Annotated in this window: 197 protein-coding genes, 5 tRNA genes, 2 pseudogenes and 1 riboswitch (2 of these 205 cut by a window edge); of the genes and pseudogenes, 69 read left to right on the forward strand and 135 right to left on the reverse strand. The window is 71.7% G+C overall.

Features of this window, described 5'->3' with window-relative positions; all coding sequences use genetic code 11:
* From OG867_RS07145 to OG867_RS07155, 3 genes are all read right to left on the reverse strand, one after another.
* Positions 1–149, reverse strand: partial view of an AAA family ATPase gene (locus OG867_RS07145; RefSeq protein ID WP_406283686.1) — the 5' end (the start) only. Its footprint begins 3,586 nt before the window's first position; the window shows 149 of its 3,735 coding nt (coding positions 1–149); its start codon is at positions 147–149; the stop codon falls past the left edge of the window.
* Between the two features lie 229 nt (positions 150–378).
* Positions 379–588 carry a hypothetical protein gene (locus OG867_RS07150; protein WP_018521386.1) on the reverse strand — a complete coding sequence of 70 codons (210 nt, stop codon included), beginning with the start codon at positions 586–588 and terminating at the stop codon, positions 379–381.
* A gap of 425 nt (positions 589–1,013) precedes the next feature.
* Entirely contained in the window at positions 1,014–1,295 is a 282-nt protein-coding gene (locus tag OG867_RS07155) for an acylphosphatase (RefSeq protein WP_051093064.1), read from the reverse strand.
* 142 nt (positions 1,296–1,437) lie between these two features.
* On the opposite strand from OG867_RS07155, the gene OG867_RS07160 reads away from it, so the two are divergent.
* Together OG867_RS07160 and OG867_RS07165 are read left to right on the forward strand one after the other, a co-directional pair.
* Positions 1,438–2,460, forward strand: coding sequence for a CAP domain-containing protein (locus OG867_RS07160; RefSeq protein WP_406283689.1), 1,023 nt, complete (start codon positions 1,438–1,440; stop codon positions 2,458–2,460).
* Between the two features lie 98 nt (positions 2,461–2,558).
* Positions 2,559–2,960: a helix-turn-helix domain-containing protein gene (locus tag OG867_RS07165; protein WP_328902620.1), complete on the forward strand. Its 402-nt coding sequence runs from the start codon at positions 2,559–2,561 to the stop codon at positions 2,958–2,960.
* Here OG867_RS07165 and mutM read toward each other — a convergent pair.
* The 9 genes from mutM to OG867_RS07210 form a co-directional block, all read right to left on the reverse strand.
* Positions 2,957–3,817, reverse strand: coding sequence for a bifunctional DNA-formamidopyrimidine glycosylase/DNA-(apurinic or apyrimidinic site) lyase (gene mutM, locus OG867_RS07170; protein ID WP_328902619.1), 861 nt, complete (start codon positions 3,815–3,817; stop codon positions 2,957–2,959). The genes OG867_RS07165 and mutM overlap by 4 nt on opposite strands.
* 81 nt (positions 3,818–3,898) lie before the next feature.
* Entirely contained in the window at positions 3,899–4,723 is an 825-nt protein-coding gene (gene rnc / locus OG867_RS07175) for a ribonuclease III (protein WP_328902618.1), read from the reverse strand.
* 19 nt (positions 4,724–4,742) lie between these two features.
* Entirely contained in the window at positions 4,743–4,916 is a 174-nt protein-coding gene (rpmF, locus tag OG867_RS07180) for a 50S ribosomal protein L32 (RefSeq protein WP_003965982.1), read from the reverse strand.
* Positions 4,917–4,918: 2 nt separating this feature from the next.
* Complete coding sequence (locus tag OG867_RS07185) at positions 4,919–5,527, reverse strand: YceD family protein (RefSeq protein ID WP_328904472.1); 609 nt, start codon at positions 5,525–5,527, stop codon at positions 4,919–4,921.
* A 190-nt stretch (positions 5,528–5,717) separates the two neighbouring features.
* Positions 5,718–6,770, reverse strand: coding sequence for a cell division initiation protein (locus OG867_RS07190; RefSeq protein ID WP_406283693.1), 1,053 nt, complete (start codon positions 6,768–6,770; stop codon positions 5,718–5,720).
* Between the two features lie 110 nt (positions 6,771–6,880).
* The gene (gene coaD, locus OG867_RS07195) at positions 6,881–7,360 is read right to left on the reverse strand and encodes a pantetheine-phosphate adenylyltransferase (protein WP_328904471.1); all 480 of its coding nucleotides are present in this window, start codon (positions 7,358–7,360) and stop codon (positions 6,881–6,883) included.
* A gap of 26 nt (positions 7,361–7,386) precedes the next feature.
* On the reverse strand, positions 7,387–7,971 hold the full coding sequence (gene rsmD, locus OG867_RS07200; protein WP_328902616.1) for a 16S rRNA (guanine(966)-N(2))-methyltransferase RsmD: 585 nt from the start codon (positions 7,969–7,971) through the stop codon (positions 7,387–7,389).
* Positions 7,972–8,083: 112 nt separating this feature from the next.
* Positions 8,084–10,312 carry an ATP-dependent DNA helicase RecG gene (gene recG / locus OG867_RS07205; protein WP_406283695.1) on the reverse strand — a complete coding sequence of 743 codons (2,229 nt, stop codon included), beginning with the start codon at positions 10,310–10,312 and terminating at the stop codon, positions 8,084–8,086.
* Between the two features lie 63 nt (positions 10,313–10,375).
* Positions 10,376–12,007, reverse strand: coding sequence for a DAK2 domain-containing protein (locus OG867_RS07210; protein WP_406283697.1), 1,632 nt, complete (start codon positions 12,005–12,007; stop codon positions 10,376–10,378).
* 280 nt (positions 12,008–12,287) lie between these two features.
* Between OG867_RS07210 and rpmB the strand changes: the two genes are divergently transcribed.
* Positions 12,288–12,473, forward strand: coding sequence for a 50S ribosomal protein L28 (gene rpmB, locus OG867_RS07215; RefSeq protein ID WP_003965989.1), 186 nt, complete (start codon positions 12,288–12,290; stop codon positions 12,471–12,473).
* Between the two features lie 98 nt (positions 12,474–12,571).
* Here rpmB and thiD read toward each other — a convergent pair whose 3' ends face one another.
* Positions 12,572–13,381, reverse strand: coding sequence for a bifunctional hydroxymethylpyrimidine kinase/phosphomethylpyrimidine kinase (gene thiD / locus OG867_RS07220; RefSeq protein ID WP_406283700.1), 810 nt, complete (start codon positions 13,379–13,381; stop codon positions 12,572–12,574).
* A gap of 49 nt (positions 13,382–13,430) precedes the next feature.
* Complete coding sequence (locus OG867_RS07225; RefSeq protein WP_018102416.1) at positions 13,431–14,399, reverse strand: thiamine-phosphate kinase; 969 nt, start codon at positions 14,397–14,399, stop codon at positions 13,431–13,433.
* A 240-nt stretch (positions 14,400–14,639) separates the two neighbouring features.
* Here OG867_RS07225 and OG867_RS07230 point away from each other — a divergent pair, with 240 nt between their 5' ends.
* Entirely contained in the window at positions 14,640–14,873 is a 234-nt protein-coding gene (locus OG867_RS07230) for an Lrp/AsnC ligand binding domain-containing protein (protein WP_328902612.1), read from the forward strand.
* Between the two features lie 20 nt (positions 14,874–14,893).
* Positions 14,894–15,379: a DUF3515 domain-containing protein gene (locus tag OG867_RS07235; protein ID WP_328902611.1), complete on the forward strand. Its 486-nt coding sequence runs from the start codon at positions 14,894–14,896 to the stop codon at positions 15,377–15,379.
* A 47-nt stretch (positions 15,380–15,426) separates the two neighbouring features.
* Here the strand turns inward: OG867_RS07235 and OG867_RS07240 are convergent, their stop codons facing one another.
* The 3 genes from OG867_RS07240 to OG867_RS07250 form a co-directional block, all read right to left on the reverse strand.
* Complete coding sequence (locus OG867_RS07240; RefSeq protein ID WP_406283703.1) at positions 15,427–16,584, reverse strand: D-alanine--D-alanine ligase family protein; 1,158 nt, start codon at positions 16,582–16,584, stop codon at positions 15,427–15,429.
* A 79-nt stretch (positions 16,585–16,663) separates the two neighbouring features.
* Positions 16,664–17,674 carry an NAD(P)H-dependent glycerol-3-phosphate dehydrogenase gene (locus OG867_RS07245; RefSeq protein ID WP_328902609.1) on the reverse strand — a complete coding sequence of 337 codons (1,011 nt, stop codon included), beginning with the start codon at positions 17,672–17,674 and terminating at the stop codon, positions 16,664–16,666.
* Positions 17,671–18,423 carry a lysophospholipid acyltransferase family protein gene (locus OG867_RS07250; RefSeq protein WP_328902608.1) on the reverse strand — a complete coding sequence of 251 codons (753 nt, stop codon included), beginning with the start codon at positions 18,421–18,423 and terminating at the stop codon, positions 17,671–17,673. Before OG867_RS07250 ends, OG867_RS07245 begins: the two co-directional genes overlap by 4 nt.
* Positions 18,424–18,585: 162 nt before the next feature.
* Between OG867_RS07250 and cofC the strand changes: the two genes are divergently transcribed.
* Together cofC and OG867_RS07260 are read left to right on the forward strand one after the other, a co-directional pair.
* Positions 18,586–19,269, forward strand: coding sequence for a 2-phospho-L-lactate guanylyltransferase (gene cofC / locus OG867_RS07255; RefSeq protein ID WP_406283706.1), 684 nt, complete (start codon positions 18,586–18,588; stop codon positions 19,267–19,269).
* Between the two features lie 9 nt (positions 19,270–19,278).
* A complete protein-coding gene (locus tag OG867_RS07260) occupies positions 19,279–19,482 on the forward strand; it encodes a hypothetical protein (RefSeq protein WP_018102423.1) in 204 nt (67 codons plus the stop codon).
* A gap of 94 nt (positions 19,483–19,576) precedes the next feature.
* Here the strand turns inward: OG867_RS07260 and OG867_RS07265 are convergent, their stop codons facing one another.
* From OG867_RS07265 to leuC, 4 genes are all read right to left on the reverse strand, one after another.
* Entirely contained in the window at positions 19,577–20,245 is a 669-nt protein-coding gene (locus tag OG867_RS07265) for an HU family DNA-binding protein (RefSeq protein ID WP_328902606.1), read from the reverse strand.
* Positions 20,246–20,387: 142 nt separating this feature from the next.
* Complete coding sequence (locus tag OG867_RS07270; RefSeq protein WP_018102425.1) at positions 20,388–20,615, reverse strand: hypothetical protein; 228 nt, start codon at positions 20,613–20,615, stop codon at positions 20,388–20,390.
* Positions 20,616–20,719: 104 nt separating this feature from the next.
* Entirely contained in the window at positions 20,720–21,313 is a 594-nt protein-coding gene (gene leuD, locus OG867_RS07275; RefSeq protein ID WP_328902605.1) for a 3-isopropylmalate dehydratase small subunit, read from the reverse strand.
* A 5-nt stretch (positions 21,314–21,318) separates the two neighbouring features.
* Positions 21,319–22,743, reverse strand: a complete 1,425-nt coding sequence (gene leuC, locus OG867_RS07280; RefSeq protein WP_328902604.1) for a 3-isopropylmalate dehydratase large subunit — start codon at positions 22,741–22,743, stop codon at positions 21,319–21,321.
* A gap of 174 nt (positions 22,744–22,917) precedes the next feature.
* Between leuC and ndgR the strand changes: the two genes are divergently transcribed.
* Positions 22,918–23,634 (forward strand): IclR family transcriptional regulator NdgR, encoded by a 717-nt coding sequence (ndgR, locus tag OG867_RS07285; RefSeq protein WP_003966003.1) that lies wholly within the window; start codon positions 22,918–22,920, stop codon positions 23,632–23,634.
* 77 nt (positions 23,635–23,711) lie between these two features.
* On the opposite strand, the gene OG867_RS07290 is transcribed toward ndgR, so the two are convergent.
* Entirely contained in the window at positions 23,712–24,212 is a 501-nt protein-coding gene (locus OG867_RS07290; protein WP_406290815.1) for a DUF4188 domain-containing protein, read from the reverse strand.
* A gap of 102 nt (positions 24,213–24,314) precedes the next feature.
* On the opposite strand from OG867_RS07290, the gene OG867_RS07295 reads away from it, so the two are divergent.
* Positions 24,315–24,956 (forward strand): MerR family transcriptional regulator, encoded by a 642-nt coding sequence (locus OG867_RS07295; RefSeq protein WP_328902602.1) that lies wholly within the window; start codon positions 24,315–24,317, stop codon positions 24,954–24,956.
* Between the two features lie 75 nt (positions 24,957–25,031).
* On the opposite strand, the gene OG867_RS07300 is transcribed toward OG867_RS07295, so the two are convergent.
* From OG867_RS07300 to OG867_RS07340, 9 genes are all read right to left on the reverse strand, one after another.
* Positions 25,032–25,104 (reverse strand) — tRNA-Glu (locus tag OG867_RS07300).
* A gap of 27 nt (positions 25,105–25,131) precedes the next feature.
* Positions 25,132–25,203, reverse strand: a tRNA-Gln gene (locus OG867_RS07305).
* Positions 25,204–25,215: 12 nt separating this feature from the next.
* Positions 25,216–25,288, reverse strand: a tRNA-Glu gene (locus tag OG867_RS07310).
* A 59-nt stretch (positions 25,289–25,347) separates the two neighbouring features.
* Positions 25,348–25,420: transfer RNA gene (locus OG867_RS07315), tRNA-Glu, on the reverse strand.
* Positions 25,421–25,447: 27 nt separating this feature from the next.
* Positions 25,448–25,519, reverse strand: a tRNA-Gln gene (locus tag OG867_RS07320).
* 85 nt (positions 25,520–25,604) lie between these two features.
* Complete coding sequence (locus OG867_RS07325; protein WP_406283711.1) at positions 25,605–26,324, reverse strand: HAD family hydrolase; 720 nt, start codon at positions 26,322–26,324, stop codon at positions 25,605–25,607.
* A gap of 92 nt (positions 26,325–26,416) precedes the next feature.
* Positions 26,417–27,889: a glutamate--tRNA ligase gene (gltX, locus tag OG867_RS07330; protein ID WP_328902600.1), complete on the reverse strand. Its 1,473-nt coding sequence runs from the start codon at positions 27,887–27,889 to the stop codon at positions 26,417–26,419.
* Positions 27,882–28,658: a fumarylacetoacetate hydrolase family protein gene (locus tag OG867_RS07335; protein ID WP_328902599.1), complete on the reverse strand. Its 777-nt coding sequence runs from the start codon at positions 28,656–28,658 to the stop codon at positions 27,882–27,884. The genes gltX and OG867_RS07335 overlap by 8 nt, the downstream gene beginning before the upstream one ends.
* A gap of 88 nt (positions 28,659–28,746) precedes the next feature.
* Positions 28,747–28,935 carry a hypothetical protein gene (locus OG867_RS07340; RefSeq protein WP_406283714.1) on the reverse strand — a complete coding sequence of 63 codons (189 nt, stop codon included), beginning with the start codon at positions 28,933–28,935 and terminating at the stop codon, positions 28,747–28,749.
* Between the two features lie 584 nt (positions 28,936–29,519).
* On the opposite strand from OG867_RS07340, the gene OG867_RS07345 reads away from it, so the two are divergent.
* From OG867_RS07345 to OG867_RS07380, 8 genes are all read left to right on the forward strand, one after another.
* Positions 29,520–33,311, forward strand: coding sequence for a nitrate- and nitrite sensing domain-containing protein (locus OG867_RS07345; RefSeq protein WP_406283716.1), 3,792 nt, complete (start codon positions 29,520–29,522; stop codon positions 33,309–33,311).
* 9 nt (positions 33,312–33,320) lie between these two features.
* Positions 33,321–33,734: a roadblock/LC7 domain-containing protein gene (locus OG867_RS07350; protein WP_168713747.1), complete on the forward strand. Its 414-nt coding sequence runs from the start codon at positions 33,321–33,323 to the stop codon at positions 33,732–33,734.
* Positions 33,735–33,861: 127 nt separating this feature from the next.
* Positions 33,862–34,269, forward strand: coding sequence for a DUF742 domain-containing protein (locus OG867_RS07355; protein ID WP_018521347.1), 408 nt, complete (start codon positions 33,862–33,864; stop codon positions 34,267–34,269).
* On the forward strand, positions 34,250–34,834 hold the full coding sequence (locus OG867_RS07360) for an ATP/GTP-binding protein (RefSeq protein ID WP_328902596.1): 585 nt from the start codon (positions 34,250–34,252) through the stop codon (positions 34,832–34,834). Before OG867_RS07355 ends, OG867_RS07360 begins: the two co-directional genes overlap by 20 nt.
* 351 nt (positions 34,835–35,185) lie before the next feature.
* Positions 35,186–38,410 carry a nitrate- and nitrite sensing domain-containing protein gene (locus OG867_RS07365; protein ID WP_406283719.1) on the forward strand — a complete coding sequence of 1,075 codons (3,225 nt, stop codon included), beginning with the start codon at positions 35,186–35,188 and terminating at the stop codon, positions 38,408–38,410.
* Positions 38,411–38,420: 10 nt separating this feature from the next.
* Complete coding sequence (locus OG867_RS07370) at positions 38,421–38,834, forward strand: roadblock/LC7 domain-containing protein (protein WP_018102439.1); 414 nt, start codon at positions 38,421–38,423, stop codon at positions 38,832–38,834.
* Positions 38,835–38,932: 98 nt separating this feature from the next.
* On the forward strand, positions 38,933–39,583 hold the full coding sequence (locus OG867_RS07375) for a DUF742 domain-containing protein (protein ID WP_328902594.1): 651 nt from the start codon (positions 38,933–38,935) through the stop codon (positions 39,581–39,583).
* Positions 39,564–40,145 (forward strand): ATP/GTP-binding protein, encoded by a 582-nt coding sequence (locus tag OG867_RS07380; RefSeq protein ID WP_014048542.1) that lies wholly within the window; start codon positions 39,564–39,566, stop codon positions 40,143–40,145. The genes OG867_RS07375 and OG867_RS07380 overlap by 20 nt, the downstream gene beginning before the upstream one ends.
* A 111-nt stretch (positions 40,146–40,256) precedes the next feature.
* Here the strand turns inward: OG867_RS07380 and OG867_RS07385 are convergent, their stop codons facing one another.
* From OG867_RS07385 to OG867_RS07420, 8 genes are all read right to left on the reverse strand, one after another.
* Positions 40,257–40,460: an acyl-CoA carboxylase subunit epsilon gene (locus tag OG867_RS07385; RefSeq protein ID WP_328902593.1), complete on the reverse strand. Its 204-nt coding sequence runs from the start codon at positions 40,458–40,460 to the stop codon at positions 40,257–40,259.
* Between the two features lie 18 nt (positions 40,461–40,478).
* Positions 40,479–42,062 (reverse strand): acyl-CoA carboxylase subunit beta, encoded by a 1,584-nt coding sequence (locus tag OG867_RS07390; RefSeq protein ID WP_406283722.1) that lies wholly within the window; start codon positions 42,060–42,062, stop codon positions 40,479–40,481.
* A 153-nt stretch (positions 42,063–42,215) separates the two neighbouring features.
* A complete protein-coding gene (locus OG867_RS07395) occupies positions 42,216–43,460 on the reverse strand; it encodes a carbohydrate ABC transporter substrate-binding protein (RefSeq protein ID WP_406283724.1) in 1,245 nt (414 codons plus the stop codon).
* Positions 43,457–44,515 (reverse strand): hypothetical protein, encoded by a 1,059-nt coding sequence (locus OG867_RS07400; RefSeq protein WP_406283726.1) that lies wholly within the window; start codon positions 44,513–44,515, stop codon positions 43,457–43,459. Before OG867_RS07400 ends, OG867_RS07395 begins: the two co-directional genes overlap by 4 nt.
* Positions 44,512–45,915, reverse strand: a complete 1,404-nt coding sequence (locus OG867_RS07405; protein WP_406283728.1) for a hypothetical protein — start codon at positions 45,913–45,915, stop codon at positions 44,512–44,514. The genes OG867_RS07400 and OG867_RS07405 overlap by 4 nt, the downstream gene beginning before the upstream one ends.
* Positions 45,916–45,974: 59 nt before the next feature.
* Positions 45,975–48,245, reverse strand: a complete 2,271-nt coding sequence (locus tag OG867_RS07410; RefSeq protein WP_406283730.1) for a tetratricopeptide repeat protein — start codon at positions 48,243–48,245, stop codon at positions 45,975–45,977.
* Positions 48,242–49,597, reverse strand: a complete 1,356-nt coding sequence (locus tag OG867_RS07415; RefSeq protein ID WP_406283732.1) for a serine protease — start codon at positions 49,595–49,597, stop codon at positions 48,242–48,244. The genes OG867_RS07410 and OG867_RS07415 overlap by 4 nt, the downstream gene beginning before the upstream one ends.
* A gap of 75 nt (positions 49,598–49,672) precedes the next feature.
* Positions 49,673–53,521 (reverse strand): endo-alpha-N-acetylgalactosaminidase family protein, encoded by a 3,849-nt coding sequence (locus tag OG867_RS07420; RefSeq protein ID WP_406290819.1) that lies wholly within the window; start codon positions 53,519–53,521, stop codon positions 49,673–49,675.
* A 375-nt stretch (positions 53,522–53,896) separates the two neighbouring features.
* On the opposite strand from OG867_RS07420, the gene OG867_RS07425 reads away from it, so the two are divergent.
* Positions 53,897–55,126, forward strand: coding sequence for a glycoside hydrolase family 64 protein (locus OG867_RS07425; RefSeq protein WP_406283734.1), 1,230 nt, complete (start codon positions 53,897–53,899; stop codon positions 55,124–55,126).
* A 77-nt stretch (positions 55,127–55,203) separates the two neighbouring features.
* Here the strand turns inward: OG867_RS07425 and OG867_RS07430 are convergent, their stop codons facing one another.
* Genes OG867_RS07430 through OG867_RS07450 form a run of 5 tightly spaced genes read right to left on the reverse strand, consistent with a single transcriptional unit; the run spans position 55,204 to position 61,565 of the window.
* Positions 55,204–56,139 (reverse strand): ROK family protein, encoded by a 936-nt coding sequence (locus OG867_RS07430; RefSeq protein ID WP_406283736.1) that lies wholly within the window; start codon positions 56,137–56,139, stop codon positions 55,204–55,206.
* Positions 56,136–57,845 carry a dipeptide ABC transporter ATP-binding protein gene (locus tag OG867_RS07435; protein WP_406283738.1) on the reverse strand — a complete coding sequence of 570 codons (1,710 nt, stop codon included), beginning with the start codon at positions 57,843–57,845 and terminating at the stop codon, positions 56,136–56,138. Before OG867_RS07435 ends, OG867_RS07430 begins: the two co-directional genes overlap by 4 nt.
* The gene (locus OG867_RS07440; protein ID WP_406283740.1) at positions 57,842–58,741 is read right to left on the reverse strand and encodes an ABC transporter permease; all 900 of its coding nucleotides are present in this window, start codon (positions 58,739–58,741) and stop codon (positions 57,842–57,844) included. The genes OG867_RS07435 and OG867_RS07440 overlap by 4 nt, the downstream gene beginning before the upstream one ends.
* Positions 58,738–59,697, reverse strand: a complete 960-nt coding sequence (locus tag OG867_RS07445; protein ID WP_328902581.1) for an ABC transporter permease — start codon at positions 59,695–59,697, stop codon at positions 58,738–58,740. Before OG867_RS07445 ends, OG867_RS07440 begins: the two co-directional genes overlap by 4 nt.
* Before the next feature lie 50 nt (positions 59,698–59,747).
* Positions 59,748–61,565 (reverse strand): peptide ABC transporter substrate-binding protein, encoded by a 1,818-nt coding sequence (locus tag OG867_RS07450; protein ID WP_328902580.1) that lies wholly within the window; start codon positions 61,563–61,565, stop codon positions 59,748–59,750.
* 287 nt (positions 61,566–61,852) lie between these two features.
* Between OG867_RS07450 and OG867_RS07455 the strand changes: the two genes are divergently transcribed.
* The 3 genes from OG867_RS07455 to OG867_RS07465 are packed head-to-tail and all read left to right on the forward strand — an operon-like array spanning position 61,853 to position 65,371.
* The gene (locus OG867_RS07455) at positions 61,853–63,073 is read left to right on the forward strand and encodes an ROK family protein (protein ID WP_406283743.1); all 1,221 of its coding nucleotides are present in this window, start codon (positions 61,853–61,855) and stop codon (positions 63,071–63,073) included.
* Positions 63,074–63,095: 22 nt separating this feature from the next.
* On the forward strand, positions 63,096–64,619 hold the full coding sequence (locus tag OG867_RS07460) for a M81 family metallopeptidase (RefSeq protein WP_406283745.1): 1,524 nt from the start codon (positions 63,096–63,098) through the stop codon (positions 64,617–64,619).
* Positions 64,616–65,371 carry a copper homeostasis protein CutC gene (locus OG867_RS07465; protein ID WP_406283747.1) on the forward strand — a complete coding sequence of 252 codons (756 nt, stop codon included), beginning with the start codon at positions 64,616–64,618 and terminating at the stop codon, positions 65,369–65,371. The genes OG867_RS07460 and OG867_RS07465 overlap by 4 nt, the downstream gene beginning before the upstream one ends.
* Positions 65,372–65,428: 57 nt before the next feature.
* On the opposite strand, the gene OG867_RS07470 is transcribed toward OG867_RS07465, so the two are convergent.
* Positions 65,429–66,496, reverse strand: a complete 1,068-nt coding sequence (locus OG867_RS07470) for a DUF4185 domain-containing protein (protein WP_406283749.1) — start codon at positions 66,494–66,496, stop codon at positions 65,429–65,431.
* A 78-nt stretch (positions 66,497–66,574) separates the two neighbouring features.
* Entirely contained in the window at positions 66,575–67,114 is a 540-nt protein-coding gene (locus OG867_RS07475) for a hypothetical protein (RefSeq protein ID WP_406283751.1), read from the reverse strand.
* A 224-nt stretch (positions 67,115–67,338) separates the two neighbouring features.
* On the opposite strand from OG867_RS07475, the gene OG867_RS07480 reads away from it, so the two are divergent.
* Positions 67,339–67,959: a YceI family protein gene (locus tag OG867_RS07480; protein ID WP_406283753.1), complete on the forward strand. Its 621-nt coding sequence runs from the start codon at positions 67,339–67,341 to the stop codon at positions 67,957–67,959.
* A 43-nt stretch (positions 67,960–68,002) separates the two neighbouring features.
* Here OG867_RS07480 and OG867_RS07485 read toward each other — a convergent pair whose 3' ends face one another.
* From OG867_RS07485 to OG867_RS07495, 3 genes are all read right to left on the reverse strand, one after another.
* Positions 68,003–68,521 (reverse strand): proline dehydrogenase, encoded by a 519-nt coding sequence (locus tag OG867_RS07485; protein WP_406283755.1) that lies wholly within the window; start codon positions 68,519–68,521, stop codon positions 68,003–68,005.
* Between the two features lie 30 nt (positions 68,522–68,551).
* Positions 68,552–69,094: a DinB family protein gene (locus tag OG867_RS07490; RefSeq protein ID WP_406283757.1), complete on the reverse strand. Its 543-nt coding sequence runs from the start codon at positions 69,092–69,094 to the stop codon at positions 68,552–68,554.
* Between the two features lie 83 nt (positions 69,095–69,177).
* A complete protein-coding gene (locus tag OG867_RS07495; protein WP_406283759.1) occupies positions 69,178–70,752 on the reverse strand; it encodes an FAD-dependent oxidoreductase in 1,575 nt (524 codons plus the stop codon).
* A gap of 194 nt (positions 70,753–70,946) precedes the next feature.
* Between OG867_RS07495 and OG867_RS07500 the strand changes: the two genes are divergently transcribed.
* The 3 genes from OG867_RS07500 (at position 70,947) to OG867_RS07510 (ending at position 72,465) form a co-directional block, all read left to right on the forward strand.
* The gene (locus OG867_RS07500; RefSeq protein ID WP_406283761.1) at positions 70,947–71,540 is read left to right on the forward strand and encodes a VOC family protein; all 594 of its coding nucleotides are present in this window, start codon (positions 70,947–70,949) and stop codon (positions 71,538–71,540) included.
* 413 nt (positions 71,541–71,953) lie between these two features.
* Entirely contained in the window at positions 71,954–72,211 is a 258-nt protein-coding gene (locus OG867_RS07505) for a type II toxin-antitoxin system Phd/YefM family antitoxin (protein ID WP_032763654.1), read from the forward strand.
* On the forward strand, positions 72,208–72,465 hold the full coding sequence (locus OG867_RS07510; RefSeq protein WP_406283763.1) for a Txe/YoeB family addiction module toxin: 258 nt from the start codon (positions 72,208–72,210) through the stop codon (positions 72,463–72,465). Before OG867_RS07505 ends, OG867_RS07510 begins: the two co-directional genes overlap by 4 nt.
* A 42-nt stretch (positions 72,466–72,507) precedes the next feature.
* Here the strand turns inward: OG867_RS07510 and OG867_RS07515 are convergent, their stop codons facing one another.
* Complete coding sequence (locus OG867_RS07515; protein ID WP_406290822.1) at positions 72,508–73,005, reverse strand: GNAT family N-acetyltransferase; 498 nt, start codon at positions 73,003–73,005, stop codon at positions 72,508–72,510.
* A 101-nt stretch (positions 73,006–73,106) separates the two neighbouring features.
* Positions 73,107–73,556, reverse strand: coding sequence for an ATP-binding protein (locus tag OG867_RS07520; RefSeq protein WP_406283765.1), 450 nt, complete (start codon positions 73,554–73,556; stop codon positions 73,107–73,109).
* A 111-nt stretch (positions 73,557–73,667) separates the two neighbouring features.
* Between OG867_RS07520 and OG867_RS07525 the strand changes: the two genes are divergently transcribed.
* Together OG867_RS07525 and OG867_RS07530 are read left to right on the forward strand one after the other, a co-directional pair.
* Entirely contained in the window at positions 73,668–74,495 is an 828-nt protein-coding gene (locus OG867_RS07525) for a helix-turn-helix domain-containing protein (protein WP_406283767.1), read from the forward strand.
* Positions 74,492–74,743 carry a DUF397 domain-containing protein gene (locus OG867_RS07530; protein ID WP_406283769.1) on the forward strand — a complete coding sequence of 84 codons (252 nt, stop codon included), beginning with the start codon at positions 74,492–74,494 and terminating at the stop codon, positions 74,741–74,743. Before OG867_RS07525 ends, OG867_RS07530 begins: the two co-directional genes overlap by 4 nt.
* On the opposite strand, the gene OG867_RS07535 is transcribed toward OG867_RS07530, so the two are convergent.
* A complete protein-coding gene (locus OG867_RS07535) occupies positions 74,740–75,396 on the reverse strand; it encodes a class I SAM-dependent methyltransferase (protein WP_406283771.1) in 657 nt (218 codons plus the stop codon). The two genes, OG867_RS07530 and OG867_RS07535, sit on opposite strands and share 4 nt — an antisense overlap.
* A gap of 33 nt (positions 75,397–75,429) precedes the next feature.
* Between OG867_RS07535 and OG867_RS07540 the strand changes: the two genes are divergently transcribed.
* A complete protein-coding gene (locus tag OG867_RS07540) occupies positions 75,430–76,119 on the forward strand; it encodes a hypothetical protein (RefSeq protein ID WP_406283773.1) in 690 nt (229 codons plus the stop codon).
* 12 nt (positions 76,120–76,131) lie between these two features.
* Here OG867_RS07540 and OG867_RS07545 read toward each other — a convergent pair whose 3' ends face one another.
* From OG867_RS07545 to OG867_RS07555, 3 genes are all read right to left on the reverse strand, one after another.
* Complete coding sequence (locus OG867_RS07545; RefSeq protein WP_406283775.1) at positions 76,132–76,863, reverse strand: nitroreductase family protein; 732 nt, start codon at positions 76,861–76,863, stop codon at positions 76,132–76,134.
* Positions 76,864–76,951: 88 nt separating this feature from the next.
* Positions 76,952–78,079, reverse strand: coding sequence for a glycoside hydrolase family 3 N-terminal domain-containing protein (locus tag OG867_RS07550; protein WP_406283777.1), 1,128 nt, complete (start codon positions 78,077–78,079; stop codon positions 76,952–76,954).
* 91 nt (positions 78,080–78,170) lie between these two features.
* Positions 78,171–79,025 (reverse strand): GH25 family lysozyme, encoded by an 855-nt coding sequence (locus OG867_RS07555; RefSeq protein ID WP_406283779.1) that lies wholly within the window; start codon positions 79,023–79,025, stop codon positions 78,171–78,173.
* A gap of 324 nt (positions 79,026–79,349) precedes the next feature.
* On the opposite strand from OG867_RS07555, the gene OG867_RS07560 reads away from it, so the two are divergent.
* Positions 79,350–80,972, forward strand: a complete 1,623-nt coding sequence (locus tag OG867_RS07560) for an adenosine deaminase (protein ID WP_406283781.1) — start codon at positions 79,350–79,352, stop codon at positions 80,970–80,972.
* A 50-nt stretch (positions 80,973–81,022) separates the two neighbouring features.
* Here OG867_RS07560 and OG867_RS07565 read toward each other — a convergent pair whose 3' ends face one another.
* The 12 genes from OG867_RS07565 to OG867_RS07620 all read right to left on the reverse strand — a co-directional run bounded on the left by OG867_RS07565 (position 81,023) and on the right by OG867_RS07620 (position 98,653).
* Positions 81,023–82,435, reverse strand: coding sequence for a hypothetical protein (locus OG867_RS07565; RefSeq protein ID WP_406283783.1), 1,413 nt, complete (start codon positions 82,433–82,435; stop codon positions 81,023–81,025).
* 91 nt (positions 82,436–82,526) lie between these two features.
* Positions 82,527–85,604 (reverse strand): glycoside hydrolase family 3 N-terminal domain-containing protein, encoded by a 3,078-nt coding sequence (locus OG867_RS07570; protein ID WP_406283785.1) that lies wholly within the window; start codon positions 85,602–85,604, stop codon positions 82,527–82,529.
* A gap of 95 nt (positions 85,605–85,699) precedes the next feature.
* On the reverse strand, positions 85,700–87,118 hold the full coding sequence (locus tag OG867_RS07575) for a GH1 family beta-glucosidase (protein ID WP_406283787.1): 1,419 nt from the start codon (positions 87,116–87,118) through the stop codon (positions 85,700–85,702).
* A 47-nt stretch (positions 87,119–87,165) separates the two neighbouring features.
* A complete protein-coding gene (locus OG867_RS07580; protein ID WP_406283789.1) occupies positions 87,166–88,179 on the reverse strand; it encodes an ABC transporter ATP-binding protein in 1,014 nt (337 codons plus the stop codon).
* Complete coding sequence (locus tag OG867_RS07585; protein WP_328902558.1) at positions 88,176–89,162, reverse strand: ABC transporter permease; 987 nt, start codon at positions 89,160–89,162, stop codon at positions 88,176–88,178. The genes OG867_RS07580 and OG867_RS07585 overlap by 4 nt, the downstream gene beginning before the upstream one ends.
* 4 nt (positions 89,163–89,166) lie before the next feature.
* Complete coding sequence (locus tag OG867_RS07590) at positions 89,167–90,147, reverse strand: ABC transporter permease (protein WP_328902557.1); 981 nt, start codon at positions 90,145–90,147, stop codon at positions 89,167–89,169.
* A complete protein-coding gene (locus OG867_RS07595; RefSeq protein ID WP_328902556.1) occupies positions 90,144–91,205 on the reverse strand; it encodes an ABC transporter ATP-binding protein in 1,062 nt (353 codons plus the stop codon). Before OG867_RS07595 ends, OG867_RS07590 begins: the two co-directional genes overlap by 4 nt.
* Positions 91,206–91,228: 23 nt before the next feature.
* Complete coding sequence (locus tag OG867_RS07600) at positions 91,229–92,905, reverse strand: ABC transporter substrate-binding protein (RefSeq protein ID WP_406283792.1); 1,677 nt, start codon at positions 92,903–92,905, stop codon at positions 91,229–91,231.
* A 120-nt stretch (positions 92,906–93,025) separates the two neighbouring features.
* A complete protein-coding gene (locus tag OG867_RS07605; RefSeq protein ID WP_406283794.1) occupies positions 93,026–94,000 on the reverse strand; it encodes a LacI family DNA-binding transcriptional regulator in 975 nt (324 codons plus the stop codon).
* 348 nt (positions 94,001–94,348) lie between these two features.
* Positions 94,349–95,956, reverse strand: a complete 1,608-nt coding sequence (gene cimA, locus OG867_RS07610; RefSeq protein ID WP_406283796.1) for a citramalate synthase — start codon at positions 95,954–95,956, stop codon at positions 94,349–94,351.
* Positions 95,957–96,296: 340 nt separating this feature from the next.
* Positions 96,297–97,382: a branched-chain amino acid aminotransferase gene (locus tag OG867_RS07615; RefSeq protein ID WP_328902552.1), complete on the reverse strand. Its 1,086-nt coding sequence runs from the start codon at positions 97,380–97,382 to the stop codon at positions 96,297–96,299.
* A 230-nt stretch (positions 97,383–97,612) separates the two neighbouring features.
* Positions 97,613–98,653, reverse strand: a complete 1,041-nt coding sequence (locus tag OG867_RS07620; protein WP_328902551.1) for a 3-isopropylmalate dehydrogenase — start codon at positions 98,651–98,653, stop codon at positions 97,613–97,615.
* A gap of 129 nt (positions 98,654–98,782) precedes the next feature.
* Here OG867_RS07620 and OG867_RS07625 point away from each other — a divergent pair, with 129 nt between their 5' ends.
* Positions 98,783–100,348: a purple acid phosphatase family protein gene (locus OG867_RS07625; protein ID WP_406283799.1), complete on the forward strand. Its 1,566-nt coding sequence runs from the start codon at positions 98,783–98,785 to the stop codon at positions 100,346–100,348.
* Positions 100,349–100,516: 168 nt separating this feature from the next.
* On the opposite strand, the gene OG867_RS07630 is transcribed toward OG867_RS07625, so the two are convergent.
* Both OG867_RS07630 and OG867_RS07635 read right to left on the reverse strand, forming a co-directional pair.
* A complete protein-coding gene (locus OG867_RS07630; RefSeq protein ID WP_018102494.1) occupies positions 100,517–100,648 on the reverse strand; it encodes a hypothetical protein in 132 nt (43 codons plus the stop codon).
* 273 nt (positions 100,649–100,921) lie between these two features.
* Complete coding sequence (locus OG867_RS07635; protein WP_406283801.1) at positions 100,922–101,800, reverse strand: LysR family transcriptional regulator; 879 nt, start codon at positions 101,798–101,800, stop codon at positions 100,922–100,924.
* A 102-nt stretch (positions 101,801–101,902) separates the two neighbouring features.
* Between OG867_RS07635 and OG867_RS07640 the strand changes: the two genes are divergently transcribed.
* The 4 genes from OG867_RS07640 to OG867_RS07655 all read left to right on the forward strand — a co-directional run bounded on the left by OG867_RS07640 (position 101,903) and on the right by OG867_RS07655 (position 105,632).
* Positions 101,903–102,913: an NADP-dependent oxidoreductase gene (locus OG867_RS07640; RefSeq protein WP_406283803.1), complete on the forward strand. Its 1,011-nt coding sequence runs from the start codon at positions 101,903–101,905 to the stop codon at positions 102,911–102,913.
* An 81-nt stretch (positions 102,914–102,994) separates the two neighbouring features.
* Entirely contained in the window at positions 102,995–103,567 is a 573-nt protein-coding gene (locus OG867_RS07645; RefSeq protein ID WP_328902547.1) for a CDP-alcohol phosphatidyltransferase family protein, read from the forward strand.
* Complete coding sequence (locus OG867_RS07650) at positions 103,564–104,424, forward strand: phosphatidate cytidylyltransferase (RefSeq protein ID WP_406283806.1); 861 nt, start codon at positions 103,564–103,566, stop codon at positions 104,422–104,424. The genes OG867_RS07645 and OG867_RS07650 overlap by 4 nt, the downstream gene beginning before the upstream one ends.
* Complete coding sequence (locus OG867_RS07655; RefSeq protein WP_406283808.1) at positions 104,421–105,632, forward strand: lysophospholipid acyltransferase family protein; 1,212 nt, start codon at positions 104,421–104,423, stop codon at positions 105,630–105,632. The genes OG867_RS07650 and OG867_RS07655 overlap by 4 nt, the downstream gene beginning before the upstream one ends.
* A gap of 87 nt (positions 105,633–105,719) precedes the next feature.
* On the opposite strand, the gene pruA is transcribed toward OG867_RS07655, so the two are convergent.
* Positions 105,720–107,351, reverse strand: a complete 1,632-nt coding sequence (gene pruA / locus OG867_RS07660) for an L-glutamate gamma-semialdehyde dehydrogenase (protein ID WP_328902544.1) — start codon at positions 107,349–107,351, stop codon at positions 105,720–105,722.
* A gap of 40 nt (positions 107,352–107,391) precedes the next feature.
* Positions 107,392–108,318, reverse strand: coding sequence for a proline dehydrogenase family protein (locus OG867_RS07665; RefSeq protein ID WP_406283810.1), 927 nt, complete (start codon positions 108,316–108,318; stop codon positions 107,392–107,394).
* Between the two features lie 188 nt (positions 108,319–108,506).
* Between OG867_RS07665 and OG867_RS07670 the strand changes: the two genes are divergently transcribed.
* On the forward strand, positions 108,507–109,652 hold the full coding sequence (locus tag OG867_RS07670) for a helix-turn-helix domain-containing protein (protein ID WP_328902542.1): 1,146 nt from the start codon (positions 108,507–108,509) through the stop codon (positions 109,650–109,652).
* Positions 109,653–109,664: 12 nt separating this feature from the next.
* On the opposite strand, the gene OG867_RS07675 is transcribed toward OG867_RS07670, so the two are convergent.
* From OG867_RS07675 to OG867_RS07710, 8 genes are all read right to left on the reverse strand, one after another.
* On the reverse strand, positions 109,665–110,195 hold the full coding sequence (locus tag OG867_RS07675) for a hypothetical protein (protein ID WP_406283812.1): 531 nt from the start codon (positions 110,193–110,195) through the stop codon (positions 109,665–109,667).
* Entirely contained in the window at positions 110,192–110,785 is a 594-nt protein-coding gene (locus OG867_RS07680) for a TetR/AcrR family transcriptional regulator (RefSeq protein WP_328902540.1), read from the reverse strand. Before OG867_RS07680 ends, OG867_RS07675 begins: the two co-directional genes overlap by 4 nt.
* Positions 110,786–110,870: 85 nt before the next feature.
* Positions 110,871–112,463 (reverse strand): phosphoglycerate dehydrogenase, encoded by a 1,593-nt coding sequence (gene serA / locus OG867_RS07685; protein WP_328902539.1) that lies wholly within the window; start codon positions 112,461–112,463, stop codon positions 110,871–110,873.
* A 216-nt stretch (positions 112,464–112,679) separates the two neighbouring features.
* Positions 112,680–113,681: a ketol-acid reductoisomerase gene (ilvC, locus tag OG867_RS07690; protein WP_406283814.1), complete on the reverse strand. Its 1,002-nt coding sequence runs from the start codon at positions 113,679–113,681 to the stop codon at positions 112,680–112,682.
* A 106-nt stretch (positions 113,682–113,787) separates the two neighbouring features.
* Positions 113,788–114,315: an acetolactate synthase small subunit gene (ilvN, locus tag OG867_RS07695; protein ID WP_327370018.1), complete on the reverse strand. Its 528-nt coding sequence runs from the start codon at positions 114,313–114,315 to the stop codon at positions 113,788–113,790.
* Positions 114,316–114,337: 22 nt separating this feature from the next.
* Positions 114,338–116,194, reverse strand: a complete 1,857-nt coding sequence (locus OG867_RS07700; RefSeq protein ID WP_406283817.1) for an acetolactate synthase large subunit — start codon at positions 116,192–116,194, stop codon at positions 114,338–114,340.
* A gap of 215 nt (positions 116,195–116,409) precedes the next feature.
* Positions 116,410–119,265: a putative bifunctional diguanylate cyclase/phosphodiesterase gene (locus OG867_RS07705; protein WP_406283819.1), complete on the reverse strand. Its 2,856-nt coding sequence runs from the start codon at positions 119,263–119,265 to the stop codon at positions 116,410–116,412.
* 281 nt (positions 119,266–119,546) lie between these two features.
* On the reverse strand, positions 119,547–120,509 hold the full coding sequence (locus OG867_RS07710) for a 2-hydroxyacid dehydrogenase (RefSeq protein ID WP_328902535.1): 963 nt from the start codon (positions 120,507–120,509) through the stop codon (positions 119,547–119,549).
* Between the two features lie 74 nt (positions 120,510–120,583).
* Between OG867_RS07710 and OG867_RS07715 the strand changes: the two genes are divergently transcribed.
* A complete protein-coding gene (locus OG867_RS07715) occupies positions 120,584–121,576 on the forward strand; it encodes an aldo/keto reductase (RefSeq protein WP_406283821.1) in 993 nt (330 codons plus the stop codon).
* Between the two features lie 156 nt (positions 121,577–121,732).
* Positions 121,733–122,914, forward strand: a complete 1,182-nt coding sequence (locus tag OG867_RS07720; RefSeq protein ID WP_328904470.1) for a PQQ-dependent sugar dehydrogenase — start codon at positions 121,733–121,735, stop codon at positions 122,912–122,914.
* Between the two features lie 9 nt (positions 122,915–122,923).
* Here OG867_RS07720 and OG867_RS07725 read toward each other — a convergent pair whose 3' ends face one another.
* The 4 genes from OG867_RS07725 to OG867_RS07740 form a co-directional block, all read right to left on the reverse strand.
* Positions 122,924–126,052, reverse strand: a complete 3,129-nt coding sequence (locus OG867_RS07725) for an AAA family ATPase (protein WP_406283823.1) — start codon at positions 126,050–126,052, stop codon at positions 122,924–122,926.
* Between the two features lie 76 nt (positions 126,053–126,128).
* The gene (locus OG867_RS07730) at positions 126,129–126,320 is read right to left on the reverse strand and encodes a hypothetical protein (protein WP_328902532.1); all 192 of its coding nucleotides are present in this window, start codon (positions 126,318–126,320) and stop codon (positions 126,129–126,131) included.
* Positions 126,321–126,535: 215 nt separating this feature from the next.
* Complete coding sequence (locus tag OG867_RS07735) at positions 126,536–127,123, reverse strand: hypothetical protein (RefSeq protein ID WP_406283825.1); 588 nt, start codon at positions 127,121–127,123, stop codon at positions 126,536–126,538.
* 64 nt (positions 127,124–127,187) lie between these two features.
* Positions 127,188–129,401: an MMPL family transporter gene (locus OG867_RS07740; RefSeq protein ID WP_406283827.1), complete on the reverse strand. Its 2,214-nt coding sequence runs from the start codon at positions 129,399–129,401 to the stop codon at positions 127,188–127,190.
* 283 nt (positions 129,402–129,684) lie between these two features.
* On the opposite strand from OG867_RS07740, the gene OG867_RS07745 reads away from it, so the two are divergent.
* A complete protein-coding gene (locus tag OG867_RS07745; protein WP_406283829.1) occupies positions 129,685–131,472 on the forward strand; it encodes a protein kinase domain-containing protein in 1,788 nt (595 codons plus the stop codon).
* Positions 131,473–131,547: 75 nt separating this feature from the next.
* Here the strand turns inward: OG867_RS07745 and gatB are convergent, their stop codons facing one another.
* From gatB to OG867_RS07790, 9 genes are all read right to left on the reverse strand, one after another.
* Entirely contained in the window at positions 131,548–133,056 is a 1,509-nt protein-coding gene (gatB, locus tag OG867_RS07750) for an Asp-tRNA(Asn)/Glu-tRNA(Gln) amidotransferase subunit GatB (RefSeq protein WP_328902527.1), read from the reverse strand.
* 15 nt (positions 133,057–133,071) lie between these two features.
* On the reverse strand, positions 133,072–133,314 hold the full coding sequence (locus OG867_RS07755; RefSeq protein ID WP_406283831.1) for a hypothetical protein: 243 nt from the start codon (positions 133,312–133,314) through the stop codon (positions 133,072–133,074).
* The gene (gene gatA, locus OG867_RS07760) at positions 133,311–134,813 is read right to left on the reverse strand and encodes an Asp-tRNA(Asn)/Glu-tRNA(Gln) amidotransferase subunit GatA (RefSeq protein ID WP_328902526.1); all 1,503 of its coding nucleotides are present in this window, start codon (positions 134,811–134,813) and stop codon (positions 133,311–133,313) included. Before gatA ends, OG867_RS07755 begins: the two co-directional genes overlap by 4 nt.
* Before the next feature lie 5 nt (positions 134,814–134,818).
* Complete coding sequence (gatC, locus tag OG867_RS07765; RefSeq protein ID WP_018102521.1) at positions 134,819–135,115, reverse strand: Asp-tRNA(Asn)/Glu-tRNA(Gln) amidotransferase subunit GatC; 297 nt, start codon at positions 135,113–135,115, stop codon at positions 134,819–134,821.
* 111 nt (positions 135,116–135,226) lie between these two features.
* Entirely contained in the window at positions 135,227–137,398 is a 2,172-nt protein-coding gene (locus tag OG867_RS07770) for a bifunctional diguanylate cyclase/phosphodiesterase (RefSeq protein ID WP_328902525.1), read from the reverse strand.
* A 230-nt stretch (positions 137,399–137,628) separates the two neighbouring features.
* Positions 137,629–139,845 carry an NAD-dependent DNA ligase LigA gene (gene ligA, locus OG867_RS07775; protein ID WP_406283834.1) on the reverse strand — a complete coding sequence of 739 codons (2,217 nt, stop codon included), beginning with the start codon at positions 139,843–139,845 and terminating at the stop codon, positions 137,629–137,631.
* 31 nt (positions 139,846–139,876) lie between these two features.
* Positions 139,877–140,902 carry a methionine synthase gene (locus tag OG867_RS07780; RefSeq protein WP_328902523.1) on the reverse strand — a complete coding sequence of 342 codons (1,026 nt, stop codon included), beginning with the start codon at positions 140,900–140,902 and terminating at the stop codon, positions 139,877–139,879.
* Positions 140,903–140,946: 44 nt separating this feature from the next.
* Positions 140,947–141,636, reverse strand: coding sequence for an SDR family oxidoreductase (locus OG867_RS07785; RefSeq protein WP_406283837.1), 690 nt, complete (start codon positions 141,634–141,636; stop codon positions 140,947–140,949).
* 43 nt (positions 141,637–141,679) lie between these two features.
* Positions 141,680–142,219 (reverse strand): TIGR00730 family Rossman fold protein, encoded by a 540-nt coding sequence (locus OG867_RS07790; RefSeq protein ID WP_328902521.1) that lies wholly within the window; start codon positions 142,217–142,219, stop codon positions 141,680–141,682.
* Between the two features lie 77 nt (positions 142,220–142,296).
* Between OG867_RS07790 and OG867_RS07795 the strand changes: the two genes are divergently transcribed.
* Complete coding sequence (locus OG867_RS07795) at positions 142,297–142,632, forward strand: DUF427 domain-containing protein (RefSeq protein ID WP_406283839.1); 336 nt, start codon at positions 142,297–142,299, stop codon at positions 142,630–142,632.
* Between the two features lie 164 nt (positions 142,633–142,796).
* On the opposite strand, the gene mnmA is transcribed toward OG867_RS07795, so the two are convergent.
* A complete protein-coding gene (mnmA, locus tag OG867_RS07800; RefSeq protein ID WP_406283841.1) occupies positions 142,797–143,927 on the reverse strand; it encodes a tRNA 2-thiouridine(34) synthase MnmA in 1,131 nt (376 codons plus the stop codon).
* 61 nt (positions 143,928–143,988) lie between these two features.
* Between mnmA and OG867_RS07805 the strand changes: the two genes are divergently transcribed.
* Positions 143,989–144,666, forward strand: a complete 678-nt coding sequence (locus tag OG867_RS07805) for an N-acetylmuramoyl-L-alanine amidase (RefSeq protein WP_406283843.1) — start codon at positions 143,989–143,991, stop codon at positions 144,664–144,666.
* On the opposite strand, the gene OG867_RS07810 is transcribed toward OG867_RS07805, so the two are convergent.
* The 3 genes from OG867_RS07810 to OG867_RS07820 form a co-directional block, all read right to left on the reverse strand.
* Positions 144,659–145,828 (reverse strand): cysteine desulfurase family protein, encoded by a 1,170-nt coding sequence (locus OG867_RS07810; protein WP_406283845.1) that lies wholly within the window; start codon positions 145,826–145,828, stop codon positions 144,659–144,661. The two genes, OG867_RS07805 and OG867_RS07810, sit on opposite strands and share 8 nt — an antisense overlap.
* A gap of 248 nt (positions 145,829–146,076) precedes the next feature.
* The gene (locus OG867_RS07815; RefSeq protein ID WP_406283847.1) at positions 146,077–146,346 is read right to left on the reverse strand and encodes a DUF4190 domain-containing protein; all 270 of its coding nucleotides are present in this window, start codon (positions 146,344–146,346) and stop codon (positions 146,077–146,079) included.
* Positions 146,343–146,495: a hypothetical protein gene (locus tag OG867_RS07820; protein WP_328902515.1), complete on the reverse strand. Its 153-nt coding sequence runs from the start codon at positions 146,493–146,495 to the stop codon at positions 146,343–146,345. The genes OG867_RS07815 and OG867_RS07820 overlap by 4 nt, the downstream gene beginning before the upstream one ends.
* A 114-nt stretch (positions 146,496–146,609) precedes the next feature.
* On the opposite strand from OG867_RS07820, the gene OG867_RS07825 reads away from it, so the two are divergent.
* Positions 146,610–147,245 carry a TetR family transcriptional regulator gene (locus tag OG867_RS07825; protein ID WP_406283849.1) on the forward strand — a complete coding sequence of 212 codons (636 nt, stop codon included), beginning with the start codon at positions 146,610–146,612 and terminating at the stop codon, positions 147,243–147,245.
* 22 nt (positions 147,246–147,267) lie between these two features.
* Here OG867_RS07825 and OG867_RS07830 read toward each other — a convergent pair whose 3' ends face one another.
* The 10 genes from OG867_RS07830 to OG867_RS07875 all read right to left on the reverse strand — a co-directional run bounded on the left by OG867_RS07830 (position 147,268) and on the right by OG867_RS07875 (position 157,775).
* The gene (locus OG867_RS07830) at positions 147,268–148,104 is read right to left on the reverse strand and encodes a thioesterase family protein (RefSeq protein ID WP_328902513.1); all 837 of its coding nucleotides are present in this window, start codon (positions 148,102–148,104) and stop codon (positions 147,268–147,270) included.
* Between the two features lie 58 nt (positions 148,105–148,162).
* Complete coding sequence (locus OG867_RS07835) at positions 148,163–148,822, reverse strand: trimeric intracellular cation channel family protein (protein ID WP_328902512.1); 660 nt, start codon at positions 148,820–148,822, stop codon at positions 148,163–148,165.
* Positions 148,823–148,840: 18 nt separating this feature from the next.
* A complete protein-coding gene (locus tag OG867_RS07840; protein ID WP_406283852.1) occupies positions 148,841–150,031 on the reverse strand; it encodes an ABC transporter ATP-binding protein in 1,191 nt (396 codons plus the stop codon).
* Positions 150,028–151,131 carry an ABC transporter ATP-binding protein gene (locus OG867_RS07845; RefSeq protein ID WP_406283854.1) on the reverse strand — a complete coding sequence of 368 codons (1,104 nt, stop codon included), beginning with the start codon at positions 151,129–151,131 and terminating at the stop codon, positions 150,028–150,030. The genes OG867_RS07840 and OG867_RS07845 overlap by 4 nt, the downstream gene beginning before the upstream one ends.
* Positions 151,128–152,117 carry an ABC transporter permease gene (locus tag OG867_RS07850; RefSeq protein ID WP_026171441.1) on the reverse strand — a complete coding sequence of 330 codons (990 nt, stop codon included), beginning with the start codon at positions 152,115–152,117 and terminating at the stop codon, positions 151,128–151,130. The genes OG867_RS07845 and OG867_RS07850 overlap by 4 nt, the downstream gene beginning before the upstream one ends.
* 89 nt (positions 152,118–152,206) lie before the next feature.
* Positions 152,207–153,967, reverse strand: a complete 1,761-nt coding sequence (locus tag OG867_RS07855) for an ABC transporter substrate-binding protein (protein WP_406283856.1) — start codon at positions 153,965–153,967, stop codon at positions 152,207–152,209.
* A 44-nt stretch (positions 153,968–154,011) separates the two neighbouring features.
* The gene (locus OG867_RS07860; protein WP_406283858.1) at positions 154,012–155,004 is read right to left on the reverse strand and encodes an ABC transporter permease; all 993 of its coding nucleotides are present in this window, start codon (positions 155,002–155,004) and stop codon (positions 154,012–154,014) included.
* Positions 155,005–155,313: 309 nt separating this feature from the next.
* Entirely contained in the window at positions 155,314–156,081 is a 768-nt protein-coding gene (locus OG867_RS07865; RefSeq protein ID WP_328902506.1) for an enhanced serine sensitivity protein SseB C-terminal domain-containing protein, read from the reverse strand.
* Between the two features lie 114 nt (positions 156,082–156,195).
* Positions 156,196–156,966, reverse strand: a complete 771-nt coding sequence (locus OG867_RS07870; RefSeq protein ID WP_406283860.1) for an enhanced serine sensitivity protein SseB — start codon at positions 156,964–156,966, stop codon at positions 156,196–156,198.
* 125 nt (positions 156,967–157,091) lie between these two features.
* Positions 157,092–157,775, reverse strand: a complete 684-nt coding sequence (locus OG867_RS07875) for an AAA family ATPase (RefSeq protein ID WP_328902504.1) — start codon at positions 157,773–157,775, stop codon at positions 157,092–157,094.
* Positions 157,776–157,959: 184 nt separating this feature from the next.
* Positions 157,960–158,053, forward strand: a riboswitch (glycine riboswitch).
* A gap of 141 nt (positions 158,054–158,194) precedes the next feature.
* Here OG867_RS07875 and gcvT point away from each other — a divergent pair.
* From gcvT to OG867_RS07910, 7 genes and pseudogenes are all read left to right on the forward strand, one after another.
* A complete protein-coding gene (gene gcvT, locus OG867_RS07880) occupies positions 158,195–159,310 on the forward strand; it encodes a glycine cleavage system aminomethyltransferase GcvT (RefSeq protein ID WP_406283862.1) in 1,116 nt (371 codons plus the stop codon).
* 101 nt (positions 159,311–159,411) lie between these two features.
* Positions 159,412–159,789 (forward strand): glycine cleavage system protein GcvH, encoded by a 378-nt coding sequence (gcvH, locus tag OG867_RS07885; protein WP_328902502.1) that lies wholly within the window; start codon positions 159,412–159,414, stop codon positions 159,787–159,789.
* Between the two features lie 20 nt (positions 159,790–159,809).
* A complete protein-coding gene (gene glyA, locus OG867_RS07890; protein ID WP_406283864.1) occupies positions 159,810–161,069 on the forward strand; it encodes a serine hydroxymethyltransferase in 1,260 nt (419 codons plus the stop codon).
* Positions 161,070–161,246: 177 nt separating this feature from the next.
* On the forward strand, positions 161,247–162,629 hold the full coding sequence (locus OG867_RS07895; protein WP_406283866.1) for an L-serine ammonia-lyase: 1,383 nt from the start codon (positions 161,247–161,249) through the stop codon (positions 162,627–162,629).
* Between the two features lie 114 nt (positions 162,630–162,743).
* Positions 162,744–164,450, forward strand: a complete 1,707-nt coding sequence (gene metG / locus OG867_RS07900) for a methionine--tRNA ligase (protein WP_406283868.1) — start codon at positions 162,744–162,746, stop codon at positions 164,448–164,450.
* Between the two features lie 34 nt (positions 164,451–164,484).
* Positions 164,485–164,748, forward strand: a pseudogene (locus tag OG867_RS07905) (hypothetical protein); the annotation flags it as partial.
* A gap of 542 nt (positions 164,749–165,290) precedes the next feature.
* Positions 165,291–166,271: a terpene synthase family protein gene (locus OG867_RS07910; RefSeq protein WP_328904469.1), complete on the forward strand. Its 981-nt coding sequence runs from the start codon at positions 165,291–165,293 to the stop codon at positions 166,269–166,271.
* A 193-nt stretch (positions 166,272–166,464) separates the two neighbouring features.
* Here the strand turns inward: OG867_RS07910 and OG867_RS07915 are convergent, their stop codons facing one another.
* The 5 genes from OG867_RS07915 to OG867_RS07935 form a co-directional block, all read right to left on the reverse strand.
* Positions 166,465–166,680 carry an EF-hand domain-containing protein gene (locus OG867_RS07915; RefSeq protein ID WP_328902496.1) on the reverse strand — a complete coding sequence of 72 codons (216 nt, stop codon included), beginning with the start codon at positions 166,678–166,680 and terminating at the stop codon, positions 166,465–166,467.
* A 426-nt stretch (positions 166,681–167,106) separates the two neighbouring features.
* Positions 167,107–167,622, reverse strand: a complete 516-nt coding sequence (locus OG867_RS07920) for an ATP-binding protein (RefSeq protein WP_026171446.1) — start codon at positions 167,620–167,622, stop codon at positions 167,107–167,109.
* Between the two features lie 274 nt (positions 167,623–167,896).
* Positions 167,897–168,664 carry an enoyl-CoA hydratase/isomerase family protein gene (locus tag OG867_RS07925; RefSeq protein ID WP_406283871.1) on the reverse strand — a complete coding sequence of 256 codons (768 nt, stop codon included), beginning with the start codon at positions 168,662–168,664 and terminating at the stop codon, positions 167,897–167,899.
* Between the two features lie 134 nt (positions 168,665–168,798).
* Complete coding sequence (locus OG867_RS07930; protein ID WP_406283873.1) at positions 168,799–170,052, reverse strand: Ig-like domain-containing protein; 1,254 nt, start codon at positions 170,050–170,052, stop codon at positions 168,799–168,801.
* 177 nt (positions 170,053–170,229) lie between these two features.
* Positions 170,230–171,450: an Ig-like domain-containing protein gene (locus OG867_RS07935; RefSeq protein ID WP_406283875.1), complete on the reverse strand. Its 1,221-nt coding sequence runs from the start codon at positions 171,448–171,450 to the stop codon at positions 170,230–170,232.
* Between the two features lie 152 nt (positions 171,451–171,602).
* Between OG867_RS07935 and glgX the strand changes: the two genes are divergently transcribed.
* The gene (glgX, locus tag OG867_RS07940; protein ID WP_406283877.1) at positions 171,603–173,861 is read left to right on the forward strand and encodes a glycogen debranching protein GlgX; all 2,259 of its coding nucleotides are present in this window, start codon (positions 171,603–171,605) and stop codon (positions 173,859–173,861) included.
* A gap of 8 nt (positions 173,862–173,869) precedes the next feature.
* Here glgX and OG867_RS07945 read toward each other — a convergent pair whose 3' ends face one another.
* Genes OG867_RS07945 through OG867_RS07960 form a run of 4 tightly spaced genes read right to left on the reverse strand, consistent with a single transcriptional unit; the run spans position 173,870 to position 177,542 of the window.
* On the reverse strand, positions 173,870–174,520 hold the full coding sequence (locus tag OG867_RS07945; RefSeq protein WP_406283879.1) for a response regulator: 651 nt from the start codon (positions 174,518–174,520) through the stop codon (positions 173,870–173,872).
* 23 nt (positions 174,521–174,543) lie between these two features.
* Positions 174,544–175,797, reverse strand: a complete 1,254-nt coding sequence (locus tag OG867_RS07950) for a sensor histidine kinase (RefSeq protein WP_328902490.1) — start codon at positions 175,795–175,797, stop codon at positions 174,544–174,546.
* A gap of 25 nt (positions 175,798–175,822) precedes the next feature.
* Complete coding sequence (locus OG867_RS07955; protein WP_406283881.1) at positions 175,823–176,611, reverse strand: ABC transporter permease; 789 nt, start codon at positions 176,609–176,611, stop codon at positions 175,823–175,825.
* Between the two features lies 1 nt (position 176,612).
* Positions 176,613–177,542 carry an ABC transporter ATP-binding protein gene (locus OG867_RS07960; RefSeq protein ID WP_328902488.1) on the reverse strand — a complete coding sequence of 310 codons (930 nt, stop codon included), beginning with the start codon at positions 177,540–177,542 and terminating at the stop codon, positions 176,613–176,615.
* Positions 177,543–177,711: 169 nt separating this feature from the next.
* On the opposite strand from OG867_RS07960, the gene OG867_RS07965 reads away from it, so the two are divergent.
* From OG867_RS07965 to OG867_RS07975, 3 genes are all read left to right on the forward strand, one after another.
* Complete coding sequence (locus OG867_RS07965) at positions 177,712–179,670, forward strand: ABC transporter ATP-binding protein (protein WP_406283883.1); 1,959 nt, start codon at positions 177,712–177,714, stop codon at positions 179,668–179,670.
* Complete coding sequence (locus OG867_RS07970) at positions 179,667–181,538, forward strand: ABC transporter ATP-binding protein (RefSeq protein ID WP_406283885.1); 1,872 nt, start codon at positions 179,667–179,669, stop codon at positions 181,536–181,538. Before OG867_RS07965 ends, OG867_RS07970 begins: the two co-directional genes overlap by 4 nt.
* 414 nt (positions 181,539–181,952) lie before the next feature.
* Positions 181,953–183,995 (forward strand): M4 family metallopeptidase, encoded by a 2,043-nt coding sequence (locus OG867_RS07975; protein WP_406283887.1) that lies wholly within the window; start codon positions 181,953–181,955, stop codon positions 183,993–183,995.
* A 116-nt stretch (positions 183,996–184,111) separates the two neighbouring features.
* On the opposite strand, the gene glgP is transcribed toward OG867_RS07975, so the two are convergent.
* Positions 184,112–186,715, reverse strand: coding sequence for an alpha-glucan family phosphorylase (gene glgP / locus OG867_RS07980; protein ID WP_406283889.1), 2,604 nt, complete (start codon positions 186,713–186,715; stop codon positions 184,112–184,114).
* 554 nt (positions 186,716–187,269) lie between these two features.
* Between glgP and OG867_RS07985 the strand changes: the two genes are divergently transcribed.
* The 4 genes from OG867_RS07985 to glgB all read left to right on the forward strand — a co-directional run bounded on the left by OG867_RS07985 (position 187,270) and on the right by glgB (position 195,135).
* Positions 187,270–189,303: an alpha-1,4-glucan--maltose-1-phosphate maltosyltransferase gene (locus tag OG867_RS07985; RefSeq protein ID WP_406283891.1), complete on the forward strand. Its 2,034-nt coding sequence runs from the start codon at positions 187,270–187,272 to the stop codon at positions 189,301–189,303.
* The gene (gene treS, locus OG867_RS07990; protein ID WP_328902482.1) at positions 189,300–191,006 is read left to right on the forward strand and encodes a maltose alpha-D-glucosyltransferase; all 1,707 of its coding nucleotides are present in this window, start codon (positions 189,300–189,302) and stop codon (positions 191,004–191,006) included. Before OG867_RS07985 ends, treS begins: the two co-directional genes overlap by 4 nt.
* Positions 191,007–191,233: 227 nt before the next feature.
* Positions 191,234–192,628 (forward strand): maltokinase N-terminal cap-like domain-containing protein, encoded by a 1,395-nt coding sequence (locus OG867_RS07995; protein ID WP_406283894.1) that lies wholly within the window; start codon positions 191,234–191,236, stop codon positions 192,626–192,628.
* Between the two features lie 68 nt (positions 192,629–192,696).
* Positions 192,697–195,135, forward strand: coding sequence for a 1,4-alpha-glucan branching enzyme (gene glgB / locus OG867_RS08000; protein ID WP_406283896.1), 2,439 nt, complete (start codon positions 192,697–192,699; stop codon positions 195,133–195,135).
* 53 nt (positions 195,136–195,188) lie between these two features.
* Here glgB and trxA read toward each other — a convergent pair whose 3' ends face one another.
* The 3 genes from trxA to OG867_RS08015 are packed head-to-tail and all read right to left on the reverse strand — an operon-like array spanning position 195,189 to position 197,345.
* On the reverse strand, positions 195,189–195,521 hold the full coding sequence (trxA, locus tag OG867_RS08005; protein ID WP_161212871.1) for a thioredoxin: 333 nt from the start codon (positions 195,519–195,521) through the stop codon (positions 195,189–195,191).
* Between the two features lie 3 nt (positions 195,522–195,524).
* A complete protein-coding gene (locus OG867_RS08010; protein WP_406283898.1) occupies positions 195,525–195,929 on the reverse strand; it encodes a MerR family transcriptional regulator in 405 nt (134 codons plus the stop codon).
* Between the two features lie 42 nt (positions 195,930–195,971).
* Positions 195,972–197,345, reverse strand: coding sequence for a cation:dicarboxylate symporter family transporter (locus OG867_RS08015; RefSeq protein WP_328904468.1), 1,374 nt, complete (start codon positions 197,343–197,345; stop codon positions 195,972–195,974).
* Between the two features lie 136 nt (positions 197,346–197,481).
* Here OG867_RS08015 and OG867_RS08020 point away from each other — a divergent pair, with 136 nt between their 5' ends.
* The 3 genes from OG867_RS08020 to OG867_RS08030 all read left to right on the forward strand — a co-directional run bounded on the left by OG867_RS08020 (position 197,482) and on the right by OG867_RS08030 (position 200,588).
* Positions 197,482–199,113 carry an ATP-binding protein gene (locus OG867_RS08020; RefSeq protein ID WP_406283900.1) on the forward strand — a complete coding sequence of 544 codons (1,632 nt, stop codon included), beginning with the start codon at positions 197,482–197,484 and terminating at the stop codon, positions 199,111–199,113.
* Positions 199,110–199,784, forward strand: a complete 675-nt coding sequence (locus OG867_RS08025) for a response regulator (protein WP_406283902.1) — start codon at positions 199,110–199,112, stop codon at positions 199,782–199,784. Before OG867_RS08020 ends, OG867_RS08025 begins: the two co-directional genes overlap by 4 nt.
* A 174-nt stretch (positions 199,785–199,958) precedes the next feature.
* On the forward strand, positions 199,959–200,588 hold the full coding sequence (locus OG867_RS08030) for a helix-turn-helix domain-containing protein (RefSeq protein WP_406290828.1): 630 nt from the start codon (positions 199,959–199,961) through the stop codon (positions 200,586–200,588).
* Between the two features lie 25 nt (positions 200,589–200,613).
* Here OG867_RS08030 and OG867_RS08035 read toward each other — a convergent pair whose 3' ends face one another.
* Positions 200,614–201,639: an ATP-dependent 6-phosphofructokinase gene (locus tag OG867_RS08035; protein ID WP_018102575.1), complete on the reverse strand. Its 1,026-nt coding sequence runs from the start codon at positions 201,637–201,639 to the stop codon at positions 200,614–200,616.
* Between the two features lie 263 nt (positions 201,640–201,902).
* On the opposite strand from OG867_RS08035, the gene pta reads away from it, so the two are divergent.
* The 3 genes from pta (at position 201,903) to pyk (ending at position 206,727) form a co-directional block, all read left to right on the forward strand.
* The gene (gene pta / locus OG867_RS08040; RefSeq protein WP_406283905.1) at positions 201,903–203,975 is read left to right on the forward strand and encodes a phosphate acetyltransferase; all 2,073 of its coding nucleotides are present in this window, start codon (positions 201,903–201,905) and stop codon (positions 203,973–203,975) included.
* A gap of 5 nt (positions 203,976–203,980) precedes the next feature.
* Positions 203,981–205,222, forward strand: a complete 1,242-nt coding sequence (locus OG867_RS08045; protein ID WP_328902474.1) for an acetate kinase — start codon at positions 203,981–203,983, stop codon at positions 205,220–205,222.
* 74 nt (positions 205,223–205,296) lie between these two features.
* Positions 205,297–206,727, forward strand: coding sequence for a pyruvate kinase (pyk, locus tag OG867_RS08050; protein WP_406283907.1), 1,431 nt, complete (start codon positions 205,297–205,299; stop codon positions 206,725–206,727).
* A 55-nt stretch (positions 206,728–206,782) separates the two neighbouring features.
* Here pyk and OG867_RS08055 read toward each other — a convergent pair.
* The 5 genes and pseudogenes from OG867_RS08055 to OG867_RS08075 form a co-directional block, all read right to left on the reverse strand.
* A pseudogene (locus tag OG867_RS08055) lies at positions 206,783–207,059 on the reverse strand (hypothetical protein); the annotation flags it as partial.
* 202 nt (positions 207,060–207,261) lie between these two features.
* Positions 207,262–208,551, reverse strand: a complete 1,290-nt coding sequence (locus OG867_RS08060; protein WP_406283909.1) for a hypothetical protein — start codon at positions 208,549–208,551, stop codon at positions 207,262–207,264.
* Positions 208,541–209,104, reverse strand: a complete 564-nt coding sequence (locus tag OG867_RS08065) for a DUF6114 domain-containing protein (RefSeq protein ID WP_406283911.1) — start codon at positions 209,102–209,104, stop codon at positions 208,541–208,543. Before OG867_RS08065 ends, OG867_RS08060 begins: the two co-directional genes overlap by 11 nt.
* A gap of 96 nt (positions 209,105–209,200) precedes the next feature.
* A complete protein-coding gene (locus OG867_RS08070; protein ID WP_406283913.1) occupies positions 209,201–209,866 on the reverse strand; it encodes a DUF6230 family protein in 666 nt (221 codons plus the stop codon).
* A gap of 627 nt (positions 209,867–210,493) precedes the next feature.
* Positions 210,494–211,465 (reverse strand): tetratricopeptide repeat protein, encoded by a 972-nt coding sequence (locus OG867_RS08075; protein WP_328902468.1) that lies wholly within the window; start codon positions 211,463–211,465, stop codon positions 210,494–210,496.
* Between the two features lie 319 nt (positions 211,466–211,784).
* Between OG867_RS08075 and OG867_RS08080 the strand changes: the two genes are divergently transcribed.
* Entirely contained in the window at positions 211,785–212,444 is a 660-nt protein-coding gene (locus OG867_RS08080; RefSeq protein WP_406283916.1) for a TetR/AcrR family transcriptional regulator, read from the forward strand.
* Here the strand turns inward: OG867_RS08080 and OG867_RS08085 are convergent.
* The 4 genes from OG867_RS08085 to OG867_RS08100 all read right to left on the reverse strand — a co-directional run bounded on the left by OG867_RS08085 (position 212,420) and on the right by OG867_RS08100 (position 216,509).
* Positions 212,420–214,120, reverse strand: a complete 1,701-nt coding sequence (locus tag OG867_RS08085) for a methylmalonyl-CoA mutase (protein ID WP_406283918.1) — start codon at positions 214,118–214,120, stop codon at positions 212,420–212,422. The genes OG867_RS08080 and OG867_RS08085 overlap by 25 nt on opposite strands.
* 79 nt (positions 214,121–214,199) lie before the next feature.
* Positions 214,200–214,535 (reverse strand): DUF3817 domain-containing protein, encoded by a 336-nt coding sequence (locus tag OG867_RS08090; protein ID WP_406283920.1) that lies wholly within the window; start codon positions 214,533–214,535, stop codon positions 214,200–214,202.
* Between the two features lie 65 nt (positions 214,536–214,600).
* A complete protein-coding gene (locus tag OG867_RS08095) occupies positions 214,601–215,110 on the reverse strand; it encodes a MarR family winged helix-turn-helix transcriptional regulator (RefSeq protein WP_026171455.1) in 510 nt (169 codons plus the stop codon).
* 10 nt (positions 215,111–215,120) lie between these two features.
* Complete coding sequence (locus OG867_RS08100) at positions 215,121–216,509, reverse strand: MFS transporter (protein WP_406283922.1); 1,389 nt, start codon at positions 216,507–216,509, stop codon at positions 215,121–215,123.
* 74 nt (positions 216,510–216,583) lie between these two features.
* Between OG867_RS08100 and OG867_RS08105 the strand changes: the two genes are divergently transcribed.
* Both OG867_RS08105 and OG867_RS08110 read left to right on the forward strand, forming a co-directional pair.
* Complete coding sequence (locus OG867_RS08105) at positions 216,584–217,567, forward strand: DUF5937 family protein (RefSeq protein ID WP_406283924.1); 984 nt, start codon at positions 216,584–216,586, stop codon at positions 217,565–217,567.
* Between the two features lie 224 nt (positions 217,568–217,791).
* Entirely contained in the window at positions 217,792–219,420 is a 1,629-nt protein-coding gene (locus tag OG867_RS08110; protein WP_406290830.1) for an IS200/IS605 family accessory protein TnpB-related protein, read from the forward strand.
* A gap of 6 nt (positions 219,421–219,426) precedes the next feature.
* Here OG867_RS08110 and OG867_RS08115 read toward each other — a convergent pair whose 3' ends face one another.
* Positions 219,427–219,720, reverse strand: coding sequence for an MTH1187 family thiamine-binding protein (locus tag OG867_RS08115; protein ID WP_406283926.1), 294 nt, complete (start codon positions 219,718–219,720; stop codon positions 219,427–219,429).
* Entirely contained in the window at positions 219,717–220,067 is a 351-nt protein-coding gene (locus OG867_RS08120) for a DUF3817 domain-containing protein (RefSeq protein ID WP_018102592.1), read from the reverse strand. The genes OG867_RS08115 and OG867_RS08120 overlap by 4 nt, the downstream gene beginning before the upstream one ends.
* A gap of 259 nt (positions 220,068–220,326) precedes the next feature.
* Between OG867_RS08120 and OG867_RS08125 the strand changes: the two genes are divergently transcribed.
* From OG867_RS08125 to OG867_RS08140, 4 genes are all read left to right on the forward strand, one after another.
* Positions 220,327–220,959: an AIM24 family protein gene (locus OG867_RS08125; RefSeq protein ID WP_406290832.1), complete on the forward strand. Its 633-nt coding sequence runs from the start codon at positions 220,327–220,329 to the stop codon at positions 220,957–220,959.
* On the forward strand, positions 220,959–221,609 hold the full coding sequence (locus tag OG867_RS08130) for an AIM24 family protein (protein WP_328902455.1): 651 nt from the start codon (positions 220,959–220,961) through the stop codon (positions 221,607–221,609). The genes OG867_RS08125 and OG867_RS08130 overlap by 1 nt, the downstream gene beginning before the upstream one ends.
* Entirely contained in the window at positions 221,606–222,331 is a 726-nt protein-coding gene (locus OG867_RS08135; RefSeq protein WP_406283929.1) for an AIM24 family protein, read from the forward strand. Before OG867_RS08130 ends, OG867_RS08135 begins: the two co-directional genes overlap by 4 nt.
* 111 nt (positions 222,332–222,442) lie before the next feature.
* Positions 222,443–222,910 carry a MarR family transcriptional regulator gene (locus tag OG867_RS08140; RefSeq protein WP_328902453.1) on the forward strand — a complete coding sequence of 156 codons (468 nt, stop codon included), beginning with the start codon at positions 222,443–222,445 and terminating at the stop codon, positions 222,908–222,910.
* Between the two features lie 102 nt (positions 222,911–223,012).
* Here OG867_RS08140 and OG867_RS08145 read toward each other — a convergent pair whose 3' ends face one another.
* The 4 genes from OG867_RS08145 to OG867_RS08160 form a co-directional block, all read right to left on the reverse strand.
* Positions 223,013–225,247 (reverse strand): protein kinase domain-containing protein, encoded by a 2,235-nt coding sequence (locus tag OG867_RS08145; RefSeq protein WP_406283931.1) that lies wholly within the window; start codon positions 225,245–225,247, stop codon positions 223,013–223,015.
* Between the two features lie 108 nt (positions 225,248–225,355).
* Complete coding sequence (locus OG867_RS08150; RefSeq protein ID WP_406283933.1) at positions 225,356–227,785, reverse strand: protein kinase domain-containing protein; 2,430 nt, start codon at positions 227,783–227,785, stop codon at positions 225,356–225,358.
* Positions 227,786–227,905: 120 nt separating this feature from the next.
* Entirely contained in the window at positions 227,906–228,865 is a 960-nt protein-coding gene (meaB, locus tag OG867_RS08155) for a methylmalonyl Co-A mutase-associated GTPase MeaB (protein WP_328902450.1), read from the reverse strand.
* A 32-nt stretch (positions 228,866–228,897) separates the two neighbouring features.
* Positions 228,898–229,166, reverse strand: partial view of an acetyl-CoA C-acetyltransferase gene (locus OG867_RS08160; protein ID WP_406283936.1) — the final stretch only. 934 nt of this gene lie beyond the right edge of the window; the window shows 269 of its 1,203 coding nt (coding positions 935–1,203); the start codon falls outside the window, past its right edge — the gene reads right to left on this strand; the stop codon is at positions 228,898–228,900.

A 229,166-nucleotide genomic window follows, 5' to 3' on the forward strand; every position in this document is an offset into this window, starting at 1 on the left:
TCACCCATGACCCAGGAGAGCGCGTCCACCACATTGGATTTGCCCGACCCGTTCGGCCCGACGACGCAGGTGATACCGGGTTCGAACCGCAGCGTCGTGGCGGAGGCGAACGACTTGAAACCGCGCAGGGTCAGGGCCTTGAGGTGCACGCCGCCGGACTCTACCTTTCGCTCTCGGTTTCGCTGATGAAAGTGCAGGGCACATCAGACGGTAAGGGAAGGGGTGTACGTCCGGGGCGGGACCTGCGCGAGGCGGCGGAAAAGAAAGAAGGGACGCCGAAGCGTCCCCTGTGATTCTGCGGATGAGGCGGTACCGCACGTATGCCCGCGGCCTGACGGAGAATGCGGGTGTGCCGTGCGGGTCAGGTCGCCGTGCGGGTCAGGTGAGTGCCGGCTCCGCCTGGGGTACGTCGATGTCGATGCTGTCGAGCAGCGACTGGTGCTGGGCGGCGGCGTTGAGCGCGTCGTTCTCGTCCTGAATCCTTACGAGCTCGGATTCGAGGTCTTGGACGCGCTGCTGGAGCCGTCGCATCTCGGCGAGGAGTCGCGGGTCGGAACCGCCGACGTAACCGAGAAGCGCCTTTGCCATGATGGATGGTCCTCCACAATGAGTGACCGACCGATACGGTGTGGGTCGTGAGGGATCGCACCCGCGGTGTTCGGCAGTGCTCGCTGTCACTGCTGTCCTACTGCCTACCAGCTCTGCCGAACAGCTGAGGTGCGCGGGGATTTCAGAGTCTCACCAAAAAGTTTGACGGTCAACACGATCACACCCCACAGAGGCGGGCGTCCCGGGGCGCGCGGCGAGACGATCATGCGGCGCGGCTCTCCGACGGGGCCCTCAGGGGTACGGAGATCATCCTTAGGGCGGCAGCCTGGCATGCCGGCCGAATCTTGGCAACCATCAAGACATTCCGCAGGTCATTTCATGTGTACGCGCGACGGGGGCGCTTGCCGTCACCGCCCGCCGCGCATCGAACACGGGCCCCTTTCGGGGGCCTTTCGGGAGCGGTCTCAGCGGATCGCGAATCCCTCGTATCCGCCGCGCGGCGTGTCCCATATCTCAGTGACGCCGTCAACGCGGCCGGGTGTGTCGTCCGAGCGGAGCCAGTCGAGAAGACGGTGGCAATTCTCACGCGGGCCCTCCGCCACGACCTGTACGCGGCCATCGTCCAGATTCAGCGCGAAACCGGTGAGGCCACCGATCTCCAAAGCGTTTGCCCTGGTGAACCAGCGAAAGCCTACTTGCTGTACTCGGCCGCGTACCCAAGCGGTGAGCCGTGCATCTTCGTTCATGCCCGAACGCTATCGGTCACATTGCTTTCGGAGCACGTCCCGGCGAATCGCCATGGCGTACAGTCCCCTCGCAAAAGCTTCACTCGTTCGGGTGAGCACGGGCGCCGATAACGGCGTCCAGGTCGTCAGAAGGGCACAGCAGATGGGACGCCATCGACGCAGCGCCGCAGCCCCCGCCGCCGAGGAGCAGGCGGACGGGGCCTCGGCCCGGCACCGCGGGGCGGGCCGCAAAAAGCGGTCCGCGATCCCCGTGCGCACCGGACTCATAGGTGTCTCGGCGGCCATGGCCGTCGGCGCCGTCGCCGTGGCGTCGGGCCTGCTGCCCGGCGGGGACAGCTACACCGTGGGCGGCGGTCCGGCCGCCGACCAGATCCGCTCCCACGCCGCCCCGGACCTGCTCACCCAGGGGGGCATCACCGCGTCGCCCTCCGACCGCGCCTCCGCTTCCACCCCGGCGAGCCGCGGAACCGACCGCCCCGCGGCGCCCAAGAAGTCGCATTCCGCGACGTCGAAGCCCTCCGGTTCGGCCTCGCCCAGCGCCTCCCACTCGCCTTCCGCTTCGGCCTCCGCCTCCGCCTCGCCCTCGAAGACGGCCACGCCCTCCACGTCCGCCTCGCCGTCGAAGACCGCGTCCGGCAAGAAGGCGTCGGCCCAGAAGAAGGAGTCGGCCAAGCCGTCCTCCTCGTCCTCGAAGGCCCCGGCCATCAAGGCCGCGAAGAGCTCGGCGCCGGCCGCCCCGAAGTCCTCCGCGCCGGCCCCGTCGAAGAGCAGCGCACCGACGACCACCGCCGCCTCGGCCCAGGCCGCGATCCTGGCCCTCGTGAATGAGGAGCGCGGCAAGGTCGGCTGCAGCCCGGTCACCGCCAGCGCCTCGCTCGCCTCGCTCGCCCAGGGCTTCAGCGACGACATGGCGGCGCGCGGCTTCTTCGACCACACCGACCCCGACGGCAAGACCCCCTGGGACCGGGCGGACGCGGCCGGTGTCCCGGGCCTCGGCGGCGAGAACATCGCCCGCGGACAGGCCGACGCGCAGGCCGTGATGGACGCCTGGATGAACAGCGACGGCCACCGGGCAAACATTCTCAACTGCGATTACAAGACGCTCGGCGTCGGCGTCCACTACGGGGCCGGCGGCCCCTGGTGGACCCAGGACTTCGGCTTCTGACCCGTACCACCGTCGTACCCACCACCTCGTACGCCCCACGCGCCTCCCCCGGATCACACTGACTCAGGGAAAGCGCTGTGCGGGCGTACGCTGGTTTCATGGACCAGAGCATCGCACCGGAGACGTCGGCGGAGGACGCCCTGCCCTTCGACGTGTTCTCGAAGCAGTGCCCCTCGCGCGGGCTCCTCGAACACGCCACAGGCCGCTGGGGCAGCCTCACGCTCGGCGCGCTGTACGAGGGCAGCCTCCGGTTCAACGCGCTGCGCCGCAAGGTCGACGGGGTGAGCGAGAAGATGCTGTCCCAGACGCTGCACGCGCTGGAGCGGGACGGCCTGGTGCACCGCGAGGCCCAGCTCACCAACCCGCCCCGGGTGGACTACGAGCTCACCCCGCTGGGCCACGAGGTCGCGGAGCGGCTGCTCGGCCTGATCCACTTCGTGGAGGGCCGGATGCCCGAGGTCCTGGCGGCCCGGGCCCGCTACGACGCCCGCGAAAACTAGGGCCGCACGCGCGGCGGGCGCTGGCAGCGGGGGCAGTAGTAGCTGGACCGGTTCATCCAGGGGCGCCGCGCCATCGGCGTACCGCAGCGGTGGCACGGCTCACCCTCGCGGCCGTAGGCGTCGAGCGAGCGGTCGAAGTAGCCCGACTCGCCGTTCACGTTCACATAGAGGCTGTCGAAGCTGGTGCCGCCCTGGGCCAGGGCGGCGTTCATCACATCCCGGACGTGGCTCAGGAGTTCGGCGGACTGGGGGCGGGTGAGCGTCGCCGTCGGCCGGTCGTAGTGCAGCCGGGCGCGCCACAGCGCCTCGTCCGCGTAGATGTTGCCGACCCCGCTGATCAGCGACTGGTCGAGCAGGGCGCGCTTGACCGTCGTACGCCGCAGCCGCAGCGCCGTGTGGAAGGCGGCGTCATCGAAGGCCGGGTCCAGGGGGTCGCGGGCGATGTGCGCGATGATGTCGGGCAGCCCGTCCGGGGTGTTCTCGTGGAGCGAGAGCCCGCCGAAGGTGCGCTGGTCCACGAAGCGCAGCTCGGTGCCGACCGCGTCGGCGAACCTGATCCTGACCCGCAGATGCCTCTCGTCCGGTGCCCCCTCGGGCTGGACGAGCAGCTGACCGCTCATGCCCAGGTGGCCGAGGAGCGAGCCGGCGGCCTCGTCCAGCGGCACCCACAGATACTTGCCCCGGCGCATCGCCGTCCCGAACCGCGCCCCCGTGAGCCGGGCCGCGAAGTCCACGCCGCCCGCGAGGTGGCGGCGGACCGCGCGCGGGTGCAGGACCTCGACCTCACCGGCCGTCCGCCCGGCGACCCAGCGCTCCAGACCTCGGCGGACGACTTCGACCTCGGGCAGTTCGGGCACGGGGAGGCTCCTGGGACGAGAGGCGTACAGGGAAAGGGAGAACCCCCCGGCGCACGGCGGCGCCGGGGGGTTCTCCGCAGGTCAGGCCGGAGCGACGTCCGTGGACGACGCGGGGTCGGCAGGGGTGTCGGCGGCCCCTCCGTCGGCGGCGGCCTTCGCCCCCGCCTCCCGCGCCTCCGCGGCGGCGGTGATCTCCCGCCAGGCGGACTCGGCCGCCTGCTGCTCCGCTTCCTTCTTGCTACGGCCGGTGCCGGTGCCGTACGAGACACCACCGACGCGGGCGGCAGCAGTGAAGGTCTTCTCGTGATCCGGGCCGGTCTCCGTGACGAGGTACTCGGGGACTCCGAGGCTCTCGCTCGCGGTGAGCTCCTGGAGGCTGGTCTTCCAGTCCAGGCCGGCGCCGAGGTGCGAGGACCTGTCGATCAGCGGGTCGAAGAGCCGGTGAACCAGCTCGGACGCCGCGTCGAGGCCCTGATCGAGATAGACCGCACCGATCACCGCTTCCAGGGTGTCGGCAAGGATGGATGCCTTGTCCCGGCCTCCCGTGCCCTCTTCACCTCGGCCGAGCCGGATGAAGGAGCCGAGTTCGAGGCCGCGGCCCACCTCCGCAAGCGCACGCGAGTTGACCACCGCGGCCCGCAACTTGGCCAGCTGGCCTTCGGGCAGGTCGGGGTGGGTTCGGTACAGCGTGTCCGTGACCACCAGACCGAGCACGGAGTCCCCGAGGAACTCCAGCCGCTCGTTGGTGGGCAGACCGCCGTTCTCGTACGCGTACGAACGGTGGGTCAGCGCACGCACCAGAAGGGCGGACTCGAGTTGGTACCCGAGCCGCCCTTCCAGAAGCGTGTGGGACGAGGCTGTGTTGACGTTGTCTGCCTGCTTCTTGGCGTGGGACAACTCAGACATCGGGCCTCTCACCAGCCGCTCAGACCTCGAGGACCTGGCGCTTGTTGTACGTGCCGCAGCTGGGGCACGCGATGTGCTGCAGCTTCGGCTCCTGGCAGCGCTCGCACGAAACCAGGGTGGGGACCGCAGCCTTCCACTGCGACCGGCGGTGGCGCGTGTTGCTGCGCGACATCTTCCGCTTCGGAACAGCCACGGCTACTTCTCCTGCTTCTTGTCGACGCCAGGTGCGGCGCCGCCCATGTTGTCCTTCTCGCCGTCCTGAACGGTCTCGGCGAGTCCTTGCAGTGCCGCCCAACGAGCGTCGACGGCATCGTGGTGGTGGCCCGGATTCTCGTCCAGCCCGACTCCGCACTCGGAGCACAGACCGGCACAGGATTCCTTGCACACCGGCTGCATCGGCAGTGCGAGCACCACCGCATCACGCAGCACCGGCTCGAGGTCGAACAGACCGTCCTCGAGGAAAAGCCTGTCCTCGTCGTCCTCGGCGTCGTCGGCCGGATCCGCGGGCTTGCCGTGGTTCCGGTCATCGGCGTCAGGGTACGAGAACATCTCCTGGAAGTCCGCCTCGACCTCGCGGCTCAGCGGCTCCAGACACCTTACGCACTCCCCCTCGACCGTCGCACGGGCGGTCCCGGTCACGAGCACGCCCTCCATGACGGATTCGAGACGGAGGTCCAGCTTCACCGGCGCGCCCTGCGGCACTCCGATGACGTCGCCGATCCCGAGGTCGGCGGGGGCGTCCGCTGTGCGGGTCAGCCGCTTCATGGCACCCGGACGCCGGCCCAGCTCGTGCGTATCGAACACGAGGGGGTTTCGGTGGTCGAGGTGGCCGTTCAGGGCTTCTCCTGCTTTCGGATCGAACGCGTCACGCGTGGTGGGAGGGGCCGGCCCGTCCGGAGTCGAAGCGGGCAGCCGGGATCGCGGACATACGCGCGACCGAAGAGCCAGGATACTGGACACACCGCCCAGCTCCCAATCCGGGCCCTTCCGGCGGTCAGCGTTCCTGTTCGTAACGGCGCAGCTGGTCCAGGTCGATCATGCTGGTGTCGAAAAGACTGGTCTCGTCCAGGGCGGCGTCGCCGTGCTGCGGAAGGGACTGCTGGGGCTGGGGCTGGGCCTGCTGCTGCCAGGCGTCGTAGCCCTGCTGCTGCTGGTAGGCCGCGTACGGGTCGGGCTGCTGCTGGTAGCCGTAGACGTCCTGCGGGTACGCGTCCTGCTGCTGGTCCTGGTAGCCGTAGCCCTGGGCGTACTGCGGCTCCGGCTGGGCGTACTGCGGCTCGGCCTGGTGCGGGATCGGGAGCGGCTGCGGGGCCGCGACCTCGGCCAGTCCGGCCCAGTGGTCCTCGTCACTGGTGTGCCCCTGGTCACCGGCCGCGTCCTGGGCGGCGATGTGCGCGCCGAGCTCGTCGGTGGCGACCCGGCCGTGCAGCTTCTGCCGGCCCCGGCCGACGGCCTCCAGGGTCTTGGCGAGCACCGCCTCGAAGGCGCCGAGCTTGGTGTCCACGTACGCGTCGGCGCGCTCGCGGAGCGTGTCCGGGTCGGTGCTGCGCTCGGGGGCCTCGGCGAAGTCCGGGTCCTCGTAGCCCTGGGCGTCGAAGCCCTGGCCGCGGCCCAGGAGCTTCTCGCGGCCCCGGTCGACGGAGCCGATGGTCTTGGTGAGGACGACCTCGAAGTTGGCGAGCTTGCTGTCGACGTACTCGTCGGCCTCGGCGCGGACCTCGTCGGCCTCCTGGCGGGCCTCGGCGAGGATGCGGTCCGCCTCGGCCTGGGAGCGCCGGGCGATCTCGGTGTCGGAGATCAGGGAGGTGCGCTCGGCGTGGGCGTTCTCGATGATGCGGCCGGCCTCCTGGCGGGCCTGCTCGACCAGCTGCTCGTGGCCGCCGATGACCTCGGCCGCCTGGGCGAGCGAGCCGGGCAGGGCCTCGCGTACCTCTTCGAGCATCGCGAGCAGGTCGGCGCGGTTGACCACGCAGGACGCCGACATGGGCATGGACCGGGCGTTCCCGACCGTCGCGACGATCTCGTCCAGCTTCTTCTGCACGTCCACCGTGTGCTCGCCACTCTCTACTGCCGGTTGGAGACGGACGGGACGACTGTACGGCCAGTCGGCGCCCGCCCGACACCTGCGGTGCGTGACGCTGACGCGCTGTCAGTGGCTCAGCGCTGTGCGAGGCGTTCGGTCAGGGCCCGCTGGACGACCGGCGGCAGCAGGTGGGAGACGTCGCCGCCCCAGGCCGCGACCTCCTTGACCAGGGAGGACGACAGGAAGCTGTAGGTGGGGTTGGTGGGCACGAAGAGCGTCTCGACGCCGGAGAGCCCGTTGTTCATCTGGGCCATCTGGAGTTCGTAGTCGAAGTCGCTGACGGCCCGCAGGCCCTTCACGATCGCCGGGATGTCGCGCTGCTTGCAGAAGTCCACGAGCAGGCCGTGGAAGGACTCGACCTGGACGTTGCCGAACTCGGCGGTGACCTCGCGGATGAGCTCGATCCGCTCCTCGACCGTGAACAGGCCCTTCTTGGACTGGTTGATCATCACCGCGACGTGCACGACGTCGTACAGCTTCGAGGCTCGGCCGATGATGTCGAGATGTCCGTTGGTGATGGGGTCGAACGACCCCGGGCATACGGCGCGGCGCAACTTGATTCCCTCGCTCTCCGGTCCGGTCATCGTGCGTCTTCGCACGTGGCGGCGGCGCGACCGTACCAAAGCGTTCCCTCGCCGTAGCGACGGGCCCGCAATGGCTCGAAACCCTTGGGCCAGCTGAATTCTCCGCCTCTGGTGCTGCGTTCCACGGTGACGAGTGCGTCGCCCGTGAGCCACCCCTGCGTACGGAGTGTGAGCAGGATCTCCCCAAGATCGTCGTCGGTGACGGCGTACGGCGGGTCCAGGAAGACCACGTCGTACGGCTCCGCCGGTGCCGGACCCGTCACGATCTGTTCGGCTTTGCCGCCGCGGACCTCGGCGCCGGTCAGGCCGAGGGTGCGGGCGTTGTCCTGGACGGTGCGCAGGGCCTTGGCGTCGGCCTCCACGAGCAGGGCGTGGGCGGCGCCCCGGGAGAGCGCTTCGAGGCCGACGGCGCCGGAGCCGGCGTAGAGGTCGGCGATCCGGATGCCGTCGAGGGTGCCCAGGAGTGCCTGCCAGGTGGAGAACAGGCCCTCGCGCGCGCGGTCGGATGTGGGCCGGGTGCCGGTGCCGGGCGGGACGGCCAGGCGGCGTCCGCCGGCCACGCCTGCGATCACGCGGGTCATGGGTGACTGGTCCTCGGGTCGGGGCGGCGCGCGGGGTGCCGTGGGCGCCGTACCTCCCACGATATGGCGTCGGGGAGGGCGGGGCGCCCCGGGCTTCCCGGGGCGGGCGGGCTCACCCCTTGTCCAGGTACTCCTCGCGCTCCTTGTCGAGCAGGGCGTCCAGGGCGGTGCGCAGCTCGGGCAGGTGCGCGAGCTCGGGGTCGGCGGCGACCACGGCGACGGCCTCCTGGCGGGCGGCGGCGATGACCTCCTCGTCATCGATGACGTTGAGGACGCGCAGCGAGGAGCGCACCCCGGACTGGGCCTGGCCGAGCACATCGCCCTCGCGGCGCTGTTCGAGGTCGATGCGGGAGAGCTCGAAGCCGTCCAGGGTCGCGGCGACGGCGGAGAGCCGGGCGCGGGCGGGGCTTGCCTCGTGGGCCTCGGTGACCAGCAGGCAGAGTCCCGGGGCGGAGCCGCGGCCGACCCGGCCGCGCAGCTGGTGCAGCTGGGAGACGCCGAAGCGGTCGGCGTCCATGATGACCATCGCGGTGGCGTTGGGGACGTTGACGCCGACCTCGATGACGGTGGTGGCGACCAGGACGTCGACGTCGCCGGCGGCGAAGCGGCGCATCACGTCGTCCTTGTCGTCGGGCTGCATCCTGCCGTGCAGCACCTCGACGCGCAGTCCGTGCAGGGGGCCCTTGGCGAGCTGTTCGGCGATCTCCAGGACGGCGAGCGGCGGGCGCTTGTCGCCTTCCTCCTCCGCGGCCGCCTTCTTCCCCTTCTTCTTGGCGGGGTCGTCCTCGTCGTCGCCGATGCGGGGGCAGACGACGTACGCCTGGTGGCCGTTCTCCACCTCCTCGCGGACGCGTTCCCAGGCGCGGCTGAGGAAGTGCGGCTTGTCCTTGGCGGGTACGACGTGGCTGGCGATGGGCGAGCGGCCGGCCGGGAGCTGGTCGAGGACGGAGGTCTCCAGGTCCCCGAAGACGGTCATGGCGACGGTACGGGGAATGGGCGTCGCGGTCATGACGAGGAGGTGGGGCGACCTCCTTTCCCCCTGGGAGTGCGCCTTCGACCTGAGGGCGTCGCGCTGCTCGACCCCGAAGCGGTGCTGTTCGTCCACGACGACCAGGCCCAGGTCGTGGAACTTGACCTTGTCCTCGATCAGGGCGTGCGTCCCGATGACGATGCCGGCCTCGCCGGTGACCAGGTCGAGCAGGGCCTGCCGGCGGGCGGCGGTGCCCATGGACCCGGTGAGCAGGACGACCTTGGTGCCCTGTTCGGCCCCGCCCAGCATGCCGCCCTCGGCGAGCTCCCCCATCATCTCGGTGATCGAGCGGTGGTGCTGCTGGGCCAGGACCTCGGTGGGGGCGAGCATGGCGGCCTGGCCGCCCGCGTCGACCACGGCGAGCATGGCGCGCAGGGCCACCATGGTCTTCCCGGAACCCACCTCGCCCTGGAGGAGGCGGTGCATCGGGTGTTCGGTGGCGAGGTCGTCGAAGATCTCCTTGGAGACCTTCTGCTGGCCGTCGGTGAGGGTGAACGGCAGCTTCGCGTCGAAGGCGTCGAGGAGGCCGTTGGGGGCGGGCCTGCGGGCGACGGCGGGGAGCTGGGTGTCGGCGTACCTGCGGCGGGCCAGGGCGACCTGGAGGACGAACGCCTCGTCCCACTTGAGCCGGTCCTGGGCCGCCGCCACGTCGGCCTTGGTGGCCGGGCGGTGGATCTTGAGCAGGGCCTCGGGCAGCGAGGTGAGGCCGCGCCCCTCGCGCAGGGCTTCGGGGAGCGGGTCGACGGCCTCCCGGGCGCTGGGCAGCACCGCGTCGACCGCCTTGGCGATCCGCCAGGAGTCGAGCTGCTTGCAGGCGGGGTAGATCGGCAGCAGCTTGCCCGCGAAGGCGTCCACGGCCTCGGTCGCCTCGGCGTCGTCCGCGGAGGAGGCGTCGAGCAGCTGGTACGTGGGGTGGGCGAGCTGCATCTTGCGGTTGAAGGCGGAGACCTTGCCGGCGAACATCGCGCGCCGGCCGGGCAGCAGGTCCTTGTGCGGTTTGTGGACGCCGTGGCCGAAGAAGACGAGCTGGAGGCGGCCGTGGCCGTCGGTGAGGGTCACTTCGAGGCGCTTGCCGCGTCCGCCGTTGAAGGTGAGCACGCGGGCGTCGGCGACCTGGGCGACGACCGTGACGTGCTCGTCCAGCGGGAGGTCGGTCAGCGCCGTGAGCCGGCCGCGCTCCTCGTACCGGCGCGGGTAGTGATGGAGGAGATCACCGACCGTGTGCAGGTCGAGGTGTTCGGCCATCACCTTCGCGGTGGGTCCGCCGAGCAGCTTCTTGAGGGGTTCTTCGAACGCAGACACGCGATCCATTGCACACCACGGCAGTGACAGTTGTCCGTCGGGCGCCGCCCGGCCCCGTCGTCGCGCCGGGTGCTACTCGACGCCGATCAGCAGCGGCGCGCCCTGGTGGCCGCCCCGGTAGGTGGTGGTGTCCACCGCCAGGTGGCCGTCGCGGACGTGCTGTTCCAGGGCTTCGGCCAGCGTGGGCGGGGTGTTCTCGCCCAGGACCAGGGTGACCAGTTCACCGCCGGCCGCGAGCATCCGGTCCAGCACCTTGCGGGCGGTGCCGGGGACGTCCTGGCCGATGACCGCCACGTCGCCGTCGATGAGGCCGAGGATGTCCCCGGCCTGGCAGATGCCCGCCGTGGTCCAGGACTGCCGTTCGGCGACGGCCAGTTCGGCGTAGCGGGTGGCGCCGGCGGCCGAGGTCATGGCGACCACGTCCTCGTCGAAGCTGCGGTCCGGCTCGTGGACGGCGAGGGCCGCGATGCCCTGGACCGCGGCCCGGGTCGGGATGACGGCGACCCGGACGCCCTGGGCCCTGGCCTGTTCGGCGGCGGCGGCCGCGGTGTGCCGCAGGTCCGCGTCGTTCGGGAGGAGGACCACCTCGCGGGCGTGGGCGCGGTGGACGGCTTCGGCCAGTTCGCCGCTGGCGGGCGGTTCGCCGGGCCGGGCGAGCACGGTCGTCGCGCCGGCCTCCCGGCAGAGGGCGGCGAGACCGTCGCCCGGGACGACCACGACGACCGCGCGCCGGGCGGGTTCGGGGCGGGCGTGGGCGCGGTCGGCGGCGAAGTGGGTGATGCGGATGCGGTACGGCCGGCCGGCCTCGACGCCCGCCTCGACCGCGGCGCCGGCGTCGTCCACATGGACGTGGACGTTCCACAGCCCGTCGCCGCCGACCACCACCAGGGAGTCGCCGAGGGCGTCCAGCCGGGCGCGCAGCCGCTCGACGGCCTCGTCGCCCGCTTCCAGCAGGTAGATCACCTCGAAGGCGGGGCCGCCCCCGTCCCCGTCGTCGCCCGCCGGGCACTCCGCGTCGCCCACCGGGACGAACGGGACCGGGGTCTCGTACGGCCGCTCCGGGCCCCGCCCCGAGACGGCTTCGACCAAGGCGCCGAGCAGGGTGACCAGGCCGCGCCCCCCGGCGTCGACCACCCCGGCCCTGGCGAGGGCGGGGAGCTGTCCGGGCGTCGCGTCCAGCGCGGTGCGGGCGCCCTCGTAGGCGGCCCGGGCCACCTCGGCCGTGTCCGCGCCGGGGGCGGCCTGTGCGGCGGCGGCCGCGGCCCGGTCCGCGACGGTGAGGACGGTGCCCTCGACGGGGTGGGCGACGGCCTCGCGGGCCCAGGCGGCGGCCCGGTCGAGGGCGAGGCGCATCCGGTCGCCGCCGGTGCCCTCCGCGAGGACGCCGGCCATGCCGCGCAGGAGCTGGGCGAGGATCGTGCCGGAGTTGCCGCGGGCGCCGATGAGGGCGCCGTGGGCCATGGCCCGTACCGCGTCGGCGGCGGAGGGCACCGAGGTGCCGGTCTCGTGGGCGGCGAAGACCGCTTCGACGGCGGCCGCCGCGGATTCCACGGTCAGGTAGAGGTTGGTGCCGGTGTCCCCGTCGGCGACGGGATAGACGTTGATCGCGTCGATCGCCTCCCGCTCCCGGCCGAGCGCTTCGAGGGCCAGGGAGCACCAGCTCCGTACCGCGACGGCATCCGGTTCGTCGGCGGTCTGCGGCACCTCGGGTCCTCCTCGGACGGGACTCGGAACGGGGACTCGTGCACGGGGGCGGGGCGGCTGGCTGCACCGCAGATTAGCCCCGGTCGGAGGGTGCGGGCGGTCCGGGGGCGGGGAGGGCGGGGGCGGAAGACATGGTAGTTTCGTATCTCCGGAGCAGGCGTTGTATGCTGCTTCGGTTGCCCGACGAAAGTCGGGACATTCCCCCGGTACCGCCACTTCAGTCAATGAATCCGGCGTGCCGGAATTCACTGTAAGTGCACCTGAAGTTTTGGAGTGACCCGTGGCTGCCAACTGCGACGTTTGTGGCAAGGGCCCGAGCTTCGGCAACAGCATTTCGCACTCGCACCGCCGTACGTCTCGTCGCTGGAACCCCAACATCCAGCGCGTGCGTGCCGTGGTCGGTCGGACGCCGAAGCGGCTCAACGTCTGCACCTCGTGCATCAAGGCCGGCAAGGTCGCGCGCTGACGTTCCCGTCGTAGCGCAGCCCTACCGGTTGCCCGAAAAGCCGGTCCACCTCGGTGGACCGGCTTTTTGCTGTGCCCGTACGGGTCCGCGCCTCCCGGTCAGCCCGCGTCGCGCAGCCGCCAGCCGTGGCGGACCGGGCCGATCCCCGCGCCCAGCGGGAAGCCCGCCTCGATCGCCCCGGTGACGTACGCCTTCGCGGCCCGGACCGCCTCCGGCACCCCGGCGCCCCGCGCCAGATGGCTCGCGATGGCGGAGGCCAGGGTGCAGCCGGTGCCGTGGGTGTGCCGGTTGTCGTGGCGGGGGGCGCGCAGCCAGTGCTCCTCGCTGCCGTCGGTGAGCAGGTCGACGGGCTCACCGGGCAGGTGGCCGCCCTTGATCACGACCCAGCGGGGCCCGTAGGCGAGCAGTGCGCCGGCGGCCCGGCGCATCCCGGCCTCGTCGGTGACGGCGAGGCCCGTGAGCTGCGCCACCTCGTCCAGGTTGGGCGTCGCCACGGTCGCGACGGGGAGCAGCTTCGTACGGACGGATTCCAGGGCGTCGGCGGCGAGGAGCGGGTCGCCGTGCTTGGAGACGCCGACGGGGTCCACGACGACGGGCGCCGCGGTGTCCGCGAGGAGTTCCGCGACGGTCTCCACGAGCGGGGCGGACGCCAGCATCCCGGTCTTGACGGCGTCGACGCCGATGTCGTCCACGACGCTGCGGTACTGGGCGCGGACCGCCTCGGGGGGCAGCTCCCAGGCGCCCTGGACGCCGAGGGAGTTCTGCGCGGTGACGGCGGTGAGCACGCTCATCCCGTGCGTGCCCAGCGCGAGCATCGTCTTGAGGTCGGCCTGGATGCCCGCACCGCCGCCGGAGTCGGATCCGGCGACGGTGAGCACGCGGGGCGGTACGGAGGTGGTTATCGGCATACGCCGCAATCTACTAAGGCGTGTCCGGCGGGTCAGGGCCGGACCGGCCTCAGGAGTCCTCGATGTCGCCGAAGTGGTCCCAGCCGTTCTTGCTCGTCCAGGGCGCCCCGTCGACGGTCACCTGGGGCAGCGCCGAGGGGTTGAGGACCTCGCCGATCACCTTCCAGCGGGCCGGGAGCTTCACGTCGGGCGGGAAGGTCGCGACGATGGCGTGGTCCTCGCCACCGGTCAGCACCCACTGCATGGGGTCGACGCCGACGGCCTGCCCGATGTCCGACATCTGGGACGGCACGTCGATGAGCCCGGACCGCAGGTCGATGCGGACCTTGCTGGCCTCGGCGATGTGCCCGAGGTCGGCGACGAGCCCGTCGCTGACGTCGGTCATGGCGGTGGCGCCGAGCCCGGCGGCCGCGGGGCCCGCGTGGTACGGCGGTTCGGGGCGGCGGTGGGCCTCCACGAAGGCGCGCGGCGAGCGGAAGCCCCGGGAGAGCACGGCGTATCCGGCGGCGGACCAGCCGAGCCAGCCGGTGACGGCGACGACGTCCCCGGGCTGGGCGCCGGCCCGGGTGACGGGTTCGTGGTTGCGCAGGTCGCCGAGCGCCGTGATCGAGACGGTGATGAGGTCGCCGCGCACGACGTCCCCGCCGACCACGGCCGCCCCCGCGACCTGGCACTCGTCGCGCAGTCCGTCCATCAGCTCGGCGGCCCAGGTGACCGGGAGTTCGGCGGGGACGACGAGGCCGAGCAGCAGCGCGGTGGGCACGGCGCCCATGGCGGCGATGTCGGCGAGGTTCTGCGCGGCGGCCTTGCGGCCCACGTCGTACGCCGTCGACCAGTCGCGCCGGAAGTGCCGTCCCTCCAGCAGGATGTCCGTGCTGGCCACGACCCTGCGGTCGGGGGCGGTCACGACCGCGGCGTCGTCGCCCGGGCCGAGCCGGACCGCCGGAGTGGTGGTGAGCCGGGACGTGAGCTCCTTGATGAGCCCGAACTCCCCCAACTCGCCCACGGTTGCCTTCACCGAGTGTCACCTCTCATCTGTCGGGCCGGACGCTCCGGCCTGTCCCCCGTGCGCGCCGCCCCACTCGCGGTCGCGTGCCGTCTCTGCTGTCGGTACTGTCAAGAGTTACGTCAACTTGCGCGTTCTGTACGCCACGCTGAGGACGTCATCCGGCCCGCGGGTCTCCCCGCTCCGCGCGGCGACGCGATAACGTGGCGTCCCTTTCCCCCACATGATCCTCGTGGCCGCCCTGGAGGTTCCGTGGTACAGGCGTACATCCTCATTCAGACCGAGGTGGGCAAGGCGTCGATCGTCGCCGAGACCATCTCCAAGCTCCCGGGAGTCATCCAGGCAGAAGACGTCACCGGTCCCTACGACGTGATCGTGCGCGCCCAGGCCGAGACGGTGGACGAGCTCGGGCGCATGGTGGTGGCGCGGGTCCAGCAAGTGGACGGCATCACCCGAACCCTGACCTGCCCGGTCGTTCACCTGTAGCCCCCGTCTACGCTGGGCCGGTGACGTCCTCCAGCCGCCGGCTCCTCCACCCCGTGCTCCTCGTTCCGTCCGCCGCCCTGGTGTTGCTGGCGGCGGGCTGTTCCGGGGGCGAGGCGACGGCGTCGGTCACGGTGCCCTCCCCGTCCCCGGAAGCCGCAGCCTACTGCCGCGCGCTGGACAGGGAACTGCCGGACACCGTCGGCGGTCTGGAGCGGAACGACCCCGAACCCGCCTCGGTGCTGACCGCCGGGTGGGGGGACGGGGCGATCGTACTGCGCTGCGGTGTGGAGCGCCCCGCGAAGATGGACGACGACCAGTCGAAGGGCATCACCGCGAGCGGGGTCAACTGGATGCTGGAGCAACGGGACGGCGACGGCCCCCGGCTGACGACGACCCTGCGCAAGGCGTACGTCGAGGTGTCGCTCTCGGAGGCGTACGCGCATGACACGACGCCGCTCGCGGCGTTCGCCCCGGCGGTGAAGAAGACGGTCCCGAACCGGTTCTAGGGTGTGCGCCCGCTCGGAGCGCACACCCTTCGCCGTGTTCCGCCGGGTCAGCGCAGGCCGGTCGGCCGGTTCAGCGCGGCCTGGATGAGCCGGTCCACCAGCTGCTGGTAGCTGACCCCGCTCTCCTGCCACATGCGCGGGTACATGGAGATCGGGGTGAAGCCCGGCAGGGTGTTGATCTCGTTGATGACGAAGCCGCCGTCCTCGGTGAGGAAGAAGTCGGCGCGTACCAGGCCCTCGCAGGAGCACGCGTCGAAGGCTTCGACGGCGAGCCGCTGGACCTCGGCGGTCTGCTCCTCGGTGAGCGGCGCCGGCACGATCCCGGAGGCGGCGTCGATGTACTTGGCCTCGAAGTCGTAGAAGTCGTGGGCGGTGACCGGCGGGATCTCGGCCGGCACGCTGGCGCGCGGCCCGTCCTCGAACTCCAGGACGCCGCACTCGATCTCGCGGCCCCTCAGCAGCGACTCGACCAGGAACTTCGGGTCGTGGCGGCGGGCCTCCTCGATGGCCGCGTCGAGACCGGAGGCGTCCTCGACCTTGGTGATGCCGATGGACGAGCCGGCGCGGGCGGGCTTGATGAAGAGCGGCCAGCCCTGCTCGTCGGCGAAGGCGGTGATGCGCTTGCGGACGGCGGCGGGGTCGCTCTCCCACTCGCGGGGCCGGACCACCAGGTACGGGCCGACGGCGAGGCCGAAGGAGGTGAAGACCCGCTTCATGTACTCCTTGTCCTGGCCGACGGCCGAGGCGAGGACGCCGGCGCCCACATACGGCACACCGGACAGCTCCAGGAGTCCCTGGAGGGTGCCGTCCTCGCCGTACGGGCCGTGCAGGACGGGGAAGACGACGTCGACCTCGCCGAGCGCCTTGGGCACCGCGCCGGGCTCGGTGTAGACCACTTCGCGGCTGCCGGGGTCGACGGAGAGCACGACCCCGCCCTCCTCGGACTCGGCCAGCTGCGCCACGTCCGGCATGGTCCGGTTGGCGATGGCCATGCGTTCCGGTTCGTCGGCGGTGAGCGCCCAGCGGCCGTCCGTCGTGATGCCGATCGGCAGGACGTCGTACTTCGTCCGGTCGATGGCGTTCAGGACGGCGCCGGCCGTGACCACCGAAATGCCGTGTTCGGAGCTGCGGCCGCCGAACACGACGGCCACGCGCGGCTTGCGGAGCTGCTGCTCCGGGCTCTGGGGGAGGTTCTCGCTGCTCATATCGCGATGAGCGTACCTGCTGGTACCGGCCGCGTCAGCGCGGCACGGGCCGCCGCGGGGCGGGTGGCCCCGGGTGGCGTCAGTGCCGTTCCGCCTTGGCGCTGCGCGACATGAGCTCCTTGACCGCGACCTTCGGCGGCTTGCCCTCGTGCACGATGCTGACGATGGTCTCGGTCAGCGGCATCTCCACACCGTGCCTGCGGGCCAGGTCGAGCACCGATTCGCAGGACTTGACGCCCTCGGCGGTCTGCTTGGTGGCGGCGATGGCCTCCTGGAGCGTCATGCCGCGGCCGAGGTTGGTGCCGAAGGTGTGGTTGCGCGAGAGCGGCGAGGAGCAGGTCGCCACCAGGTCGCCGAGACCGGCGAGTCCGGAGAAGGTCAGCGGGTCGGCGCCCATGGCCGCGCCCAGCCGGATCGTCTCGGCGAGGCCCCGGGTGATGAGCGAGCCCTTGGTGTTGTCGCCGAGCCCCATGCCGTCCGCGATGCCGACGGCGAGGCCGATGACGTTTTTGACGGCGCCGCCGAGTTCGCAGCCGACCACGTCGGTGCTGGTGTACGGGCGGAAGTACGGGGTGTGGCAGGCGGCCTGGAGGCGCTGGGCGACAGACTCGTCCCGGCAGGCGACGACGGCCGCGGCGGGGCGGCGTTCGGCGATCTCCTTGGCGAGGTTGGGCCCGGTGATGACGGCGATGCGGTCCGGGGACACCCCGGTGACGTCCTCGATGACCTCGCTCATCCGCTTGGCGGTGCCGAGTTCGACGCCCTTCATGAGGGAGACGAGCACCGTCTGCGGTTCCAGGTGCGGGGTCCAGTCGGCGAGGTTGGCGCGCAGCGTCTGGGAGGGCACGACGAGCACCGCGTAGTCGGCGCCGCGCAGCGCCTCGGTCGCGTCCGTGGTGGCCCGGACCGAGGCGGGCAGCTCGATGCCCGGCAGGTACTCGGGGTTGGTACGGGTGGTGTTGACGGCCTCCGCGACCTCGGCCCGGCGGCCCCAGAGCGTCACTTCGCAGCCCGCGTCCGCGAGGACGACGGCGAAGGCGGTACCCCAGGATCCGGTTCCGAAGACGGCGGCCTTCGGGCGGTGCGTCACGTGAGTCCCTCTCCTTGGGCCCTGCGCCGCTGTTCGGCGCGGGCCTTGCGGTGATCGTAGGGCTCGGCGGGTGCCTGCTGCCCGCGGATCTCCTCCAGCTGTGCGGTGATCGCCCGCATGATCACCTCGGTGACCTCGCGCAGCACCTCGGGCGTCGGCTCCTGGTCGTAGAACCGGGAGAGGTCGACGGGCGGCCCGGCCTTGACCCGGAGGGTCTTGCGGGGCAGGAGGCGCATCTTCTTCTCCGTGGCGTACGGCGGCATCGCCTCGTTGGCGCCCCACTGTGCGACCGGGATGACGGGGGCCCGGGTCATCAACGCGACGCGGGCGGCGCCGGTCTTGCCGGCCATCGGCCACATGTCGGGGTCGCGGGTGAGGGTGCCCTCGGGGTAGAAGCAGACGCACTCGCCGCGCTCGATGGCGCCGACGGCGGCCCGGAAGGCGTCCATCGCGTTGGTGGTCTCGCGGTAGACGGGGATCTGGCCGGTGCCACGCAGCATCGTGCCGATGAAGGCACCCTTGAAGAGTCCCGCCTTGGCCAGAAAGCGCGGCACGCGGCCGGTGTTGTACTGGAAGTGCCCGTACGAGAGCGGGTCCAGGTACGAGTTGTGATTGACCGCTGTGATGAATCCGCCGTCGGCCGGAATGTGTTCCGTTCCCCGCCAGTCGCGCTTGAACAGAACCACCAGCGGCGGTTTCGCGATGACCGCCGCCAGGCGGTACCAGAAGCCGATTCTGCGGCGGGACACTCGGACACCTTTCCTCTGTGAACAAGACCGTGGAACTGTCTGCTGTCTGACTACCGAGGGTCAAGTCTCGCCCCAGGCCCCTGCTGTGTCGAGAACACCGTACGCCTCGCCCCGGGGAGCGCCCCTCCGGGTCGGCGCACCGGCAGGCGAGAATGGGCGGCGATGTGTATCGAGGGAGGGACCGCCACGAACACCGACCCGGCCGGGCGCTGGTCCCTGGTCGTCCCGTTGAAGCCCCTGGCGCGGGCCAAGAGCAGGCTGGCGCCCGCCTCCGGCGCGCTGTTGCGGCCCCGGCTCGCCCTCGCCTTCGCCCGTGACACGGTGGCCGCCGCGCTGTCCTGCCCGGATGTGGCGGATGTGGTGGTCGTCACGGACGACACGGCGGCGGGGGCGGCGCTGGCCGCGCTCGGCGCCCTGGTCGTGCCCGATGCGCCGGGGGCCGGGCTCAACGCGGCCCTCGCGCACGGTGAGCGGGCGGCCAGGTCGGGCAGGCCGGGAGCGCCGCTGGCCGCGCTCAACGCGGATCTGCCCGCACTGCGGCCGGGGGAATTGTCCCGGGTCCTCGAATTCTCTGCCGCTTTTCCCCGCGCATTTGTTCCCGATGCGGCGGGAATCGGGACGACATTTCTGTCGGCTGCTCCGGGAGTGGAATTGCGGCCCGCATTCGGCGGCCCGTCGCGGGTACGCCATCTGGCGTCGGGTGCGGTGGAAATCACGCTGCCGGGGATCGATTCGGTGCGCCGGGACGTGGACACCGGCGAGGATCTGCGGGTGGCGCTGGAGCTGGGCGTCGGCCCGTTCACGGCGGGCCGCTGGGCCGCCGGGGCGTTCGCACGGGACCGATAGTCTGCACCCATGCAGGCGACCTCGTACACGTACGACCCCGAGACGCGGAGCGGCAGTGTGCTGCTCGATGACGGCACCCCGGTGGACTTCGACGCGGCGGCCTTCGACGCGGGCGGCCTGCGGCTGCTGCGGCCGGGGCAGCGGGTGCGGATCGAGGGCGAGGGTGAGGGGGCCGGGCTGCGGATCAGCCTGGTGACGCTTCAGACGTTCTGAGCCGCTCCCGGGGCGCGTTCCCCGGACAGCCCGCGGGCCGGGCTCCCCGAGGGGAGCCCGGCCCGGCGCGTGTGGGGGCCTGTGCGGCCCGGTCTCACTTCTTGCGCGCGGTGGCCTTCTTGGCCGTGGTCTTGCGCGCGGTGGTCTTCTTCGCGGGCGCCTTCTTCGCCGTGGTCTTCTTGGCGGGCGCGGTCTTGGCGGCGGTGGTCTTCTTGGCCGCCGTCGACTTCGCCGCCGGGGTGGCCTTCTTCGCGGCCGCCGTCGTCTTCTTCGCCGGCGAGGTCTTCTTCACGGTCGCGGTGGTCTTCTTGGCCGCGGCGGTGGCCTTCTTCGCCGGGGCGGCCTTCTTGGCGGTGGCCTTCTTCGCCACGGCCTTCTTCGCGGTGGCCTTCTTGGCGGCGGCCTTGGCCGTCGTACGGGTGGAAGAACCGCCCGAGAGGCTGCCCTTGGGGGCCTTCTTCACGGCCACGTCGTTCTTGGGGAGCTTCTTGGAGCCGCTGACCAGGTCCTTGAAGCCCTGGCCGGCGCGGAAGCGGGGCACCGAGGTCTTCTTGACCCGCACGCGCTCACCCGTCTGGGGGTTGCGGGCGTAGCGGGCGGGGCGGTCGACCTTCTCGAACGAGCCGAAGCCGGTGACCGAGACCCGGTCCCCCGCGACAACCGCACGGACGATCGCGTCGAGCACCGCGTCGACGGCGTCCGCGGCCTGCTGCCGGCCGCCGACCTTGTCGGCAATCGCTTCTACGAGCTGCGCCTTGTTCACGTCTTCCCCTTCGGAGACATTGCCGGAACGAATCCGTCCGGCTTTTTCGCACGTTAGGCAGATATATACCGCAAATCAAACACGAAACGGGCTAATCACCCTAGTGCCGCAACGAAGTCGACCGCTGCGCAGTTCTGCGGAGTCAGTCACCTTCGGGGAATCGGCCCTCGTCGAGGTCCTTCATCAACCGGTCCAGACGCCTTGCCGCGCCCGGGAGATCGTGCTTCGCCGTGGCCGTGACGACCAACAGCTTCCGGTTCAACGCCATCCTTACGCCGTCCGGGACTTGCAGTGCGCGCACCCGGGAGTGCGCTTCCTTCAATTGGTCGGCGACTTGGCCGTAAATCTTGAGTTGGCTGTCGCGTTCCATGCACCGATTGTGCCATCTGGGGCGAGTTGTCGCCCGACGGGGTCCCAACAAACGACTGCGCCCCCTACCAGAAGGCAGGGGGCGCAGTCCTGAAAACGCGCTGATCAGGCCGGAATTGTGCGGGGCTTGTGGGCCGGGCGGGCCGCCTCGTAAGCCGCGATGTCGGCTTCGTTCTGAAGGGTGAGGCTGATGTCGTCCAGGCCGTTCAGCAGCCGCCAGCGGGCGTTCTCGTCCAGCTCGAAGTCGGCGGTGATGCCCTCGGCGCGGACCTGCCGGGCCTCCAGGTCGACCGTCACCTCGGCCGTCGGGTCGGCCTCCGTCAGCTCCCAGAGGGCGTCGACGGTCTTCTGGTCCAGGACCACGGTCAGCAGACCGTTCTTCAGCGAGTTACCGCGGAAGATGTCGGCGAACCGGGAGGAGATGACGGCCTTGAAGCCGTAGTTCTGCAGCGCCCAGACGGCGTGCTCGCGGGAGGAGCCGGTGCCGAAGTCGGGGCCGGCCACCAGGACCGAGCCGCCCTGGCGCTCGGGGCGGTTGAGGACGAAGGTCTCGTCCTTGCGCCACGCCTCGAAGAGACCGTCCTCGAAGCCGTCCCGGGTGACCTTCTTGAGCCAGTGGGCGGGAATGATCTGGTCGGTGTCCACGTTGCTGCGGCGCAGCGGAACGGCCCGGCCGGTGTGTGCGGTGAAAGCTTCCATGATTCTCAGACTCCGGCGGGCGTGCGGTCGTCGGACAGGTCGGCGGGCGAGGCCAGATGGCCCAGCACGGCGGTGGCGGCGGCGACCTGCGGGGAGACCAGGTGCGTACGGCCGCCCTTGCCCTGCCGCCCCTCGAAGTTGCGGTTCGAGGTGGAGGCGGAGCGCTCGCCGGGGGCCAGCTGGTCGGGGTTCATGCCGAGGCACATCGAGCAGCCCGCGTGCCGCCATTCGGCGCCGGCGGCGGTGAAGACCTTGTCCAGGCCCTCGTCGACCGCCTGCAGGGCGACCCGGACGGAGCCCGGGACGACCAGCATCCGTACGCCGTCGGCGACTTTGCGGCCGTCCAGGATCGCGGCGGCGTTGCGCAGGTCCTCGATGCGGCCGTTGGTGCAGGAGCCCACGAAGACGGTGTCGACGCTGATCTCGCGCAGCGGCTGGCCCGCGGTCAACCCCATGTACTCCAGGGCCTTTTCTGCGGCGTTGCGCTCCGAGGCGTCCTCGTACGAGGCCGGGTCGGGGACGCTGGCCGACAGGGGAGCGCCCTGGCCGGGGTTGGTGCCCCAGGTGACGAACGGCGCCAGCTCGGCGGCCTCGATGACCACCTCGGCGTCGAAGACGGCGTCGTCGTCGGTGCGCAGCGTCTTCCAGTACGCGACGGCGGCGTCCCAGTCCTCGCCCTGCGGGGCGTGGTCGCGGCCCTGCAGGTAGTCGAAGGTGGTCCGGTCGGGGGCGATCATGCCCGCCCGCGCACCGGCCTCGATCGACATGTTGCAGATGGTCATCCGGGCCTCCATCGAGAGCTTCTCGATGGCGGAGCCGCGGTATTCGAGGATGTAGCCCTGGCCGCCACCGGTGCCGATCCGGGCGATGATCGCCAGGATGAGGTCCTTGGCGGTGACACCGTCGGGCAGTTCGCCGTCGACGGTGATCGCCATGGTCTTCGGGCGGGCCAGCGGCAGCGTCTGGGTGGCCAGCACGTGCTCGACCTGGCTGGTGCCGATGCCGAACGCGAGGGCGCCGAACGCGCCGTGCGTGGACGTGTGGGAGTCGCCGCAGACGACGGTGGTGCCGGGCTGGGTCAGGCCCAGCTGCGGACCGACCACGTGCACGACGCCCTGCTCGACGTCGCCCAGCGGGTGCAGCCGGACGCCGAAGTCCGCGCAGTTCTTCCGCAGCGTCTCCAGCTGGGCGCGGGAGACCGGGTCGGCGATCGGCTTGTCGATGTCGAGGGTCGGGGTGTTGTGGTCCTCGGTGGCGATGGTGAGGTCGAGGCGCCGCACCGGGCGTCCGGCCTGCCGCAGGCCGTCGAACGCCTGGGGACTGGTCACCTCGTGCAGCAGGTGCAGATCGATGAAGAGGAGGTCGGGCTCGCCCTCGGCGCGCCGGACGACATGGTCGTCCCAAACCTTCTCCGCGAGTGTCCTACCCATCGCTTTCCCTCCGGCCGGCGTCATCGCCGGCCCAACTAGAGATTCGGTGCGCCCCCGTCCGGACCCCCGTACGGGGCGGTGGCCACGGGCCGTTGTGGGGCCGCTGGTACAGGTTCGCAACTTCCGGGGAAAATTGAACTTGCGTTTCACAGAGTGAGACGCGAGTATCGTCGTATGGACAACTCTAGCGGCGTCGGCGTTCTCGACAAGGCGGCTCTGGTATTGAGCGCCCTGGAGTCCGGGCCGGCCACCCTCGCCGGGCTGGTCGCGGCGACCGGGCTCGCACGACCCACGGCCCACCGGCTGGCCGTGGCACTGGAACACCACCGGATGGTGGCGAGGGACATGCAGGGCCGGTTCATTCTCGGCCCCCGGCTCTCCGAGCTGGCGGCGGCGGCCGGCGAGGACCGCCTGCTGGCCACGGCGGGGCCGGTGCTCACGCATCTGCGCGACATCACCGGCGAGAGCGCCCAGCTCTACCGGCGCCAGGGCGACATGCGCATCTGCGTGGCGGCGGCGGAGCGGCTGTCCGGACTGCGGGACACCGTGCCGGTCGGCTCCACGCTGACCATGAAGGCCGGCTCGTCCGCGCAGATCCTGATGGCCTGGGAGGAGCCGGAGCGGCTGCACCGCGGTCTCCAGGGCGCCCGCTTCACGGCGACGGCGCTCTCCGGCGTACGGCGGCGCGGCTGGGCCCAGTCGATCGGTGAGCGCGAGCCGGGCGTGGCCTCGGTCTCCGCCCCGGTGCGCGGCCCGTCGAACCGCGTGGTCGCCGCGGTCTCGGTCTCCGGACCGATCGAGCGGCTGACCCGCCACCCGGGCCGGATGCACGCCCAGGCGGTCATCGACTCGGCCGCCCGGCTGAGCGAGGCGCTGCGCCGCACCGGCTGAGCCCCGGCGCGCACCTCCCCCCCTCCCCCGAGGCCGCCCCAGCGTCGTGGCGGCCCCCTTCTCAGCCCCTCACCGCTTCACTTGGCGCCCGAAGCGCCCGGAGCCCCCGACCGATGCGCGAGCCGGTCCGCCGCCCGGCGGCCCCGCCCCTCGATCGGCAACGACCCGGTCGCCGCGGCCAGTCCGTACGCCGGCATGTCGGCGTAGAGGGACTCGTAGCCTCCCTCGGGCACGATGTAGGTCTCGTGCCACAGCCCCACGTGCTGCCGGGACTTCTTCTCCTTGCGGTTGAGCATCGCCCACGCCCGCCGGTGGAACATGTCGGGCGCCGAGGCGTACGCGTACAGCTTCTCCTTCGACTCCCAGTACTGGACGACGTAGTACGTCCTCGGCGAGCCGGACAGCAGCACGTGGCCGAGCAGCCCCCTGGCCCGGTCCGCCTTGAGCTCCCGCAGCATGCGCAGCATCGCCAGCATGACCGGCAGCCAGTGGTGCACACCCCTGAAGTGGTTGATCCGCATGCCGATCAGCAGGACGACGACATCGCCCTCGGCTGCGGCGGTCGTCCGTCCCGGCATGATGTTCGCGAACACTGGGCCCCCTGGCAGGCGTTGGATAGCAACACTGTCCAATGGTTGGATAGTGGCACTGTCCAAGGGTGGACGCAAGGGAAGGACGGCATGCGCCTCTCGGAGTTGAGCGAGCAGAGCGGCATCTCGACCGCGACGATCAAGTACTACCTGCGCGAGGGCCTGTTGCCGCCGGGAGAGCGGGTGAGCGCGACGCAGGCCGCGTACGACGAGAGCCATCTGCGCCGGCTGCGTCTGGTCCGGGCGCTGATCCAGGTAGGTCGGCTGCCCATCGCCACGGCCCGCGAGGTGCTGGCCCATGTGGACGACGAGTCGCTGGGCCGTACGATCCGGCTCGGCGCGGCCCTCTGGGCGCTGCCGCACGGCCCCGAGCCGGACGAGGAGGCCCCGGAGACGGCGGCGGCGCGGGCGGAAGTCGACGCGCTGCTCGACCGGTTGGGCTGGGCCGGTGCCCGGGAGATCGGTGAACTGTCCCCCGTCTACCGTTCGCTCGTCGCGGGTCTGGCCACGCTCGCCCGCCTCGGCTATCCGTACGAGAGCGCGCATCTGGAGGAGCACGCGCGGCTGATGCACGAGGTGGCCGTGCGGGATCTGGACCTGATGGAGACCCACCCGACGCGTTCGCAGCAGGTGGAGATGGCGGTGGCGTCCGCGGTGCTGTACGAGCCGTTGCTGACGTCGCTGCGCAGGCTGGCCCAGGAGGAGGAGTCGGCCCGGCGGTACGGGTATTGAGCGGGGGCGGCCCCGCGCCGCGTACAAGCGAAAGGCCCTTCACCGGGGTGAAGGGCCTTCGCGTCTTGTTTGTTGTACCCCCGACCGGATTCGAACCGGCGCTACTGCCGTGAGAGGGCAGCGTGCTAGGCCGCTACACAACGGGGGCTTGTCCTACAACCTGCTTTGTACTGCGCTGGGCTACCAGGACTCGAACCTAGAATGACGGTACCAGAAACCGTAGTGTTGCCAATTACACCATAGCCCATGGTGTTGCAAGTACCCCCGACCGGATTCGAACCGGCGCTACTGCCGTGAGAGGGCAGCGTGCTAGGCCGCTACACAACGGGGGCCCTAGCGATCCTGCATCGAGACCGTGGGGCGACCCAGGTGATCTCGCGGGAAGGATCTGTACCCCCGACCGGATTCGAACCGGCGCTACTGCCGTGAGAGGGCAGCGTGCTAGGCCGCTACACAACGGGGGCTTGTCCTACAACCTGCTTTGTACTGCGCTGGGCTACCAGGACTCGAACCTAGAATGACGGTACCAGAAACCGTAGTGTTGCCAATTACACCATAGCCCACTGAAACGCAACCCCTGGGGGCCTTGTTTCTGTCTGCGCTTCCCGGCCGGATCTTTCGGCCCGCTCGGGCGGCGCAGGAAGAACATTACCCGAAGGTGTCCGGCGCTCCAAAACGGGTATCGCCCGCGAGCAGCCCGGGCAACTGGTCCAGCCCCGTGATCCGGGCCAGCTCGGGCCGCCCGCCCCGGCCGCGCCGGTCCAGCCAGACGCCGGTGAGGCCGGCGGCGGTGGCGCCCGCGGCGTCGATGTCGGGTTCGTCCCCGACGTACAGCACCTCGTGCGCATCGAGCCCCAGCGCCTCGCAGGAGGCGAGGAAGGCCCCGGGGTCCGGCTTGGAGACGCCCAGCTCCGCGGCGCAGAGCAGGGACTCGAACCGGTCGCGCACCCCGAGCACCGTCAGCTTCTGGTGCTGCTGTTCCAGGGCGGAGTTGGAGAGCACGGCGTGCCGGTACGTCCCCGCCAGGGAGTCGAGTGCCGGGACGGTGTCCGGGAAGAGCGCCCACGCGGATTCGTAGTGCGCGATGTGGCGGGTGAACCACGCATCGGCCGCGTCGTCGTCCAGTGCCCGCCCGAGGAACTCCCTGGCCCGGTCCCGACGCTGCCCCTGCCAGTCGGTCTCCCCGGCGGAGAACCGCGCCCAGTGCCGCCGCGTGAGCCGCTGCCACGCCTCGACGGCCTCCTCGGCCGAGGCATGCCCCGGGGGCAGCCCCTCCGCCGCGATGTGCCGGGCCATCCCGGTGGCGGCGGCCGTCGTGTGGTCGAACAACGTGTCGTCGATGTCCCAGAGGACGGCGCTGATGGGCATGGCCCGAACTCTACGCGCGGCCCCGCACAGCGGGACGGGCCCGGCGGCCGCGGTGTGCGGCTGCCGGGCCCGTCCCGTGCGTCGGTGCGGCGTTACGCGGTCAGCCTGGCCAGGGCCGCGTCGATGCGGGCGATCGTCTTCTCGCGGCCCAGGATCTCCAGGGACTCGAAGAGCGGGAGGCCGATCGTGCGGCCGGTGACGGCTACCCGGACCGGGGCCTGGGCCTTGCCGAGCTTGAGGCCGTGCTGCTCACCGGCGGCGAGGACGGCGGCCTTCAGGGCGTCCGCGTTCCAGTCGGCGGCGATGAGCGCGGCGCGGGCGGTGACGAGAAGGGCGTCGGAGCCCTCCTTCATCGCCTTGGCCCAGGACGCCTCGTCGTGCACCGGCTCGTCCAGGAACAGGAAGTCCACGTTGGCGGTGATCTCGGAGAGCACCGTGACCCGGGTCTGGGCGTGCGGGGCGATCTCGGCGAAGACCGCCGCGTCGAAGGACTCCGGTGCCCAGGGGGCGAACGGCGCCTGGAGCCAGGGGCCGCACGCCTCGGTGAAGGTCTTCACGTCGAGGCGGCGGATGTGCTCCGCGTTGACGTGCTCGCACTTCTTGAGGTCGAAGCGGGCCGGGTTGGCGTTGACGTCCTTGATGTCGAAGGCGGCGACCATCTCCTCGATGTCGAAGATGTCGCGGTCCTCGGCGATCGACCAGCCCAGCAGCGAGAGGTAGTTGAGCAGCCCCTCACGGACGAAGCCGCGCTCGCGGTAGAGGTTGAGCGAAGCCTGCGGGTCGCGCTTGGAGAGCTTCTTGTTGCCCTCGCCCATCACGTACGGCAGGTGCCCGAAAGCGGGGGTGTCCTTGGCGATGCCCAGCTCGATGAGCGCCCGGTACAGGGCGATCTGGCGCGGGGTGGAGGAGAGCAGGTCCTCGCCGCGCAGGACGTGGGTGATCTCCATCAGTGCGTCGTCCACCGGGTTGACCAGCGTGTAGAGCGGGGCGCCGTTGGCGCGGACGATGCCGTAGTCCGGGACGTTCTCCGGCTGGACGGTGATGTCGCCGCGGACCAGGTCCGTGAAGGTGATGGCCTCGTCGGGCATCCGGAAGCGGACGATCGACGCGCGTCCCTCGGCCTCGTACGCGGCCTTGCGCTCGTCGCTCAGGTCGCGGCAGTGGCCGTCGTAGCCGGACGGGCGGCCGGCGGCGCGGGCGGCGTCGCGGCGGGTGTCCAGTTCCTCCGTGGTGCAGTAGCAGGGGTACGCGTAGCCGCCGGCGAGGAGCTTCTCGGCGACGTCCTTGTAGATGTCCATCCGCTGCGACTGGCGGTACGGGGCGTGCGGGCCGCCGGTCTCGGGGCCCTCGTCCCAGTCCAGGCCGAGCCAGCGCATCGCGTCGAGGAGCTGCTCGTACGACTCCTCGGAGTCGCGCGCCGCGTCGGTGTCCTCGATGCGGAAGACCAGGGTGCCCTGGTGGTGCCGGGCGAAGGCCCAGTTGAAGAGGGCCGTCCGGACCAGGCCGACGTGCGGGTTGCCGGTCGGGGAGGGACAGAAACGTACACGTACAGGTGCGTTAGCCACGCTTGATCACCTTGTTGGTGAGAGTGCCGATGCCTTCGATGGTGACGGCGACCTCGTCGCCGACATGGAGGGGTCCGACCCCCGCGGGAGTGCCGGTGAGGATCACATCGCCCGGAAGCAGCGTCATGGCTTCCGTGATGTGGACGACCAGGTCCTCGATGGACCGGATCATGTCGCTCGTCCGGCCGAGCTGGCGCTGCTCGCCGTTGACCGTGGCCTGGATGGCGAGGTCACCGGGGTCGAGGTCGGTCTCCACCCAGGGGCCGAGGGGGCAGGAGGTGTCGAAGCCCTTGGCCCGGGCCCACTGCTTCTCCCGCTTCTGGGCGTCGCGGGCGGTGACGTCGTTGGCGCAGGTGTAGCCGAAGATGACGTCCTTGACCCGCTCGCGCGGCACTTCGCGGCACATCCGGCCGATGACCACGGCCAGCTCGGCCTCGTGGTGGACCTCGTCGGAGAAGGAGGGGTACTCGATGGCGTCGCCGGAGCCGATCACCGAGGTGGTGGGCTTGAAGAAGGCGACGGGGACGTCGGGGACCTCGTTGCCGAGTTCGGCGGCGTGCTCCGCGTAGTTGCGGCCGATGGCCACGACCTTGTTGGGGAGCACGGGCGGCAGCAGCCGCACCTTGTTCAGCGGGACCTTGGTCCCGGAGAGCTCGAACGCGGAGTACGGGATGCCCTTGATGATGTCGAGGACGAGACCATCGGGCCCGTCGCCCTCGACCGCGCCGAAGGCGACATTGCCGTCGATGGAGAACCTGGCGATGCGCACGGGTTGCTGTCGCCCCTCACTGCTTGCTGGGTGCCTGAAAAGACTGACGCTCCAGGCTAACGCGGGTGAGGGGCGCTTCCGCGCGGGATTACTCCGCGGCGGCGGTGACGGGGGCGGGGGCCGTCATCAGGATCGTGCGGCGCGGGTTGGCGGTCTGCGTCGGCAGCTGGACCGCGTGCTCCGGGAGATCCGCCGTCAGCAGCGCCTCGGCGTCCTTGAGGTGTGCCAGCGTGGTGCGGCGGGGGTTGGCGAGGATGCGGAGCGTCGTCGTGTTCATCTGCCGTACGGCCCTGTCGTCGGGGCGCCACCCGTACGAGAGGGGGCGCCGGTTGTCGGTTCTGCCATCCCAGTAAAGCGTCAGGCTAAACATTCAATTCCCTGCGGTGACCCGGAAAAGACGGCGATCTTCGTGTGAGTTTGCTCACGAGCACCACGACAATCACGTCAATACGGACACGCGATCCGGGTCTTCAAAACAGACATGTCACCCCTGAACCATCCATTCCGCTCCCGATCATGGCGACTGGGACACGCCTCGGCCCGTTCGGACTCACCCCCAATAATCCGGAATGTCCGCGAACCGCCCCCACCGCTTGTTACACACCCATCACACGGTGTCACGCAGGTCACAGCCCGGTACCTGGCCCTTGTTGGAGATCCAGCACTGTGCTGAAATTCCACGCACCGCCGCGGGTTTCAAGCCGGCGCGCAGGGGCGCAACGCAGCGCCGAGTGGCGGCGGGAAGGGGAAGAGCGCCGGTCACTCACGACCACCAAATGGGGCAGGACAACGCCCCACCACGCCGACACCGTTTTCTCCGTTCACGACGGAGGAACGCCTGGTCCAGAGGTTGCGACGCTAGTGCAGGGACGTTTCAAGAGGGATGGCAGCGCTGCGGCGGAACAGGAGCCGCGCGGCGGGACCGACCGCGGTTCCTCGCCCCAGCACGCCCAGAACCCCGGATCGGCCGCGGCCGGTGAACAAGGTGACCGCGACCGCCGCCCCGGCGCCGCTCCGGCAGGCGGCGAGCCCGAGAAGGGCGCCGCGCCCAAGCCCCGGGGCCCCGTCAACACGGGCTCGCGGGTAGCTCTCCGCAACTGGCGCATCAGCACACGCCTGGTGTCCCTGCTCGCCCTCCCCGTGGTCGCCGCGACCACGCTGGGTGGTCTGCGCATCAACGACTCCCTGAACGACATCCAGCAGCTGGAGCACATGCAGCTGCTGACCGAGATGACGAAGCAGGCGACCTCGCTGGCGCAGGCGCTCCAGGAGGAGCGCGACCAGACGGCCGGTCCGCTGTCGAACGACGTGCCGGCAACCGACTTCAAGATCACCACGCCCCGGCAGAAGACCGACCGGGCGCAGCTGGCGTTCCTCGCGAGCACGAGCGAGATCGGCGACACCACCGGTGACGACACCCTGGAGAGCATCCACACCAGCATCCAGCAGATCGCCACGCGGCTCAGCTCCATCCGCGACACCCGCAAGCACGCGTACGAGAAGGGCAGCCCGGCCCTCCAGACGGTCGACGCCTACAGCCAGCTGATCACCTCGCTGCTGAGCCTGTCCCAGGACATGGCCCAGGCGACCAGCAGCCCCGAGATGATCAAGCGGACCCGTGCGCTGGCGGCCTTCTCCTCCGCCAAGGAGTACGCCTCGATCCAGCGCGCGATCATCGCCGCCGCGCTGCCCACCAGCGACGACAAGAAGCCCGCCCTCGACCGCAACGACCAGCAGTTCGGTCTGGCCGCCCGGGGCAAGGAGCAGGCGGCCCGCACGTCGTTCGAGGCGATCTACACCTCCACCGGCAACGACGCCTCCGAGCTGACCGCGACGCTGGACGAGGGCAACCCGGACATCAAGGCCGCGGACACGTACGCGCAGAAGATGCTGGAGAACCCGCTCGCCATGGGCGGCTCCAAGGCCCGGCGCTCGTACATGAACTGGTACGACCAGGACACCAGCAAGATCAACGCCATGAAGCGCATCGAGGAGACCCTCCTCAGCGACATGGAGAGCAAGGCGCGCGAGCTGCGCGAGGAGTCCCAGCGCGAGGCGATCATCTCCGGTGCGCTGATCCTGCTCGTGCTCGGCGTCTCGCTGGTCGGCGCCTTCGTCGTCGCCCGGTCCATGATCCGCTCGCTGCGCCGGCTCCAGGACACCGCGACCCGCGTCGCCCAGGACCGTCTGCCCGAGCTCGTCAAGCAGCTCTCCGACTCCGACCCGCAGGACGTGGACACCTCGGTCGAGTCCGTCGGTGTGCACTCCCGTGACGAGATCGGCAAGGTGGCCGCGGCCTTCGACGACGTGCACCGCGAGGCGGTCCGTCTCGCCGCCGAGCAGGCCCTTCTGCGGGGCAACGTCAACGCGATGTTCACCAACCTCTCGCGCCGCTCGCAGGGCCTCATCCAGCGCCAGCTCTCGCTCATCTCCGAGCTGGAGTCGCGCGAGGCCGACCCGGACCAGCTGTCCTCGCTCTTCAAGCTCGACCACCTCGCGACCCGTATGCGCCGGAACGGCGAGAACCTTCTCGTCCTCGCCGGCGAGGAACCGGGCCGCCGGTGGACCCGCCCCGTGCCGCTGGTCGACGTGCTCCGCGCCGCCGCGTCCGAGGTGGAGCAGTACGAGCGCATCGAACTGGCCGCGGTGCCCGCCACCGAGGTCGCGGGCCGGGTCGTCAACGACCTCGTGCACCTGCTCGCCGAGCTGCTGGAGAACGCCACGTCGTTCTCCTCGCCGCAGACGAAGGTCCGGGTCACGGGCCACGCCCTGCCCGACGGCCGGGTGCTGGTCGAGATCCACGACACCGGCATCGGGCTCTCCCCGGAGGACCTGGCCGCGATCAACGAGCGGCTCGCCTCGCCGCCCACCGTGGACGTCTCGGTCTCCCGCCGCATGGGCCTGTTCGTGGTCGGCCGGCTCTCCCTGCGTCACGGCATCCGCATCCAGCTGCGCCCCTCGGACTCCGGCGGCACCACCGCGCTGGTCATGCTCCCGGTGGAAGTCGCGCACGGCGGACGGCAGCCGGCCCCGAAGCAGGGGCCCGGTCAGCAGTCCCCCGGCGGCCTGCTCTCCGGCGGCAACGACGCCCAGACGGGACGCCCCGCCGCGGGCCCCGCCCCTCAGCGCGGCCAGGTCGGCGCCGGTGCCGGTCCCCGGGCCGCGTTGCCCGCCCGCGACGGCAACCGCCCGCAGAACCCGCAGGGCGGACCCGGCGCGCGGGACTCGGCGTTCCAGAACCCGCAGGGCCGCCCGGCCCAGGACGGCCCCCGTCAGGGCGGCGGCCTGTCCGGTGCGTTCGGCGGTGCCCGGCTCGGCGCCCGCGGTCAGGGCGACGGCGCCCCGGACGGGAACCGGCCCAGCCTCTTCGACCAGCGGCGCCCCGAGCAGAACGGCCCCGGTGCCCCGCAGGCCCCGCAGCCGCAGCAGGCCCGGTTCGACCAGCCCGGCCAGGGCGGTCAGGACGGGCGCAACGCCTTCGAGCCGCCGCGCGGTGCGGGGCGGAGCGAGCGCCAGCTGCCGCCGGTCGGCGGTCCGCGCGCCGAGCTGCCCGGTGGCTCCCCGGCCCCGAACGCGGGCCCGAACATGGGCCAGGGTGCGCCCGGCGGCGGCTACCCCGGCCCGCAGCGCCCGCAGACCACGAGCTGGGGCACCGACGAGCCGTCCGCGCCCCGGCGCACCCCGCTCGACACGCCGCGCGGTCACGAGGAGTCGGAGACCACGGGCCGCTTCCCGCAGGCGCCGCGCCTTCCGGCCGACGACCGCCAGGGGCCCGGCTCCACGGCGGAGTTCGCCCGGCCAGACTTCTCGGCGCCCGCGCCGAACGGACAGCAGCCCGGTCTGCCGCAGGGCAACGGCCCGCAGCACAACGCACCGCAGTACAACGGGCCGCAGCACAACGCACCGCTGCCCGGTCTGCCGCAGCGCGGCGTACCGCAGCCGAACGGCCCCCAGCACAACGGCGCGTACGGCAACGGCCCGCAGAACCCGGACGTGACGGGCACCTCGCAGTTCGCCCGCCCGGACTTCGGTGGACCGCAGCAGCCGGTGCCCCGGCAGCGCGACGACCAGGACTTCGGCGCGCCGCGTCCGCCCATGGGCGGCCAGGCACCCGAGGCCCCGTACCGCCCGGTCCTGCCCCAGCAGCCGCAGCAGCCCGAGGCGCTGCCGCCGGCCGGGCCCGGCGACGGCCGCACCCCGCTGTACGACACGCTGGAGACCAACTGGTTCCGCGGTCCGCAGCCGGGTGCCCCGCAGCAGCCTCCGGCCGCCCCCGCGCAGGACTTCCCGCAGCAGCCGGCCCAGGAGCCCGTGGCTCCCGCGCCGCAGCGGACCCTCGGCGACACGGGTGCGCAGAGCGCCTGGCGGGCGTCGCCGAACGACGAGATCGTCCGGCAGGCGGAGCGGGTGAAGAAGCCCGCGGCGGGCGGTATCACCACGTCCGGTCTGCCGCGCCGGGTCCCGCGCGCCAATCTGGTGCCGGGTACCGCCCAGCAGCAGAACAACCAGTCCGGTCCGCAGGTCTCGCGAGCGCCCGATGACGTGCGCGGGCGTCTGACCAACCTCCGCCGCGGCATCCAGCAGGGACGCCAGGCGGGCACCGGCCAGACGGGCAGTTTCCCCCTCGGCCCCACTCACCAGCAGGAGCGTTAGTTGAGCCCGATGAGTCAGGCCGCACAGAATCTGAACTGGCTGATCACCAACTTCGTGGACAACACCCCAGGGGTGTCGCACACGGTGGTGGTCTCGGCGGACGGGCTGCTGCTGGCGATGTCCGAAGGTTTCCCGCGCGACCGCGCCGACCAGCTCGCGGCCGTCGCGTCCGGGCTGACCTCGCTGACGGCCGGCGCCTCCCGGATCTTCGAGGGCGGCGCCGTCAGCCAGACCGTGGTGGAGATGGAGCGGGGCTTCCTGTTCCTGATGTCCGTCTCGGACGGCTCCTCGCTGGCCGTGCTGGCCCATCCGGACGCCGACATCGGTCTGGTCGGCTACGAGATGGCCCTGCTGGTGGACCGGGCAGGCTCCGTCCTGACCCCGGACCTCCGTGCGGAGCTCCAGGGCAGCCTGCTCCACTAGGCGGCCGTGAACCAGTGACACAGACGATCAACCCGAAAACCAACCCTCGACCGTCCGGCCGCTTACAGCCCCCCACCGGCCCCTTCAGACGGCAAGCCGACACTCTGCTGTCACGCCCGGAGGATTCATGACCCCGCCACCCGCCTCACCCGATCCGTACGGCGCGTCAAGCCACGCGTCGTACGAAGGTGAGGGCGACCAGCCGCTGGTCCGTCCGTACGCCATGACCGGTGGACGCACCCGGCCGCGCTATCAGCTAGCGATAGAAGCACTGGTCAGCACCACGGCCGATCCCGCGCATCTGGGGACCCTGCTTCCCGAGCATCAGCGGATCTGCCATCTGTGCCGCGAGGTCAAGTCGGTGGCCGAGGTCTCGGCCCTGCTGTCGATGCCCCTCGGTGTGGCGCGGATCCTCGTCGCGGACCTGGCGGAAGCCGGCATGGTGGCCATCCACCAGCCGGGCAATGGAGAGGCCGGCGGCGCGCCGGATGTGACACTGCTCGAAAGGGTGCTCAGTGGACTTCGCAAGCTCTAACGGCGGCACGGCGACCCGGGCCACCACCTCGGCGAAGATCGTCGTGGCCGGTGGGTTCGGCGTGGGTAAGACCACGTTCGTCGGTGCCGTCTCGGAGATCAATCCGCTGCGCACCGAAGCCGTGATGACGTCCGCCTCGGCGGGCATCGACGACCTCACGCACACCGGCGGGAAGACCACCACCACGGTGGCGATGGACTTCGGCCGCATCACCCTGGACCAGGACCTGATCCTGTACCTCTTCGGTACGCCGGGCCAGGACCGCTTCTGGTTCATGTGGGACGACCTGGTGCGGGGCGCGATCGGCGCCGTCGTGCTGGTCGACACCCGCCGCCTCGCCGACTGCTTCCCGGCGGTCGACTACTTCGAGAACAGCGGGCTGCCGTTCGTCATCGCCCTCAACGGCTTCGACGGCCACCAGCCGTACACCCCCGACGAGGTGCGCGAAGCCCTTCAGATCGGGCCCGACACGCCGATCATCACCACGGACGCGCGGCACCGCGCGGACGCGAAGAGCGGCCTGATCACGCTGGTCGAGCACGCTCTGATGGCCAGGCTGAAGTAGTCACAAGTAGGAAGTGGCATACGGCAGTTACCGTAGTCACACGGGGGCGGGCTGTGTCCTTTGACACGATCCGCCCCCGTATTCATAACGTTTCGAAAGAGAATTGCCCCGCGACCGACACCGGATGCGCACGAGCGGTGTCGCTGCGCTCACATGAGCCTCGCCTTTTGGCGGGGCTCGCTCTTTATGCCCGATTTATCTGAGGCGTGAGCCACTCGGAATCGCCCATTCCGACTGTTTGGAACGCGACCGTCAGCCGTGCTGCAATTCGACCAACTCCCGAGTAGGTAGTACGGCCCTGAACTAAATCCGGCACAGCGTAGGTGCCGACGCCGAGAGGTTGTTGGTCGAGTGAGGCGTAACAACGAGGGCTCCACGGCGCAGGCGGAGCGGGGCAATTTCACCCCGCCGTCGCGTGCCGCGGCGCCGTCCGCCGACGTGTCCGAAGGGGCACCGGCCGGTGGCAGCACCAGCCGGCTGTCGCCGCGCAACTGGCGGGTGCCCACCCGGCTGAACGCGATCCTCCTGATCCCGGTGCTGGTCGGCCTCGTCATGGGCGGCTTCCAGGTGAAGGGCTCGGTCAACACCTGGCAGGAGGCCCAGGACGCGGAGAAGACCGCGCTGATCGTGCGGGCCGCCGCCGAGTACGGGCAGGCGCTGCTCAACGAGCGCGACCTCACCGCCCAGCCGTTGCTGTCGAACAAGCGCGACGACGAGGTCGTCTCGCAGACCCGGGCCACCACCGACGCGGCCGCCGCCAAGTTCGCCGACGCCGTCAAGGGCATGCCGGCCAAGGAGGGCCTCCAGCGCCGTCTCAAGCTGTTCAAGCTGGAGGAGCCGAAGCTCCCGCAGCTGCGCAAGGCGGCCTACACCGCGGCCATGGACCCGGTGAAGACCGAGGAGGGCTACGTCCAGGTGCAGCACTCCCTGATGGAGTTCTGCAACGAACTGGGCCTCGGCACCGGCAACATCACCAGCTACGGCCGCACCGTCTACGCGATCGAGCTGGCCAAGGCTGCAGAATCGCTTCAGCGCTCCATCGGCATGCACCTCCTGGTCCGCCCCAGCAAGGAGAGCGGCAAGTTCAACGACCAGGTCAAGGCGTTCGGCTCGTACAACTACCTGGAGCAGATCGCCCTCGGCGAGTTCACCTCCGGTGGTACGGAGGCCGACGCCAACCGGCTGCGCACGGTCATGGAGGCCAAGGCGGCCGCCGGCGCCGCCGAGCTGAAGGAGGCCAAGGAGAAGGCCGCCGCGGCCGGTGTGCCGTTCGTGGCGCCGCCCTCCATCGACGGCTCGGTCTATGACGGCATGGCCAAGGAGATCGGCCTCGGCAAGGACCAGGACGAGCTGAAGGCCAAGGGGATCACCCCCGAGACCTGGCTGGCCGCCGCCACCGCCAAGTTCGACGGCTACACCACGGTCGAGAACGAGCTGGTCGAGAAGGCCGTGACCGAGGCCGCGGAGATCTCCTCCGACGCCCGGACCGACGCCATCGTCAACGCCTCGATCGTCGTCGTCGCCCTGCTGGCCGCGTTCCTCCTGGCCGGGCTCATGGCCCGCCAGATGAGCCGCTCGATGCGCCGGCTGCGTACCGCCGCCTTCGGGATCGCCGAGCAGCGGCTGCCCTCGCTGGTCGACCAGCTCTCGCGCACCGACCCGGGCCGGGTCGACACCCGCGTACAGCCCATCCCGATCAACTCGCAGGACGAGATCGGCGAGGTCGCCCGCGCCTTCGACCAGGTCCACCAGGAAGCGGTCCGGCTCGCGGCCGAGCAGGCCATGCTCCGGGGCAACGTCAACGCGATCTTCACCAACCTCTCGCGCCGCAACCAGTCGCTCATCGAGGGCCAGCTGACCCTCATCACCGACCTGGAGAACAACGAGGCCGACCCGGACCAGCTGGAGAGCCTGTTCCGGCTGGACCACCTGGCGACCCGTATGCGCCGGAACGGCGAGAACCTTCTCGTCCTCGCCGGCGAGGAGCCCGGCCGCCGCTGGAACCAGCCGGTGCCGCTGGTGGACGTGTTGCGCGCCGCCTCCTCCGAGGTGGAGTCGTACGAGCGCATCGAGCTCTCCGGCGTCCCGGAGACCGAGATCCACGGCCAGTCCGTCACCGACCTCGTGCACCTGCTCGCCGAGCTCCTGGAGAACGCCACGACGTTCTCCTCGCCGCAGACCAAGGTGCGGGTCACCGCGACCCGGCTGCCCGACAGCCGCGTGATGATCGAGATCCACGACAAGGGCATCGGCCTCACCGCCGAGGACTTCGCCGACATCAACCACAAGCTGGCCAACCCGCCGACGGTGGACGCCGCGGTGTCCCAGCGCATGGGCCTGTTCGTGGTCGGCCGGCTCGCCGACCGGCACGGCATCCGCGTCCAGCTGCGCCCCTCGGGCGAGCAGGCCGGCACGACCTCGCTGGTCATGCTGCCGGACGCGATCACCCACGGTGGCGGCGGCGACGCGCCGGAGCAGGACGACTTCACCGTCTCCTCGATCATCCCGCAGCAGCAGGCGTTCGACGCGCTGCCGCAGCACCCGCAGCCGCAGCTGCGCACGGCCGCCGAACTCGGCTTCGACGACTCGCGTTACGACGAGGGCTCCGCGGACTCGGCCCAGCTCGACCCGGTGGGCCGCTCGCTGATGCGCGAGGAGCGCCGTGCGGCGCTGGAGGCCCAGGCCACCGGCGGCGAGCGCCAGGCGTTCCCGGAGCAGGCGCAGCCCGGGCAGGGCTACGCCGAGGGTGCGTACGGACAGGACGCGTACGCCGGGAACGGTGAGGCGGCCTACGCCGGGAACGGCCAGGACGGCTACGCCGCGCAGCAGTACGAGGGCGGCTACGACCCGTACGCCGGTGCCGGCGGCTACGACGCCCAGCCCGCCTATGACGGTGCCCAGGGCGGCTATCCGGAGGCGGCTTACGCGGCCCCCGAGGCGCCCGTACAGGGCTACGGCGAGCAGTACGCCGCCCAGCCCCAGCAGGAAGAGTGGGCAGATCAGGGCACGTACCAGGGCGGCTACGAGCCGGTCGCCCAGGCGGAACCGGAATCTGTGGTGAGCGCTCCCGCCGAGCCGCAGGAGCGCGTAGGCTTCGAGCGTTCGGGCCCCGTCCCGAACGCCGGCCAGGACATGACCGACGCCGGTCTGCCGCGCCGGGGCGGCCAGCAGCACTGGCAGCCCACCGGCCGCGGGAACGGCCGGCCCGGTGGAGCGCAGGAGCGTCCGCAGCAGCACGAACTGCCGCAGCGGCCGGCCCCGGCGCAGCAGGCCACCGACGGAAACGCCGGAAACGACGGCTCCGAGGACTGGCGCTCGGCCAACGACGAGCGCTGGGAGCGGGCCGAGCAGCTCCGGGAGCCGAAGGCGGGCGGGATAACCCCGTCCGGTCTTCCCCGGCGCGTGCCCAAGGCCAATCTGGTCGAGGGCACCGCCGAACAGACCCAGCAGGGCGGCCCCCAGGTCTCCCGCGCTCCGGAAGACGTGCGTGGCAGGCTGAGCAACCTGCGGCGCGGTGTCCTCCGGGGACGCAACGCGGGTACGGACACAAGTACTACCTACAACCAGGAGCGTTAGTGTGAGCCCGATGAGCCAGGCGGCGCAGAATCTGAACTGGTTGATCACCAACTTCGTGGACAACACCCCCGGGGTGTCGCACACGGTGGTGGTCTCCGCCGACGGACTCCTGCTGGCGATGTCCGAGGGATTCCCCCGCGACCGCGCGGACCAGCTGGCGGCGGTCGCCTCCGGTCTGACCTCGCTGACCGCCGGTGCCTCCCGGATCTTCGAGGGCGGCGCGGTGAATCAGACGGTTGTGGAGATGGAGCGGGGATTCCTCTTCATCATGTCCGTTTCCGACGGTTCCTCCTTGGCCGTTCTCGCACACCCGGATGCCGACATCGGCCTCATCGGGTACGAAATGGCCCTTCTGGTCGACCGCGCGGGCAGCGTTCTGACGCCGGACCTCCGCGCCGAGCTCCAGGGAAGTCTTCTTAACTAGTCTTATCCAGTAACCAGACAGTGCGTTTCGCGTCACCGCGCCATAGGGTGCGGTGGCGCGGTCCACTGGTATCGGGACCGGCAGGCGGAGGAGGAATCGTGGGTACACCCCCAGGCGGGCACCAGTACGACGGTGACCGGCACGTGCCGGGTGAGCACGGGGACGAACGTTTCAACTTCCCCTCCGCACCCGGCAGACAGGGCGCTCAGCAGCCTCAGCAGCCCTACCAGCCGTACGGGCAGGGCCAGTACGGCCAGTCGGGGCCCGGCTGGCCGCAGCAGGAGCCCCAGCAGCCCTCGCAGCAGCCGCACCACCCCCGGCGTCCCCACCGCCTCGACGGGCCGCAGCAGCCCAGGATCCAGCCGGTGCAGCCGCGGCGGGCTCCCGAGCCGGCGGCTCCGGCCGCGCACAATCCGCTGGTCCGTCCGTACGCCATGACAGGTGGACGGACGCGACCGCGCTACCAACTCGCCATTGAGGCGTTGGTCAGTACCACGGCTGATCCGTCCCGGCTGCAAGGGCAGTTGCCCGAGCACCAGCGGATCTGCCGGCTGTGCTTCGAGATCAAGTCGGTGGCCGAGATCTCGGCCCTCCTCTCGATCCCCCTCGGCGTTGCCCGGATTCTCGTTGCCGACCTGGCCGAGGCCGGACTCGTCGCTATCCACCAGCCCGGCGGCGACGAGTCCGCCGGCGGCCAGCCAGATGTGACACTGCTCGAAAGGGTGCTCAGTGGACTTCGCAAGCTCTAGCGGCGGAGCGGCCCGCTCCACTACCTCGGCGAAGATCGTGGTGGCAGGGGGCTTCGGCGTGGGTAAAACCACGTTTGTCGGTGCCGTCTCGGAGATCAATCCGCTGCGCACCGAAGCCGTGATGACGTCCGCCTCGGCGGGCATCGACGACCTGACGCACACGGGGGACAAGACCACCACGACGGTGGCGATGGACTTCGGCCGCATCACGCTCGACCAGGACCTGATCCTGTACCTCTTCGGTACACCGGGCCAGGACCGCTTCTGGTTCATGTGGGACGACCTGGTGCGGGGCGCGATCGGCGCCGTCGTGCTGGTGGACACCCGCCGCCTCGCGGACTGCTTCCCGGCGGTCGACTACTTCGAGAACAGCGGGCTGCCGTTCGTCATCGCCCTCAACGGCTTCGACGGCCACCAGCCGTACACCCCCGACGAGGTGCGCGAAGCCCTTCAGATCGGGCCCGACACGCCGATCCTGACCACGGACGCGCGGCACCGGGCGGATGCGAAGAGTGCGCTCATCACGCTCGTTGAGCACGCGCTCATGGCGCGCCTGCGGTAGGTGTGCCCGGTACGCCGAGGGCCCCGCACTCCTTTGAGTGCGGGGCCCTCGTGCGTGTGCCGCTCGGCCTGGCGGCCTTGCTTGTCCTCAATCGCCGGACGGGCTTGATTCTCAGCCCTGCCAGCTGTGCGGGGCCCTGAAGCCCGGGGTGCGCTCCAGGCGGCGCCAGCCGGCCGTGTCGCGGACGCGGGTGGGGGCGGTGGTGGGCTGGGCGGCGGCGCGGGCGAGGAGGACCGCGGTGATCGCGGCCAGTTCCTCGGGGTCCGCGAGGCCCTTCTCGACGCGCAGCACGGATTCGGCGGTGGCAGTGGTCATGAGTGGTGTCTCCGTCTTCTACTGCGGGGGGTTGCCGTGCTTGCGGGACGGCAGGTCGGCGTGCTTGGTGCGGAGCATGGCGAGCGAGGCGATCAGGACCTCGCGCGTCTCGGCCGGGTCGATGACGTCGTCGACCAGGCCGCGCTCGGCGGCGTAGTAGGGGTGCATCAGCTCGGTCTTGTACTCCTTGACCATGCGGGTCCGCATGGCCTCGGAGTCCTCGGCCTCCGCGATCTGCCGCCGGAAGATGACGTTGGCGGCGCCCTCCGCGCCCATCACGGCGATCTCGTTGGTGGGCCAGGCGTAGGTGAGGTCCGCACCGATGGACTGGCTGTCCATGACGATGTAGGCGCCGCCGTACGCCTTGCGCAGGATCAGGGAGATCCGCGGCACCGTCGCGTTGCAGTACGCGTAGAGCAGCTTCGCGCCGTGCCGGATGATCCCACCGTGCTCCTGATCGACGCCGGGCAGGAAGCCGGGTACGTCCAGAAGAGTGATGAGGGGGATGTTGAAGGCGTCACACATCTGGACGAATCGCGCGGCCTTCTCGGACGCCTCGATGTCCAGCACCCCGGCCAGGGCCTGGGGCTGGTTGGCGACGATGCCGACGACCTGGCCGTCCAGCCGGGCCAGGGCGCAGATGATGTTGCGGGCCCAGCGCTCGTGGATCTCCAGGTAGTCGCCGTCGTCGACGAGCTCCTCGATGACCTTGTGCATGTCGTACGGGCGGTTGCCGTCGGCCGGGACCAGGTCCAGGAGGGCGTCGCCGCGCCGGTCCGCCGGGTCGTCGCTCGCCGCGGTGGGCGGGTTCTCCCGGTTGTTGGAGGGCAGCATCCCGATGAGGTACCGGACCTCGGCGATGCAGGTCTCCTCGTCGTCGTACGCGAAGTGCGCGACGCCCGAGGTCTCGGCGTGGACGTCCGCGCCGCCCAGGCCGTTCTGGGTGATCTCCTCGCCGGTGACCGCCTTCACGACGTCCGGACCGGTGATGAACATCTGCGAGGTCTCGCGCACCATGAACACGAAGTCCGTCAGGGCGGGGCTGTAGGCCGCACCGCCCGCGCACGGGCCGAGCATCACGCTGATCTGCGGGATGACACCGGAGGCGCGCGTGTTGCGCTGGAAGATCCCGCCGTATCCGGCGAGCGCCGAGACGCCCTCCTGGATACGGGCGCCGGCGCCGTCGTTCAGGGAGACCAGCGGCGCTCCGGCCGAGATGGCCATGTCCATGATCTTGTGGATCTTCGTCGCGTGGGCCTCGCCCAGCGCCCCGCCGAAGATCCGGAAGTCGTGCGCGTACACGAAGACCGTCCGGCCCTCGACCGTGCCCCAGCCGGTGACGACACCGTCGGTGTACGGCTTCTTCGCCTCCAGGCCGAAACCCGTCGCCCGGTGGCGGCGCAGCTGCTCGACCTCGTGGAAGGAGCCCGGGTCGAGGAGGAGCTCGATGCGCTCGTGGGCGGTCAGCTTGCCCTTGGCGTGCTGCGCCTCGGTCGCCCGGTCACTGGGCCCGCGCCGGGCCTGCTCGCGCAGCGCCAGCAGTTCGGCCACACGGCCGCGGGTGTCGCTCGGCTCGCCCTGGGTTTCGTCCACAACGGTCATGTAACGACCCTACGAACCCCGCCAAGAAAATCGTGCCGTCGACTCCGTACAGTCTCCTGCCCGGTTTACTGGTGGAGCCGGACAGAAGCCCGGGCTGATGCAGGCGAAGTACCAGCCGGTACCGGGTTCCGCTTGTGGAGGTCCCACAAGGGTTCACTGTGGCCTGCCGCACACGCCGGTGAGCCGGGGGGCGCGGTCGAGCTGGGCGTCCTGCACCTTCTGGATGTCCTTCAGGCGCGGGAGCACCGGCTCGTCCGGGTGCGCCACGGTCAGCAGCACCGCCTCGTAGAAGGCGTCCCGCACCGCCGCCGGCATGACGTCCGACGCGTCCAGGCACAGCGGCACCCGCTGGTCCGTGAGCCTGCGCCCGACCTCCCGCTCGACCGCGCCCTTGCGGGCCGGGACCGCGGAGTTGGCCGAGAAGACCCCGCCCGCGCGGCCCCACTCCTCCTGGGCCTTCTCGGACGTGAGGCGCCTGATCATCGTCCGGGCCTGTTCGCCGTCCCCGAACAGCGCGGCGAAGTCCGCCGACACCTCGTGGGCCTTCACGGTATACGAGCCCCCGGGCAGCAGCGGTGCCGAGTCCGTGAAGGCGGCCCCGGACCTGCGGTCCCCGTAGAACGAGCGGGCGAAGGAGCCCTGGTGTTCCAGGGAGCAGCCGCCGCCGTCGAAGAGCAGCCCGTGGCCTCCGGCCGGGCCGCGGTGGTCCTTCGTCAGGATCGCCTGGCGCTCCTCGCGCGAGCCCTGGGCGAGCAGGCCCGCCCAGGTGGTCCAGGCGGTGACGACCCGCGGGGCGGTCCAGGGCAGGTCGCCGGTGGCCCAGCGCGCGTACAGCACCCGGCCCGCCTGCTGGAGGAGCAGGTCCTCGATCCAGTCGCTGCCGGGCCAGCCGGAGGAGCCGTCGTCGCCCATGGCGGCGCACCAGGCGTCCAGGGGGGCCGGGGCGGGCCGCGGGGTCTCGCCCTCGCGGTACCAGACGATGGACTTGAGGTCGACCTTGAGCGGCACCCACAGGTCCTTCTCTATGCCCTCCGCCTCCGGCAGCCACGGGTTGCCGTACTCCCCCGGGTCGTAGAGGCCCGTGAGCGGCTTGAGCCGGTTGTCGGCGGCGTACTCGACCAGTTCGCCGACGCCGGGCAGGATCGCGATGTCGGGCGGGTTCCCGGCCTGGACCTCGGCGAGCAGCACCTCGCGGGTGGCCGCCGTGCCCTGGTAGGTGTACGGGATGCCGAAGCCGTCCAGGACGTCCTTGAACTGCCGTTCCTGCTCGTCGGTCCAGGGGCCGAGGATCGTCACCCTCGGTTTGGCGTCGCTGCCGCCGGGGGCCGCGAGGCCGCAGCCCGCGGCGGTCAGGAGCAGGGCGAGGACGAGCAGGAGCGCCCCGGGCCGCCGTCTCATCCGGCCCTCCAGTAGTAGTCGGCGTTGAGTCTGCGGCTGAGCCCGGCGGCCGGAAGCAGGAGGACCAGCGCGCCCGCGCCGAGCGCCCCGTAGTAGGTCCAGCTCTGCCAGCTCCGGGCGGCCAGCCCGTCGCGCAGCTCGGTGGAGGCGCGGGTGACGTACTGCTGGGCGTCGGCGAGCCGGTCGGGGTCGCGGGCGGTGTTCCCGGACCGGACGAGCGGGTCGCTCGCGGTGTCCTCGATCCGGACGAGCTGGTGGCGCGCCTCGTCCAGCCGTTCCTGCGTTGCGGCGGTCGCCCACAGCGGTACGACGGCGAGGGCGACGGCCACCAGGAGCGTCGGCAGCAGCCACGGGTCCAGGCTGCGCCCGCAGCGGCGGCGCAGCAGCCACAGCGCGCTGAGCGTGGTGAGGGTGAGGACGAGCAGGCCCAGTTCGGCGACGGCCCAGCCGGTGACCTGGAGGGGGCCGAGGGTGCTGATCCGGCCCATCCGGCGCATCTGGTGGTCCTGGAGGACGTCGAGACGCGGCACGACCCCGGTGCCCGGCCGGTTCAGCTGGCGGTCCGCGTCGCTCATCTTCTGCCGCTGCATCAGGTCGTCGTGCACGTATTTCACGGTCCCGGGGGTGATGGAGCCGCTGTACGAGGTGAGCACCCCGGTGACGGTCGCCAGGACGCCCCGGCCGCGCTCGCCGTCGATCTGGACGTCGGAGAGCCGGGAGAGCCCCTGGCCCGCGGCGGAGAGCTGGGACTCGTAGCGGGCCCCGGCCCCGACGACCTCGTCGATCCCGAAGCGCACGGAGACCTCGGCCTCCTGGTGGGCGCGGAGCAGGGCGAGCTGGGTCGCGGAGACGCCCTGGACGGCGGGGGCGGCGTGGGTGCGCATCTCCCCGGCGGCGTTCTGGACCTCGCGGTACGAGACGAGGAGGGCGGTCATCGAGACGAGGGCGGTCAGCACGATGACGGCCAGGTGGAGTTCGAGCAGCCGTCTGGTGCGGGAGCCGGCCGGCCTGCGGGCCCGGAAGGCGCGCGTCCAGTGCGGGGGCCGGGGCTTCACAGGCGCCTCCCGCAGGCGATGCAGTGCCGGGCGATCGGCCCGGCGAGGTGGCGGCAGCCGGGGCACTTGCCGGGTGGGCCCGCGGCGTGTGCGGGCAGGTCGAGCAGGGGGCCGGAGGCGACGTGCAGCCGCCCCTCGCGCACGGTCCCCCGGTCGACGGTCGGGCCGACGCGGACCAGGCCCCGCACCCCGTCCACGATGTCGGCCACCTTGCGGACGTCGGCGAGGACCCAGGCGGCGCCGATCTCGTGGGCCAGCCGGACCGCGAGCCCGAAATGCCGCTCGGCCTCCCCGCGGCTCATCGGGTCCAGCGCCGCGTAGCCCCGGTCGAGCGCGGTCCGCATCCGTGTGGCGGCGTTCATCGCGTCGAGCGTGCCGCCCCCGCCGCCGGTGCCGCCCGCGCCCACGGCGACGCCGGGCGGCAGCCAGCGGACCACGAGCGGGGCGGTGGCCTCGCCGACGGCCACGGTGGCGAGCTGGAGCAGCACGCCGAGCGGGTCGGCGCCGGCGTCCGCCCGCACGGTGAGCAGGTAGTCCCGGGCGCCCGGCTCCCACTGGTGGGTGGCGAAGTCGTACCGGTGCGGGTGCTCCGGCGCGGTCACCGGTACGAGGGCGTGCTGCCGGGGCTGCCGCTCGCTGAGGGCGATCCCGGTCACCGCGGGACGGCCGGTGACCGTGACGGGCAGTTCGGGGCTCCGGACCCGGCGCAGCCGCCGCAGCGCCCCGGTGGCGGCGGGGGCGAACCGGTCGGGCGCGGTGCCGGCCGTGCCGTGCAGCCCCTCGGTGAGGGCGAGCAGCGGGGCCGGGTCCCAGTCCACGCCGAGCGCGAGCACGTCCGCGCTGAACTCCCCCTCGCACGCGGCGATCCCGGAGCCGAGGGCCGCCTCGCCCGCCGGGTCGTGCCCGCTGCCGTCGGTGACGAGGATCAGATGGCGTACGGGCAGGGGGCGTTGTCCGAAGAGTGCCCGGGCGGCGGTGAGCCAGGCCCCGTATCCCGGGGGCGGCCGGTCGTCGGGGGTCGGGGCGACGCGGCCCACGCTGAACGCGGCGCGCCGCTTCTCGTCGGTGTCCGCGAGCGCCCAGGGCCCGCTCAGCGGGTAGCACCGCTCGGGCCCGCCGTCCCCGGCGCCCCCGAGCACGGCGAACGACAGCCCGTCGGGCAGTGCGCGCAGGGCGGCGGCGAGCGCGGTGGCGGCGTCCTGTCGGCGCGCGGGGGCGACGTCCAGGGCGAGGACGACGGCGAGTTCGGTGGCGGGCCGCTGGTCGCGGGGCCCGGTGCCGGTGGCCTTGACGCGCACATGGGCGTCGATCCGGGTGTCGTGGTGGGGCTGCTGGTCGCGCCGGACGTCGACGGACACGGCGAACCGGAGCCCGGTCGGCGACGGGTCGGGTGCGGCCATGAACGGATCTCCTGGGGTAGGGCGTCGGGGCGCGGGCGGTTCGCGGGGGCCGCCGCCCCTCAGAACCGCGTCTGCGGGCGCACCTCGTGCGACAGGTCGATGAGCCGTTCGTACTCCGCCGGTTTCCGGCGCTGGCGGGCCAGCCAGCGGTAGCACTGTTCCAGTTCCGCGCGGACTTCCCGTTCACCGGGGACGGGCGGGGGCGGGAGGCCCACGCGCAGCCAGGTCCGGTGTGGGGGAAGGGGGTCGGCCGTGGCGCGGACCGCGTCGAGTCTCCACTCGTACAGTTCCGTGCGCAGCAGCCAGGCCGCCTCGTCGCCCGCGACCACCGGGCCCGCCAGCGCGGCCAGGGCGGCGTCGATCTCCTCAAGGCCGGGCAGCGGGTGCTCACCCGAGGCCAGTCGGGCGGCCCGGATGCGCAGGGCGGCGACGCGGGCCACGGTGTGGTCGCGGGACTCGTCGGGGACCAGGTCCAGGACCCGGACGGCGGCGGTCCGGCCGCCCCGGGCCAGGGCGAGCCGGGCGAGGCCGAGGGCGGCGCCGACGTGGGAGGGGTTGCGAGCGTGCACCGCGCGGAACAGTTCGTACGCGGACGGGCCCGCGCCGGGCCCCGCCTGCTCCGCGCAGTACGCGAGGGCCAGCTTCGCCGCGTACTCGCCGGGGAGGGCGCGGTGCACGGCCGAGAAGTGGCCGTGGGCGTCCTTCAGCAGCGCCTGACGCTCCCCCTCGCGCACGTCCGCGCCGCGCAGCGCGACCAGGCCGCGGTGCCAGCTGAGGCGCCACTGCCGCACCGGACCGGGACCGGGGATCGCGGCAGCCGCCTCGACCTGCTCATGGGCCGAGGCCAGTGCCTCGGGGCCCTCCTGGCCGAGGAGGAGCCGGGCGTTGTGCAGGCAGATCTCGACGGACCGCTCCCCCTCGGCGGGCTGGGCGAGCGGCTGGCCCGGGTCGTAGCTGCTGACGCCGAAGCGGGCGGCCTGCGGGTCGCCGGGGTAGGGCCGGGGCACCGGCAGGCGGCGGGCGATCTCGGTCGGGGTCGGCGTCCCGGGGTCCAGGGTGGGCGCCGGGGGCGTCTCGCGGCGGCTGTGCGGCGGGCGGCGCAGCCAGTGCGCGTAGTCCGGGACCGAGCCCAGGCGGGCGCCGAGCAGTTCGGTGGAGGGCGTGAAGTGGGCGGAGGGTTCGGGCTGGTCGCGCTTGCCGCGCAGGGCCCGGATCTCACGCAGCACCCCGCGCAGCTGCCCGGCCATGTCCTCGGCGGTGCCGAACCGTTCCTCGGGGTCCTCGGCGGTGGCCCGCGCCACGACGAGCCGGAAGGAGCTGATGCCGAGTCCGGGGACGTCGTCGCCGACCGCCCAGCGGGCCAGTTCTTCGAGGGTGACGCCGACCGTGTGCACGTCGTGGGCCACGGTGAGCGGCTTCCCGCCGTCCGTCTCCGGGGCCGCGAAGTACGGGGTGATCACGGGCGGCGGGTCGACGCTGCCCGCCTTGCGGACGCCCCCGAGGTCGATGACCTTGATGCCGTCGAGGTGGTGGATCACGTTCGACGGCTTCATGTCCCCGTAGAGGAAGCCCATCCCGTGCAGATGGGACAGGGCCTCCAGGATCTGGCAGCCGTAGGTGGCGACGTGTTCGATGTCGAGGACGAAGGCGCCCCGCCGGACCGACTCGACCAGGGCGGACAGGGTGCGGTCGCCGACGTCCTCCATGACGATGTAGCCGCCGGAGACCGTGCCGTCGGCGTTGGTCGTGGAGACGAAGTCGCGGATCTGGACGATCCGTTCGTGCCGGATGGCGACCAGGCTGCGGCGCTCCTCACCGGCCTGGGCGGCGCCGCGCTCGGCGTAGCGGTTGAGGAGGCCCTTGACGGCGACGAAGTCCTCCAGGTGGGTGTCCTCGGCGAGGTAGACCCAGCCCTGCCCGCCGTGGGCGATGGGGCCCCGGATGCGGTACTGGTCCTGGAGCGGCGGCCCGTCCTTGGTGAGCTCGGGGCGGTACGAGTAGGGCGCCCCGCACACCGGGCAGTACCCCTCGTCCGGGGGCGGCGCCGCGGTGTGCGGCGGGACGAACGCGGTGGAGCAGGACTTGACGGAGCAGGTCATCACGATGCGCACGGGGTGCTCGGCGGCGGCCAGCCGTTCCGCCGGGCTGCCCGGGTCGAGCAGCGGGAGTTCGAGGAGTCCGGCGGGGCCGTGGTCCTCGGGCACGCCGGGCAGCGGCGGGAGGCCGGGGGCGGTCTCCTCGCGGCCGCAGGTGCCGCAGTAGCCGGTGGGCCGGACGGCGCCGGTGCAGGGGCCGCCGGTGAAGCGGCGGTGCGGGCAGGGAATCCTCATGGGCGGCCCACGGGCCCGGTGCGCTGCCCGGGCAGACCGGCGGGCCCCGCGAGGTCGGCGCGTAAGCCGCGTAACAGCTGCTTGAGCCCCACGAGCCGGGCATGCGGCTCCCGCAGCGCCCGCAGCTCCCCCAGGCGTCGTCGGCGCGCCGCCGGGTCGGTGGCCGGGCGCGGGGGCGCCGAGGCGGAGTCGGTCAGGCCGTCCAGGCGGGCCCAGGCTCGCTCCATCCGCTCGGCCCCGCGCACCAGTTCCTCGGCGCGTTCGTCCAGCGCCGGTACGAGCAGGTCGCGTTCGACCGCGTCGGGCGCCGGGCCGTCGGTGCCGCGTACGACGATCAGCAGCCGGAAGCCGAGGGCGCGCACCCGGGCGAGGACGCGGACGAGCCCGGCCGGGTCCGGGTCCTCGTCCAGGCCGATCACCGCGAGGACCGGGCCGGAGGCGGGGCGTCCGGCGAGGGAGCGTTCGGGTTCGTCGCCGCCTTCGAGGAGCCAGTCGCGGTAGCGGTTGCGCTGGTGGAGCGGGGGGCGCAGCTGGGCGACCAGGGTGTCCACGAGTTCGTCGGGTCGGCCGCGTCCGCCGTGGTGGACGAGGTGGGCGCGGTGCAGTTGGTGGCGCAGGGTGCGGTCGCGGCCGCCGCCCGCCGGGACGACGCCGAAGCGCACGGTGGGCTGGTCGGTGCCCGCGAACCAGCGCCGCAGCCGGGTGGCGAACGCGTGGTCCCAGCCGTCCGGGCCGCTCAGCTCGGCGACCAGGGGCACGAGCCGCGCGATGCGGTCGACGGGGATCATGTACGAGAAGGCGAGGTCGTTCTCGGTGGGCAGTTCCATCTCCAGGTCGCCGCGCCAGCTGACGACGAGGCCGACGACGCTCTCGGGGCGCTCGCCCCGGCGTCCGGTGTGGACGGCGGCGCCGCTGAAGCCGGGGCGCACCACCTCCGCGTTGGTGCGGGCGTCGAGCTGCACCCACTCGCCGTGGAGGCCGCTGATCCGTGCGGCGAGCCACATCCCGTCGGCGTCGAAGGGCGCCGCGTAGCCGCCGAGCCAGACTTCCGCGCCGCGCTCCAAGTGCCGTGACAGGGGCGCTGGTTCGGCCTGCGGGCGGGGTCCTTCCAGGGCGAGGACGGCGATGTCCTCGCGGCCGTCGAGCCAGCCGTCGGGGGCGACCCGGGCGGCGACGGGCGGGATGGCGGGGTTCTCGGCGAACTCGGCCCACATCACGGCGTCGGGTTCACGCACGACGTGGGCGCAGGTCAGCAGCCGGTCCTGGGTGATCAGTACCCCGGCCCCGCACACCTCTCCCTGCGGGCCGTCCCGGCGTAACCGCAGTCGCCAGTCCGCTCTCAACTCCCCCATGGTTCACGAGCGTACGCGCGGAAGGGCCCCGCTTCCCAGAGTGCGGACACAAAGGGAGCGGGGCCCCGGGGATGCTCAGCCTCCGCAGTGGAAGCGGGCGCTGCCCCAGTCCGCGTGGTCGTTGCCGTTGCCGTCGCCGCCGTCACCGGCGATCAGCTCGACGTACCTGGCGCCGGTGACGTCCGCCGTGAGCGACCAAGCGGCGTCGGAGGCCCGGAGCACCGGGGACTTCACCTTCTCGGTGCCGTCCGCCGTCACGGAGAACTGGACGCTGCCCGCGGTCTTCTGGACGTCGTCCACGCCGACCTCGGCGGTGAAGGAGGTGCACTGTCCGCCCAGGTAGTAGCGGATGGTCGCCGGGGCGTGGCTGCCGAGCCCCTTCTCGTAGACCGTGCCGCCGATGGTGAGCGCGGTGCCGTCGCCGGTGCCGGTCTCGCCGTTGGACAGGTCGCGTTCGACCGGCCCCCAGCCGTTGGTGGTGGCCGTCCAGTCGAGGTCGCCGGCCCAGCTGTCCTGGGTGGGCGGCGGGGGCAGGGTGCGTACGGAGGTCTGCGCGCCGAGCTTCCGCGGTCCGTCGCCGGTCGTGTACGTGGCCTCGGAGGTGAGGGCGTACGTGCGGTACTCGGCGTCCACCGGCGGGGTGACCCGCCAGCTCGCGGTGGCCTTGGCGCCCGGCGCGACCGAGTCGAAGGTGACGGCCCCGGCGGGTTCGGCCTTCCAGCCCTCGGGGAGGGCCAGGTTCACCGTGACGCCGGTGGCAGCGGTGGACTCGTAGTTGGTGAAGGCCGCCTTCACGGTGTTGGCGGTGCCGGGCTCCAGGGTCTCGGCGGCCGGGGCGACCGTCAGCGTGCCGCAGGCGGCCTGCTCACCGGCGGGCGCCTCGCCGAGGTCGGTGACGGTGAAGGCGTCGAGCACGAAGTCGGTGCCCTCCGGGGCGTCGCCGCGCTTGCGCAGCCCGGTCCAGGTGTCCCCGCAGCCCGCCGTGACGGTCTCCGTGAAGTGGCCGGTGGTGTGCTGGGCGCCGATGGCGGTGGTCCGGGTCTCGACGGAGGCGGGCTTGCCCTCGGCGGTGATCCGGTCGTAGCCGTCGACCCACTCGTAGGCCCCGGCGTGGCTGGACTGGTAGTCGTACTCCACCTTGTAGCGGTGGCCCGCCGTCATCGGGACGGTCCAGGGGGCCGTGCGGTAGACGAGGCCGGTGTTCTCCTCGTGGGCCTTCAGGGACTCCTTGCCGCCGATCACGTCGTCGATCGGCTTCCCGTTCCAGCCGGCCTGGGTGTACGGGGCGTGAAGCTGCGAGATGACGGTGCGGGGGTCGGTGGAGCCGCCCGCGTCGCCCTTGAGGAAGGGGCCCCAGCCCTGGTCCACGTCCTCGAAGTCCTCGTGGACGACGGTGTTCTTCTTGGTGGCGGGGGCGTTGGCGACGAGGCGGACGTCGTCGGCGCGGACGGTGGCCGTGCTGCCGTCGGCGGCCTCGATGCGCAGGGTGGTGCGGCCGTTGGCCGGGGCGGTGAAGTTGACCTTGGCGCGCTGGAAGTACGTGCCGTGCCAGTCGGACGCGGCGACGTAGTCCTTCGCGGTGGAGCGGTCCACGGCGACGGACGTCCCGCCCGCCGAGAGCGTGGTGTGCCGGGACTTTCCGGGCTCGACCTCGATGAGCGCGGAGGCGGTGTAGCGGGCGCCGGGCTTCAGGCCGCCGATGCGCTGGGAGAGCGCGGCGGTGCCGCTGCCGGAGAGCTTCGCGGAGTTGCGGCCCTGCGCGTCGGTGTCGCGGACGGCGGTGCCGGCCTTCGTCCAGTCGCCGAGCCGGTCGTCGTTGAAGCCGGGGTCGGCGACGAGGGTGTCCTCGCCCCACTTCGGGTCGGCGGCCCTGGGGGCCTGGTGCGGGTAGAGGACGTACGGCTGCCCGGCCTCGGCCGTGAGCGTGATCCTCCCGTCGACGGGCCGGACCGTGCCGGTCTTCACGCGCCCGTTGTCGGTGAGCTTGTAGACCGTGTACGTGCCCTTCGAGGGCACCGCCCAGCTGCTCGTACCGCCCTTCTGGCTGTAGTGGTACAGCTTCTTGCCGCCGTCCCACGGAAGCAGGTAGTCGGTGCCGCTGAGGACCTTGCGGCCGTGGTCGTAGTAGGTCCGCCTGCCGTCCTCGACGGTGCCGGAGATCCCGCCGGTGAAGGTGATGTCGTTTCCGTCCCAGCGGGTGATCTTCTGCCGCTGGAGGTATTTGGCGGGCAGGTCGCGCTGCCAGACGTTGTCGTAGAAGGCGTTCCAGTCGGTCTCGCCGGTCCAGCCCTCGAATTCGTCGATGGCGCTCTGGCCGAGGACCGGGTCGTTGTTCCAGACGTCCTTCTCGCCGTTCCGGATGAACCGGATGATCTTCGAGTTGATGCCCTTGTTGGTGGCGCCGCCGTAGTCGAGGTCGTTGGCCCAGTGCGACCAGAGCGAGGCCCGCTCGAACTTGTCGGCCCACTCGCTGGAGACGTTCCAGCCCTGCTTCTGGAGGGCCTGGACGGTCTTGTCGGCGAGCCAGCCGTGGGTGTAGTACACGTCGATGTACAGCATCGAGAGGTTGGAGCCGGTCTCGTCGCGCAGCTGCTGGAAGCGCTTGGCCAGGTCGCCGCTGTTGATGTCGCGGCGCTGGTCGATGTAGTACGACTGGCCGAGCCAGTTCCAGCCCGGCTTGGTCTTGTCGACCAGTTGCTCGTCGAACGCCTTCGCCTCCGGGTACGCCTCCGTGGCGTTGACGTGGACGCCGAAGGTGGCGCCCCACTTCTTGCCGTCCTTCAGCAGGGCGTTGAGGTCCTTGAGCCCGCCGGCGCGCTTGTTGTAGTCGCCGCCGTAGTCGGGGTGGGCGGAGTCGTGGCCCTCGGAGGCGTACCCCTTGAGCAGGGCGAGCTGGCCGAGGCCGTCCGTCGCCAGGGAGATCCGCTTGACGTCGTCCAGGGTGCGCAGGAAGGGGTGCGTGGCCTGGCTGGCGAAGTTGAACGGGATGTGGGTGATGACCCGGTCCGCGGTGTCCTCGCTGCCCGGCGCGACCACGCCGATCGAGCGGAACGCGACGGCCCCGTCCTGCCAGTCGACCGTACGGTCGCCGTTGGCGTCGGGCGTGACGACGACCTTGGCCCAGGGCAGGGCGTCCCCGCTCTCCGGCTGGGACGCGCCCTCGCCCCGGTAGGTCCACTGACCGGACCAGACGGCGACCCGGGTCGAGCCGTCGTCCTCCTTGCGGGCCTGGTGCCAGAACCGGGCGTCGTCCCCGCCGGTGGCGCCGGAGGGCTTGTCGTACGAGGAGTTGGACTCGACGGCCGCCGCGAGCGAACCGGTGTTGACGATCGCGTACGTGGCGCCGGAGGGCGCGGACTCGGCCGGGGTGTCCCCGGTGACCGATCCGAAGGCGTCGGCGGTCTTCGTGGAGTCGGTGTCCAGCTTGGTGAAGGCCGTGGCCGCCCCGGCGTCCGTGCTGGCGACGGAGACCAGGTCGTGCCCGGGTATGTCGATCGTGCCGACCCGGAACGCGGCGGTGTCGCGGACGGCGGTGACCTTGAAGGTGGTGGCGCGGCCGGACACGGAGAGCGTGGCGTCGATCTCCACCCCGGGCAGGTCCGTGAAGGCCAGCGTGTAGCGGGCGGCCGAGCCGGTGAGCTTCGGGGCGCCCTTGAGCCGCACGGGGTGCGCGGTGCCGTTCAGGGTGACGGCGGTGACCGGGCGGGTGGAGCCGGTGAGCTGCTTGCCGGATCCGCGGTCGGTGTACGTGAGGACGCGCGGGAAGTCCGCGGCGACGGCGACCGCGAGCTGCGCGGAGGCGATGACGGGGCTGCCCGCGGGCATGACGGCAGCGGGTGAGGGGGCGGCGGCCACGGCGGGGAGGGCGGTCCCCACCAGGGCCAGGACGGCTGCTGAGGCGGCGGCTGCGACGCCCACCGGCATACGGCTTGGTGACATGTGCACTGCGTAGTCGTCGGCTCCGCGCACCGTCAACGACGTACGGCCCGGAGGGCTTCGCCAGTCCAACAACCGCCTTCCGTAAGTCCAAGTGAGTCCAAGTGGGGCGGGACCGGGACATCCGGGGCGCCGTGTTCAGTTCCTGATCACGCGGTGTGCGGGCGTCGAGCGGCGTCCAGGCAAGTGCCCCTCACCAGCGTCGAGTTGTGAAGACTTCTTCTTTTTGAGAGCGCTCTCAGTCACAAGTCTTGACGCCTGTGCCGCGCATCGAGAAAGTGGTGCGCACCGCGGACGCCCCCCGCTCCACCTCCCCGCACGGTCCACCCGTCCGCGCCCCCCACGCACCCCCGGAGTCGCCTCATGATTTCGCGCCGGAAGTTCCTGACGGGCGGAGCCGCCGCCACCGCCACCGCACTGACCTACCCCGTCTGGGGCAGCGCGCTGAGCCCGAGCGCGTCGGCCTCCGCCGCCACCTGCGAACTGGCCCTGGTCAACAAGTCTCTGCCCGGCCGCGTCAACGCCTATGTCACCGGCCACGAGCAGGGCACCGACCGCTGGGTCCTGCTGCGCGCCGACGGCAGCGTCTACCACCCCGAATCGCCCTCGGCCCCGCAGTCCCCGCTGCCGGTCGACTGCGCGATCCCGCTGAACGGGGCGGGCGGCGCGCCCGTCGTGCTGACCCTGCCTCAGATGTACGGCGCCCGGGTCTACTTCGTCCGCGACGACACCCTGACGTTCTACCTCAACCCGGGTCCGGCCCTGGTGGAGCCCGCGTTCTCCACCTCCACCGACCCGAACTACGGGCGGACCTGGTCGTTCTGCGAGTTCACGTTCAACCCGCAGCAGCTGTACGCCAACATCAGCTACGTCGACCTGGTGACCGCGCTCCCGATCGGCCTGACCCTGGAAGGCGACTCCACGCACACCGTCGCCCCGCTCCCCGACGGCGCCGTGAACCGGATCGCCGACGGCCTCATCGCCCAGGCGGCCGCCGACGGCCAGCCCTGGGACCAGTTGGTGACCCGCGGCGCGGACGGCAGCGTGCTGCGGGTCATCTCCCCGCAGAACCTGATGGCGCCCTACTTCGACCGGCCCGACCAGATGCCGTTCCGCGACCTGTTCACGGCGCAGATCGACCAGGTCTGGGAGAAGTACCGCTCGACGGACCTGCGCATCGACCTCCAGGGCGGGCGCGGCGTGGGCACGGGCCGGGTCAGCGGGGACACGCTGACGTTCGACGGCGGGCACACCTTCAGCAAGCCGGTGTCGAAGGACATCTTCACCTGCAACCACGGGCCGTTCACCAACAACCCGGCGGACAACGACGACAAGAAGGCCCTGCTGGCCCGGCTGGCGGCGGGCTTCAACCGCTCGATCATGCTCAGCCACCCGGACCAGCCCAACGGCACCTCGGTGTCCGACTACTACCAGGGCGCGGTGACCAACCACTGGTCCCGGATCGTCCACGCCAACAGCCCGATCGGCTACGCCTTCCCGTACGACGACGTGCGTCCGGACGGCGAGCCGGACGTCTCGGGCGCCGCGAACGACGGCAACCCGAGGCGGTTCACGGTGAGCGTCGGTTCCTGACCTCGCCCCCACAGACCGGGAGGACCCCCGTCCGGGCGGGACGGGGGTCCTCTCTTCATGTGCGGGGCGCCGTGGGGTCAGGCCGGGGAGCCGACCGCGAGTTCCCGCCGCGCGCGGGCCGCGGCGCCGACGGGTACGGCGTCGGAGCCCAGGCCGGACCTGACCAGCCGTACGGGGTGCCCGCTGACCGGCGGTTCGGCGGACAGCGAGGCGAGGACGACCGGGCTCAGCAGCGGCCAGGCACGGCTGACCCCGCCGCCCACGACCACGGTCGTGATGTCGACGACGCCCGCCGTCATCACGATCGCCCGTGCGATGCCCTCCCCAGCGGCCCGGAACACCGCGAGGGCGTCCTCGTCACCGCCACCCGCCGCGTCCGCGACCTCCCGGGCGGTCAGCCGCCGGCCGGTGCGCTCCGCGTAACGGGCGCCGATGGAGCGGCCGGAGGCCAAGGTCTCCAGATGGCCCCGCCCGCCGCACGAGCAGAGCAGATCACCGAAGCCGGGGATGTGCCCGATCTCACCGGCCGCGCCGTGCGGGCCGGTGAACAGCGCGCCGTCGCTCCACAGCGCGCCGCCGACGCCGGTGCCCAGGGTGATCCCGAGTACGTTCGGCTCGTCGCGGACCGCGCCGCCCGAGGTCTCGCCGTACAGGAAGGCGTTGACGTCGTTGTCCAGGAAGGCCGGGACTCCGAGCGCCTCCTCCAGGGCGTCCGTGACTCCGTAACCGGCCCAGCCGGTGAAGGAGTCGCTGGCCACCAGGATGCGTCCGGTGACGGAGTCCACGACCCCTGCGGCACCGGCCCCGCAGCCGGTGAGCCGGCCGGGGGTGCGCTCCAGGAGCGGCGCCAGGGCGGTCAGGGCCGCGTCGGTCATGGCCCGGCCGCCCCGGTCCGCCGGCGTCGCGGTCTCGGCCCGGTCCAGGACGGTCAGGTCGTCGTCGCAGAGGACCACCTGCGTGGTGGTGCCGCCGATGTCCACGCCCGCGAAGAGCCTGCGGTCGTACGTGTTCATGCCTGGACCTCCGTCCGGCCGGCCGCGAGGGCGGCCAGGCGCTCGGCCCTGCGGCCGCGCTGGACCACCGGGTCCGGCACCGGTACGGCGGCGAGCAGCCCTCGGGTGTAGTCGGTCTCCGGGTGCAGCAGGGTCTCCCCGGTGGGGCCCTGTTCCTGGATGCGTCCGCCCCGCAGCACCACGACGCGCTGCGCGAAGTGCTGGACGACGGCCAGGTCGTGGGAGACGAAGAGGCAGGCGAAGCCCAGCTCGTCCTGGAGCTCGGAGATCACTTCGAGTACGGCCTGCTGCACGCTGACGTCCAGCGCGCTGGTGGGTTCGTCGGCGACCAGCAGCCGGGGTTCCAGGACCAGCGCACGGGCCAGGCTGACCCGCTGGCGCTGGCCGCCGGACAGCTCCCGGGGCGCCCGTTCGGCGACCTCGCGCGGCAGCCGGACCCGGTCCAGGATGGCGGCCACCTTGCTCCGGCGGTCCTTCGCGCTCAGGCCGCGCTGGTGGACCCTGAGCGGTTCGGCCACGCACTCCCCCACCGTCATCCGGGCGTCCAGCGAGGCGACCGGGTCCTGGAGGACGACGCCGATGCCCGCGCGCAGGACGCGACGGGCCCGGGACCGGGTGCGCGCCAGATCGGTGCCGAACAGCGAGACCGTCCCGGAGGTCGGCGCGATCAGGCCGAGCGCGACCCGGGACGCGGTGGACTTGCCGGACCCCGACTCGCCCACGAGGCCCAGGGTCTGGCCGGGGTGCACGGCGAGGGAGACGCCGTCCAGGGCCCGTACGGCGCTCTTGCCGCGGCCGAAGACCACGGAGACGTCGCGGAGTTCCGCGACCGCCTCGGTGTCCGGGGCCTCGGTGGTACCGGCCGGAGCGGCCTGGTCCGCCTCGGCCACGGACAGCCGGGGCACGGCTCCCAGGAGGCGGCGGGTGTAGTCGTGGGACGGGCGCAGAAGCACGTCCTCGACCGGTCCGGTCTCCACGATCTCGCCGTGGTACATCACGGCGACCCGGTCGGCGAAGTCGGCGACGACGCCCATGTTGTGGGTGACCAGCAGGACGCCCGTGCCGGTCTCGGCGGCGAGCCGGCGCAGCAGGTCGAGGATCTCGGCCTGGACCGTGACGTCCAGCGCGGTGGTCGGCTCGTCGGCGATCAGCAGGGCGGGGTCGTTGGCGATGGCCATGGCGATGACGACGCGCTGGCGCTGCCCGCCGGAGAGCTGGAAGGGGTAGGCCGCGGCCCGCTTCTCCGGCTCGGGGATGCCGACCTTGCGCAGGAGGGCGACGGCCTCGGCGGCGGCCTCCTTGGCGGACATCTCGCGGTGGTTGCGGATCACCTCGGCGATCTGCCTGCCGACCCGGGTCAGCGGGTCCAGGGCGGTGGCCGGCTCCTGGAAGACCATGGAGGCGGTCCGGCCGCGCAGCGCGGCGAGGTCGCTCTCGCGGGCGCCGACGACCTGGGTGCCGGCGATGACGGCGCTGCCGGTGGTCCGGGCGTTGCCGCTGAGCAGGCCCATCGCGGCGAACGCGATGGTGGACTTGCCGGAGCCCGACTCGCCGACGAGGGCGAGCGTCTCGCCGGGTTCGACGTGGAGGGAGACGCCCCGGACGGCGGGTACCTCTCCGCTCTCCGTGGTGAAGACGACTCCGAGGTCGTCGAGTTCGAGGATCGGCCCGGCCTGCGGTGCGGCGGGGCGCTGGGTGGCGGTCATCCGCGTCCCCTCACGTCGAATGCGTCGCGGAGCCCGTCCCCGATCGCGTTGAACGCCCACACCACCAGGATGATGGCCAGGCCGGGCGGAATGATGAGCCACCAGTAGCCGGAGTAGGCGGCGGTGAGGCCGGCCGACAGCATGCCGCCCCAGTCGGTGGACGGCGGCTGGACGCCCAGGCCCAGGTAGGAGACGTAGGCGACGAGCAGGATGGCGTCGGCGATCTGGAAGGTGGCGGCGACGATGATGGTCGAGACCGAGTTCGGCAGGATGTGCCGGATGATCGCCCGGCCGTGCGTCCCGCCGATGGCCCGGAGCGTCAGCACGTAGTCGCGGTTCTTCAGGCTCAGCGTCTCCGCCCTGACCAGCCGGGACGGCACGAGCCAGGAGACGAAGCCCAGGATGACGATCAGCCCGGTCAGGTCCGGGGTGGTGATGGCCGAGACGACCAGCAGGATGAAGAGGGCGGGGATGGCGATGCCCGCGTCGACGACGCGCATCATGACCGCGTCGATCCAGCCCCCCGCGTAACCGGCGACGGAGCCCCACAGGGTGCCGATGACGGTGGCGAGCACGCCCGCGGCGAGGCCGACGATCAGCGACACCTTGCCGCCGTACATGAGCCGGCCCAGGACGTCGTGGCCGACCGCGTCGGTGCCCAGCCAGTGCGAGCCGCTGGGGGCGAGGTTGACCTGGTCGAGCAGCGTGTGGGTCTGGTCGGTGGAGTACACCAGCGGGCCCACGAAGCAGAACAGGAAGAAGAAGGCGACGACGCCGAGCCCGACGACCGCGAGCCGGTTGCGGCGGAAGCGCCGGACCGCGAGGCGGGAACCGGACGCCGTGACGGGGGCGGTGACCTTGCCGGGCACCTGGCCCGGCTGGATGACGGCGCTCATGCCCGGCCTGCCTTCACTCGGGGGTCGATGACCCGCTGGACGATGTCGGCGAGGAGGGTTCCGGTCACCGTGGCTATCGCGATGACGAGCACACAGCCCAGGAGCACCGGATAGTCGGAGGACTGTGCGGCGGTCCAGAAGAGCAGCCCCATACCGGGGTAGTTGAAGAGCTGCTCGACCACCAGCGCACCGCCGAACAGCACGGGCACGTAGTACCCGAGCATGGCGACCACGGGGGTCAGCGAGTTGCGGAACACATGCCGCCACAGGATGGAGCGGGAGCGGGAACCACCGGCCCGCGCCGTCCTGACGTAGTCCTCGGAGAGGTTCTCCAGGGTGGCCGCCCGCATGTAGCGGCTGAACACCGCGATCATCGAGGCGGCGCCCGCGACCACGGGCAGGACCAGCGCCTGCGGTTCGGCGAAGACCTGGGCGAGCGTGTCGCCCTGGGGTGCCTGGGAGGGGAACCACGACAGCGTCTGGCTGAAGACCAGCACCAGGACCAGCCCGAGGAAGTAGACGGGTGTGGAGTAGGCGATGAAGCTCAGCGTGGTGATGATGTAGTCCGCCGGCTTGTTGCGCCGCATGGCCTGCCACATGCCCAGCGGGATCGCCAGCACCAGGCCGACGACGGCCGACAGGATGGTGAGGAGCAGTGTCTTCGGCAGCCGCTCGGTGATGAGCTGGGACACCGGCTCGTTGAGGGTGTACGACGTCCCGAGGTCACCGTGGAGCAGCTGGTTGAGGTAGTAGAAGTACTGCACGGGCAGCGGCTTGTCGAGGCCCTGTTCGTGGTTGAAGGCCGTGATCTGCTGCGCGGTGGCCTGCGGGCCGAGGATCCCGCGTGCGGGACCCCCGGGCAGGGCGTGCAGCAGACCGAAGACCACGATCGTCACGATGACGATCACCACGACGGCCTGGAGGACCCGCCTGAGGAGGTACTTGGAAGTGCTCATGTGTTTTCCGGTCGCTTCGGCTCAGTGGTGCGCGTGGTCGGCGACCCGGCTCACTTCTTGGTCCACTTCCACATGGCGGGGTGGAAGTTGGCGAGCGAGTCCTGGGCGAAGCCGCCGAGGCCGCTCTTGACGACGGAGACCTGGTAGTCGGGCTCCGGCAGCCAGATCACGGGGAGGTCCTTGGCCAGCGCCTCGCTGTACTTCTGCATGGCGGCGTCGGAGGAGTCGGTGGTGGTCTTCTCGACGAGCTTGTCCACGGAGGGGTTGGAGTAGCTGCCGAAGTTGGAGCCGCCGCCGGTCGCGAAGAGCGAGTCACCGCTCGGGTAGGCGGGGAAGTACCAGCTGCCGGCGCTGCCGAAGAAGGACAGCTGCCACTTGCAGCCGGAGTCCCCGGCCTTGCACTGGCCGGCCTGCGAGAGGACGGAGTTGACCGGCGCGGTCTTGATGCCGAAGCCGATGCCGGACTTGGCGAAGGAGGACTGGAGCGCGCTCATCAGGTTGTCGGTGACGGTCGAGCCGGACTGCGACAGCACCTGCATCTTGAACGTGGTGCCCTTGTCGACCCCGGCGCCGCACTGGTCGTCGCCGCTGCCGGCGTCGGTGCAGACCATGACGCCGTTCCGCTCGGTCCAGCCGTGGTCGGTGAGCAGCTTCTTCGCCTTGGCGGTGGAGAAGGGGTACGGGTTGTCCTTCTGCGCCTGGGAGACGAAGGAGGAGCTCTGGCCCTGCGGGACGGGCCCGTAGGTGGAGACGGCGGTGCCGTTGAAGATGACCTTGGACAGGGTCGCCTGGTCCACCGACATCTGGATCGCCTGGCGGGCGTAGAGCTGCTTGAAGACGGGGCCCATGGTGGGGTTGTTGAAGTTGTACGGCATGTACGTGATCGCCCAGCCGGCCCACGGCTTGAGGGTGTAGCCCTTGGCGGTGAAGGACGCTTCCTGGCTGAGGTCGGTGGCGTTGATGTAGCCGTAGTCGACCGCGCCGGCCCGCAGCGCGTTCGCCTCGGCGTCCGCAGTGGTGAACGGGAGCAGGTTCACGGTCTTGATGTTGGCCTTGCCGCCGCCGTCGTACGTGGCGTTGGCCAGCAGCTGCACCTTGCCGGCCGTGGAGAAGGACTTGATGGTGTACGGGCCGCTGACCGTCTTCCAGAGCGGGTCGGTGGCGTAACCGGAGATCTTCTTGGCGGCCGTGTTGAGGTACGTCCACACCTTCTTGGCGCCCGCCGGGGTGAGGTCGAGGTCCGACACCTTGCCCGCGTCGCTGGTCTTGTCCCAGACGTGCTGCGGCATCGGGCGGATCATGCTCAGCTCGTTGGCGAGCATCCACTGCGTGTTGTACGCCTTGTCGAAGGTGATCGTGAAGTGCGTGTCGTCCACGATCTTCAGCGCGGTCCAGTTGTCCGGCGCCTTGCCCGGGCTGTAACTGGCCCAGTCCTTCTTGTCGGCCTTGACCAGGTTGAACCAGAACTGCACGTCGCGCGAGGTGATCTTCTCGCCGTCGCTCCAGTGCCGGTCACCGAGCGTGATCGTGACGCTCTTGCTGTCCTCGGCGAAGTCGGCGGCGGTCGCGAGCGAGTTGCCCTTGTTCCAGCCGACCTTGCCGGTGGAGCCGTCGTACGCGATCAAGGGCTCCCAGAGGGACTGGGATATCGAGGAGTTGTTGGTGTTCAGGTGGGCGGCGGTGCCGACCGGGAGGATCCAGTTCGGGGTGAAGTTCGCCGGCAGCGCGTAGTTGATGCTGTCCGACGAGGCGGAGCCGGACGAGGTCGTGCCCCCGCCGGAACAGCCGGACAGCAGTACGGCCGCGGTGGTGGCGGCGCCCGCGGTGAGGGCCCAACGGCGGCTGTTCACCGTGCGGCTAAGGATCATGACACTCCTCGGATTGATAGGGCCCGCAGCCGCTCGGGGGGGTCGGCGCTGCGTTCACGACAGCTAACGCCGCAGCCGTCGAAGAAACAAACAAGAATGAGTAACAAGTAAGTTACTGCACATTCGACGAAAGTCATCCCGCCCGATATATCCCGACCTCTTGGGGTGGATTGAGGGGATATAAGAGGTATTGCGGGTGACGTACTTCCTACATCTCACTGTTCCCCTGTGCGAAGTGCGGGCGTATCGTCTGCGCCACATACCCCGTTGCGGAAGTAACTTTGTACATGACTGGAATAAGTGCGTGGGACCGCAAGGCCACCAAAGGGACCCCGTCCCTCGCCGTGCGTGTTCTGGAACTCATCGGTTCGGGCCAGGCAACGTCACGCGCCGAACTCGCCGAGCGTCTGGGGGCCGCCGCCTCCACCATCTCCCTCGCCGTGGGGCACCTGGTGGACCGCGGTCTGGTGGCCGAGGAAGGCACCCAGTCCTCTACGGGCGGACGCCCCCGCAGGGCGCTGCGGGTCGGCAGCCGTGACGATTTCGCCGTCGCCGCCGATCTCGGGGGCCGGCACGCCAGGATCGGCGTGGTCCTTCCGGGCGGCGGCCTGACCGACGTCTCGACGGTCCCCTTCCTGATCGCCGACGGACCGGAGGCGGCCCTGCCCCGGCTGGCCGAGGCCCTGGAGGCCCTGGCCGGCCGGCGCGAAACCGGCCGCCTGCGCGGGGTCGGGCTCTCGCTGCCCGGACCGGTCGACACCGAGTCGGGCTCGGTCGTCCGGCCCTCGCGGATGCCGGGCTGGAACCGCTTCCCGGTCGCCGCATGGCTCCAGGAGCGCTTCGGCGTCCCGGCGGCCGTGGACAACGACGCCAACTGCATGGCGGTCGGCGAGCACACCGTCCGGCCCGACGGCAGCGCCCAGACGATCATGGTGAAGATCGGTTCCGCGATCGGCGCGGGCGTGATCGTCGAGGGGCGCCTGTACCGGGGCGCCCAGGGCGCCGCCGGGGACATCACCCACATCCGGATCGACGCCGGCGCGGGCATCCCCTGTTCCTGCGGCAACACCGGCTGTCTGGAGACGGTGGCGTCCGGCGCCGCGCTGGTGCGCATCCTGCGCGAGCGCGGCGCCGATGTGCACAGCACCGAGGACGTGGCCCGTCTCGCCCTGGACGGCGATCCGCTGGCCACCCGCACGGTCCGCAGGGCCGGCGACTACCTGGGCCAGGTGCTCGCCGCCAACGTCAACTTCTTCAACCCGGACGCCGTCTACCTGGGCGGCATCCTCTCCACCCTGGAGCAGTTCGTCGCCGCTGTGCGCAGCCGGCTCTACGAGAGCTGCCATCCGCTCGTCACCGAGCACCTCACCATCGAGCGGACCAGGCTCGGCGCCGACGCCGGACTGGTCGGCGCCGGACAGTTCGCCCTCCAGCGCGCCCTGGCCCACGCCCTGCACGAGGTGGGCGGAACCGACCGGATCGGCGCACTCGCCCCCCGCCACCCCTGACGCCCGACCCCTACGAGGAGCCATGTCGCAATCCCGCACTGCCGCGTCCCGCCCGGTCATCGCCATCGCCGGGCTCGGCATCGAGTCCTCCACCTTCTCCCCCGCCCGGACCCGGGCCGCCGCCTTCCACCCCTCGCGCGGCGCGGAAGTGCTGGACCGCTACCCCTTCCTGGCCCCGGGTGAGGAGCTGCGCGAGGCGGCCGACTGGCACGGCGCCCTGGTGGGCAAGTCGCTGCCGGGCGGCACCGTCACCGCCGCCGCCTGGCAGGAGCTGACCGACGAGCTGATCGAACGGCTCGCCGCGCTGCCCCGCCCGGACGGCCTCTGGTACGACATCCACGGCGCGATGACCGTCGAGGGCGTCGACGACGCGGAGGCCGTCCTGCTGGACCGCATCCGCGCCACCGTCGGCCCCGACGTGATCGTCTCCACTTCGATGGACCTGCACGGCAACGTCTCCCGTGAACTCGTCCACGGCAGCGACCTGATCACCTGTTACCGGCTGGCCCCCCACGAGGACCACATGGAGACCAAGGAGCGGGCCGCCCGCAATCTGGTCGAGCTGCTGACCTCGGGCGCGCCCCGCCCGGTCAAGGCATGGGTGCCGGTCCCCGTACTGCTGGCCGGTGAGCAGACCTCCACCCGGATCGAGCCGGCGAAGAGCGTGTACGCGGCGGTGGCCGACGTCGAGGCCGTGGACGGCGTGACCGACGCGGCGATCTGGGTCGGCTACGCCTGGGCCGACGAGCCCCGCAACCGTGCCGCCGTGGTGGTCACCGGCAGCGACCGGGCCGCCGTGGCGGCCGGCGCCGAGCGCCTGGCCCAGGGCTTCTGGAAGGCCCGCGACGACTTCGAGTTCGTGGCCCCGACCGGCACCTTCGACGGAATCCTGGACGAGGCGCTGGGCTCCGACCGGCGCCCGTACTTCATCAGCGACACCGGGGACAACCCGACCGCGGGCGGCTCCGGTGACATGACCTGGGGGCTGACCCGGCTCCTGGCCCGCCCGGAGTTCCGGGAGGCCGACGGCCCGACCGCCATCTACGCCTCGGTGCCGGGACCGGCCGCCGTCGCGAAGGCCGCCGCCGCCGGGGTCGGTGCCACCGTCACCGTCACCGCGGGGGCCGAGGTGGACGACCGGCACGCGGGCCCGGTCACCCTGACCGGCACGGTGCACTCGGTACGGCACGGCGACCGCGACGCGCGGACCGAGGTCGTCATCCGGGTGGGCAGCGTGTACGCGATCCTCACCGAGCTGCGCAAGCCGTACCACCACGAGCACGACTTCACCGACCTCGGCCTCGACCCGCGCGGCGCCGACATCGTGATCGTGAAGATCGGCTACCTGGAGCCCGAGCTCTTCGACATGTCGGTCGGCTGGAAGATGGCGCTCACCCCCGGCGGCGTGGACCAGGACCTGGTGCGTCTGGGCCACCACCGCATCCGCCGCCCGATGTTCCCCTTCGACCGCGAGATGGCCGACCCGGACCTGTCGGCCCGCATCATCCCCGCCTCCGACCAGCCGCTGACCGGGGACGACGAATGAGCCCCCGTCCCGCCCTGGAGATCGCGGTCACCTCACCGGCCGGCGCCCGCGCCGCCCGGGAGAACGGCGCCGACCGGGTCGAGCTCTGCACCGCGCTGGAGCTGGGTGGCGTGACGCCGTCGGCGGCGCTGGTCGAGGCGGTCGCGGCAGAGGGGCTGCCCGTGCAGGTTCTCGTCAGGTGCCGGCCCGGCGACTTCGTCCACGAGGCGGAGGAGCTGGACCTCATGGCCGCCGAGGTACGGTCCGTGATCGCTTCCGGCGCCGCCGGGGTGGTCGTCGGCGCGCTCACCGCCGACGGCACCCTGGACGTCCCGGCGGTCGCCCGGCTCGCCGAGGCGGCACGGGCGTCGGGGCGCCCGGTGGACGTGACCCTGCACCGCGCCATCGACCAGTCGGCCGACCCGGTGGCCACCGCCGCGCTGCTGCCCGCGCTCGGTCTGACCCGGGTCCTCACCTCGGGCGGCGCGCCCGCGGCGGCGGAGGGCCTGGCGACGATCGCGGCGATGGCCGCCGCCGCTCCGGGCGTCGAGGTGATGGCCGGTGGTGGCGTGCGCCTCGGCGACATCCCGGCCCTCGTCGCCGCCGGAGTCGCCTCCGTCCACCTCTCCGCGAAGGTCAGCGCGCCGCGCCGGCCCGGTGCCACCTGGGTCCCGATGGGGGCGAGCGGCACGTCGGCCGAGCAGGACACCCACTTCGTCACCGACCCCGGTGTCGTCGCGCGGGCGCGGCAGGCGCTGGACGCGGCGGCCTGACCCACGTACACGTGTGAGGGGCGTCCCTGAGTCGAGGGGCGCCCCTCACACGTGCGTTCAGGCGGCGAGTCCGTTGATGCGGTACTGCATGACCCGGTAGTTCTGGTTGTCGAACCACTGGCTGACGGCGAGGTGGAAGTCCGCGAACGTCGATCCGGGAACGATGAAGCCGCCGTACGGGCTGGCGACCGCGTTCCCCACCTCCAGACCGGGCACGGTCGGCACGATCACGGTCTGCTCCGGGGTGGTGAACAGGTCCGACGTGGGCAGCGCGAAGACCTGCGCCCTGATGTCGAGCGGGGCCATGTTGAGCCAGGTGAGGGCGTATGCGCCGCCCATGGCCCGGAAGCAGATCTCGCCCCAGCGGCGGGCCCCGGTGATGGTGGTCGGCGCGTTTCCCCAGGCCCAGACCCCGCCCGCGTACCCCCAGGGCTGGTAGGCCGCGGGGTTCCCGAGGGCGTCCTGCCGTACGCGGTGGAGCAGCAGCCCCGAGGTGACGTCCCGGTTGAACGCGGTGGACAGGACGTAGCAGTACCCGTCGTCGGCGACCGCGTACGTCTTCTGCTGGAACTGGCCTCCGTACTGGTCGCCCGGCCACTGGCAGAGGTACTGCCAGGTGGTGCCGTTGTCGTCGGAGCGCCAGAAGTCCGAGTGGTGGGTGCGGTAGATGACCCCGCGCATCAGGTGCATGTACATCGTGGAGCCGACGGTGAACACGTCGGACGGGATGGCCGTGGTGCCGCCCGCGTGCCCCTCGGGGACGAGCCCGTCGGCGTGGGCGCCGCCGACGCTCCCGTCGATGACGAGGGAGCCGAGGGAAGGATTCGAGGCGCGCAGTCCGACGGGGGCGCGCCAGTCGGGTCCGCCGACCCCGCCGCCGTCGAAGGTGTCGCCGCAGACGAGGAGCATCGAGCCGTCGGGGCAGCGGGCCGGGATGCCCAGGTCGGTCCAGGGCGCGGCGAAGCGGCCGGTCTCCGCCGGGCCGGTGAGATTGCGGACCTTGCCGCCGGTGACGAGGGACGCGGCGCTCGCGGCCGGGGCTCCCGCGGCGAGGCCGGCTGCGGCGAGGGCGGCTCCGGCGCCGGTGCGCAGCAGGGCGCGGCGGCTCGGGTTCATGGCGTTCATGGCGACTCCTGTGGGGGGTACGGGGAGCGCGGGTGCCCCCGCCCGTACGGACGGGGGCACTCGCGCGAGGAGGCCGGGTCAGCAGCCGCCGCAGTTGTAGTAGGTCACGTCCCAGTGGTTGCCCTCGTCGGCGTAGACGTTGCCGGAGCCGGACTTGTACTGGGGGGCGCCGTCACCGCGCAGGCCGATGTAACTGAACACGCCCTTGATGTAGTTGGTGAGACAGGTGGTCTTGCCGAAGTCGAGCTTGTAGCCGTTCCAGTGCGAGTACGTGCCGCCGGCGTGCCCGGTCTCCGTGCCGCCGGTGATGTTCAGGGCGCAGCCGGTGGCGCTCTTCAGGGTCTGGGCGCCCTGCGCGGTCGGCAGGTTGAGCTGGTCGAACGAGGTGCAGGTGGAGACGTTCCGGTTGGAGCAGCCGCCGGAGGACGACCAGGTGACCCCGGACGAACTGAAGCGGGAGGTCGCCTGGCTGTGGGTGAGCTTGGTGACGGCGTACGCGTCGGTCGTGCCGCTCACCAGGCCGAAGCCGGGCGCGAAGAGGACGCCGAGCACCAGGGCGAGGGCGGTCAGGACGGGGCGCAGCGTCATCCGGGAGACGTGGGGCGCGTGGAAGACCATGGGGGGACTCTCCTCCTGTGCATGACAAAGGGGCAGGGAGATAGTGCCCCAGTTCTACGCGCGTCGCCAGGGGGCCTCACGTAACGGCCGCGTGAACAGATCGCGGACGCCGCGACAGCCTTCGCCATAGATGTTGAACTTTGAACAAGATGGGTCTACAGTCGAATTCGTTGAAGGTTAAACAACAGGTCGAGCCCACTCGGCCAGGTCTTTGAGGAGGAGCCATGGCTCTGTTCACCCGCAAGTCCGACAACGCCGCTGCCGCCGCCACGACCCCGGCCGACGTCGACCCCGCCCTGGCGGCTCTCACGGGCGACTACGCGATCGACCCGGCGCACAGCAGCATCGGCTTCACCGTGCGTCACGCCATGGTCACCAACGTACGCGGCTCCTTCGCCGACCACGAGGGTTCCCTGAAGCTCGACGGCAGCGATCCGGCCGGCTCCACGGCCTCGATCGACGTGAGGATCGCCAGCGTGGACACCGGCATCAAGGACCGCGACGGCCACCTGGTGAGCGGCGACTTCTTCGACGCCGAGAAGTTCCCCCTGATGACGTTCCGCTCGACCTCCGCCGAGCAGCTGGGCGGCGACAAGTACCGCGTCACCGGCGACCTGACCATCAAGGACGTGACCCGCCCGCTCGCCATCGACCTGGAGTTCAACGGCTCCGCGAAGGACGTCTACGGCAACGAGCGCGTCGGCTTCGAGGGCGGCGCCGAGATCCTGCGCTCCGACTGGGGCCTGACCTGGAACGCGGCGCTGGAGACCGGCGGCGTCATGGTCAGCGACAAGGTGAAGCTGACCTTCGACATCTCCGCGATCAAGGCCGCCCCGCAGGCGTAGCGCCTGTTCGGCGGATCAAGGCCGCCCCGCAGGCGTGATCCGCTCAGCGCGGCGCGTCCAGCACGCGCGCGGCGGCAGCACGAAGGCCCTTCACCGACTGGTGGAGGGCCTCGTCGCGCCGGGCGGCCGACGCGGTGTGCGCGGCCTTGTGCGTGGTGTCCCCGGCGCGGGCGTCCGCGACCATCCGCCGCATGAGCTCGGCGCGCTCGCCGGACGCCCGGCCCACCCCGCCGACCGCCGCCACCATGGCGTCCGGCCCCTCCACGAGGACGACCTCGGCGGCCCGGTGCACCTCGCGGGCCAGCCCGACGAACACCGCCACCCGCTCGTCCACCGCCGCCAGGTCCGGCCGCTCCGGCCGCAGCGCCTCGAAGACGGCGTCCAGGGCGATGTCCCGGTCGTGCAGGGCCCCGAGGTACGCCACATACGCGTCCCTGCGGTGCTGTCTGCGCCACTGGTCGTACTGGGAGCGCGCCGCCGTCCGCCCGGTGACGAAGGCCGCCCCCAGAGTGGTGAGCGAGCCGACGGCGGCCCCTATCAGCGCGGCGACTTCGGCATCCATGCGCGCCATTGTGCCGCCGCTGGGGCCACCTCAGCCCATGGACTTCGAGCCGTCCAGGGATTCCCGGATGATGTCCGCGTGGCCCGCGTGCTGCGCGGTCTCCGCGATGATGTGCATCAGCGTCCTGCGGGCCGACCATTTCGCGTCCCCGTCGAACCACGGGGCCTTCGGCAGCGCGTGCGCGGCGCCCAGGTCCGGCAGCGAGGCGACCAGTTCGTCGGTCGCCGCCGCCACCTTCTCGTACGCGTCGAGCACGCCCGCCAGCGTCTCGCCCGGCAGCATGGTGAACTCGTCGGCCCGCTCGGCGAAGTCGGCCTCGGTCATCGCATTGAAGTCCGGCATCGCGGCGGCACCTTCCACGATGAACGCGGCCCAGCCCCGCTCGACCGAGGTCACGTGCTTGACCAGGCCGCCGAGACACAGCTCGCTCGCGGTGGTCCGCTGCCCGGCCTGCTCGTCGGTCAGGTCGCGGGTGGTGAACCGCAGGAAGTGCCGCTGCTTGCCCAGCGCCTCCAGGAGGTCCACCCGCTCGTCCGCGCCGGTGATCGCGGTGGCCGTCTCGCTGGCGTTCATGGTTCTGCCTTCCGTCGTTCCTGTTCCGCCGTCAGGAATGACAGTACGAGCCCTTTAGGCCAGCATCGTTCCTATACGCGCGGTCAACGCCGCCTGACCTTAAGGGCGTTGTCCGTACGGGTGGCGGGGTTGCCGTCCGGGTCGTTCTGGACGCGCTCGTGCTCCTCGCTGAGCAGCACCTCCCATTCCCCCTCCGGAAGTTCCAGCGAGGCCAGCACCTCGTCGGGCGTCGGCAGCTTCATGTCGGCGTGCCGGTCGTCCCAGGCCGGGAAGCCCGCGTGCCCCACGATCAGCAGCACCCCGCCCGGGGCGACCGCGCGGGCCGCGCGGTGCAGGATGCGCTCCCGGGGAAGGTCGCCCATGGAGTGCAGGAACTGCGCCGAGACCAGGTCGTACGCCCCTTCGGGGAAGGTGGCGCCCAGGTCGTGGAACCGCCAGTCCACCCGGTCGGCGACCCCGGCCTCCGCCGCGTGCTCGGCGGCCCGTTCGAGCGCCACGCGCGAGATGTCCGTGGCGGTGACGTGCCAGCCCCGGCCCGCCAGCCAGACCGCGTCCGCGCCCTCCCCGCACCCCAGGTCCAGCGCCCGGCCCGGCGCCAGGTCCTCGACCTCACGGACGAGCACGGTGTTGGGCTTGCCGCTCCAGATGCGGTGGCTCTCGCGGTACCGGTTGTCCCACATCTCCGCGTCGGAGGGCGCGTTGCGGGCCTCCACCGCGCGCCGGGTGTCCTCGGTGACGAGGTCCCCGTTGATGGCCGCGCCCGCCTTGAGCCCGGCCGCGGCGGCGCCGATGACCTGGTCCATGAGGCCGGTGACGTTGCCCGCCACCCACACCCCGGACGCCGCCGTCGCGCCGGTCGGGTCCGCCTCGATGTACGAGCCGAGTGTGTGCCCGCCCATCTCCAGCGGTACGGGGCGCAGCCCCAGGCTCTCCAGTACGCCGGAGCGCGCCGTGAACCTCGGCTGGACGACCACGGCCGCCCGCTCGACCACCCGGCCGCCCGCGAGGCGGACGCCGGTCAGCCGGTCGTCGGTCGCCTCCAGGCCGGCGACCTCGCCGTCGACGACCGCGATGCCGCGCGCGGCGAGCTGCTCGTACTCCTCGTCGGTGGGCTCGACCCCGTCGTGCAGGAAGAGCGTGACGTCCTCGCTCCACTGCCGCCACAGCAGGGCCTGGTGCACGGCCATGGGGCTGACCGCGAGGACACCGATCGCCGCGTCGCGCACCTCCCAGCCGTGGCAGTACGGGCAGTGCAGCACCTCGTGGCCCCACCGCTCGGCCAGGCCCGGGATCGGCGGCAGCTCGTCGGTCAGCCCGGTCGTGACCAGCAGCCGCCGCGCCGTGACGGCGGTCCCGTCCGCGCGGACGACCCGGAACCCGGAGTGCTCCGGCAACCGCTCGACCACGGTGACCTCGCCGGTCACGACCTCGGCCCCGTACCCGGCGACCTCCTCCCGCCCGATGGCCAGCAGCTCGCCGGGCGGGGTGCCCTCGCGCCCCAGGTAGTTGTGGACATGCGCGGCGGGCGCGTTGCGCGGACTCCCCGAGTCGATCACCAGCACGGACCGCCGCGCCCGCCCCAGGGCCAACGCCCCACTCAGCCCGGCGGCCCCGCCACCGATCACCACTACGTCGTACGCCTGCGTGTTGTCGCTCATGCGAACCTCCTCCATGTACGGAGATGGTGCGCGCGACCCCGGGTCCCGGCAAACATCCTTGCCGGTGCGGCAAAAAAACTGCGCTGGGCAACCCTGGTCGGCCGGGTGTTTCCGACCTGGGGCCCGGAGCTGACGCCGACCACAGCGACAGCGACAATGAGCAGACGACGGGGTCGACGGCTTGGGGGAACGGGATGCTGACCGGCATCGTGATCGACGCGCTGGACGTCGCGCGCATGGACCGCTTCTGGCTGGACGCGACACAGGGACGGACGGGCGGGCTGCAGTTGCGGTGCGCGCCGACCACGAAGCCGAAGGCGGCACACAAGAACCGACTCCACCTCGACCTGGCCGGGGGGCCGGACTGGGAGGCCGAGGTGGCACGCCTGCTCGCACTCGGTGCGACGCGGGCCGACATCGGCCAGGGGGACGTTCCGTGGGACGTGTTGGCGGATCCAGAGGGCAACGAGTTCTGTGTGCTGCGCCCCGGTCACCCTGGCGTGGTCGCCGACTCCGGCCTCGTCGCGATCTGCCTCGACGTCTCGGAGGAGGAGCGCTCTGCGCAGCGGACCTTCTGGCAGGCCCAGGCCGACTGGCACGCGGTCGAGTCCCACGATTGGGGCGTCCGGCTGCGCCGGACGCCCGCGAGCACGGTCTCACTGGTGATGGGGCCGCCTGCGGCGCCCAAGGAGGCGCGGAACAGGCTGCGGCTGGAAGTCACTCGACGCGACCGGGAACCCGGCGAGTTCCTCGACGCCGGTGGCAACGAGTTCCACGTCACCGGGTAACCCTCCAGCAGGCCCGCGCGGCGCAGTTCGGTCAGCAGCGCGGCGTGCGGGCGGGGCCGGACGCCGGCGTCGGCCCGGTCCCGCAGTCGGCTCCAGGCCGTGACCCCGGAACAGCCCACGCATCGCCCCCCTGCGACAGCCTCCGCAGCGCATAACTGATGCCGACGGGAACCCGCCCGGTCCGGGACCCGCAAGCGCCCGGCGCCTACCCCGTCGTCCCGGCGACTGCCTGGTGCGATCCGCGAGGGCCTCGGACGGCTCCGGAACGACCCGCGCGGCAAACACCCCTGCCGATGCGGCAAGAGATCCGCGTAGACGCCAGACCGCAACCTTCACGTACCGAATAACGTACGCTTATGGTACCGTTTTAAGTACGTTTCATGGAGGGTTAGCGACATACGCAGGAGGAACCCATGACCATCAACGCAAGCGAAGCGCGGAAGGACTTCTTCGGCCTGATCCGTCGCGTCACCGAAGACCATGCCCCGGAGCGCGTCACCTCGAAGGCGGGCACCGTCGTGATCATGTCCGAGGAGGACTACAACGCCTGGGAGGAGACGATGTACCTGATGCGCTCCCCCCGCAACGCCGCCCGCCTCATGCGCTCCATCGAGCAGATGGATGCCGGACGCGGCACCGTCCGAGACCTGATCGACACGGAGGACGCGTGAAGACGTCGTTCTCGGACGACGGGTGGGAGGACTACACCCACTGGGCGGACACCGACCGCAAGACGCTCCGCAGGATCAATGACCTCATCAAGGAGATCAAACGGACCCCTTTCGAAGGCAGAGGCAAGCCCGAGCCCCTGAAAGGGAACCTGTCCGGCTGGTGGTCCCGCCGCATCACGCAGGAACACCGGCTGGTCTACCGCGTCACCGACTCCGGCGGCCTGGAGATCATCCAGGCCCGCGACCACTACTGACTCCTCATGCGGTCTGTCAGAAATACTCCAGCGCATCAAGATTCAGCGCGGGGAGTGAGCCCGCATGAGGAGACCCTCGCCACAATCGAAGGCCACACCCTGCAGACTGGCCGCGCGCTGGACCTCGATGAAGCCGAGCGCCTCATGCAGGCTGCGGGAAGCCCGGTTCTGTACGGACACGAAGCACCACACCTCCGCAGCTCGCTCCCACGCCCAGGCCATCCGCCAGCGCGTCAGCGCAGCGCCGATCCCCCGCCGCCTCCAGCCTTCGGCAACTGTCACCCCAGTCAGGTAGTGGCCGCTGGGCGCGCCGTCGTCCGGGTGCTCCGGCAGGAAGGTCGCGCGGGCGTATCCGGCGAGTTCCCCGTCGACCCTCGCGAGAACGACCGTGGCGCGTCCGTCCTTGATGGCCCGTGAGATTGGACCGGCCCAATGCGACGCCTCCCCGCCCCGGGCATGGACCTGGAGGCAGGCGAGGTGGGGGGCGTCCTCCTGCTTCGCCTCTGCGAGTTCGGGCAGGACGGGGACTGGGTGAGGCATCACGCGCGGTCGGTATACGGCGAAACGGGGAGTGCGCTCTGGCATGGGGCAAGCGTAGGCGCGAGGTCCCGAGTGCCGGACCAGGCACCCATACCCGCCGCTCAGCGCGGGATCTCGGCGAACAGCCTCGCCGGGGCGGCGAACTCGCACCAGACGATTTTGCCGGGGTTGCGCTCGCCGACGCCCCACTTGGCCGCCAGGGCGGACACCAGCATCAGGCCCCGGCCGCGTTCCGCCGTGGGGTCCGGGGAGGGGGCGGTTTCCGGGACCTCGCCGTCGCCGCTGTCGTGGATCTCGATCCGGAGTCGGGCCTCCGCTCGGTCCCAGTGCAGGAACAGGCGGTAGCCGCGCCCCGGCGGTACGCCGTGTACGAGTGCGTTGGTCGCGAGTTCGCTCACGCAGAGCAGCACGTCGTCGGTGTTCACGTGGTGTTCCTCGCACGCCCAGTCGGCCAGGGCCTCCCGTACGAACTTCCGTACGAGCGGCACGGACCTGCGCTCCCGGCGGTAGAAGGCTTCGCGGAATTCGAGGAGTTGAGTTACTTCGTTCATGAGACGAAGGTCACACAACGTCACTACCGTTGTGCACCGCGTCAGGTCGTACGAAGTCGATGTACGACCACTGACGGGTCATCACGCGGCTTGAACGGGGAGAGGCACCACATGGAGCAAGCGAAGCAGGCGAAGAGGAAGCGGATTACGTCGTGGCACCTGATCGGCGCTCAGGTGTCCATGTTCCGACGAGCGGCCGGGTTAACTCAGGCGACCCTCGCGGATCAGTGCCGCGTCAGCGACGACACGATCGCATCGATCGAGCAAGGGCGGCGACTGCTTCAGCGGGACTTCGCCATGCTCCTGGATGAACTCCTGCAAACCAAGGGCGCCTTGAAGGTCGCCGTGGAGAAGGTGCCGGAGAAGGAGCGGTTCCCGCTCTTCGTACAGGACTATGTGGAGTACGAGCAGGACGCGGTAGCGCTGCACTCGTACGAGAACCAGCTTGTGCCGGGGCTCCTCCAGACCGAGGACTACGCACGAGCAGTCTTCAAGTCCTCCTACCCGCCGCTTGAACCGGAGGAGGTGGAGGAACGGGTGAAGAACCGCATGCAGCGGCAGGCCCTGCTGGACCGCAAGCCTCGCCCCATGCTGAGCTTCCTCCTGGAGGAAGTGATCCTCCATCGGCCCATCGGCGGGCCCGACGTCCTGCGCGAGCAGATCAGGCGACTGCGCGAGGTCGCCGAACTCCCCTTCGTGACCATCCAGATCATGCCGACGAATCGCCGCACTCATGCCGCCCTCGACGGACCGATGGTCCTCCTCGAAACCTCGGATCACGATCAACTCGCGTACATCGAAGGGCAGCGTGTGAGCTTCCTCGTGGACGACGCCGAGGAAGTCAGCGTCTTCCAGCAGAAATGTGGGATGCTCCGGTCGCAGGCGCACTCGCCCGAGGAGAGCATCTGCCTAATGGACGACCTGCTTGGAGAGACATGACCCGCGCAGCACACGGCACCGGCCTCAGCTGGTTCAAGTCAAGCTACAGCGGCAGCGAAGGCGGCAACTGCCTCGAAGTCGCCTATGACTGGCGCAAGTCGAGCTACAGCAGCAGTCAGGGCGGCGACTGCGTCGAGGTCGCCGCGCACCCCGCCGCCGTGCACGTCCGGGACTCCAAGGTCACCGACGGGCCCATGCTCACCGTGCCGCCCGCCGCCTGGGACGCCTTCCTCCGGGCGAACGTCTAGCGCCTCGTCGCCGCGAGGTAGACGCGGCGGGCCGGGATCTCGTTCTCGTACGCCTCGCGGACCGTGCAGTCGTCGGTCGTGAAGCCCGCCTCGTGGGTCGCCCTGCGGAGCTCGTACGCGGTGAACTCCGCCCAGTAGACGCGGAGATCGCTGCCCAAGGGGTCGGCGATGACGCCGTCCCCCTCGCCCTCCTTCGCGACGATGAGCAGCCCGCCGCCGGGGCGTATCGCGGCGGCCCAGGACGCCATCGTGTCGGGCAGCCGGTGCTTCGGCTGGTCGTGGAGCGAGTAGTACGCGACCAGGCCGTCGAGCGGGCCGCCCGTGATCGCGCCCTGGTCCATGACCGCGAACCGCACGCCCGGCTGCTCCCGGCGCGCCAGCGCCACGCAGCGGGGTGAGAGGTCGATGCCCAGCATGTCGAGGCCGTGCGCCGCGAGCAGGGCCGTGACGTGGCCGCAGGGGCCGCAGCCCGCGTCGTACACCCGGCCGCCCGCACCGACCCGCTCCGCGAACGCGCGCAGGACCTCCAGGTCGTGCGGCTTCTCCGTCAACTCGTCGCGGAAGAGCCGCAGATAGTGGTCCGCGCGCGCGTCCCAGGTACGGACGACGTCGGCGGAGCTGCCGGGTGCGGGTGACGCCATGGGGCCGGTCATCGCCGTACCGTACCGCTCCTTTACTCTCCCTTTATGAAACAGACGAAGATTCTTGTCGGACTGGCCGCTGCGGGTCTGCTCCTCGCGGGCTGCGGCTCCTCCGACAGCGGCGACGCGGCCGACGGCGCGGCGCAGAAGGCCCTGCCCGTCGCCATCGACGGCCCTCGCCCCACCGTCGTCCCCCAGCGTGAGGCCGGCGAGAAGCTCAAGGTCGCCCCGGCCCCGGCGATGGACGCGCCGTTCGCCGAGAAGGTGGGGCACAACCTGCGGGAGAAGGTGCTCCGCTCGGCGCGGGTGGCCGGTAAGACCGCCGCCACGTGCCCGGACGGTGTGGACCAGAAGGCCGGTGCGGTCAGCACGTGCGTGGCGACGTACGAGGGGGTCGAGGTCCCCTACGAGGTCAAGATCAGCGATTCGGCCAAGAAGGGCAGCGCGCTCGTCTTCTTCGAGGCCACGCCCAAGAAGGGCCTGCTGGTGGGTGAGGCGGTGTACGACTCGTTCAACGAGCAGTACGGCGCCGAGTCCGGACGCACCGACGCGAGCAAGCTCGCCTGCGACGAGCTCCCCGCGGCGAAGGCGGTCCCGATGGGCGCCGACACCGGCTACACCTGCCAGTACTGGAGCAAGTTCGGCAACCAGGGCGAGCCCGGTTACACGACCCTGCGCATCACGATGGGCAAGGACGGCTACGGTCTGGGCTTCGACCCGGCTCCCGCCGGCTAACGCGGGCGGCCGCTACCAGCGGTCGCGGTGGATCACATCGGCCACCGGGCGGCGGCGGACCGGGCCGAAGGTGCCCTGCGGCCACCCCACCGGAATCGCGGCGAAGGTGTGCATGTCCGAAGGGATGCCGAGGGCGTCCTTCCACTCCTGCTCCAGCATCAGGTGCCAGATGGTGATGTTGGCCGCGAGCCCCAGCGCCCGCGCCGCGAGCAGGATGTTCTGGACGCCGGGGTAGACGCAGGAGCCCTCCGCGAGCGCCTGGAAGCGCGTCTGGGTGTTCGCCATGTGGTCGAGACCGGCCGGGCCGAGCGAGGCGGCGTAGACGCCGAGGCCCTCCTCGTCGAACTGTGGCTCGGGGAACTTGTAGCAGGGGATGATCAGCGCGGGAGTGTCCGCGAAGTGGTCGCGCTGGTGCTCGATCGCCGCCACCATCCGCCCGTACGCGGCGTCGTCCATGCCCTCCGGCGCGTACTTGCCGGTCGTCGCGAGGTAGGCGTCCACGCACCGCTTCCAGAGCGGGGCCAGCTCGGCCATGACCGCGCGGTCGGTGACGACCACGTACTCGTAACACTGCATGTTGCCGCCGCTCGGCCCCCACACGGCGGCCTGTATGAGCTGGTCGATGGTCTCGTCCGGCACGGCGTCCGGCTTGAGGCGGCGCATGGCGCGCATCGTGGACATCGTGGGGAAGAGCGCGGGGCCGTCGGGAGAGGGCGCGTCGGCGTAGATCGTTTCGAAGGTCATGATCGCGGAGTCTACGACTCGATTCCCGCCCCGGTAAGGCCCCTTGGAAGCGGCCGCCCGGCACCCCCTCGCGCCGGGCGGCCGCCCCTCACAGCCCCCCGCGCAGCGCGTTCACACGGGCGGCCGCGGCATCGAAGGCCGTGGGGTCCAGGGAGTCGCCCAGGGCGTCGGCCAGGGCGGTGACGGCCTCGTCGCCCTGGGAGACGCTGCGGGCCGAGCAGAGCAGCAGGTCCATCCCGGCGGCGGCGGCCTTGACGGCGCGCTGCGACGTACTGCCGTAGGACGAGAGCGCACCCGCTTCCAGCGCGTCCGTGACGGTGACGCCCTTGAACCCGAGCCGGTTGCGGAGCTCGCCGACGACGGTCGGTGAGAGACCGGCGGGACGGGCGGAGTCCAGGCCCGTGTAGACCGCCCAGGAGAGCATGACGAGCTTGACGCCCGCCGCGATGGCGTCCCGGTACGGGGCCTCGTCCACGCTGCGGAGGGTGGCGGCGGAGGTGGTGATCGTGACGGACCGCAGGTCGGTGTTCTGGCTCGCCGTCGCCGGGCCCAGGCCCGGGAAGTGCTTGGCGGTCGCGGCGACGCCCTCGCGCTGCTGGGCGGTGATGAAGTCAGCCCCGCAACTGGCCACGGCTGCGGCCGACTTGCTGTACGAGCGCGCGTACTGGTCGGTGAAGTCCCCGGCCGTGCGGTACACGTCGAGGACCGGGGCCAGGTTGACGTTCATGCCGACGCCCGCGAGGTTCAGGCCCGCGCCGCTGCCGGTGAAGTCGGCCCAGTAGTGCGGGTCGGAGGAGGCGCCGACGTCCTTGGCGGACTTGACGGGCTCCCCCGGCAGGCGGCGGATCATGCCGCCCTCCTGGTCGGTCATGAGGAGGAGCGGCGCCTTGACCGGGGACGAGGCGCGGGCCTTCTCCATGGACCGGATGACGCCCTCGATCTGCGTCAGGTTCTGGACGTTCTCGCCGAAGAAGATGACGCCCGCCGTGTGGCCCTGCTCGATGGCCGTCATCAGGGAGGCGGGGGGTGTAAGACCCGGGTACGAGTGGATGACGCGCTGCCCGGCGCGCTGAAGGGGTGACAGGGCGGCGAAGCGGGGGCGCGTGCTCTTCGGGAGCCGAACGGCGTCCGCCGCGCCCGCCGCCGGGCCCAGACCTCCGGCGAGGGCCGCGGCCCCGGCGATCAGGGCGCCGCGCCTGCTCAGGGGTGGGGTCATGAGGTGCTCCTTCGTGAACGGTCATGGGGGCGGGCGAGGGCCGGAGCGGCCTGACCGGGCCGCTCCGGCTCGTACACCTATACGTTTACGTTCACGGCGTGTTGTTCGCCAGGGCGAGGAGGCGGGAACGGTCGCCGCTGAAGCGGTCCCGGTCGACGTTGCCGGAGACTCCGCTCACCCCGCCGGTGGAGGTGTACTGCCAGACGGTGTAGTAGGGGAAGCCCGCCGGGATGCTGGGGGTGCCGGTGGTCCAGTTCGCGACCCACAGGGGGCTGCGGGCGGACATGCCGCTCCAGCCGCCGGTGCAGGTGTTCCACCAGCTCGGGCTGGTGTAGATCACGACGTCGCGGCCGGTGCGGGCCTTGTACTGGTTGTAGAAGTCGAGGATCCACTGCTGCATGGACGCCTGCGAGTAGCCGTAGCAGGTGCCCTCGATGTCCAGCACGCCCGGCAGCGTGAGGTTGTCGCGGGACCAGGCGCCGCCGTTGCTCGCGAAGAAGTCGGCCTGCGCCGCGCCGCCGGAGACGTCCGGCCGGGCGTAGTGGTACGCGCCCCGGATGACGCCCGCGTTGTAGGCGTTCAGGTAGTTGGCGCTGAACGTCGGGTCCTTGTACGTCAGCCCCTCGGTGGCCTTCATCCAGGCGAACTCGATGCCCGCGCCGCGCACCGAGCTCCAGTTGATGCCGCCCTGCCAGCTGGAGACGTCGACGCCCTCGGGGTTCGCCTTGAGGCCGGCGTCCGGCTGCGCGCCGAGGTGCAGCTGCCGGGTGTCCGGCTTGAAGTCCTTGCTGTCCTGGACGTAGCCGACGCCCATGTACCCCTTGCCGAGCGGGACGGGGTTGTCGTGGCGGGGCGCCGCCGAGGCGGTGCCGGACATCAGGCCGAGCAGCAGCGCCGCGCTCGTACCGAGGACACCGGCCGCGGTGAGTCTCTTGCGAGTGATCATGAGGAGCCTCCTGCTGGTGGGGGGAAGCGGCCGTGGCCGGCCGCTCGGGCAGCACGCTTCACGCATGGGTCTACGCGCGTCTACTTGTCGCGAACACGACACAGTCAGCCACAGAAGCGCCCCTCCGGTAAATAGTTTCCACCCTTCGTTAGTGGTCTAGACCGCTATCCGTCGCCGTGAACTGCGTGAACGCCCGCCGCCCCGCGGAACTTTCGGCGCGCCCGGACCGGCCCGCCAGGCGCGTCCCCACTCGATCGGGTGGACGTTCTCTCTCAAAGGCATGATTCGGGGGCAAATGACCTTGGCGAGGGTGATCATGCCTCGGTGATCTCTACCAACCGGACGGTCCGCCGTCCCAAGTCCCCTGTGCTGGCCGGGTTCGGCGGTGCGCTCGCGCTGCTGAGTCTGGTCCCGGCGCTTCCCGCGACCGCCGCCGCTCCCGCGCGCGACAGCGCCGTACGCGCCACCGCGTATGCGGCGCCCCGGCCGGTGACGCCCGCCGAACGCCGTACCGCCGCCTACCTGGACGCACTGCGGGAGCGGCCCGCTCAGCTGCGGTCCTTCTTCAAGGAGCTGCCCAAGGGCGGTGACCTGCACAATCACCTGTCCGGCGCTGTGACCACCGAATACCTGCTCCAGCTCGCGATCGAGCAGGGGCTCTGCATCGACGCGACGATGACCGCGGTGGCGTCGCCGTGTGCCCCGGGCGCCCGGCCGGCCTCCGACGCGCGCACGGACGCCGCGTTCCGGCAGCAGATCATCCGGGCCTGGTCGATGCAGGACTTCCCGGCGGACGAGTCCGGGCACGACCACTTCTTCGACACCTTCGGCAAGTTCGGCATGGCCACCTGGTACACCCGGGGCAAGATGCTCGCCAACGTCGCGAGCAGCGTGGTGAAGCAGAACCAGTTCTACCTGGAGACGATGGTCAGCCCGGCCTCGGACAGCGCCAAGGCACTGGCCGACGCGGTGGGTTACGACGCCGACTTCGCCGCGTTCCACCGCAAGCTCGTCGCGGGCGGCAAGCTGGACAAGGTCATCGACGAGGCGGTCCAGGAGGCCGACGACAGCGACGCGCAGTTCCGCGAGGCCGCGCACTGCGACACCCCGCGCCCCGCCCCCGCCTGCAAGCTGCCCGTCCGGTGGATCTCCCAGGTCTCCCGGGGCAGCGCCCCGAACCGCGTGTTCACGCAGATGGCCGTCGGCATGCGGCTGGCCGAGCGCGACCCGAGGTTCGTCGCGGTCAACCTCGTACAGCCGGAGGACTGGGACAGCTCGCTGGAGAACTACAGCCTCCAGATGCGGATGCTGAAGTACCTGCGCGGGCAGTACCCGGGCGCCCACCTCACCCTGCACGCCGGTGAGCTGGCCCCGGGCCTGGTCAAGCCGGAGGACCTGACCTTCCACATCAACGAGGCGGTCCGGGTCGCCGGCGCCGAGCGCATCGGCCACGGCGTCGACCTGGTGCACGAGGACGACTGGCGCGCGCTGGCCCGGACGATGGCGCGGCGCCACGTGGCCGTCGAGGTGCCGTTCTCCAGCAACAAGCAGATCCTCGGCATCGCGGGCGACGAGCACCCCTTCAACGCGTACCGCCGCTACGGCGTGCCGATCGTGCTCTCCACGGACGACCCGGGCGTCTCCCGGATCGACATCAGCCACGAGTACCAGTACGCGGCGAAGACCTACCGTCTCTCGTACACCGAGCTGAAGGACCTGGCCCGCGCCTCGCTGGAGTACGCCTTCCGCGACGGCCGCAGCCTGTGGGCCACCGGCACCGCGCCGTCCGGCTACCGCATGGTGGCGGCCTGCCGCGCCGACCGCCCCGGTGACGGCCGCCCGGGCGCGCGCTGTGCGGACTACCTCGCGGGGAGCCCGAAGGCGGCGACCGAGTGGCGCCAGGAGGCGGCGTTTGCCACGTTCGAGCGGGCCCACGGGGGTCGCTGAGGACGGTGCAGGAAGGGGTACGGGGCCGTGGGCCCCGTACCCCTTCCTCCTCAGAAGCCTCCGCCGAAGTCCCCGCCGCCCCCGAACCCGCCCCCGTCGCCGAAGCCGCCGCCGTCCCCGAAGCCGCCGCCTCCGAAGCCGGACGAGTCGAAGTCACTGCCGGAGAAGTCGCCGCCGGAGAAGTCACCGCCGCCGCCGTAGTCGCCGCCACCGTAATCCGCCGCGTACGCCGGGGTGGCCAGCATCGAGCCGAGCATCGTGCCCATCAGGAGGCCCGGCAGCAGGCCGCCGCCGAAGTAGCCGCCCGCCCACGGACCGTAGGCCGGGCCCGCCTCCCAGTACGGGCGGCGGGTGCCGTCGCCCACCTCGACCGTGCGGCTCATCGGGTCCTCGCCCTCGTTCAGCCGCACCTGGTCCGCCGCGCACACCGGGACCTCCCGGGCACTGCCGCCCGACGGGGACCAGCGGACGTCCGCGACGGAGGGGCCGTGGCGCGGGTCGAAGAAGCAGGGCGGGCGACGGGCCGGGAGTTCGCGGCCGGAGCGGCGGGCGTCGAGCACCGCGAGCGAGTAGCGCCCGTCCTCCAGGGCCTGGGTCACCCCGCGCACGTCCGAGGGGTGCTTCGCCCCGGCCATACGGGACTTGGCGCTCTCGTAGGAGTCGAGGGCGCGTTCGTAGTCGCCGCGCATCGCCTCGTCGGCGCCGCGTTCCGCCGGGTGGAAGTCGAGCCGTTCCAAAGTCTCCCCGTACGCCGTGATGTCCTCGTCCACGACCACCCGCAGCTTGTCGAGCGCGACCCGCTCCTCTTCCTCCTTGCGCCTGCGGTTGCGGCGTACGACCGTGTACGCGGCGGCTCCGCCGAGCACGACCACGGCTCCGGTCACGGCCAGGCCGACGGCGGCCGAGTTGCCGTCGGAGGCGGAGTGCTCGCCGCCGCTCCAGGAGGCGGGAGCGCTGCCCCGGGCCTGTTCGAGGGCGCGGTCCACGAAGGTGTTGAGCTGGGTCGCCGCGTTGGCGTCCGCGCCGGGGGTCTTCACGGCTGCGGTGAGGTTGATGACGGCGTTCCGGGACATCACCTGCGGGTCGGCGCCCGCGCTGAAGCCGTCGCCGAGGCGGATCGCGTAGACGCCGGTGATGCCGGTCTCGGCGCGCAGGGTGCGCAGCACGGTGTCCTCGGGGAAGGCGGCGGTGTTGGGCAGCACGGCGACGAACACCGGTTTGTCCGCGTCCTCGATCTTCTTGCTCAGTGCGGCGGCCTGGCTCCGGGAGAGCTGGTCGGAGGCGGCCGGGTCGACGTAGACGGGGCCCTTGCGCAGGGCCTGGGCGACGTCGTTCACGGTGGAGGCGCTGGTCGCGGCAGGGGCGGCCGGGGCCAGGAAGAGGGCGAGGGCGGACAGCAGGGCCAGGAGCCCCGCCAGGAGCGCCGCCGGGGCCGTGAAGCTGAGAAACGGCCTGTTCCGCATACTCCCAAGCTAACGCACACGCGTGCGAAACGGGTCGGGACGTACGAAACGGGCGGGCGGCCTCCTGGTGCCACCCGCCCGTTCCGCGTCCTCAGGCGGCCCGGTAGGCCGTCCTGAGCTTCGCCACCGCACCGGTCAGATCACCGGTGAGCAGCAGGTGGTCGGCGTCCGCGAACGGCTTGGACACCTTCTCGGTCAGCTTGCCGCCGATCTTCTGCTGGACCAGCAGCCGGGCCTGGCCGACGATCTCCCGGCCGACGTCGGTCTTTCCGAGGCCGGTGCGCTCGGCGACCTGGGCGGCCAGGCCGAGCAGGGCGAGCGTGACCTCGCCGCCGGCCGGGGGCTTCTTCAGCGTGCTGAGGCCCCAGCCGTACGGGAACTGCGGGTCGTACGAGGCGTCGCCCACGTTGATCGGGAGCTGCGCCTCGGACTTGGGCCAGGTCACCGGGAGCTGCCCGGTGAAGGCCCGCTTGCCGAAGAGGACGTCGGCGACGCCGTCGCCCTCGGACCCCGGCAGCCAGGACGCCACCAGCGCGTCGATGTCGCCGAGCTGGTCCCCGATGAGCTGGGGGCGGCCCGAGACGATCAGGACGGCGCACTTCATCGCGGCGCAGACCGTGTCGACCGCGGCCCGGTCGGCGTCGGACAGCTTCAGGTCGTGCCCGTTGCCGACGTCACCGACTCCCTCCGCGTACGGGGTCTCCCCGACGACGACCACACCGACGTCGTAGCCGGCCGTGTCGGCGGACGCGTCCTTGGAGTACGTGACGGACGCGGCGTCCTTCTTCATGGCGGACAGGATCGTGGTGCCCGGGGTGATGGCACCGGAGGAGCCCTGCCAGCTGACGGTCCAGCCGCCGGCCTGGTTGCCGATGTCGTCGGCGTTGGAGCCGGCCACGTACACCTTCTGCGAGGATTTCAGCGGCAGCACACCGCCGTCGTTCTTCAGCAGCACCTGCGACTTGGCGGCGGCCTCGCGGGCCACGGCCCGGTGCTCCGCCGAGCCGATCTTCTTCAGGTTGGCGGTGTCCGCGTACGGCTTCTCGAAGAGGCCCAGCCTGAACTTCTGGGTCAGGATGCGGGAGACCGCGTCATCGATCCGGGACTGCGGGACGCGGCCCGCGGTGACCTCGTCCTGGAGCGTCTTCGTGAAGTCCTTGTACTCGGTCGGGACCATGATCATGTCGAGCCCGGCGTTGATGGACGTGCGCACGTCGCTCGCGTAGTCGCCGGGGAGCTGGTCGATCGCCTTGTAGTCGCTGATGACGAAGCCCTCGAAGCCCATGCGGTCCTTGAGGACACCGTTGATCATCTCGGCGTCGCCGTGCATCTTCACCGGGCCCTGGTCGTCCCCGATGATGTCGAGCGAGGAGTAGGACGGCATGACCGTGCCGACCCCGCGCCTGACCGCGTCCTCGAAGGGCGCGAGGTGGACGGCTTCCAGCTCCTGCCGGGTGACCTTGGTGACGCCCTGGTCGGTCGTGTACGAACCGGTGGTGGACGAGCCGTACTCCGTACCGCCGTCGGCGACGAAGTGCTTGGCGGAGGCCAGCACCTTGTCGTTGCGGTCCAGGTCCTTGCCGGACGGGGCGCCCTGCATGCCCTGGATCACGGTCTCCAGGGACTTCACGAGGGCCGGGTCCTCACCGTACGACTCGTACGAGCGGCCCCAGCGCTCGTCGCGCGAGACGCAGAGGCAGGGCGCGAAGTCCCACGGGACGCCGGTCGCGCGGACCTCGCTCGCGGTGACGGCACCGGTCTTCTCGGCCAGCTTCGGGTCGCGCGTGGCGCCGAGGCCGACGTTGTGCGGCATGACCGTCGAGCCGACCAGGTTGTTGTGGCCGTGCACCGCGTCCACGCCGTAGATCAGCGGGATCTGGAAGCGGGTGGCCTGGGCGCGCAGCTGGTAGCCGTCGATCATCCTGGCCCACGCCTCGGGGGTGTTGGGCGCGGGGACCGAGCCGCCGCCGGAGAGCAGCGAGCCGAGGTCGTACGTGGCGATGTCGCCCTGGGACGCGAGCGCGTTGCGCTCGGCCTGGGTCATCTGGCCGGCCTTCTCGGCGGGCGACATCCGGGAGAGCAGGTCGGCGACGCGCTGCTTCACCGGCAGCTTCGCGTTCTGGTACGGCAAGCCGTGGGCGTCGATGACGGCCTGCGGGTTCTCCTTCGGCGGCCGGGCGCCGGTGACGGTCAGTTCCAGCGGGACGGTCTTCGCGGTGGCGGCGCCGGAGACCTTCTTCGTCGCGACCCTCACCTGGTGGGTGGTGCCGGACGCGGTGCCCGCCGGGAAGGTGTACGTGCCGCTGACCGGCGTGAAGTCGGTGCCGGACTTCGCCGTGCCGCCCTTCGTCTCGTACGCGACGGTGACGGGCTCGTCCAGCGGGACGGACCCGGTCGTGGTGAGCGTGAAGCCGAGGGACGCGGACGCGCCCTGGTCGACCGGGACCACCGCGGCCTCGGTGACGACGCTCGCCTTCAGGGCCGCGTCGGCCTTGCCGTACAGCTCCATGCCGTCCATGGCGAACTTCCCGGGGGCGCCGGTCGGCAGGGTGAGGGCCCAGCCCCACATCTCGTTCAGGCCGAGGACCTGGTCGATGCCGCCGACGGGCTGGTAGTCGCCCCGGTAGGTGAGGTCGGCGAACGGGATCTCGACCTGGTGCCAGCCCTCCCAGTCGTCGGTGAACGAGGTGGTCCAGAGCTCGGACGCCTCGCCGTTGGCGCCGCCGTCCTTGATCTCGAAGTTGATCCGCTTGCCCGAGCCGGGCGGCAGGGGCGCGGTGTTCTGGCCGTACCACCAGAAGCGGATGCCCTTGTGGGCGGACCAGTCGTGCGGCTGCGCGTCGGCGGCGTAGTCGTGGCTGAGGCCGCCGTAGCCGCTGATGTCGTAGGTGCCTTCGAGGACCTTGGCGCCCTCGGGGGCGTCGGCCCGGTCCTTCAGCGCCAGGGTGGGCGGGTCGTCGGCGTCGCCGCCCCAGGTGAAGATGCCCTCGGCCGGCTGGTTGGCGAAGGGCACCTCCCCCTCGAAGCGGTCGACGGCGACCGGTGCCGGTTCGTCGGCGGCCGGGGCCGCCGTGGACGGGACTGCGCCGGCGAGCAGGCCGGCCACCACGGTGGCGGCGGCCAGCACGGCGGTAGCCGGTCTCGCCCGGCGGCGGGTGCGGGGTGGCATCTGTGCGGCTCCTTCGTACGGGTTGCTGGTGCGGTGCGTACGGGGCGGCGCGGGCCCTGCGGACCCGCGCCGGTGCTGCTGCCTTGCGGAGGGAATCAGGCTTCGCGGGTGAGCCGGATGGTGTCGCGGTACCACTTGGCGCTGTCCTTGAGCGTCCGCACCTGCGTGTCGTAGTCGACGCGGACGATGCCAAACCTCTTGTCGTAGCCGTAGGACCACTCGAAGTTGTCCATCAGCGACCAGGCGAAGTAGCCCCGCACGTCGGCGCCCTGGGCGCGGGCGGCGGCGACGGCGGCGATGTGGTCGGCGAGATAGGTGGTGCGGTCGGCGTCGTGGATCTCGCCGTCCTCGGAGACGGTGTCGTCGAAGGCGGCGCCGTTCTCCGTGATGACCGTCGGGAGGCCGTAGTCCTTCTCCAGACGGACGAGCAGGTCGGTGAGGGCGGTGGGGGTGATCTCCCAGTCCATGGCGGTACGCGGCAGGTCGCGCTCCACCTGACGGGTGACGGGCAGCCCCTCCGCGTCCGTGGTCGCGCCGTCCTCCGTGACACCGGAGAACAGCGAGCCCCGGTAGAAGTTGACCCCGAGCACGTCCAGCGGCGTCGAGATCGCGGCCAGGTCGCCGTCCTGGACGGGCAGTTCGATGTTCTGGGCGGCGAGGTCGGCGACGATGTCCTCGGGATAGGCGCCCTTGACGACCGGGTCCAGGTAGAGCCGGGCGCCCAGGCCGTCGGCGCGGCGGCACGCCTCGGCGTCCTCGTGGCTGTCGGTCTCCGGGGAGGCGGTGCCCAGGTTGAGGGTGATGCCGAGTTCGAGCGCGTTGCCCCGGGCGGCGGCCTGCTCGCGCAGGTACCGGGAGGCGAGTCCGTGGCCGAGGAGCAGGTGGTGCACGGCGTGGATGCCCTCGCCGAAGTTCTGCCGGCCCGGTGCCTGGCCCCCGTAGGCGTAGCCGAGCATCGCGGAGCACCAGGGCTCGTTGAGCGTCGTCCAGTGCGTGACCCGGTCGCCGAACGCGTCGTAGGCGAGCGCGGCGTACTCGGCGAAGCGGTACGCGGTGTCGCGGACCGGCCAGCCGCCCGCGTCCTCCAGCTCCTGCGGCAGGTCCCAGTGGTAGAGGGTGACCCAGGGGGTGACGCCCTTGGCCTCCAGCTCGTCCAGCAGGCGCTTGTAGAAGTCGAGGCCCTTGGCGTTGGCCGGGCCCCGGCCGCCCGGCTGGACGCGCGGCCAGGCCAGCGAGAAGCGGTACGTGTCGACGCCGAGGTCCGCGATGAGCCGCACGTCCTCCGGCATGCGGTGGTAGTGGTCGCAGGCCACGTCACCGTTCTCACCGCGGACGACCATGCCCGGCACCCGGCAGTACGTGTCCCAGATGGACGGCGTTCTGCCGTCCTCGGCCGCCGCGCCCTCGATCTGGTACGCGGCTGTGGCGACGCCCCAGCGGAAGCCCGCGGGCAGACCGGGTACGGCCTGGGCGGCGATCTCGCGGGCGTATGCCTGGGGGGTGACGAGGTTCATGGGTCTCCTGTGGTGTGCGTTGCTCTGGGGCGCTGGAGGGGCGGGCCCTACGCGCGGGCGGCGGTGGTGGCCGGGGCCTCGTGGTGGAGCCAGCAGGCCACCGAGCGGGAGCCGTCCGTCCCGGGCGCCGCGAGCACCGGGACGTGGGTGTCGCAGCCCTCGACCTTCTTGGCGCAGCGGGGGTGGAAGGCGCAGCCGGACGGCATGGACGAGAGGTGCGGCGGCGAGCCGGGGATGCCGCTGAGTTCGCGGCGGGGTCCGTGCAGCGCGGGGAAGGAGTGCAGCAGCCCTGCGCTGTACGGGTGGTGGGGGTCGCGGTAGATCTCGGTGGCGCCGGCCTCCTCCACGATCCGGCCGCCGTACATGATCGCGATCCGGTCCGAGAACTCGATCAGCAGCGAGATGTCGTGGGTGATGAAGACGACCGAGAAGCCGAGCTCCTCGCGGAGCCGGACCAGCTGGCGCAGGATCTGCCGCTGCATGACCACGTCGAGCGCGGTCGTCGGCTCGTCCATGATGACGATCTCGGGTTCCAGGGCGAGCGCCATCGCGATCATCACGCGCTGGCGCATGCCGCCGGACAGCTGGTGCGGGTAGGCGCCGAGGCGGTCCGGGGAGATCCCGACGAGGCTGAGGAGTTCCCGGGCCCGGGCGGTGCGGTCGGCCTTCTTCATCTCCGGGCGGTGCGCCTGGAGTACGTCGGTGAGCTGGTTGTGCACCGTGTAGACGGGGTTCAGCGAGTTCATCGCGCCCTGGAAGACGATGGACAGCTCCGCCCAGCGGAAGGCGCGCAGCTCGGCCGCCGACATGGCGAGCAGGTCCATGGCCTGGCCGTCGCGCCCGTGGTAGTGGACCTCGCCGCCGGTGATGACGCCGGGCGGGGAGAGGAGCCGGGTGACCGCGTAGGCCAGGGTGGACTTGCCGGAGCCGGATTCGCCGGCGAGGCCGAGGACCTCGCCGCGGTGCAGGGTGAGGTCGATGTCGCGCAGGGCGTGCACGGCGTCGGCGCCGGTCCCGTAGTCCACGTTGAGGCCGCTGATGGTGAGGACGGGCTCGCTCATGAGCGGGTCTCCTTGTGGCGCGGGGTGCCGGTGCCGGGACGGGCCACCGGGGTGAAGCCGACGCGCATCTTGACCTTCTTGGAGCCGCCGGTCTCGGTGCGCAGGCGCGGGTTGACGAATTCGTCGATGCCGAAGTTGATCAGGGCGAGGGACATGCCGAGCAGGGCGATGCAGAGCCCGGCCGGGACGAACCACCACCAGGCGCCCTGGGCCAGTGCCTGGCTGGACTGCGCCCAGAACAGGACGGTCCCCCAGTTCCAGTTCGAGATGTCGGCGACGCCGATGAAGGCGAGGGTGATCTCGGAGAGGATCGCGAAGATGACCGTGCCGACGAAGCCGGAGGCGATGACGGCGGTGAGGTTCGGCATCACCTCGAAGAGGATGATCCGCCAGGTCGGCTCGCCCGTGGCGCGGGCCGCCTCCACGTAGTCGCGGCGGCGCAGCGACAGGGTCTGGGCGCGCAGCACGCGGGCGCCCCAGGCCCAGGAGGTGAGGGCGATGACGAAGGCGATGAGCAGGTCGCCGGCGTCCGTGACGAAGCTGGCGATGATGATGATCAGCGGCAGTCCGGGGATGACCAGGAAGACGTTGGACAGCAGCGACAGCGCCTCGTCGGCCAGCCCGCCGAGGAAGCCGGCGGTGACGCCGATCACCACGGAGAGGACGGTGGCGAGGATGCCCGCGACGAAGCCGACGACGAGCACGCCCCGGGTACCGACGAGGATCTGCGAGAGCACGTCCTGACCGGTCTGCGTGGTGCCGAACCAGTGCGAACCGGAGGGTGCTTCGAGCAGGTCCTGGCTCATCGCGCTGGGGTCGTACGGGGCGATCCACGGGCCGATGATCGCGATCAGCACGAAGAAGAGCAGGATGCCCAGGCCGATGACGGTCTTCCGGCCGCGCAGGAACCGGAACTTGCGCTTGCTCGCTGCCGGGGTTTCGACGGCATCGAGTACGGCGACCTCGGTGGCGGTGACGGCCATGGCCCTACGCCTCCCTTCGGGTACGGGGGTCGAGGAGCAGGTAGAGGACGTCGGCGAGGAGGTTCGCCGCCAGGACGGAGAGCGTGATGATGAGGAAGATGCCCTGCATGAGGGGGTAGTCCTTGGCACCCACGCCCTGGAAGAGCTGGTAGCCGATGCCCGGGTAGGAGAAGACCATCTCCACCAGGAGCGTGCCGCTGACGATGAAGCCGAGCGAGAGGGCGAAGCCGGAGATGTTGGGCAGGATCGCGTTGCGTGCCGCGTAGCCGAACATCACCCGGCGCTCGGAGAGGCCCTTGGCCTGGGCGACCATGACGTAGTCCTCGCTGGACACCGTCACCATCATGTTCCGCATGCCGAGGATCCAGCCGGCGACGGCGCTGAGGACGATCGTGAGGCCGGGCAGCACCCCGTGGTAGAGCGCGCTGGAGATGAACGGCCAGTCGAAGGCGGGCACCAGCGAGTTGTCGTAGCCGCCGTCGGCCGGGAAGAGCGGCCACTTCACGGCGAACAGCGAGATCGCGATGAGCCCGAGCCAGAAGTACGGGATGGACGAGATGAACGTGGTGACGGGCAGCAGGCTGTCCATCCAGGAGCCGCGCCGCCAGCCCGTGAAGACCCCGATGCCGGTGCCGAGCAGGAAGCTGATCAGCGTGGTGATCCCGACGAGCGCCAGCGTCCAGGGCAGCGACTGCGCGATGACCTCGCTGACCGGGGTCGGGAAGAAGGTGAACGACAGGCCGAGGTCGCCGTGGAACAGGTGCACCCAGTAGTCGGTGTACTGCTCCCAGATCGACTGCTTCTTGTCGAGCCCGAAGAGGGCCTTCAGCGAGCCGATGGCGTTGGTGTCCAGTTGGCCCTGGAAGCGGGCGAGGAGCGCCTGGACGGGGTCGCCGGGCATCAGGCGCGGGATGAGGAAGTTGATCGTGATGGCGGCCCAGGCCGTGACCAGGTAGAAGGCGAGCCGTTGGAGCAGGAACTTCACTTCGCAGCCTCCTTCTCGTGGTCGTCGGTGCGGGCGGTGCCGGTGCCGTCGTAGAGCCAGCAGGCGGCCCACTGGCCGTCGGCCAGGTCGAACCGGGGCGGCAGCTCGGTGCGGCAGCGCTCCATCGCCTTGGGGCAGCGGGGGTGGAAGCGGCAGCCGGCGGGCGGGGCGATGAGCGACGGGGGCTCGCCGCTGCCCTGGTCCTCCGGCTCGTCCTCGGCGGCCTGCCGGTCGGGGTGCGGCGCGGAGGCGATGAGCAGCTGGGTGTAGGGGTGTGCGGGGCGCTGCGTGACGGTCTCGCTGTCACCGCCCTCGACTATGCGGCCGGCGTACATCACCAGGGTGGTGTCCGCGAAGTAGCGGGCGGACGCGATGTCGTGGGTGATGTAGAGGATCGCGAGGTGCAGCCGGTCCTTGAGGTCCTTGAGCAGGTTGAGCACCCCGAGCCGGATGGACACGTCCAGCATCGAGACCGGCTCGTCGGCCAGGAGGACCTGGGGGTCGGCGCCGAGCGCGCGGGCGATGGCCACGCGCTGGCGCTGACCGCCCGACAGCTCGTGCGGGAACTTGTCCAGGTACTGATGAGGAGGAGTCAGCTGGACGCGGTTCAGCAGAGCGGTCAGGTTCTGTTCCAGTTCCGCCTCGCCGGTGCCCGCCCGGCCGTGGATCTTCAGCGACCGGGTCAGGTGGTAGCGCACGGTGTGCACGGGGTTCAGCGAGGCGAACGGGTCCTGGAAGATGAGCTGGACCCGGCGTACGTAACTGCGGAAGGACCGGCCACGTCCGGCCTTCGCCGGCTGCCCGTTCAGGTGGATCTCGCCCGAGGTGAGCGGATACAGCTGCGCGAGCAGCCTGGCGACGGTGGACTTCCCGGAGCCCGACTCCCCCACCAGTGCCGTGACGGTGCCGCGCCGCAGTTGCAGCGAGGCGTCGTCCACGGCGTGGACGGTGCGGCGCGTGCGCGCGAGGAGATCGCGGGCGTTGCGCCGCACGGCGAAGTGCTTGGTGACTCCGCGTGCTTCGAGCACGATGTGGTTGTTCTCTGGCTGTTCAGACATGGCCGGTACCTGATCCCTGCGTACTACTTGGCGGGCTTGAGATTCAGCACGACTTCCAGCGAGGTGCGCTGGGTGTGCTGCGGGTCCGCGTACGGGTTGTCCTCGGTGGGCCAGCCCACCCAGTTCTTCGTGGAGTACTCCGCCCCGACGGGTGCCGCCGCGGTCGGGATCATCGGCGCCTGCTCGACCATGATCTTCTGGAGCGTGTCCATCGCCTGCTTGCGGGCGGTGTCCGTGGTGGCCTGGGCGAAGTCCTTCAGCGCCTCGGTCGCCTCGGTGCTCTTGAAGCGGCCGAAGTTGCCGGACTGCGACGGCTTGCCGATGGGCTGGATCAGGGCGCCGTCCATGATGTTCTGGTACATGTCGTACGGCGTGGCACCGCTGTTGGTCCAGTGCAGGGTGGCGTCGAAGTTGCCGTTGGCGACGTCCGCGTTCCAGGAGTCCGCGGTCTGCGTCTTGACCTTGGCGTCGATGCCGATCTTCTTGAAGTTGTCCTTGATGATCGACAGGCCGGTGATGTAGTCGTTCCAGCCCGCCGGGTCGGTGAGGGTGAGCTTCACCGGCTTGCCGGACGGGTCCTTGAGGACGCCGCCGCTGAGCGTGAAGCCGGCCTTCTCCAGGACCTGCGTGGCGCCCGCGACGTCCGGCTTGGTGGTGGCCTTCTTGTACGTGTCGGAGATGAAGGACTCACCGGCCGGCAGCGGGATGCCGGTGGGGTTGGTGATCTCCGGGTAGAGGGTCGCCTCGGCCTGCGTGTAGATGGCGTTGCGGTCGACCACCATCGCCATGGCCTTGCGGAGCGCCGCGTTGTCGAACGGCTTGCGGGCGGTGTTGATCCAGAGGCCGTGGATGCCGAGACCGGACGGGAACCACAGCTTGTGGTTCTGCGGGTCCTTGTCGATGAACAGCTTCTTGAAGTCCGGCATGAAGACGAACGACCACTCCAGCTTGCCGCTGGCCAGCGCGGTGGTCGCCGCGTTGTTGTCGTTGTAGGTGCTGTAACGCAGCTCCTTGACCTTGGTCGAGCCCTTCCAGTAGGTGGGCGTCGCGGTCAGGGTGGTGGTCTGCGGCGTGAAGGTCTTCAGCTTGTACGGGCCGGAGCCGACCGGGTTCCGGTTCGGCCAGGTCTCCGGCTTGTCGACCTTCTCCCAGATGTGCTTCGGGACGATGTACTGCTGGAGGATCTTGTTCTGGTTGACGTACTGCGAGGAGTTGAAGGTCAGGATGACCTTCTTGTCCTTGACCTCGACACCGCCCCACTGGATGCCGTCGGCGTTGAGGGCCGGGTGCTTCTTCAGCAGCTCGAAGGTGTACGCCACGTCGTCGGCGGTCAGCGGCTTGCCGTCGGCCCACTTGGCGCGCTCGTCGATGGTGAGGGTGACCTTCGTGAAGTTGAGGTCCCACTTCCAGTCGGTCGCCAGCCACGGGTCGGGCTTGTCGGCGGGCCGGATCTGGCTGACCATCGCCAGCGGCTCGTAGATCATCCAGCGGTAGCCGAGGGTGGCGCCGGCCGAGGTGTTCAGGAACGGGTTGCTGTTGTTCGTCTGCGGCCCGTCCGGCTTGCCGATGTTCAGGACGCCCGAAGCGGCACTGCCGCCGTTCTTGTTGTGGTTCGAGTTGGCCGAGGAACAGCCTGCGGCGAGTGCGACCACCGCGGTGGCGAGCGCGGCGGCTCTCAGCGTGTGACGGCGTGCGGACATAACGACTCCAGGAGGGACTGGCGGGTCTGTGGGATCCGGAAACGGGCAGCGCCGGGCGCGGCCTGGTACGGCTGTGCTGGTGGTACGGGTGCGGTGTGGGCCTGGGGGCGCCCTTGTCCGCTAGGGCGCCGAGTGGCGCACGACCAATTCGGTGGGGAGCACGACCGGGTTGTCCGGTGCGAGCGTGCCGCCCAGGTGGGAGAGGAGCATCCGCGCGGCCATCTCACCCATCTGCCGGGTGGGCTGGCGCACGGTGGTCAGGGGCGGTTCGGTGTGCTCGGACATCGGGATGTCGTCGAAGCCGACGACCGCGATGTCACCGGGCACGGTCTTCCCCGCGGCGCGCAACGCTCGCAGCACGCCCGCCGCGGTGATGTCGTTGTGCGCGAAGACCGAGTCGAACTCCGCGCCCGAGGCGAGGAGTTCCTCGACGGCAAGCCGGCCGGAGCGTTCGGTGAAGTCCCCCACGATGACGTGGTCCGTGGGGAGGACCGAGACGAACCCGGCCAGCCGGTCGCGTACGCAGCCGAAGTGCGCGGGGCCGGTGATCACGACGGGCCTGGTGCGACCGGCGTCCCGCAGATGACGGGCGGCCGACGCGCCTCCTTCGTGGTTGGTGGTCACGACGGAGGGGAATTCGGGGTGGTGGCCGCGATCGTCGATGAGCACGATCGGCAGGCCGTCGCGGTGCAGTTCCGTGAGGTGGTCCAGGGTGTTCTCGGGTTCCACCACCACCAGGCCGTCGAAGGCCCGCGCCGACACCTGGCTGGTGAAGCGCTCCACGGACTCGGCCCCGCGGTTGCAGGTGAACAGCAGCAGCCCGTAGTCGGCGGCCTCGACGGTGTCGACCACGCCCTGGAGCAGTTCGCCCATCCAGGGCCAGGTCAGCGAGGGCACCAGCATGCCGACCGTACGGCTGCTGCCGCGGGCCAGACCGACGGCGCCCGAGCTGGGCACGTAACCGAGCTGCGCGATCACTTCGCGAACGCGTGCGGCCGTCGAACCGTCCACCTCGCCCTTGGTGTTGATGACCCGGGAGACGGTCGTCTTGCTGACGCCGGCCTCGCGGGCGACATCAGCGATGGTGACGCGCATCGGGGCCTCCAGGACACAACGGGACAGATGAGAACGACCGCAACGACCGGCGATGGAACCGGTACCGCAACCGGTTCCGGAACCGGTACCGGCGTTGGTGGCGTGAGTTAACCCCGCAGAAACACCGCCGTCAATACTTCACGTCGAGATTGGTCCGTACCCATCTGATAACGAGAAGAACACGGTCCTTGCGTTCAACTTCTGAACAAAAACGCCTCTTGACGCGGGCACGTGATTCCCGTTCACTCAGTCCCCGTACGGGGCCGTACACGCGAACGCCCCCGTCCGCCCTGCCGGTTGAGGCGGGTGGACGGGGGCGGGCGTGTGCGGGAGACGGCCCCGTGCGGGTCAGTCGGTCGGTTCGAGGCCGGCGCGCAGCAGCCCGTAGGTGTACGCGTCCTCCAGCGCCTGCCAGGACGCGGAGATGATGTTCTCGGCCACCCCGACGGTCGACCACTCGGCGGTCCCGTCCCCGGTGGTGATCAGGACGCGGGTGGTGGAGTCGGTGCCGGTGCGGCCCTCCAGGATGCGGACCTTGTAGTCCGTCAGCTCCAGCTTGGCGAGCTGCGGGTAGATCCGTTCCAGGCCCACGCGCAGCGCCCGGTCCAGGGCGTTGACCGGGCCGTTGCCCTCGGCGGTGGCGACGATCCGCTCGCCCTTGGCCCACAGCTTCACGGTCGCCTCGTTCGCGTGGGTGCCGTCGGGGCGGTCCTCCACGATGGCCCGCCAGGACTCGATACGGAAGTAGCGCCGCACCCGGCCCTCGGCCTCGGCGCGCAGCAGCAGCTCGAAGGAGGCGTCGGCCGCCTCGTAGGTGTAGCCCTTGAGCTCGCGCTCCTTGACCCGGGCGACGACCCGGCCGACCAGTTCCCGGTCGCCTCCGAGGTCGACGCCGAGCTCGTCGCTCTTCAGCTCGATGGAGGCCCGCCCGGCCATGTCGGAGACCAGCATCCGCATGGTGTTGCCGACCAGGGCGGGGTCGATGTGCTGGTAGAGGTCCGGGTCGACCTTGATCGCGGAGGCGTGCAGCCCGGCCTTGTGGGCGAAGGCCGAGACACCGACGTACGGCTGGTGCGTGGAGGGGGTCAGGTTGACCACCTCGGCGATGGCGTGCGAGACACGGGTCATGTCGGCGAGGGCGCCGTCGGGGAGGACCCGCTTGCCGTACTTGAGCTCCAGCGCGGCGACGACCGGGAAGAGGTTGGCGTTGCCCACGCGCTCGCCGTAGCCGTTGGCGGTGCACTGGACGTGCGTGGCGCCCGCGTCGACGGCGGCGAGGGTGTTGGCGACGGCGCAGCCCGTGTCGTCCTGGGCGTGGATGCCGAGCCGGGCGCCGGTGTCGGCGAGGACCGTGGAGACGACGGCCTGGATCTGGGCCGGGAGCATCCCGCCGTTGGTGTCGCAGAGGATGACCACGTCGGCGCCGGCCTCGGCGGCGGCCTTGACGACGGCCTTGGCGTACTCGGGGTTGGCGCGGTACCCGTCGAAGAAGTGCTCGCAGTCCACGAAGACCCGGCGGCCCTGCTCGCGGAGGTGGGCGACGGTGTCGCGGACCATCTCCAGGTTCTCCTCCAGCGTGGTGCGCAGCGCGAGCTCCACGTGGCGGTCGTGGGACTTGGCGACCAGCGTGATCACCGGGGCGCCCGACTCCAGCAGCGCCTTGACCTGGGGGTCCTCGGCGGCGGTTCCGCCCGCCCTGCGGGTCGCGCCGAAGGCGACCAGCTCGGCGTTCTTGAACTCGATCTCCTGGCGGGCGCGGGCGAAGAACTCGGTGTCGCGGGGGTTGGCGCCGGGCCAGCCGCCCTCGATGAAGCCGACGCCGAACTCGTCCAGATGCCGGGCGATGGTCAGTTTGTCGGCGACCGTCAGGTTGATGCCTTCACGCTGTGAACCGTCGCGCAGCGTGGTGTCGAAGACATGGAAGCTGTCGTCGGTGGGCTTGGCCTTGGTGGTCATGGCTGGTCTGACTCCTGTCGGCTGAGTGAATCCGGACGATCTGGCTCCACTTGCCCCCATCATCCCTGCGCCTCGTACGCCGGCCGAGGTGAGGGCCGGAAAACGAAAAAACCCCTCGCGGGTGCGAGAGGTCTGCGCGCGGGTCTGGGGCACGGTGGCCGTGCCGTACGTGGTGGTACGGGACGGTCACTGCGGACCGGCGCGCCTGCTGCCAATAATCATGACGAACGAGGACACGGAAGCAGTCTGGCACAGGACCACCGCCGTGAACCGCCCGTCTCAGGATGCGGGCGTACGGAGGGCCCCCGGCGAGACGCCGGGGGCCCTCCGTACGACGCGATCACGCGAGGGAGTGCATCCAGCCGTGGGTGTCCTCGGCGGTGCCGCGCTGGATGTCGAGCAGGCGCTCGCGCAGCTTGAGGGTGACCGGGCCGGGGGTGCCGTCGCCCTGGGTCCACTCGCCGCCCGCGCTCTTCACCGTGCCGACGGGGGTGATGACGGCGGCGGTGCCGCAGGCGAAGACCTCGGTGAGGGTGCCGGCGGCGGTGTCCTCGCGCCACTGGTCGATGGAGACGCGGGACTCCTCGGAGGTGTAGCCGAGGTCACTCGCGAGCTTGAGGAGCGAGTCCCGGGTGATGCCGGCGAGCAGGGAGCCGGTGAGGGACGGGGTGACGATCTTGTCCCCGTACACGAAGTAGAGGTTCATGCCGCCCAGCTCCTCCACCCACTTGTGCTCGACGGCGTCGAGGTAGGCGACCTGGTCGCAGCCCTTGGCCGCGGCCTCGGCCTGGGCGAGGAGGGAGGCGGCGTAGTTGCCGCCGGTCTTGGCGTCGCCCATGCCGCCGGGGACGGCGCGGACCCGGTCCTCGGAGAGCCAGATGGAGACGGGCTTCACACCGCCCGGGAAGTAGGCACCGGCCGGCGAGGCGATGACCAGGAACAGGTACTCGTTGGCCGGCCGCACGCCGAGGCCGACCTCGGTCGCGATCATGAAGGGGCGCAGGTAGAGGGACTCCTCGCCGCCGTGGGCCGGGACCCAGGCCGTGTCCTGCTGGACGAGCGCGTCACAGGCCGCGACGAACGTCTCGACAGGCAGCTCCGGCATGGCGAGGCGGCGGGCGGAGGAGCGGAAGCGCTCGCCGTTGGCCTCGGGGCGGAAGGTGGCGACGGAGCCGTCGGGCCGGCGGTACGCCTTCAGGCCCTCGAAGATCTCCTGGCCGTAGTGGAGCGTCATGTTGGCGGGGTCGATCGACAGCGGCGCGTACGGCACGAGCTGGGCGTCGTGCCAGCCGCGGCCTTCGGTCCACTTGATCGTCACCATGTGGTCGGTGAAGTAGCGGCCGAATCCGGGCTGGGCCAGGATCGCCTCGCGCTCCGCGTCGGACAGCGGGTTCGAGGAGGGCTTGAGCTCGATCGTGGTCGTCATGAGTGCGTGTCCTTCACCGTGATGTGTGTGTAGGACCGCGCGCACGCCTTCAGGTGCTAGGACGTCCGAGCTTCGCAGCGAGCCACGGCCCCGTTCGATTATCTCTCGAAGGCTGCCGTGCACGAAATGGCGTGATTGCGGTCCAGGGTTCGATGGTGACACCCGGGGCCGCACAGGTGAAGCCGCCGGGTGCGTCTGCGACCCGGCGGCTTCGTGGTGGAGTCGTCGGATCAGCCCGCTACGCGTACCGCGAGGGCGTCGCCGATCTCGTCGGTCGTACGAGCGGTGCCGTCGCGCTCCGCGAGGTCGGCGGAGACGGCGTCCTCGATGCGCACGGCCTCGGCCTCGTAGCCGAGGTGGCGCAGCAGGAGGGCGACGGAGAGGATCGTGGCGGTCGGGTCGGCCTTGCCCTGCCCCGCGATGTCGGGGGCGGAGCCGTGGACCGGCTCGAACATCGACGGGAAGGCACCCGTCGGGTTGATGTTGCCGGAGGCGGCCAGGCCGATGCCGCCGGAGACGGCCGCGGCGAGGTCGGTGAGGATGTCGCCGAAGAGGTTGTCGGTGACGATGACGTCGAAGCGCTCCGGCTGCGTGACGAAGAAGATCGTCGCGGCGTCGACGTGCAGGTAGTCGGTGGTGACCTGCGGGTACTCCGCGGCGACCCGGTCGAAGATGTTCTTCCACAGGTGGCCGGCGTAGACCAGGACGTTATTCTTGTGGACCAGCGTCAGCTTCTTGCGCGGGCGGGCGGCGGCGCGCTCGAAGGCGTCCCGGACGACCCGCTCGACGCCGAAGGCGGTGTTGAGGCTGACCTCGGTGGCGACCTCGTGCTCGGTGCCGGTGCGCAGCGAGCCGCCGTTGCCGGTGTACGGGCCCTCGGTGCCCTCGCGGACGACGACGAAGTCGATGTCCGGACGGCCGGCGAGCGGGGTGTCCGTGTTCGGGAAGAGCTTCGACGGCCGCAGGTTGATGAAGTGGTCGAAGGCGAAGCGCAGCTTCAGCAGCAGCCCCCGCTCCAGGACGCCGGAGGGCACGGACGGGTCGCCGATCGCGCCGAGCAGGATGGCGTCGTGGCCCTTGAGGGCGTCGAGCTCCGCGTCGGGAAGGGTCTCACCGGTACGGTGCCAGCGCTGGGCGCCAAGGTCGTACTCCTTGGTCTCCAGCTTCACATCCTGCGGGAGAACAGCGTTGAGGACCTTGAGGCCCTGGGCCACGACCTCCTGGCCGATACCGTCACCGGGGATCACTGCGAGATTGATGCTGCGAGACATGGTGGCACCCTACTGCGCGTCCCACCCCATGACACGTCCCGTCCACCATACGGACACATGATCATCTGTACGTGTACCGTTCACCTATTCGGCGGGAGGGCGTCAGCCGGGCGGTGGAGGTTGTCGCCCATGGACATCCCTCGCTTCGGCATCCCCGAGAAGCTCGCCGGCCGCATGAGCATGGCCGAGCAGCACGACTACCTCCGCACCCGGCTCACCCGCCGCGGGGCGTTGCGCACCGGCGTGGCGACCGCGGCCGTGGCCGGCGCCGGGATCGGCCTCGCCTCCTCCCCCGCGTACGCGGCCCCCACCGTACTCACCTCGCACAGCACCACCCGGGTCGACGGCGCGCTGGTCGCCCCCTTCGGCCGGCACCTGGCGTACGGGGCGGACCCGAGGACGCAGATGGCGGTCTCCTGGCAGGTGCCGTTCGCGGTGCGCCGCCCGTACATCCGCATCGGGCTGAAGCCGTGGGGGCTGAGCCGGCGGATCGACGCGGAGGTGCGCCACCTGACGACGCCGCAGCTGAACAACGGCAAGATCGCGGCGGCCGAGCAGTTCTACGTACACGCGTCCCTGGAGCGGCTGCGGCCCGGCACCACGTACTACTACGGCGTCGGCCACGAGGGCTTCGACCCGGCGGACGCGCGCAACCTGGGCACGCTCGGCACCTTCACCACCGCGCCGGCGCGGGCGGAGAACTTCACCTTCACCGCCTTCGGCGACCAGGGCGTCAGCTACCACGCGCTCGGCAACGACCAGCTGATCCTGGGCCAGAACCCGGCCTTCCACCTGCACGCCGGGGACATCTGCTACGCGGACCCGTCGGGCTCCGGGCAGACCACCGACACCTACGACGCGCGGACCTGGGACCAGTTCCTGGCGCAGACGGAGACGGTCTCCAAGACGGTGCCGTGGATGGTGACGACCGGGAACCACGACATGGAGGCGTGGTACTCGCCGGACGGCTACGGCGGCCAGAACGCGCGCTGGACCCTGCCGGACAACGGCCCGGACCCGGTCAACCAGCCCGGCGCCTACTCCTTCGTCCACGGCAACGTGGGCGTGATCGCGCTCGACGCCAACGACGTCAGCTACGAGATCCCCGCCAACTTCGGCATCAGCGGCGGCCGGCAGACCCGCTGGCTGGACCGGCGCCTCGGCGAGCTGCGGGCCCGCCACGACATCGACTTCCTGGTGGTCTTCTTCCACCACTGCGCGTTCTCCACGACCAACGCGCACGCCTCGGACGGCGGGGTGCGGGACGCCTGGGTGCCGCTCTTCGAGAAGCACCAGGTGGATCTGGTCATCAACGGGCACAACCACGTCTACGAACGCACCGACGCGATCCTGAGGAACGCCGTCAAGCGCCCGGTGCCGATCGGCGAGAGCACCGACCCCCGCCGGGACGGCATCGTCTACGTCACGGCGGGCGGCGCGGGCAAGGCGCTGTACGACTTCCCGGTGCCCGACAGCTACGAGGGGCACGTCGCGGACCTGGAGAGCGTGGACACGTACCACGTGGCCAAGGGCGGCGCGAAGGCCACCGAGACCGTGGAGTGGTCGCGGGTGCGGTACACCGGCTTCTCGTTCCTCGCGGTGGAGGTGGAAGCCGGACGGCGCCCCCGGATGAAGGTCACCGCGCTCGCCGAGTCGGGCGAACGCGTCGACCACTTCGAGATCAGCCGGGGTTAGGGCCTTTCGTTTGGATCAGGCTGGACCAGGGAGCGGGGCGTGGTGCGTGCGGCTGCAAGGCGGAGGAGGGCGACAACGCGGAGCGTTGGCAACCGACGACAACGCGGCAGACGTGCGTGCCACGCCCCGCGAGCCCAGCATGATCCAAACGAAAGGCCCCAGGCCCGGTCAGTGACCGGTGGAGCCGCCGTTGTCCCTGCGGTCGAGGGCGCGCTGCAGGGCGGCGGCGGCAGCCTGCCGCTCCGACTCGGTCGGGCGGTGGGCGTGACGGACACGGCGGCGGGTGGTGGTCTCGGCCATGGTGGATCGACTCCTTGAGATCGCGAGGATTTCGAGATCGAACAGCGTGGGGTGATGTCGAGATCGTTGATTTCGAGGCGCCGGAAGGGGCGGGGAACGGGCGCCGCAGGGGTTGCCTGCACAGGGCACGCGCTCTCGACCGCCAGTCGCTTGATCTAGCGAGACGTTCGGCTCCTACAAAGTTAGAACAGCCCGGCCGGTCTGTCTCCACAATTACTCGGACTTCCTACTATCTGAGACGGCGGTTTACGGCGGCTCACCCGCCGCTCACTCTCAGCTCGCTCGCAGTTCCCTGATCAGGGCCCGCACCGCGGCGGATCGTGCCAGCTCAGGGGTGGTGACATAGCCCACGGAGCGGGTCGGGCGCTCCGGTCCGAGAGCGGTGATCTCAACCGAGTCGGGTGCTCCGCACAGGGACAGTCCGGGCATGATCGCCATGCCGAGACCGGCGGACACCATCGAGAGCACCGCTCCGTCGTCCTCGGCCTCCACGGTCGCCCGCGGGATCCAGTCCTGCGCCGCCCACCACTCCCGGGTGTACGAGGTGCAGTTCTCGGCCCAGTCCAGCAGCGGGAGCGTCCGGGGCGCCGGATGACCGGCCGGGTGCACGAGGGCGTACTCCTCCTCCCGCAGCACTCCCCCGACCAGCTCGTCCGGCACCGGTGAGGAGCCGCCCACCGTCGCGATCCCCAGATCGGCGCGCCCGTCCAGGACCTCGCCCGCCGTGCCCCGCCCCAGCTCGCGCACCACCCGCACCACCGGCTCGATCCCCGGGTGCCGGGTCCGCAGCCGTTCCAGCGCGGGCGGCAGCAGATGCAGGGCGGCGCTGCGGAAGGCCGCGATCCGCAGCGGCCCGGCCGGTACGGCGTCCGCCCCGGGTCCGGCCACCGCCGCCCGCGCCTCGGCGCCCATCACCTCCAGCAGCCGCAGCACGCGCCGGGCGTACCCGAGGGTGGTGGAGCCCGCCGCGGTGGGCATGGCACCCTTACGGCCCCGTTCGAAGAGAACCGCGCCGATCCTGCGTTCGGTGGTGCGGATCGCGTGGGAGACGGCGGACTGCGTCATGTCCAGGGCGGCGGCGGCGCCGGAGAAGCTGCCCGCGCTCTCGACGGCGAGCAGGATGCGCAGCTCCTGCGGGTTCAGGTCGGCCATCGTGCGGGTTCCCCTCGTTCCATGAACGCCGTTCATGGAAACGGCCTTTCCATCGACGCAACCCTCTGCCGGGCCGGAAAGTTCCTTCCTACGGTCGCTGCCATGACGACGACACGCACCGCCCGCAGCTTCCGTCTGGCCGCCCGCCCCACGGGCTTCCCCACCCCGGACCTCTTCACCCTGACCGACTCACCGGTGCCCGACCCCGCCCCCGGACAGGCCCTGGTGGAGAACCTCTACCTCTCCGTCGACCCGTACCACCGCGAGGAGATGGACGGTGGCTGGGAGCTGGGCGCCCCGCTGGAGGGTCGTGCCGTGGGCCGGGTCACCGCCTCCCGCGACCCGGGCCTCGCGGAGGGCGACCTCGTCTTCCACCGGCAGGGCTGGCGCACCCACGCCCTGGTCACCGCCGGTACCGACCGCACCCGCCGCCTCCCGTCGTACGAGGGGGTCCCGCTGACCGCCCACCTCTCGATCCTCGGCGGCACGGGCCTCACCGCCTACGCGGCCCTGACCCGCGTCCTGGAACTCCGCCCCGGCCAGGACCTCTTCGTCTCCGCCGCCGCGGGCGGGGTGGGCACCGCGGTGGGCCGGATCGCCCGGCTGCTCGGCGCCGGCCGGATCGTCGGCAGCGCGGGCTCGGCCGCCAAGGTCGCCCGGCTCACCGGGGAGCTCGGCTTCGACGCGGCGTTCGACTACCACGACGGGCCGGTCGGCGAACTGCTGGCGAAGGCCGCGCCGGACGGGATCGACGCCGCCGTCGACAACGTGGGCGGCGATCATCTGGAGGGCGTGATCGCGGCGATGCGCGATTCCGGCCGCATCGCCTGGGTCGGCGCCATCGCCCAGTACCACTCGGCGCACACGCCGCCGCCCGCCCCGCGCAACCTGTTCGACGTGGTCGGCAAGAGCCTGCGCCTCGAAGGCGTCCTCGTCCGCAACCACCGCGATGCGCAGGGCGAGTTGGAGGCGCTGCTGGTGCCGCACCTGCGCAGCGGCGGGATCGCCCCGGACGTCACGGTCGTGGACGGCTTCGAGCGGACCGTGGACGGCTTCCTGGGCATGCTGCGCGGCGAGAACACCGGGAAGATGCTGATCCGCACGGCCGCGTAGGGCCGGGCCGCGCGCGTACTCAGGCGTACGTGAGTACCCGGGCCGTGTCGAAAAAACGTGCGTCGCACGAGAGTTGCGGTCATGAACGGCCTCTACGCTCTCAAGCCCTGGTACGCGGACCGGCTCTCCGGCGTCCGCGCCTCGCTGGTCCGCCGTGAGGTGTCGCCCGACACCCTCACCGCCGCCGGGGTGGCCGCCGCGGCCGGTGCCGCCGCCGCCCTGGCCTGGCTGCCCGCCCCGGTCGCCGCCCTGCCGGTCGCCCTCCTGCTCGCGGCGCGGCTCGCCTTCGCCAACCTGGACGGGGCGCTCGCCCGGGACACCGGCCGCACCACCCGGCGCGGCGCCGTCCTCAACGAACTGGGCGACCGGGTCGCCGACCTGGTCGTGCTCGCCGGCTTCCTGACGCTCGCCCCGCTCTGGCTCGTCGCGCTGGCCGGTCTCGCGGCCACGCTGCCCTCCTGGGTGTCGCTGGCCGGGGCCGCCGCCGGGGCGCCCCGCCGCAACGGGGGCCCGGTCGGCAAGACGGAGCGCTGCCTGCTCGTCGTGATCGCCGCCGCGAGCGGCTGGGCCGTCCCGGTCCTGGCCGTGATCGCCGCGGGCTCCCTGCTCACCGCCGCGCTCCGGCTGGCCGGCCTCTGGCGGGAGCTCGCATGAGCGCCGTCCTGATCGCCGAGGAGGCCGCCGTCCGCGCGGTGCCGCTGGTCGCGGGCGTGCTGGGCGCGGGCGGGGTCGCCGTCGCGGTGCTGCCCGCGAGGGTCCGGATGCGCGCCGAGCTCCGCAGGCGCTGGCGGACCTGGGCGCTGGTGGCCCCGGTCTTCCTTGGGGCGTTCTTCCTGGGCGGCGGCGGCACGTACGCGCTGGCCGCCGGGCTCGGCGTGGTCGCGGCCGGTGAGTACGCCCGGATGGCGGGGCTGCGCCGGGGCGACCTGGCCGTCCTCGCGGCGGCGTCGGCGGCCCTCCCGGCGCTGGCCTGGCTCGCCCCGCACACGCTGGACCTGCGCGCGGCGGCCCTGCTGCTCGTCGCGGCGGCGCTCCCCTCCGTGCTGGGCGGCGACGATCGCACGGGCTTCACGCGCACCGCCCGGACCGCCTTCGGGCTGCTGTGGATCCCGCTCGCGCTGACCGGCCTGGTCACGCTCGGGGACACGGCGGTCGCGGTGGGCCTGGCGGTGGCGCTCGGGGACGTCGGCGCCTGGTGCGGCGGTACGGCGCTGGGGCGGCGCGGTCCGCTGGCCCGGCCGCTCTCGCCGCTCTCCCCGAACAAGACGTGGGCCGGGGTGCTGGGCGCGGCCGCCGCCACCGGGGCGCTGCTGCTGGTGCTCGGCGTGTTCAGCCCGTCGCTGTGGGCGGCGGTCGTCGGCGGCTGCGTGCTCGGCGACCTGGTCGAGTCCATGGTCAAGCGCGAGTCCGGGGTGAAGGACGCGGGCAGCTGGCTGCCGGGCTTCGGCGGCCTGCTCGACCGGATCGACTCCCTGCTGGTGGCCCTCCTCCTGGCGATGGTGATGACGTGAAGCCTCTCGGAAGCACGCTGGTACGCACCTCCGGTGTCCTCCCGGTCCGCTCGCGGGTCGCCTCCGCGCTGCGGCGCGGGCTGTGGTGGGGCGTGCTCAGCCTCACCGGCGGCATCGAACGGCGCGGCCGGCTGCCGCGCGGCGGCTGCGTGGTCGTCGCCAACCACAGCTCGCACGCGGACACGGCGGCGCTCCTGGCCGCGTTGGACGCCCGGCACAGCCCGGCGATCGGCGCGGCGGCGGACTACTGGTTCGCCTCTCCGTGGCGGCGCCGGATCTGCCGCAGGCTGGCGGCCGGGTTCCCGGTGCGGCGGGCGGGCGGCGGGATGGCGGACCTGCTGACGATGACCGGCGAGCTGCGCGAGGGCCGGGCGGTCGTGCTCTTCCCGGAGGGCACCCGTGCCGAGGACGGCACCCTCGGCTCGTTCCACAAGGGCGCGCTGGTCCTGGCCGAGGAGGCGGGCGTCCCGGTCGTGCCGGTGGGCATAGCGGGCACGGACCGGCTGCTGCCCAAGCACGGCCGGCTGCGCTCGTCGCTGGTCCGGGTGACGGTCGGGGCGCCGCTGCCCTCCGGGGTCACCCCCGAGGCGGCCCGCGACGCGGTGCGCGCGCTGCACGACCGTACGGCCGCCGAACCGCTGCGGGACTCCGCGGTGCGCAGGCGGGTCGCCTCGGTCGTCACGTCCCGCGTGGGGCTGCCGCTGGCCTTCTGCTGGGCGTTCGCGGAGGCGCTGAGCTGGCCGCTGATGCCGGAGCTGCTGCTCGCGGTGGTCTGCGTGGCGGTGCCGCGCGCGGCCCTGAGGATGTCGCTGGGCGCGCTGGCCGGGAGCCTGGTGAGCGGGCTGCTCGCGCTGCACCTGGCGGCGGGGGGCCTGCACCTGCCGGCGCCGCTGACCACGGACCGGATGCGGGCGGAGGTCCGCGCGGAGCTGGCGGTGGAGGGGGCGCGGGCCGTCCGCCACCAGCCGTGGAACGGCATCCCGTTCAAGGTGTACGCGGCTGAGGCGGGGCGGGCTTCGGTGCCCGCGGCGGACTGGGTGGCCGCTTCGGCGGCGGCGCGGGGCGCGCGGACCCTGACGGTGGGGCTCGCCTTCGGCGCGTTCGGCCTGCTGCTGCGCCGCCACCGCCGGCTGTACGGGCCCTACCTGGTGCTGCTCGGCGGCGGCTTCGCGGTGGGGCTGGGGCTGATCGTGCGCGGGTGGGGCTGACCCCTCCATGGAAACCGCCCCCCGTCCGGCAGGGGAACCGGACGGGGGGCGGGACTCGGGGCGGGGCGACGGGCGCCCCGGAGGGCGTCAGCCCTGGTGGGGGTAGGTGTACTCGGTCGGCGGGACCAGGGTCTCCTTGATGGCCCGGGTGAGGGTCCAGCGCTGGAGGTTCTGGGGGGCGCCGGCCTTGTCGTTCGTACCCGAGGCGCGGCCGCCGCCGAAGGGCTGCTGGCCGACGACGGCACCGGTCGACTTGTCGTTGATGTAGAAGTTGCCCGCGGCGTACCGCAGCTTCTCCATCGTGTACGCGGCCGCCGCGCGGTCGTTGGCGATGACGGAACCGGTGAGGGCGTAGTCGGAGACCGACTCCATCTGCTCCAGCATCGCGTCGTACCGGTCGTCCTCGTAGACGTGCACGGCGAGGATCGGGCCGAAGTACTCGGTCGTGAAGACCTCGCTCGAAGGGTCGGTGCACTCGATGACGGTCGGGCGGACGAAGTAGCCCACCGAGTCGTCGTAGCTGCCGCCCGCGACGATCGTGCACGCCGGGTCGGCGGCGGCGCGGTCGATCGCGGCCTTGTTCTTCGCGAAGGAGCGGTCGTCGATGACGGCGCCCATGAAGTGCGACAGGTCGGTGACGTCACCCATGGTGATGGAGTCGACCTCGGCCGCGAACGCCTCCTTGAAGCCCGAGTTCCAGATGGAGGCCGGGATGTAGGCGCGCGAGGTCGCCGAGCACTTCTGGCCCTGGTACTCGAAGGAGCCACGGGTCAGCGCGGTCTTCAGGATCGCGGGGTCGGCCGACGGGTGGGCGACGACGAAGTCCTTGCCACCGGTCTCGCCGACGAGCCGCGGGTAGGTGCGGTAGTTGGCGATGTTGTTGCCGACGGTCTTCCACAGGTGCTGGAAGGTCGGGGTGGAGCCGGTGAAGTGGATGCCGGCCAGGTCGCGGTGGTTCAGGGCCACCTCGGAGACGGCGATGCCGTCGCCGGTCACCAGGTTGATGACGCCCTTGGGCAGACCGGCCTCCTCCAGGAGCTGCATGAGCAGCACGGCGGCGTGGGTCTGCGTCGGGGACGGCTTCCACACGACGACGTTGCCCATGAGCGCGGGCGCGGTCGGCAGGTTGGCGGCGATGGCCGAGAAGTTGAACGGCGTGATCGCGTAGACGAAGCCCTCCAGCGGGCGGTGGTCCATGCGGTTCCACACGCCCGGGGAGTTGGCCGGGGGCTGCTCGGCGAGGATCTGGCGCGCGTAGTGCACGTTGAAGCGCCAGAAGTCGACCAGCTCGCAGGGGCAGTCGATCTCGGCCTGCTGGGCGGTCTTGCCCTGGCCGAGCATCGTGGAGGCGGCCAGCGTCTCGCGCCACGGGCCGGACAGCAGCTCGGCGGCGCGCAGGATGATCGCGGCGCGGTCGTCGAAGGACATCGCGCGCCAGGCCGGGGCGGCGGCCAGGGCGGCGTCGATCGCGTCCTGGGCGTCCTGCTCGGTGGCACCGGCGAAGGTGCCGAGGACGGCCTTGTGGTTGTGGGGCTGCACGACCTCGACGCGCTCGCCGCCACCCATCCGCTTCTCGCCGCCGATGGTCATCGGCAGGTCGATGGGGTTCTGGCTGAGCTCCTTGAGCTTGGCCTCCAGGCGGGCGCGCTCCGGGGAGCCCGGGGCGTAGGAGTGGACCGGCTCGTTGACCGGCGCGGGGACCTGGGTCACAGCGTCCATGGTGTCCTTGCTCCTTCAAGTAGAGGGGGTGGAGGGGTGCTCAGCCCTTGGTGAGGATGGAGCGGCCGAAGAACAGCAGGTTGGCCGGCTTCTCGGCGAGGCGGCGCATGAAGTACCCGTACCAGTCGGTGCCGTACGCGGTGTAGACACGCATGCGGTGGCCCTCGGCGGCGAGCCGGATGTGCTCGTCGCTGCGGATGCCGTACAGCATCTGGAACTCGTACTCGTCCAGCTTGCGCCCGGCCTTGCGGCCCAGCTCCTGGGCGATGGCGATCAGGCGGGGGTCGTGGGACCCGATCATCGGGTAGCCCTCGCCCTGCATGAGGGTCTTCAGGATGCGGACGTACGCCTTGTCGATCTCGCCCTTGCCCTGGTACGCGACGGAGGCGGGCTCCTTGTAGGCGCCCTTCACGATCCGCACGCGGCTGCCGGCGTCGGCGAGGCGGCGGGCGTCCTCCTCGGTGCGGAAGAGGTACGCCTGGATGACGCAGCCGGTCTGCGGGAAGTCCTTCCGCAGCTCCTCGTGGATGGCGAACATCGAGTCGAGGGTGGTGTGGTCCTCGGCGTCCAGGGTGACCGTGGTGCCGATCGCGGCGGCCGCCTCCACGACGGGGCGCACGTTGGCGAGGGCCAGCTCGTGGCCGCCGTCCAGAGACTGGCCGAACATCGAGAGCTTGACGGACATCTCCGCCCTGGCGCCCAGGCCGAGGTCCTTGAGGCGCTCGACCAGCTCCAGGTAGGCGTCGCGCGCGGCGGCGGCCTGCTCGGGCGTGGTGATGTCCTCGCCGACGACGTCGAGAGTGACTTCGAGGCCCTTGCCGGCGGCGTCCTCGATGACCGGGACGACCTGGCCGACCGTCTCACCGGCGATGAAGCGGTCCACGACCTGCTTGGTGCCGGGCGCGGCCGAGATGAACCGGCGCATCTTGTCGCTTCGCGACGCGGCGAGAATCACGGGACCCAGCACGGGGCACCTCCACGGAAAGTACGAACGAAGCCACACCGCCGTCTATGCCGTGTAACGAACATAAGCGGTACAGCACGGAGAACCACCGTGAAATCTAAGGATCGCGCCGAATCCCTGCCATCGACAGCTGCCACACATCCGTGGACTGGATCTCAGACATATGTCTGAAGGGGTGCGAGAATGGCCGGGTGAAGGACGATTACCAGGAGCTGGTGGACGAGATCTCCGCGCTGCTCGGTGTCCCCGCGACGCTGGAGAACCGGGATTTCGGGCTGGTCGCCTTCGGGGCCCACGACAGCGACGACACCACGGCGATGGACCCGGTCCGCACCCGGTCGATCCTCACCCGCCGCTCCACCCCGGCGGTCCGCGCCTGGTTCGAGAACTTCGGCATCACCCGCGCCACCGGCCCCCTGCGCATCCCCGCCGCCCCCGAGGCAGGCGTCTACCGCGACCGCATCTGCCTGCCGGTACGCCATCGGGGTGTCGTGCTCGGTTACGTGTGGCTGCTCGACGCCGACCCGGGGCCGACCGACCGCCAGCTCGACGCGGCGATGGACGTCGCCGCCCGGATCGGCGCGCTGCTCGCCGACGAGGAGCGGGCGGGCACCGACCTGTCCCGGGAGTTCGGCGCGGTGCTGGCCGCCGGGCGCGGCTGGCAGCGGGACATGGCGGTCGCCGCGCTCGCCGAGGCGCTGGGCCCCGACGCGGACGGGCTGCACACCGTGGTGTGCGTGGCCCCGTGGCCGGAGGCCGCGCCCGCCGTGCGCACCGTCCCCTCGGCGGCGGCGCTGACCGCCGCCCCGCTGCCGGGCCGGTCCGGGCCGCCCGCGCTGGCGGCGCTGATCCGGCTGCGGTCGCCGGAGGTCCTGGACCCCGCGCTCACCGCGGCGAATCGGCTGCGCGCCACTGCCGGGGAGACCGCCACCGCCGGGATCGCGGTCGCGCGCCGGGGCCTCGCGGAGCTGGCGGACGCCTGGCACGAGGCGTCGGCGGCGGCCCGGGCGGCGGCGGCGGAGACCCGGTTCGGCCCGGTCGCCGACTGGCCGGCCATCGGCCCGTACCGCACGCTGACCGCGCTCGCCCCGGACGCCGTGCCGGACCCGGCCGTGCGCCCCCTGCTGACCCCGGCCCAGCGGGACCTGGCCCGCACCGCGGAAGTGTTCCTGGACTGCGCGGGCCAGGCGTCCCGGACCGCCGCCGAGCTGGGCATCCACCGCCAGACGCTGTACTACCGCCTCTCCCGCGTCCAGCAGCTGACGGGCCTCGACCTCAACGACGGCGAGGACCGGCTGCTGCTCCACATGGCCCTGAAGGCGGCCCGGCTACGGTGAGGCGCCGGGGGCTCACAGCCAGGCGGGCGGTGGCGGGGCGGTGATCGGGCGGTCGCTGACCACGGCGGCCATGACCAGGGGCGCGTCCCCGTCGCTGCGTCCGACGCTCACGCCGACCCAGCGGTCCCCGGGGAGCGGGCCCCAGGCGGCCAGGTCGCCGTAGCAGTCCTCGGCGAGGAGGGCGTCGAACAGCGGGGGGACCGGGGCGCCCTCCTCCTTCAGGAGCAGCGCGACATGGACGGCGACGCGGTGGTGCGGGCCCCAGCGGGTGTCCAGCTCCGCGACGAGGGCGTCGAGCCGGGCCTCGGCCGCCTCCTCCGCCTCGTCGGGGTCGTCCTCGTCGTCGCCGTCGTCCCCTTCGGCCCCGGACTCCCAGAGCGGGACGGCCCGGAAGCCCTCGCCGGTGGTCGCCCGCCACTCCCCCGTGTCCGGGTCGCCCTCGGCCACCGTGGGGCCGGCGGCGGGGAGCGGGGCGGTGAGTAGGGCCGCCACCTCGGCGGCGGTGCGCGCGAGGTCGAAGGGCTCGCCGGCCCGGACGGTCATCGGGGGCCCTCGGGGGCCTGGCCGCGGCCTTCCAGGACGATCTTCAGGCCGTCCGTCAGGTCCTGGGCGGAGGGGGCCGTGTCGGCGTCCATCAGCCACTGGACCATGACCCCGGCCAGGAGGGCCTGGGAGAAGAGGCCGGCGACGCGGGCGCGCTCGGGGTCGGCCTCGGGGTCGACGCCCATCATGGACTCGGCGAGTCCGTCGCGGCCGGCGCGCTGCGGTTCGGCGAGCGCCTTGCGCAGCTCGGGATCGGAGTCGATCCGGGAGATGACCTCCATCTGGAGCTGCCAGACGGCCCGGGTCTGCTCATAGCTCCCGATGACCCGTTCCCAGGTAGCGCGGAACTGGTCGAGCGGGGCGGCCAGGACCTCCGGCTCGTCGGCGGGGCCTTCGAACCGTTCGCCCCACTCCTCGGTCAGCTTGACGAAGGCGAGGTTGAGCAGCGCGTCCTTGGAGCCGTAGTGGTAGCCGATGGAGGCGAGATTCGTGCCCGACGCGGCCACGATGTCGCGCGCAGTGGTGCGCGCGTACCCCTTCTCCAGCAGGCAGCGCTTGGCGCCTTCGAGCAGATCCGCACGATGTCCCATGACAGCAGCGTACCCGGCATGCAGACATTTGTGTAAGACACGTGTCTACATACCGGGTACGGGGGGACGCGTGAGGCCCGGAAGGTCAGTCGGTGAGGTTCACCGTGCGGGCCGAGGCGGCACCGATCTCCGAGGAGATCTCGGTGAGCACGGTCGCCGGGACGTCGTCGTCCACGGTGAGGACGACCAGCGCCTCGCCGCCCACGTCGGCACGGGAGACCTGCATGCCCGCGATGTTCAGACCGGCCTCACCGAGGATGCGGCCGACCGTGCCGACGACGCCGGGGCGGTCCTCGTAGCGGAGCACGATCATGTGGTCGGCGAGCGCCAGGTCCACGTCGTGCTCACCGATCGCGACGATCTTCTGGAGGTGCTTGGGACCGGCCAGCGTGCCGGAGACGGCGACCTCCTGGCCATCGGACAGGGTGCCCCGGACGGTGACCACGTTGCGGTGCTCGGGCGACTCGGAGCTGGTGGTGAGGCGGACCTCGACCCCGCGCTCCTGGGCGAACAGCGGAGCGTTCACGTACGACACGGTCTCGTCCACGACGTCCTCGAACACGCCCTTGAGCGCGGAGAGTTCGAGCACCTTGACGTCGTGCTGGGTGATCTCGCCGTAGACCTCGACGTCGAGGCGGGCGGCGACCTCGCCGGCCAGCGCGGTGAAGATCCGGCCCAGCTTCTCGGCGAGCGGCAGCCCGGGGCGCACGTCCTCGGCGATGACGCCGCCCTGGACGTTGACCGCGTCCGGGACGAGCTCACCGGCGAGCGCGAGGCGCACGGACTTGGCGACCGCGATGCCCGCCTTCTCCTGGGCCTCGTCGGTGGAGGCGCCGAGGTGCGGGGTGCAGACGACCTGGTCGAACTGGAAGAGCGGGGAGTCCGTGCAGGGCTCCTTCGCGTACACGTCGAGACCGGCGCCGGCGACGCGGCCCTCCTTGAGCGCGGAGGCCAGCGCCTCCTCGTCCACGATGCCGCCGCGCGCGGCGTTGACGATGCGCACGGTGGGCTTCACCTTGTGAAGCGCCTCGTCGCCGATCAGGCCCAGCGTCTCGGGGGTCTTCGGGAGGTGCACGGTGATGAAGTCGGCGACCTCCAGGAGCTCGTCCAGCGAGAGGAGCTTGACGCCCATCTGCGCGGCGCGCGCGGGCTGCACATAGGGGTCGTAGGCGACGATCTTCATGCCGAAGGCGGACATGCGCTGGGCGACCAGGACGCCGATGCGGCCGAGGCCGACGACGCCGAGGGTCTTCTCGCTCAGCTCGACGCCGGTGTACTTCGAGCGCTTCCACTCGCCGTTCTTCAGGGCGGTGTTGGCCTGCGGAATGTGGCGCGCGGTGGCCACGAGCAGACCGCAGGCCAGCTCGGCGGCGGTGACGATGTTGGAGGTCGGCGCGTTCACGACCATGACGCCGGCCTTGGTCGCGGCGGAGACGTCGACGTTGTCCAGACCGACGCCCGCGCGGGCGACGACCTTCAGCTTCTTCGCGGCGGCGATGGCCTCGGCGTCGACCTTGGTGGCGGAGCGCACCAGGATGGCGTCGACATCGGCGATGGCGGGGAGGAGCTCGGCGCGGTCCGCGCCGTTGCAGTGCCGGATCTCGAAGTCCGGGCCCAGGGCGTCCACCGTGGCGGGCGACAGCTCTTCAGCGATGAGTACGACAGGTTTCGAGCTCACGTGAGTCCTCACAGATCCAGTGCGGACGGCCGTCCCGACGGCCGCAGGCGTGGAGGGGCTTGCCGCGTGGAAGACGCACGACACTGTGGGCCTGACGCGTATATGTGGAGCAGTGTAGTCATGCGCGAGACCCCGATCAGCGCCCCTTCGGAAGGATCACCCGCACGAGTGCGTGGGCCCCGGGGGCGGAGGTGACCCGCCCCCGGGGCTCGGGGGTTACGCGTCCTCGTCGTTGACCCAGCTCATGAGCTTGCGCAGCTCACGGCCGGTGGTCTCCAGGAGGTGGTTCTCGTCGGCCTTCTTGTACTCGTTGTACTTGGGCAGACCGTTGTGGTACTCGGCCATCCAGTTCTTGGCGAAGGTGCCGTCCTGGATCTCGGTGAGAACCTTCTTCATCTCGGCCTTGGTGGCGTCCGTGATGATGCGCGGGCCGGTGACGTAGTCGCCCCACTCGGCGGTCTCCGAGATGGACCAGCGCATCTTCTCCAGGCCGCCCTCGTACATGAGGTCCACGATGAGCTTCAGCTCGTGCAGGCACTCGAAGTACGCGATCTCCGGCTGGTAACCGGCCTCGGTCAGGGTCTCGAAACCGGCCTTCACCAGGGCGGCGGTGCCACCGCAGAGGACGGCCTGCTCGCCGAAGAGGTCGGTCTCGGTCTCCTCGGTGAAGGTCGTCTTGATGACGCCGGCGCGGGTGCCGCCGATGCCCTTGGCGTACGAGAGGGCGAGCGCCAGGCCGTTGCCCGTGGCGTCCTGCTCGACGGCCACGATGCACGGAACGCCGCGGCCCTCCTCGTACTGGCGGCGGACCAGGTGGCCCGGGCCCTTGGGGGCGACCATGCAGACGTCGACGTCGGCCGGCGGCTTGATGAAGTCGAAGCGGATGTTCAGGCCGTGGCCGAAGAACAGCGCGTCGCCGTCCTTGAGGTTGTCCTTGATGGACTCCTCGTAGACCTGGGCCTGGATCGGGTCCGGGACGAGGATCATGATGACGTCGGCCTCGGCGGCGGCCTCGGACGGGGTCACCACGCGCAGGCCCTGCTCCTCGGCCTTGGCCTTGGACTTGGAACCCTCGTGCAGACCGACACGGACGTCGACACCCGAGTCACGCAGCGACAGCGCGTGGGCGTGGCCCTGGCTGCCGTAGCCGATGACCGCGACCTTGCGGCCCTGGATGATGGACAGGTCGGCATCGTCGTCGTAGAACAGCTCGGCCACTGGGTCTTCTCCTTGGTGTGCAGGTGTTGCGTCCCACCGTACGGCGGGGTGCGTCAGATACGTTTTCGGGTCTCGCCATACGAGCGGGGCGGCGGGACCTCCGGCTCTACGCCGAGCGGTCGAGGGCGCGCAGGGACCGGTCGGTGATCGAGCGCGCGCCGCGCCCTATGGCGATGGTGCCGGACTGGACGAGCTCCTTGATGCCGTACTGCTCCAGCATCTTGAGCATCGCCTCCAGCTTGTCGGCGCCGCCGGTCGCCTCGATCGTGACGGCCTCGGGCGAGACGTCGACGGTCTTGGCGCGGAACAGCTGGACGATCTCGACGATCTGGGAGCGGGTCTCGCTGTCGGCGCGGACCTTCACCAGGACGAGCTCGCGCTGGATCGCAGCGGACGGCTCGAGTTCGACGATCTTCAGGACGTTGACCAGCTTGTTGAGCTGCTTGGTGACCTGCTCCAGAGGCAGGTCCTCGACGTTCACGACGATGGTGATGCGCGAGATGTCGGGGTGTTCGGTGGTGCCGACCGCGAGCGAGTCGATGTTGAAGCCGCGGCGGGAGAACAGGGCGGTGATCCGGGCCAGGACACCGGGCTTGTTCTCGACCAGGACGGAGAGCGTGTGCTTGGTGGACATGAGGTCGGTCTCTCTCTGTCTCTCAGTCGTCTTCGTTGTCGCCGAAGTCGGGGCGGACGCCCCGGGCGGCCATGACCTCGTCGTTGGAGGTGCCGGCGGCGACCATCGGCCACACCATGGCGTCCTCGTGGACGATGAAGTCGATGACGACCGGGCGGTCGTTGACCGCGTTCGCCTCGGCGATGACCTTGTCCAGGTCGGCCGGGTCCTCGCAGCGGATCGCGTAGCAGCCCATGGCCTCGGAGAGCTTCACGAAGTCGGGCACCCGGGTGCCCTTCGCCGCGTTGCCGTCGGTGTCGGCGCCGGAGTGCAGCACGGTGTTGGAGTACCGCTGGTTGTAGAACAGGGTCTGCCACTGGCGGACCATCCCGAGCGCGCCGTTGTTGATGATGGCGATCTTGACCGGGATGTTGTTCAGGGCGCAGGTGGTGAGCTCCTGATTGGTCATCTGGAAGCAGCCGTCGCCGTCGATCGCCCAGACCGTGCGGTCGGGCATGCCGGCCTTGGCGCCCATCGCGGCCGGGACCGCGTAGCCCATGGTCCCGGCGCCGCCGGAGTTGAGCCAGGTGGCGGGCTGCTCGTACTGGATGAAGTGCGAGGCCCACATCTGGTGCTGGCCGACGCCCGCGGCGAAGATCGTGTCCGGCGGGGCGAGCTCGCCGATGCGCTGGATGACCTGCTGCGGCGAGAGGCTGCCGTCCTCGGGGAGGTCGTAGCCGAGCGGGTAGGTCTCGCGCCAGCGGTTGAGGTCCTTCCACCAGGCGCTGTAGTCCCCGGTGTGGCCCTCGGTGTGCTCGGCCTGGACGGCCTGGACGAGGTCGGCGATGACCTCGCGGGCGTCGCCCACGATCGGGACGTCGGCCGCGCGGTTCTTGCCGATCTCCGCGGGGTCGATGTCCGCGTGGACGATCTTGGCGTACGGGGCGAAGCTGTCGAGCTTGCCGGTGACGCGGTCGTCGAAGCGGGCACCGAGGGCGACGATCAGGTCGGCCTTCTGCAGCGCGGTGACGGCGGTGACCGCACCGTGCATCCCGGGCATTCCCACGTGCAGCGGGTGGCTGTCGGGGAAGGAGCCGAGCGCCATCAGGGTGGTGGTGACGGGCGCTCCGGTCAGCTCGGCCAGCACCTTGAGTTCGGCGGTGGCCCCGGCCTTCATGACGCCGCCGCCCACGTAGAGCACCGGGCGCTTGGCCTGGGTGATGAGCTTGGCGGCCTCGCGGATCTGCTTGGCGTGCGGCTTGGTCACCGGGCGGTAGCCGGGCAGGTCCATGACCGGCGGCCAGCTGAAGGTGGTCTTCGCCTGGAGCGCGTCCTTGGCGATGTCGACCAGGACCGGGCCCGGGCGGCCGGAGGCGGCGATGTGGAACGCCTCGGCGATGGTGTGCGGGATGTCCTCGGCCTTGGTGACCAGGAAGTTGTGCTTCGTGACCGGCATCGTGATGCCGCAGATGTCCGCCTCCTGGAAGGCGTCCGTACCGATGGCGGCGGAGGCCACCTGGCCGGTGATCGCGACGATCGGCACCGAGTCCAGGTACGCGTCGGCGATCGGGGTGACCAGGTTGGTGGCGCCGGGGCCCGAGGTGGCCATGCAGACACCGACCTTGCCGGTGGCCTGCGCGTAACCGGTGGCCGCGTGGCCGGCGCCCTGCTCGTGGCGGACCAGGACGTGCCGGACGCGCTGCGAGTCCATCATCGGGTCGTACGCCGGAAGGATCGCGCCGCCGGGAATGCCGAATACCGTGTCGGCCCCCACCTCTTCGAGGGAGCGGATGAGGGACTGCGCACCCGTGACGTGCTCAACGGTGGCGGAGGGCGATCCGCCGCTACGGGCCCGCGGCTGGGGATGGTGGGCCCCGGTGGCCTGCTCGGTCATCGGCATTCTCTTCTCGAAGCTGAGGTTTTTTGCGAGTGTTTTACGACGTTTTGCCTGGTCCGGTGCAACAAAAAACCCCTCGTGCCGTGAGGCAAGCGAGGGGAGCGCGCCGGTGCGGTCCGCAGAGTGTCATGGAGGACCCTGCTTCAGCCGACGCGCTTTCCAAGTACGAGAATTCGGGTGCGCATGGCATTGACCCTCTCTCCGACGCACGTGGAGTGTCAAGTGGGTGGGACGGACGTCTCACCATGTGAGCGGCTGAGGGACGGGGTCGCACCGCCCGTGAGGACCTTCTGCGCGGGCACCCCGGCGGGCACCGGGAACGTGCCGCGAACCAGGGCGCGGCGCAGCCGGTACTCGTCCAGCGGCCCCGAGAAGGCCGCGCCCTGGCCGTGCGTACAGCCCATGGCGCGCAGGGCGAGGACCTGCTCCGGGACGTCCACGCCGTCGGCCACGGACTGCATGCCGAGGTCGCAGGCGATCCTGAGCAGCCCGCTGGTGATCTTGTGCAGCCGGGCCGACTCCACGACGCCCTCCACCAGGCCCCGGTCCAGCTTGAGCACGTCGATGGGGAGGCGGCGCAGGGCGTTGATCGCGGCGTAGCCGCTGCCGAAGCCGTCGAGCGCGATCCGGACGCCCAGCCGGCGCAGCGCGGCCAGCCGCTGTTCCAGGTCCTCGAAGGGGACCCGGGGATCGCTGTCCGCGACCTCGATCATGAGCGCCCCGGAGGGCAGCCCGTAGCGCGTGAGCAGCGCCTCGACGGAGCCGGCCGGGAAGCCCCGGTCGAGCAGCCGGCGGGCCGGGAGGCGGACGGACACCGCGGTCCGGTGGCCCGCCCTGGCCCGGTCGGCGGCCTGCTCGACGGCCTCTTCGAGCAGCCAGCGGCCCAGCTCCGCGGTGCGGTCGCCGTCCTCGGAGATCCGCAGGAACTCGGCGGGCGTGAACAGGATGCCCTGGGCGGAGCGCCAGCGGGCCTGGGCGGCGACGGCGGCGACCCGGCCGGTGGCGAGGTGCACCACGGGCTGGTGGAGGAGCGCGAACTCGCCGTCGCGCAGGGCGCCGCGCAGCCGGGTCGCCAGCTCGGAGCGGCGGACCACGTCGGCCTGCATCTGCGGGGCGTACAGCTCGACGCGGTTCTTGCCGCCGGCCTTGGCGCGGTACATGGCGAGGTCCGCGTTGCGCATGAGGTCGTTGGGGGTGATGCCGGGCTCGGCGAAGGCGACGCCGATGGAGGCGGTGACCCGGACCTCGCCGTCGCCGACGCGGTAGGGCTCGGAGAGCGTGAGGCGCAGCCGGTCGGCGATCTCGTGGACCTGGCACTCGCGGGCGTCCTGCTCGCGGCCGGCGTCGCCGACGATGAGGGCGGCGAACTCGTCGCCCCCGAGGCGGGCGGCGGTGTCCCCGGAGCGGACGGACTCGTGGAGGCGGCGGGCGGCCTGGACGAGCAGTTCGTCGCCCGCTTGGTGGCCGAGCCGGTCGTTGGCCGCCTTGAAGCCGTCCAGGTCGATGAAGAGGACGGCGGTGCCCGCGTCCCCGGCGCGGCGGCCGGAGAGCGCCTGGCGGACCCGGGTGGTGAACAGGGCCCGGTTGGGCAGGTCGGTGAGCGGGTCGTGCTCGGCGTTGTGCTGCAACTGGGCCTGGAGGCGTACGCGTTCGGTGACGTCCCGGCTGTTGAGGATCAGGCCGCCCTGGTGGCGGTTGACGGTGGACTCGACGTTGAGCCAGTCGCCGGAGCCGGACCGGAAGCGGCACTCGATGCGGGTGGCGGGCTCCTCGCCGGGCGGGGCGGCGAGGAAGCGGCGGACCTCGTGGACGACCCGGCCGAGGTCGTCGGGGTGGATGATCGAGGACAGCTCGGCGCCGACCAGCTCGTCCGCGTCGCGCCCGTAGACACCGGCGGCGGCGGGGCTGACGTAGCGCAGGACGCCGCTGGGGGCGGCGATCATGATGACGTCGCTGGAGCCCTGCACCAGGGAGCGGAAGTGGTTCTCCTTCTGGGCCAGTTCCTGGGTGAGGGCGATGTTGTCGAGGAGCATGATGCCCTGGCGGACGACGAGCGCGAGGACCACCGTGCACCCGGTGAGGACGACGACGCGGTCCACCCGGCGGCCCTCGATCACGTTGTACAGGATGCCCAGGGTGCAGACGGCCGCGGCGAGATACGGGGTCAGCGCGGCCAGTGAGCCGGCGATGGGGCGGCTGGTGGTGCGCGGGGCGGCCGGATCCGCCCGCTCCTCCTCGGCTTGGACAGCGTTGTCCGCGTCGCGCGCGGCGCCCCAGGGCGCGTACGCGAGGAGCAGCGAGCCGGCGAACCAGCCGGCGTCGAGCAACTGGCCGGAGTGGTAGGTCTGGCGGAGCAGCGGCGAGGTGAACAGGGCGTCGCAGAGCACCGTCAGGGCGAGCGCGGCGATGGCGGTGTTCACCGCGGCGCGGTTGACGCTGGAGCGCCGGAAGTGCAGGGCGAGGACCATCGACACGAGCACGATGTCGAGCAGCGGGTAGGCCAGCGAGAGCGCGGCGCGGGCCACGCTGTCGCCCTCGATGTCCGCGACGTGCGCGGTGTGGGCGAGGGCGAGGCTCCAGGACAGGGTGAGCAGCGAGCCGCCGATCAGCCAGGAGTCGAGGGCCAGGCAGACCCAGCCGGCACGGGTGACGGGCCGCTTGGCGAGGACGAGGAGTCCGACGATCGCGGGCGGCGCGAAGCAGAGGAAGAAGACGTCGGCGAGGGACGGGCTCGGGACCCGGACCGCGCGCACGCACTCGTACCAGCCCCAGACGGCGTTGCCGCCCGCGGCCATCAGCGAGGAGAGCGCGAACAGCAGCCAGGCCGGGCGGAATCTCGGGTCGGCGACGCGGGCGTAGAGGAAGCAGGAGACGGCGGCGGCGAGGGCGGCGGCGCTGAGGCCGAAGTCCCCCATGAACAGGGCGACCTGGGCCGAGCCCCAGCCGGTGGTCGCGCCCACCGCGTAACCGCCGCAGACGAGGGCGAGGACGAGCTGCGGGAGCAGCGCGGAGGTGCGGCCCGCCCCGGACTGCCGGGTGAGGAACGCTCCGCGGGCGCTCGCCGGGGCGCTCACCGCGGCCCTCCCGAGGTCCCCGGCCGGCTGCGCCACCGGCGCACCGGGCCCTCCGCGCGCCGTCGCCGCCCTTGTCGTGTCGGATCGTTCGCCCATCGGCCGTCCATCGCCCGTCGCCCCCTCGCGTGTGGCTGGCTCCCCGGCGCCGTCCCTGCCACGGCGCGACACCCCTTTCGGGACGATACACCAGACTCGTCACTCAGGGACATAGTTCCTCTACTCTCCGTGACGACCTGCGGTGTTGTGGCCACGGAGGGGAGCCGGACGTGCTCGTTACGTGGTCAGCCGGTGGTGCGTACGACGTTGTCCAGCGGCTGCCCCGCGGCGAAGCGGGTGAGCTGTCCGGCGATCAGCCGCTTGGCGCGCGGCAGGAACGCGGAGGTGCTGCCGCCGACGTGCGGGGTGATGAGGACGTTCGGAGCATGCCAGAGGGGATGGCCGGAAGGCAGCGGTTCCGGGTCGGTGACGTCGAGGGCGGCGCGCAGCCTGCCGGACTCGAGTTCGGACAGCAGGGCCTTGGTGTCGACCACGCCGCCCCGCGCGACGTTCACCAGGAGGGCCCCGTCGCGCATCGCGGCGAGGAAGTCCGCGCCCGCCAGCCCCTGCGTGGAGGGGTTCAACGGGGTGGAGAGGATGACCACATCGGCCTCGGGCAGCAGGGTGGGGAGGTCGTCGAGTGTGTGTACGGGGCCGCGTGCGGTTGTCCGTGCGGAGCGCGCGACGCGTGCGACCCGCGCGCACTCGAATGGCGCGAGCCGGTCCTCGATGGCCGAGCCGATCGATCCGTACCCCACGATCAGCACGGACTTGTCGGCGAGCGCGGGGTAGAAGCCGGACCGCCACTCCTCGTTGTCCTGGCCGTGCACGAAGCCGGGGAACCCGCGCAGCGAGGCCAGGATCAGCGCGAGGGTCAGCTCGGCGGTGGACGCCTCGTGAACGCCCTTGGCATTGCAGACGCTGACGCCCGCGTGCAGCCCGGCGAGGCCCGGCTCGACGTGGTCGGTGCCCGCCGACAGCGTCTGCACGACCTGGACGCGGCTCATCGCACCGAGCGGCCGGACCGCGACCTCCATGCCCTTCATGTAGGGGACGACGTAGTAGGCGCAGTCGGCGGGGTCGGCCGGGTAGTCCTTCCCGCCGTCCCAGAAGTGGTACGTCAGGCCCTCGGGAAGCCCGTCGATCCCGTCGGCCGGGAGGGGCAGCCAGACCTCGGGGGCGGGGGCGGAATGCGTGGTGGAAGTCATGGCCAGGAGGCTATGCGAAGCCCTCCGGGATGCAGAGGTTAGGTTGTTGTGGGTGCGAAGGAAGGTTCGGGGAGTTGGAGCGCAGGAGTCTGGGTGCGGCGGCGCTCGCCGTGGGTGCGGTCGGTCTCGGCTGCATGCCGATGAGCTGGGCGTACAGCGCCTCGCAGCAGCGGGGCGACCGTGCGCTGCGGGCGGTGCACGCGGCACTCGACGTGGGCGTCGATCTGCTCGACACCGCCGACATGTACGGCCCCTTCACCAATGAGCTGCTGGTGGGGCGGGCCCTCAAGGGACGGCGCTCGGAGGCGTTCGTGTCCACCAAGTGCGGGCTTCTGGTGGGTGATCAGCACATCGTGGCCAACGGCAGGCCGGGTTACGTGCGGAGGGCCTGCGACGCCTCGCTGCGGCGGCTCCAGACCGATGTGATCGACCTCTACCAGCTCCACCGCGCCGACCCCGAGGTGCCCGTCGAGGAGACCTGGGGCGCGATGGCGGAGTTGGTGGGCGCGGGCAAGGTGCGGGCGCTGGGGCTGTGCGCGGTCGGTGCTCGGGCGTCGCGGCGGCGGGGTGCCCGGATGCATGACGGAACGATCCGGCAGCTGGAGCGGGTGCAGCAGGTCTTCCCGGTCAGCGCGGTGCAGGCGGAGCTCTCGGTGTGGTCGCCGCAGGCGCTGGAGTCGCTGCTGCCGTGGTGCGCGGACCGGGGCGTCGGCTTCCTGGCCGCGATGCCGCTGGGCAACGGCTTCCTCACCGGGACGCTGACGCCGGGCCAGGGGTTCGAGCCGGAGGACCTGCGGGCCCGGCATCCCCGGTTCACGGCGGAGATGATGGCGGCGAACCAGCCGTTGGTGGTGGGGCTGCGCCGGGTCGCCGAGCGGCACGGGGCGACGCCCGCGCAGGTGGCCCTGGCCTGGGTGCTGCACCAGGGCCCCCAGGTGGTGCCGGTGCCCGGCACCAAGCGGGCGGACTGGGCGGTGGAGAACGCGGGCGCGGCCGGATTGACCCTGACGGAGCGCGACCTGGCGGAGATCGACCGGCTGCCGGCGCCGCGCGAGTCCTGGGACTAGAAACCGGTCCGGAAAGCGCCCCGGCCCGGGCGGCATCGGTGTAAGAACAGGGGACAGGCGGCCGTTGAAGGGACAGGTGTGGTGGTGGGATCAGTGCAGGGGCCCGAGAGGCTTACGGGGCAGGGCCGGGGCGGTCCGGGGGCGCGGCGGGGCGCGGTGGCCGTGCTGGCGGCCGGCGCCCTGCTGATGGCCGCCGGGTGCAGCTCCGAGGGAGGCGCGGGGAGCCCGGCGGGCGCGAGTTCACCGGCCCACTCCCCCTCCGCGTCGGCCACCGGGTCCCCTTCACCGTCGCCGTCGGTCTCGCTCCCCCCGGCCGACCAGCCCCCGGCCAAGGGCTCCGCGAAGGTGGTCTCGACGCTCACCGAGAAGCTGAACTCCCCGTGGGGGCTGGCCGCGCTCCCCGGCGGCGACCTCCTGGTGGGCTCCCGGGACAAGGGCACGATCACCCGGATCGACGCGAAGACCGGCAAGAAGAAGCTCCTGGGCACGGTCCCCGGGGTCGCCCCGGCCGGTGAGGGCGGGCTGCTCGGCCTCGCCGTATCGCCCGACTTCGGCACGGACCACCAGGTGTACGCGTACTTCACCACCGCGTCGGACAACCGCATCGCCCGCATGATCTACGACGAGAACGGCTCGCCCGGCCAGCTGCTCGGCGCCCCGGACACCATCCTGCGCGGCATCCCCAAGGGCCAGATCCACAACGGCGGCCGGATCGCCTTCGGGCCCGACCGCGCGCTGTACGCGGGCACCGGCGAGACGGGCGACGACGGCCGCGCCCAGGACAAGAAGTCCCTGGCGGGCAAGATCCTGCGGATGACGCCCGACGGCGAGCCGCTGCACGGCAACCCGGAGGGCGACTCCGTGGTGTATTCGTACGGGCACCGCAACGTCCAGGGCCTCGCCTGGGACGCGGAGAAGCGGCTGTGGGCGTCCGAGTTCGGCCAGGACACCTGGGACGAGCTGAACCTGATCGAGCCGGGCGGCAACTACGGCTGGCCGGACGTCGAGGGCACCGCGCACAAGGAGGGCTTCCGGGACCCGGTCGCCCAGTGGAAGACCTCCGAGGCGTCGCCGAGCGGCATCGCGTACGTCAAGGGCTCCATCTGGATGGCCGGGCTGCGGGGCGAACGGCTGTGGCGCATCCCGCTCTCCCGCGAGGACGGGGCCGCGAAGGAGCCCCTGGCGGACCCGCAGGCGTTCCTGGAGGGCGAATACGGCCGGCTGCGCACGGTGCTCGCGGCGGGCGGCGACAAGCTGTGGCTGGTCACGAGCGAGACGGACAGCCGGGGCACGCCGAAGGCGGGCGACGACAGGATCCTGCTGGTGCGGGTCCGGTAAGCCCCCGTCTCAGCGCTGCTCCGGCACCGGATACAGCCGCAGCCGGTGGGCCAGGGCCGCGGCCTCGCCCCGGCCGGCCACGCCCAGCTTGGCCAGGATGTTGGAGACGTGGACGCTCGCGGTCTTCGGCGAGATGTACAGCTCCTCGGCGATCCGGCGGTTGGTGAGGCCGGCCGCGACCAGCCGGTGGACGTCCCGCTCGCGCGGGGTCAGCCCGAAGGACTCCACCGCGGCCGCGGCGGCCCGCAGCTGCTCCTCGGAGGGGTCGCGGGCGGGACCGGGCTCGTCCGGGACGACGACCGCGGCCGGGATCTCCTCGGCCTCGCCGCCCGCACCGGCCAGGGCGATGCGGGCGCGGCCGGCCAGCAGCTCGACGGTCTCGGTGAGCGGGCGGGCCCCGAGCCGGACGGCGGTGGCGTGCGCGTCGCGCAGCAGGCCGGTGGCGGCGGCCCGGTCACCGGAGGCGACGAGCAGGGCCTCCGCCCAGCGGTGGTGGATCTGCGCCAGCTCGTACGGGCGGTGCAGCGGGGTGAACGCCCGGGCGGCGCCCTCCCAGTGGTCCGGGGTGTCGACGCCCTCGGCCCTGGCCAGCTCCGCCTCGACCAGGAGGGCGTAGGCGGACCAGACCGGGACGAGGACCGGCAGCCGCTTGAGGTGGCTCCGGACCAGGCCGAGGACGGCGGGGCGGCCCGGTTCGGTGGCGGGCAGGCCCCGGGCGTCGGCCTCGGCCGCCGCGACGGCGTGCAGCATGGGGAAGGCGTAGCGCTGGGTTCCGGTGGGGAAGCCCTCCTCGGCCTGCGCCTGGAAGGCGGCGCGCGCCTCGGGCAGCCGGCCCTGCGTCACGGCGATCTGTACGGCGTGGCGCACGGGGTTGATGAAGTGCTGGGGCTGGGGGTCGCTGGAGCCGAAGCAGCGCCGGGTCAGCGCCAGTTGCCGTTCGGCCTCGGCGACGTCGCCCCGGACGAGGGCGAGTTCGGTGCGGCGGGAGGCGACCAGGCCCTGGGACTTGCGGGACAGCGACTTGCGGGCGGCGGCCTCCGTGGTGGCCTTGGCCTCGTCCCAGCGGCCCAGCGAGAACAGGGACATCGCCTGGTTGGTACGGACCCACGCCTCCATGTCCGCGACGCCGTGCTCGTGGCAGATGCGGATGCCGTGGTCGGCGGCGGCCACCGCTTCCAGGGAGCGGCCCATGGCCTCCAGTGTGGAGGGCAGGTTGATGCTGGCCCGGCCCATGATGTCGATGAGGCCCAGCTCGTCGGCCCGGTCGCGCACGGCGTACATCTCGGCGATGCCCTCGTCCACGGCGCCCGCGTCCGCGTTGAGCCAGCCCCGGGTGAGGCGGGCGTGCAGCTCGATGTACTCGTCGCCGACGAGCTGGGCGTACTCCACGGCCCGTTCGGCGGCGGCCAGGGTCTCGGCGCCGGGGCGGTGCAGGGCGCCCCAGCCGGCCACCAGCATCAGGACGAACGCGTGCACCTTCGAGGGGGGCAGGCCCCGGACCAGCCGCTCGGCGGTGGCCAGCTCCTCCCAGCCGTCGCCGCGCGTGAGGTCCTGGACGAGGCGGGAGCGCTGGACCCAGAACCAGGCGGCGCGCAGCGCGTCGTCCTCGCCCTCCAGGATGCGCAGGGCCTTCTTGCAGATGGCGAAGGCCCGTTCGCGCTCCCCGCCGAGGCGGGCGGCGACCGTGGCCTCGGCCATCAGGTCGAGGTAGGTCAGCGGGGTCGAGGCGTCCCGCCCGCAGGTCGGGTAGACCTCGGCGTAGTCGATGGGGCGCAGGGTGCGGCGGACGTCCTCGGGGGCGTCGTCCCACAGTTCGAGGGCGCGTTCCAGGAGGCGCAGCTGTTCGGCGTAGGCGTTGCGGCGGCGGGCCCGGACCGATGCCTTCAGTACGGCGGGCAGCGCCTTGGCGGCGTCGTGCGCGCCGTACCAGTAGCTGGCCAGGCGGGTCGCGCGCTCGTCGTCGCGGACGAGGGCGGGGTCGGCCTCCAGCGCCTCCGCGTACCGGCGGTTGAGGCGGGAGCGTTCGCCGGGGAGCAGGTCGTCGCTGACGGCCTCGCGGACCAGGGAGTGGCGGAAGCGGTAGCCGTCGCCCTCCGGGGTGGTCAGGAGCAGGTTGGCGCCGACGGCGGTGCGCAGCGCCGCGATGAGGTCGTCCTCGCTGAGTCCGGCGACGGCGGCGAGCAGTTCGTACTCGACGGCGGAGCCGCCCTCGGCGACGATCCGGGCGACCCTCTGGGCGTCGGCGGACAGGGTCTCTACGCGGACGAGGAGGAGGTCGCGGAGCGATTCGGGCAGGCCGTCGCCGTCACCGTCGCCGCACTCCAGGATGCAGGCCAGCTCCTCCACGAAGAAGGCGTTGCCGTCGGAGCGCTCGAATATCTCGTCCACCAGGGCGGGGTCGGGGGTGTCCGCGAGGATGCCGGCGAGCTGGCGGCGGACCTCGGAGCGGGTGAACCGGGAGAGTTCGATCCGGCGGACGGTGCGCAGCCGGTCGATCTCCGCGAGGAGGGGGCGCAGGGGGTGGCGGCGGTGGATGTCGTCGGCGCGGTAGGTGCCGACGACGACGAGGCGGCCGCTGCGCAGGGTGCGGAAGAGGTAGGCGAGGAGGTGGCGGGTCGAGGAGTCCGCCCAGTGCAGGTCCTCCAGCACGAGGACGACGGCCCGGTCGGCCGAGAGGCGTTCCAGGAGCCGGACGGTCAGTTCGAAGAGGCGGGCGGTGCCGAGCTCGTCGTTGCCGTCGCGGCCGGTCTCGCCGAGCTCGGGGAGCAGCCGGGCCAGTTCGCCCTCCTGGCCGGCGCAGGCGGCGGCCATCTCGTCGGGCAGGGCGCGGCGCAGGGCGCGCAGGGCGGTGGAGAAGGGGGCGTACGGCAGGCCGTCGGCGCCGATCTCGACGCAGCCGCCGACGGCGACGACGGTGTCGCGGCGGGCGGCGACGGCGAGGAACTCCTCCACGAGGCGGGTCTTGCCGACGCCGGCCTCGCCGCCGATGAGCAGGGCCTGGGGCGCGCCGAAGAACCCTCCGGCGGTGCCGGAGGGTTCCTTGGTGGCGCGGGTGAGCGCGCCGGTGAGCGAGTTGAGTTCGCCGGTGCGGCCGACGAACACGGGGCTGACTGACCTGGTCTCCACGTGGGCGAGCATCGCACACGGGTCCGACAGTGCGGACGGAATGAGCCGTGGGCCGAACGGCCCCCGGCCCCGGTCCACTTCCGCCGCCTTACGCGGCGTGCGTGAACCGGTCCCGTACGCCGCTGGTACTCACCGGCCCCTCCGCCTCCTGGCGTGCGGTCCGGCGGGCGGCGCGGCGCGTGACGCGGCGGGCCCGGGTCGCTTCGCCGGCGAGGCGCTGGAGGTCGGCGCGGCGCAGGAGTTCGGCGTGCATGACCTTGTGGAGTTCGTACTCGAACATGGGATGTCCCCCTGGGTGAGGGCCCTTGCGGGCCTCGGTGGCGGCAGTTCCTCTGCCGTGCCACCACTCTCGTCCCCCAGGGGGGTGCGCCACATCGGGCGTGTTCCGCATCTGTGGCGTACGGGCGCCTTAGGTCCGGTGCCGTACCACCGCCCAGGACCCTTGAAACCACCCGGACATGCCTTAGGCGAGGGGTCCGGGGGCCGCGAACCGTCCTATCCGGCCGCCGCGGTGGGCAGGGCGACGATGAGGTCGAAGTACATGGCTATGGAGATCAGTACGCCGAGGGTTCCGAGGGCGATGCCGCCCCGGGCGACCGCGCGGACCCAGCCGGCCTGCGGCTGCCGGGCCGGGGCGCCGAACGCGGGCCGGACCAGGACGTAGGCGCCGACCAGCAGGGCGAGGAGGCCGAAGAGGCCGTTGACCAGGGCGGTGGAGTGCCAGGCGTCGCCGTAGATCTCGTTGATCTGCTGGGCCGCCGAGCCGCCGGACGAGGTCTTGATCTGCCCGATCAGGGTCTCGCGCTCGGCGGCGACCCGGCCGCTCCAGGCGCCGGTGAGGCCGACGACGCCGAGTCCGGCGGAGACGACGGCCGCGGAGGCGGCGGCGAGCCGCCCGGAGGTCTCCTCATCGGCGTCGTCGGTGGCGTCGGCGTCGTCGGCCTCCTCGGCGGCTTCCGGCTCGGCCCCCGGGCCCGTCTCGTCCTGGTCCTGCGGTTCCGGATTCTCCGCGGCAGCGCGGTCGGTCGTCTCGTCGGTCGTCTTCTCGCCGTCGGCGACGGCTTCGGGCGTGGTGGGGTTCATGCGGCGCACGCTAGGTGCCGCAGATGAGAGGCCCCTTAACGCCCTCCGTCGCCCCGGCGGGCGGTCAGTGGACGCGCTCGGCCGGCTCGTCCTCGTACGTCCGCACACCCGGCACCGGCGCCCGCGCCACCGGGCGGTCCGGCGGTTCGATGCTGAGGCGGGGCAGGCGGCGCTCCAGCCAGCCGGGGAGCCACCAGTTGGCGCCGCCCAGCAGGTGCATGAGGGCCGGGACGAGCAGGGTGCGCAGGACGAAGGCGTCCAGGGCCACGGCCGCCGCGAGGGCGATGCCGAACATCGCGATGACGCGGTCGCCGCTGAGGACGAAGGCGAGGAACACCGAGATCATGATCACAGCGGCCGAGTTGATCACCCGGCTGGTCTCGGCGAGGCCCACCCGGACCGCGCGCCGGTTGTCGCGGGTCTCCAGCCACTCCTCGTACATCCGGCCGACCAGGAAGACCTGGTAGTCCATGGAGAGGCCGAAGAGCACCGAGACCATGATCACCGGCAGGAAGGGTTCGATGGGGCCCGGGCTGCCGAGGCCCAGCAGTTCGCTGCCCCAGCCCCACTGGAAGATCGCGACGACGACGCCGAACGACGAGGCGACCGCCGCGACGTTCATCGCCGCCGCCTTCAGCGGGATGCCGACGGACCGGAACGCCAGCAGCAGGAGCAGGCAGCCGAGTCCTATGACGACGCCGATGAACAGCGGCAGCTTGCCGATGATGATCTGCGCGAAGTCGTCGTAGCTGGCCGTGACCCCGCCGACATGGGTCTCCAGCGAGGTGTTGTCGGCCGCCTTCGGCAGCACGTCCGCGCGCAGCCGCTCCACGAGGTCGCTGGTCGCGCGGGACTGCGGGGAGGAGTCGGGGACGACGGTGACGTACGCGGCGTCACCTGCGGCGTTGTACGTCACCGGGTAGGCCCACGCCACCCCGTCGACCGTGCGCAGGGTGGCGGGCAGGGCGTCCATCGCGAGCCGGTCGTCGGCGCCGTCGAGGTGCGCGGCGACGGTGAGCGGTCCGTTGACACCGGGGCCGAAGCCATCGGCGAGCAGGTCGTACGCCTGCCGGGTGGTGGCGGACTCCGCGTTGTTGCCCTGGTCGGAGCTGCCGAGGTGGAGCGAGAAGGTGGGCAGCGCGAGGACCAGCATCACCGCGGCGGCCACGGCGCCCAGGAGCTTGGGGTGCCGCTCCACGAAGGCGGACCAGCGGGCGGCGAAACCGGTGGGCGGCTCGGGCTGCGGCCCGTGCGCGGCCAGCCGGGCCCGTTCGCGCCGGCTGAGCGCCCGCAGTCCGATGAGGGAGAGGAGGGCCGGCAGCAGGGTCACCGACGCGGCCACGGTCAGGACGACGGTGAGCGAGGCGGCGATGGCCACGCCGTTGAGGAAGCTCAGCCGGAGGATCAGCATGCCGAGGAGCGCGATGCAGACGGTGGCCCCGGCGAAGACCACGGCCCGCCCGGTCGTCGCCACCGCGTGCTGCGCGGCCTCCGGCACGGTCATGCCGCGCCGCAGCCCTCTGCGGTGCCGGGTGACGATGAACAGGGCGTAGTCGATGCCCACGCCGAGCCCTATCAGCATGCCGAGCATGGGCGCGAAGTCGGCGACGGTCATCAGGTGTCCGAGGAGCACGATGCCCGCGTACGCCGTGCCGACCGAGACGAGGGCCGTGGCGATGGGCAGCAGGCTCGCGGCGAGGGAGCCGAAGGCGAGGAAGAGCACGACGGCCGCGACGGCGACCCCGATGACCTCGCTGAGATGCGCGGCGGGCGCCTCGGTGAGCCCGACCGCCTGGCCGCCGAGTTCCACGCGCAGATGCGGGCTCCCGGCCGCCTTCGCGGTGTCCACGACCGCGTGCGCCTGCGCCACGGGCACGTCGTCGGCGCGCTGGTCGAAGGTGACGGTGGCGTACGCGGTGTGCCCGTCGGTGCTGATCTGCGCGGCCCCGGTCTCCGTGTACGGGCTGTCGACCGCCCCGACCCCGGGCAGCCGCTCCACGGCGTGCAGGGTGCGGGTCATCTTCTGCTCGACGTCGGTGGCCCGGACCGTGGAGTCCTCGGTGTGCCAGACGATGGTGTCGGTGTCCCCGCCGAGATCGGTGAACCCGCTCTTCAGCAGCTCCGCGGCCCGCCCGGACTCGGTGCCCGGTGCCTCGTAGTCGTTGGTGTACGAGGACCCCGCGAACCCCGCGACGGCGGCCGTGCCCCCGAGAGCGAGCAGCCAGATCAGGACGGCGATGAGGCGGTGCGTGACGCACCAGCGAGCGATGGCAGCCAAGGGGACGTGCTCCCTGCGGGTTCGTGGTCCCCCCGGGGCCGGCGGAAGCCGCCCGCGGGAGAACGCATGACCTGAGAACGGCCACTCTCGCAGCCATTCGAGATCATTTGCCCGTTTCGTGGGGAGGGTCACAGCGGTCACATCCCCTTATGGGCGACATCGGTGCCGCCGTACGCCGGACCCCCGCCGGGACCGCACCCACACCGTTACGCGCTCAGGACACCGCTCACCGTATCGGCGCGGTTACCTTATGAATCGTCAACTACCGTCCCAGGGGGGATCCTTGACCAGCGCCGCACATCACATCGGGCCGGATTCGACACCCGACCGGTACCGCCTGCTCAATTCCATCGGCAGGGGCGGCGAGGCCGTCCTCTACCGGGCGGAGATCGAGCTCGAAGGCGCGCCCGAGACCGTGGTCGTGAAGGTACTCGACTCCAGGACCACGATCACCATCGAGCAGTTCCAGCGCCTCAGCACGAAGTGGCGGGAACAGGCCGAGTTACTGCGCTTCGTGAGCCGGCCAGGGGTCGTCGGCGTCCGCGAGCACTTCGAGGGGCCCCCGATCCACGGCGCCGGGAACGCCTCGACGGCCGCCGGGCGCGCCCTGGTCCTGGTCATGAACCACGTGGACGGGCTCGACCTGCGGGACTGGCGCGCCGAGCGGACCCTCACCACCCACGCCGAGCGGCGCGAGGTGCTGCGGACCCTGGAGCAGATCGCGGACGTGCTGGACTGGCTGCACAGCGGCCGGGCCACCCCGTCCGGCCGCACGGTCGTCCACGGCGACCTCTCCCCCGGCAACATCATGGTCGACGGACACGGCCAGGCCACGCTGGTGGACTTCGGGCTGAGCAAGCTCACCGCCGACCACCAGACGGCCGAGGTCTGGTTCACCCCCGGCTACGCCGCCCCCGAGGTCTTCGAGGGCAAGCGGACCCCGGGCACCGACCGGTACGCGTTCGGCGCGATCGCCTACTTCCTGATCAGCGGCCAGGCCCCGCCCGGCACGCCCGAGCAGCTGCGCGCCGCGCTCAGCGCCCTGCCGCAGGTGGCCGCGGCCGCCCCGGAGCGCCGGGAGCGCATCCTCGCCGTCTGCGCGGCCGAACCGGAGCAGCGGCCGGAGGGCCTGTCCGGCTGGATGAAGGACCTGCGCTCGGCGGTGGGATCGACCACGGTCACCGGCACCTCGTCGGCGGAGTCCGTACGGGACGCCCCGCCGGCGTCCGTACCGCCGCTCCCGCTGATGCCGCCGCCGGTGGACCCGCCCGGCTTCCCGCCGCCGATCACCGCGTCCCACGACCCCGGGGTGCCGCTGCCCAGCACGGTCAATCCGGGCCCGTCGACGGCCGGGTACACCGCCGGGCCGTTCCCGGCCCCGGTTCCTGCTCCGGTCGCGCCGCCGAAGAAGCGGCGCCGGCTGCTGCGGATCGCGCTTCCCGTGGTCGCCGTGGTGGTGCTCGCCGCGCTGGGCGCGTGGGGCCTCCAGGCCCTGAAGGACGACGGCGACAGGACGAAGGCCGGGGGCGCCGCCTCCCCGAGGTCGTCCGCCCCGAAGACCCCGCCCGCGACGGAGGAGGAGACGCCCGGAGCCGAGACCCCCGTGGCCGGGGAGCCTGGCATGGACGAGGGCGCCGTCGACACCGGGTCCCCGGAGGCGACGGACCCGGGCAAGGTGGACGACGCGTCGGAGGTCTCGCTGACCACGATGAACGCCGTTGCCGACCCCCAGCTCTTCGTGGTGGGCTCGGCGAAGGTCGACACACAGGTGTACGACGACGCCTACGTGGCCACGCCGGAGTGCAACACGGGGCCGTACATGGAGTTCGACCTCAACCGGGAGTGGAAGACCTTCGACGTCACCGTCGGGATCGATGACGACTCCAACTACGAGTCGGGGCGCCTGACCATCAAGGTGGACGACAAGACCCTGTGGGTGGGCACGGTGGAGCTGGGCGAGCCGCAGAAACTGCCGCTGAAGGTGGAGAACGCCCTGCGGCTGCGCATCAGCATCGACGAGAACTGCTCCGGCGCCGTGATGGTCCTGGGCTCCCCCATGCTGAAGCGCTGAGAAGCTGAAGCGCTGGGAAACACGACAGCGGTGCACCCGAAGGACGGGTGCACCGCTGTGTGCTGCGGAAACGCGTCAGCCCTCGACGCCCAGCTTCTCCAGGATCAGCTCGCGGACGCGGGCCGCGTCCGCCTGGCCCCGGGTGGCCTTCATGACCGCGCCGACCAGCGCGCCGGCCGCCGCGACCTTGCCGCCGCGGATCTTGTCCGCGATGGCCGCGTTGCCCGCGATGGCCTCGTCCACGGCGGTGGACAGCGCGCCCTCGTCGGAGACGACCTTCAGGCCGCGCTTGTCGACCACGGTGTCCGGGTCGCCCTCGCCGGCGAGCACGCCCTCCAGGACCTGGCGGGCGAGCTTGTCGTTGAGGTCGCCCGCGGCGACGAGCTCGGCGACCCGGGCGACCTGCGCCGGGGTGACGGGCAGCTCGTCCAGCCCGCGGCCGGTCTCGTTGGCGTTACGGGCCAGCTCGCCCATCCACCACTTGCGGGCCTGGTCCGACGGGGCGCCCGCCTCGGTCGTGGCGACGATCAGGTCGACCGCGCCCGCGTTGAGGATGGACTGCATGTCGTGCTCGGAGACGCCCCACTCCTCCTTGAGCCGGGCGCGGCGTAGCCGCGGCAGCTCGGGGAGGTCCTTGCGCAGCTCCTCGACCCACTCCCGGGCCGGGGCGACCGGCACGAGGTCGGGCTCGGGGAAGTAGCGGTAGTCCTCGGCGTTGTCCTTGATGCGGCCGGCCGTGGTGGAGCCGTCCTCCTCGTGGAAGTGCCGGGTCTCCTGCACGATCGTCCCGCCGGAGTTCAGCACCGCGGCGTGGCGCTGGATCTCGAAGCGGGCGGCGCGCTCGACGGAACGCAGCGAGTTCACGTTCTTCGTCTCGGAGCGGGTGCCGAACTTCTCGCGGCCGTGCGGGCGCAGCGACAGGTTCACGTCGCAGCGCATCTGGCCCATCTCCATGCGGGCCTCGGAGACGCCGAGCGCCTTGATGAGCTCGCGCAGCTCGGCGACGTACGCCCGGGCGACCTCGGGGGCCCGGGCGCCCGCTCCCTCGATCGGCTTGGTGACGATCTCGATGAGCGGGATGCCCGCGCGGTTGTAGTCGAGCAGGGAGTGGGACGCGCCGTGGATACGGCCGGTGGCGCCGCCGACGTGCGTCGACTTGCCGGTGTCCTCCTCCATGTGGGCGCGTTCGATCTGCACCCGGAAGATCTCGCCGTCCTCCAGCTGGACGTCCAGATAGCCGTCGAAGGCGATCGGCTCGTCGTACTGGGAGGTCTGGAAGTTCTTCGGCATGTCCGGATAGAAGTAGTTCTTCCGGGCGAAGCGGCACCACTCGGCGATCTCGCAGTTCAGCGCGAGGCCGATCTTGATCGCGGACTCCACGCCGATCTCGTTGACGACCGGCAGCGCGCCGGGCAGCCCGAGGCAGACCGGGCAGGTCTGCGAGTTGGCGTCCTGCTTCAGCTCGGTCGAGCAGCCGCAGAACATCTTCGTCTTGGTGCCGAGCTCCACATGGACCTCAAGGCCCATGACGGGGTCGTACGTCGCGAGGGCGTCCTCGTACGACTCCAGGTCGATGACAGTCACGGAAAACTTTCCCTCTCAGCCCAGCAGGACGTCGTCGTCGCCGAGACGCTTCAGTTCGCGATAGAGGATCGCGAGGCCGCTGGCGATGGCGGCGGCGGACACGGCGGCGTCGATGAGGCGCAGCGTGTCGTTGTCCGAGCGGGCCAGCTTCGCCTGCTTGGCGACGCTGAGCGCTCCGAAGGCGGTGGTCGCCATCGACACGTACAGCCCGGTCTTCGACTTCTTGAAGTTCTTGGCCTTCTTGGTCATGGCGCTCATAGCGACGGGGCCTCCTCGATCAGCGGGTGTCCCCACTTTTCCACGAAAGCGGCCTCGACGGCGGCTCCGACCTTGTACAGCCGGTCGTCCTTCATCGCGGGGGCGATGATCTGGAGCCCGACGGGCAGGCCGTCCTCGGGGGCCAGGCCGCAGGGCAGCGACATGGCGGCGTTGCCGGCGAGGTTGGTCGGGATGGTGCACAGGTCGGCCAGGTACATCGCCATCGGGTCGTCGGCGCGCTCGCCGATCGGGAAGGCGGTGGTGGGCGTGGTCGGCGAGACGATCACGTCGACCTGCTCGAACGCCTGCTCGAACTCGCGCGTGATCAGCGTACGGACCTTCTGCGCGGAGCCGTAGTACGCGTCGTAGTAGCCGGAGCTGAGCGCGTACGTACCGAGGATGACGCGGCGCTTGACCTCGTCGCCGAAGCCGGCCTCGCGGGTGAGCGCGGTGACGTCCTCGGCGGACTTCGTGCCGTCGTCCCCGACGCGCAGGCCGTAGCGCATGGCGTCGAACCGGGCGAGGTTCGAGGAGCACTCGGAGGGCGCGATCAGGTAGTACGCCGAAAGGGCCAGGTCGAACGTCGGGCAGTCCAGCTCCACGACCGTGGCGCCGAGCGACTTCAGCAGCTCGACCGACTCGTTGAAGCGCTGGACGACCCCGGCCTGGTAGCCCTCGCCGGAGAACTGCTTGACGACGCCGACGCGCATGCCCTGGACGGAGCCGTTGCGCGCGGCCTCCACGACCGGCGGCACCGGCGCGTCGATCGACGTCGAGTCCATCGGGTCGTGCCCGGCGATCGCCTCGTGCAGCAGGGCCGCGTCCAGGACCGTGCGGGCGCAGGGGCCGCCCTGGTCGAGGGAGGACGAGAAGGCGACCATGCCGTAGCGGGAGACCCCGCCGTAGGTGGGCTTGACGCCGACCGTGCCGGTGACGGCGGCGGGCTGGCGGATGGAGCCGCCGGTGTCCGTGCCGATGGCGAGCGGGGCCTCGAAGGAGGCGAGGGCGGCCGAGGAGCCGCCGCCGGAGCCGCCCGGGATGCGGGTGAGGTCCCAGGGGTTGCCGGTGGGGCCGTAGGCGCTGTTCTCGGTGGAGGACCCCATGGCGAACTCGTCCATGTTGGTCTTGCCGAGGATGACGACGTCGGCGGCCTTCAGCTTCCGGGTGAGGGTCGCGTCGTACGGCGGGACCCAGCCTTCGAGGATCTTCGAGCCGACGGTGGTCGGCATGTCCTTCGTGGTGAAGATGTCCTTGAGCGCGAGCGGGACGCCGGCCAGCGGGCCCAGCTTCTCGCCGGCCGCCTTCTTGGCGTCCACGGCGCGGGCCTGGGCGAGCGCGCCCTCGCGGTCGACGTGCAGGAAGGCGTGCACCTTCTCGTCCACGGCGTCGATCCGGGCGAGGTGGGCCTCGGTGACCTGGACGGCGGTGAGCTCGCCGGAGGCGATCTTCGCGGCGATCTCGGCCGCGGTGAGCTTGATGATGCTGCTGATGTCCGTCATGGCTGTCAGTCCTCCCCCAGGATCTGCGGCACCTTGAAACGCTGCTGCTCCTGGGCCGGGGCGCCGGAGAGCGCCTGCTCGGGGGTGAGAGACGGACGGACGACGTCCGCCCGCATGACGTTCGTCAGCGGCAGCGGGTGGGAGGTCGGCGGTACGTCTTGGTCGGCTACCTCGGAGACGCGGGCGACCGCGCCGATGATGTCGTCGAGCTGTCCGGCGAAGTGATCGAGCTCTTCGCCCTTCAGCTCCAGACGCGCCAGCCGGGCGAGGTGGGCGACCTCCTCGCGCGTGATGCCAGGCATGCAGCGATCCTCAGGGGTTGGTGTGTGGTTTGCCGGGGGCCGGCGGCAGGTGGAAAAGTGCCGCCGGCCCCCAATCCTATGGGGTGGGCCGCACGGCTGAGGACAGGGTTTCTACGTGGTCGCCGGGCGCGGGCCCGCCGTGCGGCCGGAGGGGCGCTGTTCCAGCTCGGCCGCCGGGGCCGCGGGCGTCGCGGCGGACGCCGGGGCCGCCCCCGCCGCCGCGGCCAGCTCGGCCGGGCGGCGCCAGCCGTGCTCGCCCCGGGCCCGCAGCCAGGCGGTGGTCTCCTGGGGCGGCATCGCGGCCGCCACCAGCCAGCCCTGGACCGCGTCGCACCGCAGGTCCCGCAGCCGCTCCCAGGTCTCGTCGTCCTCGACGCCCTCGGCCACGACCAGCAGGCCGAGCGAGTGGGCCAGGTCGATGGTGCAGCGGACGATCTCCGCGTCCTCGTGGTCGATGGCGAGCCGGGCCACGAAGGAGCGGTCGATCTTCAGCTCGCTGACCGGCAGCCGGCGCAGATGGACCAGCGAGGAGTACCCGGTGCCGAAGTCGTCCAGGGACATCTTCACGCCGTGCCCGGTCAGCCCGGCGAGCGTGTCCGCCGCCCGCTGCGGGTCCTCCAGGAGCACGTGTTCCGTTATCTCCAGCTGGAGCGCTCCCGCCGGGACGCCGTGCCGGGCGAGCCGGGCCGCGACGCCACCGGCGAACCCGGGGGTGTGCACATCGCGCGGCGACACGTTGACGGCGACCGGGACGAAGAGGCCCTGGGCCCGCCAGCGGGCGACCTGGGCGAGCGCCGTCTCCAGCACGTACTCGGTGAGGTGCGGCATCAGCCCGGAGGACTCCGCGATGGCGATGAACTCGTCCGGGGGCACTCTTCCGCGCTCCGGGTGCACCCAGCGCACCAGCGCCTCCAGGCCGGCGACCTGGCCGTCGAAGCGGACCTTGGGCTGGTAGTGCAGCTCCACCTCGCCCGCGTCCAGCGCGCGGCGCAGGTCGCCGAGGAGGCCGAGCCGGTCCGGGGTGTTGCTGTCGCGCTTGGACTCGTACACCTCCACGCCGGTGCGGTCCCGCTTGGCCTGGTACATCGCCACGTCGGCGCGGCGCAGCAGCCCCTCCGCGTCCAGCGCGTGGTCCGGGAAGACGGCGACGCCGGCGCTGGCCTCCAGGACCAGGGTCAGCCCGTCCAGGTCCAGCGGGGACGACAGCTCGGCGACCAGGTGGCGGGCGACGCGCTGGGCGCTGGTGGTGGAGTCGGCGGTGGGCAGCAGGACCGCGAACTCGTCGCCGCCGAGCCGGGCCGCCTCCGCGCCGCGCGGCAGGGCCAGCCGGAGCCGTTCCGCGATCTGGAGCAGCAGCCGGTCGCCGGCCAGGTGGCCGAGGGTGTCGTTGACGGCCCGGAAGCGGTCGAGGTCGATGAGGACCAGGGCGACCCGGCTGCCGACGCTCTCCGCCTCCTCCAGCGCGGTCCAGGTCCGCTCCAGCAGCCACTGGCGGTTGGGCAGCCCGGTCAGCGGGTCCTTCAGCTGCTCCTCGGCCCGGGCGCGGGCGATCCACAGCGTGGAGTCGAGCGCGATCAGCGGCACCGCGAAGAGCGGCAGCAGGACCGGCCGGGCCATCGCGACGACGCAGATCAGCGGGGCGATGCCGAGCAGGGCCACCGCGACGAGACCCTGGCGGAGCATCGCGGTGCGGGCGACGGTGGGCAGGCCGCCGCCGGGCTGGACCCGTGAATACCACAGCAGGACCCGGGTGACGAGCAGATAGGTGGCGGCGGCGAGCAGGACCTCAGGGACGGCGTCGATGCCCCAGTCGAGTGGCCGCCACGGCGTCTCGACGGACTGCACCTCGCCGAACGCGGCGAGCACCAGGGCCGCCGCGCCGACCCCGAGGATGTCCACGGCGCCGTGCAGCAGCCCCTGCCACCAGCGGTGTCTGCGGGCGACGCCGACGAGGACGACCACGACGAGGCTGACCAGTCCGGCCGGCACCCACCCGTACAGCAGGAGGACGGCCAGGGTGAGGGCGGCGCCGGAGCCGGTGCCGCCCCACCAGCGGTCCCGGCCGAGCGCGACGAGGTGGCCGACGACGATGCCGGTGAGGACGGCCAGCGACCAGCCGGCCCGGCCGTCCGGGAAGAGGGCGCGCCCCTGGCTGAGGGCGCGGGAGAAGCCGGTCGCGAGCTGGATCGTGGCAAGGGCCACCACGACGGCGCCCACTCTGGGCGCGGGTCCCACGAAACCTTGCAGCCGCGCCACCGGTGCGGCGCTCTCGGTCGGTTTCATTCCGTCCCTCTCACAGCCGGCGATGCCGATGTCACCCGATGAATGCGTGCCATGCCACGACGCACCCCGGCCCCGCCCGGTGGCCAGGTTCGAGGGCGTGTCTGACCACAGTAGGCCGCGGAGGGCTGCTACGGGCAGCGGTCTGCGGGTCTTGCCCGAATGGGAACCGACTATCCGTCAGCATCTGCTAGGGGGTGATCGGGTGACGCCGACGATGCGTCGGCAGGCGCTCACTCTCCGGGGGCGGCGCCCTCCTCCGGAACCGGCTCCCCGGCCGGGACGGCCGCCTCGCGGGCCGCGTCCGGGCCCTCGGTGAGGAGGACCGCGAAGCCGGTCTCATCGAGCACGGGGACCTTCAGCTGGACCGCTTTGTCGTACTTGGATCCGGGGTTGTCGCCGACGACGACGAAGGCGGTCTTCTTGGAAACGGAACCGGTGACCTTCGCTCCCCGGCTCTGCAGGGCCTCTTTCGCGCCATCCCTGGTGTGCCCGGTCAGGGTGCCCGTGACGACGACGGTGAGCCCTTCGAGGGGGCGGGGGCCCGCGTCCTCGCCGGCCCCCTCGTCCTCCATCCGGACGCCGGCCTCGCGCCACTTGCGCAGGATCTCGCGGTGCCAGTCCTCGGCGAACCACTGTGTGACCGAGGCCGCGATGATCGGCCCGACCCCGTCGGCGTCGGCCAGCTCCTGTTCGGTGGCCTCCTCGATACGGTCGATGGACCGGAACTGGCGGGCCAGCTCCCGGGCGGCGACCGGGCCGACGTGGCGGATGGAGAGCCCGGTGAGGACGCGGGCCAGCGGGGCCTCCCTGGCCGCCGCGATGGCGTCGAGCATCGCGAGGGCGTTCTTCTTGGGCTCGCCCTGCTGGTTGGCGAAGACCTGGGCGATCTTCTCCTCACCGGTCTTCGGGTCGCGCTTGGGCAGCCCGCTGTCCGGGTCGAGGACGTAGGCCCGGATGGGCAGCAGCTCCTCCACGGTCAGCCCGAAGAGGTCGCCCTCGTCGCGCAGCGGCGGTTCGGCGGGCTCCAGCGGCGCGGTCAGCGCGGCGGCGACCACGTAACCGAAGTGGTCGATGTCGAGGCACTTGCGGCCGGCGAGATAGGAGACGCGCTCGCGCAGCTGGGCGGGGCAGGAACGGGCGTTGGGGCAGCGGACGTCGACGTCCGCCTCCTTCATGGGCTTCAGCTCCGTGCCGCACTCGGGGCAGTGGTCCGGCATGACGAACGCCCGCTCGGTGCCGTCGCGGAGGTCCACGACCGGGCCGAGGATCTCCGGGATCACGTCCCCGGCCTTGCGGAGCACCACCGTGTCGCCGATCAGGACGCCCTTCGCCTTGACCACGTTCTGGTTGTGCAGGGTGGCGAACTCGACCTCGGATCCGGCCACCACGACCGGCTCGACCTGGGCGTACGGGGTGACACGGCCGGTGCGGCCGACGCCGACGCGGATGTTGACCAGCTTGGTGTTGACCTCCTCCGGCGCGTACTTCCAGGCGATGGCCCAGCGCGGGGCGCGGGAGGTGGAGCCCAGGCGGCCCTGGAGCGGGATCTCGTCCAGCTTCACGACGACGCCGTCGATCTCGTGCTCCACGGAGTGCCGGTGCTCGCCGAAGTACGCGATGAACTCCCGTACGCCTTCGAGGGAGTCGACCACCTTGTTGTACTTGGCGGTGGGCAGCCCCCACTCGCGCAGCAGCTCGTAGGCGTGCGAGAGGCAGTCGATGTCGAAGCCCTCGCGGGCGCCGATGCCGTGCACCACCATGTGCAGCGGACGCGTCGCGGTGACCTTGGGGTCCTTCTGGCGCAGCGAACCGGCCGCCGCGTTACGGGGGTTGGCGAAGGGCTTGTCGTCGGCCTCCACCAGCCGGGCGTTCAGCTCCTCGAACCCCTCCATCGGGAAGAAGACCTCGCCCCGCACCTCGACCAGCGGCGGCACCCGGTCGCCCGTCAGCCGGTGCGGGATGTCCGCGATGGTGCGGACGTTGGGCGTGATGTCCTCGCCGGCGCGGCCGTCGCCCCGGGTCGCGGCGCGGGTCAGCACACCGTGCTCGTACGTGAGGTTGACGGCGAGGCCGTCGATCTTCAGCTCGCACAGGTAGTGGTAGCCGGGCGCGCCGACGTCCCGGGCGACGCGCTCGCCCCAGGCGGCCAGTTCCTCGTCGTCGAAGGCGTTGTCCAGGGACAGCATCGGTTCGCGGTGCTCGACGGACGTGAACTCCGTGCGGTACGGCCCGGCGACCTTCTGGGTCGGCGAGTCCGGGGTGCGCAGCGGGGGGTGGGACTCCTCCAGGGCCTCCAGCTCGCGCAGCAGCCGGTCGAACTCGGCGTCGCTGACGACCGGCTGGTCGTTCACGTAATACCGGAAGCGGTGCTCCTCGATCTGCTCCGCGAGGAGCTTGTGCCGCTCCCGCTCCTCGGCTGGCACCGCCGTCTGCTCTTCGCCGGCCATCGTCCCGTCCTCCCGTTACCCAGCGTCCCCGCTACTCAGGGTTGTCTGCGAGCGATCTCGCGGCCCGGGCGCAGTGGGCGAGCGCGGCCCGTGCGTACCCGGGCGACGCACCCGCGAGTCCGCACGAGGGGGTGACCGTCACGGACTCGGTCAGAGTCCCCGGATTCAGCCCCAGCCTGCGCCACAGCGTCCTGACACCCATGACGCTACCGCCCGGGTCGGACAATCGGCCCGAGGCCGGGTCGGTGCCCGGTACGACCCCGAAGAACATCCGGGTGCCGCCCTCGACCGCTTCCCCGACCGCCTCCTCCTCACGCTCGGTGAGCAGGGAGAGGTCGAAGGAGATGCCGTCCGCCCCGGCCCGGCGCAGCAGCGCGAACGGCACCTCGGGGGCGCAGGTGTGCACCAGCGTGGCGGTCTCCCCGGCCGCCGCGAGGACCTCGCGCAGGGTGGCCTCCACGACCTGGCGGTCCACCGCCCGGTAGGTGCGGTAGCCGCTGGCGGTCCTGACCCGGCCGCGCAGCACGGCGGTGAGGGAGGGCTCGTCCAGCTGGAGGGCGATCCGCGCCCCGGGCACCCGGCGGCGTACCTCGGCGAGGTGGCCGCGCAGACCCTCGGCGAGCGAGTCCGCGAGGTCGCGGCAGGCGCCCGGGTCGCCGAGGAACGCCTCGCCGCCCCGGCGTTCCAGGGCGGCGGCGAGGGTCCAGGGCCCCACGGCCTGGACCTTGAGCGGGCCGTCGTAGCCCTGGGTGAACTCCTCCAGGGCGTCCAGGTCCTCGCCGAGCCAGGACCGGGCGCGGCGGGTGTCGCGGCCGGGCCGGTCGCTGATCCGCCAGCCGCTCGGCTCGACGTGCCCGTACAGCTCCGAGAGCAGTCCGAGGGTGCGCCCGATCATGTCCGCCCCGGGCCCGCGGGCCGGAAGTTCCGCCAGGTACGGCATGCCCTCGCCGTCGCCGAAGGAGCCGGCGACGGTCTTCGCCGCCTCCCGGGCGTCTCCTCCGGGCATCGAACCGATCCCGGTGGCCGGGCAGTCGCTGAACACGCTGATCTCGCTCACGCGAGAAGGGTAACGACCGCGGGCGGGGCCGTAAGGCCCTGGGATCAGCGGCCGGGACGGACGGTGAGGTCGTTGACCTCGGCATCGCGGGGCAGGTCGAGCGCCATCAGGATGGTGGTCGCGACGGACTCGGGGGCGATCCAGCGGGCGGGGTCGTACTCCTTGCCCTCCTGCCGGTGGACCTTCTCCTGCATGGGGCTCGCGGTGCGGCCCGGGTAGACGGTGGTGACGCGGACGCCGTTGCCGTGCTCCTCGTGGCGCAGCGAGTCCGCGAGCGCCTTCAGGCCGTGCTTGCTGGCGGCGTACGCGCTCCACTCGGGGCTCGCGGAGAGCCCGGCGCCGGAGTTGACGAAGAGGACGTGGCCCTGGGCGACGCGCAGCTGGGGCAGGGTGAGCCGGGTCAGCTCGGCGGGGGCGATGAGGTTGGCGTTGAGCTGGGAGTGCCACGCCTTGGGGGTGAGCTCACCGACCGGGCCGAGCTCGACCACGCCCGCGATGTGCAGCAGCGAGTCGAGCCGTTCCGGCACGCTCTGCTGGGCGAGGGCCCAGGAGAGCCGGTCGGGGTTGGACAGGTCGCCGACGAGGGTGCGGGCGCCGGGGTGGAGCGCGGCGAGTTCCTTGGCGCGACCCGCGTCGCGGGCCAGCAGGACGAGGTCGTCGCCGCGTTCGGTGAGACGCCGGGCGACCGCTGCGCCGATGCCGGAGCCGGCACCGGTGATGAGGTGAGTGGACATGGCCCCCATCGTCGCATCCGCGGCCCGGGCCCCGTACGTCACATCACTGCAGGCCGGCCGACTCCTCCAGGTAGGCCAGGGCGCCGACGCCGTCCTCCGCGAAGAAGACCAGCTCGGTCAGCGGGAGCGGCAGGAAGCCCTCGTCCTCCATGCGCTGGAACTGCTCGCGCAGGCCGTCGTAGAAACCGGCGGTGTTGAGCAGGACGACGGGCTTGGTGTGCTTGCCGTGCTTCTTGAGCTCAAGGATCTCGGTCGCCTCGTCCAGCGTCCCGGTGCCGCCGACCATGATGACGATCGCGTCGGACTTCGCGAGCAGGAGCGCCTTGCGCTCGGCGAGGTCGCGGGCGATGACCATCTCGTCGGCGTGGGTGCGCGCCTTGGCGGCCAGGAAGTCCACCGAGACGCCGACCAGCTTCCCGCCCGCGTCCTGGACGCCGTCGGCGACGACCTTCATCAGGCCGCTCTCGGAGCCGCCCCAGACGAGGGTGTGCCCGCCGCGCCCGAGCAGCTCGGCGAAGGCGCGGGCGGGCTCGGTGTAGCGGTCGGGGAGGTCGGCGGCGGAGAGGAAGACGCAGATGTTCATGGCTGCCACGGTAAGGCCCGCCCCTCGCGGGCCCGCGCCCGGGGAAGAATCCCGCGCCCTGGGCGCTTGTGAGAAGCATGACTTCCCACCGAGGACACCACATCACCGTCGAGCCCGGCACCGAGCATGTACGTGTGGTGCGCGACGGGCTGCTGCTCGCCGAGAGCCGGCGCCCGCTCGTCCTGCGCGAGACCGGCTGTCCGGTCCGTTACTACCTGCCGCCCGAGGACGTGCGCACGGAGCTGCTGACGCCGTCGGACACCCGCACCCACTGCCCGTTCAAGGGGGAGGCGGCCTACTGGTCGCTGCCCGGGGCGGCGGATCTGGTCTGGGCGTACGAGGAGCCGAAAGCCGAGGTCGAGGCGATCAGGGACCACTTCTGCTTCTACGACACGGAGCTGATCGCGCACTGACACGACGGCCCCGGCCGGGTCGGCCGCCGGGATGCGGCGGGAGCCGCTGTGGCGGACCCTGAAATCCGTGGCGCCGCCACGAGAGCGCCCCGCGCGGTGACGCCCGTACTGGGGTCGGGCGTCGCCGTGCGGGGCTTTGCCGTACGTACGAGACGGCCCGGGGTTCAGCTCGCGGCGGCGCGCTCCCGGCGTACCGTCGTCGCGATCGTCGCGGAGCCGACCACGCGGGTGCCGTCGTACAGCACGACCGCCTGGCCGGGGGCGACACCCCGGACCGGCTCGGTGAACGTGACGCGCAGGGTGGCGTCGGTCAGCTCGGCGGTCACCTCGGTCTCGCCGCCGTGGGCGCGGAGCTGTGCGGTGTACGTCCCCGGGCCGGACGGGGGTGTTCCGCACCAGCGGGGCTTGATCGCGGTGAGCGCGGTGACGTCCAGGGCCTCGACGGGGCCGACGGTCACCGTGTTGTCGACCGGGGAGATGTCCAGGACGTAGCGCGGCTTGCCGTCGGGGGCCGGGTGGCCGATGCGCAGGCCCTTGCGCTGGCCGATGGTGAAGCCGAAGGCGCCCTCGTGGGTGCCCAGCTTCGTACCGGACTCGTCCAGGATGTCGCCCTCCGCCGTGCCGCCGAGGCGGTTCGCCAGGAAGCCCTGGGTGTCGCCGTCGGCGATGAAGCAGATGTCGTGGCTGTCGGGCTTCTTGGCGACCGCGAGGCCCCGGCGCTCGGCCTCGGCGCGGATCTCGTCCTTGGTGGTGAGGGTGTCGCCGAGCGGGAACATCGCGTGGGCGAGCTGGCGCTCGTCCAGGACGCCGAGCACATAGCTCTGGTCCTTGGCCATGTCCGAGGCGCGGTGCAGCTCCCGGTCGCCGTCCGCGCCGGTGACGACGGTGGCGTAGTGGCCGGTGCACACCGCGTCGAAGCCGAGCGCGAGGGCCTTGTCGAGGAGCGCGGCGAACTTGATCTTCTCGTTGCAGCGCAGGCACGGGTTGGGGGTGCGCCCCGCCTCGTACTCGGCGACGAAGTCCTCCACGACGTCCTCGCGGAAGCGTTCCGCCAGGTCCCAGACGTAGAAGGGGATGCCGATGACGTCCGCGGCGCGGCGGGCGTCCCGGGAGTCCTCGATGGTGCAACAGCCCCGGGCGCCGGTCCGGAAGGACTGCGGGTTCGCGGAGAGGGCGAGGTGCACACCGGTCACGTCGTGGCCCGCCTCGGCTGCGCGGGCCGCGGCGACGGCGGAGTCGACACCGCCCGACATGGCGGCGAGCACGCGGAGGGGGCGCTGGAGAGTCTCAGTCATAGCCCCACCAGGGTACGTGGGGGCGGGAACCGAAAGCTCGCGGATAAGCGTTCTCCGTCACATGGGGACCAAGGGGACGGCCGGGGCGGGCACCGGGACCGGGATCAGCCGGCGCTCGGTGCTGATCGGCGGTGCCGTCACGGCCGTGGGCACGGCGGCGCTGGCGCGGGACCGGCTGAAGCGCGCCTGGTGGCGGCTGCCGGGCGTGGAGAAGCCGCGCACCCCGGGGGCGGTGGACTACGCGGGGGCGCAGTGGGTGGCGGCGTCGGACGCGAACTGGCGGCGGGCCGACCGCCCCGACGACTACGGCATCGACCGGGTGGTCATCCATGTCACACAGGGCAGCTTCAACAGCGCGGTGCGCGCCTTCCAGGACCCCGGGCACCAGGCGGCGGCGCATTACGTGGTCCGCAAGGACGGGCACGTGACGCAGATGATCCGCGAGCTGGACGTGGCGTTCCACGCGGGCAACCGCTCGTACAACGAACGCAGTGTGGGCATCGAGCACGAGGGCTTCGTGGAGCGCCCGCAGGACTTCACCGCCGCGATGTACGGGGCGTCGGCGAAGCTCACCGCGGCGATCTGCGCCCGGTACGGCATCCCGGTCGACCGCGAGCACATCATCGGACACGTCGAGGTGCCGGGCGCCGACCACACGGACCCGGGCCGCGGCTGGGACTGGGAGCGCTACATGGAACTGGTCCGGCGCGCGGCCACGTCCGGGAAGCGGGCTAGCTGAGCCCCGCCGACCGCGCCCGCTCCACCGCCGGGCCGATCGCCCGGGCCACGTCCTGGACGTCCTGCTTGACCGAGGTGTGGCCGAGCGAGAAGCGCAGGGTGCCCCGGGCCAGGTCCGGATCGGCGCCCGTGGCGAGCAGCACATGGCTGGGCTGGGCGATCCCGGCGGTGCAGGCGGAGCCGGTGGAGCATTCGATGCCCTGGGCGTCCAGCAGCAGCAGGAGCGAGTCGCCCTCGCAGCCGGGAAAGGTGAAGTGCGCGTTGGCCGGCAGACGGCCGCCCGGTGCCGGGTCGCCGCCCAGGAGGGCGTCGGGGACCTCCGCCAGGACGGCGGCGGCCAGCTCGTCGCGGAGCGCGCCGGTCTCCCGGGCGAAGTCCTCGCGCCGGTCGGCGGCGATCCGTCCGGCGACCGCGAAGGAGGCGATGCCCGGTACGTCCAGGGTGCCGGAGCGGACATGGCGCTCCTGCCCGCCGCCGTGCAGCACGGGCACCGGGGTGTACTCGCGGCCGAGCAGCAGCGCGCCGACGCCGGTGGGCCCGCCGATCTTGTGCGCGCTGACGGTCATCGCGGCGAGCCCGGACGCGCCGAAGTCCACGTCGAGCTGTCCGAACGCCTGGACCGCGTCGGCGTGCATCGGGATCTCGAACTCGCGGGCCACCTCCGCCAGCTCGCGCACCGGCAGGATCGTGCCGATCTCGTTGTTGGCCCACATCACGGTGATGAGCGCGATGCCGTCGGGGTCGCGCAGCACCGCCTCGCGCAGCACCTCGGGGTGGACGCGCCCGTACCGGTCGACGGGGAGGTATTCGACGGTCGCGCCCTCGTGGGTGGCCAGCCAGTCGACGGCGTCGAGGACCGCGTGGTGCTCGACGGGGCTGGCGAGGACCCGGGTGCGGCGGGGGTCGGCGTCGCGGCGGGCCCAGTACAGGCCCTTCACCGCGAGGTTGTCCGATTCGGTGCCGCCCGAGGTGAAGACCACCTCGCTGGGGCGTGCGCCGAGGGCGTCGGCGAGGGATTCCCGGGACTCCTCGACGGTACGGCGGGCCCGGCGCCCGGCGGCGTGGAGTGAGGACGCGTTGCCCGTGACGGCGAGCTGCGCGGTCATCGCCGCGATCGCCTCGGGAAGCATCGGCGTGGTCGCGGCGTGGTCGAGGTAAGCCATGGTGGGCTCGATTCTACGAGCCCCGGGCTCGGGCCTGTCGTCCGGATCAGGCCGGATCAGGGAGCGGGCTCTGGTGCCGTGCATCGCAAGCGGAGGATTGAGGCAACGCGGAGCGTTGGTGATTGACGACAACGCCGCGAGGTGCGGCACCAGAGCCCGCGAGCCCGGCATGATCCGGACGACAGGCCCCAGGCGTACGGCGGGCGCATGGGGTCCCGCTCCCCGCGCACTGTGTGGTGCCGGGCGGATCAGCCCCCGAAGCCCCAGGAGACGACGCCGTTTCCGGTGACCAGGAAGGCCAGGACCACCAGGTCGGCGACACCGAGCGCGAGGCCGAGGAAGGCGCGGGTGCGCCGGGTGGTGGAGCGGGCCAGGGCCACGAGGGCCATCACGATGGCGGCGGGGCCCAGCAGCAGGTTCATCACCAGCAGCCCGACGAGCCCCAGCACGAACGAGGCGACGGCGAGCCCGTCGGCGTCCCGGCGGGAGCGCGGGGCGGCTTGCGCCGGCGCGCTCATCGGGAACCCCGCGCCCGCTCGCGTACGGCGAAGACCAGGAGCCAGCAGGCGATGAGGGCGCCGAGGACGAGCGACAGGGGAAGCGGGATCTGGACCACCGCTCCCAGCACGATGCCCAGCAGGAGCAGGGCGGCGACGAGGACGATCATGTTCGGCCTTTCCGTGTGTGGGCGGACCCTTGAGAGTACGACTGTTCACTGACTCCTGAGTCTAAACCCGCACGGCCCTTCCCCGCTCCGGAGAACAGTTGTTTACTGAATGGCATGAGTCACACCGCAGGGGTCCGCCAGAACCAGAAGCTGAGAACGCGCCAGGCGCTGCTGGACGCCGCCCTGGGGCTGCTGGCGGAGCAGAGCCTGAGCAGCCTCGGGCTGCGCGAGGTGACCCGGGCGGCCGGCATCACGCCCACGGCCTTCTACCGGCACTTCGAGAGCGTGCCCGCGCTCGGTGTGGCCCTGGTCGAACAGACCCTGGGCAGCCTGCACGGCATGATCGGCGCGATACTCGCCGAGACCGGCGACAGCGAGGTCCGGCTCGACCGCAGCGTGGAGCTGATACGGCGTCACGTACGGGAGCAGCCCGCGCACTTCCGCTTCATCGCGCGGGAGCAGCACGGCGGGGTCGGCCCGGTCCGCGAGGCCATCGCGGCGCAGCTGCGACGGTTCGCCGAGGAGGTGGCGGCGGCCCTCGCGACGGAGCCGGAGTCCCGGGGCTGGGCCGAGGAGGACCTCTTGATGCTGGGCGGTCTCTATGTGGACCACATGGTGATCACCGCGTCGGCCCTGCTGGACGCGGGCCCGGCGGACGACGAGCGGGTGGCCCGCACGGCGGGGCGCCGGCTCCGGCTCATCGCACTCGGCGCCCTGCACTGGCTCGACGAGCCGGCACAGGGCGCCTGAAAAGAAGGAACGACCGGGAGGGTCAGCCGCGCGGGGCGCGGGCGAGCTGGCGGGACTGGGCGACCAGGCGGTCGGCGCTGTCCCAGACGTCCGCGTCCTCCTCCAGGAAGCCGCCCGCCAGGTTGCGGGTGGTGATGGAGACGCGCAGCGGGCCCGGGGCCGGGCGGCAGCGGATGTGCGTGGTGAGCTCGATGGTGGGCGTCCAGCCCTGGAGCCCCAGCTCGAACGAGGTCGGCGGCAGGGCGTCCACGGTGAGCAGCAGGGAGAGCGCGTCGGGGTCGCGGCCGTCGGCAAGACCGAACCAGCCGCGCATCTCGCCCTTGCCGGAGGGCTGCCCGACCGCCCAGCCGATGGTCGCCGGGTCCAGCTTGATGTCGAGCCGGTCGGTGATCGCGGAGCTGCCCGGGATCGGCGCCGGTCCGTCGCTGGGGCCGAGGCAGTGCTCGCGCGGCGGGATGGCCGGCGGCTTCGCGGAGGTGCGGACGTCGTCGCTGAGCGCGTCCAGGTCGCCGTAGGTGGCGAGGACGCGGATGCGCTCGACCTCGGTGCCGTCCTCGGCGTACTGGAAGAGCGACGCCTGACCGGTGGAGAGGGTGCGGCCGGTGCGGACGCTCTGGGTCCGGATCACCGCAGGGCCGGGCACGGAGGCGGTGAGGTAGTGCGCGGAGACGGAGAACGGGTCCGCGTGCGGCAGGGCCTCGCCGAGCGCGCGGCCCAGCATCGCCAGCAGGTAGCCGCCGTTGACGGCCTGGATGATCGTCCAGCCCGCCGAGAGCTCCGCGTCGTAGACGCCCTCTTCGCGCAGGGTGACCGCGGTGTCCCGGTCGAACTCGCTGTCCCCGATGGTTGCCTGTGCCATGGGGGCACCGTACACCGATTGTATTACTGAGCGGTAGCTTTTTGGGTCCCCGAGTAGGTCACCCCTCGTCCGCCCGCGCCGAGCGCCGGTTGTAGGCGCGCGGGGCCCGCCAGCGGAAGCGGAGCGCGAGCAGCCGCAGGACGAACGCGGTGATCACGGCCGCGCCGCTGGTGAGGGCGTTGAGGGCGTCGAAGCGGATGCAGAGCACGATCATGGTGGCGCCGACCATGGCAGGCACCGCGTACAGGTCCCGGTCCCAACGCAGCAGCGAGGGAACCTCGTTGGCCAGGACGTCCCGCAGCACACCGCCGCCGACCGCTGTGGCCAGGCCGAGCGCCGCCGACGAGGTGAGGCCGAGCCCGTAGTCGTACGCCTTCACCGTGCCGGTGACGCAGAACAGCCCGAGACCGGCCGCGTCGAAGACGTTCACGCCGACCTGGATGCGCTCCACGTGCGGGTGGAGGAAGAAGACGAGCCCGGCGGCGAGCAGCGGGGTGGTGAAGTACCCCAGATCCGTGAAGGCGGCGGGCGGCACCGCGCCGATGATCAGATCACGGAACAGCCCTCCGCCCAGCGCGGTCACCTCGGCGAGCACCGCGATGCCGAAGACATCGAAGTTCTTGCGTACGGCGAGCAGGGCGCCCGAGATCGCGAAGACGAAGATCCCCACGATGTCGAGCGCGTGCTGGACGGAGGGCGTGAACAGTTCGTTGAGCACCGGGCAATTGTGCCCGTACTACTCCTTCGTACCGTCCGGGGCGGGCTCGGAGGGCTCGGCGGCCTTCGCGGGCGCTTCCTTCACCGGTGCCTCGGAAGGCTCCTTGGCGGGCGCCGACCGGACCGTGATGACGTCCGCGACCAGCGGCGCGTCGCCCGGCACCTGGTCCTCGCCGTTCTCCGGGTGGTGGCAGGCCACCTGGTGCCCGGTCTTCAGCTGGAGCAGCGGCGGCTCGGTCGTGCCGCAGACCTTCGTCGCCTTCCAGCACCGGGTGTGGAACCGGCAGCCGGCGGGCGGCGAGATCGGCGACGGGACATCGCCCTTGAGCAGGATGCGGTCGCTCTTGGCACCGCGCCGGCGCGGGTCCGGCACGGGCACCGCGGACATCAGCGCCTTCGTGTACGGGTGCATCGGCGCCTCGTACAGCGACTTGCGGTCCGCCAGCTCCACGATCTTGCCGAGGTACATGACCGCGATCCGGTCCGAGACATGGCGGATCACCGACAGGTCGTGCGCGATGATCATGTACGTAAGGCCCAGCTCGTCCTGGAGGTCGTCCAGCAGGTTCACCACCTGCGCCTGGATCGACACGTCCAGCGCGGAGACCGGCTCGTCCGCGACGACCAGCTTCGGCTTGAGCGCGAGCGCCCGGGCGATGCCGATGCGCTGGCGCTGGCCGCCGGAGAACTCGTGCGGATAGCGGTTGTAGTGCTCGGGGTTGAGCCCGACCAGCTCCAGCAGCCGCTGGACCTCCGCCTTCACTCCGCCCTCGGGCTTGACGCCCTGGAGCCGGAAGGGAGTGGAGACGATCCCGCCGACCGTGTGGCGCGGGTTCAGCGAGCCGTACGGGTCCTGGAAGATCATCTGGATGTCGCGCCGCATCGGCCGCAGCCGTCCGGCGGACAGATGGGTGATGTCGCGGCCCTGGAACTCGACCTTGCCGCCGGTCGGTTCGAGCAGCCGGGTCACCAGCCGGCCCATGGTCGACTTGCCGCAGCCCGACTCGCCGACGACGCCCAGGGTCTCCCCGGGGCGCACGTCGAAGGTGAGCCCGTCCACGGCCTGGACCGCGCCGACCTTGCGCTTCAGCACACCCTTGGTGATCGGGAAGTGCTTGACCAGGCCGTCCACCTTGAGGAGCGGTTCGGTGCCGGACCCGTCCGACCCGGCCGCGGCGGGCGCGGGAGTCTTCTTGTTCAGCTCAGTCACAGCTTCGGCGCAATCTCTTCGGTCCAGATCCGGTCGCGCTGCTCGGGCGACATGTGGCACGCGGAGAAGTGCCCGTCGCCGACCTGTCGCAGCTCCGGACGCTCGGTGCGGGTGATGTTGTCGGGCGGGACGTCGGCGTACGGGCAGCGCGGGTGGAAGGCGCAGCCCGACGGGACGTTGATGAGACTGGGCGGCGAGCCCTTGACGGGGATCAGCCGCTCGGTCTGCTCCCGGTCGATCCGCGGCATCGAGCCGAGCAGGCCCCAGGTGTACGGGTGCTGGGGCTCGTAGAACACCTTCTCGGCGGAGCCGCGCTCGACGCAGCGTCCCGCGTACATCACGAGGATCTCGTCCGCGATCTCGGCGACGACGCCGAGGTCGTGGGTGATCATGATGACCGCGGAGCCGAACTCCTTCTGGAGATCGCGGATCAGGTCGAGGATCTGCGCCTGGACGGTGACGTCGAGGGCGGTCGTCGGCTCGTCGGCGATGAGCAGCTGCGGGTTGTTGACCAGGGCCATCGCGATCATCGCGCGCTGGCGCATGCCGCCGGAGAACTGGTGCGGATAGTCGTCGAACCGGCGGTGCGGCTCGGGGATGCCGACCCGGTCGAGCATCTCGACGGCGCGCTTCTTGGCGGTCTTCTTGTCGACCTTGTGGTGGACCCGGTGGGCCTCCACGATCTGCGCGCCGATCGTGTAGTACGGGTGCAGGGCGGACAGCGGGTCCTGGAAGATCATGGCCATCTTCTGGCCGCGCAGCCTCCGTACGCGCTCGGCGCCGGAGCCGATCAGCTCCTCGCCCTCCAGCCAGATCTCGCCGCCGATGCGGGCCCGCTCCGAGGTGTGCAGGCCCATGATCCCCAGCGAGGTCACGGACTTGCCGGAGCCGGACTCGCCGACGATGCCGAGGGTCTGGCCGGCCTCCAGGTCGAAGCTGACGCCGTCCACGGACTTGACCAGGCCGTCGTCGGTGTCGAAGTGGACGCTGAGGTCGCGTACGGAGAGGAAGGGGTGGCCGTCGCCCGGGCGCGGGGCCGGGACGCTCTCGGCCGTCCGGGAGTCCTTCTCGGTCGAGTCCTTCTTGGTCACGCCGCTCATGAGAGCCTCACCCGGGGGTCGATCGCGGCGTACACGAGGTCCACCAGCAGGTTGCAGATGACGATGAAGAAGGCCGCGACCAGGGTCACGCCCATCACCTTGGGCAGGTCGGCGGTGGTCACGCCCTGGATCGCGAAGGCGCCGAGCCCCTGGAAGGAGAAGACGCGTTCGGTGATGACCGCGCCGCCGAGGAGCAGCGCGAAGTCCATGCCGAAGATCGTGACCAGCGGGGTGAGCGCGGACCGCAGCCCGTGCTTGACGACCACCTTGCGTTCCTGGAGGCCCTTGGCGCGCGCGGTCCGGATGTAGTCCTCGCTCATGGTCTCCAGCATCCCGGCCCGGGTGAGCCGGGCGTAGAGCGCGGAGTACAGCAGGGCGAGCGTGCACCAGGGCAGGACCAGGCTGCCCGCCCAGGCGACCGGGTCCTCGGTGATGGGGACGTACTCCCCGTTGCCGAAGAGCGCCAGGACCACCAGGCCGGTGAAGAACATCGGGAGCGAGACGCCGGCGAGGGCGACGCCCATGGAGAGGCGGTCGAAGAGCGAGCCCCGCTTCAGCGCGGAGACGACGCCGATCGCGACACCGGAGATCACCCAGATGACGGCGGCACCGACGGCCAGCGAGAGCGTGACCGGGACCCGGTCCACAAGCTGCGGCCAGATCTCGGTGTGCGTCTTGAACGAGTACCCGAAGCACGGGGCGTTGCACGTGACGGGGTCGGGGCCGAACTGGTACTGGGCGCCGACCACGATGCCCTTGATGAAGTGCCAGTACTGGAGGTACAGGGGCTGGTCCAGGCCCAGGTTCTTCTTGACCGCGGCGATGACGTCGGGGTCGGGGCTCTTCCCCACGTACTGGGCGGCCATGGAGTCGAGGGTCTGCCCGCCGAGGCGGGGCACCAGGAAGAAGATCGCGAACGTGACTGCGCTGACCACCAGCAGCAGCAACACCGCGGCGAATACGCGTCGGATGATGTACGCAGCCACAGCCGTGCGGCGCCGGGCGGGTGGGGCGGGAAACCCCGCCGCCCGGCGCCTTCACCTGCCTTTCAGGGGATACTTTTGATGAACAGGCGCTACTTGGTGGACGACATGAGCACGTAGTCGTACATGCCGAGGTACGCGTCGGTGACGGTGACGTTCGCCGCGGAGGCCGGGCGGTACAGCAGGTTCTTGCGGTAGTAGAGCGGAACGACCGAGGCGGTCTCCATGACCTTCTGGTCGACCTCGCCCCACGTGGCGTTGCGCGCCGTGGTGTCCACCGTGCCGATGCCCTTGACGAGGAGGTCGTTGACGCCCTTGTCGTTGAGCTCCATCAGGTTCGTGCCACCGGACGGCTTGATGGCCGAGCCGTTGACGATCTGGTCGAGGAAGCCGAAGCCGGTCGGCCAGTCGGCGCCCCAGGCCATCATCATCATGCCCGCGTTGTTCTTGTGCACCCAGGCCGGGACGCCCGCGAAGTCGGTGAAGTACTTGTCCGCCGGGAACTGCTTGATCTCGGCGGTGACGCCGATGGCCTTCAGGCTGTTCTGGAGCTGCGTGGCGGCGGTGACCTCGTCAGGACGGTCGGAGCGCGCCGTCAGCGTGGTCTTGAAGCCGTCCGGGTGACCGCACTTGGCCAGGTGCTCCTTGGCCTTGGCCACGTCGCCCTTGCTGCCCTCGGTCGGGTACAGGTCGAACTTCTTGTAGCCGGCGACGGTCGGGGGGATGACCGTGCTCGCCGGGTCGCCCTTGACCGAGCCGCCGATCGAGTCGACCATGCTCTGCTTGTCGACCGCGTACTGGACGGCCTTGCGGCACTCGACGTTGTCGAACGGCTTCACGTTGACGTTCAGCGCGAGGTACTGCAGGGCGCCGGCGTACGGGTTGTCCGTCTTCGCCTTCTCGGCCGCCTTGCCGAGGACCTTGGGCTGGGTCTTGGACTGGAGGCCCGTGCCCGCGATGTCCGCGGTGGTCTCGTCGTTGAGCAGGTGCTCGTCGACGGTGGTGGGGTTGACGTTGAACTTCAGCTGGATCTTGTCCGGCAGCGCCTTGCGGATCGGGTCCGACTTCGGGTCCCACTCCGGGTTGCGGACCAGGGTCGCGCCCTTGCTCTCGTCGTACGCCGAGAACTTGTACGGACCCGAGGAGACCATCTTCTGGACGTAGCTGGCGCCCGTGTCGGCCTTCTGCTGGACCGGCGCGGTCTGCGAGAACGCGGCCAGGTAGTCCATGTCCGCGAACGGCTTGTTCAGGTGGAAGACGATCGTGTACTTGTCCGGGGTCTCGATGGACTTCAGACCCGCGGTGGACTTGTCCTTGTAGGGACCCTTGTACTTGTCGCCGCCCTCAAGGTACGCCTTGAAGTACGTCGGGCCGTTGGACAGGGCCTCCGGCGCGAAGTTGGAACGCTCGACGGCGTACTTGACGTCCTGCGAGGTGATCTCGGAGCCGTCCTCGAACTTCACGCCCTTGCGCAGCGTGTACGTCCAGGTCTTGGCGTCCGCGCTCGCCTTGCCGAGGCCGGTGGCGAGGTCGGGGACGACCTTCAGGCTGTCCTTGCCGGCGGCCGGCTGGAAGGTGACCAGCGAACGGGCGTACAGGCGGGAGAAGTTCTGCACCCAGCCGTAGTACGTGTTGCCGGGGTCGAGGGAGTCCGGGCCACTGGTGTGCTCGTAGGTGACCGTCCCGCCCTTCTTGTCACTGGCGTTGACGATGCTCGTCAGACCGGCGTCGGCCTTGGCGTTGCCGCCGCCGCCCTTGCCGCTGCCTTCGTCCGAGTCCGGACCGCACGCCGTGGCGCCGAGCGACACCGCGATCGCGACGGCTATGAGCGCCGCTGTCTTTCTGTTCTGCATGCTGAGGAAAGCCCCCTCGCTAGTCCTGTGCGGCACTGCCGCGTTTACTTGCCACGAGGGTCGAGTGCGTCACGCAGCCCGTCCCCCAGCAGGTTGAAGGCCAGCACGGTGATGAAGATCGCCATGCCGGGGATGACCATGAACATCGGGTCCACCTCGTAGAGGTCGACCGCCTGCGTGAGCATGCCGCCCCAGGACGCCTGCGGCGGTGCGATACCCACGCCCAGGAAGGACAGGGCCGCCTCGAAGAGGATGTTCGTGGGGATCAGCAGCGTCGCGTACACGAGGATCGGCGCGACCAGGTTGGGCAGCAGCTCGCGGAAGAGGATGAACGGCCCGCGGGCGCCCAGCGACCTGGCGGCCTCCACGAACTCGCGCTCGCGGAGCGACAGCGTCTGCGCGCGCACGATGCGGCCGATGTACGGCCAGCTGAAGAAGCCGATCACGAAGATCAAGACCGCGATCCGCAGCGTGAGCCCTTCCATCCCGAAGGCGTTGCCCTGGAGGGACGCGGAGATGGAGATCGCGAAGAGCAGCAGCGGGAAGGCCAGGAAGGTGTCCATCAGCCGGCTGATCACGCTGTCCACCCAGCCGCCGTAGAACCCGGCCACGACACCCATGACGACGCCGATGACGACGGAGAGCAGGGTGGAGCCGACGGCGACGACGAGCGAGACCCAGGAGCCTTCGAGGATGCGCGCGAAGATGTCGCGGCCGGTCTGCGGCTCGACGCCGAACGGGTGGTCCCAGCTGATCCCGCCGAAGCTGCCCTTGGGCGCCAGCATGACGGGGTCGACCAGGGTCTGGTTGAACGCGTTGGGGTCGAGACCCAGGAGCGACTGGAGCGGCTTGGAGAACACCGCGGTCAGGATCAGCAGGACGACAACGATGCCACCGGCCATGGCGGCCTTGTCCCGCTTGAACCGGGTCCAGGCGATGCGGCCGAGCGAACGGCCCTCGATCTCCTTGCGGCCCGCGCCTTCCAGCACCGCTTCGGGCCGCGTATCCGCCCTGGTGGTCTCGATAGGTGCCGTCATTGCGCTGGAGACCCCTCTCGGCCGGCGGTGGCCGGCCCGTGACCGCCGCGGTAGCGGCTCGTACATAGCTAGTTGCGTGGGAGTCTTCAGCCACTTCGCGCACACCCGCCAGACCTGACGGGGAATGTTTGCTCAAACGTGATGCCGTCAGAATGCAACCGATATCCGAACAGCCGGGCTCGACAATCGGGCCTCTCGGTCACAAAACGGCGATAACGAACACTTCGCGCACGAACGCCGAAGTGCCCGCAATGCCCCTTATTTGCCGGGGCCTGACGTGGGATCAGTACGTGGGATCAGTGCGCGGGATCAGTACGCGGGTGCCTGGGGGTAGCCGTAACCGGGCGCGGCGTGCGCCTCGCGGTCGTAGAAGGGGCGGGAGTTGACGCGCAGCCACATCGCGACCGGGTCGTACTCGTCGGACATCGCGACCGTGGAGACCGGCAGCCCCTCGGGGACGGCGCCGACCGACTGGCGCATCATCGCGCGCACCGCGTCGACGGACGGCCGGCTCGTGTCGTACAGATCGAGGCCGACCGCGAGGTACGGGACGCCGAGCGCGGGCTGCACCCAGGCGCGGCGCAGGGAGCGGATCGCGGGGGTGTGGTGGGCGTTCTGCGTGAGCTGGGCGTAGAACCGCGCGAGGTCGAGGGCGGGTTCGCTGATCCGCAGCGGCCCGGCGGGCATCCGGTCGAGGCCGGTCGCGATGCGGCGCAGGTCCAGCCAGGGGATGCCGACGCCGCCGCCGGGGGCGTGCGGATTGAGCCAGACGCCCCAGCGGTCGGGGTAGAGGGCGCGCGCGATGTCCAGTCCGGCGACGACCTCGTGGTCCCGGCTCCAGCCGCTGGCGGTGAGCTCCTGGGCGGAGGTGACGCACGGGGCGTAGCCGAGCCCGTCGACCTCCATGTTCCCGTACTGGGCGTCGGGGGCGCCGGGGCGGCCGTGCCACAGGAGCATCCGGACCCGGCCGGACGCGAGGGCCTGGAGCAGCGCCTCGTACGCGTCGTAGCGCCCGGGCGCGACCTGGCGCAGCATGTGCTCGACCTGACCGGCCGCCGCGGTGCCTGACGCACTCACCCTGGTCCCGCCCCTCGTAGATCCTCTGCTCCGGCCACCGGGCATCGGCCTTCGGCCATCAAACCAGCTTATGCGGCCGCACCGTCACCGGCTTGACGCCGCGGCCGCCCCCCGTCACTCCGGGGCGCGCGTGTAGAAGGGCCGCACCCGCTCGCGCATCCAGTCGGCGACCGGGTCCTGCGCCACGTCGAGGAGGACGAGGTTGACCGGCCACGGCACCGCGACGCGGCCCAGCGCCCGGCCCAGGGCGTCCATCGGGGCGCTCTGTCCGGCGCCGTCCCAGGTGGAGAACTCGACGCCGACGAAGAGCACGGGGTCCTCGCCCTCGACGCTGGCCAGGACCCGGCGGGCGGAGCGGACGACGCCGCTCTCGTGGAACTCGCCGGCGGCGGCGGCCAGGAAGTCGACGGGCTCCTCCCTCCAGTCCGGCTCGTACAGCCGGACCCGGCCCCCGGTCGCCGGGCCGTCGAGCGGGGTGCGCCCGGCCCGGCACAGCTCGGCGACGGCGGGCGGGGGCAGCGGCAGTCCGACGGCGCCGCCCGGGTTGACGGCGATGCCGAGCTGCGGGGGCAGTCCGCGGGCGAACTCGACGGCGGGGGCGACGGTGAAGGACATCCGGTCGCCGACGCAGGTCAGGAACTGGTGCTCGGAGCTGTAGACGGGGACGTACGCGGCCCCGTCGATCTCCATCGCGGGCAGGTCGAGGTCCCGGGCGTCGGGTCCGCCGCCGTTGGGCAAGGGCACCCAGACATGGCTGCGGCCGAGCACCTCCAGCAGGCGGCCGCCCGCCTCCGGGGTGCCGAGCGAGGCGCCCAGCACCTGTTCGAGTTCATTGGCCGGCCAGCCGCTCTGCGGCAGGCTCCCGGCCTGTGCCGGAATGTCCACTGCTTCCCTCTCGCCCCGTTGCCGTGCAGCAAGAGGGTACGGCCTCGCCCGGGCTCCGTCGCTCCCCGGGGCTGTCCGGAAACCGCCCGTCCCCGGCTACCGTCCGGCCGTTGGACGGTCCGCTTTCAGCCGTCGGTCTGTGCGTGTGCGAACGTGATGCGCGTGAGCGTCCCGGCCGCCTCGCGGTCGAGCAGCACCGCCGAGGCGCAGCCGCGCGGCAGCAGCCCGGCCTCGGTGTCGCGCTGCAGCCGCCCCACGGCTCTGCGGTGCCGGGCGAAGGCGTACGCGGAGACGCCCCGGCCGCGCTCGCGCTGGCCCTCGCGCGCGGTCCGGGCGGAGACGTCGAGCAGGACCAGATGCAGGCCGCTGCCCCGGCGCCGGGCATGGCGGGCGAGCAGGGCGCGGACCCAGCTCTGCGTACCGCAGTCGTGGACGACGACGGAGGCGCCGGAGCGCAGCGCCCGCCGCAGTCCCCGGTAGTGGGCGAGGCGGACGAGCGGGCGGTAGAGGACGTAGGGGAGTAAGCGGGGCAGCCGGCGGGCCCAGCGGTCCCGGGCGTCCTGGGAGTCGACCGCGTGCGCCGGGGCGGTGCGGGAGATCAGCGTGGACTTGCCGCTGCCGGGGAGCCCGGAGACGACCACGACGTCCCCGGCGGCGAAGCACAGGGCGCGCGGACCGCGCCCGGACCGGCCGCGCAGATCCCGCACGACGGGCGGATGCGTGCCCACCGCCTGCCGGGGTGGCGAGCCGGACTGTGCGGGCAGCGCGGTGCTCGTGGTTCCCGCGGTCGTCGCGTAGCGCAACGTCATCGCCTCCCCCTGGCCGTACGGCCGACGCGTGCAGGACCGATACCTACCCCCGAAGTGTAAAGAAAAGGTAATGCGAGGCAACCGTCCGACCCGCCGCGAAACCGTGACCCGGCCCACCGGTCCCGGCGCCCCGCTCCCCCGGAATGCGTGCGATGATGACCCCGCCAACTGCATACAGGCCGCTTGAATCCGCGCGGGAGAGTCCCGGTCACCGTGCCGGGCGCCGAAGGAGCAAGATCCTCCCTTGAATCTCTCAGGCCCCGTACCGCGTGGATGAGGCAGATCTGAAAAGCGAGCCGCCCGGCGGCTCCACCCAAGGTGCAAGCCGAACCCCCGCGGGGTCTCTCGGCGAACCTCTCAGGTTCCGATGACAGATGGGGAGGGATCGTCCTCGTCGTCATGCCCTGGGAGCCCGTTTCATGAGCAGCACCCCCCGTCTCACAGCCCTCGACACCCTGCACCGCTCGCTGGGCGCCACCATGACCGACTTCGCCGGCTGGGACATGCCGCTGCGGTACGCGAGTGAGCGCGACGAGCACAACGCCGTCCGCACGAGGGCCGGTCTCTTCGACCTGTCCCACATGGGCGAGATCACGGTCACCGGCCCGCAGGCGGTGGACCTGCTGAACCACGCGCTGGTCGGCAACATCGGCACGGTCTCGACCGGCCGGGCCCGCTACACGATGATCTGCGCCGAGGACGGCGGCATCCTGGACGACCTGATCGTCTACCGCCTCCAGGACACGGAGTACATGGTCGTCGCCAACGCCGGCAACGCCCAGCTCGTCCTGGACACGCTCACCGGGCGCGCCGCCGGCTTCGACGCCGAGGTCCGCGACGACCGCGACGCGTACGCGCTGCTCGCCGTGCAGGGCCCCGCGTCCCCGGCGATCCTCGCGGCCGTGACCGACGCCGACCTGGACGGCCTGAAGTACTACGCCGGACTGCCCGGCACGGTCGCCGGGGTCCCCGCGCTGATCGCCCGGACCGGCTACACCGGCGAGGACGGCTTCGAGCTGTTCGTCGCGCCCGGCCACGCCGAGCAGCTGTGGCGGGCGCTCACCGACGCGGGCGCCGCGCACGGCCTGATCCCGTGCGGCCTGTCCTGCCGTGACACGCTGCGCCTGGAGGCGGGCATGCCGCTGTACGGGCACGAGCTGACGACCTCGCTGACCCCGTTCGACGCCGGGCTCGGCCGGGTCGTGAAGTTCGAGAAGGACGGCGACTTCGTCGGCCGCAAGGCGCTGGAGGCCGCCGCGGAGCGCGCCGAGACCGCCCCGCCCCGCAAGCTCGTCGGCCTGGTCGCCGAGGGCCGCCGGGTGCCACGCGCCGGATTCCCGGTCGTGGCGAACGGCGAGGTCATCGGCGAGGTCACCTCCGGGGCCCCCTCACCCACGCTGGGGAAGCCGATCGCCATGGCGTACGTCGACGCGGCGCACGCCGAGCCGGGCACCGCCGGAGTCGCGGTGGAGATCCGAGGCAGCCACGAGCCGTACGAGGTCGTGGCGCTCCCCTTCTACAAGCGCAAGAAGTAGAACCGTAGGACCCGGCCGGCGCCGCGTACGTGACGCGGTCCCGTCTCACACCGTAAGACCACCGTTCATCCGCACTCCCCGCGTACAGGAGAATTCAGACCATGAGCAACCCCCAGCAGCTGCGGTACAGCAAGGAGCACGAGTGGCTGTCGCCCGCCGAGGACGGTGTGGCCACGGTCGGTATCACCGAGCACGCGGCCAACGCGCTCGGTGACGTCGTCTTCGCGCAGCTTCCCGAGGTCGGCGACACGGTGACCGCGGGCGAGACCTGCGGCGAGCTGGAGTCGACCAAGTCGGTGAGCGACCTGTACTCGCCGGTGACCGGTGAGATCACCGCGTCCAACCAGGACGTCGTGGACGACCCGTCGCTGGTCAACTCCGCTCCGTTCGAAGGCGGCTGGCTGTTCAAGGTACGCGTCGCGGAGGAGCCGAAGGACCTGCTCTCCGCCGACGAGTACTCCGAGTTCTCCGGCAACTAAAGACCCCAAGGGACCACCTGATGTCGCTTCTCAACTCCTCCCTCCACGAGCTGGACCCGGACGTCGCCGCCGCCGTCGACGCCGAGCTCCTGCGCCAGCAGTCCACGCTCGAAATGATCGCCTCGGAGAACTTCGCTCCGGTCGCGGTCATGGAGGCACAGGGCTCCGTCCTGACCAACAAGTACGCCGAGGGCTACCCCGGCCGCCGCTACTACGGCGGCTGTGAGCACGTCGACGTGGTCGAGCAGATCGCGATCGACCGCATCAAGGCGCTCTTCGGCGCCGAGGCCGCGAACGTCCAGCCGCACTCCGGTGCGCAGGCGAACGCCGCCGCGATGTTCGCGCTGCTGAAGCCGGGCGACACGATCATGGGCCTGAACCTGGCGCACGGCGGTCACCTGACCCACGGCATGAAGATCAACTTCTCCGGCAAGCTCTACAACGTGGTCCCGTACCACGTGGACGACACCGGCGTCGTGGACATGGCCGAGGTCGAGCGCCTGGCCAAGGAGGCCAAGCCGCAGCTGATCGTCGCCGGCTGGTCCGCGTACCCGCGCCAGCTGGACTTCGCCGCCTTCCGCCGCATCGCGGACGAGGTCGGCGCGTACCTGATGGTCGACATGGCGCACTTCGCCGGTCTGGTCGCCGCGGGCCTGCACCCCAGCCCGGTGCCGCACGCCCACGTCGTCACCACCACCACGCACAAGACCCTCGGCGGTCCGCGCGGCGGGGTGATCCTCTCCACCCAGGAGCTCGCCAAGAAGATCAACTCGGCGGTCTTCCCGGGTCAGCAGGGCGGCCCGCTGGAGCACGTGATCGCGGCCAAGGCGGTCTCGTTCAAGGTCGCGGCGGGCGAGGAGTTCAAGGAGCGCCAGCAGCGCACCCTGGAGGGCGCCCGCATCCTGGCCGAGCGCCTGGTCCAGCCCGACGTCACCGAGGTCGGCGTCTCCGTCCTGTCCGGCGGCACCGACGTGCACCTGGTCCTGGTGGACCTGCGCAACTCGGAGCTGGACGGCCGGCAGGCCGAGGACCGGCTCCACGAGCTCGGCATCACGGTCAACCGGAACGCCATCCCCAACGACCCGCGCCCGCCGATGGTCACCTCCGGCCTCCGGATCGGCACCCCGGCCCTGGCCACCCGCGGCTTCCGCACCGAGGACTTCACCGAGGTCGCCGAGATCATCGCCTCGGCCCTCAAGCCGTCCTACGACGCGGACGACCTGAAGGCCCGGGTCACCAAGCTCGCCGAGAAGTTCCCGCTGTACCCCGGCCTGAAGTAGCCGACCCGGCGCGTTCGCGCCTCCGGGAGGGGCACCCGCACACTGAACAGTGGGCGGGTGCCCCGTCCCTTGTCCCCCCGCTGTCCCCTCCGCTTTGTCTCTTGCACTCCGGGCCGTCCCGCCCGTACCGCACCACCCGGCAGACAACGGCGTCTACCAACCCTTAGGAGTCACCCCGTGGCCATCTCGGTCTTCGACCTGTTCTCGATCGGCATCGGCCCGTCCAGCTCCCATACGGTCGGCCCCATGCGCGCGGCCCGTATGTTCGCGCGCCGCCTGAAGAACGAGGGCCTGCTCGCGCACACCGCCTCGGTCCGGGCCGAGCTGTACGGCTCCCTCGGCGCCACCGGCCACGGCCACGGCACCCCCAAGGCGGTCCTGCTCGGCCTGGAGGGCGAGTCCCCGCGCACCGTGGACGTCGAGACGGCCGACGAGCGCGTCGAGGCGATCCGCGCCGGCGGCCGGATCAACCTCCTCGGGATGCACGAGATCCCCTTCGACGCGGACGAGCAGCTGGTCCTGCACCGCCGCAAGGCGCTCCCGTACCACGCCAACGGCATGACCGTCTTCGCGTACGACGCCGAGGGCGCCCCGCTCCTGGAGAAGACGTACTACTCGGTCGGCGGCGGCTTCGTCGTGGACGAGGACGCCGTGGGCGAGGACCGGATCGTGCTGGACGACACGGTCCTGAAGTACCCCTTCCGCACCGGTGACGAGCTGCTGCGGCTGGCCCGCGAGACCGGTCTGTCGATCTCCTCGCTGATGCTGGAGAACGAGCGCGCCTGGCGTACCGAGGAGGAGATCCGCTCCGGGCTCCTCGGGATCTGGCGGGCCATGCAGGCGTGTGTGACGCGCGGGATGTCCCGCGAGGGCGTCCTGCCCGGCGGCCTCAGGGTGCACCGCCGCGCCGCGAAGACCGCCCGCCAGCTGCGCGCGGAGGGCGACCCCCAGACGCACGCCATGGAGTGGATCACCCTCTACGCGATGGCGGTCAACGAGGAGAACGCGGCGGGCGGCCGCGTGGTCACCGCCCCGACGAACGGCGCGGCCGGCATCATCCCGGCCGTCCTGCACTACTACATGAACTTCGCGGCGGGCGGCGCGACCGAGGCCGAGAAGGACGACAGCATCGTCCGCTTCCTGCTGGCGGCCGGCGCGATCGGCATGCTGTTCAAGGAGAACGCCTCCATCTCCGGCGCCGAGGTCGGCTGCCAGGGCGAGGTCGGCTCCGCCTGCTCCATGGCCGCGGGCGCCCTCGCCGAGGTCCTGGGCGGCACCCCCGAGCAGGTGGAGAACGCCGCCGAGATCGGCATGGAGCACAACCTGGGCCTCACCTGCGACCCGGTCGGCGGCCTCGTCCAGATCCCGTGCATCGAGCGCAACGGCATGGCCGCGGTGAAGGCGGTCACGGCGGCGAAGATGGCGCTGCGCGGCGACGGCAGCCACAAGGTCTCCCTCGACAAGGTCATCAAGACGATGAAGGAGACCGGCGCCGACATGTCCGTCAAGTACAAGGAGACGGCCCGGGGCGGGCTCGCGGTGAACATCATCGAGTGCTGAGGGGCCGTGCTGAGGGTGCCGGAAATCCGGTAAAGGGGGCTGTCTCCCATTCGATAAGATGCAAACGGCCTGCGACAGAGGCACCCGCACCTTAGAAACTGGGAGCATCCAACGATGACTCGACACCTGATCACCAGCGCGCTTCCCTACATCAACGGGATCAAGCACCTGGGGAACCTGGTCGGGTCGATGCTCCCGGCAGACGTCTACACCAGGTATCTGCGCCAGCGGGGCGAGGAGGCGCTGTACATCTGCGCCACCGACGAGCACGGCACCCCGGCGGAGCTGGCCGCGAAGGCGGCCGGGCTGCCGGTGGCCGAGTTCTGCGCGCGGCAGCACGACGCGCAGAAGGCGGTCTACGACGGGTTCGGGCTCGCGTTCGACTACTTCGGGCGCAGCTCCTCCGCCGAGAACCGCGAGATCACCCAGCACTTCGCTCGCAAGCTGCACGAGAACGGTTTCATCGAGGAGCGGGCGATCCGCCAGGTCTTCTCGATCGCCGACGACCGCTTCCTGCCGGACCGCTACATCGTCGGTACGTGCCCGCACTGCGGATACGACAAGGCGCGCGGCGACCAGTGCGAGAACTGCACCCGCGTGCTCGACCCGACGGACCTGATCGAGCCGCGCTCCGCGATCAGCGGCAGCAGCGAGCTGGAGGTCCGGGAGACCAAGCACCTCTTCCTCCTCCAGTCGAAGCTGTCCGGCGAGGTCGAGGCGTGGATCGACAAGACGAGCGACGAGTGGCCGCACCTGGCGTCCTCGATCGCCCGCAAGTGGCTCACCGAGGGCCTGCACGACCGGTCGATCACCCGTGACCTGGAGTGGGGCGTACCGGTCCCGGCGGACACCTGGCCGGAGCTGGCGGCCGAGGGCAAGGTCTTCTACGTCTGGTTCGACGCCCCCATCGAGTACCTCGGGGCGACGAAGGAGTGGGCGGACCTGGAGCCGGAGACCCGGGACTGGAGGTCCTGGTGGTACGAGACGTCCGACGTCCGGTACACGCAGTTCATGGCCAAGGACAACGTCCCGTTCCACACGGTGATGTTCCCGGCGATGCAGATCGGCACCCGTGAGCCGGTCAAGCGGGTCGACCACGTCAAGGCGTTCAACTGGCTGAACTACTACGGCGGCAAGTTCTCGACGTCGCAGCAGCGCGGCATCTTCTCGGACACCGCCCTTGAGCTGCTGCCCGCGGACTACTGGCGCTACTTCCTGATGGCGCAGGCCCCGGAGTCGGACGACACGTCGTTCACCTGGGAGCTGTTCGCCACCTCGGTCAACAAGGACCTGGCCGACACCCTCGGCAACTTCGTGAACCGGGTGCTGTCCTTCTCGCGCAAGCGGTTCGGCGACGAGGTCCCGGCGGGCAAGGAGGCCGGGGAGGCCGAGCGGAAGCTGGGCGAGGAGATCGCGCGGCTGCTCGCGGAGCACGAGGGCCACATGGAGGCGCTCCAGTTCCGCAAGGCGGCCCAGGCCCTGCGCGCGCTGTGGAGCGCGGGCAACTCCTACCTGGAGGAGAAGGCCCCCTGGCTGGAGATCAAGACCGACCAGGAGGGTGCCGCGCTCACGCTGCGCACCGCGATGAACCTGATCCACCTGTACGCGGTCGTCTCGGAGCCGTTCATCCCGTCCTCCGCGCGGGCCATGCGCGAGGCGTTCGCCCTGGCGGACGACACGGCGACCTGGGTGAGCGCCGACGAGGCCCGCGCCCTGGCGTTCGTGCCGGCCGGGACCGCGTTCACGGTGCCGCCGGTGCTCTTCGCCAAGATCACGGACGAGGACCTGGACGCCTGGCGCGAGCGCTTCGGCGCCCAGTAGTCCCGCACCGTCGTACGTCGTCGCCCGGCCGGGTCCTTCCGGCCTGCCCCCGGCCCCCTTCACCGGCGACGACTCCGTGCTGACGGACACGACGCTGCGGCAGACCGTCCACGTCTCGGCGGGCGGCGACCACGTACGGGACGGGGACCTGCCCGGCGCGACGACCACCGACCACTGGTACCTGCTCAGCGGGGTCGAGGTCTGGGCCCGGGGCGCCACGTCGGCGACGGCCGTGCTCGGGGACTCGCTGACGGACGGCCGGGGCTCCACGACCAACGGCAACGACCGCTGGCCGGACGTGCCCGGCCGGCCGGCTCCCCGGGCGGCCCAGGAGTGCACCAACTACTCACAACCGCGCAGGAGTTCGTGCCGATCACACATTTTCGGTCACCGACTCCTTCCCTCCCTCGCTCGCGGGGAGTTCACTGGACGTGACGAGTGGTGACGCGACAGCCGGGCACGTCAGACGGCGCGCTGCCCCGGTCCGCGCGGAGGAAAGAGGACAGTCATGCCGGCCGCCCCTTCCCCGGCACGCCCGCGGCGTGATCCGGCCGTGCGGGCCGCGTACGGCCGTCGGGAGGGGGCGGCCGGGTGTCCGGCGGTGACCGCCCGCCGCACCCGCCCCGGTCCATGGGCGGGGCGGGCTCCGTCCCGGCCGCTCCGCGACCCCACCGCGCTCCCGCCGTGCCGGTGCGGGCCGCTGCCGCACGGCCGGGCATGCGTCCGCCCCTCGTCGTCGCGCGTTCCGCGTGCGCGAATCCGTCTCGCGCATCCCCCTGCCCTGTTCTTATCGTCACGACGAGGTGCACCATGAGCAAGATCGCGCTTCCCGCATTCCACATGCCGTTCGAAAGTACGGGATGTCATCCGGGAGTTGAGAAGACGAAGAAGGCCGCCTGGGAATGGGCGGAGGCCAGTGAACTCGTCCTGTCCCCCGTGGCCGTGAAGAAAATGATCCGGACCCGCCCGGAACTCTGGATATCGCTGATATTCCCCCGGGCCTCGCAGAAGCATCTGGACCTGTTCTGCCAGTGGCTCTTCTGGGCCTTCCTGGTGGACGACGAGTTCGACGACGGCCCGGCCGGGCGCGACCCCCGGCTCTGCGAGAGCGCGATCGGGCGTCTGGTGGACGTCCTGGACGGGGTGCGGGCGCCCGTCGGCCGCATGGAGCACGCGCTGGACGAACTGCTCGCCCGGACCTGCGTGGAACGTCCGGCGCACTGGGTGCGGCAGTTCCGGCGGGACACGGCGGCCTGGCTGTGGACGTACTACGCGGAGGCCGTGGACCGGGCGGCGGGACATGTGCCGAGCACCGCCGACTTCGTGAAGCACCGCCGCGATTCCGTGGCGATGCAGCCGTTCCTGGACCTGCACGAGATCACCGCCGGAATCGACCTCCCGGAATCCGCCCGGAGCCTGCCCGCCTATATCGCGCTGCGCAATGCGGTGGCCGACCATTCCGGGCTCTGCAACGACATCTGCTCGTTCGAGAAGGAGGCGGTGCTCGGATACGAGCACAACACCGTCCGGCTGCTCCAGCGCGACCGGGGCTGCACGCTCCAGGAGGCGGTGGAGGAAGCCGGAATTCTGCTCGGCCGTATCGCCGACCGGGTGCAGCGGGCCGAGAAGGAACTCGTCCAGGAGATCGAGGCGGCGGGAATCGAGGGCCCCGCGCGCATCGCCCTGGAGCGCTGCGTCCTGGACTACCGGGGGCTCGTACGGGGGGACTTCGACTACCACGCCCGGGCCGAGCGCTACACCCGCCCGGAGCTGACGGAGATCGAGGAGGACGGCTCGATGTCCCGTAACTTCGCGGCCTGACGGGACGGAGCGGGGGCGGGCGGGGCGGTGACCGGGACCGGCGCGCGGGGCCGCGTCAGCGATTTCCGGACATTTCTCGCCGCGCCGCCCTCGCGCTCCCCGATCAGGGGCCGGGGAGGCCGCCGGTGGCCGGAACCAGTGGCCCCGGAGCCTGTCCCGGCTCCGCTCTCGTGCTGCTCGGCCCTCGTTCTGCTCAGCCCTTGTTCTGCGCGGCCCAGAACTCGTCGAACGTGAGGAGCCCGTCGCCGTTCGCGTCGTGGGAGTTGATCACGGCCTGCGCGACCGGCTCGCTGACGTACGGGTCGCCCAGCTGAGCCATGACGCTCTTGTACTCGGCGGCCGAGATCAGCCCGTCGCCGTTCAGGTCGTACCGCTCGAACGCCTTGCGCGCCGACTCGATGTCCGCCACTGTTCCGCCCCTTCGTATGACTGTCTGACGGGGCTCAGATTATCGGGCACCCCGGGCGGGCCGATGCGTGGGAGGGGCAGCGAACGGGCACGCCCTGTCCACATCGTGGACGATCAATGGATCATGTGCATGAACTCATGGATATTCATCGATTTCCAGGCACGTGACCCACCGCACCTGCGTTTCCTCAATGAAACGTCCACCTATGTAGCACTGTGCGAAGAATGCGGCTTTGGCTGGAGAGTCTTCCGTCTGTCATAGTCGGTGGCACGACCCCCATCGACCCGGGCCAGGTCGTCATGAGCGGCCGTGAACACACCCCCCATTTCACGGTCCCCCACAGAAGCCCCCGAGGCGCCGTACCACGGCCGACACGGGGGCTTCTGTCTGCCCGGGGGCGGCCCGCGGCGTCCGCGGAAGAGGCGGTCAGCGGTCGGAGATGCGCATCTCGAACCAGGTGGTCTTGCCCCGGGGTAAGAGGTCCACGCCCCAGCGGTCGGAGAGCTTGTCCACGAGCATGAGGCCGCGGCCGCTGATGTCCATCTCGCGGACCGGCATGAGGCACGGCAGCCCGCGCGAGGGGTCGCGCACCTCGATCCTGATCCAGCCGCGGCGGCGCAGCATGCGCAGTCCGAAGACCCGGGCGCCGGTGTGCCGCACGGCGTTCCCGACGAGCTCGGAGACGAGCAGGACGGCGTGTTCGGCGGCCTGCGAGGAGAGCGCCCACTGATGCAGGACGACGCACGAGGTGAGCCGGCGCGCGGTGGCCGCGGACTCCGGGCGGGAGGGCAGCCGGACTTCTTCCTCCGTCGGGTTTCCGAACAACTCCAGCGCTTTGAACGCCTGTTCGTCCTCGACGGCCGGCAATCTCCGTGCCGCTGTCGCGCTGCTGCGCGGTCGCGGCTGCTCCACACCCTCCAGGCCCGCCATGCACACCATCATGGCCGCACAGCGGGCCTTCCGGGGCCGTTCCGGGGGAATACGCGACCCGTAATCAGTCGTTCTCCGAGGGCTGTTTGGCATATGCCACCGGCACAACGCGACCGAAAACAGCCCGTCTGACCTGCGAAAACAGTCCATCTGGTCGGGTTCGCCGACGCTCCGGACGCGGTCGTTCTTAAGGTTGCCTTAAGGTTCCGCTAATCCGCCCGCACGGATGAACGCGCCCGTTTGCGTTCTCCACCGGCGTTCGGACGAGGCTTCAACCAGCTTGCGGTCAGAGGAATTTCGCCTTGCCCGGACCCTCCTCCACGAAGCTGCGCATTCCGCGTTCCCGGTCCTCCGTGGCGAACAGACCGGCGAACCAGGTCCGTTCGATCGTGAGGCCCGTGTCGATGTCCGTCTCCAGACCGGCGTCGACGGCCTCCTTGGCCGCGCGCAGCGCCAGGGCCGGCCCCTTCGCCAGCCTGGCCGCCCAGGCGTGCGCCTGCTCGTACACCTCGGCGGCGGGCACCACGCGGTCCACGAGCCCCATCGTCAGGGCCTCGTCCGCCCGGACCTGGCGGCCGGTGAAGATGAGGTCCTTGGCCTTGGCGGGGCCGACCAGCCGGGCGAGGCGCTGGGTGCCGCCGGCGCCCGGGATGAGGCCGAGCAGGATCTCCGGCTGGCCGAGCTTGGCGTTGTCCCCGGCGATGCGGAAGTCCGCGCAGAGGGCCAGCTCGCAGCCGCCGCCGAGCGCGTATCCGGTGACGGCCGCGACGACGGGCTTGGGGATGCGGGCGACGGCGGTGAAGGAGTCCTGGAGGGCCCTGGAGCGCAGCACCATGGCCGCGTGGTCCATCGCCTGCATCTCCTTGATGTCCGCGCCCGCCGCGAACACCTTCTCGCCGCCGTAGAGCACCACGGCGCGCACGTCGTCGCGCCGGGACGCCTCTTCGGCCAGCTCGCGCAGCCGGTCCTGGGTCGCCACGTCCAGGGCGTTCATCGGCGGGCGGTCCAGGCGGAGGGTGCCGACGCCGTCGCGTACTTCGAGGGTTACGGTCATGGGGTGCAGGTTAACCGGCGCTAACCTCGGGCGGCATGGGGCGGTAGCGGTGCGGTGCGTCACGGCGGACGCGGGCGGGCCCGGCACCGTGGATCTCGGTGCCGGGCCCGCCGGGGCGCGTGAAGGGCGTGGACCTACTTGGTCCACTCCGACCAGCTCATGTTCCAGCCGTTGAGGCCGTTGTCCGGGCTGATGGTCTTGTCGTGCGAGTTCTTCACGACGACGACGTCGCCGATGAGCGAGCTGTTGAAGAACCAGGACGCCGGCGTGGAGGAGCTGCCGCCGCCGCGCACGTCCTGGAGCCCGACGCAGCCGTGGCTGGTGTTGGCGTTGCCGAACACGCCCGGGCCGCCCCAGTAGTTGCCGTGGATGAAGGTGCCCGAGGTGGACAGGCGCATCGCGTGCGGCACGTCCTTGATGTCGTACTCGCCGCCGAAGCCGACGGTGTCGCCGTTCATCCGGGTCACCCGCAGCTTCTCGCTGATGACCATCTGGCCGTTGTACGTGGTGGTGGCCGGGGCGCCCGCCGAGATCGGGATGTCCTTGATCTGCTTGCCGTCCCGGACGACCTTCATCCGGTGCGACTTCGCGTCGACGGTGCTGACCTGGCTGCGGCCGATGGTGAAGGAGACCGTCTTGGCCTGCTTGCCGTAGACCCCGGGCCGGCCCTCGACGCCGTCGAGGTCGAGCTTCACGGTCACCTTGGTGCCGGCGGCCCAGTACTGCTCGGGCCGGAAGTCCAGGCGGTCGTTGCCGAACCAGTGGCCCTCGACGGGGACGGCGGGCTCGGCGGTCACCTTGACGGCCTTCTCGACGGCCTCCGGGTCGGTGATGCCCCGGGTGAAGTGGATGGAGACCGGCATGCCGACGCCGACCGTCGAGCCGTTCTCCGGGGTGTACTGGCCGATGAAGGTGTTCTTGGGGACGAGCGTGGTGAAGGAGGTGTCCTTCGCGGACTCACGGCCCTTGGCGTCCTTGGCCACCGCGTGGACCTTGTACTTGGTCGCCGATGCCAGGTGGTGGTCGGGCGCCCAGCTCGCGCCGTCGGTCGCGATCTTCCCCTCGACCTCGCCGCCCTTGGGGTCCGAGACCTTGACGACCGTCAGCTTCCCCTGGGCGGCGCTGATCTTCAGCGCGCCGCTCGTCGCGACGTCGTCAGTCCCGTCCTTGGGCGCGACGGTCACCACGGCCTGCGAGGCGCTGGTGTCCTGGTCCTTGACCCCGCCCGCCTTGCCGTCCGTGCCACCGCCTTCGGCGTCTCCCCCGCCGCATGCCGTCACCAGAAGCAACAGCGCACCCACCGCCAGGGCCGGCAGACCGGTGGCTCCCCGCAGCCGCCGCCTGCCGCCCGTCCCGGCCGATGTCCCCGATATCGGCTGCCCGTTCAATGTGGTCGTCTCCCCTCACACGGCCTGGCCCCGCCCAGGCCCGGGGAACCCGTGGGTTCCCGCCCCCGCGCACTGCATACGCGCGCTCAGCAGAGAGATAATCACACCGACTGTGGGCAGATCCTCTCGGAATTGTCACCGTTCCGTCCCAAGTGGCCCCGGACTTCCGCCGCCCCGCTAACGGAGCGCGGAACCCGCCCGCCACCGGCCCCAGTCCAGGTTCCAGCCGCCGAGTCCGTTGTCCGGTGCGACCGTCTTGTCCGGGGAGTTGACGACCTCGACGACGTCCCCGATGAGGGTGCGGTCGAAGAACCAGCCGGCCGGGGTCGAACCGCTGCCGCCCTGGACGTCCCGCAGCCCGATGCAGCCGTGGCTGACGTTGGTGGAGCCGAAGACGCTGTCGTCGGACCAGTAGTTGCCGTGGAGGAAGGTGCCGGACTTGGTCAGCCGGATGGCGTGCGGCACGTCCTTGATGTCGTACTCGCCGCCGAAGCCGACGGTCCGCCCGTCCATCCGCGTCACCTCGTGCATCTCGCTCACCACCATCTTCCCGTTGTACGTGGTGGTCGTCGGGGAGCCCGCGGTGACCGGGACCGTGGACACCAGCTGCCCGTCCCGGCGCACCTCCATCGTGTGCGCGGCGGAGTCCACCCGGGAGATCTGCTCCCGGCCCACCGTGAACCGCACGGTCTTGCGCTGGCTGCCGTACACCCCCGGCGCGCCCTCCACATCGGCCAGCCCGATGTCCACGGTGACCTCGGTGCCGGGCTGCCAGTACTCCTCGGGGCGGAAGTCCAGGCGGCTCTTCCCGAACCAGTGCCCGGCCACCGCCACCGGCGGATCGGCGGTCACCCGGATCGCCCGCTCCACCGCCGCCCGCCGGGTGACGGGGCGGTTGAACTCGAAGGAGACGATCATGCCGGTGCCCACGGTCGAGCGGTTCTCCGGCTTGAAGTAGCCGATGAAGCGGTCCTTGGGGACGGCCGTGGTGAAGGTGGTGTGCCGGGCCGCGCGGTGGCCGCCGCCGTCCACCGCGACCGCGTCGACGCTGTACTTGGCGGCGAGTCCGAGCCGCGCCCCCTTCGCCGGCGCCCAGGAGTGGCCGTCCTCGGCGATCCGGCCCGGCACCTCCTGCTCCTGCGCGTCCTCGATCCGCCGCACCCGGACGCTCTCCAGCCGGCCGTCCGGGACCTCCACCCCGACCCGGCTGTCCGCCCTGACGTCCTCGGCCCGGTCGGCGGGCGTGACCCGGATGGCCTCCTGCGGCTTCCCCTTCCCGCCGATGAACGAACCGGCGCCCGAACAGCCCGTCAGCACGGCCAGCAGCGCCAGTACGGCGAGCAGACCCCGCCCGAGCGGGGCGGTGCGCGTCCCTGCCTTCTTCGCTACGTGAGTCATGTCCCCCCAACGACGGGGGCCGGTCGGGGGAAACGTGAGTGCGGGCCGCCCGGTGGGCAGAACACAGGGGACGGCCGCACTCGGGGAGCCGCGGCCGGGATGCCGCACACCCCCTTCCGGTGCCGGTCCCACGAGCCGCGGGAGGCGAGAAGGTGTCGAGCGCAGCCGAGCAGGAAGCAGCACCGAAGACGGACGCGAGGACGGCGGCCGGGATCACCGGGGCCGTGGCGGAGGCGGTCGCCGCCGGGGCGCCCGGACCGCGCCCGCCGGTGGTGTGGCCGGGGGCGCCGATGCCGCTCGGTGCCCGCTACAGGACCGGCCCCGACGGGGTGGCGGGCACCAATTTCGCGCTGTGGGCGGGCGGCGCGGAGGCCGTCGAGCTGTGCCTCTTCGAGGAGGACGGCACGGAGACGCGGCTCCCGCTGACCGAGCTCACCCACGAGGTCTGGCACGGCTTCGTCCCCGGGGTGCGGCCCGGCCGGAGGTACGGATACCGGGTGCACGGCCGGTGGGACCCGTGGACGGGTGCCCGGTGGAATCCGGCGAAGCTGCTGCTCGATCCGTACGCCCGGGCCGTCGACGGCGAATTCACCCTTCCGGCCGAGGTGTACGGCCATGTGAGGGACTGGCCCGACCAGCGGTTCGCGGACACCGTGCGGGACGAACGGGACTCCGCCCCGTACGTTCCGAAGGGGGTCGTCGTCCACGATGACGACGACTGGGCCGACGACCGCAGGCCGAAGACGCCGTGGGCGGACTCCGTCATCTACGAGCTGCACGTGAAGGGCTTCACCCGGCGCCACCCCGGCATCCCGGAGGAGCTGCGCGGCACCTACGCCGGGCTCGCCCACCCGGCGGCGGTCGGGCATCTGAAGGACCTCGGGGTGACGGCGGTGGAGCTGCTGCCGGTCCACCAGTTCGCGCACGAGGACCATCTGCTGCGGCGCGGGCTGAGCAACTTCTGGGGCTACAACTCCATCGGCTACTTCGCCCCGCACGCCGGCTACTCGGCGAGCGGCACGGCGGGCGGGCAGGTCGGGGAGTTCAAGCGGATGGTGCGCGCGCTGCACGACGCGGGCATCGAGGTCATCCTCGACGTCGTCTACAACCACACCGCGGAGGCGGGCGAGCTGGGCCCGATGCTGTCGCTGCGCGGCATCGACAACCGGGGCTACTACCGCCTCCAGGGCGACGCCCGCCGGTACGCGGACTACACGGGCTGCGGCAACACCCTGCACGTCGTCCAGCCGAACGTGCTGAGGCTCATCACGGACTCGCTGCGGTACTGGGTGACCGAGATGGGCGTGGACGGCTTCCGCTTCGACCTCGCGGCGGCGCTCGCCCGCTCCATGCACGACGTGGACATGCTCTCCCCGTTCCTCGCGGTGATCGCCCAGGACCCGGTGCTGCGCCGGGTCAAGCTCATCGCCGAGCCCTGGGACGTCGGCAACGGCGGCTACCAGGTGGGGGCGTTCCCGCCGCTGTGGACCGAGTGGAACGACCACTACCGGGACGCCGTACGGGACTTCTGGCGCGGCGCGCTGCCCGACGTACGGGATCTCGGCTACCGGCTGACCGGGTCGAGCGACCTGTACGCGTGGGGCGGGCGCCGCCCGTACGCCTCGGTCAACTTCGTGACCGCGCACGACGGGTTCACCCTGCGCGACCTGGTGAGCTACCAGGAGAAGCACAACGAGGCCAACGGCGAGGACAACCGGGACGGCACCTCCGACAACCGGGCCTGGAACTGCGGCGCCGAGGGCGAGACGGACGACGCGGACGTCAACGCGCTGCGCCGCCGACAGCTGCGCAACCTGCTCACCACGCTGCTCCTGTCGACCGGGGTGCCGATGCTGGTCGCGGGCGACGAGATGGGGCGTACGCAGGGCGGCAACAACAACGCGTACTGCCAGGACAACGAGACCGGCTGGGTGGACTGGTCGCTGCTGGACCAGCCGGAGTGGCGGGAGCTGGCCGCGCTGACCGCGCGGGTGCTCGCGCTGCGCCACCGCCATCCGGTGCTGCGGCGGCGGGCGTTCTTCTCCGGGCGGCCGCAGGCCCCGGACGGGCTGCGGGACCTGGCGTGGTTCACCGGTGCGGGCACGGAGATGACCGAGGCCGACTGGTACGCGCCGGCCGCGACGGTCGGGCTCTACCTCTCCGGCCGGGACATCCCCGGGCGGGACGCGCACGGTGAGCAGGTGACCGACGACAGCTTCCTGGCCGTCCTGCACGCGGGCCACGAACCGGCAGACTTCCTGCTGCCGGGCCCGCCGTGGGCCCAGGCGTACGAACTGGTCCTGGACACCTCGCGCGAGGACCAGGCCGGACCCCCCGGCACGGTGCACGGGGGTGGCGAGCGGCTGACGGTGCCGGAGCGGTCGGTGCTGCTGCTGCGCGTACGGGAGTGAGGGACCCCCTAGCCGAGGATGCCCCGGTCGTAGCCGGTGGCCACGGCGGCGGCGCGGTCCTTGACGCCCAGCTTGGCGAAGAGGTGGGTGAGGTGGGTCTTCACGGTGGCCTCGCTGATGAACAGCTCGGCCGCGATCTCCCGGTTGGAGGTGCCCCGGGCGACGAGCGTCAGCACCTCGCGCTCGCGGGCGGACAGCGTGTCGTTGCCGGGGGCGGCCGGGGCGCGGACCGCCGAGACGAGCCGGGACGCCACGGCCGGGGAGAGGACGGTCCGGCCCTCGGCGGCGGCCCGGACGGCGGTGAACAGCTCCTCGCGGGGCGCGTCCTTGAGGAGGTAGCCGGTCGCGCCCGCCTCGATCGCGGGGAGGGTGTCGGAGTCGGTGTCGTACGTGGTGAGGACGAGGACCTTGGAGCGGGCGCCGCGCCGGGTCAGCTCGGTGATCGCGGCGACCCCGCCGCCGCCCGGCATGCGCAGGTCCATGAGCACCACGTCGGGGTCGAGCCGGGCGGCCATCTCGACGCCCTCCACCCCGTCGGCCGCCTCGCCGAGCACCCGGAACTCCGGTGCGGAGGCGAACATCCCGCGCAGCCCGTCCCGTACGACGGGGTGGTCGTCGACGACGATCAGGGTGATGACGCGCGCGGGTTCCCGGTCCATGGCGCCCACGGTACGGGACGGCTTCAGGCGTGCGGCACCAGCGGGACGCGGGCGCTGACCGCCGTGCCGAGGCCGGGTCCGGTCTCCACCTCGACGGTGCCCGCGATGCGTTCGGCGCGCGAGCGCATGCCGCCGAGGCCGAATCCGCCGGCGCCCCGGTACGGGGGCAGCGCGGCCGGGTCGAAGCCTCGGCCGTCGTCGCGGACGTCGAGCGTGATCTCGTCGCCCATGTACGACAGGGTGACCCCGGCCCGGGACGCCTCCGCGTGCCGGCCCGCGTTGGCCAGGGCCTCCTCGGCTATGCGGAGCAGGGTGGCGCCGACCTCGTCGTGCAGGGGTGCGACGGTGCCGGTGACGGTGAACTCGGCGCGCACCCCCGTACGTTGGGACCAGAGGGCGACGGTCTTCCTGAGCGCGCCGGGCAGGTCGTCGTGTTCGAGGGCGGCCGGCAGCAGGTTGTGCACCGAGCGACGGGCCTCGCCGAGGCTGTGCCGGGCGAGGGCGGCGGCCCGTACGAGGTGTTCGCGGGCGAGGTCCGGGTCGGTTTCGCCGGTGGAGGCGGCGGCCTGGAGCTGGGCGATGATGCCGGTGAGGCCCTGCGCGATGGTGTCGTGGATCTCGGCGGCCAGCCGGCTCCGCTCGTCGGCCCCTCCGGCCTCGCGGGCCTGGACGAGGAGCTGGGCGTGCAGCCCGGCGTTCTCCGCGAGGGCCTGTTCCAGGCGGGCGTTGGCGGTCTCCAGGGCGGTGATGGTCGCGTTCCTGGACCGGTCCTGGTCGGCCTCCCGCTCCCCGATCTGGGCGAAGACCATGGTGAGGGTGGCGTGCACGGCGAGGACGACGCCGAAGACGATCCAGTTCATCAGGGTGGCGGGCGGCAGGGGGCTGCCGCTCTGCGCGCCCGCCATGATGACCGCGACCGCCAGCAGCCCGGGCCGGAAGGCGCGTCGCGGGAGGACCCGGCCGGCGTCGAAGTAGCCGAACACCGCGTAGATGGAGAAGAACGGGTTGCACCAGGTGAGCCCGAAGGCGAGCAGGGTGCGGGCGGTGAAGTAGCAGACGCTCGCCCTCGGTCCGGCGCCGGACGCGGTGCGGGACCACCACAACTGGACGCCGAGCGCCGCCGGGAGGAGCACCGCGGCGGCGCGCTCGTCGGCCGGGGACATGACGAGGTTCCGGGAGACGGCCGAGACGACGGTGGCCAGGCCGAGCAGCCCGTAGGGGCCGTAGCGGAAGAACCGCCCCCACCACTGCTCGGCCGTCGTGACGTGTGCGCTCATACGGGAAAGTCTCCCCCGGCCCCGGCTACTGCCACCGGAACGTGCGGATCGCGGTCCAGCCGGCCGCGAGGGCCCAGGCGGCGACCGCGCCGAGGTAGGACCAGCCGGGCCAGTCGCCCCGGGCGGCCTGGTCCAGGGCCTGGGACGCGGCGCCGAAGGGGGTGGCCTGGACGATGCGGCGCAGTGCGTCGGGCATGGCCTGGACGGGGACCCAGACGCCCGCCGTGAACATCATGGAGAAGTAGACCAGCGAGCCCGCGGTGGCGGCCATCTTCGTCGTACGCGAGAGGGCGCAGACCAGCGAGCCGATGGCGAGGACGCAGCCGACCGCGAGCAGCAGCGCCACCAGATAGCCGAACGGCTGCTCCGGCAGCCGCACCCCGTAGGCGACCCGGCCCACGACGACGACCAGCAGGGCGGAGACGAGAGCGGCCGCTCCGTGCAGCGCGATCTGCGCGCCGAGCAGGGCTGAGGGCCGTACCGGTGTGGTGGACATGCGGCGCAGGATGCCGCGTTCGCGGTAGCCGGTGAGGACGGGCGGCATCGCCTGGAGCCCGGACATGATCAGGGCGAGCAGCACCGCGACGGGCACGTACAGATCGATGACGCGCCGACCGCCGAGCCCGTCGTCGTGCGCCCGGAAGGAGGGGACGAAGCCGAGGATCGTCAGGAGCACGGTCGGGAAGACCACGATCCAGAACAGGCTGCCCGGTTCGCGCAGGAAGAGCCGGGTCTCCGCCCTGAGGACGGCGAGCGTCGCGCCCGGGACGGCGGTCCGGGGCGCGGGGGCGGTGGGTGCGGTGTGCGTGGCCATCTCAGGCTGCCCGTTCTGTGCGGCCGGGCCCGTCGGCGGGGCCGGTGAGGTCGAGGAAGGCGTCGTCCAGGGTGGCTTCGGAGACGCGCAGGCGGTGGGCGGTGACGCGGAGCCGGGCCAGCAGCGAGATCACGGCGTTGACGGTCTCGTCGGTGCCGTTGACGACGACCCGGCCGCCCTCGGTCTCGTACGACACCGCGCCGGGCAGGGCCGCGAGTTCGGCCTCGGGCAGCGGTGCGGAGGGCGTGAAGGAGATGACGGTGGAGCCGTCGGCGCCGGCGACGAGACCGGCCGGGGTGTCGAGCGCGACGACGCGCCCCTGGTCGATGACGGCGATGCGGTCGCAGAGGCGCTGGGCCTCCTCCATGAAGTGGGTGACGAGCACGACGGTGACGCCGCCGCTCCGGATGTCCTCGATCAGCTGCCAGGTGTCGCGCCGGGCCCGCGGGTCGAGGCCGGTCGTCAGCTCGTCCAGGATGACCACGCGGGGCCGGCCGACGAGGGCGAGCGCGATCGACAGCCGCTGCTTCTGGCCGCCGGAGAGCCGGTGGAAGCGGGTGTCCAGCTTGCCGTCCAGGCCGAGCCGTTCGGCGAGCGGGCGCCAGTCGGCGGGCCGGGGATAGAAGGCGCTGTACAGGTCCAGGGCCTCGCGTACGGTGATCTTGGCCTGGAGTTCGCTCTCCTGGAGCTGGGTGCCGAGCAGTCCGGTCACCCGGTCGCGGTCGGCGACCGGGTCGAGCCCGGCGACCCGGACGGTGCCCGCGTCGGGGACCCGCAGGCCCGCGACGCACTCGACGGTGGTGGTCTTGCCCGCGCCGTTGGGGCCGAGGATCCCGAAGATCTCCCCCTCGTCGACGGCGAAGGTGACGCCGTCGACCACGGGGCGGCCGGCGTAGGACTTGCGCACCCCGTTCGCTTCGATGATTGCCATGCCAGCGAGCATCCGCCCGCCGGGCCCGCCCCGGTATCGGCCATCGCGCTCGAACCGGCATCGGCCGATCGGTTGATGCCCCGTACGACCCCTGGGGGTCCGTCCCGGTGCCCGGTCGCGGGATAAAACCGCAGGACCGATATCCGGACGGACCGTAGGCTCCTCCCTGATGCACCAGGAACATGTAGAACCCAAGGACCGGTCGGCCGTGCGCTCGCTGTTGCGGCTGTGGCCGTATGTGAAGCCGGTACGGGCACGGCTCCTCGGGGCCGCCCTGGTGGGGATCGTCGCCTCCTGTCTGGGCCTGGTGATCCCGCTCGTCCTGAAGTGGATCGTGGACGGCCCGGTCGCGGACGCGGACCCGGGCGGGGTCTGGCTCGGCGCGCTGTACCTGCTGCTCCTGGGCATCGCCGAGGCGTTGCTGTTCGGGGTGCGGCGGTGGCTGGTGGCGCGTCCGCTGGCCGGGGTCGAGGCGTCGATGCGGGCCGGCCTGTACCGGCACCTGCAACGGCTGCCGGTGGCCTTCCACGACCGCTGGCCGTCGGGGCAGTTGCTCTCGCGCGGGACGACCGACCTGATGATGGTCCGGATGTTCCTGGCCTTCCCGCTGACCTTCCTGCTGGTCAACGCGACCACGATCCTCGTCGGCTTCGTGGTCCTGCTGTTCCAGGAGTGGACGCTCGGCCTGGTGCTGCTCGCCCCGGTCGTCCCGCTCGTGATCATCTGCTCGGCCTTCGAGGCGAAGTACTCCAAGGTCGCGCGCCGCGCTCAGGACCAGGTCGGCGACCTGACCACGGTGGTCGAGGAGAGCGTGCTCGGCATCCGCATCATCAAGGGCTTCGGACGCCACCGCAGCCAGTCCGACGCCTTCCGGGCGCTCGCCGGGGAACTGCGCACCACGGAGCTGGTCAAGGCCCGGCTGCTCGCCCGGATCTGGACCCTCATCACGACGCTCCCCGAACTCGCCATCGGTGCCGCCCTGGTGTTCGGCACGATCGAGGTCGCCGACGGTGACCTGTCCGCGGGCACCCTGGTCGCCTTTCTGTCCACGGCCCTCGCGCTGCGCTGGCCCGTCGAGTCGATCGGCTTCCTGCTGGCGATGAGCCAGGAGGCGGCGACGGCGACCGAGCGGTACTTCGAGGTGATGGACGCCGCCGAGGAGGAGGACGCCGGGCAGGCGGCCGCCACCGGGGCCCGCGAGGCGGGCGGGATGGTCTTCGAGGGTGTCGCGTTCCGCTATCCGGACGCGGAGGAGGGCTCGGCGCCCGTGCTGGCCGGGATCGATCTGCACATCCGGCCCGGCGAGACGATGGCCCTCGTCGGCGCGACGGGGTCCGGCAAGACCACGCTCACCTCGCTGGTGCCCCGGCTGTACGAGGCGACGGCCGGGCGGATCACCCTGGACGGCGAGGACATCTCCGCCATGCCGCGCGCCCGGCTGCGGGAGCTGGTGTCGGTGGCGTTCGAGGAGCCGACCCTCTTCTCGGCGAGCGTCGGCGAGAACGTCCTGATGGGCGACGGGACGGCCGGCGAGGAGGAGTTGCTGCGGGCGCTCTCGGTCGCCCAGGCCGGTTTCGTCCACGAGCTGCCGCAGGGCATCGGCACGGAGGTCGGCGAGCAGGGCCTGAGCCTCTCCGGCGGCCAGCGCCAGCGCCTCGCCCTGGCCCGGGCGGTGGTGGGCCGGCCGCGCTTCCTGGTCCTCGACGACCCGCTCTCCGCGCTCGACGTGCACACGGAGGCCCTGGTGGAGGCGGCGCTCCGGCAGGTCCTGTCGGAGACCACGGCGGTGGTGGTCGCGCACCGCCCGTCGACCGTGATGCTCGCGGACCGGGTGGCGCTGCTGTCCGGGGGCCGGATCAGCGCGGTCGGCACCCATCAGGAACTCCTGCGCACCAACGCGGAGTACGCGTGGCTGATGTCGGGCGCGGGGGCTTGGGGCGACGCGGGCACGGGGTCCGGCGCGGAGGCGCAGCCCGTACCGCTGGCGAAGCCCGGCGCGGAGGCGCCACCCGTACCGCAAGCGCAACCCGTACCGGATCCCGGCCGGAAGGCGCAGCCCGCGCCCGGTACCGATCCCACCGAAACCCTGGGCGCGAAGGCCCCTGCCGAGGAGGGCAGCACCCGATGAGCAGCACGACGACCGGACGGCCCGCCGAGCCCGGTGGCGAGGAGGACGAGCGGCCGCCCGCCCCCGACGCGGCACCCGGGGACCCCTTCGACCGCGACGACCTGCCGACCCCGCCCGGCGCCACCGGGCAGCTGCTCGCCTCGCTGCTGCGGCCGATGCGGGGGCGGGTGGCCGCGTCCGCCCTGGCCATCCTGTTGCAGCAGGCCGCGGTGCAGGCCGGGCCGCTGCTGGTGGCGTACGCGATCGACAGCGGGGTGCCCGCCTTCCGCGACGACGACTACGGGCCGCTGATCGCCGTCGCGCTGGGCTACGCGCTCTGCGCGGTGGTCTCGGGCGCCCTGCAGTACGCGTTCATCCAGCTGTCGGCGCGGGTCAGCCAGAACGTCCTGCTCGACCTGCGCGGCCGGATCTTCCGCCATGCGCAGGCGCTGAGCGTGGACTTCCACGAGCGGTACACCTCGGGCCGGCTGATCTCGCGGTCCACGACCGACCTGGAGTCGCTGCGGGAGCTGCTGGACGAGGGGCTCCAGGAGCTGATCCACATCGTCCTGTCGTTCGCGTCCATCGCCGTGGTGCTGCTCTGGCTGGACCTGGCGACGGGCGCGGCGGCAGTGGCGTCCTTCCTGCCGCTGTATCTGCTGGTGCGGCTCTACCGGAAGCGCTCCTCGGTGCTCTTCGCGGCCCGTTCGACGGCGATCGCGTCGGTCGTCGTGAAGTTCGCGGAGACCATGAACGGCATCCGGCCCGTCCAGGCGTTCCGCCGCGAGCCGGTGAACGACGCGGCGTTCCTGGAGCTGAACACGCGTCACCGGTCTGCCAACGGCGCCGCGATGCTGGAGAACGCCCGGTACGTCGTCGGCTCGCGGCTCGTCGCCAACACCGCGGTGGCCGGAATCGTGCTGTGGGGCGCCTACCGCGTGGCGGACGGCGGTCTCGCGCTGGGGGTGCTGGCCGCGGTGGTGCTCTATCTGCGGCGGCTGTACGACCCGATCGACCGGCTCAGCATGTTCCTCAACTCCTTCGAGTCCGCGGCGGCCTCGCTGGCGAAGATCGCCGGGCTGCTGGCCCAGGCGCCGACGGTCCCGGAGGCGCTGGAACCCGTCGAGCTGCCCGTCCGGGCCGGGGGCCGGCCGGGCCGCGAGGTGGTCTTCGACGGGGTGGGCTTCGGATACCGGACGGGCGGCGAGGTGCTGCCCCCGTTCGACCTGACGATCCCGGCGGGGCAGACGGTGGCCGTGGTCGGCTCCACGGGGGCCGGCAAGTCGACGCTCGCCAAGCTGCTGGCCCGGTTCTACGACCCGAGCGCGGGCCGGGTCCTGCTGGACGGCACCGACCTGCGCGACCTGGCCACGCGCGAGCTGCGGCGCGGGGTGGTGATGGTGACCCAGGAGGCGTTCCTGTTCTCCGGGACAGTCGCGGAGAACATCGCGATCGGCCGCCCGGAGGCGGGCCGGGAGGAGATCGAGCGGGCCGCGAAGGCGATCGGCGCCCATGACTTCATCACCGGTCTGCCCGACGGCTACGACACAGATGTACGCAAGCGGGGCGGCCGGATCTCGGCGGGCCAGCGGCAGTTGGTGGCGTTCGCCCGGGCGCTGCTGGCCGACCCGGCGGTGCTGATCCTCGACGAGGCGACCAGTTCGCTGGACATCCCCGGTGAACGCGCGGTGCAGCAGGCGATGGACACGGTGCTGCACGGCCGCACCGCGGTGGTCATCGCGCACCGCCTCTCGACCGTGGAGGTCGCGGACCGGGTGCTCGTGATGGAGCGCGGGCGGATCGTGGAGGACGGCACCCCGGCCGAACTCATCGCGGGCTCGGGCCGCTTCGCAGGGCTGCACCGCGCCTGGCGGGAGAGCCTGGCCTGACGGCCCGCTGCCGCCCCGGCCGTCCGCCCCTTTTGTCATGGAGGCGGCCGGCCGGGGCACTCGACGCAGGCCCCAGATCGCGCCACGCCCCCGCACCGTCTCGACAGGTGGGAACTTCCCGCTTGTTCACCTGCGCGTCGCACTCCGCCCTTCCGCCCGCAACCATGACGCGCCCTGCGCTTTCGGGCCGTGCGAGCCCTCGGGGCGCCCCTCGGCGTTCCCGCGCGGCCATCCGCGAAACGTCCGCTTAACGAACACGCATCTTCCGGCAACGAACGAATTCCGGCCAAGTTGTTGACGCGGTCCTGACAGAGATGGCCGACTCCTGACACTCTTCACCCCGTTCCGCGCTCTGCTTGCTCTGCCCGGACGGCTCACCCAGCCGCCGGTACCCCCCTCGCAGAAGGAGTCCGCGTGAGATCCACGCACAGCCGTCGTGCCACCGCGACCGGCGCTCTCATAGCCGCAGCAGCCCTTCTCGCCATAGGCGTCCAGACCGGATCGGCCTCCGCCGCCCCGGACAACGGAACCACCAGGACCGCCTCCGCCTCCCAGGCGAACCCCGGCGCCCTGCCCAAGCAGCTCTCGCCCTCGCAGCGCGCCGAGCTGATCCGCGAGGCCAACGCGAGCCGGGCGGCCACGGCGAAGGAGCTCGGCCTCGGGTCCCAGGAGAAGCTCGTCGTCCGCGACGTCATCCAGGACAACGACGGCACCACGCACACCCGTTACGAGCGCACCTTCGACGGCCTCCCGGTCCTCGGCGGCGACCTGGTCGTCCAGGAGACCAAGGCCGGCGCGGCCCAGGGCGTCGTCAAGGCGTCCCGCGCCACCACCGCCCAGCTGAAGGCCGTCGACACGGTCGCGGACATCGCCCCGGCGGCGGCCGCCAAGCAGGCGCTCGGCGCGGCCAAGGCGGCCGGTTCGGACCGGGCCGAGGCCGACAAGGCGCCCCGCAAGGTCGTCTGGATGGCCTCCGGGACGCCGCAGCTGGCGTACGAGACCGTGGTCGGCGGCCTCCAGGAGGACGGCACCCCGAACGCGCTGCACGTCATCACCGACGCCTCGACCGGAGCCAAGCTCTACGAGTGGCAGGCCATCGAGAACGGCGTCGGCAACACCGAGTACAGCGGCCAGGTCACCCTGGGGACCTCCGGTTCCTCCGGCTCGTACAACCTGACCGACACCGCGCGCGGCAGCCACAAGACGTACAACCTGAACCACGGCACCTCCGGCAAGGGCACCCTCTTCTCCGGCGCCGACGACGTCTGGGGAGACGGCGTCGGCACCAGCCCGGAGACCGCGGCGGCGGACGCCCACTACGGCGCGGCCGAGACCTGGGACTACTACAAGAACGTCCACGGCCGCACCGGCATCAAGGGCGACGGCGTCGGCGCGTACTCCCGCGTCCACTACGGCAACAACTACGTGAACGCGTTCTGGGACGACAGCTGCTTCTGCATGACGTACGGCGACGGCAGCGGCAACGCCAACCCGCTGACCGCGCTGGACGTGGCGGCCCACGAGATGAGCCACGGCGTCACCTCGAACACGGCCGGCCTCAACTACAGCGGGGAGTCCGGTGGCCTCAACGAGGCGACCAGTGACATCTTCGGCACCGCCGTCGAGTTCTACGCCAACAACGCCACCGACAAGGGTGACTACCTGATCGGTGAGAAGATCGACATCAACGGCGACGGCACGCCGCTGCGCTACCAGGACAAGCCGAGCAAGGACGGGGCGTCCAAGGACGCCTGGTACTCGGGCCTCGGCAACCTCGACGTGCACTACTCGTCGGGCCCGGCCAACCACTTCTTCTACCTGCTGTCCGAGGGCAGCGGCGCGAAGACCATCAACGGCGTCAACTACAACTCCCCGACCTCGGACGGCCTGCCGGTGACCGGCATCGGCCGCGCGAAGGCGGAGCAGATCTGGTTCAAGGCGCTCACCACCAAGTTCACCTCCACCACCAACTACGCGGGGGCCCGCACCGGCACACTCGCGGTGGCCGGTGAGCTGTACGGCACGACCAGCGCCGAGTACAAGGCCGTCCAGGACGCCTGGGCCGGGATCAACGTCGGTGCGCGCTCCGGCGGCACCGACCCCGGCACCGGCACCGTCTTCGAGAACTCCACCGCGGTCTCCATCCCGGACGCCGGTTCCGCCGTCACCAGCTCGGTCACCGTGACCGGCCGCACCGGCAAGGCCCCGAGCGCCCTCAAGGTCGGCGTGGACATCACCCACACCTACCGCGGCGACCTGGTCATCGACCTCGTCGCGCCGGACGGCAGCACGTACCGCCTGAAGAACTCGTCCTCCAGCGACTCGGCGGACAACGTCAAGACCACCTACACGGTCAACGCCTCGTCCGAGACGGCCAACGGCACCTGGAAGCTCAAGGTCCAGGACGTCTACAGCGGGGACACCGGGAAGATCAACAGCTTCAAGCTGACCTTCTGAACCACCACAGCGCCACCCCCCACCGCACGGGTCACCGCATGACCCGTCGCTGAGAACGGAACCGCCCGGGAGGAGCGACCCTCCTCCCGGGCGGTTCGGCCGTGCCGGGCCACGCCTCAGCGCAGCAGCACCCCGCCGCCGTCACCCAGGGCCCCGGCCGGCTGTGCGACCAGGCCGAGTTCGGCTCCGCCGGCCAGCAGCCGGTGGGCGGGGAGCACGCGCACGGTGTAGCCGTACGGTCCCGTGCGGTCCAGGGCGAGCGGGCCCTCGTACAGCCAGTGGCCCTCCAGGTCCTGGCCGCCCGCCGGCTTCAGCGGGAAGACCTGGGCGTCGGAGATCGCGTCGGCCGAGTCGACCCGCCCGGCCACCGCCTGCACCTCCACGTCGTCCGGCGCCAGCGCGCCCAGCGAGACCCGGACCCGCAGCGCCAGCGTGGACCCCAGCTCCGCCGTCGTACCGGCGGCGGTCGGCGTCACCGCCTCCACATGGTCGACGGCCACGCTCGGCCAGGCGGCCCGGACCTTCGCCTTCCAGCCCGCCAGCTCCCGCGCCCGGGGCACGTCCAGCGAGCGCTGGGCGAGCGCGGCGGGGGCGTACAGCCGCTCCACGTACTCCGCGACCATGCGGTCGGCGAGCACCTTGGGCCCCAGGGTGCCCATCGTGCGGCGGACCATCTCGATCCAGCGGCCGGGCAGCCCCTCGTCCCCGCGCTCGTAGAAGTGCGGGGCGACCCGGTCCTCGATCAGCTCGTACAGGGCGTTCGCCTCCAGGTCGTCACGCCGGTCCTCGTCCAGCGCGCCGCCCTCGGCCGTCGGGATCGCCCAGCCGAAGTCAGGCTCGAACCACTCGTCCCACCAGCCGTCCAGCACGGACAGGTTGAGGCAGCCGTTGAGCGCGGCCTTCATCCCGCTCGTACCGCACGCCTCCAGCGGGCGCAGCGGGTTGTTCAGCCAGACGTCGCAGCCCGGGTAGAGCTTCTGGGCCATCGCCATCCCGTAGTCGGGCAGGAAGACGATCCGGTGCCGGACCCGGGCGTCGTCGGCGAACCTGACCAGCTCCTGGACCAGCCGCTTCCCGCCGTCGTCGGCCGGATGCGCCTTGCCCGCGACGACGATCTGGACCGGCCGCTCCGGATGCAGCAGCAGCGCCCGCAGCCGGTCCCGGTCGCGCAGCATCAGCGTCAGCCGCTTGTACGAGGGGACGCGGCGGGCGAAGCCGATGGTGAGGACGTCCGGGTCGAGCACGCCGTCGATCCAGCCGAGCTCGGCGGGCTGGGCGCCCCGGTGGCGCCAGGAGGCGTGCAGCCGCTGCCGGACCTCGGCCACCAGCTGCTCGCGCAGGGTGCGGCGCAGGTCCCAGAGCCGGCGGGCCGGGATGTCCGCGACGGAGTCCCAGCGGCCCGGGGTGCCACCCGATTCGGCGCGCAGCCGGTAGACCTCGGGGGCGACCCAGGTCGGCGCGTGGACGCCGTTGGTGACGGAGGTGATCGGGACCTCCGGCGCGTCGAAGCCCGGCCAGAGTCCGGCGAACATCTCCCGGCTGACCGCGCCGTGCAGCGTGGAGACCCCGTTGGCGCGCTGGGCGAGCCGCAGCCCCATGACCGCCATGTTGAAGACGCCCGGGTCGCCGCCGGGGTACGTCTCGGTGCCGAGTTCCAGGACGCGTTCGGCGGGGACGCCGGGCAGTTCGCCGTCCTCGCCGAAGTGGCGGGCGACGAGTTCGCGGTCGAACCGGTCGATTCCGGCCGGGACCGGGGTGTGGGTGGTGAAGACGGTGCCGGACCGGACCCACTCCACCGAGGCGTCGAAGTCCAGCCCCTTCGTGGCGAGTTCGCGGATGCGTTCCAGGCCGAGGAAACCGGCGTGGCCCTCGTTGGTGTGGAAGACCTCGGGGGCGGCGTGGCCGGTGAGCCGGCAGTACGCGCGCACGGCGCGGACGCCGCCGATCCCGAGCAGCATCTCCTGGAGCAGCCGGTGCTCGCTGCCGCCGCCGTACAGCCGGTCGGTGACCTCGCGCTCGCCGGGGGCGTTCTCCTCGACGTCGGAGTCGAGCATGAGCAGGGGGACCCGGCCGACGTGGGCCTGCCAGATCTGGGCGTGCAGGGACCGGCCGCCGGGCAGGTCCAGGACGACCTGGCTCGGGGTCCCGTCGGCCTCGCGGATCAGGGTGAGCGGCAGCTCGTTCGGGTCGAGGACGGGGTAGTGCTCCTGCTGCCAGCCGTCCCGGGACAGGCTCTGCCGGAAGTAGCCGTGGCGGTAGAGCAGCCCGACGCCGATGAGGGGCACGCCCAGGTCGCTGGCGGCCTTGAGGTGGTCCCCGGCGAGGATGCCGAGCCCGCCGGAGTACTGGGGCAGGGCGGCGGTCACCCCGAATTCGGGTGAGAAGTAGGCGATGGCGGCGGGGAGCGCGTCGTCCTGCTCGCGCTGCTCCTGGTACCAGCGGGGATCCCGGAGGTACGCGCGGAGGTCGGCGGACGCCTCGGCGAGCCGGCGCAGGAACGCTTCGTCCCGGGCCAGCTCGGCGAGCCGCCCCGCGGACACGGAGCCGAGCAGGCGTACGGGGTCGCACTCCGCGTCGGAGCCGGCCGCCGGGTCGACGGCCCGGAAGAGCTCGCGGGTCTCGGTGTGCCAGGACCAGCGCAGGTTCCGCGCCAGGTCGCTGAGGGGTTGGAGGGAGTCCGGAAGGACGGGACGCACGGTGAATCGACGAATGGCCTTCACGTATTCCACCTTTACAGGGGACGTACGAATCCGAGCGGGACGCACCTCCATGTGCGCCGCTCCGTCACCCTCGACGGTAGCCGGGTCCCCGGCGCGCCGGACACGGTGCGTGGTTTCCCGTACGCCTCTCCCGCCCCGGAAGGCTTCTCAGGGCCCGTATGTCACAGGCGTTATGGCCGATTCCTTCTCCTCATTCGGTCTTGTGGGCCTTCCCGGCACAGGGAAGGCTGCCGGGTGGCGCCCATTCCCACGTCCCCCGTACGCCCGAGCAGATGACATATCACCGGATTGGCCCACCACGTTGCGGGGAAAGGCTTCTCCGGCACGCGTGTCTTTCATTCCCCGGCCAACGGCGATCGGTCCCCCGGTTCGTATACGACCTGTTTGGACTGCCATTCGAGTGAACGCGCACAGGAGCGGCCATGCCCACACCCCACCAGTCATCCACGGAGCGGCTAGAAAGGACGCATCCCCACCTTCGCGGCGCGCGTGTTCAGCCTTCGGCGCACGCTGCCCACTTTGCCGAGTCCCAGCTCCAGCCCCCAGGTGATTCCATGATCGGTCGCATTCCCGTTCTCGACGTCCATCCGCTCGTCGACTGCGGCAGAAGGCCCGCCAAGGCCGTCGCCGGCGAGACCTTCCAGGTCACCGCGACCGTCTTCCGCGAGGGCCATGACGCGGTGGCCGCCAATGTGCTGCTGCACAGCCCGAGCGGGCGCCCGGGCCCCTGGACGCCGATGCGCGAGCTGGCGCCGGGCACCGACCGCTGGGGCGCCGAGGTCACCCCGGACTCCGAGGGCCGCTGGACGTACACGGTCGAGGCGTGGAGCGATCCGGTCGCCACCTGGCGCCACGCGGCGGGGATCAAGATCCCGGCGGGCATCGACACCGCGCTGGTCCTCGCCGAGGGCGCCGAGCTGTACGAGCGCGCCGCCGAGGGCGTCCCGAAGCGCGACGGCCGGGAGGCGGTCCTGGCGGCGGTGGACGCGCTGCGCGACGCGTCCCGGCCGGCCGAGGCACGCCTCGCGGCGGCCCTGGCGCCCGAGGCCCGGGAGGCGCTGGACCGCCACCCGCTGCGCGAACTGGTCACCGCGTCCCGCCCGCACCCGCTGGTGGTCGAGCGCCGGCGCGCGCTGTACGGCTCCTGGTACGAGATGTTCCCGCGCTCCGAGGGCGCCAGGTACGAGACGCCGAAGCCGCGCAAGGGCCGGGGGGCCAAGGCTGCCGAGCCGCAGCGGCCCCGCCTCGTCAGCGGCACCTTCCGGACGGCGGCCGAGCGGCTTCCGGCGGTCGCCGCGATGGGCTTCGACGTGGTCTACCTGCCGCCCGTCCACCCCATCGGCACGACCCACCGCAAGGGCGCGAACAACTCGCTGGCCCCCTCCGCGCACGATGTGGGCGTGCCCTGGGCGATCGGTTCGGCGGAGGGCGGGCACGACGCGGTCCACCCGGATCTGGGCACGCTGGACGACTTCGTCCATTTCGTGGAGACGGCCCGCACCCTGCGCCTCGAAGTGGCCCTGGATTTCGCCCTCCAGTGCTCGCCGGACCATCCGTGGGTGGAGAAGCACCCCGAGTGGTTCCAGCACCGGGCCGACGGCTCGATCGCGTACGCGGAGAATCCGCCGAAGAAATACCAGGACATCTATCCGATCGCCTTCGACAAGGATCTTCCGGGCATCGTCGCGGAGAGCGTCCGCATCCTGCGGTTCTGGATGGACCGGGGGGTACGGATCTTCCGCGTCGACAATCCGCACACCAAACCGGTGATCTTCTGGGAGAAGGTCATCGCGGAGATCAACGGCACCGATCCCGATGTGATCTTCCTGGCCGAGGCATTCACCCGGCCGGCGATGATGCGTACCCTCGGCGCCATCGGGTTCCAGCAGTCGTACACGTATTTCACCTGGCGGAACACCCGTCAGGAACTCACGGACTACGTGACCGAACTGGCCGGTGACACCGCCGCGTTCATGCGGCCGAATTTCTTCGTGAACACGCCCGACATCCTTCCGGGATATCTTCAGGAAGGCGGCAGGCCCGCGTTCGAGGCCAGGGCGGTGCTCGCGGCGACCCTTTCCCCCTCCTGGGGGGTGTACGCGGGGTACGAGCTGTGCGAGAACGCCCCGATCCACCACGGCAGTGAGGAGTACCTCGACTCGGAGAAGTACGAGATCCGGCCCAGGGACTGGGAAGCCGCCGAGCGCGAGGGCCGTTCGCTCGCCCCGCTCATCACCTCGCTCAACCGGATCAGACGCCGCAACCCGGCCCTGCAGCAGCTGCGTGACGTGCACTTCCACGCGTCGGACAACGACGCGGTGATCGCGTACAGCAAGCGTTCCGGTTCGAACATCCTTCTGGTGGTCGTCAACCTCGACCCGCACCACACCCAGGAGGCGACCGTCTCGTTGGACATGCCGCAACTCGGCCTCGACCGGCACGAGAGCGTGCCGGTGCGCGACGAGCTCACCGGCACTTCCTATCACTGGGGCAGGACGTTCTACGTGCGTCTGGAGCCGGGCGTCACGCCCGCGCACATCGCCGTCCTGCGACCGTCCCCGCCGACCGGAGGGTCACCCACACCATGATCGTCAATGAGCCCGTCCACGACACGTTCGAGGACACCCCGGCCAAGGACCGCGATCCCGACTGGTTCAAGCGTGCCGTCTTCTACGAGGTGCTCGTCCGGTCCTTCCAGGACTCCAACGGCGACGGCATCGGAGACCTGAAGGGGCTCACCGCCAAGCTCGACTACCTCCAGTGGCTGGGGGTCGACTGCCTCTGGCTGCCGCCCTTCTTCAAGTCACCGCTGCGCGACGGCGGTTACGACGTCTCCGACTACACCGCCGTGCTGCCGGAGTTCGGCGACCTCGCCGACTTCGTGGAGTTCGTGGACGCCGCGCACCAGCGCGGCATGCGCGTGATCATCGACTTCGTCATGAACCACACGAGCGACCAGCACGAGTGGTTCCAGCAGTCCCGGACCGACCCCGACGGGCCGTACGGCGACTACTACGTCTGGGCCGACGACGACAAGCAGTTCCCGGACGCCCGGATCATCTTCGTGGACACCGAGTCGTCCAACTGGACCTTCGACCCGGTGCGCAAGCAGTACTACTGGCACCGGTTCTTCTCGCACCAGCCCGACCTCAACTACGAGAACCCGGCGGTGCAGGAGGAGATCATCTCCGCCCTCCGCTTCTGGCTGGACCTGGGCATCGACGGCTTCCGGGTCGACGCGGTGCCGTACCTCTACCAGCGCGAGGGCACCAACTGCGAGAACCTGCCGGAGACCCACAACTTCCTCAAGCGGGTCCGCAAGGAGATCGACGCCAACTACCCGGACACCGTCCTGCTCGCCGAGGCCAACCAGTGGCCCGAGGACGTCGTGGACTACTTCGGGGACTACGGCTCCGGCGGGGACGAGTGCCACATGGCGTTCCACTTCCCCGTGATGCCGCGCATCTTCATGGCCGTACGGCGCGAGAGCCGCTACCCGGTCTCCGAAATCCTGGCGAAGACCCCGGCGATCCCGGACAACTGCCAGTGGGGCATCTTCCTGCGCAACCACGACGAGCTGACGCTCGAAATGGTGACGGACGAAGAGCGCGACTACATGTACGCGGAGTACGCCAAGGACCCGCGGATGCGGGCCAACATCGGCATCCGCCGCCGGCTGGCGCCGCTGCTGGACAACGACCGCAACCAGATCGAGCTGTTCACCGCCCTGCTGCTCTCCCTGCCGGGCTCCCCGATCCTCTACTACGGGGACGAGATCGGGATGGGCGACAACATCTGGCTGGGCGACCGGGACGCCGTACGCACCCCGATGCAGTGGACACCCGACCGCAACGCCGGGTTCTCCTCCAGCGATCCGGGGCGGCTCTACCTCCCCACGATCATGGACCCGGTCTACGGCTACCAGGTCACCAACGTCGAGGCGGCCATGGCCTCCCCGTCCTCGCTGCTGCACTGGACGCGGCGGATGATCGAGATCCGCAAGCAGAACCCCGCGTTCGGCCTCGGCACCTACAACGAACTGCCCTCCTCGAACCCGGCCGTGCTCGCCTTCACCCGTGAGCACGGGGACGACCTCGTGCTGTGCGTCCACAACTTCTCCCGGTTCGCACAGCCGACGGAGCTCGACCTCAGGTCCTTCAACGGGCGTCATCCGGTGGAGCTGATCGGCGGGGTGCGCTTCCCCGCCATCGGTCAGTGGCCCTACCTGCTGACTCTCGCGGGACACGGCTTCTACTGGTTCCGGCTGCGCAAGGACGCGCCGCCGAGCTGACGCGTACGGCACTGTGCGGGGCGGTTTCCGCCGCCTCGCACGGGGCACTCGCACCCATACCGGGTGGTTCAGGAAGCTTCCTGGATCCTCCTGGCGTTTCTATCCCCTCATGTCGAGTCCGTACGGATCATCCTGACCCGACACGTCCCGCACAGCCGGACAGCCAATGCCGCAATCCGGGACACTCTTCGCATCCTGTGGTGTGCCCGGGGAAAGGACGCGATGCCATGTCGGAGGCTGCATCCGCTCAGGTCACCCTGGCGAACAGCACAGCCCTGATCCCGTCTCTCGGACCGCTGCTCCACGAATGGCTGCCCCGGCAGCGGTGGTTCGCGGGCAAGGGACGGCCCATCACCGCCTTCTCGCTCGTCTCGGCCACCGAGATACTGCCGGTGGACGGCGGCGACGGCACCACCCCCGGGCTGCTGCACCTGCTGGTGCGGGTCCACCAGCCCACCATGCCCGCCCAGCCCCCCGTGGACTGCTACCAGTTGCTCCTGGGCGTCCGCTCCGCGCTGCCCCAGCACCTCGCGCCCGCCGCCATCGGCCGGGTGCCCGACGGTCCGCTGGCGGGGCTCGCGGTCTACGACGGGCTGCACGACGCGCGCCTCGCCGCACTGCTGCTGGAACGATTGCGCACCCCCGGCCGGCTCGGCGCGGTCCGCTTCGACCGGGGCGCGGAGCCCATCCCGGAGGACCTGCCGCCCCGGGTGCTGGACACCGAGCAGTCCAACTCCTCACTGGTGTACGGCAACGCGTACATCCTGAAGATCTTCCGCCGGGTCTTCCCGGGCACCAACCCCGACCTGGAACTGCCGCTCGCGCTCTCCCGCGAGGGGTGCGGGCGGGTCCCGGAACCGGTCGCCTGGTTCGAGGCGGCGACGCCGGAGCGGCTGACGCTCGGGGTGCTCCAGCCCTTCCTGCGCGGCGCCCAGGACGGCTGGCAGCTCGCCCTGCGCGCTCTCGCCACCGGGCACGACTTCCTGGCCGAGGCGAAGGCGCTGGGCCGGGCCACCGCCGAGGTGCACACCGCCCTCGCCGCCGCCCTGCCCACCCCGGTGCTCCGCCGCTCCCAGACCGACGAGCTCGCCGCCGCCATGGTGGAGCGCCTGGAGGCCGCCGCCCACGCGGTCCCGGAGCTGGTCCCGTACGTCCCCGGGCTGCGCACCGCGTTCGACGCGGTCGCCGCGCTCGGGCACCGGGGGCGCAGCTGGGCCGCGCAACGGGTGCACGGCGACCTCCACCTGGGCCAGACCCTGCGGGGCGCCGACGGCTTCTGGTCGCTGATCGACTTCGAGGGCGAGCCGGCCCGGCCGCTCCCGGAGCGCCGCAGCCCGCAGCCCCCGGTGCGCGATGTGGCCGGGATGCTGCGCTCCTTCGACTACGCGGCCCGCTCGCACAAGCCCTGGAAGCCCGAGTGGGCCGCCCGCTGCAGGGACGCCTACTGCGACGGCTACGCCGAGGCGGCGGGCACCGACCCGCGCGCCGAGCCCGAGCTGCTGCGCGCCCACGAGACCGACAAGGCGGTGTACGAGGTGCTGTACGAGGCCCGGCACCGGCCCGACTGGCTGCCGGTCCCGATGGCCGCGATCCACCGCCTGGCCGCGGACTCCGCCGGCTGAGGATGCCCCCGTCCCCCGTACCGCCCCGTCCGTTCCACCCCGTCGACCCCTCCGAGGAGGCTGTCCCTGTGACCGCCCGCAAGCCGTCCCGCACGTCCGAGCCCGCCGTGTCCGCCACCGTTGCCGCATCCGCCACGCCCACCGCGCCCGCCGCCGAGCTCCCGCTCGCCGAGGAACCGATCGCCGCTGCCCTCTCCTCCCCGCCGGCCGGGCCGCCCGCGAAGAAGCGGGCCCCGAGGAAGACCCCCGCGACGGGGTCCGCCGCCGCCCCGGCGAAGCGCCCGAAGAAGGCCGCCGCGCCGCCCAGGCCCCGCAGCGCCGGCAGCCAGGAGCTGCGCCCGGCCACCCCGCCGCACGACGCCGACCGGGGCCGGCTGCTGGCCGGTGAGCACCACGCCCCGCACGATCTGCTGGGCGCGCACCAGGTGGGCGACGGGGTGGAGATCCGGGTGCTGCGCCCGTTCGCCCGGGCCGTCACGGTGCTCGCGAAGGGGCTGCGGGCGCCGCTGCACAGCGACGGGGACGGGCTGTTCTCCGGGGTGCTTCCGCTGCCGGAGGTCCCGGATTACCGGCTGCTGGTCACGTACGACGACAACGAGATCGAGGTCCACGACCCGTACCGCTTCCTGCCCGCGCTCGGGGAGCTGGATCTGCACCTGATCCGGGAGGGCCGGCACGAGGAGCTGTGGACCGCGCTCGGGGCGCGGCCGATGGAGCACCAGGGGGTCGCCGGGACGCGGTTCACGGTGTGGGCGCCGAACGCCCGGGGTGTGCGGGTGTGCGGTGACTTCAACTACTGGGACGGCACGGGCCTCCCGATGCGGTCGCTGGGCTCGTCCGGGGTGTGGGAGCTGTTCCTGCCGGGGACCGGGGAGGGCGCGCTGTACAAGTTCGACATCTGCCGCCCCGACGGTTCGCACACGACGCGCTCGGACCCGATGGCCCGGCACACCGAGGTGCCGCCCGCCACCGCCTCGGTGGTGACGGCCGCGCACCACGTGTGGCAGGACGAGGAGTGGATGGCGAACCGCGGGAACGTGCCGGTGCACGAGGCGCCGTTCTCGGTGTACGAGGTGCACCTGCCGTCCTGGCGACCGGGTCTGACGTATCGTCAACTGGCCGTACAACTGCCCGCGTACGTCAGGGAGCTGGGCTTCACGCACGTCGAGCTGATGCCGGTGTCGGAGCACCCCTTCGGCGGCTCCTGGGGCTACCAGGTCACCGGGTTCTACGCCCCGACCTCCCGGATGGGCTCGCCGGACGACTTCCGCTTCCTGGTGGACGCGCTGCACCGGGCCGGGATCGGCGTGATCATGGACTGGGTGCCGGCGCACTTCCCGCGCGACGACTGGGCGCTCGCGGAGTTCGACGGCCGGCCGCTGTACGAGCACGAGGACCCGAGGCGGGCCGCGCACCCGGACTGGGGGACGCTGGAGTTCGACTACGGGCGGACCGAGGTCCGTAACTTCCTGGTCGCCAACGCCACGTACTGGTGCGAGCAGTTCCACATCGACGGGCTCCGGGTCGACGCGGTCGCCTCGATGCTCTACCTGGACTACTCGCGCGAGGACGGCCAGTGGTCGCCCAACGAGTTCGGCGGGCGGGAGAACCTGGACGCGGTCGCCTTCCTCCAGGAGATGAACGCCACGGTCTACCGGCGCAATCCGGGCGTGGTCACCATCGCCGAGGAGTCGACCGCCTGGGAGGGCGTGACCCGGGCGACCGACCACGGCGGGCTCGGCTTCGGGCTGAAGTGGAACATGGGCTGGATGCACGACTCGCTGGTGTACGTCTCCAAGGAGCCGGTGCACCGCAAGTACCACCACAACGAGATGACGTTCTCGATGGTGTACGCGTACAGCGAGAACTACGTGCTGCCGATCTCGCACGACGAGGTGGTGCACGGCAAGCAGGCGCTGGTCTCCAAGATGCCCGGTGACTGGTGGCAGCAGCGCGCCAACCACCGTGCGTACCTGGGCTTCATGTGGGCCCACCCGGGCAAGCAACTGCTGTTCATGGGGCAGGAGTTCGCGCAGGGCGCGGAGTGGTCGGAGGGCCACGGCCCGGACTGGTGGCTGCTGGACCCGGCGTACGAGGCGTCCGGCGACCACCGCGGGGTGCGGGAGCTGGTCGGCGACCTCAACAAGGTGTACGGGGCGACGCCCGCGCTCTGGCAGCGCGACACCCGTCCGGAGGGCTTCGCCTGGGTGGACGGGGGCGCGGCGGAGGACAACGTGTTCGCGTTCCTGCGCCACGACGCGAAGGGCGCGCCGCTGCTGGCGGTCTCCAACTTCTCGCCGGTGGTGCGGCACGACTACCGGCTCGGGGTGCCGGAGGGCCCCCGGCTGTGGGCGGAGGTCCTGAACACGGACGCCGCCCGGTACGGGGGCGGCGGGGTGGTCAACGAGGAGCCGCTGAAGCCGGAGAACGTGCCGTCCCACGGCAGGCCGTCGAGCGTGTCGCTGACGCTGCCGCCGCTGGCGACGGTGTGGTTCAAGCCGGCGTGACGCGGTGACGCGACGAGGGGGCGGGGCCACGGCGGCCCCGCCCCCTCGGGCGGTCAGAGCACGTCCTCCAGCTCCTGGAGGAGCCGCCGCTTCGGGCGGGCGCCGACCATGGACTTCACCGGTTCGCCGTCCCGGAACACCATCAGGGTCGGCATCGACAGGACGCCGTACCGGGTGCTGGTCCCCGGGTTGCGGTCGACGTCGATCTGCACGACGCGGAGCCGTTCGCGCTCCTCCTCGGCGATGGCACCCAGGACCGGGGCGAGCTGGCGGCAGGGGCCGCACCAGTCGGCGGTGAACTCGACCAGGACGGGCCGGGTCTCCCCCAGCACCTCGGCGTCGAAGGTCTCGTCGGTGAGCTCGTCGACGCCCGTTACGTGGATCATCTGTCATCCTCCCAGTTCGCAGCGTGGTTCGGGGCCGCCGGGCAGTTCGGCGGACGCCTCCAGCTCGGCGCGGGCCAGCTGGGTACCCACCTCCGTGCGGACGGCCCGCAGCTGCTCGATGAGCCGGTCGAGCTCGCCGAGCTTGCGCCGGTAGACGGCCAGCGAGGCGGGGCAGGCGTCCCCGGCGGGGTACCCGGCCCGCAGGCACTCCACGAAGGGCCGGGTCTCCTCCAGGTCGAACCCGAAGTCCTGGAGGGTCCGGATCTGCTGGATCAGCCCGAGGTCGCTCTCGTCGTACGTGCGGTAGCCGTTCACCGCGCGCCGCGCGGGCAGCAGCCCGCGCGACTCGTAGTAGCGCAGCGTCCGCGTCGTCGTCCCGGCCCGTTCGGCCAGCTCCCCGATTCGCATACCGCGACCGTAATCCTTGACGCCGACGTCAAGGCAAGGGCGTCAGACCTTGGTGAGCGAGGGCCGGTCCTCACCGCCCTCGCGGGCCTCGGGGACGTACGGCTCCGCCGGTCCCTCGTCGCTGAGCATCTTCTCGTCGAAGGGGATCGCGCCGGAGAGCACCTGGTCGACCCGTTCGCGGTCGATCTCCTTGGTCCAGGTGCCGACGAGGACCGTGGCGACCGCGTTGCCCGCGAAGTTGGTCAGGGCGCGGGCCTCGCTCATGAAGCGGTCGATGCCGACGATCAGGCCGACGCCGTCCACCAGCTCGGGGCGGTGCGACTGGAGGCCGCCGGCGAGGGTCGCGAGACCGGCGCCGGTGACGCCCGCGGCTCCCTTGGACGCGATGACCATGAAGACCAGCAGGGAGATCTGCTCGCCGATGCTCAGCGGGTCGCCCGTCGCGTTGGCGATGAACAGCGAGGCCATCGTGAGGTAGATCGCGGTGCCGTCCAGGTTGAAGGAGTAGCCGGTCGGCACGGTGATGCCGACGACGGGCTTGCTGACGCCCATGTGCTCCATCTTCGCGATCAGCCGGGGCAGCGCCGACTCCGAGGAGGAGGTGGACAGGATCAGCAGGAACTCGCGGCCGAGGTACTTCAGCAGCGCGAAGATGTTGACCCCCGCGACCAGGCGCAGGATCGCGCCGAGCACCACGAAGACGAAGAGCGCGCAGGTGATGTAGAAGCCGATCATGATGACCGCGAGTGCCTTCAGCGCGTCCACGCCGGTCTCGCCGACCACCGCGGCCATCGCGCCGAACGCGCCGATGGGCGCCGCCCACATGATCATGGCGAGGATGCGGAAGACGAGGCGCTGGATGTGCGCGATGCCGCGCAGCACCGGCTCGCCGGTCCGGCCCAGGGCCTGGAGGGCGAAGCCCGCGAGCAGGGCGATCAGCAGGGTCTGGAGGACCTCGCCCTCGGTGAAGGCGGAGACCAGGGTGGTCGGGATGATGCCGAGCAGGAAGTCCGTGGTGGACTCGCCGGCCCCCTCCGCCTGCTTCTCACCGGCGGCGCGGACCGCCTCGGTGAGGTGGAGGCCGGAGCCGGGCTCCAGGATGTTGCCGACGATCAGGCCGATGGCCAGGGCCACCGTCGACATGACCAGGAAGTAGCCGAGGGCGAGCCCGCCGACGGCCCCGACCTTGGCGGCCTTGCGGACCGAGCCGACGCCCAGGACGATCGTGCAGAAGATGATCGGCGAGATCATCATCTTGATCAGGTTCACGAACCCGGTGCCGATGGGCTTGAGCTCGACGGCGGCGTCGGGGGCGACGAAGCCCACGAGGATGCCGAGGCCCACGGCCACGATCACGGCGAGATACAGGTACTTCGTACGGTCCGGCTTGGTGCGTTCCGTTTCGGCGGCGCTCACTGCCACGGGGGTCTCCTCGGGTCGTCGTCGTCCCACCCCCGTGCCGGGGGTCCCGGCGACTATCCCGCCCGCTGTGACCCCGGTCACCCTTACGGTCATTTCGTTCATACGTTTTCGGCCAGGCACACTTATCCGCATGCGTTTCCCCCGTACCCGACCGCGCAGCCTGGCCGGCCAGCTGTTCGCGTGGCAGGTGGTGCTGGTGGCGGCCGTCGTGGCGGGGTGCGCGTGCTTCGCGTACGTCTCCGGGCGCGGCCAGGCCGAGGAGACGGCGGCGCGGCAGGCGCGGGCGGTGGCCCTCTCGGTGGCCGGATCGCCGTCCGTCCGGGAGGCGATCCGCACCGACGACCCGTCCGCCACGCTCCAGCCGTACGCGGAGCGGGTGCGCAAGGACACCGGGATCGCCTTCATCACGATCATGAGCCCGGACCGGGTCCGCTGGACGCACCCGGACGCCGACCGCATCGGTGAGACCTTCCTCGGGCACACCGCCCGGGCGCTGCGCGGGGAGACCTTCTCGGAGACGTACACCGGCACGCTCGGGCCCTCGATCCGGGTCGTCACCCCGGTCCGCGACGGCGGCCGGATCACCGGGCTGGTCAGCGCGGGCATCACCGTGGACCGGGTCTCCTCGCAGGTGCGGGCGCAGCTGGGCGCCCTGGCGCTGGCGGCGGGCGCGGCCCTGGTGCTCGGCGGGCTCGGCACGTACGTGATCAACGCGAGGCTGCGGCGGCACACGCACGGGATGAACGCGGCGGAGCTGAGCCGGCTGCACGACTACCACGAGGCGACCCTGCACGCGGTGCGCGAGGGGCTGCTGATGCTGGACGGGCAGCGCCGGATCGCCCTGCTCAACGACGCGGGCCGGGACCTGCTCGGCCTGGCCCCGGGCGCCGTCGGCCGCCGGGTCGCCGACCTCGATCTGCCGGCCCCGCTGACCGGGGCTCTGCTCGCCTCCGAGGAGCGGGTGGACGAGGTGCACCTGACGGCGGACCGGGTCATCGTCGTCAACACCCGTCCGGTGGTCGGCGGCGAGCGGCGCGGCACCGTGGTGACCCTGCGCGACCACACCGAGCTCCAGGCGCTGTCCGGGGAACTGGACTCGGAGCGCGGCTTCACCCGGGCGCTGCGCTCCCAGGCGCACGAGGCGGCGAACCGGCTGCACACCGTGGTCTCGCTGATCGAGCTGGGCCGGGCGGACGAGGCGGTGGGCTTCGCCACGGCCGAACTGGAGCTGGCCCAGGCGCTCACCGACCGGGTGGTGGGCGCGGTCGGTGAACCGGTGCTCGCCGCCCTGCTCCTGGGCAAGGCGGCGCAGGCGAACGAACGGGGCGTGGAGCTGGTGCTCGCGGAGGACAGCCTGATAGACGACGGCGCGCTGCCCGCGTCGCTGCCCGCCCGCGATCTGGTGACCATCCTCGGCAATCTGATCGACAACGCGGTGGACGCGGTGACCCAGGAGGCGCCCGTGCGCGGCCGGGTCACGGTCACCGCGCTCGCCGACGGGGGCGAACTGCTGCTGCGGGTCGCGGACAACGGGGCCGGGGTCGCCCCGGGGGACGCGGCCGAGGTGTTCCGGTCCGGCTGGTCGACGCACGGCGCGGGGCGCGGCCTCGGCCTTGCCCTGGTCCGGCAGGCGGCGCACCGGGGCGGCGGGACGGTGGCGCTGGAGCGGGGTCCGGACGGGGGCGCGGAGTTCACCGTACGGCTGCCGCTGGCGCGGGAGGGCGGCGCGCTCGTGACGGCGGCGGAGGGGGGCGTCTCGTGATCCGGGTCCTGGTCGTGGAGGACGACCCCGTGGCGGCCGACGCGCATCAGCTGTACGTGGGCCGGGTGCCGGGCTTCGCGGTGTCCGCCGTGGCGCACTCGCGGGCCGAGGCGGTCCGGGCGCTGGAGCGCACCCCGGTCGACCTGCTGCTCCTGGACCTCTATCTGCCCGACGGGCACGGGCTCCAGCTGCTGCGCTCGCTGCGGGCGGCCGGGCACGCGGCGGACGTGATCGCGGTGACCTCGGCCCGCGACCTGGCCTTGGTCCGGGAGGGCGTCTCGCTGGGCGTCGTGCAGTACGTCCTGAAGCCGTTCACCTTCGCCACGCTGCGGGACCGGCTCGTGCGGTACGCGCAGTTCCGGGCGGCGGCCGGTGAGGCGAGCGGGCAGGAAGAGGTGGACCGGGCGCTCGCCGCGCTGCGGGCCCCGGAGCCGGCCCGGCTGCCCAAGGGGCTGAGCGGCCCGACCCTGGAGGCGGTGACCGGGGCGCTGCGGGCGGCCCCGGACGGTCTGACGGCCGCGGCGGCGGGCCTGGAGCTGGGGATCTCGCGCATCACCGCGCGCCGCTATCTGGAGCACCTGGTGACGGCCGGGCGGGCCGTGCGCAGTCCGCAGTACGGCCAGGTGGGACGGCCGGAGCTGCACTACCGGTGGCGGCCGGAAGGGCGCTGAGCGGGGGCGACAGGTCCCCTGACGCGGCTTTTGTGCCTAGGACCTTCCTATGAGCCGTGTTCTCGGGCGAACACACCGTAGTCAGCGGGGCCCCGACCTCCTTACGGTGTCCCCGTGCACCCCTCTCCGCCTTTCAACGCCCCCGCCGCCCGAAGACTCCGCGAGGCCCTGGGTATGGCTCCCGGCCATGTCGCCTATGGTCTCGGCGCTCAGTACGGACTACGGATCACCGCCGAGACGGTGGCCGCCTGGGAGCGCGGGCTCGCGCTCCCCTCGGAATACGAACTCACCGCACTGGCCGGGGTGCTGTGGTGCGCCCCGGGCGAGCTGCTGACGGCCGCGCGCAGCCTGCGCGAGCACCGGGTCTCCCGGGAGCTGTCGCCGGACGAGCTGGCCGCCCGGGTGGGGCTGGCCGCCTCCGCGTATCTGCGGATGGAGGAGTCGGGGCGGTGGCGGGGCAATGAAAGGCAGTCCGCCGCGCTGAGCGAGGCGCTGGGCCTGACGCCCGCGGACTTCGTGACGGCGACCGGGCGCGAGGAGGAGCTGGCGGACCTGCTGCGCAGCGCGGTGACGACGCGGTGGCAGGCGTACTCGCGGCCGGTGGCCAAGCTGGCACCGGTGGACCGGCGCCGCGTCCAGGAGGTCCTGGAGCGGCTGCACGGCGACTACCAGGCGCTGATGGTCTCCACGCTGAGCTGGAGCAGCGCGGGCACGGACCGGCCGGGCAACACCGGCGAGGAGGGCCGGGCCTTCCTCGCCGGGATCGTGCCCCGCTTCTGGGAGGCGGCCGGCCCTTCCGCGTAACGGCCGGCCCTTCCGCGCAACCCGCTCAGAAGACGGACTCGGCCTCGTGCATCCGGTCCAGCGGGACCGTCTTGAGCTGGGTGACCGCCTCGGCGAGCGGGACCATCTCGATGTCGTTGCCGCGCAGCGCGGTCATCCGGCCGAAGTCGCCCCGGTGCGCGGCCTCCACCGCGTGCCAGCCGAAGCGGGTGGCGAGGACGCGGTCGTACGCGGTCGGGGTGCCGCCGCGCTGGACGTGGCCGAGGATGACCGGGCGGGCCTCCTTGCCGAGCCGCTTCTCCAGCTCGACGGCCAGCCGGTTGCCGATGCCCTGGAACCGCTCGTGTCCGAACTGGTCGATCTCGCCCTTGGCGTACGGCATCGAGCCCTCGGCCGGGTGCGCGCCCTCGGCGACGCAGATGACGGCGAACTTCTTGCCGCGCGCGAAGCGCTCCTCGACCATCTTGACCAGGTCGTCCACCTCGAACTTGCGCTCGGGGAGGCAGATGCCGTGGGCGCCGCCGGCCATGCCGGACTCCAGCGCGATCCAGCCCGCGTGGCGGCCCATCACCTCTACCACCATCACGCGCTGGTGGGACTCGGCGGTGGTCTTCAGACGGTCTATGGCCTCCGTCGCGACGCCCACGGCGGTGTCGAAGCCGAACGTGCGGTCGGTGGAGGAGATGTCGTTGTCGATGGTCTTCGGGACGCCGACGACGGGCATTCCGGCGTCCGCGAGCATCCGGGCGGCGGTGAGGGTGCCCTCGCCGCCGATCGGGATCAGCGCGTCCATGCCGTAACGACGGCTCAGCTCGGCACAGTTCTCGGCGGCCTCGCGCAGCCGGGCGCGCTCCAGGCGGGCCGAGCCGAGGATGGTGCCGCCGCGGGCGAGGATGCCGCTGACCGCGTTCAGGTCGAGGGGCCTGAAGTGGCCGTCGAGGAGGCCCTTGAAGCCGTCCTCGAAACCGATGACCTCGTCGCCGTGGCCGACGACGGCCCGGTGGACGACCGAACGGATCACTGCGTTCAGGCCGGGGCAGTCGCCGCCTGCGGTGAGAACTCCGATGCGCATCCTGTTCCGTCTCCTGCTCGCTGGGCCCGTCCACTGGCATCCGGAACGGGGGCTTCTTCCCCCTCCCCCGTACCGTGAGTCACGACGAGTGTCCCACGCCGGGCGCGCGGCTCGCGCTCCCGGCTGCTCCGGGGCGGCCTGCGGGCGCCTTCGCGGGGCAGTCGTCCGGCGGGCGGCCCCTCCGCCCCCACGGGTATCGTCAAACGGGCGATTACCACTCGAACCGGGCACTATGCCGGACCAGAGACGACGGGAGAGCACGCGTGACGCGCAGCGTGTACGTGACCGGGATCGACCGGGGAGACGGCCGCCAGGTCGTGGACCTGGGCGTCATGGAGCTGCTGACCCGCCAGGTGGACCGGGTCGGGGTGTTCCGCCCCCTGGTGCACGACGACCCCGACCGGCTGTTCGAGCTGCTGCGGGCCCGCTACCGGCTCTCCCAGGACCCGGGCACGGTCTACGGGATGGACTACCACGAGGCGTCCGCGATCCAGGCCGAGCAGGGCACCGACGAACTCGTCTCCCGGCTGGTCGAGCGCTTCCACCGGGTGGCCGTCGACTACGAGGTGGTCCTCGTCCTCGGCACCGACTTCGCCGCCACCCAGCTCCCGGACGAGCTGGCGCTCAACGCCCGCCTGGCCAACGAGTTCGGCGCCTCGGTGATCGCGGTGGTCGGCGGCAAGGACCAGAACGCGGAGTCGGTGCGCGCCGAGACCCGCAACGCGTACCGGGCGTACTCGGGCCTGGGCTGCGACGTGCTCGCGATGATCGTGAACCGGGTGGCCCCCGCCGACCGGGACGTCGTCGCGGAACGCCTCGCCGCGACCCTGCCGGTCCCCTGCTCGGTGCTGCCGGACGAGCCGGCCCTCTCGGCGCCGACGGTCGCCCAGATCACGGCGGCCCTGGACGGCACGGTGCTCCTCGGCGACGACTCCGGGCTCGCCCGGGACGCGCTGGACTTCGTCTTCGGCGGGGCGATGCTGCCGAATCTGCTGAAGGCGCTGACCCCGGGGTGCATGGTGGTGACGCCCGGGGACCGCGCGGACCTGGTGGTCGGCTCGCTCGCCGCGCACAGCGCCGGGACGCCGCCGATCGCCGGGGTGCTGCTTACCCTGGACGAGCGGCCCGGCGAGGAGATACTCACGCTGGCCGCGCGGCTCGCACCGGGCACCCCGGTCGTCTCGGTGGCCGGCGGCTCCTTCCCCACCGCCGCGGAGCTCTTCGCCCTGGAGGGCAGGCTCAACGCGGCGACCCCGCGCAAGGCGGAGACCGCGCTCGGCCTCTTCGAGCGCCACGTCGACACCGCCGCCCTCCTCGACCGGGTCTCGGTCGCCCGCAGCGGCCGGGTCACGCCGATGATGTTCGAGCACGAGCTGCTGGAGCAGGCGCGCGCGGACCGGCGCCGGGTGGTGCTGCCGGAGGGCACCGAGGAACGCGTGCTGCGCGCGGCCGACGTGCTGATGCGCCGGGACGTCTGCGACCTCACGCTGCTCGGTGACCCGGACGTCATCCGCAAGAAGGCCGCCGACCTCGGCATCGACCTGGCCGAGACCCAGCTCATCGACCCGCAGACCTCGGAGCTGCGCCAGTCGTTCGCCGAGCGGTACGCACAGCTGCGGGCGCACCGCGGAGTGACGGTCGAGCTGGCGTACGACGTGGTCTCGGACGTCAACTACTTCGGCACCCTGATGGTCCAGGAGGGCCTGGCCGACGGGATGGTCTCCGGGGCTGTGCACTCCACGGCGGCGACGATCCGGCCGGCCTTCGAGATCATCAAGACCAAGCCCGATGCCTCGATCGTGTCGTCGGTCTTCTTCATGTGCCTCGCCGACAGGGTGCTGGTGTACGGCGACTGCGCGGTCAACCCGGACCCGGACGCCGAGCAGCTCGCGGACATCGCCGTGCAGTCCGCCGCCACCGCCGCCCGCTTCGGCGTCGAGCCCCGGATCGCGATGCTGTCGTACTCGACGGGGACCTCCGGCACCGGCGCCGACGTGGACAAGGTGCGCGAGGCGACGGACCGGGTGCGCGGGAGCCGCCCGGACCTGAGGATCGAGGGTCCCATCCAGTACGACGCGGCGGTCGAGCCGAGCGTGGCCGCGACCAAGCTGCCGGGCTCCGAGGTGGCCGGGCAGGCGACGGTCCTGATCTTCCCGGACCTCAACACCGGCAACAACACCTACAAAGCCGTGCAGCGCTCGGCGGGCGCGGTGGCGGTCGGCCCGGTCCTCCAGGGGCTGCGCAAGCCGGTCAACGACCTGTCCCGGGGCGCGCTCGTGCAGGACATCGTGAACACCGTGGCCATCACCGCGATCCAGGCCCAGGGCGAGGAGTGACCCGCATGACCACCCCGAACACCGAAGACGCGGCGGCGGCCGGGAAGCCGAGCCGGGTGCTCGTGCTCAACTCCGGCTCGTCCTCCGTGAAGTACCAGCTGCTCGACATGGACGACCGCTCCCGGCTGGCGTCCGGTCTGGTCGAGCGGATCGGCGAGGAGACCTCCCGGCTCGTCCACACCCCACTGGCCGCGGGCGGCGAGCCCCGGGAGCGCGAGGGCCGGATCGCCGACCACGACGAGGCGCTGAAGGCGGCGGCCGAGGAGCTGGCCGCCGACGGGCTCGGCCTGGACTCCCCGGAGCTGGCGGCGATCGGGCACCGGGTGGTGCACGGCGGGCTCCGGTTCACCGAGCCGACCGTGATCACCGACGAGGTCCTCAAGGAGATCGAGCGCCTGGTCCCCGTGGCGCCGCTGCACAACCCGGCCAACATCACGGGCATCCGCACCGCCCAGGCGCTGCGCCCGGACCTGCCGCAGGTGGCGGTGTTCGACACGGCGTTCCACACGACGATGCCGGAGCACGCGGCGCGGTACGCGATCGACGTGGAGACGGCCGACGCCCACCGCATCCGCCGCTACGGCTTCCACGGCACCTCGCACGCGTACGTCTCCCGCAAGGCGGCCGAGCTGCTGGGCAAGGAGCCGGCGGACGTCAACGTCATCGTGCTGCACCTGGGCAACGGGGCGTCCGCGTCGGCGGTCGCGGGCGGGCGGTGCGTGGAGACGTCGATGGGCCTGACCCCCTTGGAGGGGCTGGTGATGGGTACCCGGTCCGGGGACATCGATCCGGCCGTCACCTTCCATCTGAAGCGGGTGGCGGGGATGTCGGCGGACGAGATCGACGTCTTGCTCAACAAGAAGAGCGGCCTGGTGGGGCTGTGCGGTGACAACGACATGCGGGAGATCCGGCGCCGGGTGGACGAGGGCGACGAGCGTGCCGCGCTCGCCTTCGACATCTACGTCCACCGGCTGAAGAAGTACATCGGCGCCTATGCGGCGGTCCTCGGCCGGGTGGACGCCGTGGTCTTCACGGCGGGGGTGGGCGAGAACTCCGCCCCGGTACGGGAGGCTGCCATCGCCGGACTGGAGGAGCTGGGCCTCGCGGTGGACGCGGATCTCAACGCCGTACGGTCCGGCGTACCGCGGCTGATCTCGCCGGATTACGCGCGGGTCGCGGTCGCCGTGGTGCCGACGGACGAGGAGCTGGAAATCGCGAATCAGACCTTCGCACTGGTCGACAACTGAGCGGACCCGCGCCCTTTTGTATCTTCCACCAGCCGGAATATTCCGCAGCGAAACAAACCGATAGGATCCGCCTCATGCGCCGTTCCAAAATCGTCTGCACCCTCGGCCCCGCCGTCGACTCCCATGAGCAGCTCGTCGCTCTGATCGAGGCCGGCATGAGCGTGGCCCGTTTCAACTTCAGTCACGGCTCCCACGCGGAACACCAGGGTCGTTACGACCGGGTCCGCAAGGCTGCCGCCGAGACCGGGCGGGCGGTCGGCGTGCTCGCCGACCTCCAGGGCCCGAAGATCCGCCTGGCGAAGTTCGCCGAGGGTCCGGTCGAGCTGGTCCGCGGGGACGAGTTCGTCATCACCGCCGAGGACGTCCCCGGGGACAAGTCGATCTGCGGCACGACCTACAAGGGCCTGCCCGGTGACGTCAGCAAGGGCGACCCGATCCTGATCAACGACGGCAACGTCGAGCTCAAGGTCGTCTCCGTGGACGGCCCCCGGGTCCACACCATCGTCATCGAGGGCGGGGTGATCTCCGACCACAAGGGGATCAACCTGCCGGGTGCCGCGGTCAACGTGCCGGCCCTGTCCGAGAAGGACGTCGAGGACCTGCGGTTCGCCCTGCGGATGGGCTGTGACCTGGTCGCGCTCTCCTTCGTCCGGGACGCCGACGACATCAAGGACGTCCACAAGGTAATGGACGAGGAGGGCCGCCGGGTCCCCGTCATCGCCAAGGTGGAGAAGCCGCAGGCCGTCGAGCACATGGAGGGCATCGTCATGGCGTTCGACGGTGTGATGGTCGCCCGTGGCGACCTCGCCGTCGAATATCCGCTGGAGAAGGTCCCGATGGTGCAGAAGCGCCTGGTGGAGCTGTGCCGGCGCAACGCCAAGCCGGTGGTCGTGGCGACCCAGATGATGGAGTCGATGATCACCAACTCCCGTCCGACCCGCGCCGAGGCGTCCGACGTCGCCAACGCGATCCTGGACGGCGCGGACGCGGTCATGCTCTCCGCGGAGTCCTCGGTCGGCGCGTACCCGATCGAGACCGTCAAGACCATGTCGAAGATCGTGGTCGCCGCCGAGGAGGAGCTGCTCTCCAAGGGCCTCCAGCCGCTGGTGCCGGGCAAGAAGCCCCGTACCCAGGGCGGTTCGGTCGCCCGCGCGGCCTGCGAGATCGCGGACTTCCTGGGCGGCGAGGCCCTGGTCGCCTTCACCAAGTCCGGTGACACCGCCCGCCGCCTGTCCCGCTATCGCGCCGCGCAGCCGATCCTGGCCTTCACCACGGACGAGTCCACCCGCAGCCAGCTGGCCCTCAGCTGGGGCGTCGAGGCCCATGTCGTCCCGCACGTGGACACCACGGACGCGATGGTGGACCTGGTCGACTCGGAGCTGCTGAAGCTCGGCCGCTACAACGAGGGCGACACGATGGTCATCACGGCCGGCTCGCCCCCCGGTGTCCCCGGCACCACCAACATGGTCCGCGTCCACCACGTGGGCGGTCAGGACCAGGGCTGACACCCGGCATGACCACGGTGCCCCCGGTTCCTCCGAACCGGGGGCACCGCCCTTTTCAGACCGGCGGCAGCAGATCGCTCGCGCTGACGGTGCGGTCCAGCGCGGGGTACACGAAGTCCGTCTCCTCGTTCTCGCGGCGCCGCAGCCCGTAGAACTCACACGGTCTTCGAGGTCCGGAACGTGAGGCCCAGCCACTCGTTGTCCCCGGCCCCGCCCGCCGGGTCCGCGAGGATCCGGTGCCTCGGGCGGCGGTTCGCCGCCACGGAGAAGGCGACCACGCCGTTGTGGACGAGCGGGATCTCCAGCGTCCCGGCGTCCGGCCGCTCCTTCGTTGTACGCGCTCGTGCAGCGCTCGGCCGGCGCGTTGTCGAAGGCGGCCGTGGAGCCCCGCCCGCGCCCGCCTCCGCTGCGATACGCGCTTCTCCCGGCTGCGTCGCGTACAACGAACTCACGTGTCCCCCGCAGACGTTGACGAACATGGTGACGGCCCGCACCCCGAGGGGCGGCGGGCCGTCGCCATGCTAACGAGAGGCGTCAGGCGCCGTCCTGGGTGAAGTAGTTGTGCAGTCCCGGGACGGTCAGGGTGCCGCCGAACTGGCCGGCCTGGGTGACCTTCACCTTCGTGAAGAAGGCGAACGGGACGTTCAGCGGGGGCGGGGTCTCCGGGCTGAAGGTGATCGGGATGAGGCCGAAGAGGTTGCCCTTCAGCTCCTCCGTGTACATCGTCACCGTGCCGTTGCGGATCGTGGAGGTGGAGCCCTTCCGCGCCTGCACGTGGCCCGTGGTGCCCGGCTGGGGGCCGGTCGTCAGCTGGTGCAGGTCCTTGATGTCGATCGAGGACGCGGTGAACTTCAGCACCTTCTTGGTGGTGTTGCCCGCCCGTACCTCCACGATGCCCTTGTAGTCGAGCCCGTTCAGGGTGAGCAGCGAGCTCTCCAGGATCCACGGGTCGGTGGGCAGGTTGGGAATGCCCGGCTCCAGCTTCGCGTCGGCCAGGGCCTCCGGGTCCGCGGTCGGGCACGGGAACGGCTCCTTGGCGCCGTCCGGGATGTCCTCGTCCTTCTTGGCGTCGGTGCCCTTGACGTCCTCGTCCAGCTCCTCGACCGTCCGGCCCGCCTTGCCGGCCGCGTCGCGGATGGCCTCGGTGGTCTTGTCGGCGGTGTCCTTCGCCGCGTCGGTGGCCTTGTCCGCGGTCTCGTCCTTGGAGTCCTCGGTGTCCGCGGTGGCGGACGGCTTCGGGGAGGCCGTGGTGGGGCTCGGGGACGGGCTCGCCGTCTCCTTGTCCTTGTCACCGTCGAAGAGGTCCTTGAGCGCGTCGCCGAGGCCCAGCGGGTCGAGCGGGTTCGTCGTCTTCGTGGGCGACGGGGTGGCGGCCGGGGTCTCGGCCGGGGCGGCGTCGGTGCTCTTCTTCGCGGTGTCGGTGCTCTTCGCGGTGTCGTCCGCCGAGCCCGTGGCCGTGGGCTTCGGGGTCGCCTCGTCGGTCGTCCCCGGCGTCGGCTTCGCGCTCTCGCTCGTGGACGGGGACGGCGTCTTCGACGCGGAGGGCGTCGGCTCCGCCGACTCGCTCGGCTCGTCGGAGCGCGTGACGCAGGGGCCGGGCGCGAAGGGGATGTCCGCCGTGTCGTCGGCCATCGCCAGCCGGGGCGTGAGGCCCATCCCGACGAAGACCGCCGTCGGCATCGCGGCGAGCGCGAACGCCTTCTTGCCCGCGGGCATGTGGAGCTTCGTCAGCAGCGACTTCTTCGGGGCGGCGTGGCGGGGGCCCCTGCGTTCGCGGGCCCCGTTCTCGTCCGCGCCGTTCATCTGCTCGTCGTCACCCCGCACGGTGCCTCCCGCCCTCGACGGTGGTGTCGTACGGGGCCTGCGGCTGCTCGGGAACACCGGCCCCGTGGAGCGCGCCCTCGGGGAACGGCTCGTCCTTCGCGAACGAGACGGTCTCCGGGGTCTCCTCGGCGGGAGCGGGCTCCGCGGCCGCCTGCGGTTCGCCCGGGGCCCAGGACACGGAGAGCGCGCCGCCGAGCAGGGCGAGGACGAAGCCGATGATGAAGCCGCCGATGTTGGCGACGGGTATGGAGATGAGGGCCAGCAGAATCGCGGCGACACCGGCGAACACGCGGACGATGCTGTGGAACCACATCGTCAGGCCCAGCGTGACGAGCAGGACACCGATGATCAGCGAACCGGCGCCGGCCGTGGTGGACATCGCCAGCGTCACGTTGCCGAGGTGCATGTTCGCATACGGGAAGTACATGATGGGCACGCCGCCCAGCATGGTGAACAGTCCGGCCCAGAACGGCCGGTCACCCCGCCAGGTGCGGAAGCCTCGCCAGGAGAGGGTGAGGTAGTGCTCGTTCTGCCCTTGGGATTCGGGGCTCATGGAAAACAGCTCCCTGGGAACCGGTACTGCCGTGAGAAAGAGAAGGGTGGGCGGCCGGGGGCCCGTGATGCGCCCCCGCCCGCCCGGGCTAGTGCCCTAGTAGCACTCGTCGACGCCCTTGGACAGCCCAAGGTGCAGACCCGGCAGCTTGAACGTTCCTGCCGTGGTGGCCCACGCCTTCTGCTTGACGTTCTTCAGATTGGCGTGCTCAGCGCGCTGCGCGAAGCCGTTCGGGTTGACCTTCTCCTCGGTCCCGGGCTGGATGCCCGGGCCCTTCAGATCGCCCGAGCGCACACCGATGTCGATGTTCTTGAACTCGGCGTCAGCGTTGAGATCCGAGACGTCGAGGTAGAGGCCGGTCGCGTCGACCAGCTTCTTCTTCCTCTCCTCGCCCGTGGCATTCCCCGGATCACCGGCGGTCAGCTTCAGCGTCACACTGCCCAACCCGAAGGGCAGGTTGGGCGTGACGACCGACTGGCACATCTTGGTGATGGTGGCGTGGCTGAACCCGGACACGGCGACCGGAGCCGCCTGATCCTCGCCCTTGAGGCTCTTGCCGGACGCGACGCTGCCGTACTGGACGAAGTTGTCACCGTCCAGTTCGTCGGCCCTGACCTTGAACTCCTGGCCCGACACGCTGAAGGACGCGGCGAGCGCGCCCTGGGCCAGACCGACGCCGACGGCGGCGGTGGCTATGACGCTCGGCACCATGACGACAGCGAAACGCTTCCATCTCGTGCCACCGCGAACCTGGGAACTCATACTTTTCCTCCTTCTCGGACGTACATCTCCGGTCAGGCATCCTGCCCGACCTGGGATGGGAGAAGTGCTACGTCCTCGGAAAGGAGAGCGCCCGCGAACGGAGGCTGTACCGCGTCCGCTTCACCGGCGATCACCCCCGAGCGACAACCACTGGTCACGCGTATACGCGACCTGATCGGACAGGCCCTGCCGGTCGGCAGGAACCCCCCTGTCCGGAGCCGGCGCCACTGCCGCCGACCCGCCCGGTGGGGACCCAACGGAGCCGCCGCTCCCGACTGGCAGCCGGACTGGCGTTATTGGACCGAGCGTGGCCGATCGTGGTCCATTCCCGGCCGGGACACAAGGGGGTTCGTTACTCACTGGTAACGCCCCCATAACCGAGCCACGACCTGCTGGCACCGAGTGGCCACACAGGGTGGCCCCGGACCAACGGACGAAAAGGAGGAAGGTTAAGCGAAACGGGACAGATCACAAAGATCGATTTACTGCGAGTAACAGGGCGTGCTTTTATCAAGATTTGGTAAAGCAGGGCCCACTCTTATCGCCTGATCGCGAAAACGGCCGCGGCGCCCGAAGGCGGCCGCGGCCGTGTTGTCAGTTCAGAACAATCGGATCGGACAGAGCGGATCAGAACAGGACGCGCGCGAGCGCGGTACGCGCGGCACCGACCCTCGGGTCCTCCGGGCCGATCACCTCGAAGAGGTCGAGCAGCCGCAGCCGGACCCGGTCGCGGTCCTCGCCGAACGTCCGGCGCACGGTCTCGACCAACCGCCCGAAGGCGTCCTCGACATGGCCGCCGACGAGGTCGAGGTCGGCCGCCGCCAGCTGCGCGTCCGCGTCGGCCGGCTTCTCCGCCGCCTCCGCGCGCACCTTCTGCGGGTCCGTCGCCCGGACCCGGGCCAGCAGCTCGGCCTGGGCGAGGCCCAGCTTCGCCTCGGTGTTGGCCGGGTCGTCGGACAGCACGTTCTTGTACGCCTGGACGGCACCCTCGAAGTCGCTGGCGTCCAGCGCCTGGGCGGCCGCCTCCAGGAGGGAGTCGTACGGGCCGGCGGGGGCCGGAGCCGCCACCTGGACCTCCGGGGCGTCCGACGGGTCGACCGCGATGCCGGTCAGGCCGAAGCGCTCCTCGCCGACCTGGATCAGCTGGTCCAGGGTCTGCCGGATCTGGGCCTCGGGGGCCGCGCCCTGGAAGAGGGGCAGCGCCTGTCCGGCGACGACCGCGAAGACCGCCGGGATGCCCTGGATGCCGAACTGCTGCATCAGCGTCGGGTTGGCGTCGACATCGACCTTGGCCAGCAGGAAGCGGCCGTTGTACTCGTGGGCCAGGCGCTCCAGGAGCGGACCCAGCTGCTTGCACGGCTCGCACCACTCGGCCCAGAAGTCGATGACGACGGGCACTTCGGCGGAGCGCTGGAGGACGTCGTTCTCGAAGCCCGCCTCGTTGACGTCGATCACGAGGGAGGACGCGGGGACGGCCGAGGGGCCGCCCTGACGTGCGGAGTCGGCGCGCGCCTGCTCCGCCTTCGCCTTGGCCTCTCCGGCCGCCTTCACCGCGGCGAGGTCGACGACGCCGCTCATGGACATGTTTCTGGGCTGCATGCGTACATCCTCCCCCTTCGGTGCGCCGTTCCGGAAAGCGATACGTGAAACCGCGCCCGTCCGCGACCCCCGCCGGCGTGCGGGGTGGACGGACAGACACGGCTGCGGAGCCCCTGAAAGACCCGGTTCGGCGCCCGGTCCCCACCCGGCGCCTGTGGCTGTCGTTCGTTCGTGGCGTCCACGACGGTCCGGACCGTCGTCTTACGCTACGACCCGTAGCGTAACTGGCCACGCCCCCTCACGCACAAGGGTGTTCGGTGATCTGTCTCACGGCTTCCGGGGCCGGTCGGATTTACCTACTGGCGGGTATGGTCGCCGCATGCTCAGCCGCCCCCACCCCAAACCCGCACGATCGGGACGCCCGCGCAGCACCGAGGCCGACGAGGCGATCCTGGAGGCGACCAGAGCCTCGCTGGTGGACCTCGGCTGGTCGAAGCTGACCATGGGTGACGTGGCGACGCGGGCCGGGGTCGCCAAGACGACCCTCTACCGGCGCTGGGCGGGCAAGAACGAGCTGGTCGTGGACGCGGTGGCCGTCCTCTTCGACGAGCTGGAGATGCCGGACCTGGGCAGCCTGGCCGCCGATGTGGAGGCGGTCGTGCTCCAGTTCGCCGCGCTGCTCGACCGGCCGGAGACCCGGACCGCGTTGATGGCGGTGGTCGCCGAGTCGACGCGGGACGAGGCGCTGCGGGCCCGTATCCGCGACTCGATCGTGAACCGGCAGAAGCGGCTGGTGCTCCAGGGGCGGCAGCGGGCGCAGGAGCGCGGCGAGCTGCCCGTCGAGCCGGACGAGGCCACGGCGGACCTGACGGCGGACCTGATCTTCGATGTGATCGCCGGCGCGGTGGTGCACCGGACGCTGGTGAGCGCCGAACCCGTCGATGCCGACTGGGCCCGGCGCTTCACGCTGCTGCTGCTGGCGGGCCTGGGCGCGGCCGCCGGACAGCCGGTACGTCAGAAGCCCGCCGGCTCCGTGTAGACGCCCCACTCGTCGCGCAGGACGCCGCAGATCTCGCCGAGGGTCGCCTCCGCGCGGACCGCGTCGAGCATCGGCGCGATCATGTTGGAGCCGTCGCGGGCGGCGGCCAGCATCGCGTCGAGGGCGCTCTTGACCCGGGCGTCGTCGCGTGCCTCCTTGCGGTCGGCGAGGACGCGGACCTGCTCGCGCTCGACCTCGTGGCTGACGCGCAGGATCTCCAGGTCGCCGGTGACCGAGCCGTGCGCGACGTTGACGCCGACGACGCGCTTGTCGCCCTTTTCCAGCGCCCGCTGGTACTGGAACGCGGACTCCGCGATCTCGCCGGTGAACCAGCCGTCCTCGATGCCGCGCAGGATGCCGGAGGTGATCGGGCCGACCGGGTGCCGCCCGTCCGGGTGGGCGCGGGTGCCGCGCTCCTTGATCTGCTCGAAGATCTTCTCGGCGTCGGCCTCGATGCGGTCGGTGAGCTGCTCCACGTACCAGGAACCGCCCAGCGGGTCGGCCACGTTGGCGACGCCGGTCTCCTCCATCAGCACCTGCTGGGTGCGCAGCGCGATCTCGGCGGCCTGCTCGGAGGGGAGCGCCAGGGTCTCGTCCAGGGCGTTGGTGTGCAGCGAGTTGGTACCGCCGAGGACGGCGGACAGGGCCTCGACGGCGGTGCGTACGACGTTGTTGTACGGCTGCTGCGCGGTGAGGGAGACCCCGGCGGTCTGGGTGTGGAAGCGGAGCCACTGGGCCTTGTCGGTCTTCGCGTCGTACGTCTCCTTCATCCAGCGGGCCCAGATGCGGCGGGCGGCGCGGAACTTGGCGATCTCCTCGAAGAAGTCGAGGTGCGCGTCGAAGAAGAAGGACAGGCCGGGCGCGAAGGTGTCGACGTCGAGGCCGCGGGAGAGGCCGAGCTCCACGTAACCGAAGCCGTCGGCGAGGGTGTACGCCAGCTCCTGCGCGGCCGTCGCCCCGGCCTCGCGGATGTGATAGCCGGAGACGGAGAGCGGCTTGTACGCGGGGATGGAGGCGGCGCAGTGCTCCATCAGGTCGCCGATGAGGCGCAGATGGGGCTCGGGCTGGAAGAGCCACTCCTTCTGCGCGATGTACTCCTTGAAGATGTCGGTCTGGAGCGTGCCGTTGAGGACGGCCGGGTCGACGCCCTGGCGTTCGGCGGCGACCAGGTACATGCAGAAGACCGGGACGGCCGGGCCGCTGATCGTCATCGACGTCGTGACGTCACCGAGCGGGATGTCCTGGAACAGGACCTCCATGTCGGCGGCGGAGTCGATGGCGACGCCGCAGTGGCCGACCTCGCCGAGCGCGCGGGGGTCGTCGGAGTCGCGGCCCATCAGCGTCGGCATGTCGAAGGCCACGCTGAGCCCGCCGCCGCCGGCGGCCAGGATCATCTTGTAGCGCTCGTTGGTCTGCTCGGCGTTGCCGAAGCCGGCGAACTGGCGGATGGTCCAGGTGCGGCCCCGGTAGCCGGTCGGGTGGAGCCCCCGGGTGAAGGGGTACTCACCGGGCCAGCCGATCCGCTCGAAGCCCTCGTACGCGTCCCCGGGGCGGGGGCCGTACACCGGCTCGACCGGGTCGCCCGAGAGCGTGGTGAAGTCCGCGTCACGCTTGCGGGCCTTGTCGTAACGGGCCTGCCAGCGGCGGCGGCCTTCCTCGATCGCGTCAGCGTCCATGCCCCCCAATTTACTAGGACGTCCTAGTAAATGTCGATGACAAACCGCCCGGCGCTTCGCGCGGGGCGGTTCGTCGAGGTCAGACGTTCGCGGGGGCCGCGGGCGCCGCGTCCGCGATCAGCGGCTCGACCTCGCGGACGACCTTGCGCTCCACGAAGAACGCGGCCGTCGGGATCGTGCCCGCGATCAGCACCCAGGCCAGCTTGCCCAGCGGCCACTTCGCCTTGGAGCCCAGGTCGAAGGCGAAGATCAGGTAGACGATGTACAGCACGCCGTGGATCTGGGAGACGACGAGCGTCAGACCCTCGCCCTTGTCGAAGCCGTATTTGAAGATCATGCACACGCAGAGGATCAGCAACATGACGGCGGTGACGTAGGCCATCACCCGGTATCGGGTCAGCACACTGCGTTTCATGCCAACGAGCGTAACCGGACGTCCGGGGCGATCTTGCAGCGGGCCGGGCACCGGAACAGTGCCTCTCAGATCTCCTCGAAGTCCTGCGCGGCGATGCGCAGGGGCCGCAGCAGCGCGAAGATCTCGGCGCACTCCTCGGCGTCGTACACCCCGAGCCCGAACTCCATCGCGACCAGGTCCCGGGTGGCCGATTCCACGACCTCGCGGCCCTTGTCGGTGATCGAGGCCAGCGTGCCCCGGCCGTCGTTCGGGTTCGGGCGCTTGTCGACCAGGCCGGAGCGCACCAGCCGGTCCACCGTGTTCGTCACGGACGTCGGGTGGACCATCAGCCGCTCGCCGATCTTGGACATCGGCAACTCGCCCGCCTTGGAGAAGGTGAGCAGCACCAGCGCCTCGTACCGCGCGAAGGTCAGTCCGTACGGCTTGACGACGGCGTCGACCTCGGCGAGCAGGATCTGCTGCGCCCGCATGATCGAGGTGATCGCCCCCATGGACGGGACCGGGCCCCAGCGCTGCTGCCAGAGCTCGTCGGCGCGGGCGATGGGATCGAAGGGAAGGCTGAGCGGCTTCGGCACGGCCACGACCTTACCCATGGGGAACTTGTCGGTCCTCCCCGTCTCGCACTTCGGTCCGGCCCTCGGTAGCGGGTGCGGTTCCGCGGACCTCCGCGACCAGCGGGAGCAGGCAGAGCGTGCCGAGGACGGCCGCCCCGGCGACCACCCGGTGCACGGGGAAGAACTCGGCCGCGAGCCCGGTGAGCGCCATCCCGACGCCCTGGAGCGTCATCAGCCCGGCGGTGAGCAGGGTCATGGCCCGCCCGCGCAGCTCTTCCGGGACGGCGGCGACGAACCACTGGTCGAGGCCGATGACGTACGCGGACGAGGCACCGGTCACCACCAGCGCGACGGCGGCCGCCGCGACGCCCGGCGTCAGCGCGTACACCGCGAGAGGCAGCAGCCCGGCGGCGGCCAGCGGCAGCACGATCCGCTCCCGGGTGCGCGGGCGCAGCGCGGAGCCCGCGTACAGCTCGGCGGCGATGTGGCCGACGGGCATGGCGCACATCAGCAGCCCGAGCGCGGCCGGGCCGACGCCGATCTCGTCGGCGTACGGCGCCGCGACCGCCTCCGGGGCGACGACGAACAGCGGGGGCAGCCAGAACAGCAGCATCAGCGCCCGGAGGCGGCGGTGGCCGAGGACCAGCCTGGCGCCGGACAGGGACTCCCGCAGCAGCCCGGCACCGCCCGTCTCGCGGGCGCGGGCGGGCCGGTCACGGGTGCCGAGGCGCAGCAGCGCCGCCGAGCAGAGGAAGGTGGCGACGGTGATCGTGATCGCGCCGCGCGGCGGGAGCACGGTCAGCAGCACCCCGCCGACGCCGAAGCCGGCGAGCAGCGACCCCTGCGAGACGATCCGCAGCAACGAGCGCCCCAGCACGAACAGCTCGCCCTCGCCGAGGATGTCGGTGAGCGCGGCCATCCGCGTCCCGGTGAAGACCGGCGAGACGGCGGCGACCAGGCAGCGCAGCGCCAGCAGCCCGGCGACCGGGGTGCCCGGCAGCACCATGACGGCGACGCAGACCGCGCAGACCAGGTCGCAGGTGACCAGGACCCGGCGGGCCGGGTAGCGGTCGGCGATCCCGGCGAGCAGGGTGCCGCCGACGAGGTAGGGCAGCATGCCGAGCGCGAAGGTCAGGGCGCTGAGCAGGGGCGAGGAGGTGAGGTCGTAGACGAGGACGGTGAGCGCCAGCTCGCTGACGACGACGCCGAGCAGCGAGAGCAGATGCGCGGCGAAGACCGCCCGGAACTCGCGTACGGCGAAGACCGCGCCGTACCCCCGGGGCGCGGCCGGCCCGCTCGGGTCAGGGGGGCCGGGGCGCTCCGGGGGCGGGGCCGGGAGAGGGGCCGGTCCGGAGATGGCGGGGTCCGGGGTGTCGGGGGTGTGGCGGTCCGCCCGGGGATCGGTGGTGTCTCTCGGCATGGCCGCAGCCTGCGGGACCGGGGCGCCCGGACCGTAGACTTTCGTCCCCAGCCGAATCTTCCCGGAGTGCGCCGATGTCCTCCCAGCTGCATTTCGACGGGAGCGATCTGCTGCGCTGCCGTTTCGCCGTCTCGCCGCTGTGGGAGACCCAGGCGGCCGTACGGGTGCTGGCCCGACCGGAACAGCACGGCTACCACCTGCCGTGGCTGCGCCGGATCCGGGACGCGGCGGCCGGGCTCGAACTGGGGCCGCTGTGGCTGCTGATGCCGGACGGCGGGCACTGTCCGGACTTCTTCTCGCCGCCGCCCGTGGGGCCGCTGGCCTCCTTCGAGGAGGAGATCGCGGCGGTACGGGCGGTGGATCCGGAGTTGGCCCGCCAGGACATCGCGGCCTCGCTGCGGGCGCGGCCGGGGGCGCTGGGCTCGCCCGTCGGGCAGGCGTTGCTGGCCGATCCGGCGCGGAGTCTGCGGGAGCTGGCGGACCTGCTGGAGCGGGCCTGGGAGGTGCTGGTCGCGCCGCACTGGCCCCGGCTGCGCGCGCTCCTCGATGCGGATGTGGCGTACCACTCGCGACGGCTGGCGGCGGTCGGTTTCGAGCGGCTCCTCGGTGAGCTGAGCCCCCGGCTGCGCTGGTCGGGCTCGACGCTGACCATCACCGACACGAAGAGCCGGCACTCCCGGGTGCTGGGCGGCCAGGGGCTGGTCCTGATGCCGTCCGTGTTCGTCTGGCCCGCCACGGTCGGCGGTTTCGAGGACCCCTGGCTCCCGGCCGTCGTCTATCCGGCGCGCGGCATCGGGGGCCTGTGGTCGGAGCCGGGCGCGAGCACCCCGGAGGCGCTGGCGCGGCTGCTCGGGCGGGCGCGGGCGGACGTGCTGTGCGCGCTGGACGAGCCCGCGGGCACGAGCGCGCTCGCCCACCGGCTGGGCCTGGCGCCGTCCTCGGTGTCGGAGCACCTGTCGGTGCTGCGGGCGGCGGGGCTGCTGACCTCGCGGCGCTACGGACACCAGGTGCTGTACGAGCGGACGCCGCTGGGGATCGCGCTCGCGGTGCCGGAATGAGGAGAGCCCCGCCGGTCGTCCGGCAGGGGCTCACGGGGCGTTGCGGGGTTCTGAACTGCTGTGGGCTGAGTGCGCATGAGTGAGTTGTGGTGCTTGGGAGTGAGCTGGGTGGGGTGGGTGTGCGTGGGGGGATATGAATTCTGAGGTCGAATGGGTGACCTTGTGGGGGGTTGCTCGTTTGTTGCGGGTGGTGGGGTGTGCCGGTTGTGGGTGGGGGTGTGGTGGTGGGCGGTGTGCGGGAGGTGGCGGCGTCGTTCGTGGTGGCTGGGCCGTCCGGGGTGGCGGTGCGGGACCGTCTCAAGCACCTCACCGGCCAGGACGAGCGGGTGTTGCGGGCCGTGGGTGCGTATCAGGGTGGGCTGGCGTCGCGGGATCTGAAGGCGCGGTGTGCGGACGGCCTGAACCACAGTGCTGAGTCGTGGGCTGTGCGTAAGCGGGGGTTGACGGGGTTGTCGTCGTCGCGGATCGCTGGGGCGATCACGAAGGCGTCGCATGATCAGTGGGCGTTGGCCCGGCGGTGCCTGGCCGCGCACATCCGGAGCCTTGAGGCCGGGATCCAGACGCTCAAGCATCGATTGTCGCTTCCGGTCGGGGCCAAGGGGACGAAGCGGGCGGCGGGTGGTTACCGGTCCAGGGGTGAGTGGTTTCACAAGTCCCGCCGTCTCAAAGCCTTGGAGGACCGGCTTGCTGCTGCTGTCGCGGACTGGCGGTCGGGGCGGGTGCGGGTCGTGCGGAGCGGGAAACGCCTGTTGAACACCCGCCACCACCTGACCGAGGCCGGGCTGAGCGAAGAGCAGTGGCGTCAGCGGTGGGAGGCGGAGCGGTGGTTTCTCGCGGCGGACGGTGAGTCGGGGAAGCGGTACGGCAACGAAACCATCCGCGTCACCCCGGACGGCCGGGCCAGCATCAAACTCCCCGCCCCCCTGGCCCACTTGGCCAACACCGCGCACGGCCGCTACACCCTCACCTCCACGGTTGGGTTCGCGCACCGGGGTGCGGAGTGGGCCGACCGTATTGAGGCGAACCGTGCTGTGGCCTATCGCATCCACTACGACACCGGCCGGGACCGCTGGTACCTGACCGCGTCCTGGCAGAAACCAGTCGTGCAGATCGTACCGTTGGAGGCGGCGAGGGCCGGGGGTGTGATCGGGGTGGACACCAACGCCGATCACTTCGCCGCCTACCGCCTGGACCCCCACGGCAACCCGGTCGGTGAACCCCACCGCTTTCCGTACGACCTGTCCGGAACGGCCGCACATCGTGACGCGCAGGTCCGCCACGCCCTCACCCGCCTCCTGCACTGGGCCCGCCAGACCGGTGTCACCGCGATCGCCATCGAGGACTTGGACTTCACCACGGAGAAGACGCGGGAGAAGCACGGCCGCAGGAAGCGTTTCCGGCAGCTGATCTCCGGCATGCCGACCGGCAAGCTCAAGGCCCGCCTCGTCTCCATGGCCGCCGAACACGGTCTCGCGATCATCGCGGTCGACCCGGCCTACACCTCGATGTGGGGTGGCCAGCACTGGCAGAAGCCACTGACCACCCCCCGCCGCAGAATGTCCCGTCACGATGCCGCCGGTATCGCGATCGGGCGACGCGCCCTCGGACACCCGATCCGGCGTCGGACGACACCGCCCCGCGCGCACCAGAGCGATGCGCACGGGCATCGGACCGTCCAGGCCGCACCAGGTGCCCCAGGGCGCGAGGAAACCCGCCCCCGCATCCCCGGACCACGGACACGATCCGCGCCACCGGACGCGGCGAGAACGCGGGCAACCAGGACACCCAAAACCGTTCGGGATGTCCGCAGTGAGCAGGAATGGGTCCAAGACCCACTCCTGCTCACTGAATAGGAACGGTCAGTCCGCGAGGTACCGCTCGACCGTCTCGACCTTGGAGATCAGGCCGTCGGTGACCCCGGGGCGGATGTCCGCCTTCAGGACCAGGGAGACCCGGCCGGCCCGCGCCTCGACGGCGGCGACGGCGCGCTTGACGACGTCCATGACTTCGTCCCACTCCCCCTCAACGGAGGTGAACATGGCGTCCGTGCGGTTCGGCAGCCCCGACTCGCGGACGACCCGGACGGCGTCGGCGACGTACTCACCGACGTCCTCGCCGACCCCGAGCGGGCTGACGGAGAAGGCGACGATCATGCGCTGACCGTGCCTTCACGGCGGGCCCGGGCGGCGATGACGCTGTCCGCCTCGTAGCGCTTGAGCACCTTGTCCCCGTACAGACCGCCGAACGGCAGCACGCACAGCAGGAAGAAGAACGCGACGCGCTTCAGCGGCCACTTGGTCTTCGCCCACACGTCGAGCAGCAGCACGACGTAGATCACGAAGAGCACGCCGTGCAGCATGCCCAGCGGCATCATCAGGAAGTCGATGTCGGAGACCCGGCTCAGCACCGAGCCGAAGAGGATCAGCGCCGGGAAGGACAGCGCCTCGGGAATCGAGATGAGGCGCAGCCGGTGCAGGGCGGTAGCGGTCTTGATGTCCACGGGGGCACCTTCGGTGGGAGGGTCGTGACGGCTTGTGAACGCACGCACAAGCGGCACCCATTGTGACATCGCGGACGGGCGGCTCCGGCGCCGGGTCCGGACGGGCCGCCGCAGTCGCCGGCCGTCATTCCGTACGACGTACGTCCCCGTAGTGTCCGCATCCCGTACCGGATGCGTATCAGGGGCGGTCACGGGCGCCCGATCGCGCGGCTGCCCCTGTTCCGGCGGCGGTGGCTACCGCTATTTTCGCCGGGTGGCAATGTTCCGGCTTGAGGGAAACAAGACGCTCGCCGTCGATCTGGCAGGCGATGCCGTCAAGGCGAAGAACGGCTCGATGGTCGCGTACGAGGGCCAGATGACGTTCAAGAAGATGACGGGTGGCGGTGAGGGACTGCGCGGGATGGTGACCCGCAGGCTGACCGGTGAGTCGATGGCGGTGATGCAGGTGACCGGCCAGGGCACCTGCTACTTCGCGGACCGGGCGAGCGAGATCAACCTCGTCTCGCTGCACGGCGACAAGCTGTACGTGGAGGCGAGCAATCTGCTCTGCACCGGCGCGGGGCTGCGCACCGGCACCACGTTCACCGGCCTGCGCGGCGGGGCGACGGGCAACGGCCTGTTCACCACCACCGTGGAGGGGACCGGCCAGGCGGCGATCATGTCGGACGGCACGGCCGTGGTGCTGCGGGTCTCCCCCCAGTACCCGCTGTTCGTGGACCCGGGCGCGTACATCGCCCACCAGGGCAACCTCCAGCAGAACCTCCAGTCCGGGGTGAACTTCCGGACGCTGATCGGCGAGGGCTCCGGCGAGTCCTTCCAGATCCGGTTCGAGGGCGACGGACTGGTCTACGTGCAGCCCAGCGAGCGGAACACGATCGGGGGGAACGTCTGATGCCGTTCCGTGAGATCAACTCGAAGATGGTCGAGGCGACGGTGGTCCCCGGCCAGATGATGTTCAGCCAGCGCGGGGCGATGCTCGCGTACCGGGGTGAGGTGGCGTTCACGCCGAACATCCAGGGCGGCCAGGGCGGCATGATGTCGATGATCGGCCGCCGGATGGCGAACGAGGCGACCCCGCTGATGACGGTCGAGGGCAACGGCACGGTGATGTTCGGCCACGGCGGCCACCACATCCATGTGATCAACCTCTCCGGGGACACCCTCTACGTGGAGGCGGACCGGCTGCTCGCCTTCGACGGCACGCTCCAGCAGGGCACGATGTTCATGGGCTCGCAGGGCGGGGTGATGGGCATGGTGCGCGGCCAGGTGACCGGGCAGGGCCTGTTCACCACGACGCTCACCGGCCACGGGGCGGTGGCCGTGATGGCGCACGGCGGGGTGATCGAGCTGCCGATCGCGCCGGGCCGCGAGGTGCACGTCGACCCCCAGGCGTACGTCGCCCACCACGGCGACGTACGCAACAAGCTCTCCACCGCGCTCGGCTGGCGCGAGATGGTGGGGCGCGGCTCGGGCGAGGGCTTCCAGCTGGAGCTGAGCGGCAGCGGTGCGGTGTACGTCCAGGCGTCGGAGGAGAAGCTTTGAACGGGCCCGTGGTCTTCGACCCGATGACGCTGCCGGCGGACGACAACGTCAACGCGTACACCTTCTGTGTGGAGCTCAAGGGGAGCCAGTGGTTCCTCCAGAAGGGCAAGATGATCGCCTACTACGGGCAGATCAACTTCGACGGCATCGGGCACGGCCGCTTCGAGCGGCTGGTCCGGTCAAGCTTCCACTCCCCGTTGCACGCGAGCGACTGGGTGGTGGCCGAGGGCAGCGGCAAGATGCTGCTCGCGGACCGGGCGTTCGATGTGAACTCCTACGACCTGGACGACGGGAACCTGACCATCCGGTCCGGCAACCTCCTCGCGTACCAGCCGTCGCTGGCGCTGAAGCAGTCGATCGTGCCCGGGTTCCTGACGCTGATCGGCACGGGCAAGTTCGTCGCCGCGTCCAACGGCCCGGTGGTCTTCATGGAGCCCCCGCTACGGGTGGACCCGCAGGCCCTGGTCGGCTGGGCGGACTGCCCTTCCCCCTGCCACCACTACGACCACGGCTACATGACCGGCTTCCTGGGCGGCTTGCGCGGGCTGACCGGGATCGGCGGGGCCTCGGGCGAGGAGCACCAGTTCGAGTTCGTCGGCGCCGGTACGGTGTTGCTCCAGTCCTCCGAGGCGCTGATGGCCGAACAGCCGACGGGGGCGGTGCCGCAGCAGGCGGGGGTGCCCGGCCTGGTGAGGGACCTCCAGCGTCGCTCCGGTTCGTGAACGGTAGTCTGCGGAGTGTGACGTCGAACGCCTGCGCCCCGCCCTCGCGCGCGCCGGACATCACACGCTCCTCATTCGTCCGGCTTTCAACTTCTTAGGTAGAATCCATACATGGAGACCGAGACGGCCACCCGCTGGCTGAGCGACGCCGAGCAGTGCGCCTGGCGCACCCACCTGGATGTCGGCAGGCTGCTGACCTACCAGCTGGAGAAGGACCTCCAGCCGTTCGGGCTGACCATGAACGACTACGAGATCCTCGTCAACCTGTCGGAGTCCGACGACCGCCGGATGCGGATGAGCGACCTCGCGGGCGCGACCCTGCAGTCCAAGAGCCGGCTCTCGCACCAGATCACGCGCATGGAGAGCGCGGGGCTGGTGCGGCGGGAGAACTGCGAGTCGGACCGGCGGGGGTTGTACGCGGTGCTGACGGACGAGGGGGCGGAGACGATGCGGCGGGTGGCGCCGCACCATGTCGCTTCGGTCCGCCGCCACTTCGTGGACCTGCTGTCGCCGGAGGCGCTGGCGGAGTTGCGGGCGGCGTTGACGCCGGTGGCGGAGCATTTGCGGGGGCAGCGGTAGGGGACCTCGGGGGCGGGTGCGGGAGCGTTGCGCCTGCGGCGGGCCTGTTCCCCTGCCCGCCCCTTCCCGAAACCGGGGGCAGCGCCCCCGCAACGGCCCCGGTCACGGCGTGTACGCCGACAGCACCGTGCCGTTCTCGAAGCCCGCGAGCACCGTGTCGCCCTGGGCGAGGACGGACACCGCCGCCGGGTCGAAGCGTTCGTGTGCCGGCTTGGGCCAGCCCTTGACCTCGCCGCCCCTCGGCAGGACCTCGCCCTCCGACGCGAGCGGCACCGCCGCCGGGCCGTAGCCCCGCACGATCATCGCGCGGTCACCCACGACGAACGGCGCCCCCGACTGGGCCATCGAATCGTCGCAGTCGCACGTCGACCACCGCGTCTCGCCGGACGCCAGGTCCACCCCGTAGATCCGGTTCCGGCTGCTGACCACGACCGTGCCGTCGGACGCCAGGGCGGGGCGGTACGCGAGGTCCACGCCGGGCAGGAGCGTGCGCCGTTTCCCGGGGGACGCCACGTCGGCCACGGTCAGGCCGTCCGGGCCCGGGCACAAAAGCCGGCTCCCCTTCAGGGCCGGTGTGCGGCACGGCGTCCCGGACTCCGCGACGCGGGACCCGTCCGACGCCTTCAGGACCGTCACCGCGTCGCCCGCCGTGACCAGGCGGCCGTCCGCCAGGAGGAGTTCGGAGGTCCCCGACGGATCCCGCCACGCCCTGTCCCAGAGCCGGCCGCGGTCGCCCGTCAGGCGGCGCGCGGTCAGGCGGCCCGTCGTGGCGCCCCGCGCCTTCGTGGCGTAGTACAGGGTGTCGCCCGACTGTACGGAGTCCGCCGGAGCCACCCCGTCCGGCAGCGGTTCGCGCCACGTCTCGGCGCCGTCGGACAGCGCCCGCGCCACCAGGGCGCCGCCCTCGAAGGCGTACACCGTGCCGTCCAGGACCGCCGCCACCGACGTGGGTCCGGACTCCGTTCGCGCGCCGCGCCACAGCCGCTTGCCGTCCGCCGATGCCAGCGCGGTGATCCGGCGGGGGCCCGCGCACACCACTGACGTACCGGCGTACACGCACGCGACCGGGCCGTCGTCCACCTGGGCGTGCCACGCCCGCCAGCCCTCCGGGCGGGTGGAGACATCGGCCGCCGCCGTGCCGAAGTCCCCGGTGCGGCCCGGGTCCGCACCGGGGAAGACGACCTGGCCGGCGCCCCCGGTGGACGCCGTCGGCCGGGCACCCCCGGCCGCGTCGCCCGGCCCGTCGTCACCGGAGAAGAGCCCCGGGAGGAACACCGCGCCCAGGGCGACGCACGCCGCCGTCGCCAGCGCGGCGAGCCCCAGCCGCAGCCGCCTGCCGCCCTTCCGGGCCTCCGGGAGCGAGACCGGCACGACCGGGGTGCGGGCGAACGCCGGGTGGTGGGGCGGGAGCGGCGGGGCGGCCGGGGACGGGGCCGCCGCCCGTGCGCAGGCGCCGGCCGCCGCCGCGTGGGCGGCCAGCTGCCCCCGTACCGCGTCGGTCCACGGGAACGCGCCCGGCGCGGGCCGCTCCGGCAGCAGCAGGTCCGCCAGGCGGGCGGGCGTGGGCCGGGCCGCCGGGTCGGTGTGCAGGCACGCCTCGATCAGCGGGCGCAGGGCCGGCGGTACGCGGGAGAGCTCGGCCTCGCCCCGCGAGATCCGGTAGATGACGGCGGCCATGTCCGAGTCGTCGAACGGCCCGTGGCCCGTCGACGCGAATGCCAGCACCGCGCCCAGGCAGAACACGTCGGACGCGGGTACGAGGGCGCGGGAGCCGTTGACGTGCTCGGGCGAGATGTAGCCCGGGCTGCCGACCACGACACCGGTGCGGGTGAGCTGGGTGGCGTCGAACGCCTGGGCGATCCCGAAGTCGATGACCTTGGGCCCGTCCGGCCCGAGGAGCACATTGCCCGGCTTCAGATCGCGGTGCAGGACGCGTACGGCGTGCATGTCCGCGAGGGCCAGGGCCAGACCGGCGCCGAGGGCCCGGACCACCGGTTCGGGGAGCGGTCCGCCTCGGGTCACCGCCTCGGCGAGTGAGGGCCCCGGGACGTACTCGGTGGCCAGCCACGGCAGCCGGCCGCTCGCGTCGCCGCCCACGAGCGCGGCGGTGTGCGGGCTGCGGACGGCCTCGGCGGCGGCGATCTCGCGGCGGAAACGGACCCGGAAGCCGTCGTCCAGGTCCAGGTCGGGGCGGACGGTCTTGAGGGCGACGAGGGTCTGCGGGCCGCCCACGGGCCGGGCGAGATACACCTCGCCCATGCCGCCCGCGCCGAGCAGCCCGAGCAGCTGGTACGGCCCGGTCAGCCGGGCCCGGCCGGCCGGCAGCGGCTGGATCACGGTGCGGTCTCCTCGGTCGGGCGGGATCGGTCCGGTCGGGCGTCGGGCGTGGCGCGTCGTGCGTCGGGCGTCGGGCGTCGTGCGTCGTGCGTCGGGCGTCGGGCGGGATCAGTCCGGCAGGCGTACGGAGACCGCCGTGCCGTCGTCGTACACGAGGTGCACCACCCCGCCCACGGGCAGCACCCGGGGCGCGAGCAGTTCCTTGCCCAGTTCGATGCCCTGGGCCCGGTCGTAGTCGGGGGTGGCGCTCGGGCCGGGGGCGCCGGGCACCTGGGTCTTCTTCAGGGAGCCGAGCGTGCCGTCGGGGCGCACCGGCACCGTGTACAGCGTCGCGGTGTCCGCCCAGACCACCGTGTCGGCGACGATCAGCGGGGCCGAGACCGGGTTGCTCGTCCCCTCCTCGGGATGGACCGTCAGCGGGAAGCGGCCGAGGGTCCGGCCGTCCGCCCGGCTCACGACGTCGATCTCGTCGGGCACGCTCTCCACGTACTCGTCGCCCCTGCTCAGCACGACCACCCGGTCATCGAGCGCGGCCAGCTTCGCGCCGGACAGCAGCGCGGCGTCCAGCTTCAGCCGCCCCGCGCTCCTGAGGTCGCCGGTCGTGAACCGCAGCACGGCGACGTCCTCGCCGAAGCCGGAGTCGTCCTCGCCGTTGGGCACGAACGTCGCGCAGAAGGCGGAGGCGCCGCGCACCCGGAGGTCCGCGCAGCCGGAGTTCCCGGACTGCTGCCCGGCGTCGCCCCCGGCCGTCCCCAGCAGCCGGCCGTCCCCGGGGCGGAAAGCCTTCGGGCCCTCCAGGCCGATCGCGTACACCACCTCGCCGTCCGTGGCGACGGGCCAGAAGTTGCCCTTCTGCGCCATGGCGATGTCCTCCTCCGCCAGCCGCTTCCGCCACTTCTCGGTGCCGGATTTCCGGTCGTACGCGGCAAGTTCGGCCTCTCCGGACGCCGAGGCGGCGGCGAGGACGAGGTCGCCGACGACCAGCGGCGCGCTCTCCAGGGACAGGGCCGCGCCCGCCCTGGTCTCCCAGCGCGTCTTGCCCGTACGGGCGTCCAGCGCGTGCAAGCGGCCGCCGACGGCGAGCAGGACGGTGTCGTCGTACACCGTGGGCAGGGTGGCCCCGGCCGGCATGAAGAACGCGCCGCTGGGCCCGTAGCCCGCCTGCCGGCCGGACATCTCCTGGCCCGAGTCGAACGTCCACAGGCGGTGTCCGTCGGCGGCCGACAGCCCCTCGTACGTGCCGTCGATCAGCCGGCACACCAGCACGTCACGGCCCGCCGCGCAGCCGAGCGGGGGCTCCGCGAACGCGCCCCGCCACGGCTTCTTCCAGCCGGCGGGGCGTACGTCACGGCCGTAGGGGACGGTCCCCGACGCGTCCGGGCCGCCCTTCTCGCCCACGCCCGCCAGCATCGCGGCCGGCCCCGGCGCACCGCCGCCGCGCTCGCGCCAACCCAGATACGCGCCGGTGGCCGCGCCCAGCAGGACCAGGGCCGCCAGGGCGGCCGCGAGACCCCGCTTCGGGCGGCGCGCAGGCGTGGGAAGGCCGGGGCCCTGGGTGGGGGCGAGGTGGACGGAGTCGGGCGGCCGGTGCGGGGCGGCGGGGCTCCCGGTGGCGGCCTGGGTGGGCGTGTAGCCGGGCAGCAGGGGGCCGTCCAGCGCGCGGACCCGGTCCAGTTCCCGCGCGTACTCCGCGATCCGCCCGGCGACCGGGGCGGGCCAGCCGGAGGCGGCGCCGGGTGTCAGCCGTTCGGCGAGGGCGGCGGCGGTGGGGCGGGCGGCCGGGTCGGCGGTGAGGCAGTCCTCCAGGACCGCGCGCAGACCGTCCGGCACGTCCGCGAGATCGGCCTCGACGTATTTGACGCGGTACAGGACGGCCGCCACGGGCCCGTCGCCGAAGGGGTCGCGCCCGGTGGCGGCGAAGCAGAGCACGGAGGCGAGGCAGAAGACGTCGGAGGCCGGGACGACGCGTCCGCTGCCCGCGACGTGCTCCGGGGACATGAAGGCGGGGCTGCCGACCATCCGGCTGGTCGTGGTGAGCGGGGTGGCGCCGGTGTCCCGGGCGATCCCGAAGTCGATGAGGCGGGGCCCGTCGGCGGCGAGCATCACGTTGCCCGGTTTCACGTCCCGGTGCACGATCCCCGCCGCGTGCACGACCGCCAGCGCGCGGGCGAGCCCGGCGCCCAGCATGCGTACCTCGGCCTCGTCCAGCGCGCCCGCCCCGCGCACGGCGGCGGAGAGCGTCGGCCCGGCCACGTAGGCGGTGGCGAGCCAGGGCACGGCGGCGTCGGCGTCCCCGTCGAGCAGTGGGGCGAGGTGGGCGCCGGTGACGGACCGGGCGACGGCGATCTCGCGGCGGAAGCGGTCGCGGAACCCGGGGTCCTGCGCCACGTCGCGCCGGACGGTCTTGACGGCGGCGGGCGCGGTGGAGCCGACCCGGTCACCGAGGAAGACCTCCCCCATGCCGCCCGCGCCCAGCCGGGCCCGGATGGTGTACGGGCCGATGGTCCTGGGTGAGTCGTCCCTGAGCGGACCGAGCATGTGGCACTTCCCCCCTCGTGCGCATGACCGGCGGCCATCCTGCCACGGGGGCGCGGGAGTTGAGGCGTGTACGAGTCCTCTCGGGAACGCGGCCCGCACGCCGCGCCCCGAGAGGGGCCGTCAGCTCTCGCCCGTCAGCCCCGCCACCAGTTCGTCCGCCGCCGCGTACGGGTCCAGGCGACCGGCCACGATGCGTTCGGCCAGGGTGTCCAGGCGGCGGTCGCCGTGCAGGGAGCCGATGCGCTCGCGGAGGCGGGTGACCGCGATCGTCTCGACCTCGCGGGCGGCGCGGGCCGCCCGGCGTTCGCCGAGGACGCCGCGCTCCTCCATCCACGCCCGGTGCTTCTCCAGGGCCTCGACCACCTCGTCGACGCCCTCGCCCCGGGCGGCGACCGTCTTCACGATCGGCGGCCGCCAGTCGCCGGGGCCCCGGGACTCCCCGAGGCCCAGCATGTGGTTGAGCTCGCGGGCGGTGGCGTCCGCGCCGTCCCGGTCCGCCTTGTTCACCACGTACACGTCGCCGATCTCCAGGATCCCCGCCTTCGCGGCCTGGATGCCGTCGCCCATGCCGGGGGCGAGGAGGACGACGGAGGTGTCGGCCTGCGAGGCGATCTCCACCTCGGACTGGCCGACGCCCACCGTCTCCACCAGGATCACGTCGAAGCCCGACGCGTCCAGCACCCGGATCGCCTGGGGGGCCGCCCAGGCGAGGCCGCCGAGGTGGCCGCGGGTCGCCATGGAGCGGATGTAGACGCCCGGGTCGGACGCGTGGTCCGACATCCGGACCCGGTCGCCGAGCAGCGCCCCGCCGGAGAACGGCGAGGACGGGTCGACGGCGAGCACCGCGACCCGCTTGCCCTGCTTCCGGTACGCGGAGACGAGCGCCGACGTCGACGTGGACTTGCCGACGCCCGGCGAACCGGTCAGGCCGACCACGTACGCGCTGCCCGCCAGCGGCGCCAGGGCCGCCATCACCTCGCGCAGCTGCGGGGAGGCCCCCTCCACCAGGGAGATGAGCCGGGCCACCGCCCGGGGTCCGCCCGCGCGGGCCTGCTCCACCAGGGTGGGGACGTCCACCATCACCGCTCCGTTCCGCTCGTTCCCGTACCGCTCTACTTGCCCGGCACGCGCAGGATCAGCGCGTCGCCCTGGCCGCCGCCGCCGCACAGCGCCGCCGCACCGGTGCCGCCGCCGCGCCGCTTCAGCTCCAGCGCCAGGTGCAGCACCACGCGGGCGCCGGACATGCCGATGGGGTGGCCGAGCGCGATGGCGCCGCCGTTGACGTTGACCTTGTCAGAGGTGACTCCGAGGTCCTTCATCGACTGGACGGCGACGGCCGCGAACGCCTCGTTGATCTCGATGAGGTCCAGGTCCTCGACGC

The sequence above is a fragment of the Streptomyces sp. NBC_00209 genome (assembly GCF_045206345.1).
Lineage (GTDB): Bacteria > Actinomycetota > Actinomycetes > Streptomycetales > Streptomycetaceae > Streptomyces.

Coding starts and splice junctions, on each gene's coding strand:
- OG867_RS07150 (WP_018521386.1), bottom strand. CDS start 588: ATGGCAAAGGCGCTTCTCGGTTACGTCGGCGGTTCCGACCCGCGACTC.
- OG867_RS07155 (WP_051093064.1), bottom strand. CDS start 1,295: ATGAACGAAGATGCACGGCTCACCGCTTGGGTACGCGGCCGAGTACAG.
- OG867_RS07160 (WP_406283689.1), top strand. CDS start 1,438: ATGGGACGCCATCGACGCAGCGCCGCAGCCCCCGCCGCCGAGGAGCAG.
- OG867_RS07165 (WP_328902620.1), top strand. CDS start 2,559: ATGGACCAGAGCATCGCACCGGAGACGTCGGCGGAGGACGCCCTGCCC.
- rnc (WP_328902618.1), bottom strand. CDS start 4,723: ATGTCTGAGTTGTCCCACGCCAAGAAGCAGGCAGACAACGTCAACACA.
- rsmD (WP_328902616.1), bottom strand. CDS start 7,971: ATGACCCGCGTGATCGCAGGCGTGGCCGGCGGACGCCGCCTGGCCGTC.
- recG (WP_406283695.1), bottom strand. CDS start 10,312: ATGGATCGCGTGTCTGCGTTCGAAGAACCCCTCAAGAAGCTGCTCGGC.
- thiD (WP_406283700.1), bottom strand. CDS start 13,381: ATGCCGATAACCACCTCCGTACCGCCCCGCGTGCTCACCGTCGCCGGA.
- OG867_RS07240 (WP_406283703.1), bottom strand. CDS start 16,584: ATGAGCAGCGAGAACCTCCCCCAGAGCCCGGAGCAGCAGCTCCGCAAG.
- cofC (WP_406283706.1), top strand. CDS start 18,586: ATGTGTATCGAGGGAGGGACCGCCACGAACACCGACCCGGCCGGGCGC.
- OG867_RS07260 (WP_018102423.1), top strand. CDS start 19,279: ATGCAGGCGACCTCGTACACGTACGACCCCGAGACGCGGAGCGGCAGT.
- OG867_RS07270 (WP_018102425.1), bottom strand. CDS start 20,615: ATGGAACGCGACAGCCAACTCAAGATTTACGGCCAAGTCGCCGACCAA.
- leuD (WP_328902605.1), bottom strand. CDS start 21,313: ATGGAAGCTTTCACCGCACACACCGGCCGGGCCGTTCCGCTGCGCCGC.
- leuC (WP_328902604.1), bottom strand. CDS start 22,743: ATGGGTAGGACACTCGCGGAGAAGGTTTGGGACGACCATGTCGTCCGG.
- ndgR (WP_003966003.1), top strand. CDS start 22,918: ATGGACAACTCTAGCGGCGTCGGCGTTCTCGACAAGGCGGCTCTGGTA.
- OG867_RS07290 (WP_406290815.1), bottom strand. CDS start 24,212: ATGCCGGGACGGACGACCGCCGCAGCCGAGGGCGATGTCGTCGTCCTG.
- OG867_RS07295 (WP_328902602.1), top strand. CDS start 24,315: ATGCGCCTCTCGGAGTTGAGCGAGCAGAGCGGCATCTCGACCGCGACG.
- OG867_RS07325 (WP_406283711.1), bottom strand. CDS start 26,324: ATGCCCATCAGCGCCGTCCTCTGGGACATCGACGACACGTTGTTCGAC.
- OG867_RS07340 (WP_406283714.1), bottom strand. CDS start 28,935: ATGAACACGACGACGCTCCGCATCCTCGCCAACCCCCGCCGCACCACG.
- OG867_RS07350 (WP_168713747.1), top strand. CDS start 33,321: ATGAGTCAGGCCGCACAGAATCTGAACTGGCTGATCACCAACTTCGTG.
- OG867_RS07355 (WP_018521347.1), top strand. CDS start 33,862: ATGACCCCGCCACCCGCCTCACCCGATCCGTACGGCGCGTCAAGCCAC.
- OG867_RS07370 (WP_018102439.1), top strand. CDS start 38,421: ATGAGCCAGGCGGCGCAGAATCTGAACTGGTTGATCACCAACTTCGTG.
- OG867_RS07385 (WP_328902593.1), bottom strand. CDS start 40,460: ATGACCACTGCCACCGCCGAATCCGTGCTGCGCGTCGAGAAGGGCCTC.
- OG867_RS07390 (WP_406283722.1), bottom strand. CDS start 42,062: ATGACCGTTGTGGACGAAACCCAGGGCGAGCCGAGCGACACCCGCGGC.
- OG867_RS07395 (WP_406283724.1), bottom strand. CDS start 43,460: ATGAGACGGCGGCCCGGGGCGCTCCTGCTCGTCCTCGCCCTGCTCCTG.
- OG867_RS07405 (WP_406283728.1), bottom strand. CDS start 45,915: ATGGCCGCACCCGACCCGTCGCCGACCGGGCTCCGGTTCGCCGTGTCC.
- OG867_RS07410 (WP_406283730.1), bottom strand. CDS start 48,245: ATGAGGATTCCCTGCCCGCACCGCCGCTTCACCGGCGGCCCCTGCACC.
- OG867_RS07415 (WP_406283732.1), bottom strand. CDS start 49,597: ATGGGGGAGTTGAGAGCGGACTGGCGACTGCGGTTACGCCGGGACGGC.
- OG867_RS07420 (WP_406290819.1), bottom strand. CDS start 53,521: ATGCCGGTGGGCGTCGCAGCCGCCGCCTCAGCAGCCGTCCTGGCCCTG.
- OG867_RS07425 (WP_406283734.1), top strand. CDS start 53,897: ATGATTTCGCGCCGGAAGTTCCTGACGGGCGGAGCCGCCGCCACCGCC.
- OG867_RS07430 (WP_406283736.1), bottom strand. CDS start 56,139: ATGAACACGTACGACCGCAGGCTCTTCGCGGGCGTGGACATCGGCGGC.
- OG867_RS07435 (WP_406283738.1), bottom strand. CDS start 57,845: ATGACCGCCACCCAGCGCCCCGCCGCACCGCAGGCCGGGCCGATCCTC.
- OG867_RS07440 (WP_406283740.1), bottom strand. CDS start 58,741: ATGAGCGCCGTCATCCAGCCGGGCCAGGTGCCCGGCAAGGTCACCGCC.
- OG867_RS07445 (WP_328902581.1), bottom strand. CDS start 59,697: ATGAGCACTTCCAAGTACCTCCTCAGGCGGGTCCTCCAGGCCGTCGTG.
- OG867_RS07450 (WP_328902580.1), bottom strand. CDS start 61,565: ATGATCCTTAGCCGCACGGTGAACAGCCGCCGTTGGGCCCTCACCGCG.
- OG867_RS07455 (WP_406283743.1), top strand. CDS start 61,853: ATGACTGGAATAAGTGCGTGGGACCGCAAGGCCACCAAAGGGACCCCG.
- OG867_RS07460 (WP_406283745.1), top strand. CDS start 63,096: ATGTCGCAATCCCGCACTGCCGCGTCCCGCCCGGTCATCGCCATCGCC.
- OG867_RS07465 (WP_406283747.1), top strand. CDS start 64,616: ATGAGCCCCCGTCCCGCCCTGGAGATCGCGGTCACCTCACCGGCCGGC.
- OG867_RS07470 (WP_406283749.1), bottom strand. CDS start 66,496: ATGAACGCCATGAACCCGAGCCGCCGCGCCCTGCTGCGCACCGGCGCC.
- OG867_RS07475 (WP_406283751.1), bottom strand. CDS start 67,114: ATGGTCTTCCACGCGCCCCACGTCTCCCGGATGACGCTGCGCCCCGTC.
- OG867_RS07480 (WP_406283753.1), top strand. CDS start 67,339: ATGGCTCTGTTCACCCGCAAGTCCGACAACGCCGCTGCCGCCGCCACG.
- OG867_RS07485 (WP_406283755.1), bottom strand. CDS start 68,521: ATGGATGCCGAAGTCGCCGCGCTGATAGGGGCCGCCGTCGGCTCGCTC.
- OG867_RS07490 (WP_406283757.1), bottom strand. CDS start 69,094: ATGAACGCCAGCGAGACGGCCACCGCGATCACCGGCGCGGACGAGCGG.
- OG867_RS07495 (WP_406283759.1), bottom strand. CDS start 70,752: ATGAGCGACAACACGCAGGCGTACGACGTAGTGGTGATCGGTGGCGGG.
- OG867_RS07500 (WP_406283761.1), top strand. CDS start 70,947: ATGCTGACCGGCATCGTGATCGACGCGCTGGACGTCGCGCGCATGGAC.
- OG867_RS07505 (WP_032763654.1), top strand. CDS start 71,954: ATGACCATCAACGCAAGCGAAGCGCGGAAGGACTTCTTCGGCCTGATC.
- OG867_RS07515 (WP_406290822.1), bottom strand. CDS start 73,005: ATGCCTCACCCAGTCCCCGTCCTGCCCGAACTCGCAGAGGCGAAGCAG.
- OG867_RS07520 (WP_406283765.1), bottom strand. CDS start 73,556: ATGAACGAAGTAACTCAACTCCTCGAATTCCGCGAAGCCTTCTACCGC.
- OG867_RS07525 (WP_406283767.1), top strand. CDS start 73,668: ATGGAGCAAGCGAAGCAGGCGAAGAGGAAGCGGATTACGTCGTGGCAC.
- OG867_RS07530 (WP_406283769.1), top strand. CDS start 74,492: ATGACCCGCGCAGCACACGGCACCGGCCTCAGCTGGTTCAAGTCAAGC.
- OG867_RS07535 (WP_406283771.1), bottom strand. CDS start 75,396: ATGACCGGCCCCATGGCGTCACCCGCACCCGGCAGCTCCGCCGACGTC.
- OG867_RS07540 (WP_406283773.1), top strand. CDS start 75,430: ATGAAACAGACGAAGATTCTTGTCGGACTGGCCGCTGCGGGTCTGCTC.
- OG867_RS07545 (WP_406283775.1), bottom strand. CDS start 76,863: ATGACCTTCGAAACGATCTACGCCGACGCGCCCTCTCCCGACGGCCCC.
- OG867_RS07550 (WP_406283777.1), bottom strand. CDS start 78,079: ATGACCCCACCCCTGAGCAGGCGCGGCGCCCTGATCGCCGGGGCCGCG.
- OG867_RS07555 (WP_406283779.1), bottom strand. CDS start 79,025: ATGATCACTCGCAAGAGACTCACCGCGGCCGGTGTCCTCGGTACGAGC.
- OG867_RS07565 (WP_406283783.1), bottom strand. CDS start 82,435: ATGCGGAACAGGCCGTTTCTCAGCTTCACGGCCCCGGCGGCGCTCCTG.
- OG867_RS07570 (WP_406283785.1), bottom strand. CDS start 85,604: ATGCCACCCCGCACCCGCCGCCGGGCGAGACCGGCTACCGCCGTGCTG.
- OG867_RS07575 (WP_406283787.1), bottom strand. CDS start 87,118: ATGAACCTCGTCACCCCCCAGGCATACGCCCGCGAGATCGCCGCCCAG.
- OG867_RS07580 (WP_406283789.1), bottom strand. CDS start 88,179: ATGAGCGAGCCCGTCCTCACCATCAGCGGCCTCAACGTGGACTACGGG.
- OG867_RS07585 (WP_328902558.1), bottom strand. CDS start 89,162: ATGGCCGTCACCGCCACCGAGGTCGCCGTACTCGATGCCGTCGAAACC.
- OG867_RS07595 (WP_328902556.1), bottom strand. CDS start 91,205: ATGTCTGAACAGCCAGAGAACAACCACATCGTGCTCGAAGCACGCGGA.
- OG867_RS07600 (WP_406283792.1), bottom strand. CDS start 92,905: ATGTCCGCACGCCGTCACACGCTGAGAGCCGCCGCGCTCGCCACCGCG.
- OG867_RS07605 (WP_406283794.1), bottom strand. CDS start 94,000: ATGCGCGTCACCATCGCTGATGTCGCCCGCGAGGCCGGCGTCAGCAAG.
- cimA (WP_406283796.1), bottom strand. CDS start 95,956: ATGACCACCAAGGCCAAGCCCACCGACGACAGCTTCCATGTCTTCGAC.
- OG867_RS07615 (WP_328902552.1), bottom strand. CDS start 97,382: ATGACGACCACGATCGAGCTCAAGCCCTCCTCGAACCCGCTGTCCGAC.
- OG867_RS07620 (WP_328902551.1), bottom strand. CDS start 98,653: ATGTCTCGCAGCATCAATCTCGCAGTGATCCCCGGTGACGGTATCGGC.
- OG867_RS07625 (WP_406283799.1), top strand. CDS start 98,783: ATGGACATCCCTCGCTTCGGCATCCCCGAGAAGCTCGCCGGCCGCATG.
- OG867_RS07630 (WP_018102494.1), bottom strand. CDS start 100,648: ATGGCCGAGACCACCACCCGCCGCCGTGTCCGTCACGCCCACCGCCCG.
- OG867_RS07635 (WP_406283801.1), bottom strand. CDS start 101,800: ATGGCCGACCTGAACCCGCAGGAGCTGCGCATCCTGCTCGCCGTCGAG.
- OG867_RS07640 (WP_406283803.1), top strand. CDS start 101,903: ATGACGACGACACGCACCGCCCGCAGCTTCCGTCTGGCCGCCCGCCCC.
- OG867_RS07645 (WP_328902547.1), top strand. CDS start 102,995: ATGAACGGCCTCTACGCTCTCAAGCCCTGGTACGCGGACCGGCTCTCC.
- OG867_RS07650 (WP_406283806.1), top strand. CDS start 103,564: ATGAGCGCCGTCCTGATCGCCGAGGAGGCCGCCGTCCGCGCGGTGCCG.
- pruA (WP_328902544.1), bottom strand. CDS start 107,351: ATGGACGCTGTGACCCAGGTCCCCGCGCCGGTCAACGAGCCGGTCCAC.
- OG867_RS07675 (WP_406283812.1), bottom strand. CDS start 110,195: ATGACCGTCCGGGCCGGCGAGCCCTTCGACCTCGCGCGCACCGCCGCC.
- OG867_RS07680 (WP_328902540.1), bottom strand. CDS start 110,785: ATGGGACATCGTGCGGATCTGCTCGAAGGCGCCAAGCGCTGCCTGCTG.
- ilvN (WP_327370018.1), bottom strand. CDS start 114,315: ATGTCCACCAAGCACACGCTCTCCGTCCTGGTCGAGAACAAGCCCGGT.
- OG867_RS07700 (WP_406283817.1), bottom strand. CDS start 116,194: ATGCCGATGACCGAGCAGGCCACCGGGGCCCACCATCCCCAGCCGCGG.
- OG867_RS07710 (WP_328902535.1), bottom strand. CDS start 120,509: ATGACTTCCACCACGCATTCCGCCCCCGCCCCCGAGGTCTGGCTGCCC.
- OG867_RS07725 (WP_406283823.1), bottom strand. CDS start 126,052: ATGCTCGCCCACGTGGAGACCAGGTCAGTCAGCCCCGTGTTCGTCGGC.
- OG867_RS07730 (WP_328902532.1), bottom strand. CDS start 126,320: ATGTTCGAGTACGAACTCCACAAGGTCATGCACGCCGAACTCCTGCGC.
- OG867_RS07735 (WP_406283825.1), bottom strand. CDS start 127,123: ATGAACCCCACCACGCCCGAAGCCGTCGCCGACGGCGAGAAGACGACC.
- OG867_RS07755 (WP_406283831.1), bottom strand. CDS start 133,314: ATGAGCGCCATGACCAAGAAGGCCAAGAACTTCAAGAAGTCGAAGACC.
- gatA (WP_328902526.1), bottom strand. CDS start 134,813: ATGACGGACATCAGCAGCATCATCAAGCTCACCGCGGCCGAGATCGCC.
- gatC (WP_018102521.1), bottom strand. CDS start 135,115: ATGCCTGGCATCACGCGCGAGGAGGTCGCCCACCTCGCCCGGCTGGCG.
- OG867_RS07770 (WP_328902525.1), bottom strand. CDS start 137,398: ATGAAACCGACCGAGAGCGCCGCACCGGTGGCGCGGCTGCAAGGTTTC.
- ligA (WP_406283834.1), bottom strand. CDS start 139,845: ATGGCCGGCGAAGAGCAGACGGCGGTGCCAGCCGAGGAGCGGGAGCGG.
- OG867_RS07785 (WP_406283837.1), bottom strand. CDS start 141,636: ATGTCCACTCACCTCATCACCGGTGCCGGCTCCGGCATCGGCGCAGCG.
- OG867_RS07790 (WP_328902521.1), bottom strand. CDS start 142,219: ATGAACATCTGCGTCTTCCTCTCCGCCGCCGACCTCCCCGACCGCTAC.
- OG867_RS07795 (WP_406283839.1), top strand. CDS start 142,297: ATGACTTCCCACCGAGGACACCACATCACCGTCGAGCCCGGCACCGAG.
- mnmA (WP_406283841.1), bottom strand. CDS start 143,927: ATGACTGAGACTCTCCAGCGCCCCCTCCGCGTGCTCGCCGCCATGTCG.
- OG867_RS07805 (WP_406283843.1), top strand. CDS start 143,989: ATGGGGACCAAGGGGACGGCCGGGGCGGGCACCGGGACCGGGATCAGC.
- OG867_RS07810 (WP_406283845.1), bottom strand. CDS start 145,828: ATGGCTTACCTCGACCACGCCGCGACCACGCCGATGCTTCCCGAGGCG.
- OG867_RS07815 (WP_406283847.1), bottom strand. CDS start 146,346: ATGAGCGCGCCGGCGCAAGCCGCCCCGCGCTCCCGCCGGGACGCCGAC.
- OG867_RS07820 (WP_328902515.1), bottom strand. CDS start 146,495: ATGATCGTCCTCGTCGCCGCCCTGCTCCTGCTGGGCATCGTGCTGGGA.
- OG867_RS07825 (WP_406283849.1), top strand. CDS start 146,610: ATGAGTCACACCGCAGGGGTCCGCCAGAACCAGAAGCTGAGAACGCGC.
- OG867_RS07830 (WP_328902513.1), bottom strand. CDS start 148,104: ATGGCACAGGCAACCATCGGGGACAGCGAGTTCGACCGGGACACCGCG.
- OG867_RS07845 (WP_406283854.1), bottom strand. CDS start 151,131: ATGAGCGGCGTGACCAAGAAGGACTCGACCGAGAAGGACTCCCGGACG.
- OG867_RS07855 (WP_406283856.1), bottom strand. CDS start 153,967: ATGCAGAACAGAAAGACAGCGGCGCTCATAGCCGTCGCGATCGCGGTG.
- OG867_RS07860 (WP_406283858.1), bottom strand. CDS start 155,004: ATGACGGCACCTATCGAGACCACCAGGGCGGATACGCGGCCCGAAGCG.
- OG867_RS07875 (WP_328902504.1), bottom strand. CDS start 157,775: ATGACGTTGCGCTACGCGACGACCGCGGGAACCACGAGCACCGCGCTG.
- gcvT (WP_406283862.1), top strand. CDS start 158,195: ATGAGCAGCACCCCCCGTCTCACAGCCCTCGACACCCTGCACCGCTCG.
- gcvH (WP_328902502.1), top strand. CDS start 159,412: ATGAGCAACCCCCAGCAGCTGCGGTACAGCAAGGAGCACGAGTGGCTG.
- glyA (WP_406283864.1), top strand. CDS start 159,810: ATGTCGCTTCTCAACTCCTCCCTCCACGAGCTGGACCCGGACGTCGCC.
- metG (WP_406283868.1), top strand. CDS start 162,744: ATGACTCGACACCTGATCACCAGCGCGCTTCCCTACATCAACGGGATC.
- OG867_RS07910 (WP_328904469.1), top strand. CDS start 165,291: ATGCCGTTCGAAAGTACGGGATGTCATCCGGGAGTTGAGAAGACGAAG.
- OG867_RS07920 (WP_026171446.1), bottom strand. CDS start 167,622: ATGATGGTGTGCATGGCGGGCCTGGAGGGTGTGGAGCAGCCGCGACCG.
- OG867_RS07925 (WP_406283871.1), bottom strand. CDS start 168,664: ATGACCGTAACCCTCGAAGTACGCGACGGCGTCGGCACCCTCCGCCTG.
- OG867_RS07935 (WP_406283875.1), bottom strand. CDS start 171,450: ATGACTCACGTAGCGAAGAAGGCAGGGACGCGCACCGCCCCGCTCGGG.
- OG867_RS07945 (WP_406283879.1), bottom strand. CDS start 174,520: ATGGACCGGGAACCCGCGCGCGTCATCACCCTGATCGTCGTCGACGAC.
- OG867_RS07950 (WP_328902490.1), bottom strand. CDS start 175,797: ATGAGCGCACACGTCACGACGGCCGAGCAGTGGTGGGGGCGGTTCTTC.
- OG867_RS07955 (WP_406283881.1), bottom strand. CDS start 176,611: ATGGCCACGCACACCGCACCCACCGCCCCCGCGCCCCGGACCGCCGTC.
- OG867_RS07960 (WP_328902488.1), bottom strand. CDS start 177,542: ATGGCAATCATCGAAGCGAACGGGGTGCGCAAGTCCTACGCCGGCCGC.
- OG867_RS07965 (WP_406283883.1), top strand. CDS start 177,712: ATGCACCAGGAACATGTAGAACCCAAGGACCGGTCGGCCGTGCGCTCG.
- OG867_RS07970 (WP_406283885.1), top strand. CDS start 179,667: ATGAGCAGCACGACGACCGGACGGCCCGCCGAGCCCGGTGGCGAGGAG.
- OG867_RS07985 (WP_406283891.1), top strand. CDS start 187,270: ATGATCGGTCGCATTCCCGTTCTCGACGTCCATCCGCTCGTCGACTGC.
- treS (WP_328902482.1), top strand. CDS start 189,300: ATGATCGTCAATGAGCCCGTCCACGACACGTTCGAGGACACCCCGGCC.
- OG867_RS07995 (WP_406283894.1), top strand. CDS start 191,234: ATGTCGGAGGCTGCATCCGCTCAGGTCACCCTGGCGAACAGCACAGCC.
- trxA (WP_161212871.1), bottom strand. CDS start 195,521: ATGATCCACGTAACGGGCGTCGACGAGCTCACCGACGAGACCTTCGAC.
- OG867_RS08010 (WP_406283898.1), bottom strand. CDS start 195,929: ATGCGAATCGGGGAGCTGGCCGAACGGGCCGGGACGACGACGCGGACG.
- OG867_RS08020 (WP_406283900.1), top strand. CDS start 197,482: ATGCGTTTCCCCCGTACCCGACCGCGCAGCCTGGCCGGCCAGCTGTTC.
- OG867_RS08030 (WP_406290828.1), top strand. CDS start 199,959: ATGGCTCCCGGCCATGTCGCCTATGGTCTCGGCGCTCAGTACGGACTA.
- OG867_RS08035 (WP_018102575.1), bottom strand. CDS start 201,639: ATGCGCATCGGAGTTCTCACCGCAGGCGGCGACTGCCCCGGCCTGAAC.
- OG867_RS08045 (WP_328902474.1), top strand. CDS start 203,981: ATGACCACCCCGAACACCGAAGACGCGGCGGCGGCCGGGAAGCCGAGC.
- pyk (WP_406283907.1), top strand. CDS start 205,297: ATGCGCCGTTCCAAAATCGTCTGCACCCTCGGCCCCGCCGTCGACTCC.
- OG867_RS08065 (WP_406283911.1), bottom strand. CDS start 209,104: ATGAGCCCCGAATCCCAAGGGCAGAACGAGCACTACCTCACCCTCTCC.
- OG867_RS08070 (WP_406283913.1), bottom strand. CDS start 209,866: ATGAGTTCCCAGGTTCGCGGTGGCACGAGATGGAAGCGTTTCGCTGTC.
- OG867_RS08075 (WP_328902468.1), bottom strand. CDS start 211,465: ATGCAGCCCAGAAACATGTCCATGAGCGGCGTCGTCGACCTCGCCGCG.
- OG867_RS08080 (WP_406283916.1), top strand. CDS start 211,785: ATGCTCAGCCGCCCCCACCCCAAACCCGCACGATCGGGACGCCCGCGC.
- OG867_RS08085 (WP_406283918.1), bottom strand. CDS start 214,120: ATGGACGCTGACGCGATCGAGGAAGGCCGCCGCCGCTGGCAGGCCCGT.
- OG867_RS08090 (WP_406283920.1), bottom strand. CDS start 214,535: ATGAAACGCAGTGTGCTGACCCGATACCGGGTGATGGCCTACGTCACC.
- OG867_RS08100 (WP_406283922.1), bottom strand. CDS start 216,509: ATGCCGAGAGACACCACCGATCCCCGGGCGGACCGCCACACCCCCGAC.
- OG867_RS08105 (WP_406283924.1), top strand. CDS start 216,584: ATGTCCTCCCAGCTGCATTTCGACGGGAGCGATCTGCTGCGCTGCCGT.
- OG867_RS08115 (WP_406283926.1), bottom strand. CDS start 219,720: ATGATCGTCGCCTTCTCCGTCAGCCCGCTCGGGGTCGGCGAGGACGTC.
- OG867_RS08125 (WP_406290832.1), top strand. CDS start 220,327: ATGTTCCGGCTTGAGGGAAACAAGACGCTCGCCGTCGATCTGGCAGGC.
- OG867_RS08130 (WP_328902455.1), top strand. CDS start 220,959: ATGCCGTTCCGTGAGATCAACTCGAAGATGGTCGAGGCGACGGTGGTC.
- OG867_RS08140 (WP_328902453.1), top strand. CDS start 222,443: ATGGAGACCGAGACGGCCACCCGCTGGCTGAGCGACGCCGAGCAGTGC.
- OG867_RS08150 (WP_406283933.1), bottom strand. CDS start 227,785: ATGCTCGGTCCGCTCAGGGACGACTCACCCAGGACCATCGGCCCGTAC.
- meaB (WP_328902450.1), bottom strand. CDS start 228,865: ATGGTGGACGTCCCCACCCTGGTGGAGCAGGCCCGCGCGGGCGGACCC.